208 protein-coding genes, 6 tRNA genes, 1 other RNA gene and 1 pseudogene (2 of these 216 cut by a window edge) are annotated in these 226326 nt (G+C 65.1%); 119 read left to right on the top strand and 97 right to left on the bottom strand.

From position 1 onward, the window contains the following. Window positions 1–1632: the 3' portion of a TonB-dependent receptor gene (locus A6F68_RS13380; RefSeq protein WP_084001836.1), read on the top strand. It extends 771 nt beyond the left edge of the window; only the last 1632 of its 2403 coding nucleotides appear in the window; the start codon falls outside the window, past its left edge; it ends in the stop codon at window positions 1630–1632. Window positions 1633–1684: 52 nt separating this feature from the next. Then, on the top strand, window positions 1685–2716 hold the full coding sequence (locus tag A6F68_RS13375; RefSeq protein WP_232308153.1) for an alpha/beta hydrolase: 1032 nt from the start codon (window positions 1685–1687) through the stop codon (window positions 2714–2716). Between the two features lie 515 nt (window positions 2717–3231). On the opposite strand, the gene A6F68_RS13370 is transcribed toward A6F68_RS13375, so the two are convergent. The 10 genes and pseudogenes from A6F68_RS13370 to A6F68_RS13325 form a co-directional block, all read right to left on the bottom strand. Continuing rightward, on the bottom strand, window positions 3232–4068 hold the full coding sequence (locus A6F68_RS13370; RefSeq protein ID WP_067681138.1) for a hypothetical protein: 837 nt from the start codon (window positions 4066–4068) through the stop codon (window positions 3232–3234). Between the two features lie 122 nt (window positions 4069–4190). Next, the gene (locus A6F68_RS14790; RefSeq protein ID WP_418368984.1) at window positions 4191–4757 is read right to left on the bottom strand and encodes a S8 family serine peptidase; all 567 of its coding nucleotides are present in this window, start codon (window positions 4755–4757) and stop codon (window positions 4191–4193) included. Between the two features lie 112 nt (window positions 4758–4869). Beyond that, a pseudogene (locus tag A6F68_RS15100) lies at window positions 4870–5226 on the bottom strand (ATP-binding cassette domain-containing protein); the annotation flags it as partial. Between the two features lie 104 nt (window positions 5227–5330). Then, window positions 5331–6686, bottom strand: a complete 1356-nt coding sequence (locus A6F68_RS13355) for an HlyD family type I secretion periplasmic adaptor subunit (protein WP_067681130.1) — start codon at window positions 6684–6686, stop codon at window positions 5331–5333. Further along, the gene (locus A6F68_RS13350; RefSeq protein WP_067681127.1) at window positions 6683–8410 is read right to left on the bottom strand and encodes a type I secretion system permease/ATPase; all 1728 of its coding nucleotides are present in this window, start codon (window positions 8408–8410) and stop codon (window positions 6683–6685) included. Before A6F68_RS13350 ends, A6F68_RS13355 begins: the two co-directional genes overlap by 4 nt. Before the next feature lie 166 nt (window positions 8411–8576). Next, a complete protein-coding gene (locus A6F68_RS13345; protein WP_067681124.1) occupies window positions 8577–10025 on the bottom strand; it encodes a M10 family metallopeptidase in 1449 nt (482 codons plus the stop codon). Between the two features lie 490 nt (window positions 10026–10515). Further along, window positions 10516–10592, bottom strand: a tRNA-Pro gene (locus A6F68_RS13340). Between the two features lie 20 nt (window positions 10593–10612). Then, window positions 10613–10689, bottom strand: a tRNA-Ile gene (locus A6F68_RS13335). 53 nt (window positions 10690–10742) lie between these two features. Next, window positions 10743–11741 (bottom strand): polysaccharide deacetylase family protein, encoded by a 999-nt coding sequence (locus A6F68_RS13330; RefSeq protein ID WP_067681121.1) that lies wholly within the window; start codon window positions 11739–11741, stop codon window positions 10743–10745. 67 nt (window positions 11742–11808) lie between these two features. Beyond that, entirely contained in the window at window positions 11809–13521 is a 1713-nt protein-coding gene (locus tag A6F68_RS13325) for a histidine kinase dimerization/phospho-acceptor domain-containing protein (protein WP_067681118.1), read from the bottom strand. 215 nt (window positions 13522–13736) lie between these two features. Here A6F68_RS13325 and A6F68_RS13320 point away from each other — a divergent pair, with 215 nt between their 5' ends. Continuing rightward, a complete protein-coding gene (locus A6F68_RS13320) occupies window positions 13737–14204 on the top strand; it encodes an Lrp/AsnC family transcriptional regulator (protein WP_067681115.1) in 468 nt (155 codons plus the stop codon). A 3-nt stretch (window positions 14205–14207) separates the two neighbouring features. Here the strand turns inward: A6F68_RS13320 and A6F68_RS13315 are convergent, their stop codons facing one another. The 8 genes from A6F68_RS13315 to A6F68_RS13280 all read right to left on the bottom strand — a co-directional run bounded on the left by A6F68_RS13315 (window position 14208) and on the right by A6F68_RS13280 (window position 19595). Then, the gene (locus A6F68_RS13315) at window positions 14208–14462 is read right to left on the bottom strand and encodes a hypothetical protein (protein WP_067681111.1); all 255 of its coding nucleotides are present in this window, start codon (window positions 14460–14462) and stop codon (window positions 14208–14210) included. Between the two features lie 77 nt (window positions 14463–14539). Then, a complete protein-coding gene (locus A6F68_RS13310) occupies window positions 14540–14752 on the bottom strand; it encodes a cold-shock protein (protein ID WP_067682690.1) in 213 nt (70 codons plus the stop codon). A gap of 224 nt (window positions 14753–14976) precedes the next feature. Continuing rightward, window positions 14977–16365 (bottom strand): arginine deiminase family protein, encoded by a 1389-nt coding sequence (locus A6F68_RS13305; protein ID WP_067681108.1) that lies wholly within the window; start codon window positions 16363–16365, stop codon window positions 14977–14979. Window positions 16366–16426: 61 nt separating this feature from the next. Then, window positions 16427–17773: an acetyl-CoA carboxylase biotin carboxylase subunit gene (gene accC / locus A6F68_RS13300; RefSeq protein WP_067681106.1), complete on the bottom strand. Its 1347-nt coding sequence runs from the start codon at window positions 17771–17773 to the stop codon at window positions 16427–16429. Between the two features lie 7 nt (window positions 17774–17780). Further along, window positions 17781–18269, bottom strand: coding sequence for an acetyl-CoA carboxylase biotin carboxyl carrier protein (accB, locus tag A6F68_RS13295; RefSeq protein WP_067681103.1), 489 nt, complete (start codon window positions 18267–18269; stop codon window positions 17781–17783). A 69-nt stretch (window positions 18270–18338) separates the two neighbouring features. Continuing rightward, on the bottom strand, window positions 18339–18776 hold the full coding sequence (locus A6F68_RS13290) for a type II 3-dehydroquinate dehydratase (RefSeq protein ID WP_067681101.1): 438 nt from the start codon (window positions 18774–18776) through the stop codon (window positions 18339–18341). A gap of 38 nt (window positions 18777–18814) precedes the next feature. Beyond that, entirely contained in the window at window positions 18815–19120 is a 306-nt protein-coding gene (locus A6F68_RS13285) for a hypothetical protein (protein WP_067681098.1), read from the bottom strand. A 61-nt stretch (window positions 19121–19181) separates the two neighbouring features. After that, entirely contained in the window at window positions 19182–19595 is a 414-nt protein-coding gene (locus A6F68_RS13280; protein WP_067681095.1) for a holin family protein, read from the bottom strand. Between the two features lie 136 nt (window positions 19596–19731). Between A6F68_RS13280 and A6F68_RS13275 the strand changes: the two genes are divergently transcribed. Then, window positions 19732–21486, top strand: coding sequence for a DUF885 domain-containing protein (locus tag A6F68_RS13275; RefSeq protein WP_067681092.1), 1755 nt, complete (start codon window positions 19732–19734; stop codon window positions 21484–21486). Window positions 21487–21513: 27 nt separating this feature from the next. Continuing rightward, on the top strand, window positions 21514–22512 hold the full coding sequence (locus tag A6F68_RS13270) for a LacI family DNA-binding transcriptional regulator (protein ID WP_232308152.1): 999 nt from the start codon (window positions 21514–21516) through the stop codon (window positions 22510–22512). On the opposite strand, the gene A6F68_RS13265 is transcribed toward A6F68_RS13270, so the two are convergent. Beyond that, window positions 22513–22977 (bottom strand): Lrp/AsnC family transcriptional regulator, encoded by a 465-nt coding sequence (locus tag A6F68_RS13265; protein ID WP_067681089.1) that lies wholly within the window; start codon window positions 22975–22977, stop codon window positions 22513–22515. Window positions 22978–23092: 115 nt separating this feature from the next. Between A6F68_RS13265 and A6F68_RS13260 the strand changes: the two genes are divergently transcribed. After that, window positions 23093–23335 carry a DUF6356 family protein gene (locus A6F68_RS13260; protein WP_067681086.1) on the top strand — a complete coding sequence of 81 codons (243 nt, stop codon included), beginning with the start codon at window positions 23093–23095 and terminating at the stop codon, window positions 23333–23335. A gap of 56 nt (window positions 23336–23391) precedes the next feature. Here A6F68_RS13260 and A6F68_RS13255 read toward each other — a convergent pair whose 3' ends face one another. Both A6F68_RS13255 and A6F68_RS13250 read right to left on the bottom strand, forming a co-directional pair. After that, a complete protein-coding gene (locus A6F68_RS13255) occupies window positions 23392–23706 on the bottom strand; it encodes a hypothetical protein (protein WP_067681083.1) in 315 nt (104 codons plus the stop codon). A gap of 139 nt (window positions 23707–23845) precedes the next feature. Further along, window positions 23846–23922: transfer RNA gene (locus tag A6F68_RS13250), tRNA-Pro, on the bottom strand. Between the two features lie 211 nt (window positions 23923–24133). On the opposite strand from A6F68_RS13250, the gene yajC reads away from it, so the two are divergent. The 3 genes from yajC to secF are packed head-to-tail and all read left to right on the top strand — an operon-like array spanning window position 24134 to window position 27071. After that, window positions 24134–24457, top strand: a complete 324-nt coding sequence (gene yajC / locus A6F68_RS13245) for a preprotein translocase subunit YajC (RefSeq protein ID WP_067682683.1) — start codon at window positions 24134–24136, stop codon at window positions 24455–24457. 19 nt (window positions 24458–24476) lie between these two features. Continuing rightward, window positions 24477–26075 carry a protein translocase subunit SecD gene (secD, locus tag A6F68_RS13240; protein ID WP_067681080.1) on the top strand — a complete coding sequence of 533 codons (1599 nt, stop codon included), beginning with the start codon at window positions 24477–24479 and terminating at the stop codon, window positions 26073–26075. Between the two features lie 15 nt (window positions 26076–26090). Then, window positions 26091–27071, top strand: coding sequence for a protein translocase subunit SecF (secF, locus tag A6F68_RS13235; RefSeq protein WP_067681077.1), 981 nt, complete (start codon window positions 26091–26093; stop codon window positions 27069–27071). Here the strand turns inward: secF and A6F68_RS13230 are convergent. Both A6F68_RS13230 and A6F68_RS13225 read right to left on the bottom strand, forming a co-directional pair. Next, window positions 27068–28249, bottom strand: coding sequence for a glycosyltransferase (locus A6F68_RS13230; protein ID WP_067681074.1), 1182 nt, complete (start codon window positions 28247–28249; stop codon window positions 27068–27070). The two genes, secF and A6F68_RS13230, sit on opposite strands and share 4 nt — an antisense overlap. A gap of 5 nt (window positions 28250–28254) precedes the next feature. Beyond that, window positions 28255–28827 carry a helix-turn-helix domain-containing protein gene (locus tag A6F68_RS13225; protein ID WP_067681072.1) on the bottom strand — a complete coding sequence of 191 codons (573 nt, stop codon included), beginning with the start codon at window positions 28825–28827 and terminating at the stop codon, window positions 28255–28257. Window positions 28828–28911: 84 nt separating this feature from the next. Here A6F68_RS13225 and A6F68_RS13220 point away from each other — a divergent pair, with 84 nt between their 5' ends. Further along, on the top strand, window positions 28912–29382 hold the full coding sequence (locus A6F68_RS13220; RefSeq protein ID WP_067681069.1) for a DUF6456 domain-containing protein: 471 nt from the start codon (window positions 28912–28914) through the stop codon (window positions 29380–29382). A gap of 4 nt (window positions 29383–29386) precedes the next feature. On the opposite strand, the gene A6F68_RS13215 is transcribed toward A6F68_RS13220, so the two are convergent. Continuing rightward, window positions 29387–30061: a CDP-alcohol phosphatidyltransferase family protein gene (locus A6F68_RS13215; RefSeq protein ID WP_067681066.1), complete on the bottom strand. Its 675-nt coding sequence runs from the start codon at window positions 30059–30061 to the stop codon at window positions 29387–29389. Window positions 30062–30157: 96 nt separating this feature from the next. Here A6F68_RS13215 and A6F68_RS13210 point away from each other — a divergent pair, with 96 nt between their 5' ends. After that, the gene (locus A6F68_RS13210; protein ID WP_198152612.1) at window positions 30158–30688 is read left to right on the top strand and encodes a GNAT family N-acetyltransferase; all 531 of its coding nucleotides are present in this window, start codon (window positions 30158–30160) and stop codon (window positions 30686–30688) included. Between the two features lie 9 nt (window positions 30689–30697). On the opposite strand, the gene A6F68_RS13205 is transcribed toward A6F68_RS13210, so the two are convergent. Then, the gene (locus A6F68_RS13205; RefSeq protein WP_067681060.1) at window positions 30698–32491 is read right to left on the bottom strand and encodes an ABC-F family ATP-binding cassette domain-containing protein; all 1794 of its coding nucleotides are present in this window, start codon (window positions 32489–32491) and stop codon (window positions 30698–30700) included. Between the two features lie 100 nt (window positions 32492–32591). On the opposite strand from A6F68_RS13205, the gene A6F68_RS13200 reads away from it, so the two are divergent. The 4 genes from A6F68_RS13200 to A6F68_RS13185 all read left to right on the top strand — a co-directional run bounded on the left by A6F68_RS13200 (window position 32592) and on the right by A6F68_RS13185 (window position 35857). Beyond that, window positions 32592–33302 carry an SIMPL domain-containing protein gene (locus tag A6F68_RS13200; RefSeq protein WP_067681057.1) on the top strand — a complete coding sequence of 237 codons (711 nt, stop codon included), beginning with the start codon at window positions 32592–32594 and terminating at the stop codon, window positions 33300–33302. A gap of 69 nt (window positions 33303–33371) precedes the next feature. Next, window positions 33372–33668: a PepSY domain-containing protein gene (locus tag A6F68_RS13195; protein WP_067681054.1), complete on the top strand. Its 297-nt coding sequence runs from the start codon at window positions 33372–33374 to the stop codon at window positions 33666–33668. A gap of 97 nt (window positions 33669–33765) precedes the next feature. Beyond that, window positions 33766–34446, top strand: coding sequence for a response regulator transcription factor (locus A6F68_RS13190; RefSeq protein ID WP_067681051.1), 681 nt, complete (start codon window positions 33766–33768; stop codon window positions 34444–34446). A gap of 97 nt (window positions 34447–34543) precedes the next feature. Beyond that, window positions 34544–35857 (top strand): sensor histidine kinase, encoded by a 1314-nt coding sequence (locus tag A6F68_RS13185; protein ID WP_084001928.1) that lies wholly within the window; start codon window positions 34544–34546, stop codon window positions 35855–35857. Here A6F68_RS13185 and A6F68_RS13180 read toward each other — a convergent pair. Then, complete coding sequence (locus A6F68_RS13180) at window positions 35854–36144, bottom strand: chorismate mutase (protein WP_067681045.1); 291 nt, start codon at window positions 36142–36144, stop codon at window positions 35854–35856. The genes A6F68_RS13185 and A6F68_RS13180 overlap by 4 nt on opposite strands. Before the next feature lie 65 nt (window positions 36145–36209). Here A6F68_RS13180 and A6F68_RS13175 point away from each other — a divergent pair, with 65 nt between their 5' ends. The 9 genes from A6F68_RS13175 to A6F68_RS13135 all read left to right on the top strand — a co-directional run bounded on the left by A6F68_RS13175 (window position 36210) and on the right by A6F68_RS13135 (window position 45938). Next, window positions 36210–37226, top strand: coding sequence for a polyprenyl synthetase family protein (locus tag A6F68_RS13175; protein WP_067681042.1), 1017 nt, complete (start codon window positions 36210–36212; stop codon window positions 37224–37226). Window positions 37227–37433: 207 nt separating this feature from the next. Further along, window positions 37434–39857 carry an ATP-dependent helicase HrpB gene (gene hrpB / locus A6F68_RS13170; RefSeq protein WP_067681039.1) on the top strand — a complete coding sequence of 808 codons (2424 nt, stop codon included), beginning with the start codon at window positions 37434–37436 and terminating at the stop codon, window positions 39855–39857. 14 nt (window positions 39858–39871) lie between these two features. After that, window positions 39872–40150, top strand: a complete 279-nt coding sequence (locus tag A6F68_RS13165; protein WP_067681037.1) for an ETC complex I subunit — start codon at window positions 39872–39874, stop codon at window positions 40148–40150. Window positions 40151–40185: 35 nt separating this feature from the next. Further along, an RNA gene (gene ffs / locus A6F68_RS13160) (signal recognition particle sRNA small type) lies at window positions 40186–40280 on the top strand. Window positions 40281–40330: 50 nt separating this feature from the next. After that, window positions 40331–42106, top strand: a complete 1776-nt coding sequence (locus A6F68_RS13155) for a DNA polymerase III subunit gamma/tau (protein ID WP_067681034.1) — start codon at window positions 40331–40333, stop codon at window positions 42104–42106. After that, a complete protein-coding gene (locus A6F68_RS13150) occupies window positions 42103–42444 on the top strand; it encodes a YbaB/EbfC family nucleoid-associated protein (RefSeq protein WP_067682681.1) in 342 nt (113 codons plus the stop codon). Before A6F68_RS13155 ends, A6F68_RS13150 begins: the two co-directional genes overlap by 4 nt. Before the next feature lie 78 nt (window positions 42445–42522). Further along, a complete protein-coding gene (locus tag A6F68_RS13145; RefSeq protein WP_067681031.1) occupies window positions 42523–42993 on the top strand; it encodes a Csu type fimbrial protein in 471 nt (156 codons plus the stop codon). An 86-nt stretch (window positions 42994–43079) separates the two neighbouring features. Further along, window positions 43080–45470, top strand: coding sequence for an endopeptidase La (gene lon, locus A6F68_RS13140; protein WP_067681028.1), 2391 nt, complete (start codon window positions 43080–43082; stop codon window positions 45468–45470). A gap of 60 nt (window positions 45471–45530) precedes the next feature. Then, the gene (locus A6F68_RS13135; RefSeq protein ID WP_257784449.1) at window positions 45531–45938 is read left to right on the top strand and encodes an HU family DNA-binding protein; all 408 of its coding nucleotides are present in this window, start codon (window positions 45531–45533) and stop codon (window positions 45936–45938) included. 36 nt (window positions 45939–45974) lie between these two features. On the opposite strand, the gene A6F68_RS13130 is transcribed toward A6F68_RS13135, so the two are convergent. Continuing rightward, complete coding sequence (locus A6F68_RS13130; protein WP_067681022.1) at window positions 45975–46832, bottom strand: hypothetical protein; 858 nt, start codon at window positions 46830–46832, stop codon at window positions 45975–45977. A 22-nt stretch (window positions 46833–46854) separates the two neighbouring features. After that, window positions 46855–47646, bottom strand: a complete 792-nt coding sequence (gene rlmB / locus A6F68_RS13125) for a 23S rRNA (guanosine(2251)-2'-O)-methyltransferase RlmB (RefSeq protein WP_067681019.1) — start codon at window positions 47644–47646, stop codon at window positions 46855–46857. Between the two features lie 119 nt (window positions 47647–47765). Here rlmB and A6F68_RS13120 point away from each other — a divergent pair. Both A6F68_RS13120 and A6F68_RS14780 read left to right on the top strand, forming a co-directional pair. Beyond that, window positions 47766–47851 (top strand) — tRNA-Tyr (locus tag A6F68_RS13120). 80 nt (window positions 47852–47931) lie between these two features. Then, on the top strand, window positions 47932–49524 hold the full coding sequence (locus tag A6F68_RS14780) for a site-specific integrase (RefSeq protein WP_074428323.1): 1593 nt from the start codon (window positions 47932–47934) through the stop codon (window positions 49522–49524). On the opposite strand, the gene A6F68_RS13115 is transcribed toward A6F68_RS14780, so the two are convergent. The 5 genes from A6F68_RS13115 to A6F68_RS15090 form a co-directional block, all read right to left on the bottom strand. Continuing rightward, window positions 49521–50099 (bottom strand): hypothetical protein, encoded by a 579-nt coding sequence (locus A6F68_RS13115; RefSeq protein ID WP_067681016.1) that lies wholly within the window; start codon window positions 50097–50099, stop codon window positions 49521–49523. The two genes, A6F68_RS14780 and A6F68_RS13115, sit on opposite strands and share 4 nt — an antisense overlap. A gap of 308 nt (window positions 50100–50407) precedes the next feature. Beyond that, on the bottom strand, window positions 50408–50518 hold the full coding sequence (locus tag A6F68_RS15095) for a hypothetical protein (RefSeq protein WP_157096747.1): 111 nt from the start codon (window positions 50516–50518) through the stop codon (window positions 50408–50410). Between the two features lie 132 nt (window positions 50519–50650). Beyond that, window positions 50651–51067, bottom strand: coding sequence for a hypothetical protein (locus tag A6F68_RS13110; protein ID WP_067681013.1), 417 nt, complete (start codon window positions 51065–51067; stop codon window positions 50651–50653). A 488-nt stretch (window positions 51068–51555) separates the two neighbouring features. After that, window positions 51556–51882 carry a hypothetical protein gene (locus tag A6F68_RS13105; RefSeq protein WP_067681010.1) on the bottom strand — a complete coding sequence of 109 codons (327 nt, stop codon included), beginning with the start codon at window positions 51880–51882 and terminating at the stop codon, window positions 51556–51558. Window positions 51883–52009: 127 nt separating this feature from the next. Further along, entirely contained in the window at window positions 52010–52159 is a 150-nt protein-coding gene (locus tag A6F68_RS15090; protein WP_157096746.1) for a hypothetical protein, read from the bottom strand. 75 nt (window positions 52160–52234) lie between these two features. Here A6F68_RS15090 and A6F68_RS15085 point away from each other — a divergent pair, with 75 nt between their 5' ends. Continuing rightward, window positions 52235–53008: a BrxR family transcriptional regulator gene (locus tag A6F68_RS15085; RefSeq protein ID WP_067681008.1), complete on the top strand. Its 774-nt coding sequence runs from the start codon at window positions 52235–52237 to the stop codon at window positions 53006–53008. 46 nt (window positions 53009–53054) lie between these two features. Beyond that, on the top strand, window positions 53055–54521 hold the full coding sequence (locus tag A6F68_RS13095) for a DUF6035 family protein (RefSeq protein ID WP_067681004.1): 1467 nt from the start codon (window positions 53055–53057) through the stop codon (window positions 54519–54521). A 150-nt stretch (window positions 54522–54671) separates the two neighbouring features. On the opposite strand, the gene A6F68_RS13090 is transcribed toward A6F68_RS13095, so the two are convergent. Continuing rightward, window positions 54672–55235 carry a S24 family peptidase gene (locus tag A6F68_RS13090; RefSeq protein ID WP_232308151.1) on the bottom strand — a complete coding sequence of 188 codons (564 nt, stop codon included), beginning with the start codon at window positions 55233–55235 and terminating at the stop codon, window positions 54672–54674. 85 nt (window positions 55236–55320) lie between these two features. Then, window positions 55321–56208 (bottom strand): tryptophan 2,3-dioxygenase, encoded by an 888-nt coding sequence (locus A6F68_RS13085; protein ID WP_067681001.1) that lies wholly within the window; start codon window positions 56206–56208, stop codon window positions 55321–55323. Window positions 56209–56653: 445 nt separating this feature from the next. Here A6F68_RS13085 and A6F68_RS13080 point away from each other — a divergent pair, with 445 nt between their 5' ends. The 4 genes from A6F68_RS13080 (at window position 56654) to A6F68_RS13065 (ending at window position 64590) form a co-directional block, all read left to right on the top strand. Beyond that, entirely contained in the window at window positions 56654–57328 is a 675-nt protein-coding gene (locus tag A6F68_RS13080; protein ID WP_067680994.1) for a response regulator transcription factor, read from the top strand. Beyond that, window positions 57328–58749 (top strand): sensor histidine kinase, encoded by a 1422-nt coding sequence (locus A6F68_RS13075; protein WP_067680992.1) that lies wholly within the window; start codon window positions 57328–57330, stop codon window positions 58747–58749. Before A6F68_RS13080 ends, A6F68_RS13075 begins: the two co-directional genes overlap by 1 nt. Before the next feature lie 113 nt (window positions 58750–58862). Continuing rightward, window positions 58863–61697, top strand: coding sequence for a TonB-dependent receptor domain-containing protein (locus tag A6F68_RS13070; RefSeq protein ID WP_067680990.1), 2835 nt, complete (start codon window positions 58863–58865; stop codon window positions 61695–61697). Between the two features lie 133 nt (window positions 61698–61830). Next, on the top strand, window positions 61831–64590 hold the full coding sequence (locus A6F68_RS13065) for a M16 family metallopeptidase (RefSeq protein WP_084001831.1): 2760 nt from the start codon (window positions 61831–61833) through the stop codon (window positions 64588–64590). Window positions 64591–65705: 1115 nt separating this feature from the next. Here the strand turns inward: A6F68_RS13065 and A6F68_RS13060 are convergent. Further along, window positions 65706–66161 carry a hypothetical protein gene (locus tag A6F68_RS13060; RefSeq protein ID WP_067680986.1) on the bottom strand — a complete coding sequence of 152 codons (456 nt, stop codon included), beginning with the start codon at window positions 66159–66161 and terminating at the stop codon, window positions 65706–65708. Window positions 66162–66268: 107 nt separating this feature from the next. Continuing rightward, entirely contained in the window at window positions 66269–66700 is a 432-nt protein-coding gene (locus tag A6F68_RS15080; RefSeq protein WP_157096744.1) for a hypothetical protein, read from the bottom strand. Between the two features lie 487 nt (window positions 66701–67187). On the opposite strand from A6F68_RS15080, the gene A6F68_RS14770 reads away from it, so the two are divergent. The 5 genes from A6F68_RS14770 to A6F68_RS13040 all read left to right on the top strand — a co-directional run bounded on the left by A6F68_RS14770 (window position 67188) and on the right by A6F68_RS13040 (window position 72572). After that, on the top strand, window positions 67188–67394 hold the full coding sequence (locus tag A6F68_RS14770; protein ID WP_074428321.1) for a helix-turn-helix transcriptional regulator: 207 nt from the start codon (window positions 67188–67190) through the stop codon (window positions 67392–67394). Further along, a complete protein-coding gene (locus tag A6F68_RS13055) occupies window positions 67391–67585 on the top strand; it encodes a helix-turn-helix domain-containing protein (RefSeq protein ID WP_067680983.1) in 195 nt (64 codons plus the stop codon). The genes A6F68_RS14770 and A6F68_RS13055 overlap by 4 nt, the downstream gene beginning before the upstream one ends. Window positions 67586–68074: 489 nt before the next feature. Then, window positions 68075–70486, top strand: a complete 2412-nt coding sequence (locus A6F68_RS13050; protein WP_084001830.1) for a TonB-dependent receptor — start codon at window positions 68075–68077, stop codon at window positions 70484–70486. Further along, window positions 70486–71811, top strand: a complete 1326-nt coding sequence (locus A6F68_RS13045) for an alpha/beta hydrolase family protein (RefSeq protein ID WP_067680978.1) — start codon at window positions 70486–70488, stop codon at window positions 71809–71811. Before A6F68_RS13050 ends, A6F68_RS13045 begins: the two co-directional genes overlap by 1 nt. After that, entirely contained in the window at window positions 71808–72572 is a 765-nt protein-coding gene (locus A6F68_RS13040; protein ID WP_067680976.1) for an SDR family NAD(P)-dependent oxidoreductase, read from the top strand. The genes A6F68_RS13045 and A6F68_RS13040 overlap by 4 nt, the downstream gene beginning before the upstream one ends. A 3-nt stretch (window positions 72573–72575) precedes the next feature. On the opposite strand, the gene A6F68_RS13035 is transcribed toward A6F68_RS13040, so the two are convergent. Genes A6F68_RS13035 through A6F68_RS13025 form a run of 3 tightly spaced genes read right to left on the bottom strand, consistent with a single transcriptional unit; the run spans window position 72576 to window position 76215 of the window. After that, window positions 72576–73229: a TetR/AcrR family transcriptional regulator gene (locus A6F68_RS13035; RefSeq protein WP_067680973.1), complete on the bottom strand. Its 654-nt coding sequence runs from the start codon at window positions 73227–73229 to the stop codon at window positions 72576–72578. Window positions 73230–73276: 47 nt separating this feature from the next. Next, window positions 73277–74359 carry a VOC family protein gene (locus tag A6F68_RS13030; protein ID WP_067680970.1) on the bottom strand — a complete coding sequence of 361 codons (1083 nt, stop codon included), beginning with the start codon at window positions 74357–74359 and terminating at the stop codon, window positions 73277–73279. Further along, on the bottom strand, window positions 74359–76215 hold the full coding sequence (locus A6F68_RS13025) for an outer membrane protein assembly factor BamB family protein (protein ID WP_067680967.1): 1857 nt from the start codon (window positions 76213–76215) through the stop codon (window positions 74359–74361). The genes A6F68_RS13030 and A6F68_RS13025 overlap by 1 nt, the downstream gene beginning before the upstream one ends. A gap of 46 nt (window positions 76216–76261) precedes the next feature. Here A6F68_RS13025 and A6F68_RS13020 point away from each other — a divergent pair, with 46 nt between their 5' ends. Further along, window positions 76262–77272, top strand: coding sequence for an alpha/beta fold hydrolase (locus tag A6F68_RS13020; RefSeq protein WP_198152611.1), 1011 nt, complete (start codon window positions 76262–76264; stop codon window positions 77270–77272). 12 nt (window positions 77273–77284) lie between these two features. Here the strand turns inward: A6F68_RS13020 and A6F68_RS13015 are convergent, their stop codons facing one another. The 3 genes from A6F68_RS13015 to A6F68_RS13005 are packed head-to-tail and all read right to left on the bottom strand — an operon-like array spanning window position 77285 to window position 78959. Next, window positions 77285–77899 (bottom strand): chromophore lyase CpcT/CpeT, encoded by a 615-nt coding sequence (locus tag A6F68_RS13015; protein ID WP_198152610.1) that lies wholly within the window; start codon window positions 77897–77899, stop codon window positions 77285–77287. Between the two features lie 11 nt (window positions 77900–77910). Further along, window positions 77911–78204: a DUF1330 domain-containing protein gene (locus A6F68_RS13010; protein WP_067680961.1), complete on the bottom strand. Its 294-nt coding sequence runs from the start codon at window positions 78202–78204 to the stop codon at window positions 77911–77913. Continuing rightward, on the bottom strand, window positions 78201–78959 hold the full coding sequence (locus A6F68_RS13005; protein WP_157096743.1) for a hypothetical protein: 759 nt from the start codon (window positions 78957–78959) through the stop codon (window positions 78201–78203). The genes A6F68_RS13010 and A6F68_RS13005 overlap by 4 nt, the downstream gene beginning before the upstream one ends. A gap of 76 nt (window positions 78960–79035) precedes the next feature. Here A6F68_RS13005 and A6F68_RS13000 point away from each other — a divergent pair, with 76 nt between their 5' ends. From A6F68_RS13000 to A6F68_RS12985, 4 genes are all read left to right on the top strand, one after another. Continuing rightward, complete coding sequence (locus tag A6F68_RS13000) at window positions 79036–79674, top strand: hypothetical protein (RefSeq protein WP_067680957.1); 639 nt, start codon at window positions 79036–79038, stop codon at window positions 79672–79674. Window positions 79675–79776: 102 nt separating this feature from the next. After that, on the top strand, window positions 79777–80991 hold the full coding sequence (locus A6F68_RS12995) for a class I SAM-dependent methyltransferase (RefSeq protein WP_067680954.1): 1215 nt from the start codon (window positions 79777–79779) through the stop codon (window positions 80989–80991). Further along, window positions 80988–81359, top strand: coding sequence for a hypothetical protein (locus A6F68_RS12990; protein ID WP_067682676.1), 372 nt, complete (start codon window positions 80988–80990; stop codon window positions 81357–81359). Before A6F68_RS12995 ends, A6F68_RS12990 begins: the two co-directional genes overlap by 4 nt. A 21-nt stretch (window positions 81360–81380) precedes the next feature. After that, window positions 81381–82073, top strand: a complete 693-nt coding sequence (locus A6F68_RS12985; RefSeq protein WP_067680951.1) for a hypothetical protein — start codon at window positions 81381–81383, stop codon at window positions 82071–82073. 4 nt (window positions 82074–82077) lie between these two features. On the opposite strand, the gene A6F68_RS12980 is transcribed toward A6F68_RS12985, so the two are convergent. The 7 genes from A6F68_RS12980 to A6F68_RS12950 all read right to left on the bottom strand — a co-directional run bounded on the left by A6F68_RS12980 (window position 82078) and on the right by A6F68_RS12950 (window position 88767). Further along, window positions 82078–82659, bottom strand: coding sequence for a VOC family protein (locus A6F68_RS12980; RefSeq protein WP_084001828.1), 582 nt, complete (start codon window positions 82657–82659; stop codon window positions 82078–82080). Beyond that, window positions 82656–83840 (bottom strand): CaiB/BaiF CoA transferase family protein, encoded by a 1185-nt coding sequence (locus A6F68_RS12975; protein WP_067680945.1) that lies wholly within the window; start codon window positions 83838–83840, stop codon window positions 82656–82658. The genes A6F68_RS12980 and A6F68_RS12975 overlap by 4 nt, the downstream gene beginning before the upstream one ends. Then, a complete protein-coding gene (locus tag A6F68_RS12970; RefSeq protein ID WP_067680942.1) occupies window positions 83837–84754 on the bottom strand; it encodes a hydroxymethylglutaryl-CoA lyase in 918 nt (305 codons plus the stop codon). The genes A6F68_RS12975 and A6F68_RS12970 overlap by 4 nt, the downstream gene beginning before the upstream one ends. A gap of 181 nt (window positions 84755–84935) precedes the next feature. Continuing rightward, on the bottom strand, window positions 84936–85565 hold the full coding sequence (gene leuD, locus A6F68_RS12965) for a 3-isopropylmalate dehydratase small subunit (RefSeq protein WP_067680939.1): 630 nt from the start codon (window positions 85563–85565) through the stop codon (window positions 84936–84938). Continuing rightward, a complete protein-coding gene (locus A6F68_RS12960) occupies window positions 85562–86938 on the bottom strand; it encodes a 3-isopropylmalate dehydratase large subunit (protein ID WP_067680936.1) in 1377 nt (458 codons plus the stop codon). The genes leuD and A6F68_RS12960 overlap by 4 nt, the downstream gene beginning before the upstream one ends. Window positions 86939–86947: 9 nt before the next feature. Next, on the bottom strand, window positions 86948–87430 hold the full coding sequence (locus A6F68_RS12955; RefSeq protein ID WP_067680933.1) for a DUF3598 domain-containing protein: 483 nt from the start codon (window positions 87428–87430) through the stop codon (window positions 86948–86950). Beyond that, a complete protein-coding gene (locus tag A6F68_RS12950) occupies window positions 87427–88767 on the bottom strand; it encodes an alpha/beta hydrolase (RefSeq protein ID WP_067680930.1) in 1341 nt (446 codons plus the stop codon). Before A6F68_RS12950 ends, A6F68_RS12955 begins: the two co-directional genes overlap by 4 nt. A gap of 86 nt (window positions 88768–88853) precedes the next feature. Between A6F68_RS12950 and A6F68_RS12945 the strand changes: the two genes are divergently transcribed. Genes A6F68_RS12945 through A6F68_RS12915 form a run of 7 tightly spaced genes read left to right on the top strand, consistent with a single transcriptional unit; the run spans window position 88854 to window position 94672 of the window. After that, entirely contained in the window at window positions 88854–89534 is a 681-nt protein-coding gene (locus A6F68_RS12945; protein ID WP_067680927.1) for an isochorismatase family protein, read from the top strand. A 1-nt stretch (window position 89535) separates the two neighbouring features. Beyond that, the gene (locus tag A6F68_RS12940; RefSeq protein WP_067680924.1) at window positions 89536–90414 is read left to right on the top strand and encodes a polysaccharide deacetylase family protein; all 879 of its coding nucleotides are present in this window, start codon (window positions 89536–89538) and stop codon (window positions 90412–90414) included. Beyond that, window positions 90411–91319 carry a polysaccharide deacetylase family protein gene (locus tag A6F68_RS12935; protein WP_067682673.1) on the top strand — a complete coding sequence of 303 codons (909 nt, stop codon included), beginning with the start codon at window positions 90411–90413 and terminating at the stop codon, window positions 91317–91319. Before A6F68_RS12940 ends, A6F68_RS12935 begins: the two co-directional genes overlap by 4 nt. Continuing rightward, window positions 91316–92734: an aldehyde dehydrogenase family protein gene (locus A6F68_RS12930; protein ID WP_067680921.1), complete on the top strand. Its 1419-nt coding sequence runs from the start codon at window positions 91316–91318 to the stop codon at window positions 92732–92734. The genes A6F68_RS12935 and A6F68_RS12930 overlap by 4 nt, the downstream gene beginning before the upstream one ends. Next, window positions 92731–93186: a hypothetical protein gene (locus A6F68_RS12925; RefSeq protein ID WP_232308150.1), complete on the top strand. Its 456-nt coding sequence runs from the start codon at window positions 92731–92733 to the stop codon at window positions 93184–93186. Before A6F68_RS12930 ends, A6F68_RS12925 begins: the two co-directional genes overlap by 4 nt. Then, window positions 93183–93662, top strand: a complete 480-nt coding sequence (locus A6F68_RS12920) for a DUF1330 domain-containing protein (RefSeq protein ID WP_198152609.1) — start codon at window positions 93183–93185, stop codon at window positions 93660–93662. The genes A6F68_RS12925 and A6F68_RS12920 overlap by 4 nt, the downstream gene beginning before the upstream one ends. Further along, on the top strand, window positions 93662–94672 hold the full coding sequence (locus A6F68_RS12915; protein ID WP_067680917.1) for a zinc-dependent alcohol dehydrogenase family protein: 1011 nt from the start codon (window positions 93662–93664) through the stop codon (window positions 94670–94672). The genes A6F68_RS12920 and A6F68_RS12915 overlap by 1 nt, the downstream gene beginning before the upstream one ends. On the opposite strand, the gene A6F68_RS12910 is transcribed toward A6F68_RS12915, so the two are convergent. Genes A6F68_RS12910 through A6F68_RS12880 form a run of 7 tightly spaced genes read right to left on the bottom strand, consistent with a single transcriptional unit; the run spans window position 94669 to window position 103224 of the window. Further along, the gene (locus tag A6F68_RS12910; protein ID WP_067680915.1) at window positions 94669–95391 is read right to left on the bottom strand and encodes a DUF3108 domain-containing protein; all 723 of its coding nucleotides are present in this window, start codon (window positions 95389–95391) and stop codon (window positions 94669–94671) included. The genes A6F68_RS12915 and A6F68_RS12910 overlap by 4 nt on opposite strands. Then, on the bottom strand, window positions 95388–96449 hold the full coding sequence (locus A6F68_RS12905) for a nitrilase-related carbon-nitrogen hydrolase (protein WP_232308149.1): 1062 nt from the start codon (window positions 96447–96449) through the stop codon (window positions 95388–95390). Before A6F68_RS12905 ends, A6F68_RS12910 begins: the two co-directional genes overlap by 4 nt. Continuing rightward, the gene (locus A6F68_RS12900) at window positions 96446–97993 is read right to left on the bottom strand and encodes an FAD-binding oxidoreductase (protein ID WP_067680909.1); all 1548 of its coding nucleotides are present in this window, start codon (window positions 97991–97993) and stop codon (window positions 96446–96448) included. The genes A6F68_RS12905 and A6F68_RS12900 overlap by 4 nt, the downstream gene beginning before the upstream one ends. Beyond that, window positions 97990–99246 (bottom strand): MFS transporter, encoded by a 1257-nt coding sequence (locus tag A6F68_RS12895; RefSeq protein ID WP_157096742.1) that lies wholly within the window; start codon window positions 99244–99246, stop codon window positions 97990–97992. Before A6F68_RS12895 ends, A6F68_RS12900 begins: the two co-directional genes overlap by 4 nt. After that, on the bottom strand, window positions 99247–99951 hold the full coding sequence (locus A6F68_RS12890) for a hypothetical protein (RefSeq protein ID WP_157096741.1): 705 nt from the start codon (window positions 99949–99951) through the stop codon (window positions 99247–99249). After that, complete coding sequence (locus A6F68_RS12885) at window positions 99948–101003, bottom strand: VOC family protein (protein WP_067680903.1); 1056 nt, start codon at window positions 101001–101003, stop codon at window positions 99948–99950. The genes A6F68_RS12890 and A6F68_RS12885 overlap by 4 nt, the downstream gene beginning before the upstream one ends. A gap of 1 nt (window position 101004) precedes the next feature. Beyond that, window positions 101005–103224, bottom strand: coding sequence for a TonB-dependent receptor (locus A6F68_RS12880; protein ID WP_067682663.1), 2220 nt, complete (start codon window positions 103222–103224; stop codon window positions 101005–101007). A gap of 158 nt (window positions 103225–103382) precedes the next feature. Here A6F68_RS12880 and A6F68_RS12875 point away from each other — a divergent pair, with 158 nt between their 5' ends. Continuing rightward, the gene (locus A6F68_RS12875) at window positions 103383–104066 is read left to right on the top strand and encodes a hypothetical protein (RefSeq protein ID WP_067682660.1); all 684 of its coding nucleotides are present in this window, start codon (window positions 103383–103385) and stop codon (window positions 104064–104066) included. A gap of 93 nt (window positions 104067–104159) precedes the next feature. After that, window positions 104160–106754 carry a TonB-dependent receptor gene (locus A6F68_RS12870; protein ID WP_198152608.1) on the top strand — a complete coding sequence of 865 codons (2595 nt, stop codon included), beginning with the start codon at window positions 104160–104162 and terminating at the stop codon, window positions 106752–106754. A 70-nt stretch (window positions 106755–106824) separates the two neighbouring features. Here the strand turns inward: A6F68_RS12870 and A6F68_RS12865 are convergent, their stop codons facing one another. After that, window positions 106825–107730: a DUF1838 family protein gene (locus A6F68_RS12865; RefSeq protein WP_067680898.1), complete on the bottom strand. Its 906-nt coding sequence runs from the start codon at window positions 107728–107730 to the stop codon at window positions 106825–106827. A 121-nt stretch (window positions 107731–107851) separates the two neighbouring features. Between A6F68_RS12865 and A6F68_RS12860 the strand changes: the two genes are divergently transcribed. From A6F68_RS12860 to A6F68_RS12840, 5 genes are read left to right on the top strand one after another with little or no spacing between them, the layout of a single operon-like run. Next, complete coding sequence (locus tag A6F68_RS12860) at window positions 107852–108676, top strand: HpcH/HpaI aldolase/citrate lyase family protein (RefSeq protein ID WP_067680895.1); 825 nt, start codon at window positions 107852–107854, stop codon at window positions 108674–108676. After that, complete coding sequence (locus tag A6F68_RS12855) at window positions 108669–109178, top strand: MaoC family dehydratase (RefSeq protein WP_067680893.1); 510 nt, start codon at window positions 108669–108671, stop codon at window positions 109176–109178. The genes A6F68_RS12860 and A6F68_RS12855 overlap by 8 nt, the downstream gene beginning before the upstream one ends. A gap of 17 nt (window positions 109179–109195) precedes the next feature. Next, complete coding sequence (locus A6F68_RS12850; protein ID WP_198152607.1) at window positions 109196–110383, top strand: acyl-CoA dehydrogenase family protein; 1188 nt, start codon at window positions 109196–109198, stop codon at window positions 110381–110383. Next, the gene (locus A6F68_RS12845; RefSeq protein ID WP_067680890.1) at window positions 110380–111591 is read left to right on the top strand and encodes a CaiB/BaiF CoA transferase family protein; all 1212 of its coding nucleotides are present in this window, start codon (window positions 110380–110382) and stop codon (window positions 111589–111591) included. Before A6F68_RS12850 ends, A6F68_RS12845 begins: the two co-directional genes overlap by 4 nt. Before the next feature lie 4 nt (window positions 111592–111595). Then, the gene (locus A6F68_RS12840) at window positions 111596–112678 is read left to right on the top strand and encodes a CaiB/BaiF CoA transferase family protein (RefSeq protein ID WP_067680887.1); all 1083 of its coding nucleotides are present in this window, start codon (window positions 111596–111598) and stop codon (window positions 112676–112678) included. Between the two features lie 2 nt (window positions 112679–112680). Here A6F68_RS12840 and A6F68_RS12835 read toward each other — a convergent pair whose 3' ends face one another. Beyond that, a complete protein-coding gene (locus tag A6F68_RS12835) occupies window positions 112681–113436 on the bottom strand; it encodes a GntR family transcriptional regulator (protein ID WP_232308148.1) in 756 nt (251 codons plus the stop codon). A gap of 68 nt (window positions 113437–113504) precedes the next feature. Between A6F68_RS12835 and A6F68_RS12830 the strand changes: the two genes are divergently transcribed. The 8 genes from A6F68_RS12830 to A6F68_RS12795 are packed head-to-tail and all read left to right on the top strand — an operon-like array spanning window position 113505 to window position 120916. Next, the gene (locus A6F68_RS12830) at window positions 113505–114794 is read left to right on the top strand and encodes an MmgE/PrpD family protein (RefSeq protein ID WP_067680883.1); all 1290 of its coding nucleotides are present in this window, start codon (window positions 113505–113507) and stop codon (window positions 114792–114794) included. Next, window positions 114791–116146, top strand: coding sequence for a phenylacetate--CoA ligase family protein (locus tag A6F68_RS12825; protein ID WP_067680880.1), 1356 nt, complete (start codon window positions 114791–114793; stop codon window positions 116144–116146). The genes A6F68_RS12830 and A6F68_RS12825 overlap by 4 nt, the downstream gene beginning before the upstream one ends. Continuing rightward, entirely contained in the window at window positions 116143–117309 is a 1167-nt protein-coding gene (locus A6F68_RS12820; RefSeq protein WP_067680872.1) for an amidase, read from the top strand. Before A6F68_RS12825 ends, A6F68_RS12820 begins: the two co-directional genes overlap by 4 nt. Further along, window positions 117300–117605, top strand: coding sequence for an REDY-like protein HapK (locus A6F68_RS12815; protein ID WP_067680870.1), 306 nt, complete (start codon window positions 117300–117302; stop codon window positions 117603–117605). Before A6F68_RS12820 ends, A6F68_RS12815 begins: the two co-directional genes overlap by 10 nt. Before the next feature lie 2 nt (window positions 117606–117607). Next, window positions 117608–118402, top strand: coding sequence for an SDR family NAD(P)-dependent oxidoreductase (locus A6F68_RS12810; protein ID WP_067682651.1), 795 nt, complete (start codon window positions 117608–117610; stop codon window positions 118400–118402). Further along, complete coding sequence (locus tag A6F68_RS12805; protein ID WP_067680867.1) at window positions 118402–119271, top strand: polysaccharide deacetylase family protein; 870 nt, start codon at window positions 118402–118404, stop codon at window positions 119269–119271. The genes A6F68_RS12810 and A6F68_RS12805 overlap by 1 nt, the downstream gene beginning before the upstream one ends. Further along, the gene (locus A6F68_RS12800) at window positions 119268–120023 is read left to right on the top strand and encodes an enoyl-CoA hydratase/isomerase family protein (RefSeq protein WP_067680864.1); all 756 of its coding nucleotides are present in this window, start codon (window positions 119268–119270) and stop codon (window positions 120021–120023) included. Before A6F68_RS12805 ends, A6F68_RS12800 begins: the two co-directional genes overlap by 4 nt. After that, complete coding sequence (locus tag A6F68_RS12795; RefSeq protein ID WP_067680861.1) at window positions 120020–120916, top strand: VOC family protein; 897 nt, start codon at window positions 120020–120022, stop codon at window positions 120914–120916. The genes A6F68_RS12800 and A6F68_RS12795 overlap by 4 nt, the downstream gene beginning before the upstream one ends. On the opposite strand, the gene A6F68_RS12790 is transcribed toward A6F68_RS12795, so the two are convergent. The 7 genes from A6F68_RS12790 to A6F68_RS12760 form a co-directional block, all read right to left on the bottom strand. Beyond that, on the bottom strand, window positions 120913–121794 hold the full coding sequence (locus tag A6F68_RS12790) for an alpha/beta fold hydrolase (RefSeq protein WP_067680856.1): 882 nt from the start codon (window positions 121792–121794) through the stop codon (window positions 120913–120915). The genes A6F68_RS12795 and A6F68_RS12790 overlap by 4 nt on opposite strands. Beyond that, on the bottom strand, window positions 121791–122327 hold the full coding sequence (locus A6F68_RS12785) for a VOC family protein (protein ID WP_067680853.1): 537 nt from the start codon (window positions 122325–122327) through the stop codon (window positions 121791–121793). The genes A6F68_RS12790 and A6F68_RS12785 overlap by 4 nt, the downstream gene beginning before the upstream one ends. Continuing rightward, on the bottom strand, window positions 122324–123235 hold the full coding sequence (locus A6F68_RS12780; protein WP_067680850.1) for a DUF1838 family protein: 912 nt from the start codon (window positions 123233–123235) through the stop codon (window positions 122324–122326). The genes A6F68_RS12785 and A6F68_RS12780 overlap by 4 nt, the downstream gene beginning before the upstream one ends. After that, complete coding sequence (locus A6F68_RS12775) at window positions 123232–124122, bottom strand: DUF1838 family protein (protein ID WP_067680843.1); 891 nt, start codon at window positions 124120–124122, stop codon at window positions 123232–123234. The genes A6F68_RS12780 and A6F68_RS12775 overlap by 4 nt, the downstream gene beginning before the upstream one ends. Beyond that, on the bottom strand, window positions 124119–124703 hold the full coding sequence (locus A6F68_RS12770; protein ID WP_067680841.1) for a cytochrome b: 585 nt from the start codon (window positions 124701–124703) through the stop codon (window positions 124119–124121). The genes A6F68_RS12775 and A6F68_RS12770 overlap by 4 nt, the downstream gene beginning before the upstream one ends. A gap of 6 nt (window positions 124704–124709) precedes the next feature. Further along, a complete protein-coding gene (locus tag A6F68_RS12765; protein ID WP_067680840.1) occupies window positions 124710–127142 on the bottom strand; it encodes a TonB-dependent receptor in 2433 nt (810 codons plus the stop codon). A gap of 96 nt (window positions 127143–127238) precedes the next feature. Beyond that, window positions 127239–128150 (bottom strand): LysR family transcriptional regulator, encoded by a 912-nt coding sequence (locus tag A6F68_RS12760; RefSeq protein WP_198152606.1) that lies wholly within the window; start codon window positions 128148–128150, stop codon window positions 127239–127241. 92 nt (window positions 128151–128242) lie between these two features. Between A6F68_RS12760 and A6F68_RS12755 the strand changes: the two genes are divergently transcribed. Genes A6F68_RS12755 through A6F68_RS12745 form a run of 3 tightly spaced genes read left to right on the top strand, consistent with a single transcriptional unit; the run spans window position 128243 to window position 131059 of the window. After that, window positions 128243–129349: an NADP-dependent oxidoreductase gene (locus A6F68_RS12755; protein ID WP_335673617.1), complete on the top strand. Its 1107-nt coding sequence runs from the start codon at window positions 128243–128245 to the stop codon at window positions 129347–129349. Further along, entirely contained in the window at window positions 129346–129780 is a 435-nt protein-coding gene (locus A6F68_RS15245) for a VOC family protein (RefSeq protein ID WP_067680835.1), read from the top strand. The genes A6F68_RS12755 and A6F68_RS15245 overlap by 4 nt, the downstream gene beginning before the upstream one ends. After that, window positions 129773–131059: an MFS transporter gene (locus A6F68_RS12745; RefSeq protein WP_067680834.1), complete on the top strand. Its 1287-nt coding sequence runs from the start codon at window positions 129773–129775 to the stop codon at window positions 131057–131059. Before A6F68_RS15245 ends, A6F68_RS12745 begins: the two co-directional genes overlap by 8 nt. Here A6F68_RS12745 and A6F68_RS12740 read toward each other — a convergent pair. The 4 genes from A6F68_RS12740 to A6F68_RS12725 are packed head-to-tail and all read right to left on the bottom strand — an operon-like array spanning window position 131056 to window position 134889. Then, complete coding sequence (locus tag A6F68_RS12740; RefSeq protein ID WP_067680831.1) at window positions 131056–131601, bottom strand: VOC family protein; 546 nt, start codon at window positions 131599–131601, stop codon at window positions 131056–131058. The genes A6F68_RS12745 and A6F68_RS12740 overlap by 4 nt on opposite strands. Next, on the bottom strand, window positions 131598–133061 hold the full coding sequence (locus A6F68_RS12735) for an aldehyde dehydrogenase family protein (protein ID WP_067680829.1): 1464 nt from the start codon (window positions 133059–133061) through the stop codon (window positions 131598–131600). The genes A6F68_RS12740 and A6F68_RS12735 overlap by 4 nt, the downstream gene beginning before the upstream one ends. Further along, window positions 133058–133708 (bottom strand): maleate cis-trans isomerase family protein, encoded by a 651-nt coding sequence (locus A6F68_RS12730; RefSeq protein ID WP_157096737.1) that lies wholly within the window; start codon window positions 133706–133708, stop codon window positions 133058–133060. The genes A6F68_RS12735 and A6F68_RS12730 overlap by 4 nt, the downstream gene beginning before the upstream one ends. Then, complete coding sequence (locus A6F68_RS12725; RefSeq protein WP_067680816.1) at window positions 133705–134889, bottom strand: FAD-dependent oxidoreductase; 1185 nt, start codon at window positions 134887–134889, stop codon at window positions 133705–133707. Before A6F68_RS12725 ends, A6F68_RS12730 begins: the two co-directional genes overlap by 4 nt. A 350-nt stretch (window positions 134890–135239) precedes the next feature. On the opposite strand from A6F68_RS12725, the gene A6F68_RS12720 reads away from it, so the two are divergent. The 8 genes from A6F68_RS12720 to tsf all read left to right on the top strand — a co-directional run bounded on the left by A6F68_RS12720 (window position 135240) and on the right by tsf (window position 152021). Next, a complete protein-coding gene (locus A6F68_RS12720; protein ID WP_067680814.1) occupies window positions 135240–136997 on the top strand; it encodes a ShlB/FhaC/HecB family hemolysin secretion/activation protein in 1758 nt (585 codons plus the stop codon). After that, the gene (locus A6F68_RS12715; RefSeq protein ID WP_067680811.1) at window positions 136997–143788 is read left to right on the top strand and encodes a hypothetical protein; all 6792 of its coding nucleotides are present in this window, start codon (window positions 136997–136999) and stop codon (window positions 143786–143788) included. Before A6F68_RS12720 ends, A6F68_RS12715 begins: the two co-directional genes overlap by 1 nt. Then, window positions 143785–146826, top strand: coding sequence for a CHAT domain-containing tetratricopeptide repeat protein (locus A6F68_RS12710; protein ID WP_067680807.1), 3042 nt, complete (start codon window positions 143785–143787; stop codon window positions 146824–146826). The genes A6F68_RS12715 and A6F68_RS12710 overlap by 4 nt, the downstream gene beginning before the upstream one ends. Before the next feature lie 88 nt (window positions 146827–146914). After that, complete coding sequence (locus tag A6F68_RS12705; protein WP_067680804.1) at window positions 146915–148036, top strand: beta-ketoacyl-ACP synthase III; 1122 nt, start codon at window positions 146915–146917, stop codon at window positions 148034–148036. Window positions 148037–148083: 47 nt separating this feature from the next. Further along, the gene (locus A6F68_RS12700; RefSeq protein WP_067680801.1) at window positions 148084–148833 is read left to right on the top strand and encodes a phosphatidylserine decarboxylase; all 750 of its coding nucleotides are present in this window, start codon (window positions 148084–148086) and stop codon (window positions 148831–148833) included. Further along, window positions 148833–149684: a CDP-alcohol phosphatidyltransferase family protein gene (locus A6F68_RS12695; RefSeq protein ID WP_067680797.1), complete on the top strand. Its 852-nt coding sequence runs from the start codon at window positions 148833–148835 to the stop codon at window positions 149682–149684. Before A6F68_RS12700 ends, A6F68_RS12695 begins: the two co-directional genes overlap by 1 nt. A gap of 556 nt (window positions 149685–150240) precedes the next feature. Further along, window positions 150241–151011: a 30S ribosomal protein S2 gene (gene rpsB / locus A6F68_RS12685; protein WP_067680793.1), complete on the top strand. Its 771-nt coding sequence runs from the start codon at window positions 150241–150243 to the stop codon at window positions 151009–151011. Window positions 151012–151094: 83 nt separating this feature from the next. Continuing rightward, window positions 151095–152021 (top strand): translation elongation factor Ts, encoded by a 927-nt coding sequence (gene tsf, locus A6F68_RS12680; RefSeq protein ID WP_067680790.1) that lies wholly within the window; start codon window positions 151095–151097, stop codon window positions 152019–152021. 21 nt (window positions 152022–152042) lie between these two features. Here the strand turns inward: tsf and A6F68_RS12675 are convergent, their stop codons facing one another. Together A6F68_RS12675 and A6F68_RS12670 are read right to left on the bottom strand one after the other, a co-directional pair. Next, the gene (locus tag A6F68_RS12675; protein ID WP_232308146.1) at window positions 152043–152828 is read right to left on the bottom strand and encodes a metallophosphoesterase; all 786 of its coding nucleotides are present in this window, start codon (window positions 152826–152828) and stop codon (window positions 152043–152045) included. A 104-nt stretch (window positions 152829–152932) separates the two neighbouring features. Then, window positions 152933–153991: an MBL fold metallo-hydrolase gene (locus tag A6F68_RS12670; protein WP_067680784.1), complete on the bottom strand. Its 1059-nt coding sequence runs from the start codon at window positions 153989–153991 to the stop codon at window positions 152933–152935. A 94-nt stretch (window positions 153992–154085) separates the two neighbouring features. On the opposite strand from A6F68_RS12670, the gene pyrH reads away from it, so the two are divergent. The 10 genes from pyrH to rpmE all read left to right on the top strand — a co-directional run bounded on the left by pyrH (window position 154086) and on the right by rpmE (window position 163458). Next, on the top strand, window positions 154086–154805 hold the full coding sequence (pyrH, locus tag A6F68_RS12665; RefSeq protein WP_067680779.1) for a UMP kinase: 720 nt from the start codon (window positions 154086–154088) through the stop codon (window positions 154803–154805). Window positions 154806–154807: 2 nt separating this feature from the next. Beyond that, entirely contained in the window at window positions 154808–155365 is a 558-nt protein-coding gene (gene frr / locus A6F68_RS12660) for a ribosome recycling factor (RefSeq protein WP_067680777.1), read from the top strand. A gap of 40 nt (window positions 155366–155405) precedes the next feature. Next, window positions 155406–156089 carry a polyprenyl diphosphate synthase gene (gene uppS, locus A6F68_RS12655; RefSeq protein WP_067680772.1) on the top strand — a complete coding sequence of 228 codons (684 nt, stop codon included), beginning with the start codon at window positions 155406–155408 and terminating at the stop codon, window positions 156087–156089. Further along, on the top strand, window positions 156076–156792 hold the full coding sequence (locus tag A6F68_RS12650; RefSeq protein WP_067680770.1) for a phosphatidate cytidylyltransferase: 717 nt from the start codon (window positions 156076–156078) through the stop codon (window positions 156790–156792). Before uppS ends, A6F68_RS12650 begins: the two co-directional genes overlap by 14 nt. After that, complete coding sequence (locus A6F68_RS12645) at window positions 156792–157943, top strand: 1-deoxy-D-xylulose-5-phosphate reductoisomerase (RefSeq protein ID WP_067680768.1); 1152 nt, start codon at window positions 156792–156794, stop codon at window positions 157941–157943. The genes A6F68_RS12650 and A6F68_RS12645 overlap by 1 nt, the downstream gene beginning before the upstream one ends. A gap of 1 nt (window position 157944) precedes the next feature. Then, window positions 157945–159078, top strand: a complete 1134-nt coding sequence (gene rseP, locus A6F68_RS12640; protein WP_074428319.1) for an RIP metalloprotease RseP — start codon at window positions 157945–157947, stop codon at window positions 159076–159078. A 181-nt stretch (window positions 159079–159259) separates the two neighbouring features. Beyond that, a complete protein-coding gene (bamA, locus tag A6F68_RS12635) occupies window positions 159260–161959 on the top strand; it encodes an outer membrane protein assembly factor BamA (protein WP_067680765.1) in 2700 nt (899 codons plus the stop codon). Beyond that, window positions 161959–162633, top strand: a complete 675-nt coding sequence (locus tag A6F68_RS12630; RefSeq protein ID WP_232308145.1) for an OmpH family outer membrane protein — start codon at window positions 161959–161961, stop codon at window positions 162631–162633. Before bamA ends, A6F68_RS12630 begins: the two co-directional genes overlap by 1 nt. A gap of 23 nt (window positions 162634–162656) precedes the next feature. Beyond that, window positions 162657–163136 carry a 3-hydroxyacyl-ACP dehydratase FabZ gene (gene fabZ / locus A6F68_RS12625; protein WP_067680759.1) on the top strand — a complete coding sequence of 160 codons (480 nt, stop codon included), beginning with the start codon at window positions 162657–162659 and terminating at the stop codon, window positions 163134–163136. A 97-nt stretch (window positions 163137–163233) separates the two neighbouring features. Then, complete coding sequence (gene rpmE / locus A6F68_RS12620) at window positions 163234–163458, top strand: 50S ribosomal protein L31 (protein WP_067680754.1); 225 nt, start codon at window positions 163234–163236, stop codon at window positions 163456–163458. Between the two features lie 57 nt (window positions 163459–163515). Here the strand turns inward: rpmE and A6F68_RS12615 are convergent, their stop codons facing one another. Beyond that, window positions 163516–164058, bottom strand: a complete 543-nt coding sequence (locus A6F68_RS12615) for an MOSC domain-containing protein (RefSeq protein ID WP_067680751.1) — start codon at window positions 164056–164058, stop codon at window positions 163516–163518. Further along, window positions 164055–164687, bottom strand: coding sequence for a prolyl hydroxylase family protein (locus A6F68_RS12610; protein WP_067680745.1), 633 nt, complete (start codon window positions 164685–164687; stop codon window positions 164055–164057). The genes A6F68_RS12615 and A6F68_RS12610 overlap by 4 nt, the downstream gene beginning before the upstream one ends. A 180-nt stretch (window positions 164688–164867) precedes the next feature. On the opposite strand from A6F68_RS12610, the gene A6F68_RS12605 reads away from it, so the two are divergent. The 11 genes from A6F68_RS12605 (at window position 164868) to A6F68_RS12560 (ending at window position 173132) form a co-directional block, all read left to right on the top strand. Continuing rightward, a tRNA-His gene (locus A6F68_RS12605) sits at window positions 164868–164944 on the top strand. A 46-nt stretch (window positions 164945–164990) separates the two neighbouring features. After that, complete coding sequence (locus tag A6F68_RS12600) at window positions 164991–166055, top strand: Glu/Leu/Phe/Val family dehydrogenase (RefSeq protein ID WP_074428318.1); 1065 nt, start codon at window positions 164991–164993, stop codon at window positions 166053–166055. A 64-nt stretch (window positions 166056–166119) separates the two neighbouring features. Continuing rightward, the gene (ccmC, locus tag A6F68_RS12595; protein WP_067680742.1) at window positions 166120–166842 is read left to right on the top strand and encodes a heme ABC transporter permease CcmC; all 723 of its coding nucleotides are present in this window, start codon (window positions 166120–166122) and stop codon (window positions 166840–166842) included. Continuing rightward, window positions 166842–166979: a hypothetical protein gene (locus A6F68_RS15240; RefSeq protein WP_198152605.1), complete on the top strand. Its 138-nt coding sequence runs from the start codon at window positions 166842–166844 to the stop codon at window positions 166977–166979. The genes ccmC and A6F68_RS15240 overlap by 1 nt, the downstream gene beginning before the upstream one ends. Next, window positions 166922–167434, top strand: coding sequence for a cytochrome c maturation protein CcmE (gene ccmE, locus A6F68_RS12590; protein WP_067680740.1), 513 nt, complete (start codon window positions 166922–166924; stop codon window positions 167432–167434). The genes A6F68_RS15240 and ccmE overlap by 58 nt, the downstream gene beginning before the upstream one ends. 13 nt (window positions 167435–167447) lie before the next feature. Continuing rightward, a complete protein-coding gene (locus A6F68_RS12585; RefSeq protein WP_067680737.1) occupies window positions 167448–169391 on the top strand; it encodes a heme lyase CcmF/NrfE family subunit in 1944 nt (647 codons plus the stop codon). After that, the gene (locus A6F68_RS12580) at window positions 169388–169918 is read left to right on the top strand and encodes a DsbE family thiol:disulfide interchange protein (RefSeq protein ID WP_067680735.1); all 531 of its coding nucleotides are present in this window, start codon (window positions 169388–169390) and stop codon (window positions 169916–169918) included. Before A6F68_RS12585 ends, A6F68_RS12580 begins: the two co-directional genes overlap by 4 nt. Then, on the top strand, window positions 169915–170319 hold the full coding sequence (locus tag A6F68_RS12575; RefSeq protein WP_067680732.1) for a cytochrome c-type biogenesis protein: 405 nt from the start codon (window positions 169915–169917) through the stop codon (window positions 170317–170319). The genes A6F68_RS12580 and A6F68_RS12575 overlap by 4 nt, the downstream gene beginning before the upstream one ends. Next, the gene (locus A6F68_RS12570) at window positions 170316–170945 is read left to right on the top strand and encodes a tetratricopeptide repeat protein (RefSeq protein ID WP_067682636.1); all 630 of its coding nucleotides are present in this window, start codon (window positions 170316–170318) and stop codon (window positions 170943–170945) included. Before A6F68_RS12575 ends, A6F68_RS12570 begins: the two co-directional genes overlap by 4 nt. A 69-nt stretch (window positions 170946–171014) precedes the next feature. Next, window positions 171015–172922, top strand: a complete 1908-nt coding sequence (locus A6F68_RS12565; protein ID WP_067682633.1) for a potassium transporter Kup — start codon at window positions 171015–171017, stop codon at window positions 172920–172922. Window positions 172923–172931: 9 nt separating this feature from the next. After that, window positions 172932–173132: a hypothetical protein gene (locus A6F68_RS12560; RefSeq protein WP_067680729.1), complete on the top strand. Its 201-nt coding sequence runs from the start codon at window positions 172932–172934 to the stop codon at window positions 173130–173132. Between the two features lie 48 nt (window positions 173133–173180). On the opposite strand, the gene A6F68_RS12555 is transcribed toward A6F68_RS12560, so the two are convergent. From A6F68_RS12555 to A6F68_RS12530, 6 genes are all read right to left on the bottom strand, one after another. After that, complete coding sequence (locus A6F68_RS12555) at window positions 173181–173756, bottom strand: urate hydroxylase PuuD (RefSeq protein WP_067680726.1); 576 nt, start codon at window positions 173754–173756, stop codon at window positions 173181–173183. Window positions 173757–173833: 77 nt separating this feature from the next. After that, window positions 173834–174472, bottom strand: coding sequence for an inner membrane-spanning protein YciB (locus tag A6F68_RS12550; RefSeq protein WP_067680723.1), 639 nt, complete (start codon window positions 174470–174472; stop codon window positions 173834–173836). Continuing rightward, a complete protein-coding gene (gene ftsY, locus A6F68_RS12545) occupies window positions 174472–175395 on the bottom strand; it encodes a signal recognition particle-docking protein FtsY (RefSeq protein ID WP_067680720.1) in 924 nt (307 codons plus the stop codon). The genes A6F68_RS12550 and ftsY overlap by 1 nt, the downstream gene beginning before the upstream one ends. Further along, window positions 175392–176564 (bottom strand): MiaB/RimO family radical SAM methylthiotransferase, encoded by a 1173-nt coding sequence (locus tag A6F68_RS12540; RefSeq protein ID WP_067680717.1) that lies wholly within the window; start codon window positions 176562–176564, stop codon window positions 175392–175394. The genes ftsY and A6F68_RS12540 overlap by 4 nt, the downstream gene beginning before the upstream one ends. Then, on the bottom strand, window positions 176561–177373 hold the full coding sequence (gene dapF / locus A6F68_RS12535) for a diaminopimelate epimerase (RefSeq protein WP_067680714.1): 813 nt from the start codon (window positions 177371–177373) through the stop codon (window positions 176561–176563). Before dapF ends, A6F68_RS12540 begins: the two co-directional genes overlap by 4 nt. A 51-nt stretch (window positions 177374–177424) precedes the next feature. Next, a complete protein-coding gene (locus A6F68_RS12530; protein WP_232308144.1) occupies window positions 177425–179092 on the bottom strand; it encodes a putative bifunctional diguanylate cyclase/phosphodiesterase in 1668 nt (555 codons plus the stop codon). 118 nt (window positions 179093–179210) lie between these two features. Here A6F68_RS12530 and A6F68_RS12525 point away from each other — a divergent pair, with 118 nt between their 5' ends. Further along, a complete protein-coding gene (locus A6F68_RS12525) occupies window positions 179211–179618 on the top strand; it encodes an EVE domain-containing protein (protein WP_067682624.1) in 408 nt (135 codons plus the stop codon). A 101-nt stretch (window positions 179619–179719) separates the two neighbouring features. Next, a complete protein-coding gene (locus A6F68_RS12520) occupies window positions 179720–179911 on the top strand; it encodes a hypothetical protein (RefSeq protein ID WP_067680711.1) in 192 nt (63 codons plus the stop codon). Here the strand turns inward: A6F68_RS12520 and A6F68_RS12515 are convergent. Beyond that, entirely contained in the window at window positions 179908–181218 is a 1311-nt protein-coding gene (locus tag A6F68_RS12515) for an MFS transporter (protein ID WP_067680708.1), read from the bottom strand. The genes A6F68_RS12520 and A6F68_RS12515 overlap by 4 nt on opposite strands. Before the next feature lie 107 nt (window positions 181219–181325). Between A6F68_RS12515 and pgsA the strand changes: the two genes are divergently transcribed. Further along, a complete protein-coding gene (pgsA, locus tag A6F68_RS12510) occupies window positions 181326–181931 on the top strand; it encodes a CDP-diacylglycerol--glycerol-3-phosphate 3-phosphatidyltransferase (RefSeq protein WP_067680705.1) in 606 nt (201 codons plus the stop codon). A 49-nt stretch (window positions 181932–181980) separates the two neighbouring features. Here the strand turns inward: pgsA and A6F68_RS12505 are convergent, their stop codons facing one another. After that, the gene (locus A6F68_RS12505) at window positions 181981–182235 is read right to left on the bottom strand and encodes a hypothetical protein (RefSeq protein WP_067682621.1); all 255 of its coding nucleotides are present in this window, start codon (window positions 182233–182235) and stop codon (window positions 181981–181983) included. Window positions 182236–182531: 296 nt separating this feature from the next. On the opposite strand from A6F68_RS12505, the gene A6F68_RS15075 reads away from it, so the two are divergent. Both A6F68_RS15075 and A6F68_RS15070 read left to right on the top strand, forming a co-directional pair. Further along, window positions 182532–182969, top strand: a complete 438-nt coding sequence (locus A6F68_RS15075) for a hypothetical protein (protein ID WP_157096735.1) — start codon at window positions 182532–182534, stop codon at window positions 182967–182969. Window positions 182970–183034: 65 nt separating this feature from the next. Continuing rightward, the gene (locus A6F68_RS15070) at window positions 183035–183202 is read left to right on the top strand and encodes a hypothetical protein (RefSeq protein ID WP_157096734.1); all 168 of its coding nucleotides are present in this window, start codon (window positions 183035–183037) and stop codon (window positions 183200–183202) included. Between the two features lie 56 nt (window positions 183203–183258). Here A6F68_RS15070 and A6F68_RS12500 read toward each other — a convergent pair whose 3' ends face one another. The 3 genes from A6F68_RS12500 to rnd all read right to left on the bottom strand — a co-directional run bounded on the left by A6F68_RS12500 (window position 183259) and on the right by rnd (window position 185878). Next, window positions 183259–184155 carry a hydrogen peroxide-inducible genes activator gene (locus A6F68_RS12500; protein WP_067680702.1) on the bottom strand — a complete coding sequence of 299 codons (897 nt, stop codon included), beginning with the start codon at window positions 184153–184155 and terminating at the stop codon, window positions 183259–183261. A gap of 13 nt (window positions 184156–184168) precedes the next feature. Further along, window positions 184169–184444, bottom strand: a complete 276-nt coding sequence (locus A6F68_RS12495; RefSeq protein WP_067680699.1) for a type II toxin-antitoxin system RelE/ParE family toxin — start codon at window positions 184442–184444, stop codon at window positions 184169–184171. A gap of 240 nt (window positions 184445–184684) precedes the next feature. Then, complete coding sequence (gene rnd, locus A6F68_RS12490) at window positions 184685–185878, bottom strand: ribonuclease D (RefSeq protein ID WP_067680696.1); 1194 nt, start codon at window positions 185876–185878, stop codon at window positions 184685–184687. A gap of 156 nt (window positions 185879–186034) precedes the next feature. Between rnd and aspS the strand changes: the two genes are divergently transcribed. Continuing rightward, window positions 186035–187897 carry an aspartate--tRNA ligase gene (aspS, locus tag A6F68_RS12485; protein ID WP_067680694.1) on the top strand — a complete coding sequence of 621 codons (1863 nt, stop codon included), beginning with the start codon at window positions 186035–186037 and terminating at the stop codon, window positions 187895–187897. Between the two features lie 10 nt (window positions 187898–187907). Here the strand turns inward: aspS and A6F68_RS12480 are convergent, their stop codons facing one another. Continuing rightward, window positions 187908–188645 carry a hypothetical protein gene (locus tag A6F68_RS12480; protein ID WP_157096733.1) on the bottom strand — a complete coding sequence of 246 codons (738 nt, stop codon included), beginning with the start codon at window positions 188643–188645 and terminating at the stop codon, window positions 187908–187910. A 227-nt stretch (window positions 188646–188872) separates the two neighbouring features. Then, the gene (locus tag A6F68_RS12475; RefSeq protein WP_067680688.1) at window positions 188873–189304 is read right to left on the bottom strand and encodes a ferritin-like domain-containing protein; all 432 of its coding nucleotides are present in this window, start codon (window positions 189302–189304) and stop codon (window positions 188873–188875) included. Between the two features lie 209 nt (window positions 189305–189513). Between A6F68_RS12475 and A6F68_RS12470 the strand changes: the two genes are divergently transcribed. The 3 genes from A6F68_RS12470 to mltG all read left to right on the top strand — a co-directional run bounded on the left by A6F68_RS12470 (window position 189514) and on the right by mltG (window position 192072). After that, the gene (locus A6F68_RS12470; protein WP_067680685.1) at window positions 189514–189750 is read left to right on the top strand and encodes an acyl carrier protein; all 237 of its coding nucleotides are present in this window, start codon (window positions 189514–189516) and stop codon (window positions 189748–189750) included. A gap of 98 nt (window positions 189751–189848) precedes the next feature. Next, window positions 189849–191108: a beta-ketoacyl-ACP synthase II gene (gene fabF, locus A6F68_RS12465; protein WP_067680682.1), complete on the top strand. Its 1260-nt coding sequence runs from the start codon at window positions 189849–189851 to the stop codon at window positions 191106–191108. A 1-nt stretch (window position 191109) separates the two neighbouring features. Then, window positions 191110–192072 (top strand): endolytic transglycosylase MltG, encoded by a 963-nt coding sequence (mltG, locus tag A6F68_RS12460; protein WP_067680679.1) that lies wholly within the window; start codon window positions 191110–191112, stop codon window positions 192070–192072. A gap of 9 nt (window positions 192073–192081) precedes the next feature. On the opposite strand, the gene A6F68_RS12455 is transcribed toward mltG, so the two are convergent. After that, on the bottom strand, window positions 192082–194025 hold the full coding sequence (locus A6F68_RS12455; protein WP_067680676.1) for an alkyl/aryl-sulfatase: 1944 nt from the start codon (window positions 194023–194025) through the stop codon (window positions 192082–192084). Between the two features lie 63 nt (window positions 194026–194088). Between A6F68_RS12455 and A6F68_RS12450 the strand changes: the two genes are divergently transcribed. From A6F68_RS12450 to A6F68_RS12430, 5 genes are all read left to right on the top strand, one after another. Further along, window positions 194089–194628 carry a 2'-5' RNA ligase family protein gene (locus A6F68_RS12450; RefSeq protein ID WP_067682618.1) on the top strand — a complete coding sequence of 180 codons (540 nt, stop codon included), beginning with the start codon at window positions 194089–194091 and terminating at the stop codon, window positions 194626–194628. Window positions 194629–194638: 10 nt separating this feature from the next. Continuing rightward, window positions 194639–195331, top strand: coding sequence for a Crp/Fnr family transcriptional regulator (locus A6F68_RS12445; RefSeq protein WP_067680665.1), 693 nt, complete (start codon window positions 194639–194641; stop codon window positions 195329–195331). Between the two features lie 67 nt (window positions 195332–195398). Then, a tRNA-Met gene (locus tag A6F68_RS12440) sits at window positions 195399–195475 on the top strand. A 67-nt stretch (window positions 195476–195542) separates the two neighbouring features. After that, window positions 195543–196667: a DUF3500 domain-containing protein gene (locus A6F68_RS12435; protein WP_067680662.1), complete on the top strand. Its 1125-nt coding sequence runs from the start codon at window positions 195543–195545 to the stop codon at window positions 196665–196667. 286 nt (window positions 196668–196953) lie between these two features. Continuing rightward, window positions 196954–198483: a sialate O-acetylesterase gene (locus A6F68_RS12430; RefSeq protein ID WP_067680659.1), complete on the top strand. Its 1530-nt coding sequence runs from the start codon at window positions 196954–196956 to the stop codon at window positions 198481–198483. 11 nt (window positions 198484–198494) lie between these two features. Here the strand turns inward: A6F68_RS12430 and purU are convergent, their stop codons facing one another. The 5 genes from purU to malQ form a co-directional block, all read right to left on the bottom strand. Then, a complete protein-coding gene (purU, locus tag A6F68_RS12425) occupies window positions 198495–199349 on the bottom strand; it encodes a formyltetrahydrofolate deformylase (protein WP_067680656.1) in 855 nt (284 codons plus the stop codon). After that, window positions 199342–200073: a 3'(2'),5'-bisphosphate nucleotidase CysQ gene (locus tag A6F68_RS12420; RefSeq protein ID WP_067680653.1), complete on the bottom strand. Its 732-nt coding sequence runs from the start codon at window positions 200071–200073 to the stop codon at window positions 199342–199344. The genes purU and A6F68_RS12420 overlap by 8 nt, the downstream gene beginning before the upstream one ends. A gap of 10 nt (window positions 200074–200083) precedes the next feature. Then, the gene (gene cysN / locus A6F68_RS12415; RefSeq protein WP_067680650.1) at window positions 200084–202003 is read right to left on the bottom strand and encodes a sulfate adenylyltransferase subunit CysN; all 1920 of its coding nucleotides are present in this window, start codon (window positions 202001–202003) and stop codon (window positions 200084–200086) included. Next, window positions 202003–202932 carry a sulfate adenylyltransferase subunit CysD gene (gene cysD / locus A6F68_RS12410; RefSeq protein ID WP_257784444.1) on the bottom strand — a complete coding sequence of 310 codons (930 nt, stop codon included), beginning with the start codon at window positions 202930–202932 and terminating at the stop codon, window positions 202003–202005. Before cysD ends, cysN begins: the two co-directional genes overlap by 1 nt. A gap of 88 nt (window positions 202933–203020) precedes the next feature. After that, complete coding sequence (malQ, locus tag A6F68_RS12405) at window positions 203021–204967, bottom strand: 4-alpha-glucanotransferase (RefSeq protein WP_232308143.1); 1947 nt, start codon at window positions 204965–204967, stop codon at window positions 203021–203023. A gap of 239 nt (window positions 204968–205206) precedes the next feature. On the opposite strand from malQ, the gene A6F68_RS12400 reads away from it, so the two are divergent. The 6 genes from A6F68_RS12400 to glgX are packed head-to-tail and all read left to right on the top strand — an operon-like array spanning window position 205207 to window position 215895. Beyond that, on the top strand, window positions 205207–207588 hold the full coding sequence (locus tag A6F68_RS12400; protein WP_067680644.1) for a glycogen/starch/alpha-glucan phosphorylase: 2382 nt from the start codon (window positions 205207–205209) through the stop codon (window positions 207586–207588). After that, on the top strand, window positions 207585–209750 hold the full coding sequence (gene glgB / locus A6F68_RS12395; protein WP_067680641.1) for a 1,4-alpha-glucan branching protein GlgB: 2166 nt from the start codon (window positions 207585–207587) through the stop codon (window positions 209748–209750). Before A6F68_RS12400 ends, glgB begins: the two co-directional genes overlap by 4 nt. 19 nt (window positions 209751–209769) lie before the next feature. Beyond that, window positions 209770–211032, top strand: coding sequence for a glucose-1-phosphate adenylyltransferase (gene glgC / locus A6F68_RS12390; protein ID WP_074428317.1), 1263 nt, complete (start codon window positions 209770–209772; stop codon window positions 211030–211032). Then, entirely contained in the window at window positions 211029–212486 is a 1458-nt protein-coding gene (gene glgA / locus A6F68_RS12385; protein WP_067680639.1) for a glycogen synthase GlgA, read from the top strand. Before glgC ends, glgA begins: the two co-directional genes overlap by 4 nt. Beyond that, the gene (locus A6F68_RS12380; RefSeq protein ID WP_067680625.1) at window positions 212483–214111 is read left to right on the top strand and encodes an alpha-D-glucose phosphate-specific phosphoglucomutase; all 1629 of its coding nucleotides are present in this window, start codon (window positions 212483–212485) and stop codon (window positions 214109–214111) included. Before glgA ends, A6F68_RS12380 begins: the two co-directional genes overlap by 4 nt. An 8-nt stretch (window positions 214112–214119) precedes the next feature. Beyond that, window positions 214120–215895 (top strand): glycogen debranching protein GlgX, encoded by a 1776-nt coding sequence (gene glgX, locus A6F68_RS12375; protein ID WP_067680622.1) that lies wholly within the window; start codon window positions 214120–214122, stop codon window positions 215893–215895. Here glgX and A6F68_RS12370 read toward each other — a convergent pair whose 3' ends face one another. Continuing rightward, window positions 215896–216906 (bottom strand): formylglycine-generating enzyme family protein, encoded by a 1011-nt coding sequence (locus A6F68_RS12370; protein ID WP_232308142.1) that lies wholly within the window; start codon window positions 216904–216906, stop codon window positions 215896–215898. A 163-nt stretch (window positions 216907–217069) separates the two neighbouring features. Between A6F68_RS12370 and A6F68_RS12365 the strand changes: the two genes are divergently transcribed. Genes A6F68_RS12365 through A6F68_RS12355 form a run of 3 tightly spaced genes read left to right on the top strand, consistent with a single transcriptional unit; the run spans window position 217070 to window position 220693 of the window. Continuing rightward, window positions 217070–218620 (top strand): acetolactate synthase large subunit, encoded by a 1551-nt coding sequence (locus A6F68_RS12365; RefSeq protein WP_067680614.1) that lies wholly within the window; start codon window positions 217070–217072, stop codon window positions 218618–218620. Beyond that, on the top strand, window positions 218620–219843 hold the full coding sequence (gene kynU / locus A6F68_RS12360; RefSeq protein WP_067680611.1) for a kynureninase: 1224 nt from the start codon (window positions 218620–218622) through the stop codon (window positions 219841–219843). Before A6F68_RS12365 ends, kynU begins: the two co-directional genes overlap by 1 nt. A 13-nt stretch (window positions 219844–219856) precedes the next feature. After that, a complete protein-coding gene (locus tag A6F68_RS12355) occupies window positions 219857–220693 on the top strand; it encodes an alpha/beta hydrolase (protein WP_067680608.1) in 837 nt (278 codons plus the stop codon). Here the strand turns inward: A6F68_RS12355 and acs are convergent. The 3 genes from acs to A6F68_RS12340 all read right to left on the bottom strand — a co-directional run. After that, window positions 220683–222638 (bottom strand): acetate--CoA ligase, encoded by a 1956-nt coding sequence (gene acs, locus A6F68_RS12350; protein WP_067680604.1) that lies wholly within the window; start codon window positions 222636–222638, stop codon window positions 220683–220685. The two genes, A6F68_RS12355 and acs, sit on opposite strands and share 11 nt — an antisense overlap. A gap of 32 nt (window positions 222639–222670) precedes the next feature. Beyond that, a complete protein-coding gene (locus tag A6F68_RS12345; protein WP_067680600.1) occupies window positions 222671–224197 on the bottom strand; it encodes a hypothetical protein in 1527 nt (508 codons plus the stop codon). A gap of 212 nt (window positions 224198–224409) precedes the next feature. Beyond that, window positions 224410–226326: the 3' portion of a 3-hydroxyacyl-CoA dehydrogenase NAD-binding domain-containing protein gene (locus A6F68_RS12340; protein ID WP_067680597.1), read on the bottom strand. 117 nt of this gene lie beyond the right edge of the window; the window shows 1917 of its 2034 coding nt (coding positions 118–2034); its start codon lies beyond the right edge, outside the window; it ends in the stop codon at window positions 224410–224412.

Below are 226326 nucleotides of genomic sequence, written 5' to 3'. Positions count from 1 at the left end.
GTCGGGCGGGCCGATTATGCGCAAATCACCGGCGACGGCCTGAACCCCAGCAATATCGATGTCGACGCATCGCCCCAGCCGCAGCTTGATACCTTTGTGAGCCGGATCGCCGCAGCCGGTGGCGCCCTGGCGTTGTCGGGCAATACATCGCACATCGTCAACCAGCGCATGGTCGACCCGCTTGTGCTCGACCGGCAGTATGGCCTGTCGAGCGATCTGTCCCTAGCGGCGGGGAACGGATTTGAGGTGCGTCTGCTGAATTCTTATCGCGATTGGAGCAATCGGCAGAACGACGGCGACAACGCCTTGACGACGCTCGACATCTTTTATCGCGGTGCCAGTTTCGAGAGCCGAACGCAGAACCATGAACTGCAGCTCATCTCGCCCAAGGACACCCTGGCCGGAGGCAAATTGAGTTTCGTCTCAGGCCTCTATTATGCGGTCGAGGATTACGCGACAACGAACACGATCAATCTTGGATCGAGATTCTGCGCGCTGGTCGTGGGCGCGGCCGGCAGGCCGGCATGCCTCGCCGGCCCTCAAGTTAACGCCGCAAATAACCAGTTCGATCAGCACGATAGGACGTATGCAGCTTATGCGCAGGCGGATTTTAAGATCTTCCCAAGCCTGACGGCCACGCTCGGCTCCCGGTATACCGCGGGTCGCAAGACCGGAAGCTTCGTCGGAGTTCGGTCTAACCCGGGCGCGGCCTCACTCGCATCGACCGAGCAAACCACACTCGAAACCAGTGCCAACCGGACGACTTGGCGCGCAAACCTGACGTGGCGTCCTATTGATGGAACACTCGTTTACGCCAGTTATGCCACGGGGTTCAAATCCGGTGGTTTCAATAACGCAAACTCTCCCGTGGCGCTGACGGCGACAACCCGCAACTTTGCGCCCGAAACATCGAAGAATTATGAAATAGGGGTCAAGGCCTCCCTGTTCGATCGTCTCATGCAGCTCAACGTCAACGCGTTTCTCATGGATATCGATGATTTTCAGCAGCGCTCGTACGATGGCACCATGTTCGTCATCCGGAATGCAGGTAACATCCGTTCGAAAGGGGTGGAATTTGAACTTGCTCTCCAGCCGAGTGAGCGCCTCTCGACCGGTATCTCAGGCGCATATCTGAATTCTCGCTATCTGTTCAACCCGACCGCGCCCGGTCTACCGGGATGCTCCGCCGCAGTCGTAAATTCCTGTGTCGGCTTCGAGAAGATCGTCAACGGCAATCCTACCATCCAGGATTTGACGGGCGCTCCAACCGGCATCGCTCCCGACTGGTCAGTGCATGCATTCCTCGAGGCAAACACGGGCGATTTTGGCCCCGGCTACAGGCTGACCCTGCGGGGGGACTATGCGTATCAGTCTGCGCTGCGTTTTTCGGTCAACGGTGCCGATGCCAAGAACATCGGCAACATCAGTCTGCGCCTGGATTTCCCCGATCGAGACCTGGCGATCACGGGCTATGTCCTCAACGTCACGGACGCGGATTATTTTACCTCGTCGTTCCCCCAACCGCTCGCGGGCGTTTTCGGAGGAAACAACACGACCACCGGGCAAACGATCATGCGCGGGTTCATTGGCGCACCGCGCGAGTTCGGCCTAAGGCTGGGAGCCACTTTCTAGCGCGATGCCGATCGCTCGGAGAGAGGTGCTCAAGGCCACTGCGATCGCCGCATTGGTCGAAGGCCTTCCAACGCTCGCAGCCGATCCAATCGAGGACATGGATGAGCTCATCCTGGCAGCCGTCGCCCCGGAACTCAGGGCGACGGCACGAGCGCTGTTGGCAGGGGGTCCACCGCCCATCTTGAACGCCGCGACGTTGCCGATCCTGCGCGACAAGAGCCGAGCAGCTATCCGGCCTTTCGAACCGGAGCCTCCCGTCCGGACATTGACCGTAGCCCCTCGCGGGGCGCTTGGACCGATCACCGTCTACCTGATCAACGCAGGAGAGGGGCGGTTGAAGCCCGCCATCCTCCATCTGCACGGCGGCGGTTTCGTGCTCAATTCGGCGCGGAGGGAGGTTCCGCGCCTGCAGAAGATCGCAGCCGAACTCGATTGCGTGATTGCCACGGTCGAATATGCGCTGGCTCCGGAAGCGCCCTGGGCCATCTCGCTCGAGCAGAACTATGCCTGTTTGCGGTGGTTATACGAGCAAGCACATTCTCTTGGGGTGGACAGGGCCCGGATTGTCCTGATGGGGGAAAGTGCGGGGGGCGGACACGCCGCACTCCTGGCGATCGCCGCGCGCGACCGGAACGCGATCCCGCTCGCTGGCCAGGTTCTCGTCTATCCGATGCTCGACGATCGCACCGTCTCGAACACCGGATTCCCACCGGCGGTGGGGCGATTGGTATGGACTGCGCAGGCCAACGCGTTTGGTTGGCGCTCGTTTTTGGGCAGCGAAGGCGAGCCCGACGGAAAGGCGATACATGCCGTTCCTGCACGACATGGAGACCTCTCCCGCCTCCCGGCGACCTTCATCGGCGTCGGAGGAATAGATTTGTTCGTTGCGGAAGACATCGATTACGCAGCCAGGCTGATCCGGTGCGGGGTCCCGACCGAGCTGCTCGTTGTTCCAGGAGCTTTCCACGGTTTCGACGCTCACGCCTCCTCGACTTCGCTCGCAAGCTGGTTCACTGGCGCGAAAATAAATGCGATTAGGAGGATGTTTGAATTTCCCAGTTTACGAGACGATTGGGAAGTATAGTGCATTTACCAATTTGTTCTCTGTACCATAAAGTCGCATGCAGTTGAGCCGCTCATTGTCTATAAATTGTATTTGCAGCTAGCAAACCTAGTTTCTCCAAATTCAAGGTAAAACACCGCGATTGAGTTCGATTGCGCGTCAATACGCGCGGCTCATCCGCACTTATCCGACCTTCGGTCACCCGCCAGTTGTTTGATCATCGACGTCAGCTGGCTGTGATTTCTACCGAATTCGCGAATGACCAAGATCAAGGCGCGTGACGGAGGGTCAAAAATTGGGCCGGAAGCAGACAGTCGCCTTATAGGGGTGGCAAGCTGCAAAGACGCCTTACGGCAAGTGGGGCAGCCTGCCGCTAGATGTAGAGGCACCGCTTAGGTCAAAAAGGCCGTTGCGACCTCGAAAACTAGCCTCATCTGTTCCTGTCTCGAATATCCGGCGGGCCGGACGTGAAAAGTCCGGGCCGATCCTTCAATCGACCCGGACTTCCCGGGAGGGACTCCGCCTTTACGGTAGGGTCAGTTGGCGGAGTCGGCGGTGGGCTGTTCTTCGGCCTGGCGACGCGCGGTCTTCTCGAGCTTGCCCTCGCTCATCGCGGACACGAGCAGCGAGCCCGAACCGGTGAAGTTGCCCGCTGGGATCGTTGCGGGACCGTCTTCGGTCATTACCACGAGCTGCTCCACGCGGCCGCGGCTGTCGGCGATGACCTGGCGGACCGAACCGATCTGGTCGCCGCTCTTGTCGAGCACCGCCATTCCGGGAGCGATGTCAAAGGTCCCTGCGGCCTGCCCTGCGGCACTACCCGCCAGCGCCAGCTGACCGGCTGCGCCCGAGAACATGCCGCTCGCAGTGCCCGTGGCCGCTCCGTTCGCGCTGCCGCCGATCGAACGGCTGCGTTCCACCGCGCCGCTGGCGGTGTCGCGCGCCATCATCGCCTGGCTGCGCGCGGTGGCCGCGGTGTTGCCGGCGAGGTTGCGAACCGCATCGGTTCCGACGAGCTGTGCGTCGCCGCTGGCTGCTCCGCTGCCTTGCGCGCTACCCGAGCCCGAGCCGGTCAGGCCTCCGAGCGGGCTTGTCACAGTCTGGTCAATCGAGCCCGAGCCCTGTGCGGACGCCTTGCGATTGGCCGAAACGCGTCCCGATCGGCGGTCGACCGACTGCGAACCCTCGGTCGAACTGCCGACCGAGCCGGCGCCGCGGGTCACGGTCTCGATGGAACGCGTAAGAATGTCGAGCGAGCCTGCACCGCCGAGAGTCCCGCCCAGGCTGCCGCCAAGGCCGCCGCCGAGAAGCTGGGCCTGTGCCGGCGCCGCGGCGAGAAGAAGGGCGGCGGATGTGAAGAAGATGGCCTTCATGGGTCTATGTCCTTTTTCCGTTTCGAACAAAATGGCGGCGTCGCCATCCGTCGAAAGGAAAACGGATCACCGTTCGCGATCCATCCGCAGGTCCAAGAAGAAAATCCGTAAGGTGCTCATATTCAACGGCAGTTTCCGCACAGAAGACCGCGACCATAGACCGGATCGGGCCCCTTTCTCCCAAGGTCGACGGCTTCCGCGTCGGCTTTTGCGCGCCAATCGCCTTCGATGACCGCGGCAATCCTGGCGGCGGCAAGCGGAGCGGCGAACGAGGTCCCCCGCAATTTGACGATCCGTCCCTTGGCATCGCTGCCGACGATATCTGCGCCGGGCGCTGCATAATCCAGTTTAAGCGCCCGCCCTGCCTCGATCAGCGCGCGGTTGCGCCCATCGACTCCGGTTACGGCGATCACACCGGGATAGCTCGCGGGAAATGCCGGCGGTGCCGCAGGCCCGTCATTGCCGACTGCCGCGACGATCACCACGCCTTTCGAACGCGCAGAGGCGATCGCGCGGGCAAGAAGCGGGTTGTCCGGGCCGACGATACTCATACTGACGACCTTGGCCCCGCCCGAAACGAGCCACCCGAGCCCGCGCGCGAGCGCGCTGGCGCTGCCACCAGCCGGATCCCTGCCGTACACGTCGGCGACGGCGACTGTGCGGACCCCTGCGCGATGTAGCAGCGACACGACCGCACTTCCGTGGTTGCTCGCGACCGGAGCCCCGGCAGCGAACCGCTTGCTGGCGGCAACCGGAATACCGGCGGCAGGCGCTCCGTCGATAACGCCCACGCGCGCCGTGATCGGCGTCGGGTTCGGCCATTTCCATGCCGATCGCGTTGAAGCGCTCGACCATGTCGGCGGTCGCGCGCGCGCCGTCCTTGACGTTCTCGAGCACCGTCTTGCTCTCGTCGAGCTCGGGCTCCTGTTCCAGATAGCCGACGGTGATGTTCTCGCCCGGCCAGGCCTCGCCGGTGAAGTCCTTGTCGATGCCCGCCATGATCTTGATGAGCGTCGACTTGCCCGCGCCGTTGGGGCCGACGATGCCGATCTTGGCGCCTTGGTAGAACTGCAGGTTGATGTTCGACAGCACCGGCTTCTGCGCGCCGGGGAAAGTCTTCGTCATGTCCTTCATGACGTATGCGTACTGGGCGGCCATCGGGCGTGTCCTTCGGGTGTTCGTAAGTGTCTGGAGTTGGCGGCCAGATAGGGGGTGAGCGGCGAGGGGGCAAGGCGCAAGGGCCCGTCGCGTTCCGGGCCTGCCTACTGCTCGCGGAACGATTTCCAGAACGATCCGGTCAGCGGCTCGAGGATGTACTGAAGGGCGGTGCGTTTACGCGTGGGAATGACGATTTCCACCGGAAGCCCGGACCGCAGTTCGCCCCTGCCGATCGACTGGCGGACCTGTTGCAACTCGGCCGGCGGAACCTCGACCTCGGTGCGGAAGAAGGGGCGGCCGGCACGCTCGTCGAAGAACGAATCTGCCGAAACCGTGACCAGCCTGCCTGTCAGGATCGGCAGTGTGCGATCGGGCACGCTGGGAAAGCGCACCTGCACCTTCTGCCCGCGATAAAGCTCGCTGGCGTCGTCTGGGGAGACCCGCGCCTCGATCACCAGCGCCTTGTTGTCGGGCACGATGTCCATCAGCGTCTGCCCCGGGGTAACGACCCCGCCGACAGTGAACACGGACAGGCCCACGACCTGACCGCTTGCCGGCGCGCGTACCGTTGCTCGCCGCAGCTGCTCGCGGATGGCGACGAGCTTGGGGAGGACCTCCTGCAGTTTGACCTCGGTGTCGCGCAGATCGGCGGCGACTTCCTCGCGCATCGACTGGCTCAGCGAGAGCGACTGCATCCGGCTTTCCCCCATTCCCTCCGCCGCGCGCGCCATTTCCGCGGCCATCGCGGCTTCCTGGCCCTTCAGGGCGGCTTGCGCACGTTCAAGCTCGCGCACCCGGTTCTTCGAAGCGAAGCCACGCTCGGCCAGTTCGCGCAGGCCCGCCAGTTCCTCAGCGATGATGCGCTGCTGCTCCACCAGCGCCGCGCGCTGCTCGGCATAACCGCCGCGCTGCTCGTCGAGCTGGCGGCTGCGCTGCCCGAGCACACCCTTCTGCGCGGCGAGCGAGCCAGCGCGCGCCTGGAACTGTGCGGTCTGCAGCCGCATCGCGCGTTCGGCGAGGGGCTGGTCCTCGGGCGACAGGTCGGCGAATTCCGGCGGCGCGGCAAAGCGTCCCGCGCCGCTGCTTTCGGCCATCAATCGTGAGCGTTGCGCCAGAAGTGTCAGGTAGTTGCCGCTCATCGCCCGTTCGGATGCGCGTAGGTCGGGAGCCGCCATTTCTACCAGCACCTGTCCCTTGCGCACTCGGTCGCCCTCGCGGACGTGGAGCGCGGTGACCACACCGCCTTCGCGGTGCTGCACGCTTTGCCGGTTGCCCGATACCGCGACGTTCCCGCTGCCATAGGCACCTGCATCGAGCGGCACGAATGCCGCTCCGCCCAACATCACGACGAAGAATGCGAATGCGACGATTGCGCCTGTGCGAATTTCACTCCGAGGATCATCGGCTTCAGGGTCGACGGGAAAGGTCGCGCGCGCACGACTCTCGACGATGGCGTTCATGACTCGTCTCCGGTGGGACGCGGCCCGGTCAACTTGGCCAGGACCTCGTCGCGCGGACCAGATACCTGCGTCCGGCCGAGCCCGAGCAGGACGAGACTGTCGACCGGCTGGAGTACGGCCTGCCGGTGTGCAATGACGATCACGCTGGCGCCCCGGTCGCGCGCCGCGATCATCGCCTCCACCACCGCGCGTTCTCCCTCGCTATCGAGAAAGGCGTTGGGCTCGTCGAGCACCAGCACTGACGGATCGCCGTAGAGAGCACGCGCGAAGGCAATCAGTTGCGCCTGACCGGCCGACAGCCCGCTTGCCATTCCGCCTATTCGCGTCTCGTAGCCCAATGGTAGGCGCATGATGAATTCGTGGATGCCCGCAGCCTGCGCTGCAGCGACGGTACGGGCGTCGATCTGCGCGGCATCGTCCCCGCGCCACTCGGCGAAGCGTGAAATGTTCTCTTTTACCGTGCCATCGAGCAGGCTCGGTTCCTGGGGCATAAATCCGATATGGGCTCCCAGTTCGTCCTGGTCCCAGGCATCATAGGGCGCTCCATCGATGCGTACGCTCCCGAGGTCGTGCTGCAAGGCGCCCGCGATTACGCGCGCCAGTGTCGTCTTGCCCGATCCGCTCGGTCCGATGATGCCGAGGATCTCTCCCGGGGCCGCGCGGAGGGTAGCTCCGGCCAGGATCGGCCGCGATCCGTCTGGTGCCCTGACGACGAGATTCTCCACCTCGATCAGTCCGGTCGGTGCGGGCAGACGGGTGCGCTCGAACGCATCGTCGGCAGGATCGCCCGGCAGGTGGCCGGCCAGGTTCCGCAGTGCGGTAAGCGCGCTGCTGAATCCGGTCCAGCCAGACACCAGCGCCTCGACCGGCTGCAGCGCGCGGCCAAGGAGTATCGAGGCGGCGACGATCGCCCCTGCGGAAATCTTCCCGTCGATCGCCAACAGGGCACCGATACCGAGGGCCGCCGACTGGGCGAAAAGCCGGAAGAACCGGATCGCTGCCGAGTATCGGCCGCCGATGAACTGTGCTCGCTGCAGCAGATCGAGCGACACCGCCCGATCGGCAAGCTGCCGCGTCACGAGCGGTTCGCGCATGCCCAGCGCACGCACGGTGCCTGCGCGCGCGGCCACGATCTGTTGGGATGCATATGATCGGCCCAATGCGCGGGAGGCCCCGTCCATCTGGGCCCGCGTTGCGTGCTCATTCCGCAGCGCCAGCGCAAGGAGCACCGCCGTGGCAGCCAACGCGAAAAGGCCCAGCCATGGGTGCAGAAGGAACGATACGACAATGAATACAGGGGTCCAAGGCGCATCGAGCATGGCGGCGGCAAGGGGCCCCCCGACCGTTTGGCGCACGGTGTCGAGATCGCGCACCGCCTCGGCACCGACCGCATCGTTTCCGCCCGACGCGATCTTGCGAAGCACGCGCGGCGCGAGTTCGCGGTTAAGGCGGGACCCGGCGCGGATGAGGATCCTGCCGCGAAGAGCATCGAGGAGGGCGAGGGTCGCCAACGCAAGCAACAGTGCGATGGTGATATAGAGGAGCGTCAGCTTGCCCCCCGTTGCGACCACCCGGTCGTACACCTGCAACATGTAGATGGCAGGTGCGAGGAAGAGAAGATTGAGAAGGAAGCTCGCGGCTGCAGCGGCCGCGAAATGCGTTCGGCACGCGCGAAACGCAGCGGCAATCGTCGGAGATTCGAAAGCCTCGTCTATCTTGATCATCTGCAGTCCAATAACGCGTATGATATACGCGTCCAATCGACGAGCTCCGGGACGTGCCAGCTTGTCGGGCTCGCTCCGCAACCACGGTAAAAACGCGAGGCGGCCAGTACCGGATGACCGGAACTGACCGCCCGTGACCCGCCTGAGCGGGAAATTGCAACCCGAATCAGCCGAACAGGATGTCCGACGTCTGGATCGCATCGCCCTGCGAGCGGATGATGAGATCGGCCACACCGTTGCCGTCGAGGTCGATCAGCAGATCGAGACCCACTGCCTGGACGTGCGAGGCATCGGTGCTCAGCGCGCTGAGATCGAGCTTGTCCTCGCCAGACTTGAAGTCGGTAATGGTGTCGAGGAACCCGGCTTCGCCGATTACGAAAGTGTCCGCCCCCGCGTTGCCGGTGTAGATATCGTTGCCCTTGCCGCCGTTGAGCACGTTTCCGACGGCGTTGCCGATCAATCGGTCGTTGCCGCTGCCGGTAATGCCGTCCTCGATCACCGTGCCGATGGCAATGCCGATGTTGTCCGACAGGAACCCGGGGTTGCTGGTGCGACCTTCGAACAGCGCGTCCCAGAAAGCCTGGGTAAGATTGAGGCCGTAGAGTGCGTTGAGCTCAGCGGCGTTGACGACCTGTCCGAAACCGCTGCTGAATTCCCCCTCGCGCAGATCGAGAACCGAATTGCGGGTCCAACCGCTAAGGTCCAGTGTGTCGTGCCCGCCCGCGTCATAGATCGTCAGGAACGGGTTGATGTTGGTCGAGAAGTCGAAGACGTCGCGATCCGCCGTCGAGTTGAACCCGTAAGTTGTGTCGCCCGTCCTGGTCGTCGTATCGGCGCCGTACATCGCCTGGACCGCCGCGATGTCGTGAAGCATGGGGGTTTGCGGCGTCTGGAAGAATCCCCCGGTCGCCCAATTGACATAGCCCTTCGAACCGGTGTTTCCGGCGTTAAAATAGGACATGATCGTGAACTGATACGAATCCTGGAAGTATTCGGCGTCCTTGGCGTAGGAAATGGGGAGTCCGCTGCCAAAATTGTAGTCGCCGGGATGCTCCAGACCGATGGCGTGACCCGTTTCGTGAACAAGTGTGGAAAACCCGTACCCGCTGTAATCGAGATCGAAGTTGTCCGGTTGATCGCTGTTAATATACGTGTCGCCCTGGATTTTGGCGAAGCGCCCATGGCCTCCCTGATAGAAGGGCGTGAATGCAGATGCCTGCGCCGGTCCGGTGGACGTGTTCATGTAGACGATGTCGGCGCCATACCCGTTCTTCTCGACGAACTTGACCGCGATCAGATCGTCCCACAACGCGATCGCCTCGCGGGTGGCGTCACGCTGCTCGGAAGTAAAGGGCACGAACCCTTCGATGTACGAGCCGAGTGCGTCGTAGAGCTTGGGATTGTTGTATTGCCCGCCGGGCGCATGCTCCGCGAAGGAATAAGTGATCGTGCCGTTCTTGACCGGCCAGATGGCGCCGTCGCGGTTGAGCTGCGCCGCGGCCTCTTCGGTCGAATAGACCGGTTTGCCGTTGAACGCGATGCCGTCGCCATCGGGGTCCGGATTGCGCAGTTCGGCGGGCCCACCGATGGAATCGATCGTGGTATTTTTCAGCAAAACATCCGCGCGTTGTCGTAAATAAGCCATTTCTGTCCAAAGCCTCCCGATGGTGCATGAAGGGCCCGTCCCCAGACCGGCCAGTGACCGGATTTCTTCCGGTCCGACGTTCAAGAGTCAATGCTTTTAAGGATAAATTTCCGAAGGTACCGGTAATCGACACCCGTTGTTGCAGAAGCGCAACCTCGATCTAACAATTGTTTGGCGTAGTTAAGAAACAAACCAGCATTTCGGATGGTTCTGAAACTTACAAAATGTCGCGCGCACTCCCCATGATGTTATTTGTTTGCTCGGTACGGCGTGCCCCTAGGCGATGATAGATCTATGGTCTCTCACTCCCAACCACCCTGCGGCCGCCCCTTCGCTTTCGCTCGGGAGTTTCGACGCAAGATCGTCCCCCGGACGATCTTGTCCAATCGAAACTGGTCGGGGAGACAGGATTGGCTGCGCCGATCATGTCTCTCTCACTCCCAACCGTCCTGCGGCCGGTTGGTCGGGGAGACAGGATTCGAACCTGCGACATCCTGCTCCCAAAGCAGGCGCGCTACCGGGCTGCGCTACTCCCCGACCTTTTCGGACCGGTCCGGTGGTGGGCCCGGCAGGACTCGAACCCGCGACCTAGCCGTTATGAGCGGCCAGCTCTAACCAACTGAGCTACAGGCCCTCCGGAATCCGGTGCCGCGCGCCTAGACGTGCACGAACGGGCTGGCAAGCGGATCAGCGTTCGACGTTGTCCATGATCTCGGCGACCGTGGTTGAAGCGACCGCGCGCAGATCGAGGTAATCGTACACCCGGCGGAGCCAGTCGTAGAGTCGGTCGAGATCGCGCGCGTCGCGCACGTAGTCGGTGTTGCCCGGCGCGAGCGAGGGACTGTGGAAGCTGAGCACCAGGATCGGCAGGCCATCGTCGAGCGCCATGTCGATGCCCTTGATCGCCTCGCTCGCGGTCACCCCTTCCGGGGTCAGCGCGATCCTCTCAACGAGGCCCAGCCGCGACAGGATGCCGGGGAGGTGGGGCATGTGCGCGGCGACGCGCTGGATCAGCCGGCCCTGGCGCCGCAGCAGCCCGAAATACACCGTCGTGAGGGGCAGTTCCAGCAGGGTGCGCGCGCTATCAACCCAGTACGGTTCGAGCGGGTGGTTCCGGTAGTCCGGCCCGCCTTGCGCGCTGTAGTCGTAGTTGGCGCGCACCGAAGTGTCGATCGCCACGCCCGCATCGCGCAGCAGCCCGGCGGTTTGCGGGCCCAGGCCGTACCGGCCCGCGCGATAGATCAGCGGCTGGACTTCGAACGCCTGCTCGATCCGGTCGCGCAGGGCCATGAATTTAGCTCGTTCGAGCTCGGGCGGCAGGTTGCCCGCAAAGCTGTTGCGGACCGAAATCTCCTCGTCGAAGGGTGGGTTGACCCAGGGGTGGAGCTGGATGCCGACTTCGGCCCGCCGCGCACGCACCGCATCCCCGATGATCTCGACGGCCAGCGCGTTGGTCGCGATCGGCCAATCGACGAGATAGACCGGGGATACCCCGAGCCCTTCGCAGAATTCCTGGAATCGCGCGATCGCGGGAACATGGGTCAGCCCGTGACGATCGCGGGTGAAAGGTCCCGACCAGTCGAATTCTTCCTCGGTGTCGACCGTCAGCAGGACTCGCTGCCCGAAACCGGTGCGAAAGCGCGCCGTGCGACCCGGCTCTGGCGGTTCGGTCAGTGGCCGGTCCATTTCGTTGCCCCCTGGTCGCATCGTGAATACCGCAGCGTGTAGTCCGCGGTGCGACCCGGCCGGACAGCTACCCGTGCGCTGCGTCGGCCGCGACCGGGCTAGTTTCGCGGCTCGCCGCGGTCAAGCGCGGCAGGACGAGGACGAGCGTGTCGCCTTCGCGCGTGAGGTCGCCCCCGATCGCACGGGCCTCGGCGCGGGCCAGCCGCAATGCAAAGCCGGCGCCGAACATCCCCGCGCTCACCGCCCCGCCGCCGGCGCGCCCGTCTGCCGCGAACACGTCGTCCGCGCCAGCTAGCGCACCGGGAAGGCGTACAGCGAGCCGGATGCCTGCCGGTGCCGGTTCCAGGGTCAGCGCGATGACCTCGTTCGCGCCCGCCGCTCCTGTCAGCGTGGCGAGCAGGCGCCAGCCGAGCGTCGCGGCTTCGTTCGCGTCGAGCGGAACGGGCATGCGACCCGGGGCTGCGGCCAGCTCGAAACGCGCGCCGCGGGGGCGCAGCACTTCGTCGAGCTGTCCGGCAAGGCCGCTCACGATCGCGGACCAGTCGGCATCTCCGGACTGCGGGACCAGCGCGCCTGTCTCGAGCTTCGCCAACCGGTCGAGTTCGTCGAACCCGGCGAGGATGCGCGCCGCGTCCCCCGCGATGGCGGCCGCGAGTGCCCGGTATTCGTGCGGTGCAGGGCCGAAAAGCTGCTGCTGGATGACTTCTGCGAAGCCCTGGATCGCGTTCACCGGCGTCTTCAGTTCATGCAGCAACTGGCGCATGCGGTCGGCCGCGGGATCGACCGGCGGCACGGCGAATTCTGGCGGGGCGGGGCGGCGAAAGCGACCCGCGTAGCCAAGGAAACGCCCGCCGGCCTCGCTGAAGCGCGGAGCGGCGTCGACCACCCAGTCTCCCGCTATGGCCGGGGCACCCGCGAGTTCGGTCGCTTGGGAGACTATCGGCTGGAGGCGTTGCGATCGGCCGGTTGCGGGAGCGAGCAGTGCGCCCACGACCATCGGTGCGACGCGTGGCTCGGCCCAGTCGATCCGGCCTTCGCCATCGGTGGTGAACGCGAAGCCGGTGACGGCAGAGGAGAGTGTCGTTTCGGCTCGTTCCCCGAGTGGGAGACGCGGGTCATCCTCTCCCGCCATGCGGGATGCGCGGGTCTTGCGATAGGCCTCGATGCGCTTGACCAGCGCGCCGATCTCGCTGTCGTCGGCCGCCACTGCGGGCGCAGGCGCCGTGGCTGGCGCATCGTCGGCCAGGTCGTTGGCGGGGATCGGCCGCAGCGAGAGCGGTATGGGGGTGGCCTCCACGGCGAGCTCGAGCGTTTCTTCCTCGCTGGCGAATTCGCTGTCCGGACGTGGCAGGCCCCGATCCCGGATGCCGAGGCGTTCGAGCAGGTCCTGTGTCGGCCGCGGCAAGTCGCGGCGCAGGCGCAGGAATCCGCGCGCGCGGATCGGAAGGCGGGGGATCAATGCGTCCCAGTCCTCGACCGTCAGCTGCGCGACGCCGAGAGCCGCGGCGGCGACTTCGGGCTCGTCCTCGGCAAGGTGGAGCGCCAGTTCGGGATTGCGGAATCGCAGCCCCGGCTCGCGGATCATCGCCGCGCGCTCGCCGGAAGGGAGCGCTTCGCCCAGCGCGGCGAGCCGCAGCCATGCCGCCGCCAGCAGGCTTTCGTCGCGCCCGTGCCGCCGGCTGCCGAGCAGGTCGAGCAACTGCCGAAACTGGGTACGCGCCGCGCGCTCGCCGGCAGCGCGGTGGCGCAGGACCGTGGCAAGGCGATCGTCGAAATGCATGGCGCTCCAGTTATGGCGATACGACCCTGAATGAAGGACGCAACGCCGACGTGGCCTGCTACCACGCGCGCGGGCGAGGCACACCGGCCAAGGGACGTGCGTTGCAAAGCGGGACAATTGCTGGCAGGAATAATAAAATTATCCGGCGGCGCGACTCAGCGTCGCCTTAATTGCCCGGAATCTACCCGGGTTCGGCGCAGTCCGGGGGCGCGGTTATGGCCAATCTCGACGGTATCGACAGGAAATTGCTGGCGGAATTGCAGGCCGAAGGGCGCGTGACCAACGTGGAACTCGCCAGCCGCGTCGGCTTGACCGCGCCGCCGTGCCTGCGCCGCGTTCGCGCGCTGGAGGAAGAAGGCGTCATCCGCGGCTATCATGCCGATCTGGACCCGTCGAAACTCGGCTTCGCCATCACCGTGTTCGCGATGGTCAGCCTCAAGAGCCAGGCCGAAAGCGCGCTGCGCGAATTCGAGGATCACATGAAGGCGCTGCCCGAAGTGCGCGAGTGCCACATGCTCAACGGCGAGATCGATTTCATCCTCAAGATCGTCAGCCAGGATCTGCAGAGCTTCCAGGAATTCCTGACCAGCAAGCTGACGCCGGCGCCCAACGTCGACAGCGTCAAAACCAGCCTGACGATCCGCACCGCCAAGCACGAGCCCGGCGTCCCGCTCGAGGATTAGCCGTCAGGCGGCTTCGTCGGCCGCGTCGATCACGTCCTGGATGTCGGCGGCATCGGCCGCCTCGACGGCGCGGCGTGCAGCCTTCTCGCGCTCGGTCTTGGCCCGGTCGAGCATCACCCGCTTCGCCTGGTTGGCCAGCGCCTGCCAGGTCTTCGCGGCGCGCAAGTTGCGGTCGCGCACGTTGTCGAGGGTCGCCTTGTCCGCTTCGGCTTCGGCTTCCCGCGCACGCGCGTCGTAGAATTCGAAAGTCTGGCTCATCTGGGTTTCCCTTTGGTGGTTGGACGAAAACTCCCCCCGCACGCGGGGCGCGGAGGGAGCATTTCGTGAAGCGACGATCAGTCCGCGGCGGACAGGTTGACCGCGCTGGCCTTGCCGTTGCGGCCCTGCTCGACTTCGAAGTTCAGGCGCTGGTCCTTGTTCAGCGACTGCATGCCGGCGGCCTGCACGGCGGTGATGTGGACGAAGCTGTCGTCCGAACCGTCGTCGGGCTGGATGAAGCCGTAGCCTTTGTCGAGGTTGAAGAACTTCACGGTTCCGGTCTTGCTCATGGTGTTTCCTTTCAAGAAACGCGTCAGTTGCCCTCCGGGCGACATGCCCGGCGGGTCGTGCGTCAAATCGTCAGTTGAAAGGAAGTCGTCGTCTGGTTTTCGCCGGGGCCCGGACCCTCTGGGTGGGGGCAAGCGGCGTCGTCAAATCTCGAAGTCCGTCGCAAATTTCGACGTCAGCGGCGCCCTTGTAGCACGGAAGTCTCGATACACCTAATCGCGCTGCGTCAGCTGCGCCGCAACGGCTGGGTCAGGCAGTGCGGTCCGCCATGCCAGGCCCACAGGTCGCGCCCCGGGAAGGTGTCGACCGCGAAGCCCTCCGCCTCGATCGCCGCCTTGGTCGCAGGGTTTCCGGCATAGGCGATGACCCGGCCGGGCGTGGCCTGCACGACGTTCGCGGCCTGTCGCCGCAGTTCAGGGTAGGCGACCGCCATGAAGTGCGCAAAGGCCTCCTGCCTGTCTGCAGGACGCGCGCCGCCAACCCAGGTCAGCTTCCACTTGAGGCGTCGCAGGTGGTCGACGAGCTTGCCTTCGACCTTTTCCTCGGCGCCGGTGCCGCGGCGGAACAGCTTCAATGACCCGAAGCCCTTGAGCATGTCGAGCCCGGCTTCCGCTTCGTCTGCCTCAAGCCGCGTATCGGCGCGCGCGCCCTTGATGAAACGCACCATCGGGCTGCTCTCGGCAAACTCGCTTTCCAGTAAATAGGGCACGGTCAAGCCGTGCCGCGGCGCCATCAGCGTGAAGAAGGTGTCGAGGTGGAGCAGCAGGATGCGCAGTTCGCGCGCCGGCATCGATCCGCCGGGCCACGACATCTGGAGAAATTCCTTCTCGACCGTCTGGACGGCCAGCACGTCCATGTCGAGCCGCTGCGCCAGCACCGGCGCGATGCGCGGGTCGGTGCGATTGCCGGTGCCGAGGAACAGGAGGTTCTTCTCCACCACCATGGCGTCGCCGCCCTCGATGATCATGCCCTCCTCGACCGCGTCCATCGCGATCGGCACGTCCTTCAGCATGGGCGAGTGCGCATAGACGAAGCGCAGCAGCATGTTCTCGCGCCGGCGCCGCTGCGAGGCGGAATTGCAGATAACGAGGCCCTTGGGCGTCATGAAAGCGGAATCGCGCGTCCAGATCGTCGACGAGGAATCGTTCTGCGCATGGCGATAGGCGCCGTCGGGCCCCAGGCGGAATCGCTGGTCGGGATCGCGGCCGAGCACTTGTTCGGCGGTGACTTCGCTCGCCCGCGCACCGAGGCGGGGGAATGCCTCGTCGACCCAGGCTGCGAGTACGCCCGACGACCGTGTGGCGTCCATCGCCGCAGCCAGCGCATCGCGCAGTTCGACCACCTCGGCGCCCGATGCGCGGAGCAGGTCGTTGAGCGCGGCATGCTGGCGCGCGACCGACCCGTAATCGGCTTCCGCGTCGGGCAGCAGGGCATCGCCGATGATGTCCACCGGGTGGTCGCCCTCGACGAAGCTGTGAACGAGGACGCGGGCGAGCCGGCCGATGTCGCTCGTGAGGGGAGGGGTGCCTCCCGCTTGCGCCTGCGCTCCTGATGGAATGAGGCCCGCCGCGAGTGCCGCCAATCCGCCTGCGCCGAATTCCCGCCTGTCGATCATTGCCCGCCCCCCTTGAAAAACGGAGGAAATCACGGACGACGGGAAAAAGCAAACAGGCGCGTCAGCCGCGCTCCTTCAGCCACTCCTCGAGCCACTTGATCGAATAGTCGCCGCTGAGCACGTCGGGCTGGCGTAGCAGCTCCTGGTGCAGCGGGATCGAGGTCTTGACCCCCTCGACGACCATTTCCTCCAGCGCGCGGCGCAGGCGCATGATGCAGCCTTCGCGGGTGCGGCCGTAGACGATCAGCTTGGCGATCATGCTGTCGTAGTAAGGGGGTATGCGATAGCCGGCGTAGAGCCCGCTATCGACCCGCACGTGCATGCCGCCCGCCGCGTGATAGGCCGAAACCAGCCCCGGCGAGGGCGCGAATGTCCACGGGTCTTCGGCATTGATGCGGCATTCGATCGCGTGACCGGTGAACCGGATGTCGTCCTGCGTGACCGACAGCGGCTTGCCGTCGGCAACGCGGATTTGCTCGCGGACGAGGTCGAGGCCGGTGATCGCCTCGGTCACCGGATGCTCCACCTGAAGGCGGGTGTTCATCTCGATGAAGTAGAACTCGCCGTTCTCCCACAGGAACTCGATGGTGCCCGCACCGCGATAGCCCATGTCGGCCATCGCCTTGGCGCAGATGTCGCCCATCCGCGTGCGCTCTTCGGGGGTGATGACGGGTGAAGGCGCTTCTTCGAGCACCTTCTGGTGGCGGCGCTGGAGCGAGCAGTCGCGCTCGCCCAGATGTACCGCGTTGCCGTTGCCGTCACCGAACACCTGGAATTCGATGTGGCGCGGGTTGCCGAGGTACTTCTCGATATAGACCGTGGCATCTCCGAACGCGGCCTTGGCCTCGCTGCCCGCCTGGCTCATCAGCGTCTCGAGCGTGTCCTCGCTCTCGCACACCTTCATGCCGCGCCCGCCGCCGCCGCTCGCGGCCTTGATGATGACCGGGTAGCCGATTTCGGCGGCGATCCTCTTGGCCTCGCCGACGTCGCTCACCGCGCCGTCGCTGCCGGGCACCAGTGGCAGGCCGAGCTTGCCGGCGGTGCGCTTGGCCTCGACCTTGTCGCCCATCGTCACGATGTGTTCGGGCTTGGGGCCGATCCAGGTGATGTCGTGCGCCTCGACGATCTCGGCGAACTTGGCGTTCTCCGACAGGAAACCATAGCCCGGGTGGATCGCGTCGGCCTGGGAAATTTCGGCAGCGGAGATGATCGCCGCGACGTTGAGGTAGCTGTCGCTCGCCGGCGGCGGCCCGATGCAGACCGCGTGATCGGCCAGGCGGACGTGCATCGCATCGGCATCGGCGGTCGAATGGACCGCGACCGTCTCGATCCCCATCTCGTGCGCAGCGCGGTGGATGCGCAGCGCGATCTCGCCCCGATTGGCGATCAGGATCCGTGAAATACCCATGCTATCGTCAGCCGATCACGACCAGCGGCTGGTCGAATTCGACCGGCTGGGCATTCTCGACGAGGATCGCCTTGATGGTGCCGGCCTTGTCCGCGGCGATCGGGTTCATGACCTTCATCGCCTCGATGATGACGAGGGTGTCGCCTTCCTTGACCGTGGAACCCACCGAAACGAACGGCGCCGCGCCCGGTTCGGCGGACAGATAGACGGTGCCGACCATCGGCGACTTGAGCGCGCCGGATACGTCCGGAGCTGCATCGGCAGCCGGCACTGGAGCGGCTGCGGCCGCAGGCGCGGCGGCCGGCGCGGGAGCGGCCATCGCCACCGGTGCAGCGACCGCCACACCGCCGCGGGCAACGCGGACCTTGCGGTCGCCATCCTCGACTTCGATTTCGGTAAGCCCGGTTTCTGCGAGCAGTTCTGCAAGCTCGCGTACGAGCCCGGTATCGACATTCATCCCCGAGCTTCGCCCGGCGGCGCCCTTGCTATCGGCCATTAGATGCCTCTTTGCGATTTGAAGCCACGGCCTATGCGCGGGGTTGGGCGCGGTGGCAAGAGCGGGACGCTAGAGCGCGGCCGCCTTTTCCAGCGCGACGATGTAGCTCTGCGGCCCGAGACCCTTGACCTCGTCCACGGCGCCCATGCCCACGTAGGACAGGTGACGGAACGGCTCGCGGGTGGAGGGATCCGACAGGTGGACCTCGATCACCGGAACCCCGATCGCCTTGATCGCATCGAGCAGCGCGATCGATGTGTGGGTATAGGCGCCCGCGTTGAGCAGCACGGCCTTCGCCCCCTCGGCGCGCGCTTCGTGCAGCCAGTCGACGAGGTGGCCTTCATGGTTCGACTGGCGCACGTCTACCTCCAGGCCGAGCTCGCGCGCCCTATCCTCGAGCATCCCGGCGATATCGTCGAGCGTGGCCGAGCCGTAGATTTCCGGCTCGCGCGTGCCGAGCAGGTTGAGGTTCGGTCCGTTAAGGACGTAGACGAGGTTGCTGGCCATCGGGCGGGATTAACGCGTCCGATGAACCGCGCAAGCCGTCAGAGCGACACGAGCACCTTGTCGTCCGAACGCTGGGTCGACGCAGCGGCCGGCGGCAGCGGTTCGAACGCGTATCCACACAGCGAGAGATCGGACAGGCCGCCGAGATGGAACATGCCCAGCGCGGCATCGTCGGTTTCGAGGCGGCTCTTCGCGGGATTGAATGCGCGCAGGTACACCGTCCCGTTGCGCTCGATGAGCTGGTGCGGGTGGCATTCGATGGGGATGGCGTTGTAGGTGGCCTTCAGCGCTGCCCGGCGATCGATGGCGAGCGAGCAGAGGGCGATCTTCTCGTCTTGTTGCATTGCAGCAAGCTATGCATTTCCCGCGCTTTCGCAAGTGCGAAATGATACCGGTTTCACCTGCTCAGGCCTCCACGCCCTTTATCTTTCCCCACTGCCGCGCCGCGGTGTAGCCGAGATAGCCGGTGCCGAAGAGCGCATAAAGTTCGTCGGGCAGACCGCGCAAGTAGGCGGTCATCGAACCCGCGATGCGGCCGGCGGCATCCGGGAGGAACAGCGACAGCAGGCCTACGGGGAGCGCGAAGAGCAGCATCGCGTACATCACGTAGAGGAAGCTCGGCCGTGCGCGGCTGGTCCAGGGGTCCGCGGACTGGGCTTCGGTCACGATGGCCGATAGCCGCGCCTCGATCTGCTTCAGTTCGTGTGTGCCTTCGAGTTCGAGCAAGGCGAGCTTGGCCTTGGCCCGCGCCTCCTTGTCCGGAATGATCTTGTCGATGATCGAAGCGATGGGGCCGACGAGCGTTTCGAGGACGGGCATGGGTGATCTCCTGCTATGCTCCACCGATAACCAGATAGGTTTGTGTAGGAAAACTATTTTTCCGTAATGGTGAACTTCGATAGCATTTGACTTGGGTCGCTCACGTTCTCAAGAAAGCCCCGCCAGGGGAGCCAACGTGAACAACCTCATCTTCGCAGTCGCCGCTGTTGCCGGATTGTTGGTCGCTTCTCCTGCTTGTGCGCAAGACACTGCGAGCGTTGCAGACCAACGCTTGAAGGCACTCTACGACGAGTACTGGGTGTGGCAGGTCGCCGACCGCGGTTCGATCGAAGGTGCTGATGGCGATCTGGAGCCGGGAGCGACGATCCCGTCTTCGACTGCGGCGGCGCACCGCGCGCGTGCCGCCAAGGCTGCCGAATTTCGTGACCGGCTGGACGCGATCGGCGTCGCGGGCCTTTCGCCGGACGAGAAGGTCAACGCCGCCGTCCTTCGCGCCGTCCTTACCGCAGCGATCGAGGATGCCCGCTTTTCCGAGTGGGAAATGCCATTCGACAGCGACAGCAACTTCTGGTCGTACTGGGACGCGCGCCGCGGCTACGAGACCGTCGAGGAGTACGAACGCTACATTGCCCGGATGCGCGCGCTGCCACGCTATTTCGACGAGCAGATCGCGAATGCCCGCGCCGGATTGAACCGCGGATTCAGCGTCCCGCGCGTCACGCTTGTCGGCCGTGAGACGAGCCTCGCACCATATGTCGATTTCGCCGACAACCCGTTCTGGAAGGCATTCGAGCAGATGCCTGCCCGGTTCGCCGATGCCGATCGCGAGCGTCTGCAGCTCGCCGGTCGCGCAGCGATCGCCGAAGCGGTCGTGCCGTCGTATCGCAAGCTGCGCGACTTCCTGACCGGCGAGTATTTTCCCACGGCGCGCAGCACACTCGCGGCCGAAGCCATGCCCGACGGAAAGGCGTATTATCGCCAGCAGATCCGGCAATATACCACGCTCGATCTCTCACCGGAGGAAATCCACCGCACCGGCCTGCAGGAAGTCGCACGGATCGAAAGCGAAATGCGCGCGATCATGGCCGAGGTCGGTTTCGACGGAACGATCGCGCAATTCACCGAGAAGCTCCGCACCGATCCGCGTTTCATCGCGACGTCGCCCGACGACCTGATGGGCGTTTCTTCCTATGTAGCCAAGCGGGTCGACGGACGGCTCACGGACTATTTCGGTTTCCTGCCGCGTCGCCGTTTCACCATCCGCCCGGTACCCGATGCGATCGCTCCGTTCTACACCGCCGGGCGCGGCGGGCTCGACGCGTGCCAGATGAACACGCACGACCTTCCCTCGCGGCCGCTCTACAACATTCCGGCGCTGACGTTGCACGAGTGCGCTCCGGGGCACAGCTTCCAGATGGCGTTCCAGCTCGAGCAGGGCGGCCAGCCGAAGTTTCGCCGCAACATCTACTTTTCCGGCATGGGCGAGGGGTGGGGCCTCTACACCGAGTTCCTCGGAGAGGAGATGGGCATCTACCGCACGCCCGAAGAGCGCTTCGGCCGACTTTCGTACGAGATGTGGCGCGCGGTGCGGCTGGTGGTCGATACCGGCATCCATCACTACGGCTGGGACCGCGACCGCGCGGTCGCCTATCTCGCCGACCGAACCGCTCTCTCGCGACACGAAGTCGGGACCGAGGTCGATCGGTACATCTCGTGGCCCGGCCAGGCCCTCGCCTACAAGCTCGGCGAAATGACGATTCGACGTCTGCGGTCGAAGGCGGAACAGGCGCTCGGCGAGCGCTTCGACATCCGCAAGTTCCACGATGTTGTCCTGGCGTTGGGCTCGGTGCCCTTGCCCGAACTCGAAGCGCGCATCGAAGCGTTCATTGCCGATGGCGGCCAGGGGCTCGCCGGGGTAACATACGACTGACGGGAGGGGCGGGTGCGAAGGACTCGGGTGACATCGTTCGACGTGGCCGAAGCGGCGGGCGTGAGCCAGTCGACGGTCAGCCGCGCGCTCGCCGGCTCGCCGTCGATCACCGAGGAGACCCGCGCCCGGGTGGAGGCAGCCGCGGCGACCCTAGGCTATCACGTCGATGCCCGCGCCGCGCGCCTGCGCAGCGGGCGTACGGGCACGCTTGCGGTGGTCGTCGTCGGCCGCGCCGGTTTCGATCCGACGCGGGTCAGCGGTTTCCATTACGCTCTGCTCGGCAGCACCTGCGCTGCCGCGGCGGAATGCGGCTACCAGTCGCTGGTCTCGTTCCAGTCCGAACAAGGCAGCTTCAGCTGGAACTACGTGGCGCAAGGTCAGGCCGACGGTCTCGTTGTGATGGGGACCAGCGTCAACCGCGCTGCCTGGAACGACCTGCTGGAAACCGCGCCCGAAGGTCCGGTCGCCGTCTGGGGCGCGCCGTTCGACGACGACCGGTGGGTTCGCGCGAGCAACTTCGAAGGCGCCGTCATGGCGGTCGAGCGGCTGGTTTCTGCGGGGTATCGCCGGATCGGCTTTCTCGGCACGGTCGACAGCGAGCATCCGCAGTTCGCCGAACGGTATGAAGGGTATCGGGATACGCTGGTGCGGCATGGCCTGCCCGTCTCCGACCCGCTGGAGGTGCTGGGCGACGATCGTGTCGCCGGAGGCCGCGACGCGATTGCCCGCCTGCTCGCCGCAAAGCAGCCGCCCGACGCGGTGTTCGCGGCCAACGATGCCATCGCGCTCGGCGCGCTCGAAGCGCTCGACCGCGAAGGGGTGCGCGTGCCGGAGGACTTCGGGGTGATCGGGTTCGACGGTCTCGCCGCCGGTGTGCATTCGCATCCGCCGCTGACCACGATAGAGCCGGATTTCGCCGAGGCCGGGCGCGCGCTGGTGTCGCGCATCTGCGACCCGGACGAGGAGCCCACCCGCCGGGTCCCCGTGCGGCTGATCGAGCGGGGCAGCGTCCGCGCGCCGCGCTGATCAGTCAGGGCGCGGCAGCGCCGTGGTCCGTTTCATCGCTTCCATCGAAAAGCTCGAACTCACGTCGTTGAGGCCCGGAACCTCGCCGATCAGGCGCTGGTAGATGCGGTCGTAATGCGCAATGTCGCGCACGCTCAGCTTGAGCAGGTAGTCGACCTCTCCCGCCATCCGGTGGCACTCGGTGACCTCGGGAATCGCGGCAATGCCTTCGGCGAAGGCGGCGAGCCACTCGGGATCATGCCGGTTGGTGCGGATAGCGACGAAAACGGTCGTCGGCAGGCCCACCTTGACGGGATCGAGCAACGCAACGCGGCGGGCGATGATGCCGGCATCCTCCAGCCGCTTGATCCGTCGCCAGCACGGGTTGGTCGAGAGGCCCACGCGCTCGCCGATCGCCTGGATCGGCAGCGACGCGTCCGATTGGAGGACGTCGAGAATCTTCCAATCGAGAGAATCTAGTTCCACAAAACCGCCAAATCATGGGATGCAATGCCAATCTCTATACCACAATCGAGGAACTTTGGGAACGATTTGGCCGGATGATGTGATAGAAGCCTCACGTCATTCAGAGGGGACTTCCATGCGGTTGGTCGAAATCTTCAACGAACATCCCGCCTCGGTCGGCGAGACCTATGGCGAGCATCTCGTCCATGCCAGCGGCTTCGGGTTTCGCATGGTCCTCGGCGGGCTCGCGTGCATCCTTCACGGCCTGCTGCCCTTCCTGTTCGTGAAGACCGGAAGCAGGCAGATCGCCACGCTGCACGACCGGATGGTCGTCAATCGCACCAAGCCGATGCCAGGGATCCTCGACTTCGTGATTTGATCTTCGCGAACCGGGGAGACGTGACGAGAGAGGACGCCTCCCCGGAGCCCGGCGCGCTAGGGCTTGCGCTGGAACCATTCGCTGGCGAGGATTTCGCCGCGATGATCGTGAATGAACCATGCCTGCTCGGCGGATTCGAATTCGCAGGTGAACGCCCGGGTCAGGAAGCTCGCCACGTCGCCGTTGCGGTGGAAGAAGGTGGGGAATCGATCGAGCAGCATTTCGCGATCTTCGGCGCTGAACTGCGCCACCGCCGCTTCGCAGGCGCCGCGGCTTGCGTATGGTGTGTCGAGGTTGAGGATATGGTTGGCGAGCGCAGGGGTTGCCAGCGCCGTGGCCGCGAGAGCGAAAGTGATTGTCGCAAGTCGCATCGGAATTCTCCTTGTTGCGCGGACCGCTATCTGGCGCCGCGGAATGCAGGAGAACCGCAGAACGGGCTCGAAGCCCATGATGGGGAGCCGATGAATCGCCGATGTTTCGGCGATGACGGCTGACGAAAGAGGAAACCACTGGTCGGGACGAGAGGATTCGAACCTCCGACCCCCACACCCCCAGTGTGATGCGCTACCAGGCTGCGCTACGTCCCGAGACCAGTGGAGCGCGCGCCTATAGGTCGCGTCATTTCGCATGGCAAGCGGCGAGGCGCAGGGTGTGTCCGCGGGGCAACGGTTGCGGTGCGATTGCCCTCTTTCGGGGATGCTGCTAGGCGCGCGCCCATTGCCGCCGGCGGGCCGTTTCCTATCTGGAACTGGCCATCTGACCGGCACCCTCCATTCGTTCGAACGGACCGAACTGACGATGCTCGATATACTCGCCGCCACGGCCGGCGCCGAAGCGCCCCCCGTATGGATCAGCTGGCTGCCGATCGTCGGCATGATCGCGATCTTCTGGTTCCTGCTCATCCGCCCGCAAATGCGCCAGCAGAAGGCGCACCGCGAAAAGGTCGCCGGGCTCAAGAAGGGCGACCAGGTGGTCACCGCCGGCGGTCTCGTGGGCAAGGTGCTCAAGGTCGACGAGCATTATGTCGATCTCGAACTTGGCCAGGGCGTCAAGGTCAAGGCAGTCAAGCATACCATCGGCGACGTGATCCCGCCGGGCGGCACCGCCGCCGCCAACGACTGATTAAAGGCGCTTCGCACCCATGCTCGATTTCCCGCGGTGGAAGAGGATCTGGCTCTGGAGCCTGCTTCTCCTCGTCTCGATCGCCTCCCTCCCATCTCTGGCCTCGCTTGGCGGCATCGCATGGCCCGAGGAATTGCCCGACCCGGCGATCAACCTCGGGCTGGACCTTGCGGGCGGCAGTCACATCCTGCTCGAAGCCGATACCTCGCAGATCGCCGCGCAGCGGCTCGAGACGATGGAGGAGTCGGTCCGCACGGCGATGCGCCAGGCCGAACCGTCGATCCGCATCGGCGACGTTTCGACCCGCGATGGCCGACTGACCTTCATGGTCGAGAGCGCGGCCGACGTGGACCGGGCGCGCGAGCTGATGCTGCCGCTCGTCAACGGCACCGGCCTAACGCGCGAATGGTCGCTGGCGGTGGTCGACGAGACCCGCTTCGTCCTGACACCGACACAGCAGGGCCTCGACGAGGCGCTCAATCAGGCGATGGACAGCGCCAAGGACGTTATCGACCGACGCATCAACGCGATCGGCACGCTTGAGCCGACGATTATCCGGCAAGGCGAAAATCGTATCGTCGTTCAGGCGCCCGGCCAGCAAGACCCCGAGGCACTCAAGGCGCTGATCGGTCAGACGGCGAAGCTCGAATTCAAACTCGTCGACCTCAACGCGCTGCCGAGCGACATCGCCGCGGGCAACGCTCCTCCGGGCAGCCAGATCTATCCTTACGCCGATGGTTCGCCCGGTGCCGGGACCTCGATCGCCGTGCGCCGGCTTGGCGGGATCAAGGGCGACAATCTCGTCGGAGCCCAGCAAGGGTTTGACTCTCGCGACAATACGCCGGTCGTCAACATCCAGTTCGACCAGCAGGGGGCGGCCAAGTTCGCACGCCTGACTACCCAGAACGTCAACAAGCCGTTCGCGATCATCCTCGACGACAAGGTGCTGAGCGCGCCGAACATCAACGAGCCGATCCGCGGCGGTACCGCGCAGATCAGCGGCGGGTTCACGGTGGAGAGCGCCAACCAGCTTGCGATCGCGCTGCGATCGGGCGCGCTTCCGGTCGATCTCAAGGTGATCGAAGAACGCACCGTCGGACCCGATCTCGGCGCCGACTCGATCCGCTCCGGCCTGATCGCGATGGGGATCGGCACCGGGCTCGTCCTGTTGCTGATGATCGTTACCTACGGGCGGTTCGGGATCTATGCCGACATCGCGCTGGTCCTCAACGTCCTGATGATCATGGGCGTGATGGCAGTCATGAACGCCACCCTCACGCTTCCGGGTATTGCCGGTTTCGTGCTGACGATCGGCGCTGCGGTCGACGCGAACGTACTGATCAACGAACGCATACGCGAGGAGCGACGGCGCGGCCGAAGCGTGGTGTCGGCGGTGGAGCACGGCTACAAGGAAGCGAGCCGGGCGATCTTCGACGCCAACATCACCAACGTGATCGCGGCCACCTTGCTGTTCCTGTTCGGTCAGGGGCCGGTGAAGGGATTCGCGGTCGTGCTCGTGATCGGAATCGTTACCTCGGTCTTCACCGCGGTGACCATCACCCGCATGTGGGTCGCCGGGTGGCTGCGCAGGGCGCGGCCGAGTGACATCAACATCTGATCCGGGGCGCCAGACATGAAACTCCTCAAGCTCGTTCCCGACGATACGAACATCAGCTTTCTCAGATGGCGGATGCCGTTCTTTATCGTATCCGGCCTGCTGATTCTGGCGAGCTGGGCGCTCGTGGCATTCCAGGGACTCAATCTCGGCGTCGATTTTGTTGGCGGCCAGATGATCCGCACCACCTTCGTCGGGCAGGCTGAGGCACCCGTTCCCCAGATGCGCGATACCATTGCGAAGCTCGGCTACGGCGATCCGATCATCCAGCGGTTCGGTGCCGACAACGAGGCGTCGATCCGAATGAAACTGCCGGAGGGCTCGGAGGCCCAGCCGGATCTTGCCAACACCATGGCCAACCGGATCACCGGTGCGCTCAAGGCCGAATTCCCGGACGTTCGCATCGACGGGGTCGATTCCGTATCCGGCAAGGTGTCTGAAGAGCTCTTCCGGACGGGACTTCTCTCGCTGCTGCTGTCGATGGTCGCGATCTCGATCTACATCTGGGTGCGGTTCGAATGGCAGTTCGGCGTCGGCGCGCTTCTGGCGCTGTTCCACGACGTTTCACTGACCTTGGGCTTCTTCGCCCTCACGCAGCTGGAATTCGATCTCAACATCGTCGCCGCGATCCTGACAATTATCGGTTACTCGCTCAACGACACCATCGTGGTGTACGATCGCATCCGCGAGAACCTCAAGAAGTTCCGCAAGATGCCGATCCCGGAGTTGCTCGACCTTTCGGTCAACGAAACGCTCTCACGGACGGTCATGACGAACCTGTCGCTGCTGATCGCGCTGATTCCGCTTCTAGCGTTCGGCCCCGCCAGCCTGTTCGGTATGACCGCGGCGATTACGCTCGGCATCTTCATCGGGACGTACAGCTCGATCTACATGGCTGCGCCGCTGCTCATCTGGATGGGCGTGAAGAGCGACAGTTTCGTTCCGCAGGCCGACGCGTCGGACAAGGCGGAACGGATCGCGCGGGGCGAGACGGCCTAACCTGCCAGCCGTTCGTAGTGCTCGGCCAGCGCGGCTGCGTTGGCCTGCCAGCTGAAACGATCCGCCATCGCCGCGACCGCGTCGCGCGACGGCGGATCGGCTAGCAGTTCGCGCACCCCTTCCGCGATCGCCCTCGCGTCGCGGGCCACTATCCGTCCTGCCTCGGGTGTTGTCACCACCTCGCGCGCTCCGCCCGCATCGGTGATGACGAGCGGAGTCCCGCAGGCCAGCGCCTCGACCCAGGCGTTGGCGAGGCCCTCGCTGGCGGACGGCAGGACCATCGCATCGGCCGCGGACAGCACCAGCGGAAGCAGGTCGTGATCGAGGCTGCCGAGGAAATGGACCCGGTCTCCGACACCGCGCTCGGCGGCGCGCCGTCGTAACGTAGCCTCGTCGTCGCCCCTTCCGACGAGCAGCAGGATGCAATCGCCCGGCAAGCCTGCAAGCGCGTCGATGACGAGGCTCTGGCCCTTTCGGGAAATCAGCGCTCCGACCGTCGCCAGTACCGGTGCGGCATCGGGAAGCGCGATCCCCAGTTCGCGGCCGAGCCGACGGCGAAGCTGCGGGTGCTGCAGCGGGCGGAAGCGGTCGCGGTCGAGGCCGGTGTAATGCACGGTGATCTTGTCTCGCTCGAGACCCAGCGCCGCCATGTCGTCCGCGAGCGCGCCGCACACGGCCAGCAGGACGCCCGCCCGCGCCCCAGCCTCGACGATCTGGCTTCGCGTGTCGGACCGCGCGCCCCAGTAATGGATGTCCGCGCCGCGCGCCTTGATCGACAATGGCAGATCGAGCTCGCGGGCCAGGCGCGCCGCGGCGGGGCCATCCGGATAGAAAAACTGCGCGTCGACTATGTCGAACGCGTTCTCGGCATGGAGGCGGCGGACAAGGGGCAGGATCTTGCGGGCGATGAGCGCCGGGTTGAAGCGAGCGCCGAGGCTGGGGATCGTCCGGAACACGGGGCGGTGCACTTCGACGCCCCGCTCCAACCCTCCAACGGCAGCGGTCGTCAGCGCGGCGTACCGGCCAAGCGCCACTGGGGCCAGGGCTATGGGATTGATCACCGTGACCTGCCAGTCCCCGCGTGCCGCCAGCGCCTCGAGACTGCGCGCGACGAAGGTACCGAAACGCGGGTTCACCGCGTTGGGATAGAGCGTCGCAAGGCTCAAGACACGGCGCATCGCCGTCAAAGCCGGCGCACCAGCATCTCGGCAACCGCGATCCAGGCCGGGTCTTCGATGACCTGCTGCTTCTGGCCCGGGCCCAATGGCAGGACTCCCACGCGCCCCGCCTGCCGGTCGATCAATCGGCCGAAGGCAAAGCGGCCGCCCTTCTTCGGGACAAGGACGTCGCGATTGATCGCCATGCCTGCGTCGTCCGACGCGATCTGCCGCAACCACAGCTGGTCGCCTGCGCGATACTCGCCCGCGCTTGCCTCGATCGCGAGGACTACGCGAATGTCGTCACCGGAAAGCTCGGTCGGGAGCAGGGCGTCGCGCTGTGCCGTCAGCGCTTCCGGCCCCGTCTCGCCGAGCAAGGCGACGACCTGCGCGCGGACGGTGCCTTCGGATCGCACGAGTGTTTCCGGGTCCACCCCAAGCGCACCAGCGATGCGGTCCATCCACTTGATCGACAGGTTGCGCATGCCTGTCTCGAGCCGGCCGATCGTCTGGGCGGTGGTCGGCGGATCGCACGCTTCGGCGAGCTCGGCCAAGGTCATGCCCTTCTCGTGACGGATGTCGCGAATGCGATTGATCACTGCGATCTCCTAACCAAATCGGTTTTCACTTTCCTACACGTCATCCGATTTGGCAAGCGGCGATTCGATCAGGAGGAGAACCGGATGCGCCGTCTCGTCGAACGCGAACTGACCAGTGAAGGCCCGCGCCGTGGCGCCGCTCCGACGAAGGGGAGGAGGTCTGTCACGGTCAACCTTGCCGAATCTCCGTTGTCGTGGCTCCACGCCCGTGGGCATCTCGACGACCGGTTGTTCGATGCCGGCGAGCGGTTGCGGGCGGACTACGAGCGCGCCCAGCTCGCGCCGAGTGTGACGATGCGCTGGGACCCGGTTCGGGTGAAGACGACGGGCGACGCGGGACTGACCCCCGGCGAAAAGCAGATCGCCGCGAAAGACCGCTTCGATCGTGCGCTGGCGGCCGCGGGCAAGGGCTTGGAGGACGTGCTCTGGCGCGTCGTCTGCGCGGGCGAAAGCCTCCCGGACGCCGAGCGCGCGCTGGAGTGGCCTGCGCGGAGCGGGAAGCTCGTGCTGCGGCTCGCGCTCGACCGGGTGGCGGATTTCTACCGGATAGGGTGAGCGGTCAGGGTTGCAGGCGGTCGGCTGCGGCGAGGCTTCTTCCCACGCGCAGGGTCTGGACGACGAATATGCCGATCAGCACCACCGCAAGCCCGCCGAACAGGATGTCAAAGGCGTTGAAGCCCGCGATCCGCCCGACGTCGGGTCCGAGCGCGCCCATCGTGATCGTCAGCGCGACGAGGATGATCCGAAGCTCGGTCGGCCCGGCGCCCATATGCGACAGGGGGAAATCTCCCGATACCTTTGCCAGCAGGAAAGTGTGCACCGCGAGCAGCAGGTAGGCGACGACCGCGAACATCGCGACGTCGACCCGCAGATAGGGGCTCGCGCCGATACCGCCGAGGATCAGCAAGGCGGCGAAACCATCGGCACTGTGATCGATGAAATAGCCGAAGCGCGGCCGTTCTATCCTGCGGAAGCGGGCGATCGTCCCGTCGAGCGAATCCCCGAACCAGTGCACGAAGTAACCCGCCACCGCGAGGACGAGCCAGGCGGGGTGGAGGTTGCTGAGCGCATACCCGAGCCCGATCGCGACGGCCGCGATCAGCGCCAGCGAGGTCAGCTTGTCCGGTGTCACCCAGGCGGGCAGCCGCGGGCATATCCAGGCAAGCAGACGCTTCTCGCTTTCGGCGAGCACGTTGCGCTGGATGCGGCGCGGGCTCTGTAACGGTTCCGTCATGTGCGGCGCATCGCGCCAAGGGCAGTGAACGGCAAGTGAATTCGCAATCGGGCAGCTCGCCCCGTCGGGGCCGATACTGTCCGAGCGGGGATGGCCATGAGCGCCCGCCTCGTCCAGAAACCCGGCGTGATCCATAATTCGACCCTCGAAACCGAACGATTGTCGATCCGGCCCTTCGAGCCCGCCGACGAGCCACTGCTGGTGGCGCTGTTCCAGGACCCCATGGTCGCGCGGTTCGTCGGCGATGGCAGCCCGCTCTCGCCCGAAGACGCCGCCCTGTGGGTGCGGCGTTCGAGAGAAAACCTGGCGACGTTCGGCTATGGCACCGGCGCAGTCGTGGAGCGCGCGAGCGGCGAACTCGTCGGCTGGGCCGGTTTCGCGCGGCCCGGCGACGGCAGCGAGGAGATCATCTACGGCCTCGCGGCCCGCCACTGGGGGAAGGGCTACGGAAGCGAGATCGTCGATGCGCTGGTGGCCTTTGCCGCGGCGCAGGGGGTCGCTCCGGTCCGCGCCACGGTCGACAGGGCCAACGCCGGGTCTATCGCGATACTGGAAAAGCGCGGTTTCCGGTTGGCCGCGACCGACTACGGCGGAGAGGACGGATGCTGTCTCTTCGTCCGCGATTGACCTGACGCATCAGCTTTCGACCAGCTCGGCCAGTTCCAGCCAGCGTTCCTCCGCAGCTTCCTTTTCCGCGCGGGCATTCGCCACGCCTTGCGAGATCGTGGCGAAGCGCTGCGGGTCGCGGGTGTAGAGGTCGGGATCGGAGAGGATGTCCTCACCCTTGGCGATCGCGCGCTCAAGCTCCTCGATTCTCGCGGGGAGCAGTTCGTAGTCGCGCTGGTCCTTGTAGGAGAGCTTGGCCGCGCGCGGCGGCGGGGGAGGGGGCGGGGGAGCCGCCGTTTCGGCTTTCGCTGCGGACTTCGCGGCGGGCGCCGCCGCTTCGCGCCGCCTCGCTGCCCAGTCCTCGTAGCCGCCGGCGACCACGTCGACCTTTCCGCTGCCGTCGAGGCCGAGCGTCATTGTGACCGTGCGGTCGAGGAAGTCGCGGTCGTGGCTGACGATCAGCACGGTGCCGTCGTAATCCGCGATCACTTCCTGCAGCAGGTCGAGCGTCTCCAGGTCGAGGTCGTTGGTCGGCTCGTCGAGAACCAGCAGGTTGGACTTGCGGGCGAACTCGCGCGCCAGCAGCAGGCGGCTGCGCTCGCCGCCGCTGAGCGTGCCGACCTTGGCATCGACAATCGATGGGTCGAACAGGAACTCCTTGAGGTAGCCCTGCACGTGCTTGCGCCCGTCGCCGACGTCGATCCAGTCGCCGCCCTCGGCAAGGACCTGGCGCACGGTCTTGTCGGGCGACATCAGGCTGCGCTGCTGGTCGATCATCACACCGGTCAGCGTCTTGGCGATGGTCACCGTACCGCTGTCTGGCGCCATGTCGCCGGTCAGCAGTTTGAGCAGCGTGGTCTTTCCGGTGCCGTTCGCGCCCACCACGCCGATCCGGTCGCCGCGCTGGATGCGCAGGTTGAGGTTGCGGATGATCCTGCGATCGCCGAACGATTTGGAGACGTCGTCGGCGACGATGACCGACTTCGACTTGAAGTCTTCCTCTACCGCCAGCTGCAGCTTCGCGGTGCCCTGCGGGCCGAGCATCGACGCCCGTTTCGCGCGCATCTGCCACAGCTTCTCGAGCCGCCCCTGGTTGCGCTTGCGGCGGGCGGTGACCCCGCGTTCGAGCCAGTGGGCCTCGATCTTGAGCTTGGCGTCGAGCCGCTCGGCGTTGCGCGCTTCCTCGGCATAGACCTGCTCTTCCCACGCTTCGTAGCCGCCGAAGCCGACCTCCTTGCGCCGCATCGACCCGCGGTCGAGCCAGAGGGTCGTGGTCGTCAGGCGCTTGAGGAACGTGCGGTCGTGGCTGATGACGACGAACGCGCCTTTGTAGCGGCTCAGCCAGTCTTCGAGCCAGTCGATCGCGGCCAGGTCGAGGTGGTTGGTCGGCTCGTCCATCAGCAGCAGGTCGGGATCCTGCGCCAGCGCGCGGGCGATCGCCGCGCGGCGCCGCTCACCCCCGCTCGCGCCTTGGGTGCCGCGGCTCATGTCGATGCCGAGCTGGCCGGCGATCGCCTCGACCTCATGGACCGCGGGCGGGTGCTCGCCGGCAAGCGCCCAGTCCATCAGCGTGGCGTGGCCCGACAGGTCGGGCTCCTGCTCCAGCAGGACGATGCGCGTGCCCGGCTTGACCTTGCGCAGGCCCTTGTCGGGTTCGATCCGGTCGTCGATCAGCTTGAACAGCGTGGTCTTGCCGGCGCCGTTCCGGCCGATCAGCGCGATCCGGTCGCGCGGACCGATGTGAATGTCGAGGTCCTGGAACAGCCAGCGGCCGCCCTGTTGCAGGCCGAGGCCTTCCCAGCTGAGGATCGGAGGCTGTGCCATGGGGCGCGGCACCTAGCGGCCCGCGTCGCCCGGAACAAGCCGGTTCACCGGTGCGTAATGGCTGCAGGTCCAGCCAGCACGGCAAAGGAGACTTCAGACCATGATCCGTACCACCATTCCGTTTGCCCTCGCCGCTATCGCCGTTCCCGCAGCGGCCGCCGACGTTCAGGTCGCCACGCAGGGCCCGGTGGTCGAACTTTCGGTGACCGAGACGGTCAAGGCCAAGCCCGACATCGCCGAGGTTGGCGCGGGCGTGACGACCGACGCGCCGACCGCGGTTGCCGCGATGGCCGCCAATGCAAAGGCGATGGATGCGGTGATCGCGCGCATCAAGTCGCTGGGCATCGCGGCGGACGACATCCAGACCACCGGGATCAACCTGGGCGCCCAGTACGATTACGATCAGGCGCGCCAGCGCCCGATCTTTCGCGGATACCAGGCGTCGAACCGTGTCAGCGTGACGCTGCGCGACGTGTCGCGCGCCGGTCCGGTGCTCGACGCGCTCGTTGCTGCGGGGGCGACCGACCTGTCGGGACCCAGCTTCTCGATGGACGACGACAGCGCCCCGCGTGCCCAGGCCCGCAAGGCGGCGTTCGACAAGGCGCGCGCGCAGGCGGCGGAGTACGCCCGCTGGGCGGGTTACACAGGCGTTCGGGTGGTCTCGATCAGCGAAGCGGTGAACCCCGGGCGCCCGATGCCGATGCTGGAACGCGAAGCGGTCCAATCGATGGACGCCAAGTCGACCCCGGTCGAGCCGGGACTCGTCGGAACCTCGGTCACCGTCAGTGTCACCTTCGAGATGACCCGCTGATCCCTGAACGCCGCTGCGCAGCCGCATTCACGGGTTGTTCAATGCCCCGGGGATAGGCATCAGGTCGTCATGAAGAAGCTTGCCGCCTCGCTTGCCGTTCTGGCGCTGGTCCTGCCGGCGGCGCCTGCGCTTGCCCAGCAGCGCAGCGACCAGGGCGAGGCGCGCAAGGAAATGCGCGCCGGCAACGTGCTGTCGCTGCGGCAGATCGAAAGCCGCGTCCTCCCGAATATGCGCGGCAGCGAGTACCTTGGCCCGGCCTACGATTCGACCGCGATGGCCTATCGCCTGAAGTTCATCCGCGACGGCCGGGTGACTTATGTCGATGTTGATGCGCGTACCGGACGAGTGCTGGGTGTATCGCGCTGACAGTCCTTTCCGCCGTGGCGGAAACCGCGGCGTCGGTTGACGCGTTCATCTTCAGCGCCCACATCGCGGCGCAGAAGATAACAGGGACAATCCGCCCATGCGCATCCTGATCGTCGAGGACGAACCGACACTCGGCAAGCAGCTCAAGAGCACGCTCGAGCAGAACGGCTACGCCATCGACCTGTCGACCGACGGCGAAGACGGCCACTTCCTTGGAAGCACCGAGGAGTACGACGCCGTGATCCTCGACCTCGGCCTGCCCGAGATCGATGGCCTCACCGTGCTCGGCATGTGGCGCAAGGAAGGGCGCAAGTTCCCCGTCCTCGTGCTTACCGCGCGCGATTCGTGGTCCGACAAGGTCGCCGGGCTCGATGCGGGCGCCGACGACTACCTTGCCAAGCCGTTCCAGACCGAGGAGCTGATCGCCCGCCTGCGCGCGCTGATCCGCCGCGCTTCGGGCAACACCTCGAGCGAGCTGACCGCCGGGCCGGTGCGGCTCGATACCCGCTCGGGTAGGGTCACCCTTGCCGGCGAGCCGGTCAAGCTGACCGCGCAGGAATACAAGCTGCTCAGCTACCTGATGCACCACAAGGGCAAGGTGGTCAGTCGGACGGAGCTGATCGAGCACATCTACGACCAGGATTTCGACCGCGATTCGAACACGATCGAGGTCTTCGTAACGCGCATCCGCAAGAAGCTGGGTGCAGACGTGATCACCACCATCCGTGGCCTCGGTTACAGCCTCGACGACCCCGACGAGCAGCCCCGCGCGAACTGAGCCGGGCGCCCCGGGCGCAGCGCCTGTCGCTGCATCCGATGGCCCGGTGACCGTCGCGACGGCCGCTCCGGTACACACCGGCAGCCTGTCGCGGCGGATGATGCTGATCGCGTTCGGCTGGATCGCCGTGCTGCTGCTCGCGGGCGGCTTCGCGCTCGACCGGACGATGACCAACCTCGTCGAAAAGAACTTCGACGAGCAGCTGGGCTACATGCTGACCGCCATGGTAGCTTCGGCGGAGATCGCATCCGACGGGGAAGTGTATTTCATCCGCCCTCTCGGCGACCAGCGGTTCCTCGAACCCAACAGCGGACTCTACTGGCAGATCAGCGGCGACGGGCACGACGACTATCCCAGCCGCAGCCTGTGGGACCGCACCTTGCAAGTCCGCGGCGACCATGCCGATTCCCAGATACACATCTACGATTCCAACCAGTTTCCCGGCGAGCCGCTGCGGATCGCGGAACGGTCGATTACCCTGCCGGGCAGCGACGTGCGCTGGTGGTTCACCGTGGCGGCGAGCCGGGGTGAGCTCGATTCGCAGCTCAGCCGCATCCGCTCGATCCTGTACTGGAGTTTCGCGGTGCTGGGCTTGGGGCTCTTCGGCATGGCGATGCTGCAGACCTGGTATGGCCTCGGCCCCTTGCGCGGGGTGCGGCGCGCGATCCAGACGATGCGCGCGAGCGGCCGCAACCGGGTGAGCGACCCGTTGCCGCTCGAGGTGCAGCCGCTGGTCGAAGAGCTGAACTCGCTTCTCGCGCACTCGGAAAAGCAGGCCGAGGAAGCACGCACCCATGCGGGCAACCTGGCCCACGCGCTCAAGACGCCGCTCACCGTGCTCACCAACGCCGCGACCGCGCACGACCCTCAGCTATCCGACCTCGTGTGCCGCGAGACGAAGACCATGCAGCGCCATGTCGAGCATCACCTCGCCCGGGCGCGTGCTGTCGGCCGCCGGGCGACCGGGCATTCGCGTGCCGAAGTCTGGCCCAGCGTCGAGGCGGTGCTGCGCGCGGTGACCCGTATTTACGAAGACACGCGGTTCGATCTCGACGGCAACGCCGATGCCGTCGTCTCGATCGAGCGGCAGGACCTCGACGAAATCCTCGGCAACCTGATCGAGAACGCCGCGAAGTACGGCGGCGGCAGCGTGTTCGTGACCGTCGATGCCGAACCCGACGCGGAAGCCTGCACCATCTGGGTCGAGGACGATGGCATGGGCATCCCGCAGGCCGAACGCATCCGCATCTTCGACCGCGGTGCGCGGCTCGACACCGGCAAGCCCGGGACCGGCCTCGGCCTCGCGATCGTGCGCGACGTCGCGGAAATCTACGGCGGCGAAGTCTCGCTTGGTGAAAGCGAGGACCTTGGCGGCCTGCTGGTGCGGCTGACCTTGCCGCGGGCGGGCTAGGCCCCGCGTGCCTTCTCGTGGTGCCGGATGACCTCGTCGATCACGAAGCGGATGAACTTCTCGCTGAATTCGGGGTCGAGATGAGCATCCTCGGCCAGCGCGCGCAGGCGGGCGATCTGCGCAGCCTCGCGGGCAGGGTCGGCGGGGGGAAGGGCGGCCCTGGCCTTGTATTCGCCCACCGCCTGGGTGATCCGGAACCGCTCCGCGAGCATGTGGATCAGCGCCGCGTCGATGTTGTCGATGCTCTTGCGGAAGCCCGCGAGGGTGGGATCGGGTGTCTCGGCCATCGCGGCGGCACGATAGCGACGATTCCGTGCTTGCCAAGCAACCCGCGCTTTCGCATGGCCAAGGCATGACTGCGGACGTCGTCCCCCTCAAGCGGCCCGAAGGCCAGCCATCGCTCGATCCGATGCTCGGGCTGACCGCGCCCGGCATGAACGCGGTCAACGCGGTGATCCTCGACCGGATGCAGTCGAAGATTCCCCTCATTCCCGCTCTCGCCGGGCACCTGATCTCGGGCGGAGGCAAGCGACTGCGGCCGATGCTCACGCTCGCGGGCGCCGAGGTCGTCGGCTATAACGGCACGCGGCATCACAAGCTCGCCGCGGCGGTCGAATTCATTCACACCGCCACGCTCCTCCACGACGACGTCGTCGACGGCAGCGACCTGCGGCGCGGCAAGGCGGCGGCGAACATCGTCTTCGGCAACCCCGCGACCGTGCTGGTCGGCGATTTCCTGTTCTCCCGCGCGTTCGAGCTGATGGTCGAGGACGGCAGCCTCAAGGTGCTCAAGATCCTCTCGAACGCCAGCGCGGTGATCGCCGAGGGCGAGGTCGACCAGCTTACCGCCCAGCGCCAGATCGAGACGAGCGAGGAGCGCTACCTTTCGATCATCGGCGCCAAGACGGCCGCGCTGTTCGCCGCCGCCAGCCGGATCGCTGCGGTCGTTGCCGAATGCGACGAACGGCGCGAGCAGGCGCTCGACGACTATGGCCGCAATCTCGGCATCGCGTTCCAGCTCGTCGACGACGCGATCGACTACGATTCGGATGCCAGCACGATGGGCAAGGCGCGCGGCGACGACTTCCGCGAAGGCAAGATGACCCTGCCGGTGATTCTCGCCTATGCCCGCGGCAGTGAAGACGAGCGCAAGTTCTGGCAGGCGGCGATCGCGGGCCATCGCACCGACGATGCCGCGCTCGAGGAAGCCACGCACCTCATCGCCCGGCACGACGCGCTGCTCGCCACCCGCGAACGCGCGCGGCACTTCGCGTCCCGCGCCATCGACGCGCTGTCGATCTTCCCCGACAGCGCGGCGCGGCGCGCCATGGCCGAAGCCGCCGAGTTCGCGGTCGCGCGCGGGTACTGAGCACGCTTTCCTACACGGCGCCCGATGTGGCAGTCCGCTGCCGATGGACCGGCTCGCTTTCCTTCGCATCCTCCAGGCGGCCCCGCATCGTGCTCGCTCGGCACCGGACTCGCAAGGTCACGGCTCCAACAGCCGAATGGCCTCTTTTACGGATGAGCGAGGGCCTGCCGGAGTTTCTCAAAACAGGCGGTTCGGTGTGACTTCGCCATGAGCGACCTGCCGATCCACAGCGTCCTCCCCGACCTGCTCGCCGCCCTGCGCAAAGCAACCGGTGCGGTGCTGATCGCGCCGCCGGGCGCGGGCAAGACCACCGCGGTTGCGCCCGCGCTCATCACCGAGCCGTGGTGCACGGGCCAGGTCATCGTCACCTCACCCCGCCGCGTGGCGGCGCGTGCGGCGGCGGAGCGAATGGCCGAGCTGCTGGGCGAGAAGGCCGGGGAGACGATCGGCTACGCGACCCGCATGGACAGCCGCCAGTCGGCGAAGACCCGCGTGCTCGTGATGACCGAGGCGATCCTCGTGAATCGGCTGCTCGACGACCCCGAAATGGCGAGCGTTTCGGCCATCCTGTTCGACGAAGCGCACGAGCGGCACCTCGACGGCGATCTCGGCCTCGCCCTTGCGCTCGAGAGCCGCGCGGTGCTGCGCGAGGACCTGCGGGTGCTCGTCATGTCTGCCACCATCGATGGCTCTCGCTTCGCGCGGCTGCTCGGCCTCGACACGCCGGTGATCGAAAGCGCGGGCAAGGCATATCCGCTCGAAATCAGGTGGTTGGGCTCGTCTCCGCAGAAACGGCTCGAAGATGCGATGGCCGATGCCACCGCCACCGCATGGCGCGAAGGGCAGGGTGACGTGCTCGCTTTCCTGCCCGGCGTGGGCGAGATCGAGCGGGTGCGCGAGCGACTGGCCGAGCGGCTGCGTGATGCTGCGATCCTGCCGCTGCACGGGCAGGTCGAGCCGGCTGGCCAGCGTGCCGCAATCCGCCGCGATCCCGAAGGGCGCCGTAGGATCGTGCTCGCCACGAGCATCGCCGAAACTTCGCTCACGCTCGACGGCGTATCGGTGGTGGTGGACAGCGGGCTTTCCCGCCGCGCCGAGTTCGACAAGGCCGCGGGCACCACCCACCTCGTCACCGGCCGCGCGAGCCAGGCCGCCGCGGCGCAGCGTGCAGGCCGCGCCGCTCGGCAGGGCCCCGGTGTGGCCTATCGCCTCTGGGAAGAGGCTGCGCACCCGGGCCGGCCGCCCTTCGATCCGCCCGAAATGGTCACCGCCGACCTCGCACCGCTGGTGCTTTCGCTCGCGCGCTGGGGGGCGGGCGATCCGGCAGCGCTGGCGTGGCTCGATCCGCCGCCCCCTGCGAGCCTGTCGGCGGCGCGCGGACGCCTGCAGGCGCTCGGTGCCCTCGACGCCGATGGGCGGATTACCGAACGCGGAAAGATGCTCGCCGCGCTGCCGCTCGATCCCGCACACGCCGCGATGGTATTGGCCGGGGCAGAGCACGGCGCGGCAGAGGCGGCGGCGCGCATCGCGTTGCTGCTGCAGGAACGCGGGCTGGGAGGGCGGGGCGAAGACCTTTCCGCGCGCCTCCAGCGCTGGAACGGGGACCGCTCTCCGCGTGCGGAGGCTAGCCGCAAGCTGGCAGCAGGCTGGGCGCGCAAGGCCGAAGCACAGGTGGAACGCTCGCGCCGTGACGATGCGCCGCTCGCGATCCATCTGCTCGCGGGACTGCCCGACAATCTTGCGCGACGCCGCGATCCCTCGGGCGAGCACTGGCTATCGGCGGGGGGACGCGGCTTCCTGCTCGATCCGGCCAGTCCCCTCGCGCGCTCGGAGTGGCTCGCGATCGGCGATGCGCAGGGCCAGGCCAAGGGTGCGCGCATCACCGCGGCGCTGCCACTGGAAACCGCGGACGTGGAACGGTGGATTGCCGACCGGATCGAAAAGCGCTCCGCGCTGGCGTGGTCGGGCGAGCGGGTCGAAGCGCGGCTCGAGCGGCGCATCGGGGCCATCACGCTTGCCAGCGGTCCCGATCCCGCGCCCGATACCGATGCGGTTGTGGACATGCTTGTGGGCAAGGCACTGGAAAACCTGTCGACGATCGTTCCGCGTGGCCTCGCCGCCCGGGCGGGATACGCAAGAATCGAAGCTCTGTCGGACGCCGTCCTCAGGGAAAATGTCGATATCTGGCTGCGTCCGCTTCTCGCCGGACGCCGCGACCTCGCGTTGCCGCCGGGCAAGGTAGTCGACGCTTTGTTGGGACTGCTCGACTGGGACGCGCGGCAACGGCTCGAGCGGCTCGCGCCGCGCGAATTCGTCTCGCCCGCGGGTTCGTCGCATCCGGTCGATTATGCGGGCGACGATGCCCCGAGCGTCGAAGTGCGCGTGCAGGCGCTGTTCGGTCTCGATAGCCATCCTATGGTCGGGGAGACGCCCTTGCTGCTCAAGCTCACGAGCCCCGCCGGGCGGCCGATCCAGTCGACGCGCGATCTGCCCGGCTTCTGGCGCGGAAGCTGGCGCGACGTGGTCAGGGACATGAAGGGCCGCTATCCCAAGCACCGCTGGCCCGACGAACCATGGACCGAAAAGCCGAGCCTCAAGACGAAGAACGCCTTCCAACGGTCGGAAAGCTGAATTAAGAGCCCGCCATGCCCGCACGCATCTACCAACGCCCGAAGAACGCCATGCAGTCTGGCAAGGCGCTTACCGACCAGTGGATCCTCGAATTCGAGCAGTCCGAGGCGCGCAAGCCCGATCCGCTCATGGGCTGGACCGGCAGCGGCGACACGCAGGCGCAGGTCGTGCTGAAGTTCGCCACGTGCGAGGAGGCCCAGGCCTACGCGGCGAAGTACGGGATTCCTGCGCGGGTCCACGCGACGCCGTCCAGAACGCTCAAGCTGCAGGCCTACGCCGATAATTTTCGGTGAGTTGATTTATCCAGCATCCCCCGCCATATGCGCCGCCGGGAGTCGGTCGGACGCTTGCGTCCGCCAACCTGGTCAGGTCCGGAAGGAAGCAGCCACAACGGGTTGCGGCGGGTCGGCCGGCTCCTCTTTTCTTCCCATCATCCACATGACTTTCGGCGCGCCAGCCCCTAGCTTCGGCGCATGACCGATTCCGGGGACATGTACGGCGACACGCCCGCTGAAGGCACGCAGGATTCGCCTCCCAGCGCCGCCGATCTCGAGGCTGCGGGCCAGAGCGCGATGTTCGGCGATCCGGCGCCGGCCGCGCCGCCACCGCCGTCCGCGAAGCCCGTCGATTCGGCGGCGCAGCCCTATCGCGTGCTGGCCCGCAAGTACCGGCCGCAGACCTTCAGCGAGCTGATCGGGCAGGAACCGATGGTGCGCACGCTCGCCAATGCGATCAAGCGCGACCGGCTGGCGCATGCGTTCCTGATGACCGGCGTGCGCGGAGTCGGCAAGACCTCGACCGCGCGGCTGATCGCCAAGGCGCTCAACTGCATCGGTCCAGATGGGCAGGGCGGTCCGACGATCGATCCGTGCGGGCAGTGCGAGCCTTGCACGGCGATCGCAGAGGGCCGTCACATCGACGTGATCGAGATGGACGCCGCGTCCAACACCGGCGTCGATGACGTGCGCGAGATCATCGAGGCGGTGCGCTACGCAGCGGTCTCGGCGCGCTACAAGATCTATATCATCGACGAAGTCCACATGCTGTCCCGCAACGCTTTCAATGCTTTGCTGAAGACACTTGAGGAACCTCCTAGTCATGTGAAGTTCCTCTTCGCGACCACCGAGGTCGAGAAGCTGCCGGTCACCGTGCTAAGCCGCACCCAGCGTTTCGACTTGCGGCGCATTCCGGCGGAACTGCTCGAACAGCACTTCGCCAGCATCTGCCGGCAGGAGAGCGTCGAAGCGGAGCCCGAGGCACTGCACCTGATCGCCGCTGCAGCGGAAGGCTCGGTGCGCGACGGGCTGTCGATCCTCGACCAGGCGATCGCCCATGCCGACCTCGATACCGAGGGCAAGGTGACGGCTGGCCGCGTGCGCGACATGCTGGGCCTGGCCGATCGCGGGGCGCAGCGACGGCTCTTCGCCTGTCTGCTGGAAGGCGACCCGCAGGGCCTGCTCGCGGCGCTCGCGGACCAGTATGCGCTGGGGGTCGAACCGCTTGCCCTGATGCGCGCGCTGATGGACCTCACCAACAAGATAACCGTGACGCAGGTCGGCGGCAGCGGCGCGGATGCGCCGACCGCCGAGGAGCGCGCGGTGATCGAGGACTGGGCGGCGCGGCTCTCGCCGGGCCAACTCCACCGCCTCTGGCAGCTTCTGCTGCGCGGCTACGACGAGGTGAAAGGTGCGCCCGACCCGTTGGTCGCGGCGCAGATGGCGCTCTTGCGGACGCTTCATGCCTCCGACATGCCCGACCCGGGTACGCTGGCGAAGAAGCTGGAGGAAGTCGCTGCTCGGGCCGCATCGGCGGCACCGGCCGCTTCGTCCTCGGACGGTTCCTCGGCGCCGGTGGCCACCGCACCGAAGGTCGACTGGGCGGAGCTCGTGAGCCGCATCGAGCGGGAGGGCGGATCGCTCCACCTCGCTTCGCGTTTGCGCATGCAGGTGCGCCCGGTCGAGATCGGCACGGACCGGCTGGTCTTTGCGCAGGCGCCGGGCTTTTCCGAAGATCTCGGACCCGAGCTGCGCCAGGCGCTGCTCGAATTGACCGGGAACCGCTGGCAAGTCGAGCAGGTGGCCGAAGGCGGTGAGCCGACGCTGGTCGAGCGCGATCAGGCCGAAAGGGCGGACGCGGACGCGAAAATGCGCGCGCACCCTCTGGTAGAGGCGACTTTTAACGCCTTTCCCGACGCAGAATTCATCGCTGACGATGATGTGAACAGCCCCCCGTGGAGACACCGCGCATGAAATCGATGGAAGAGATGCTGGCCGCCGCGCAGAAGGCCGCCGAAACGATCCAGCAGCAGATGGGCGACGCCCAGGCCAAGCTCGACAGCCTAGAGGTCGAGGGTGTCGCGGGCGGCGGCCTAGTCAGGATTCGCGCGACGGCCAAGGGCCGCATTCTTTCGGTCTCGATCGACGACAGCCTGATCGTGCCCGACGACAAGCAGATGCTCGAAGACCTCGTCACGGCCGCGTTCAACGACGCGCGGGGCAAGGCCGATCGGGTCGCGGGTGAGGAGATGGCCAAGATCCAGTCGGGCATGGGTCTGCCGCCCGGCCTCGACATCCCGGGCTTCAGCTGACCGGTTAATTCGGCCCTCATCGGGACATGCGTGGTTAACCGCATTTAACCTGCTCCCAGGATCGGGCATCGTCGCGCGATGACTGCCCGGCCCATGGCAATCGCGACCCTTGCGGCAACCCTTGCGCTGGCAGCGCCGGTGTGCGCCGAAGAGCGGTCCGCGACGATGCGGGTCTCGCTCGTCATTCGGCCGAGCTGCTCGGTCAGTGCAAGCCCGATGACATTCGATGCAAGCGAGGGGTCCGGCGCGGACGCCGAATCGCGCATCGCGGTCGCCTGCAATGGCGAGGTGCCTTTCGCCGTCGCGCTCGACGGCGGGCATAACGAGGCGGGTTCGCAGCGGCGGCTGGCAGGGGTGAGCGGATTCGTGCCCTACACGATCTTCATGGACCCTGCCCGACAGCGGCCATGGGATCGGGAGACGGCCGTGCCGGCGGTGACCTCGAACGGGTTGCATCACCTGACGGCATATGGCCGGGTCGATGGCGAGGCGACGGTTGGGGCGGGGGGATCCTACACCGACACGGTGACCGTTACCGTCGCGTTCTGAGGCGCGCCCGTCCACAGCCGCGATTACCGCGGGATTGCACCCCCGACAGGGCGACCCCATATCCCGCATCCAGGACGGATTTACCCATGAACCAGCTTTTTCCCTTGCTTCCCCTTCGCGACATCGTGGTCTTCCCCGGCCAGGTCGTCTCCCTGTTCGTCGGTCGCACCAAGTCGGTCGCCGCGCTCGAGGCGGCGATGGAAGGCGACAAGGACATTTTCCTCCTCGCCCAGCTCGATCCGGCGACCGACGATCCCACCGACGACGAACTCTACGATGTCGGCGTCGTCGCGCAGGTGCTCCAGCTGCTCAAGATGCCCGACGGCACCGTTCGCGTGCTCGTCGAGGGCGGATCGCGTGCCCAGCTCGTCGCCATGCGGCCGGAGAACGGGTTCGTCGTCGCCGAAGTCGAGGTGAAGCAGGCCGAGACGGCATCGGGCAGCGAAGTCGTGGCGACGATGCGCCAGGTGGTCGAACAGTTCGGCGAATATGCCAAGCTCAACAAGAAGCTCGGTGAGAATGCCGGTCAGGATCTCTCGGAGATCGACGACGCAGGCGACCTGGCCGACGTGATTGCCGCAGCGCTCCAGGGGAAGGTCAGCGACAAGCAGGCCTTGCTGACCGAACCCAGCCCGCTGAAGCGGCTCGAGATGGTCATGGCGATCATGGAGGGCGAGCTTTCGGTCCTGCAGGTCGAGCGAAAGATCCGCGGCCGCGTGAAACGGCAGATGGAGAAGACGCAGCGCGAATATTACCTCAACGAGCAGTTGAAGGCGATCCAGAGCGAACTGGGTGGCGGCGACGGTGAGGACGGCGACGAGATCGCCGAACTCACCGAGAAGATTGCCAAGCTGAAGCTCAGCAAGGAAGCGCGCGCCAAGGCCGAGAGCGAGCTCAAGAAGCTCAAGACCATGCAGCCGATGAGCGCCGAGGCGACCGTCATCCGCAATTACCTCGACGTGCTTCTCGGGCTGCCGTGGGGCAAGAAGTCGAAGCTGAAGCGCGACATCGCCAAGGCGCAGGCGATCCTCGACGAGGATCACTACGCGCTGGAGAAGGTCAAGGACCGGATCGTCGAATACCTCGCGGTCCAGGCGCGCACCAACAAGCTCAAGGGGCCGATCCTGTGCCTCGTCGGACCTCCGGGCGTGGGCAAGACGAGCCTGGGCAAGTCGATCGCCAAGGCGACGGGGCGCGAATTCGTGCGCCAGTCGCTGGGCGGCGTGCGCGACGAGGCCGAAATTCGCGGCCACCGCCGCACCTACATCGGCAGCCTTCCCGGCAAGATCGTCTCAAACCTCAAGAAGGCCGGCACCAGCAACCCGCTGTTCCTGCTCGACGAGATCGACAAGCTCGGTCAGGATTTCCGCGGCGACCCCGCCTCGGCACTGCTCGAGGTGCTCGACCCCGAGCAGAACAACAAGTTCCAGGATCACTACCTCGAACTCGACCTCGATCTCAGCGACATCATGTTCGTGACCACCGCGAACAGCCTCAACCTGCCGCAGCCCCTGCTCGACCGGATGGAGATCATCCGCCTCGAGGGATACACCGAGGACGAGAAGGTCGAGATCGCCGAGCGCCACCTGATCCCCAAGCAGATCGAGGCGCATGGCCTGAAGTCCGGTGAATTCACCCTCACCACCGAGGGCCTGCGCGACCTGATCCGCTACTACACGCGCGAAGCAGGCGTGCGCACGCTCGAGCGCGAGATTGCGCGCCTGGCACGCAAGAGCTTGCGCAAGATCCTGGAGAAGCAGGCGACCGAGGTCGTCGTAACGCCCGAAAACCTTGGCGACTTCGCCGGCGTGCGCAAATTCAAGCACGGCATGTCGGAGGAAGAAGCGCAGGTCGGCGCGGTCACGGGCCTGGCCTGGACGGAGGTCGGCGGCGAGCTGCTCACGATCGAGAGCGTCACCACGCCCGGCAAGGGCGAGATCAAGACCACCGGCAAGCTCGGCGAAGTCATGACCGAAAGCGTCGCCGCCGCCTTCAGCTTCGTAAAGGCGCGCGCGCCGGCCTACGGCATCCGCCCGAGCCTGTTCCAGCGCAAGAACATCCACATCCACCTGCCCGAAGGCGCCGTGCCCAAGGACGGGCCGAGCGCGGGCGTGGGTATGGTCACCTCGATCGTGTCGACCTTGTCGGGTGTGCCGGTGCGCCCCGACGTGGCGATGACCGGCGAGGTCACGTTGCGTGGCCGTGTACTGGCGATCGGCGGTTTGAAGGAGAAACTTCTCGCGGCGCTGCGCGGCGGCATCAAGACCGTCCTCATCCCCGAAGAGAACGTCAAGGACCTCGCCGAGATTCCGCAGAACATCAAGGACGGGCTCGAGATCGTGCCGGTCGCGCATGTCGACCAAGTCCTCGAACGCGCGCTGACGGCACCCCTAGAATCGATCGATTGGAGCGACGCCGACGACCTGGCCAGCCAGCCCGGACCGGCTACCCCTGGCGAGGGCGCAACGGCGCACTGACCCCCGGATTCCGTTGCGGAATCCGCGGTCAGGCCGATCCGTGTCCCCGAAAGGGACGGGGTGGGGCGGATTGCATCCGCCATCGCCCGATTAATCTTTGACTCGGGCGGCAAAAGTCATTCAAGTCCGCGCTTTCATCATCATGGCGATTCTGCGGAGTCGCGTGCGGTCGCTCGCAGTTGCAAGGGGGAAGGAATGAACAAGAACGATCTCATCGGGTCGGTCGCGGAGACCGCGGGGCTCTCGAAGAGCGACGCGGCAAGCGCGGTCGAAGGCGTTTTCGATGCGATCACCGCCGCCCTCAAGAAGGGCGACGAAGTTCGCCTGGTCGGCTTCGGTACGTTCACGGTCGCCCGCCGCAAGGCTTCCACCGGGCGTAACCCGCGCACCGGCGAGCCGATGAAGATCAAGGCGTCCAACCAGCCCAAGTTCAAGGCCGGCAAGGTCCTCAAGGATTCCGTGAACTGAATCCGGCGCCGGACCGGTCCGGCTCCACCCCGGTTTCTATTCCAACCTGATCAGCGCTGTCGGGGCCGCCTTGGTGCGGGCGTTGATGGTCCAATCGAGCTTCCGACCTCCGGCGACGATTTCAGGGCCGGTGTCGGTATTGTTGGCGAGAATTTCGCCATCGGTCACGATGGTCAGCTTGCCGTCGATCTTCGGCAATGTCGGTCCCTTCGTATCGCCTTCCGTGCTGCCGAGCGGCATCCCGCCCATTCCGGCCAGCATTCCCTGAAACGGGTTGCCGCTTGCTTGCGGCGCGAAACCCGGGGCTTCGATCCGCACCGTGCCGTCTGCGCGCCGTGTCAGTGCGACGAAGTGGTTGACCATCGGAAACCCCTCCATGGTCGGGAACTGGAAGTCGTGTTCGATCCGTCCGCTAAGCGCGAAGCTGACGTCGAACAGCCCGTCGCCCTTGTGCTCCACGCGCTTCCAGCCGCGCTGGCGGCGCAGCTTTGCCGCGAGTTCTTCGGCCGCGGCGGGATCGGAAGGATCGATCCCGCCCAGCATCGCGCGGGCTGCTTCTTCCTCCTGCCGCTTGTTTTCTGCGCGCTCGGCCGCCGATTGTTCCCAGACCTTGCGCTGCTCGGCGAGTTCAGCGGGGGTGCACTCGCGCGGCACGAGCTCGTCGTCGTAGCATTCGTCCGCGACGAATTCGTCGGATGCCGATTTGTCCCCCATTCGCGTGAGCTTGCTCAGCGCCATCAGGTGGATCTCGCCGTCGTAGCTGAAGGTGAAGGCCCCGTCCTTGCGCAAATCGAGTGTCGAGGTGAACCTGCCCGGCCACAACAGGCAGCCGGTGAGCAAAACGGCAAGACCAATGACCGTGATGGCGCGCGCGGTCGACCTGACATGGAACATCGATACGACTCTCCCCGGCTTGTTACCTCTTGCGCGTGGCTATCGCATAGAGCGCGACTGCCGCCGCATTCGATACGTTCAGGCTTTCCATGGAATCCGATATCGGCAGCCGGGCCAGTGCATCGCAGTGCCCGGCGATGTTGTGGCGCATGCCTTCGCCCTCGGCCCCGAGTACGAGCGCAATCGGCCCGGTCGGCAAGGCCTCTGCCAGGGTCGTCTCCGCTTCCCCAGCAAGCCCGATCCGCCAGTATCCGGCTTCCGCCAGTTCATCGAGCGCGCGGGCCAGATTGACCACGCGGACCCATGGCACCGTCTCCAGCGCCCCGCTCGCCGATTTGGCGACGACGCCCGATTCGGGCGGAGCGTGGCGATCCTGGGTGACGATCGCTGCAGCGCCGAATGCCGCCGCCGAGCGCAATATCGCTCCGACGTTGTGCGGATCGGTGACCTGGTCGAGCACGAGGACGGGCGCGTCGCTATCCCCGACGACATCTTCCAGGAAGACGTCGTCGAGCGGGGCGCATTCCAGCACCAGACCCTGGTGGGGGGCATCGCGCGCGACGAGCCGGGCGAGATCGGCCCCATCGGCCCACTCGACCGGGAAGTCGCTCGGCAGTTCACCGTCGAGCGATGCCACGCCTTCACGGGTGGCCCAGAGCTTGCGGTGGCTGCGCTCGGGGTTCTTGAGCGCGGCCTCGACCGCATGCCTGCCCCAGAGCCGCACCTGGCCCGTGCTCGCGCGGCCCGAGCCGCGTCCGCCCTGCATCCGTCCCGCCCGTCCGCGCATCGCGCGTTTGCGTTCGCCTTTCGCCATGATCCGCCCCCTGCCAGCAGGGCCATTGACAGGCAAGCGTCCCTTCGCCATTGCGCGCCTTCCTCGGCCGGCCGGCCCCTCATCGGGGTCATTCTCAACCGGAACGGCAGGCCCTGTGTGGACAGGTGGCCGAGTGGTTAAAGGCAGCAGACTGTAAATCTGCCCGCGCAAGCGTACGCTGGTTCGAATCCAGCCCTGTCCACCACAGCCTTCCAAGATATTGGAATGGCTGAAAAACAGCAGAAAAGCAGTGGCTTGGCGACGACTGGGTGCTACAATCGTAGTATGAAGGACGAGCCGTTGTACCTCCAAAAAAACCCCCACGGCGTGTACGATTACCGCCGCCCCATCGTCGCCGAGGACCAGACCTTTTGGCGGGGGCCGAATGGCGCTCCTAAGAAAGAATGGAGCCGCTCGCTCCGAACCAAGGACCGGCGCGAGGCCATTTCCCGCCTTGCCGATGCAGCGGACCTGTTCGACGCGGAACGTGATGCTCAGCTTGCGCGGCACAGAGCCGAAGCAGCCCCAGAGAGGGCCATGGAAAGCGACAGGGAGCGCGAGGAGCGGGAAGCGGCCAAGGCAGCTCTAGCCGCCCAACAGGCGCGACGCGACGCTCGCCGAGAGCTGCGGATTGAGAAGCGCCGGCGCGCTCGAATGAGCACGGCCGAACTATCGCCGGAGGAGGCCGCTTGGCATGATCTCTTGCAGGAGCGAGAGGCGGAGCTGGCGGAGCTTCGGCAGGCCATTGATGGGCAGCGCGGGGCTAATGCGGCGCTCGGAGGGCGCAATGTGCCACCGCACGCGGCTGGTAGCTTCGAAGGAACTGTCAGCGACCTCATCGCCGCGTACGAGGCGGACAAGGCCCCCAGTTGGAGCGGCTCAAGCAAAAAGGCGGTCCAGCCGGTGTTTCGCGTTCTGCGCGATGAACTGGGAAACCGTGCGGTGGACGGCGTCAACCGGCAAGACGCGCGGGACCTAGTGAAGCTGGTGGAGCTGCTTCCCACACAAATCGGGAAGCGGCGCGAACTAGCTGGCCTTCCAATACGCGAGGCGGTTACGAAGGGCGGGAAGCTGGGGCTGCCGACCATCAAGCCCAAAACGGTCAACGATGTGTACCTCATACATATCGCGGCTATGTTCAACTGGGCGGTCAAGGAGCAGTGGATCGCCTCCAGCCCGTTTGTCGGCTTGCAGGTCCATGACCCTGTTGACGACGCCGACAGGCGAGACGCCTTCACCGCGGAGCAGCTCAAGACGCTGTTCTCCAGCGGGCCTTGGGGCGAGCCTTGGACGCCCAACGCTGGCCGTGTGGGCGATTATTGGGTCCCCTTGCTTTGCCTGTTTCACGGCTTTCGGAACGGCGAAGCGGCTGGCGTGCGGGTAGAGGACGTTGGCGAGGAGGGCGGTGTACCGGTGGTTCGCATAACGGAGTACGACGGGCGCACCATCAAAACGACCGGCTCTCGCGGTACGTTGCCGGTACACCCCGAACTGCTGCGTATGGGATTTCTGGATTACGCCGCAGCGCGCAGGGCTGCAAAGGAAACGCTGTTGTTCCCTGAAGGTGTCACGAACTCGCGTGGCCAGACGGGTGCCAAGCTGGCCGAGAGGTTCAGCAAGCACGTGAAGCGACTGGGCTTCACTGGGCGCAAGCTGGGGATGCACTCGTTTCGGCACAACTTTGAGGATCGGCTGCGCGCGGCGGAGCTGCCCGATAGGACGGCCCTTGCATTGGCGCGAAGGGCAGAGGCCGGGTCGAGCCGCATCTACGGCGACGGCTTGTCGGCTCGCCAGAAGGCGGTGGCGCTGTCCAAGGTGGAATACCGCGGACTGTCGCTGTCGCACCTCTACAAGACCGACGGACCCCGCCTTATTTAAGTCAATGCCGCGGCTTCCTCTACCATGCTTTCCGCGTGATGCAGCGCAAGTGCGGCGATTTCCTTGGCCGTGCTCCCTTTGATCGGTTGGCCCGCGTGTTCTTTGGGGAGATAGTAAGTCACGCCACGATCAACCACCGCGTTGAGCAATACCTCGTTCTCATGGATTGTTACGTCCTTCATCCCGGAACTTTCTGGAACGGGTTTACCTTGTGCGTCGAATTTGAAACCCATGAACGCGGGTATCCCGGCGTCGCTAACTTTGCCGGAGATTGCCCAGGTAGCTTGTGACGCGGCCTTTTGAATCGTGTGCTCGCCAACGTTACGAGCATGATGAAGGTATTTCAGCAAATCATCTGACTTTCGCTCCGCTCGCTTGGTCTGAAACCAGTCCTTCGATTCAGGAGCAGACTTCGCCGCCTGCTCCAGTTTCGAATAGATGGTGCCGTGGAATTGCAGAAAATCGAGCCAAGCGGACACCCGATCCTTCGTTGGCGCAGATGACGCGATAACAGCCGCCGCGGCCTGCAAACGCGCAAGGCGCTCCTTCACTTGCTCAAGTCCAGATTGATCCATCGTACGACCCCACCTAGCGAGAAGATTATCGCGGTTTGCGGCTCTCGCGGTTCGGTCATTTAAGAGAAGTTTTGAAAGCGGAAAGGGGCAGCCAATTTTTTAGCCGCCTTTCCCTCTTTCTTACTCCTCCTCCCCTAGCTCAACTAACGCCGCTATGAACGCCTGAAGATACGGCAGGTTGCTATTAGGCAGTGACCGAAAAACCTTGTCCGATCGTTTTGGCCAAGCCGCGGAACTGGTCGATTGACTGCCCCGCTCCGCGCGTCCACGCAATTAGTTGGTCGCTCTGCCTATCACGGGCACGTTAGCTAAAGTCCGGCAGAGGGCATCAGGGACGCGACTGTTACGTTTAGTGCCCTTGCAACTCGCGCAACGTTCAGCACGCTCACATTGCGCTCCTCGCGTTCGATCTTCCCCATGTGGCTTCGGTCGATTCCAGCGGCGTCTGCAGGTCGCACCGTCTGCCAAGTCGTCCAGGCTGAACTCGTGGACCTTCTGATCGGTGTTGGTCCAGTTCGTGTGGACGCGAAACCGGTCCATGTCCGACACGATCAAGAGCGGGGGGTTCTCCAGCGCGATAGCTCCGGTTGCCGTTCGATCAGATATGCGAGGACATTGCCGGGGACGGCGCGGAAACCTGCGATGGTGTGCTGCGAGGGAGTAGTGCCGTTCGTGCGGTGGTCCCACTTGGGCGCGGTCCAAGTCACCATGTAGGTGTTCTGGAGGACGCTGTTAAAATGCTGGGGCGAACGTGTCTCGATGCGAATGTCGGAGATGCCTGCGAAACGCGCCTCAAGAGCGGCGGCTTGGGCCTCGGCCTCTGCTCGGTCGCTTTCCGCGCGCGCAGCCTCGTACTCGGCAGTGAGCTGCTCAATGCGCTTGTCGGCAGTCTTGAGGCGCTGGGCCAAGGCTAGGTCTTTCTGGGCCGCCTCAAGATCGGCGAGGACGGCGGAGGGGGTACGGGTCAATTCGTGTTCCTTGTGTGTGTGTGTGTGCGGGCGCAAATCGGCTCGCGGCGGGGGTTCATTTTCAGGTCGGGTAGTGCAGCAGTCACGCGATGCGGATGCCGGGGGTGCGGAAGGATGATCCCATGCTTCTAGCTTGGCGGCGGCCAGTATCCACGGGACCAAGGGGCGCGGCCTTTGGCTTCGTTGGACAACACACCTCGCAGCAGCAAACGTCAGCGATGCGGGTGCCAGCGAGAGACGCGTGGAATCACACGTGAGGCAGCGGATCGTGCCTGCTGGAAATCGCGGCGGCGCGGAGGATGAGCGCAGGGCGAAACCGTTGCACATGGTTGTCCAACTGTACCGGACGGGACGGTCGCAGAGTCGGCGCCTTTGGTTTCCTCGTGACCGCTTTCCGGGTTCGCTTGGGGGCGCGAGCCTTCCGTTCCATATCGGCGAGCTTCGCGGCCGTTTCAGGTGCAAGAGACTTGGCGTAACCCGGGGTTGGGTCAGCCGACACGGGAGCGGTTCTCGTTCCGGGAGGCGTGGTAGGCTTCACGGTCATGGGTCATGAAGTCCCGGTTTTCGACTACCGAGGCAAGGCAATCCTTGGCCCAGAGCGGAATGCGTTGGTGGGTCGCCCTTAGAATACCGCGGAACACTTCGCGCCGCTGGTGGCGGCTCACGATGTAGTAGCGGGCGTGGTCGCCTACGGAACCCGGCAGGGCCAAGGCGGGTGCCGATATGATGTAATATCGCCAAGCGGTCGGGATCGCCCCGAGATAGGCGGCGAGGTTTGCCCCGCCGATGTCTGGCGTGGAGGGGAGGTAGTTCATGGATGTCCTTGTCAGATAATGGCGAGTGGGCCGCTGCCGTCCGTGGCCGGAGCCGGGTCGAGTGGTCGTCGAGTTAGTGCGTTGATGCGAGCAGAGAGGCCAAGCTGCGCGGCCGGGGCCAGTTCTCTTAGGAGACTTTCGCGCGGTTCGTTCGCTTGGGGCCATGATCATCGATGGTCGACAGAATTTGAACGAGGACGTGGTCGTGGTCTTCCTCCAGGGTCAGACCATGGAATTGGCGCCCCAGATGCCAGTCGCTCGTGTGCAGGATGCGCATTAATCAATCCTCGAATCTTAATATGTATAAAATTTATATAGACAGTAAAGAGGGAGTCAAGTAGCGTCCAGCCCGATGAATGGTTCCAAGCTCAAACCGGCGATGTTCGCCCGACTGGTCTATCTCGATCAATGCCTGTCGTGGCGTGGGCAGGTGAACCGTAGGGACCTGATTGAGCGGTTCGGCATTTCCTCCCCTCAAGCCGCGATCGATTTCAGGGAATATCTGGAGCGGGTAGCAGACCCGAAGCCGACCTATGACACGGTCCGTAAATGCTATGTGGCCGATCGAAGGCATGCAGGGCTGCCGTTCCCGCACGATATAGGCTCGCCCGATCAACTTATTACAGGCACCGTTCCGGGCAACTACTCCCGCCTGCCGTCACCCGTTCGGCAATGTCCGCCTTTCATTATGCGCCAGCTTTATCAAGCAATCGAACAGAAGTTGAAGATTGAAATCGACTATGTCTCGATGTCGAGCGGGCTGCGCCTGAACCAATGGATCGCGCCGGCTCATTTTGCATCGGACGGTGAGCGACTGCATGTCCGGGCATGGAGTCTCCACCATCGGGAATGGCGTGACTACCTTCCCGTACGCGTACTGCCTGAAAGCAGCTTTTCAGCCGCGCCGATTGGCGAGAAGCTTCCACGAGATGTTGATTGGGAAGAATTGGTTGAGATACGCCTCAGGCCATTGAGCAGTCTGTCGGATGCGCAGAAGGCGGCTGTACGACTGGAATACGGTTTCACTGAGGATGTCCTGAGCTTTCAGGTTCGAAGGTCGCTGGAGTTCTACATCGAGAGGCGTTGGGGGCTCAATCGATCGGGAGCGCGATTGGAACGGTGCTAGGTTCTGGCGGGCGTGAAATTTGCCTGCCATCAGTTTAGAGGTGACCATGGCAGGAAACACAACCATTGCTCCGCGCGCATGGGCCGAAGCAGTCGCAAAACCCGAAATCGACGAGGTGCGAAGCCTGAGATCGGGGTTCGTGCTCGATGTCCGGCGCCTGATCCGTGCATTCCGGTACGAGCGTGCAATCCTGCTGCGTCAGGGGCTCAAATCACTGGTAAAAAGAGGCGAAGCACGCTTGGTTTGCGCGACTTGCGGTGTTCCGGTCTATCTCGCATGCAGCACGAGCAAACGCTTCTTCTTCCGGCATCGCCATGAAAATGGCTCCTGCCCGGCAGTCACCCGCACAAGCCTGACCGAAGCCGAAATCAGGGCCATGAAATATCGGGGAACGCAGGAAAGCGATGCGCACAAGCGGATTAAGGCGCTTGTCCTGAGAAGTCTCTCTGCCGATCATCGGTTTACGGACCTGCTCGGCGAACAAACATGGCGATCGAGCGAAGGCCTGGCAGGCTTGCGTCGCCCTGACGTATCTGCCCGGCGTGAAGACTTGCGTCTCGCCTTTGAAGTTCAGCTGAGTACCACCTTCCTCGATGTCGTGCTATGCCGGAGAGAATTCTATCGCACGGAACGCGCGGCGCTTGTCTGGGTCCTGCCGAACTTTCACCCCAACTATCGCCGCATGACAGATGATGACATTCTGTTCGCGAACAACTCCAACATTTTTGTGGTCGATGAAAGCACTGCGGAGGCATCAGAGGCAACCGGCTCATTCATGATGAAGTGCTGGCACCGCAAGCCGGGCATCGATGGTGACAGCATTGTCGACGAGTGGGTACAACGCTTGGTCAGCTGGGACGAGATCGAGGTCGATGTCGATCTGCAGACTGTCCAGGCATTCGATTATTCGCTCGAGGCTGCCAATCTAGCCGAGGAGATCAAGGCGGCAAAGCTTGCCCGAATCGCCACCGAACGAGCCACTGTCGAACAGGCCAGAATCGCGTTTGAAGATGATCTGCGGCAGCAGGTGTTGAGTCTGGTTCTCGATGACTGCGCCGATAACGACTTTATGAATCGCCACGACCGATGGCTCGACCTGAACGATCGCCTTCTGGCGTTAAATTATGGCCTCGAGGGAAAATATCCGGACCTCATGAAGGTCAGCCGGATCGTCCATCTGATTGAAACCGCGAGGGCGGGAAAGCCGGTTGGTTTCAATTACAAAAATCTTGCCGAGATCGGTCATCACATTTTCCATCAGCACCCCGACCTGTTTCTGGCCTACGGCTTCTTGCTGCGCGCATTTGGAACGAAGGATATTTTCGACCGCGATGACCGGACCGGGAGGCTAGCAGCGAAAATCCGGGATGAGCGGAACAATTTCCGAAGCGACCCCAAATATGCGATGGGTGAAGATGAGGAACGCCTTTGTGCATTTTTGTCGCGAGGTGCATCGCGGTCATCCTACATGGCTAATGACAACCTCAACTCAAATGGCAAGGAAGCAGCTTAACACCGCGAGCACTTGTTTCGCGGTGCACCCAAGCTACCGCAAACATCGACTTTCTGGTCTTGCGTTCTCGGTCGTTGCCTGATCGAAGGTCCGCTTCTCATGCCAAGATGCCGGAAAGCAGCCATTCCGCTCTCGGCCCAAGTCCTGCCGCTACAAGGCTCGGCCAAACCAGATAACCCGGCCCACCACGTGAACCTCCGACCGATCCATGTCGTGCCAGGTAGGGTAAGCCGGATTGTCGCTGGCAATGGTGATCTGGCGACCACCTGGTTTGATAGCGATACGCTTCACGACGAGGGTATCATCAGAGCGAAGGACGTAGATCCCGTCTCGCAGCCGCGAGCCGTGATCTGAAGCATCGACCAGGACCTCGTCGCCATCGCTGAGAGTGGGCTCCATCGAGTCACCCTTTACGCCAACGATCGACAGGCTAGCGCTCTTGGCCGACGTCAGGTGCCGCAGCCACCGCTCGTCGAACCCGAACATGGTGTGTGCAGTCTCACTGGCAGCTACCGCGCCGAACCCGGCAGATGCTTCCACATCGAGAACGGGGATCTCGACCATACCATCATTGACCGGATTGGCGGGACCGCCGAGCACTTGCTCATCGACGCCGAAGAAGCAGGCGAGTGTCTTTCGGTCTTCGTCATCGAGCTTTCGCGGTGAACCGCGCTTGATGAATTGCTGCACATAGGCGGGGTTGCGGCCGAGCAACTCAAACGCTGAGACTCACCCGGCCACAGCGGGGTACGCGGGCCAAGCCGCTGCGAGATGTCCCAGATGCGGCGGCCATCCATCGCTATTTGCCCTCGATCGCGCCGGGGCGCATTTTCGTGCGCATGGTCCAGAGTTCGGGGAAGAAGCGCAGGTCGAGCGCCTTGGCGAGATAGCCGACACCCGCAGAGCCGCCAGTCCCGGCGCGCTCGCCGATAACCCGCGCGACGGTCTTCATGTGTTTGAACCGCCATTCCTGGAAGTAGTATTCCAGCGCCACGACCTTTTCCGCGAGGCTGTAGAGCGGCCAATGCTTCTCCACATCGGTATAGATGGCGAGCCATGCATCTTCGACCTCGGCAATTGGCTCGTAAGGTTTGGACCAGTCGCGCTCGAGGTGGTCGGCAGGAATGTCGAAGCCTTGGCGCGCCAGCAGCGCGAGCAATTCGTCATAGAGCGAAGGTTCGTCGAGCGCAGCTTCGAGCCGCATCCGCGCCTCGTCGCCATCGTTGTGGATCATCACGAAGTCAGGTCGCTTGGCGCCCATGCGAAATTCCAGTTCGCGATATTGCTGCGACTGGAAGCCCGATGCCTTGCCGAGGTATCCGCGAAAGGTAAGGAACTCATGCGGGCTGAGCGTCGCCAGAACCTCCCACGAATTGACCATATGCTGCAGCACCGTCGCGATCCGGTCGAGCGTACGTTCGGCCTGCGGCAGGCGATCGGCGCGGATGTGCCCGGTCACTTCTTCCAATTCGTGCAGGACCAGCTTGATCCACAGCTCCATCGTCTGGTGCATGATGATGAAGAGCATTTCGTCGGGCTTGTCAGACGCCGGGGCCTGGCTCGCCAGAAGCTGGTCGGTGCGCAGATGGCGGGCGTACGTCAGGCGGCGATCCCACTGGACTGTCTCGCCATGGATTTCCGCTTCGAAGGTTTCCACTCCGTCTTCGAAAGTGGTCTTGATGGTCATTCCCGTTCCCCTGTACTCCAGACATGGATCAATGGGAGAATAAGGCGACTTAACATCGAGGAAGGTTTCGAAGAAAAATCGTCTGGAATCCCACAATGTTGAGTACTAGCTTCGTCACTTCGCAATTCGAAATCTCAAATCGTAATTCAGTTCGATCAGGCAAAACCATCCAATATTCATAGGCTCCAGTTTCGATTTGCCGGATTACCTCCCGGGCAACCTTTGGGGACCACATCTCCCCTGGATTGCATAGATGCGTGATATCCCCTGCCGCGTTTTTGCCAACACGTGTCGCGTACCGTTTAATCATGTTTCACCCTGTCGATTCTTAGGGTGGTTGACTGATTAAACTTACAAGGGCCTTGCAGTGCGATGTTCGGCCTGAATCGGGCTGCATTCACCGCATTGCAAGCTTGGCGCAAGCTAGCTGTCGAATAGGTCCTTAATGAAAATACTTTTGGTTGAAGATGAGCCCGGAATAGCAGCGGCAATGGCGCGCATTCTCGAGCGCGAGGGATATGTCGTTGACATAGCAGAAGATCTTGTGACGGCAGAAGAAGCGATCCTGTCAACTTTTTATGACATTGTATTGCTTGATCGCTGCCTGCCAGACGGGCACGGGGATGATCTCGTCGCCTTCGCGCGCTGTCGCGGTCTGAACCTGCGCTTCCTGATGGTTACAGCGCTCGCTGATCTAGACGACCGCGTTGAAGGCCTCGACAGCGGGGCTGACGATTACATTGTCAAACCGTTCGAACCTCAGGAACTGCTTGCCCGGATGCGCGCTGCCTTGCGTCGACCATTGCCGGAGAAACTGCGCCTCGTGCGTATCGGCAATCTGGAATTCGACCATAACATTCGCAGTGTCGAGGTCGCCGGCAAGCCGCTCATTCTTTCGAAGAAAGAACTCGGGATACTCGAAGCCTTGATGCGCTCGCCCGATCGGGTGGTGGAACGTCAACAGTTGCTGGACTCTCTTTATGGCTACGATGACTACGTTCAGGATACGGTAGTCGAGTCGCACCTTTCGCGCTTGCGAGCAAAACTGAAGCATGGGGGCGCCGAAGTGAATATTCATGCAGTGCGCGGGGTAGGTTACTTCATAAGGAAAAGCGACTGATGCGGATGTTCGCCGCAATTCGAAATTCCTTGATCGCACAGCTCTCAATCTTGTTCGCGTTCGCGCTCGGGCTGTTCCTGTTCACCGTCTTTGCAATCCCCGCAATATCTCTACTGGATCGCACCGGCCAAGAAGCGCCAGCCACCATGACCCGCGTGAGATTCGCGGTTATGGACGGGCTGGAGAATAATCGCACGCGTGACGAGATCTTGGCGAACAACCTGGTGGCTGAAGTGGTGGAGTTAAATCCGCAAATCAATATCTACGGGCGTGTGGCTGAAAGGGAATTTCTGATCGGGGTCAGGCCGAAGGAATTTGCGGTTCCCAACCCTCAAGGATTCTCCATTATTCGTTCGACCACAGACGAAGTGTGCGATACGAGCTCTGCAGTCTACCTCTACGGTCGCAAGGATGATGGATTGTCGCTGGCTTCGGCAACAGCATGCACTCCGAAAGGCGAATTTTTCCAGATATCCGGATTGAAGGTTCCGCTCGAGACCGAAAGTCACTTGCTGTCGGCCTATTGGCAAATGTTCAAGCTCAACCTGATCGAGCGGTTGGGGCTCAGCCTGCTTTTGTTCGTCGTCGCCGCATTTGTGATCGGTCGGTCGATAAATGCGCTGCGGAAGGTGGTCGAACTGGCAGCGCATCAGTTTATTGAAAGCCGGGATGGCGAATTACCCGAACAAGGGATCCCGATCGAAGTGCGCCCGATGGTCCGCAAGCTGAATGAGCTGTTTGCGCGTGTTCGTGGCGAGGCGGAAAGGCAGCGGTTTTTTCTGGCGGCTTCGGCCCACGAATTGCGCACACCGCTCACCATCCTGCGCACGCGCATGGCCGAATTGCCGGAAAACGATACCCGTTCGGCCATGGAGGGCGACGTTCGCCGCATGGCGCGCCTGCTCGAGCAACTTCTGAAACTGACGAAGTTGGCCAATCAGGTTGAATTAGCCAAGGAGCGGATCGACCTGAACAGCATTGGCCGCAAGGCTTGCGCCCACCGCGCAGTTTTCGCGCATGAGAATGGAGTGGAACTTGAGTTTGTTGCCTGCCCAGGGCCATGCCAAATTCACGGCAATGCCGCTATGGTTGATAGCGCGGTCACCAATGTCATCGATAACGCCATCTCTGTCACGCCCAAGGGCGGCAAGGTAGTCGTGACTGTTTCGGCGAATCGTGAAGTGGTTGTTGAAGATGAAGGGCCAGGCCTTTCCCCGCAGATCGCCGAAAAGCTGTTCGAGCCATTCAGCAAATTTCCGCCCAATCGGCGAGGAAGCGGGCTCGGTCTGGCGATAGTAGATGCCGTCATGCGGCTGCATGACGGTGAAGCTCGCATCGTCCCATCGACGCGCGGGACCAAATTGGTGCTGCATTTCTCGCCACGTAACGATCGCACTCATATCGATGCTTCAGGGGCTTAGAATTTCTGGAGCAGCGCGCCTCCTCGCAAGTTTATTGCAAGCTAGCACCCTATAACCTTCCGGATGCATGGGTGGAATTGTGTTCCATTCGCAAAGGCTCACGGGGGGGACCTATGAAAATTCGCCGCATCGCCACTTCGACACTGGCTCCGATCATTGCAGTAGCCATCGCCGCCTCGGGCAGCACGGCAGCTGTTGCGCAAAGCGACGCGGGTGACGAAGGCCCGCCGCCGTTCGATCCGATGACGGGAGACCCCATCGTGGTTGTAGGGAGCCGCATGGAAGCAGGCGATGAAACGGCGAACACGCAGGTCATCACCTCGCGCGAGATTGAAGCTCGCGGCCTGACTAGCGCGGAAGACATCATTCGCTCGATCCCGCAGAACTACGCGACAGTGAACAGCGCCACCAACCTCGACAACGACCCGCGCGACGTGCTGCTGGGCAACTTCGGCCTCGGCGTGGTTTCCGCCAATCTGCGCGGGCTTGGTACCGGCAATACGCTTGTCCTCGTCAATGGCAGGCGCATTGCCGGCGCCGCCGGCCAACCAGAGTTTTTTGCCAATCTGAGGGACATTCCTGCTGCCTCGATAGAGCGCGTGGAAATCAATCTCGATGGGGGTTCGGCTGTGTATGGCTCGGATGCCGTCGCCGGCACGATCAACATCGTGCTTAAGAAGGGTTATAAAGGCGGACGTCTTACAGGGCTCTATGAATACAGCAACACGGGGGCCGACCGGCGGCGATTGAGCGCGAACTACGGTGTAAGCTGGACGAGCGGTAGCGTTTCGATCTCCGGCTCCTACACCGAAACCGACCCGGTCTTGAACGCCAAGGCCGGCTACACCTCGCTTGATTTCCGCGAGCAAACGGGTGACCCGGACGCGAATTTCAATGCCTTTGATTACGGGTTCTTCCAGGGCTTCAGCGGTACCGGCGAGCGCAGCGCGATCATTTGCGATCCCAACCTGTCCTTCTTCGGATGTTCCGCATTCGGGCCCTACAACGCCATTCTGCAGCCCGGGTTAAACGGCACCAACTTCACCTATGACCAGCTGCAGCCTCTTTCGCTCGACGATTTCGAAGGTTTCATTACGCGTGAGGCGACAGCCGCATCGAGGGATTACTCGGTCACATTCAATGCCCAGCAGCAGCTGACGGATTTCCTGCAATTCAATTTCGATGCAATTTACAACAAGTCGAAATTGACGCGCCGGATCGACCAGATTCCTGGCGGCACCTTCCTGATCCCAGCCAGCAACGCCTTCAACAATACGGGCGAGGATGTAGCTGTCCGATACACGCCCATCCGTGAATCGGAGCAGGGCCTCATCGACCTGCCCCAGCAGCGGGCAGAGACGGAATTCTGGAGTGTTGCCGCAGGTGCAGAGGTGACCCTTAGCGACACTCTCGATTTTGTAGTCGAATATGCGCACTCTGAAAATGACGCGTACAATGAACAGTTCGCGTTCTCGGCAAATCCGGCACCGTTTTCATTCTTCTCGCCGGTCTCACCAGAAACGCAGGCACTCATCGACCGTCTCGCGGATGTTCTGGCGAACAGCGACCCGGCGACCGCGCCCAACTTCTTCGGGGACGGCTCGGTGCAAAATGCGAGCATCGCGGAATTTCTCATCCCGATCGCCAACCAGGGCGGAGGTAGCACGCTAGACAGCTTTACCGGATACTTCCGCGGTCAGCCATTTGAACTCGGCGGAGGCAGCGTCAATTTCATTCTCGGCGGCGAGTATCGCGCCGAGAGCTTCGCTCAGTCCCAGCTGTTCTTCGGGATCAATTCATCCTCGGAGAATACGTACGGAGTGGCTGCGCCCGAGCGTAAACTCTATTCCGCTTTTGGCGAAATCTCGCTGCCGCTGATTGGCGAGGCTAACAAGAGGCAAGGCATAAATCGCCTTACCGTCAACGCACAGCTGCGCTATGATGATTACAATCTGCGCGGTGCAGACGGACTCGATGATGATTTCGAGCCCAACATCATCGACGTCAAATATGACAGCCTCACCGCCAGCCTGGGCATGCTTTGGGAACCGGTTGACCATCTAGAGATCAGGGCCAAGTATTCCGAAGGTTTCCGCGCTCCCAACACCACCGATGTGCTCAGCGCTTTCGCGGACTCCTTTCCCTCCTTCGACGAGGATCCGCTTACCGGAGCGTTCGTTCCGGTCATCTATACTGACCTGAACAATGTTGACCTCAAACCGGAGCGCTCGAAGAACTATTCGTTGGGCGTCACCGCTTACCCGCTCGGCGATAGCCGATTGATGGTGCGCGTGAATTACTCGCATCTCGATTTCAAGGATCGCATTGCTCGAAATCTCGAGCTGCGCAATCTTCTGCCGACCGAAATATACGGCAATCTCGACGAGTTTTTCATTCGCGACCCCAACGGTGTGCTGATCGAAGTCGTAAACACAGCGATCAATATCAGCCGCCGCGTGAGCGACAATCTCGATTTCGAGATCAACGGGCTGATTGGGACCGATAGTGGCACTTTCCGACCCGGTCTGTATGTCAATTATGTCCTCCGGCAGTATGACGAGGCAGTTCCGGGGTCAGGAAAGGTCAGCCGCGTTGGCGATATTCGCGGCGTCGATCGTTACAATGTCATCGCCTCATTGAATTGGACCAAGGGGCCGTGGACTGCCGATTTCGTCGGCACTTACACCCCGGGCTACACCAACAGCAATTTTGACGATTTGCAGGGGCCGGTTTCGCTGATCACGGTGCCGGATGTGGATGACCGATTCGTCGTCGACCTTTCGGCGAGCCGCGAGTTTGGCAACGGGCTCACCTTGAGGGTCGGGGCCCGGAATCTGCTGAATGCCGATTTCCCCTTTGCCCTTAACGGTGCAGGCATTCCTTACGATGCCGCGCGGGTCGATCTGCGCGGACGCGTGCTGTTTGCGTCAGCAAGTTTCGATTTTTAATCAGTACTTTGAAATTTATGAGTATGGCCGGGGCACCCGTCAGGGCAGCTCCGGCCTCCTTTTTCAAATTGCCTGCAAGTATCCCGCAAGCAAGCCAGTCTAGCCCCCGTTTCTACGACCAACGGAGCCTCTTATGATCAACAAATCGTTCCGCACGCTGGCTCTTGCTCTGTGTGCTTCTTCGCTTGCAATGTCTCATGTTGCGCTTGCGGAAGATGCCCCTGGAATTGTGGTCGAAGCCGGCAAGGTCAGTATCGGCTATGAAGAATTTACCTTGCCCAATGGGCTGCGCACGATCGTCTATACCGATCGTAGCGCGCCCGAGGTTTTCGTTGGCGTGTGGTACGGTGTGGGTGCAGCAAACGAGCCGGTCGGCAAAACAGGCTTTGCGCATCTGTTCGAACATTTGATGTTCGAATCGACCGAACACCGCAAAGGCGATTACTACGAGCAGCTGAATGAGGTGGGGGCAAGCTGGACCAATGGCACCACCAATCAGGATCGCACCAATTACTTCCAGGCCGTGCCGACCGGCGCACTGGACCTAGCATTGTGGCTCGAAAGCGACCGGATGGGCTATCTACTGGGAGGGATCACGCAACAATCGCTCGATGAACAGCGCGGCGTGGTCCAGAATGAGAAGCGGCTGGGGATGGATCGGCCCTATTCGGCCGCATACTATCAATCACTTGAGGCAATTTATCCGGCAGGGCATCCTTATCGCCATCCCACCATCGGTTCGATGGACGATTTGAATGCTGCCAGTGTTGAGGATGTTAAGGAATGGTTCCAGACCTACTACGGCGCCAGCAATGCCGTGCTGGTCCTGGCAGGGGACATAGATCTGGCGACGGCGCGGCAAAAGGTTGCAGCCTATTTCGGCGATATGCCGGTCGGCAAGCCACTTCACACGCTGACCGAATGGGTCCCGGAGATCCCGGCTGGCCGCCGCGATGAATCATACGATTCGGTTGCGCAGACGCTGGTCAGCAGGACATGGACGATTCCATCGCTGAGCAATGGCGACACAACCCTGCTCAATGTCGCCGCCAAGGCGCTGGCGGGCAATCCGCATTCAATCCTGCATCGCAGGCTCGTCGACGAGCTTGACCTGGCTCTCTACGTGAACGCGTCAGTCAGCCGAGGGAGAGTGGCCAGCCAGTTCGACATCTCGGCGTACTTGAAGGAAGGGATTGATCCGGATGCGGTGTACAGGATCATCGATGATGAGATCACCAAATTCATTGCAAACGGCCCTGATGAAAGCTGGCTCGCCAACTACAAGCTCAAAAACCGCATGGAGCTTCTCAACAGGTTCGCAGATATGCCTGTTGTCGGGCTTGAGATGGGCGAAGCGGCAATCGCGACCGGCAATCCCACGGCGTTCCTCGATTTCTTCCACCTCGCGCAATCCTCTTCGGTTGCGGATATCAAGAACGCGGCGGGGAAATGGCTGACCCGTAACCCCTATGAAGCGATCGTGCGGCCTTTTCCCAGCCTTAGCCAAGCCGCGCCGCTTGTCGATCGCACGCAGCCTCCAAAGGCAGAAATAGCATTCAGCACCCCAATTTTCCCGGTCGTGAAACCCTACAAGCTCGCCAATGGAATCGAGGTCTATATCGCGCCGACGGATAAATCCGGCCTGGCGCAGGTCATGATCGACCTGGGTTACGGCTTCAAGTCGGAGCGCGAGGGCGAAAGATTGCTCTCAAATCTCGTTACCGCGACGATGACTTCGGGCACGAGCAGCAAATCGAAAACCCAGCTGCAGGATGCGATGGACGCAACGGCCATCGATCTCGAGGTCCGGATGATGGACTATTTTTCCGGCGCGACTTTCACTTCGCTCACCGATCAATTGCAGCCAGCTCTCAACTTGGCTGCAGAAGTGATATTCGAACCCAGTTTTCCAGCCGAAGAGCTCGAAAAGGTAAAAACGCAATATATCGAATCGGACAAGATGATCGATGCCGATCCATCTTATACCGTCAACACGCTGTTGCCTCGCGCGGTGTATGGCGATGCGACACCATTTGAGCGGCTCTATGTGGCCAAGGACATCGAAAGGTTCACGCGCGAAGATCTCGAACGGTTTCATAAGCGCGAAATCGACCCCAGCCGCATGCGTATCGTCATCACGGGCGACGTTAACGAGGCGGAAGTGCAGACCATGCTCTCGCGTCCCTTTGGTATGCGCACAGGAAGCGGCTTGGAGCCGCAGGCGATGCCAGCCCTCGCTGCGGTGCAAAAATCTCCGAAAATCTGGTTGATAGATAAGCCGGACGCGGAACAAAGCGCACTATACGCTGTCATTCCTGTCGGTAAGTTCGACCTCGCTACGGCACCGACTCTGGGAATAATGAACGAAGTGTTGGGGGGCGGAACCCTTGGGCGCTTAGGGGCCAATCTGCGCGAAGAGAAGGGGTGGTCTTACGGTTACGGCTCGCAGTTCCAGACACACCCAAGCGATGACCAGTACCTCACGATCGGAGGAAGCGTTCAAACCGACAAGACAGTACCGGCAATGAAGGAGGTACTGGCAGAACTGCGGAGCTTTGTTGGCGAGCGCCAAGTGACTGACGCGGAATTAGCCACTCGTATCACTCAGGCTAAATCCAGAGTTGCGTCTGTGACCGCATCGAAGAGTTCCGTGCAGTCTTCGATTTCGTACTCGCTACGCTTTGGATTGCCGTATGATAATCGCGCCGCTGATATCGTACGGTATGATGCGATAACGCTTGACCAAGTGCGCTCCGCCGCAGAAACGCATATCGATCCCGATGCGCTCACATGGCTGATCATCGGTGATCTGACAAAAATCGAACATGAGGTCAGAGCCTTAGGGTATGGCCCTGTAAGTGTTCTCGACAGCGACGGAAACGTCGTTCGATAGTCGGCAACTTGGAGATCAAGATTTTCTCGTCCGAGTAGATGAGCCGTCGGAACATGGAGTTGCAGGAAGTGCAGCGGGATACCGCGCCAGAGCTGATCAGCCATACGATCTCGACACGAAAACCAGCAGCTGAGTTGAACCGCTTGCGAACAGAAATCGGTATGCGTGCCCTTCGGAGCCTGAGGGATGTAACATATGAGCAATAGCCTTCTATTAATGACGGCCGCCATCCAGGTTCAATTGTCCAATGTCTCGAGAAGCAAGCGGTTGTCGTTGTGTCTGGTTTAAGACGACCATCCCAAAAGCTGACCGCCGGCTCCCGGTCCGGATTTTGGCGCTCGGCGCAAGGCAAATCATAATATGATCACGTTTTGGATCGCTCAATCGCACTATTGGAACTACTTGGCGCAAAATGCCCATTTAGGGGGTATTGGAGGCGGTAATTTCCGGTCTTTCGCTAAGGTTAGGTAGTAACAATAAGGGGTTAGGCACTTCTGCTTGGTCCCTCCTCCGCTACCAGGAAATGGCGTTCGCATAGGTTTGCTTGCTTCCGTATGCGTCCGGATTTTCAGACCAAATCCCTGATTTCGATAGCAGATGTTCTGCCACGCCAGTCCGCTTGGGGCCGTATGCGACTGCATGTGTTCGCTTGAAGCCGAGGCCCTTGTGGCGGTATTTTGGGTATTCTCGGGCAATGCAAAATCAGGCGATACCCCCAGCTACGATCTGCGGCTCACAGCCGGATTGTCACGCTGGTGCATCGGCTTGGTCCAGCCCATCCGCAACGGGATGCGTCGTAAAGGTCCCGATTTTTAGCGTGAGTTCGAGTCCCGCCTGGAGACCCAAATCCAATCAAACGCGCTCAAGCATAGGGCAGGCAAGTCTCGCTCGAAATGCCTGCCCTATGCTTTCATGGGTCCCCGACCTGAGACAGTCCTCGTGGGCCGTAGACAATTCGGCAGGAACATCCGCTTTCCACGAACTACGTGACCATGTCCCAGCCGATTGATTGTGTTGAAAACGATGTGCCTGCTTTACCACTCGGCCGGCAAAAAGCTGACAGTCGGCAACCGGCCCAGTTGCTGTCGATTTCAGGGCCGCTAACCGGTCCGCAGTTAGAGCAGTTCGCAAGTGACCTCAGTGCTTAGACGCGACAGCGTGGCAACGGCAGCCAGCACAGTGTGGCCTTCGACCCACACGGCAAACTGGTCGAGTTCAGAAAGGTCTGGACACCAGCGGCTGTCCTTTCCCAACGCCGTCAATCTCTCATCAGCGGCGTAGTAGCAGTTAAGGTGAAACTGACTGAAGACATCGTCATCATCATCCCGCTCCTGTTCAATGAACTGCCGGTTCAAATCGAGTTCGAAGCATGGTCCCGATCCCCAGTCGTAAACTCCATACTGGAACAACAGCATGTCGCCTTTGGATTCCGCAAGGTCCGAAAACCGGGGATGGCGATAGAAGGACAGCACTGCCCGAAGACGCGTCAGGATCGTGTCCGAATCCTTGTTGGTCGGCGCAAGACAATATTGCTCGAACACGAACACGTAATCTTCGGGGGACATCGCCATGCCTGAGACATACCCCCTTTTCAAAAGGATCGCAGCACGGCGAATTCCTCCGCTTGCCGCAGAGGGGGCAATGGGATGTCGTAGCGACCGAGACGTAGAGAGGCGCGCTAGCCTCCAAACATCGACAATATCGCTGCCGCCGCAGCCGGATAATCGCCTTGAGGAGCGCTGACCGCCAAATCAGTCAATGGCTCAAAGCCCCTGTTGCTGCCTAGATTGCGCTGCGGCGTTAGCTCCAACCTGTCACCTGCAACACGAATTTCCACGCGAATGGCGTCCTTCATGAACGCCCTGCTGCTCCTGACCCCAACCGCATCCAGAAATGGCTTGAAAAGCCCTTTCCATTCATCCTGGCTTGGGTGTGGAACCGTACGCCCTGAACGGGAAATCGCAGATGACAAGGCTGCCGCAATGATACTCGGTTCATGCGGCTCAACAACGATTGGCTCGACTTCCAGACCAAGTCCCGCCGTAGTCTGAATGATCGGCGCGACTACCAATGTGCTATTGGCCAGATATGCTACTGCTGCCTGTTGCATGATTACAGATTAGCCAGTCCTTCCGGATCCGCAATCGGGCGCAAGCTGAATGGCCGTTTTGCTTCGCCAGCCACCTAGAAGCAGACAGTCAGCAACCGGCCCAGTTTCAGTCATTGCGGGCGGCCAGGTTCGACAGCAGAAAATTCTTTCGCCCATGCAAATTGGGAAATCAGCAAGGATCGGGCTAGCGGCACTTACTCTACCGGATTCGCGCAAAATCGAGCAACGTTGGCGCGGAAATCCGTCGTCGCCGTCGCAAATCAGCGCATGCCTGTCGCAAAATCGGGTGGAGCGAAAACATCTTCCGAGCCGAGGGCATCGGGCCGGTTTGTCCGCAAAAGTCCCAAATCGTCCATAGACGGTTCAAATCGTGCAAATCGTTGAAGAATTCCCCGAGTTTCAACTGAACCCGAACCTTGCACCTTTCAAAAAAAGGTTCTCATTATGTTCCATAGAGGGGCTGCCAATGTCAAAGTGAGAACGCCCAATGTCCAATACAGAACGCATCATCCGACTAAAGACCGTGCTCGACCGCACAGGTCTCTCTCGCTCCACCATCTATCGTAAGATCGCCGAGGGCACTTTCCCGTCACAGGTGAAGCTCAGCGTGCACGGCGCGGGTTGGCATGAATCAGCTATCAATCGCTGGATTGCCGATCCTGCTCACTATCGTGAAGAGGAACCCGCAGAATGAGCAGACAGCAAACTGTCGAGCCGATCTGCGTCAGGGTCAATGACGCTGCGCGCATGATCGGCGTCGGGCGCACAAAGCTCTACGAGCTGATTTCCAGTGGCGAACTTGAGACGGTCAAGCTCGGCAAGGCAACGCGGGTCACGACGGCCAGTCTTCATGAACTGGTGGAGCGGCATCGGGCATTGAACTGACCAGGCCGCGAACTCGCAAATGGACAGTGTCAGAACGCGCCTTTATTGCGATCAGGCGCTCTGCGGACCACCCATTTATTCAGCTTCTCGGCCAAAACGCTGAACCGAACCATCGTTAAATGAACGAAAATGTGGGGGAGAGTGTGGGGGTAGGTCTGCGTTTTCTCCAAGAACAAGATTATATCAAAGGGTTATTTTTCCGGTTCGATTCAAGCCCTGCCACCACCCACTTATCTCAACAGTCCGAACATCTCCGGGTGCAGGGACCCGGCCGACTCGTCGCGACCCCTCATCCCGCGGCGCGACCGACCAAAACCTTCCAAACGCAAGCGCGAAGACTCGCGGTCTGGGCAATCCACCATAACGACGACCTGTAGCATAAGGAAGGTCATATAGCCTTCTTTTGCCCCAAAATGGAGGCTGCACGAGCCCTCTATTGACGAAATATACAACAAGGGCTATCCTGCCTGCATTCTTGGGGAGGAACCGATGGCAAAAAGCCTTTCACGCTACGCATCCGTGTCGTTCACAGCTCTCGCCTGCGGTCTGGCGGCAACACCGGGTATGGCTCAGCAGGTGCCGGATGATGCGGCTGCTGAGGAGCCCGTCATCGTCGTGACCGCGCAGAAGCGAGAGCAATCGCTTCAGGATGTGCCAATCGCGGTCACTGCATTCTCGAGCGACACGCTCGACAACAAGACCATCGATGACGCTGTCGACCTCAGTTTCTCGGTCCCTAACCTGACAGTGACGGATGTGGGCGCATCACTCCGCGGAATTGGAAACCTGGCCATTTCCTCGACGTCCGAAAGCGGCCTCGGCTACCACGTGAACGGTGTGTATATCGGTGACCCTGCTCTGGGGCAGGAGTACTTCGATCTTGAGCGAATCGAGGTTCTGCGCGGTCCGCAAGGGACGCTATACGGCCGCAACACGACGGCGGGCGTACTCAATCTCATCACCAAGAAGCCCACGCGCGAATTCGAGGGCTATGTCACGGCGACTTACGGCAACTACGATTCGAAAAGAATCGAAGGCGCATTGAACGTGCCTCTCGGCGGAGCTTTGGCGGCACGCGTTGCGGGCTTCTTCCTCGACCGCGATGGTTACACAACGAACCTTTTCACAGGCAACGATGTGGACGATCGCCATATGTACGGCGTTCGTGGCACCCTGGGCCTAGACCTCGGCGCGACGCGCGCAAATCTCGTGGTCGGCTATTTCAAACAGGACGATGCGAGCAACTTCGGGACAAAGGGCGTCTGCAAGAAGGACGCAGCAATCGGTTGCTCGCCACTCGAACGCGGCTTCGAAACTCCGGATTCCCGTATCACGATCTTCGACCTTCTCGGACGGGTCACTGGCACACTGCCTTCCCCGTCGGTCGATTATTTCGCGGGCGCCGTGAACCCGACCGACCTTCGGACGATCAACCAGGACATCGATCCGGCTCGCGACATCGAGGAATGGAACGTCTCGTTTGAGGTAAGCCACGACTTCGGCAATATCACGCTGACCTCGCTGACTGGGTATCAGCGCAACAAGTACGACATCCGGAACGATTTCGACAGATTCGTGCCGACGGGGCAGCTGCTGCGTCCGATCACCTTCGAGCCGCTGGCCGACGGCGTGAAGGTTACGACTACCCAGATCATCTCGGGTCGCCGCGACTTCGGAGATTCCGAGCAATGGTCGCAGGAGCTACGCCTCGCATCCGATTTCGACGGACCGGTCAACTTTCTGATCGGAGGCAACTACTTCGATCTCGAGTCGAGCCGATTCGTCAACATCACGCATCCCACGCTCGCAGCACGGCAGCAGGCCGCCGGAATTCCGGTAGTGTTCGAGGCCTACCGCATCGATACGAACCCCGCGACCACCCGCAGCTTCGGCCTGTTCGGTGAAGTGTACTTCGACCTAACCGAGCGCACGCACCTGACCGGTGGCATTCGCTACAGCAATGACAAGAAGACCATCCTCACCCGCGAGCAGTTCCTCAATCCGGTCAACGGAGGCGAGCGGCCCTTCATCTCAGGCGAGTTCAAGAAGGGTGTGGTGACCGGTCGGATTGTCCTCGACCACGAATTCACCGACAACCTCAACGGTTACGTGTCGGTCGCCAGAGGGTACAAGGCGGGAGGCATCAATCCGGGCGGTGCCGTCGTGCCGACCTTCGCTCCCGAATTCCTCAACGCCGGAGAAGTCGGCCTCAAGTTTCAGGCCTTCGATGGGAGCTTCCTGCTGAACAGTTCGGCTTTCTACTACGACTACAAGGGTCTTCAAATCGGCCAGGTCGGAGTGACCAGCGCAAATACCGTCAACACCGATGCGAAGGTCTATGGTGCGGAATTCGAATGGGTCGCGCGGCCGAGCCGCCGCTTCCAGTTCGACGGATCCTTCTCGCTCCTCAAGACGCAGATCAAGGGCTTCCAGTCGGGCGATGAAGGTGATCCGAACGCGATCGCACCAGGCGCCGTCATTGTGCTCGGGCCGAATGGCCAGCCGCTCCGCAATGGAAGCGGGGTCATCATCAAGAATCTCGACGGCAACGACCTGCCGTTCTCGCCAGCATGGAAGATCTCGCTTGGAGTGCAATATGCGATGCCGCTCGGCGGCGACCTCGAGCTGGTCCCGCGGCTCGATCACTATCAGCAATCGCAATATTACGGGACGGCGTTCGCGAAGCCGATCGACCAGTTCAACGGCTACAGCCAGACTGACTTCAAGCTTCTCCTCGCTCCGGTCGACCGGCAATGGTCGCTGCGGGGTTATGCAAAGAACCTGTTCAATCGCGACGATGTGATCCGCATGAGCCAGGAAGGCCCACTCGTCGGGCGGTTCCGCTCGCTCCACATTCTCGAACCGCGCACCTACGGCATCGAAGGGACATTCCGCTTCTAATGTCGCAGCGACTGGCGAAGCTGCCGCTCGTCACGGCACTCGCGGCCGCCGCGCTGGGTCTCTCCCCCGGCGCGGCGGCATCTTTGTCCGCGCACGAGGCCGTCCCCGCGTGGGCGGCCGCCACCGAGGCACCCGACCTCGGCCGCAAGGGTGCATGGGATGTCGGAACCCGGGTGGAGTCGATAACTTTGCCGGCACGGCCAGGGCTACAGGGACCTGCCGAGGCGACGGTTCCGGTTCGGCTGTTCTATCCCGCATCCGATGCCAAAGGCGCGCGCGCTCGGTACACCCACGAACTCAAGCCTCCGCAATTGGCCGCAGTGTTAATCGAGGAAGACGGGCTGGCGATACCCTCCGCGCCTCCACCTGCGGGCGATGAATTCCCGCTGGTCGTCATGTCGCATGGCCTTGGCGGCTGGAGCACCCATTTTAGCAGGCTCGCCGAAGTCCTTGCCTCGCACGGATACGTCGTGGCTTCGATCGATCATGCCGATGCCCGGTACGAAGACGTTCCGGGCTTTCTTGCTGCATTCGGCGACGTACTGCTGCGGCGGTCGCATGACCAACGCGCAGTCATGGCCGCGCTGACAGCGGGCGATACGGCCAAGGGATTGCCGATTGACAGAACTGCGCCGGTGGGCCTGCTCGGTTATTCGATGGGCGGATATGGCGCGGTGGGCACGGCCGGGGGGCGGTATGCCGTAACCGTGCCGCCTTTCACCGGGCTGCCTGCCAACGCCCGCAACAAGCTTGCAGAAGACACTGCCGCCGCTGCGCCGCAGCTCGGCGCGGCAGTGTTTCTCGCGCCTTGGGGAGCTCAACCCGAAAGTCGGGCCTGGACCGCCGAAGATATTGCGAATGTGCGTGTGCCGTCACTCGTCATCGCCGGAAGCGACGACAAGGTCGTCAATTATGCCGAGGGCCTGTCATGGCTGTTCGAGCAGATGAAGGGCGCAGATCGGTACATGCTTACGCTTCGCGAAGCAGGGCATAACGTCGCCGGCAATGCGCAGCCGGTTCCGGTCGACGCGCCTGCATCTATCATCGACTGGTTCGGAGATCCGGTATGGCGCGGCGAGCGGTTGAACCAGGTCGTCACTCACTTCGTGGTCGCCTTCCTGGACAGCGAACTCAAAGGCAAGACCGATGCCGCGAAGTATCTCGCGGTGCCTTGTGCAAATTCGAATGACGGGCGCTGGCCGATGCCGTTCGGCGCTCTGTATGATGGCACCACCGCAGGGGATGCTCAGCCCGGCTATTGGCGCGGTTTCCACCGCGGCAGGGCGGCCGGGATGACGATGGAATACAGGAAAGCAGGGGAATGACGGGGCAATTCGATCTTACCGGCCATGTAAGTGTGGTCACCGGCGGCAATGCGGGCCTTGGACTGGGAATGGCGCGAGGCCTCGCCCGGGCCGGCGCCTCGATCGCCGTGTGGGGGCGCAACGAGGGGCGGAATGCGGCAGCGGTCGCGGAGATGCGCGAGCTGGGCGTCGAGGCAGAGGGCTTCGCGTGCGACGTGACGAACCCCGCTGCGGTCGATGCGGCGATGGAAGCCACGGTGGCGCGCTTCGGCAAGGTCGACAGCCTTTTCGCCAACGCCGGGGGATCGGGCGCCCGCAAGCCGTTCGTCGAGATGACCCCCGCCGACTGGGATGCCGTGCAGCGGCTCAATGTCGACAGCGTGGTATCGAGCTTTCGTGCCGCTGCGCGCCAATTCATGGCGCAAGGGTCCGGTGGCAAGCTCGTCGTCACCTCGTCGATCGCAGCGCTTCTCGGCTTGCCGGGCGGCCCCTATTCCACGAGCAAGGCTGCTGTCTCTGGCATGGTGCGCGCTCTAGCGGTCGAACTTGCTCCGGCAGGTATCCGCGTCAACGCGATACTCCCCGGGTTCATCGAGACCGAGATGAGCCTCAACACGCCCAAGGCCTTCCGCGATGCGTGCCTGCGGCGTACGCCTTCGGGTAAACTCGGCACGATCGACGACATGGGCGGCATCGCGGTCTTCCTGGCGAGCAGGGCGAGCGATCTCGTCACCGGCCAATCGATCGTGATCGACGGCGGCCAATCGATTTATCCGTTCTAGCCCTCAGTCGACCGGTCGGATGCGCGGTTCGGGCCGCAGGGGCTTGGTGCGCGCCATATAGTCGGTCTTCAGTGCGGTGACCGAGCCGATGATCATCGCCACCGTGAGGTCCTCGAGAACCGGTCGCGGCATTCCATGGCGATGCAGGTACGCGCCTGCCGAAGCTGGAAGGCCGAAACTGATGTCGGTCGCAGCCCGGGCAATGTCGCGCGGCAGTTCGAAATGGCGCATCACGAGCTCGGTCAGATAGTCGACCGCCGTTTCACGCCCGTATTCGGTGGGGTCGTGCACCGCACTGACGTGAGGTTCGGCCTGCAGCCGCTCGAGCAGGAGGCCGCGCTCGTCGATGTACTTGAGGTAGACGTGCGTGACCGCGCGGACGAGACCCTCGAACGTCTCCGCGCCCTCCGCCGCCTGGCCCTGCATCCGCCGGAGCCGGCGGAGTTCGCGCTCCAACAGCTCGCTCAGTAGCTCGTTGAGGTTGGGGAAGTAATTGTAGACGAGCGATTTCGACACCCCCGCCTCGCGTCCGATGCGCTCCATGGACAGGGCCGACACGCCTTCCTGTGCGATGACCTCGGCCGCGTGGTCGAGAATGAGGCGGCGGCGCTCCGCGGGATCGAGGCGTGTACGACGCTTGGGTTCGGCCCGGCTCATGCCGTCAGCGTAGCAAAGCGGAGTTGGGAATCCAGCGCAGAACGCGCTCATGTGCGCGGCGTCGATGGCACCCGACTGTTGAGTTCGACCATGCCGTCGATCGATCGCGACGGACCTGCCGTCAAGTTCTGCGTGAACCCGAGCACGTTGCCTTCCGGATCGCGCGCGTATCGGGTCCGCAATCCGCCCAGATCGAAGGCGGGGCCGACGAACACTACACCTTCCTTTTCGAGACGCGCGACGGTGCCGGCCAGGTCGGTCACCTCGAACACGACGCTGTTGTAGCCGATCGCATCGAACATCCGCTTGGTGAAGGCGAGCGGTGTCTTCGGCTTGTGATAGTGCCAGAACTCGAGCTCGTAATTGCCCGCATCAAACCAGCTCGCGGAAATCGCGATATCGTCGATATCGACGACCATGTCATAAGTCTTGCGCTTCGATTCAGGAAGTTCGCGTCGCGGGCCGTATCCCAGCACCTTGGTGTAGAATTCGACCATCTTCGCCTTGTCGCCGGGAACCTGGGCGATGTGCGTCGACCAGGCCGGGAACTGCGTCCGGCGGGCACCGCGTTCGCCGTCGGCGGCGATCACAGCTGGGGCCAGTTGTTCCATCTCGATCATGATGCCGTCGGGATCGAAACCGTACGCATAGGTGACCCCGTAGCCGCCGAGGTCGACAGGACCGGGACCGCGCGACAGCATGTCGAGCCCGATCGCCTTGAACACATCGTATTTCGGCGCGGTCGAGGGAGACTGGAAGCAGATGTGGGTATAGCCGGGGCCGGTTACCGCGCGGCGCTCGGGCGGGGCCTTGCTCGCCGGGTCGATGTCGATGAGCTGGAGAAACACCGTTGGGGTCCGGACCAACGCGATTTCCACTGCGCCGCTACGCTTGCCGAGAACACTGGCCGGCAATGATGATGCGGGTACCATGCGCCGCTCGACGACTTCGTAGGGCACTGCCTTCGAATAGAAGGCCACCGTGTCGTCGATGTCGGATACGGTTATGCCGACGTGATGGACGCCCTTGATGGCGTCGGGGGCAGCCAGGGCGACCTGCGAGCGCTCGGCCGGGACCGTCGCGCACCCGGCAACGAGGGCACCCAAAGCGAGCGCGGCGATAGTCTTCATCAGCTGTCTCCCTTGCGGCGATAGACCAGCAACACGTTGCCAGCGATCTCGCCGAACTTGTCGTAACCGGAATTCACGATGACCATCCCGCCCGCGACCACTGGGCCCTGCCCGTCGATCGTGCCGCCCTTGGCGGAAACGCCATTGACCGTGGCGAAGGACTTGTTGGTCTCGCTCGACCACAGCGGCCTTCCGTCGCTTGCCGAATAGGCGATGAGGCGGCCGTTGTGCGCTCCGGCGAAGATCACGCCCGGGATCGCCGTGAGTGGGGCGGACAGGCCCGGCGCACAGGCGAACTCGGGGCGACCGCAGGTCGGCTTCTCGATCCGCGACCATAGCGGCTTGCCCGTTGCCGCGTCGAAAGCATGGAGACCCGGCTGCGGCGGTCCCTCGGCATATTTGTTGCCCGGCGTATCGGCGATGCCGACCCACAGGCTTCGGCCGTCGCTTGCCATGCCCCAGTGGACCCCGCCATTGAACCCGCCCATGCCGGCGCGCTGCTGCCAGATGACCTTGCCTCCAGCTTCGGGATCGATTCCGTAGATCATTCCAGACTTCTGACCGGCGAGGATCATGTCCTTGCCCGAGGCGAGCTTCACGAGGATCGGCGGCGCACCGAAGTCGAAATCTGGCCCGTCTTCGGAAGGACAGTTGGCGCCCGGCTGGCGGCCGCATGCGGCGTTCCAGGCGTCGCCTGGGGTTACCTGGCGGACCCAATTCGGCTTGCCGCTCTTGAGATCGAGCGCCACGATCGCGTCGCTATTGCCATTGGCGGGCGAAGTGTAATTCTCACCCGTGCCGACGTAGAGCAATCCGCGCTTGGCATCGACCGTCGGCGTCGACCACACCGGTGCGCCGCTTGGGGCCATGATCGTCGCGCCGGCAGAATTCCTGCCGGCGGGCTTCGGCGGATCGGTCGCATACCAGCGCCACAGCTTGCGTCCGTCGCTGGCCGACAGCGCCGTGACTCCCCCGCGGAAAGTGCAGCAGGCATAGCTGTCGTCAAATGCACTGATGACTTCGGTCGAGGAGTTGGGGACGTAGAGAATCCCTGCGTGGAGGGCCAGGCTTCCAGTCGTCGTCGCATCCGGATGGTCCTTGACCGACTTGCGCCAGAGTTCCTTTCCCGTGGCGGCATCGAGGGCATAGACCGTCGCCGCGAAGTCCGCGAAGTAGAGCGTCCGGCTCTTGCCGCCGGAAGCGGCTCCGATCACCGGCGCATTGCGCACTTCGGCAGCGGCATCGAAGGTCCAGTGGACGCATCCGGTCGCGGTATCGAGCGCATAGACGCGGCCCGACTGGCTGCCTGTGAATATGGCCTCTCTCGTTACCGCGGGCTGCGACCGTGCCCGTTGCGCATCGGGAAAACCGAAGGCCCATGCGAGTTCGAGCTCCCCGATATTGCCTGCTTCGAGTCCAGCGGCAGCCGCAGGCTGGAAACGGGTGTTGGCAAGCCCGTTGCCCCAGCGGTTCCACAGCGGTGCCCCGGTCAGGCGAAGCGGCTTGTCGCACTTCGGCCCGGCGCTGGCCTGTGCAGGCCGGGCGTTGCGTCCAAGGTATTCGGCAAGGATCGCAGCCTCCGCCGGCTTCATCGCGGCGCCCTGCGCCTTCATCACCCCGGCGAAAAGCGCCTGTTTGATGAATGCGGGAGTGCGCGCCTCGAGCGCCGCGCGCTTGGGTGCGCCGCCGATGCCCTTGTCGTGGCAAGCGGCGCAATTTTCCTTGTAGAGGCGCTCGGCGAAGGCATCCTGTCCGCTCGGTGCGAGCGCTAGAGTAGTCTCATCGCCGGCAGGTGCTCGCGAACATGCGACGAGGGCGCACATCGCGATGATCGCGGTTATGATTTGCCTTGGCATCGCCCCTCCGACAGATTATTGACGGATTATATAATAAGGAGTGTTCGTGTCAATCCGCCATCTCGCCGCGACCCTGCTGCTCGCATCGTGCGCAACTCCGTCGCCGCCTGTGAAACCAGTCGATGGCGGGGTGGAACTGCTCAACGCCCGCGTCGGCAAGTCGCAGTTTCGCGAAGGTTGGTCCGGCGATGGCGAAGCGCGCATCCATTACGTTGAAGGCGGGAAGGGCCCCGTCGTCCTGTTCGTCCACGGCTTCCCGAGCACCTGGTATGTCTGGGCGGACCAATTGGCGGCTTTTGCGACGTGCCGGCGCGTGATCGCGATCGACGCGCCGGGGGCAAACCTGTCCGGACGGCCCGGGGAGGATGCGGCCTATCGCATCGGCCGGCTGGCCGCTCGGCTCGACGCGCTCGTCGACGAACTGGGCGGTGGTGGCAAGGTCACGCTCGTCGGCCACGATTGGGGCGGGGCGCTGGTCTGGTCCTATGCCGAATGGAAGCCGGACAAGGTCGAGCGCCTCGCCGTGTTCAGCGCACCCCCCTACGACCTCTTCCTCGAGATGGCGGCGGGCGATCCGGAGCAACGCGCGCGCTCAGGCTACATGAACACGTTCCGCTCGCTCGACCGCGAGACGATTAGCGCCCGCGGGATCGATGCAAGGATCTGGAAAACGGCCTACGGGCACATGGTCGATCGCGGCGTCCTCACCCCAGCCGAGGGCGAATTGTTCCGCAAGGCGCTGACCCCCGCGGCACTCGACGCGGGAATGGCGTGGTATCGCGCCAACATGCCCCCCTTCGATGCGATCGATCTCACGCGCGATTCCTGGCCTGCCGTGGGCGCTTCGACACCCGTGCCGACCTTGCTGGTCGAGGGAAGCGAGGATCGCACATTCGTAGACGACATGGCGCTGCGCGCTCGCGGGCACGCGGGCGATCTCACCGCCTTGAAAATCGACGGTGTTGCTCACTGGACTCCGTTCGAGAAGCCGGACGAGGCGAATGCCGCGCTCGGTCGGTTTCTCGGGTTGCCTGGGGGGGAATGCCCGAAGGATTAGCGTTTGTTGCGTCTAGCGCGCCGATCCTTCCGCGATCCGCTTGAAGACATAGCCGCCCGAAGCAGGACCCCACACGAGCCCACCGGCTGGATCGAAGCCCCGGTCCCAGTTGATATATGCGTCTACAGTGGTGATCGAGAGGCTCTGCATCCGCGCTGCGCCTTTGTAGCCGTTCTCGCAGCTTTCGGTGCGGCCGGTATAGGTACCGATCGCCACTTTCTCGAGCCGGTTGTGGCACGAAGGCGGAGCGAGGTCGGCTGGGCTCAGACCGGCTGCATCTGCTGCTTCTTCGATATTGAGCCATTTCGCCCCGTCGCGGACCCGGTAGTTGTCTCGCCGCAGGACACCCGGCTCGTTCGCGCGTACGCGGGCAACGAACTGGAAGTAGGGCCGCGCGCGCGCTTCGTCCGGCGTGCGCCCCTCCTGGTTGATGATCGCCTGCTGCTGGTAGAGCCAGACGCCATCGGTACGATCGGGCCATATGCGGACGACACGCGCCTCGGCCCAGTCGTAGCGCGGATCGGCGCGGTGCTGCTCTTCGCTGGAAAAGACCCCAACCGCCGCCTGGGCGTAGTCGAGAGCCGGGTCGGGAGTTGCCATCGCCGCGGCAAGAAGAAGGAGCGACACTGCGGGCCTCTCTAGTCGTCGGATACGAGGAGGACCGTCACATCGGCGATGCCCTCGCGCAGCCTGGCCACCTCGCGGTATTCGGGCGAGTCCCAGAACGCTTTCGCCGCGCCGCGATCGGGCCATTTCGAAACGACGACCGACGCGCCATCGACGCTGGCTCCTTCGAGTGTCTCGACCCCCCTCGCGCGGATTTCGTATTCTCCGCCAAACTGTGCGACCAGCTGCGCAGCGGCGGGCGCGTATCCGGCCATGAAGGTCGCCCGGTCGTGGACCTTGGCGGTGATGACGAGCCAGGCGGTCATGGGGAAACCCTTTCCTTGAAGCGGGACGGAACAGCAAAAGTCTCGGCGGGCAGGTCATCGTTGACTCGCGCGACCTTCCAGTGGACGGTGTTGGCGCGTACGCCGTTGTAGAACAGTGTGACCTCGCGGGCCTGAAGCCACCGCGGCTCCTTCAGCATGACGAAATCGTCGTACACGCGCTCATGCCAGCCGCGCGGCGTGGCAAAACCCATGTACCGGATGAATCGACTCTCGCGGTCGATCCCGAACAGCGTCGCCTGCCCGCCCGGATCGATCACCCGGATCATGTCGAGTGCGTGACCGTCGATCGTGCGGCCTGGTGCGCTCTCGAGCCTGAACCCGTCCTTCAGGGCCTGGCGGATCACGCCGAAGCCGAAGTTCGACGCCCAGTATGCGTCGGCCTCCGCCTTGGGGACCACGCCCTTGTCGTTCCACGTCGTTTCGCCGTCAAAACCGACTTCGAACATCGTGGTAGTGCCCTTGCGGGCTAGGATGCGGACCTTCCCGTCCGCTCCATGCGCGGACTTGCGGTCGGGATCCATCGCGCGCCACATGCGGTAATCGTCTGAGCGCGAGGCAACGCCCGGCTTGTCCGGCGCGTAGAAATCCGCGGTCCCTTCGAGCACCAGCGTTCGCGGGGCGAGCCAGATTTCGCCACCGGCGACCTCGATCGCTTTTTCCAGGATTTCGCGCGGACCGTCCTCGGCGTTGAGCGGCACCGATAGGAACAGGAACAAGGCGGCAAGCGGGCGCATCGTCATCTCCCCTCCGCACGTGCTAAAGTTGTCCGGACATATTTGCAATCGCCGGTATCTGCGTTACCAATCCGGAATGCGCATCCTGCCGATCGTTTCGCCTCTCCTGCTGTTGCTCTGCGGCGCGACTTCTCCGCCCGATGCGAGGCTACCGGACGGCTACTGGACGAACGAGGAGGATCGCTATTTCACTGCCGATAGCGGTGGCCCCTCGCTCGATTGGACAGGGATCGAAGTTTCCGGCGGGCAATGGCGGCGGGTCGACGCGTATCGCGCCCCCAAGGGCGAATGGGCGCCGCTGCCGGTGCCAAGGCTGACGCGAGATTCCGACGGACGCTGGATGATGCCCAGCGCCTCAGGCCCTGCGACCGAACTGCGGCGCGGCCAGGAATTCACATGCTGGATGGCGATCCCGAAGTTCGCCAAGAAGCCCGACGGCAGCGACGATCTCGTCTTCGCGAGCAAGATGTCGGTCCACGACCAGGGTGGCCGGGTAACCGCGGGAGGCGGCGACAGCGGGGCGCCCGAAGTAATCTTCCGCTTGCGCCAGGTCGTCTGGCCGGCGCCGTCGACCAACAAGCCATCGCTCGTCCTCTACGTGATCAAACCGGATGCGCCAGAGAAAGCCGTGTCCTATTCCTGGGCGGACCCGAGCGCGAAATTGATCGGCATCAACTTGCGCTGGGTACAGGGCAGTTGTTCGCGCGCCGACTGACGCTTGCCGCGCTGCCGCGACTGTCGCATCATCGCGTGACCGCTTGACAAGCACGTACCGAGCGGGAAAGTTGTCCGGACAAATTATGCGATCGGAATCACGATGACCGCCGCTCCTCCTCCGCCGTTCACCGCGCTCACGCGCCACCCCATGCTGCCGGACGTCTCGCACGACGAGGCGGCGCGGTTCAACTTCCTCGCCGGGCTCAACCAGTACCTGTCGGGAGCGATCGGCGCGGGCAACCGGCTTGCTTACGAGAAACGCGTGCTTCCGGCCTTTCGCGCCGAGCACGGCCGCGATCCCGAGCATCGCTACGAAGTCCGCGACGCGATGAACCGTGATCCGTGGCACCGGTTCTGGTCCGGCTTAAAGCGCAATTCGATGGAGATGCGCCAGCACAACGGGCGCCAGGTGGTGCTGCGCCAGCTCGACGCGCTCGATGCGATGGCGCGGCAGTTCAACGAGCACTCGGGACAGCTCGAACTCGATCCCAAGGTCGAACAGCCATTCTATCAGACCGCGGTCGACATCCACTGCCAGCCGGGCGGTTATCACTCGGAGGAGCGGCCCGGCGACGTGTCCGTCGGCGCGAACTACGACGTCGGGATCTTCGCGACCACTGGAGGTCAGCTCGGCGGGCTCAACGACGGCGGGGGTCAGGCAGTCGCCGCTTGGGCGCGCAGGGAGCGTCCTGATTGGCAACCGCTGCGGATCCTGGATGTTGGGGCGACGGTGGGCCACAACGCCATTCCCATCGCGCAGGCCTTTCCCGACGCAGAGGTAATCGCGATCGACACGGCTGCCGCCTCGCTGCGTTATGGCGCGGCACGGGCGGCTGGGCTCGGCGTGAAGAACATCCGCTTCGTGCAGGCGAGCGGCGAGGACCTGTCGCGCTGGCCGGATGGCTATTTCGACTGGGTGCAGACGACAATGTTCCTGCACGAACTGTCGTCGAAAGCGATGCCGCGGCTGCTCGCCGAATGTCACCGCGTCCTCGCGCCCGGCGGGCTGATCCTGCACGTCGAGCAACCGCAATACTCGGACGAGATGCCGCTGTTCGAGCAATTCATGCGCGACTGGGACGCGTTCAATAACAACGAGCCCTTCTGGTCGGCGATGCACGGACATGACCTGAAGCAGGTCATGGCCGATGCCGGCTTCCCGAAGGACAGCCAGTTTGTGATCGGGGTGCGCGCGGTTGTCGACCGGGACATCTTCCCCGACGCGCCGTCGGGCGAGGGCGAGGACTTCGGCCGCGCCGCGGTGTGGAACGCGTACGGTGCGTGGAAGCCCGCTGCACAGGCTGCCGCGGCGTGAGCGATCCCGCGGACGAACAGATCGACTGGATCTCCCGCTCGGGGAAGCGGGCAAAAGGCAAGCGGCCCGAGTACTTCGACGACCCCGCGACCGACCGCCTGCTGTCGATCGTGATGGCGCTCGTCGGCGAAGTTTCGGTGCTGCGCGAGCGGCTCGATACGGTCGAGCGACTCCTCGAGAAGAGCGGAACCATCCGGCGCGAGGATATCGAGACCTATGCGCCCGACCGCGCCGCGGGCGAGGAACGCGCGCTGGCCACGCGGGCCTACATCGCGCGGGTCATGCGCGCGCTGCAGCAGGAACTCGAAGCGATGGAGGCTGACGACCCGCCGATCATGGAATGGGTCGAGCGACTGGCGCGCGAATAGTGGGCCGAAGGGGAGGGGCAAATGGAATTCCTGACGACGAACGAGCTCAGCATCCTTCGCTGGCTGCACATCCTCGCGATGGTCTACTGGCTCGGCGGCGAGTGGGGGGTGTTCCAGACGAGCTACCACGTGACCAATCCGGCGCTCCCGTTGGAAGAGCGCCGCCGACACATGGAAACCGCCTACCGCATCGACATCCTGGCGCGGACCGGCATCGTGCTGCTGCTCCCACTGGGGCTCCACATGGGCAAGCTCTACGGCTTCGTGCCCTCGCTCGATGGCGGCGGCATCTGGCTGATGTGGCTGTTCTTCGCGGTCTGGCTGGCGATGACCTGGACCGCCTTCATCAAGCGCGAGACCGACATCGGGATCAAGGTGACCCGCACCGAGGAGCTGCTGCGCTATCCCCTGATCGCGGCAATCATCGTCGTGTCCGTCATGGCATATGGCGGCAGCGGGCCGGTGGAGGTTTCTGAAGGCAATTTCTGGTACCCGACCAAGATGCTGATGTACGCCTTCGCGCTCTGCATCGGGTTGTTCCTGCGGCTCGTCATGCGGCGCTGGACGGCGCGCTTCCGCATTCTCGCCGCGGGTCCCGATGCCGAGCAGGAAGCGGCACTGGCGCGCGAGATCGGCCAGGCGCGGATAGCGGCCTACATCTACTGGATCACCATCGCGACGGTATGCTTCCTGGGGGCGGTGAAGCCGTTCTGAGGCCTCACTTCAGCAGCTGGTTCATCTCGATCAGGATGCCGTCGGGGTCGAAGAAGTTGCAGCCCATCACGCGGATCGGCGGACCGCCGTTGCGGCCCTCGTATTCCTGGAGCCGCGGCTCCGCGGTGAAGGTCACGCCGGGTACCGACTTCGCGGCGGCGCAGCGCCCTTCGACGTCGTCGGTATTCATAACGATCACCACGCCGCCCGGCCCCATGCGCTTCGGATAGGGACCGGGATCGGCGAGCTTCGGGTCGAGCCACTCCATGAGGCCGATCCAGCCGATAAACGGGTCGTTCGCATTGAGCAGCACCAGCCGCGCTTTCGCGCCGGGAACACCCGCGGGCAGCGCGACGCCCGACATCTCGACCACGGTGTCGTAGTTGACCTTCATGCCAACGACGTCGCGGTAGAGCTTCAGGCTGTCTTCCATGTTGCGCACGATCAGCGTCGTACGGCGTACGTCGGTGGGGAGGCGATCCTTCGGCGCCTCCACCCCAGGTGACGATGTCGCGGCAAATTGCGGCGGCGGGGTCGCTGCACATCCAGCGAGAAGCAATCCCAGGGCTAGCGCAGCAATCCTCATCGCGTTTCCTCCACCGCGCCGCCGGACAGCAGCGCCTCTATTCGGTCTTCGTCATAGCCGAGCCCGGCGAGCACCATCCTCGCATCGGCGCCGGGGCGAGGCAGGGCGGTCGCGCCGCCGGGGCGCTTGCCGTCCATCTCGAGCGGAATGGTCGGAAGTCTCGTTTCGCGTCCGTCATCGAGCGTGACCGGTTCCAACCCATGCGCGGCAAGGTGGGGGTCGTCGAACAGATCCTCCGGTCGCCCGATCGGCGCGAATGGCATGCCGGTGCTGTCGAGTTTCTCGATCACCTCCGCGCGGGTCATGGTGCCGATGAGGTCGCGGATGCGGGGCATGATCCGGTCGCGAGCGAGCACGCGGCTGTTGTTGGCGCGCAAGCTCTCGTCGGCCCAGAGGTCGTCGAGCCCGAACAGGCCGCAGAATTTCTCCCACAGCGCGTCGGTCACGACGCCGATGAACACCGGCTCGTCCCGCGTCTCGAATACATCGTAGATCGCCCAGGCGCTGACCCGCGCGGGCATCGGCGCGGCGGGTTTCCCGGTCGCGGCGAACTGGGCCATGTGTTGGCCGACGAGATAGACGGTGGTCTCGAACAGCGATGCGACGACCTTCTGCCCGCGCCCGGTGCGGTGCCGCTCCTCGAGCGCGGCGAGCACGCCGATCACGCCGAACATGCCGCCGGTCACGTCGATCACGCTCGCCCCGGCGCGCAAGGGGCGTCCCGGCGGCCCGGTCATGTAGGCGAGCCCGCCCATCATCTGCGCAACTTCGTCCAGCGCGGTGCGCTGTTCGTACGGGCCGGGAAGGAAGCCCTTTTCAGAGCAATAGATCAGCCGCGGATTGGTTTCGGACAGCGTGTCGAAGTCTAGGCCCAGCCGGTCGAGCGCGCCGGGGCGGAAGTTCTCGACCAGCACGTCGGCGTTCGCGCACAGGTCGCGCGCGACCTCCAGCCCCGCGTCCGACTTGAGGTCGAGGCAGATCGACGCCTTGCCGCGGTTGTACATCGGGAAATACCCCGCGCCCGAACCGAGCAAGCGCCGTGTCTGATCGCCGCCGATCGGCTCGACGCGGACGACGTCTGCACCGAGCCCGGCGAGGATGTGCCCCACGGTGGGCCCCATCACCATGTGGGTGAATTCGACGACGCGGATGCCGGCGAGCGGAGCGGGGCCGTCGCTCATCCTGCGATCCTTTCGGCGTAGTCGAGCATCGGTCCGGCATCGGGCGTGAACCCGTAGAGCGGCTCGCCCGGCAGCGCCTCGGCGACGATCTTGCGCACTTCGAGCAGTTTCTCGAGGTCGATTCCCGTATCGAAACCCATGCTGTTGAGCATCAGCACAAGGTCTTCGGTGACGATATTGCCCGATGCTCCCGGGGCGAACGGGCAGCCGCCGAGCCCGCCGAGCGAGGCGTCGAGCGTGGTGATCCCGACCTCCAGCCCCGCCACCGCATTGGCGAGGCCGAGGCCGCGGGTGTTGTGGAGATGGAGCGTGGTCAGCCGGTCGCCGGCGACGCGCCGGACGGCCTGGACAAGCCGCCTGACCTGGGCCGGGTCGGCATAGCCGGTCGTGTCCGACAGCCCGACCTCGTCGGCGCCCGCCTCGAGCGCCTTCTCCGCCAAGCGTACAACGGTGTCCTGCGGCACCGCGCCTTCGATCGTGCACCCGAACGCGGTGGCGAGCCCGACCGCGAAGTGCTTGCCGCCGGCATGGGCGATGCGCGCGGCTTCCTCGATTTCCAGCAACATGGCCGGATGGTCCTTGCGGACGTTCTTGATCGAGTGCGTTTCGCTCATCGAGAACGGGATGCTCATCGCGTCGACCCCGGCCTCGACCGCGCGCGCCGCGCCCTTGGCGTTGGGCACCAGCGCGACGACGTTGAGGCCGGGAATGGTCTTGGCGAAAGCGACAAGTTCGGTGGTGTCGGCCATCTGCGGCAGGAGGCTGGGCGGAACGAAGCTGCCGACCTCGATCTCGCGCACGCCCGCGGCGGCCTCGGCGGCGATCCACGCCTTCTTGGCTTCGAGCGGCATGACCCGGTCGATCGACTGCAAGCCGTCGCGCGGGCCGACTTCGGAGACGAGGATACGGGTCATCGGACGGGACCTGTCACAGTGAAAGGGGGCTTTTTCTGCAAACGCGCCCTGGCGCCAAATGATTGGTCATGAAGGCAATTTCCGCAAAATCCGTGCTGGACATGTAACCTTTGCGAATCCAACAGGGTCCTCCCTTCCCAGACCGGGAATGTGCATGGATCCTGTGCGTGTAGGAAAGCGGTCATCGCTGCGCTCCGTCATCCGTCCGACGCGGCGAAAGATAGACCCATGGCCTCCTGGTCATGTCCACGCGCATCCAGCGGTCGAACGTGTCCTTGAGATGGTTCAGCGTAACGTCGATCGCATCGAGCCCGCCGAGCAGCATCTCCTTCGCCTCGGGATCGATTTCGAACGGCCAGCTCTCCTCGCCCGCGCTGACGGTCTGTGCCGCGAGGTCGATCCGCACCATCTCCCAGGCGAGCGAGCGAACGACCTCTTCGGGCAGTTCGATTGGCAAGAGGCCGTTGCGGATGCAGTTGGCCTTGAAGATCGGCGCGAAGCTGGGGGCGATGATCGCCTCGATGCCGAACTCGGCTAGCGCCCAGACCGCGTGCTCTCGGCTCGAACCGCAGCCGAAGTTTTTGCCCGCGAGGATGAGGCGGGTGCCGATCGCGTCGCGCTGGTTGAGCACGAACGAAGGATCGCGCGTGCGGCTCGCGGCATCGGTGTAGCGCCACGGCGCGAACAGCCCGTCGGCAAGGCCCGCGCGTCCCGTGCTCTTCATCTCACGGCTGGGGATGATCGTGTCGGTGTCGATGTTGTCGCGCAGCAGCGGCACGGCCGGGCTGGTGATGGTCGTCACGGGATTCATGCGGCGACCCTTGCGAGCAGCGGCCGCGGATCGGCGATGGCCCCCGCGAGCGCGCTTGCGGCGACCGTTTCCGGCGAGGCAATGTGCGTGCGGATGCCCGGGCCCTGGCGCCCTTCGAAATTGCGGTTGGTGCTGGAGATCACCCGGCTGCCCGGCGCGAAGCCTTCGCCGCCCGCATAGAAGCACAGCGAGCAGCCGCTCATCCGCCACTCGAACCCGGCCGCCTCGAACACCTTGTCGAGCCCTTCGGCTTCCGCCGCACGCTTCACCGCCATGCTGCCGGGCACAACGAGCGCCTTGCGGATCGATGGCGCGATCCGCTTGCCGCGCAGGAGCGCTGCGGCCTTGCGCAAGTCCGACAGCCGGCTGTTGGTGCAACTGCCGATGAAGGCGGCGTCGACCGGGGTCCCACCGATCGCGTGTCCGGCATCGAGGCCGATGTAGTCGTGCGCTCTCGCCGGCCCCTGGGGCACCGCTCCGTCCACCGGGATCGCCTGTTCGGGGCTGGTGCCCCAACTGACCATCGGCGCGATCGAGGAAGCGTCGATCGCAATCTCGCGGTCGAACGTCGCGGCGTCGTCGCTGCGGAGCGTCGCCCAGTGGGGATGGTCGAAGGCTGCGGGGGCGTAGCGGCGGCCAGCGAGCCAGGCAAAGGCCGCTTCGTCCGGCGCGACGATCCCGGTCATCGCCGCGAACTCGGTTGCCATGTTGCACAGCGTCATGCGCGCTTCCATGTCGAGCGCGCGCACCGCGCTTCCGGCGAACTCGACCGCGAAGCCCGCGCCGCCGCCTGCGCCGTGGCGTGCGATGAGCGCGAGTGCCATATCCTTGGCGGTGACCCCGGGGGAGAGTGCCCCGTCGAAGCTGACACGCATGGTCTGCGGACGCGGCAGGCGCAGGGTGCCGGTGACCATCGCGTGCTCGGCCTCGCTCGAACCGATGCCCCACGCGAGCGCGCCGAAGGCCCCCTGGGTGCACGTGTGGCTGTCGGGCGCGACGAGGGTGATGCCGGGCAGCACGATGCCGAGTTCGGGCGAGATCACGTGGACGATCCCCTGGTCGGGGCTGTCGACGTCGAACAGCGTGATGCCCGCCGCGCGGCAGGCCTCGCGCGTCTCGGAGATGAAGGCCTGCCCGCCGGGCATCAGCGTCGCGTCGGTTCGGCCGGGGCGGGTATCGACGATGTGATCGGTCACTGCGAACACCCGCGCCGGATCGTGCACGGAGCGGCCCATCTCGGCCATGCGCTTCAGGGCCGAAGCGCCGGTCCGCTCGTGCAGAAACACCCGGTCGATCGCGATCAGGTCCGCGCCGCCGGGGGTGGTTGCCACCCGGTGCGCGTCCCAGATCCTGTCGACCAGCGTCTGCGGCATGGATCCAGTCTACCCTTCCAGCGACCGCCAGTCGCGTGTGACGAGCGTCTCCTGAATGGCGGTTCGGGTCTCGAGCTGGCCATTGCGGATCCAGTGCCACGTGCGGCAGCGGCTCTGCCCGTCGTCGGCGAGCTGGATCATCTCGTAGAGATAGAGCGACGGATCGCCCTGCCGCTGCCAGTAGAGCATGACTGTGCGGTTGTACTCGTCGAGCGGGACTTCGGCCGCCCAGCCCTTGATGAGGTCGTTGTCCCACCAGACGCGCCCATCGCGGTACTCGGCGGGAAAATCGCGCACGTCGGTGCGGCCGTCGGCCCAGGTGTAATGGTTGGTCTGGTGATAGGCGTGCGGGCCGTCTTCGGGAAAGCGGCAGAACAGGCGGCTTGCATGCTCGTCAATCTTCTCGTTGGCGGCGTTGAAATAGGTGTAGGTCCCGTCCCACACGCCTTCGTGGCGGGCGAGTAGCGGCATCGCGGTACGTATGTCGGTCAAGCGGGGTCTCCGGTTCGGTCGATGAGAAGCTTGTGGAAGCGACGCGCCGCGCCGCCGGCGCGCAGGCGGGCACGGGCGCGGCGGGCGATGGCTTCAGGGTCGAGCGCGGCGGAATCGACCGGCAGCGCGTGATCCTTGTCGGCGGCGTACCAGGGGCGGAACAGCGCCTCGGCGCGGGCCGCGCTCCATGCGCGAAGCAGATGGCTGCCGTACCTGTCGGGGGCGAGGTCGGGGTAGAGCAGGTCGGGGTCGCCCTGCGGGACCTGCGGCCAGGCGATGTGCCGCGCGCCGAGTGCATCGCGTGCGGCCTCTATCGCGTCCTCCATGTCGGCGAAATCCGACGACAGCCCGTGTCCCGGCACGTCGATCGCGACTTCGTTCGGCCCCGGGTCGGTCAGTTCGTTTGCGGGAGCCTGGAGCACCATCCGCTCGGCATCGCGCTCTCCGCGCCAGTGGATCAGGCCCTCGCCGATAGTGAGCCAGCCTTCGTTCGCATCTTCCGCGATTAGCGCCGGTGCGTCGGTTGCATGGCGGCGAAGGAAGGCGAGGCTCTCCGCTTCGTGCTCGGCCGGCGTGGCGACTGCATGCGCGTGCCAATTCGGCGGCATGTCTCCGAGCCGCTCGATATGCGCACACAATGGATCGCCCTGGTACGCGGTGATCAGAACTGGAGCCGTTATGGATTCGGGTGCCGGAATGTCGCGGGGCGCGCGCAGGACCGCGCCGTATCCCGCGCGATAGGCGTCGCCCGCGTCGAGCATCTCCATCACCGCGGCGTTGACCCGGCCGACATCGGTGTGCGCGACCGACAGGCGCGCTTCGTCGCGAATATCGAACCACGGGAAGAACCAGCTCTGCTCGAGCATCCGGTTCCAAAGCCACGTGAGGTGCTCGCCGTATGAAGAAGGGCGGAACGGCGGCAGGTAGCTGTCGCCGAAAATGCGCATCTCTTCCTCGGTCCAGATCGCGTAACCGCCGATCGCGAGCCCAGAGAAACGCTCCGGGTGTCGCTTGAGCGCGGTGACGAGGATGATCCCGCCGGAGTGGAACCCATAGGCCGCGCAGGTTTCGACTCCGAGCGCCGCCAGGAATTCGTCGAGCGCGTCTGCGAAATCAGCGATCTCGGGTTCGCCGGGCAGCGGATCGGACTGGCCGAAGCCCGGTGTGTCGGGCGCCACGCAGGTGAAATGCGCGCTCCACTCGCGCATGAGCCGCTCGTACTCGGCGGAACTGCGCGGGCTCTGATGCACCATCAGAAGCAAGGGCCCGCTGCCGCACTTGCGGTAGTGGACACGGCGGCCGGAAGCCGGAATGGTGAGTACGTGGCGCGTTATCACTGCCGCAAAGTTGTCCGGACAAATTTCACTCGACAAGCCCCTACGCGGGATTATTGTCGGGGTCCAGTAGGAAGGCGAGGAGCACAATGGATTTGATCGGCACGCGAATGGTCAGCGACGGCAAGACCGCACGCCAGCTGTTCGAGGAAGTGATGGCGAACCCGGCGCGCAGGAAGTTCGGCTTCGGCGAAAAGCTCGCCATCGTGAACGTCGATTTCCAGCAGGCCTACACCCGGATCGACAGGTTCGCGACCGCCTACGAGACCGACCCGCGCCAGATAGACCATGCGAACACGATCAGCCGCCTAGCGCGGGAGCGGGGCATGCCGGTGGTGTGGACACGGGTCGCCTACAAGGACGACGCCGGCGACGCGGGGGTGTGGGGCACACGCACCGACACGCCCGACTCCTTGCAGAACATCAAGTACGAGTCCGAGCGGCACCAGTACGACGAACGCTGCGACATCCAGCCCGACGACCTCCAGTACACCAAGCGCATGCCGAGTGCGTTCTTTGAGACGCCGCTTGCGAGCTATCTCGTGTGGCACAAGGTCGATACCGTGGTGGTGACCGGCGGCTCGACCAGCGGCTGCGTGCGGGCGACGGCGGTGGATGCGCTGAGCCACGGCTACCGCACGATCGTCCCTATCGAGACCTGTGCCGACAAGCACGAAAGCTACCACTTCGCCAACCTCACCGACCTCCAGCTCAAGTACGCCGACGTCGAGCCGGTGCAGGCGGTGATCGACTGGCTGGAGGCGCGCTGACGTGCGCGAGGGATCCGGCGATCCGGAGCTGTACGATTACGCGCCCTATCGCGGGCGCAGGAAGATCGTCTGGCCGGGCGGCAAGACCTGCGCGGTGTGGGTGGCGCCGAACCTCGAATACTACGAAATCGATCCGCCCGCGCATCCCAAGCGCAAGGCCTGGGCGCGGCCGCATCCCGATGTCGTCGGATATTCGCACCGCGATCATTCGAACCGGGTCAGCCACTGGCGCATGGCCGAGGTCATGTCGAAACACGGATTTCCGGGATCGGTCAGCCTGTCGGTGGCGCTCTGCCAGCATCACCCCGAAGTGGTCGCGGACGGCGTCGCGCGCGGGTGGGAGTTCTTCAGCCACGGCATCTACAACACCCGCTACGCCTACGAGATGTCCGAGGACCAGGAGCGCGCGATTATCGCGGATTCGATCCGCACGGTGCGCGAGGCGACCGGGCAGACGATCCGCGGCTGGCTCGCCCCAGCACTGACCCACACCCCGCGCACGCTCGACCTGATCGCCGAGTACGGGCTGGACTATACCTGCGACCTCTATCACGACGACCAGGTGCAGGAGGTGAAGGTCGCCAAAGGCAGGCTCGCCTCGATCCCCTACAGCCTCGAGGTCAACGATCACTACGGCTTCTTCATCTACAACATGAGCCCGCGCGAATACGCCGATACGCTGATCCGGCAATACGAGCGGCTGGCCGCCGAGGGGGAGGCGTCGGGCACGGTCATGTGCATCCCCTTGCATGCCTACCTGATCGGCCAGCCGCACCGCATCGGTCCGTTCGAGGAGGCGCTGCGGCACATCGCTGCCGACGGCCGGGCGTGGATCGCGCGCGCTGGCGAGATCGTCGATGCGTGGAGGGCGCAGATATGACGCTCGATCCCGGCTATCTCGAATATCCCAACCGTTCCAACGGTTACGACCACGATCTTTACGCCTGGTCGAACCTGCATGAACGCCCGCCGGTGACCTGGCCGCAGGGCTCGGTGGCAGTGTGGGGCTGCGTCAGCCTCGAGTGGTTTCCCATAGTGCCCGGCGGGGCGTTCACGGCTCCGGGGCACATGCAGACCGCCTATCCGGACGTTCGCCACTACACTGCGCGCGATTACGGCAACCGGGTCGGCGCCTGGCGCTTCCTCGACGCGTTCGAGAAGGCAGGCGTAAGCGCTTCATTCGCAACGAATGCCGCGGTGGCCGAACGCTATCCCGAACTGCTCGCCGCGGTCGTAGAGGGCGGGCACGAAGTGATCGCGCACGCGACCGACATGAACGGCACAATCGATTCAACCTTGGCCGAAGCCGACGAGCGCGCCTTGATCGACGACTCGCTCGCACGGCTCGGGGCGTGCGGGGTTAAGCCCAGCGGCTGGCTGTCGATCGCGCGCTCGCAGTCTTGGCGCACGCTCGACCTGCTCAAGCGGGCAGGCCTCACCTATTGCTGCGACTGGGTGAACGACGAACTGCCCTATCGCTTCGCGAACGGCCTGATCGATCTGCCGCTCAATCACGAGCTGTCCGACCGCCAGATCGTCGCCGTGCAGCAGCAATCCGCCGACAGTTGGGCGCAAAGCATGGAAGACGCCTTCGACTGGCTCGCCGCAGAAGCAGCCCGCGAAGGGGGCGGACGAATGCTCCCGATCCACGTGACGCCGTATATCATGGGCCTGCCCTATCGCATCGAAGCGTTCGAGAGCCTGATAACGAAGCTCGCGGCGCGACCCGAAGCCTGGTTCGCGCGCGGCGATGCGATCGTCGACTGCTGGGCAGGGCAGCAATGAAGGCGATCAACCCGCGCACCGGCGAAGCGGACTACGCGTTCGACGAGGATTCGCCGGGCGCCGTCGCAGAGGCTGCGGCCCGACTGCGGTCGTTGCAGCCCGAGTGGGAGGCGCGCGGTCCGGAAGGGCGGGCGGCGATCCTTCAAGCTTTTGCCGACGCGTTGGAGCGCCACGCGGCCCCGATCGTCGCCGCGCTGGAAGTCGACACGGGGCGCACCGCCATCGCCCGGGTCGAACTCGAGAGTGTGGCGCGCCGCGCGCGCGGCTGGGCCATGCGCGGGCCGCAGGTGTTCGCGGGGCTGCCGCGCGACGCCACGCCGTCCGCAACGCCCGGCTTCACCATCGAACCGCGCTGGTCGGCCTATCCGCTGTTCGGCGCCATCGCTCCGTGGAACTTCCCGCTGCTGCTGTCGCACATCGATGCGCTGCCCGCGCTCGCCGCCGGGTGCGCCGCGCTCATCAAGCCGAGCGAAGTGACCCCGCGCTTCGTCGAGCCGCTGCGCGCGGCGCTGGCCGAAGTGCCCGAACTGCCGCTGGCCTACGTCATGGGCGGCGCGGAGACCGGTCAGGCTTTGATCGCCAGTGTCGACTACGTCTGCTTCACCGGGTCGACGGCGACCGGGCGCAAGGTCGCCGAGACGGCGGCCCGCGCGCTGATCCCGGCGAACCTCGAACTTGGCGGCAAGGACCCGATGATCGTTACCGCCTCGGCGGACCCGGTCCACGCGGCGCAGGTCGCGCTCCGCGCCTCGGTGGTGGCGACCGGGCAGGGATGCCAGTCGATCGAGCGGGTCTATGTCGCGCGCGCCATCTTCCAGCCGTTCCTCGCCGCGCTGGTCGAGGCGGCAGAAGCGGTGGAAACGACGGGCGCCGACCCGACGCGCGGCCATCTCGGCCCGTTCATCTTCCCCGCGCAGGCCGCCAAGGTCGCAGCGCAGATCGACGATGCACGGGCCAGGGGCGCGACCATCCACACCGGCGGCGAGATCGAGACGCAGGGCGGCGGACGATACATGCGCCCCACGGTGCTGACCGGCCTGACCGACGAAATGGCGCTCATGCGCGAGGAAACCTTCGGGCCGGTCATCCCGGTGATCCCGTTCGACACCGTCGAAGAGGCGATCGCGCTCGCCAACGCGGGGGATTACGGGCTGTCCGCCTCGGTCATCGCGGGTGATGCGGAGGAAGCCGCGGCGATCGGCGAGCGGATCGATGCCGGCGCGATCTCGCTGCAGGACGGTGCGCTGACGACCATGGTGGGCGACGCCACCAATCATTCGCGCAAAGGTTCGGGCCTCGGGCCCAGCCGGATGGGCGACGAGGGCATGCTCCGCTTCCTGCGGCGCCAGGCCCTGATCCGGCAGACGGGCACCCCCGCGACGATCGAGATGTTCCGCGAGGGGCCAGCCCAGTGAGCAACCGCGCCGCGCTCGCCGCCGTCATGCCCGCCATGCTGCTCCACGAAGGGCACTGGGACGGGTGGTACCGGCACTTCGACGGCGAAGGCGCGCTGCTCGACGCGCATCGGGTCAAGACCTGGTGCGAGTTTCCCGACGAGGGCGAGTGGCACTACGTCCAGCACAACGAACTGATCTGGCCCGACGGGCACACCGCGACCTATGAGTTCGGCGGCAAGCTCGTCGGCGACCGGCTGGTGTGGGAGACCGATCGTTTTTCCGGCTACGGCTGGCAGACGCACGAGGATGTGCTGATGCTGCGGCTGGAACGGCAGGACGTGCCGGGCGCCTATTACATCGAGATGATCGCCATCGCCGCCGACGGGCGCACCCGCTCGCGGACGTGGGAATGGTTCAGGGACGGCGTCCCGTGGAAATGGACGCTGTGCAACGAGGAGAAAGTCGGATGATGGGGTCGCTGATTCTCGCGCTCGCGGCGCAGGCGGGGGCGACGGCTCCGGCTCCGAAGGCGGAGATCTGCGACAAGCCCGTGCTGATGGTCGTTGCCGGACCGACGCACGACCGCGCGCGGATGCTCGCCTATGGCAAAGCGATCGCCGACAGCGGCCTCTACAAGCAGCTTGGCGGGTACTACGTGAACGTGCCGCAGGAACTCGCGCGGTTCGAGGGCGAGGCGCCTGCCGGCTACACCACGCTGATCGTTCGCTTTCCGTGCCTCGCCAACGCGCAGGCGTTCTGGAACAGCAGGGTGTATCAGGAAACGATCAAGCCGCTGCGGTTGAACCCGTCGGCGGGGGACTACGTGGTCTCGGTCTATCCCGAGGCGCCATTGCGGGGGGACATGCTCGGCAGCGTGGGCGACAACGCCTACCGGGCGCCGTTTGATGCCGCCGCGGTCGAACAAGTCGGCGCGGCGCATCCCTGATGCGCGCCTGGCAGATCGGCGGGCGGACGGGTATCGACGGGCTGCGGCGCGTCGAGCGGCCCGATCCGGTTCCGAGCCCCGGTGACGCGCTGGTCGCGGTGCGCGCCGCGGGTCTCAACTATCGCGACCTGATGGTGCTGGCCGGGCTTTACGGACGCGACTTGCCCGAAACGCGCGTGCCGCTCGGCGACGGGGTTGGCGTCGTGATCGCGGGTGACGCGGCCCTCGTCGGCAAGCGCGTGATCGCTCCCCATTTCACCGGCTGGATCGACGGGCCATACTCGCCCGCGGTGTTCGCCGCCGATCTCGGCGTGAGCCGCGATGGCTGGCTGGCGGACCGCATCGTCCTGCCCACCGATTCGCTGGTCGAGGTGCCGGACGGCGTGCGCGACGCCACGGCCGCGACGCTCGCCGCGGTGGGCGCGACCGTCTGGCACGCGCTCGTGACGTTCGGCGGTTTGCAGCCCGGCGAACTGGTGCTGACGCAGGGCACCGGTGGGGTCGCGCTGTTTACGCTCCAGCTTGCCAAGGCGCTGGGTGCTGACGTCGCGATCACGTCCTCGAGCGCGTACAAGCTCGACCGCTGCCGCGCGATGGGGGCCGATTTCGCGATCGACTACCGCGCGCGGCCCGACTGGGCGGCGGCGCTGCTGGAGGCGACCGGCGGGCGAGGCGCCGACCTCGTCGTCGACACGATCGGCTTCGGCGCGCTCGGGGAGACTATCGCTGCCTGCGCGACCAATGCGCGCATCGCGACCGTGGGCGCGCTTTCGGGCACGCCGCAGGCGCAGGCGGGGGCGAGCCAAGGCGCGATCATCGGCAAGAACCTGACGATCAAGGGCGTCGCCTCGGGCAGCCGCGCGATGCTGGCCGCGGCGCTCGACGTCGTCGCGCAGCATGGAATCGAGATGGTGGTCGACCGCAGCTTCGCGTTCGATGAAGCATCTGCGGCGCTGCGCCACCTCGAAAGCGGCGCGCACATGGGCAAGGTGCTGGTGGAGGTGGGCTAGCGCTCGAGCGAAACCAGCTCGTAGCGGTTCATCATGTACCCGTCGATCGAGCCGTAGACGAGCACCGAGTCCGCGTCGGCGGTCACCCACATGTCGAAATCGGGATGGCGCTCGCCGCCCATGCCGCCCTCGCTCTCGTCGACGTAGCGATAGCGGCGGCAGGCAAAGGTGCCCGCCTCGACCGTCTTCTCCTCCTCGCCGACGTATTCCATGACCATCTCCACCTCGGCGATCTGCGGGACGCTCGCGCCGCGGTGGTCGGGCGAGGGGAGGAAGAAGCGCAGCTTGCGTCGGTGCGGTCCTCGGCTCACGTCCATCAACCGCGTTGTAAAGCCGTCGCCGACCACCGGGTGCGTGCCGAACGCGTCGAACGCGCCCGCCGCGCGGCTTTCGGAATTGCGGCCGATGGCGGGGCCCTCGCTCTCGCAGGTGATCCGGTCCGTTTCGGAGTCGTAGGCCATCCAGCCCGAGCCGAGGTATTCGTCGCCGAGCGTCAGGTGGACGAGCAGGTTGCGCGGCGCGCGGTCGGGTCCGATGTGGCACACCACGTCGCGCAGCACGGTCGGGTCGGGCTCCTCGATCTCGCAGGTCGCGCGCATGATCGTGCTGCCGTCGGCGTGGTGGGTGAAGCGGAACCACTCGCGTCCGCGCTCGTGCCCTTCCTTGCCCGGCTTCATCGAGGTGTAGCGGATCTGTCCGGTGACGGTGCGGTGCTTCACGTGATCACTCCGGCTTTGACGAGTTTCTCGATCATCGCCGTCTGCATCCGCCGGAAATCGTCGCGCTCGGGGACGCGGGCGGTGCCGCCGTCGAGCATCGCATTCGCGTCCTGCCCCGGCGCGTCGGCATAGACCCCGGCGAACAGCGAGGGGCGCTGGCGCGCGAGGCTGTTGGTCATCGCAGGCGTGCGGCGAGCGGCGCGCAGCGCGGCGAGGTCGATCGTCGCGAAGGCGGTGTAGGTCTCGCCCGACAGCGACTGGGCGAGCACCTTTCCGTCGGGCCCGACGACCTGGCTGTTCCCGTCCGCGCTCGCGAGCGGCATCGCGGTGCCGGAAATGCCCGCGGTGTTGGCCGAGACGACATAGGCCATGCTCTCCCACGCCTGCGCCCGCTTGGCGACGTCCTTGGCGGTCGCGAGCGGCGATCCGATCTCGGACGAGGAATGGCACAGGACCTCGGCACCGCGAAACGCGAAGGCGCGCGCGATCTCTGGGTAGAGGATTTCCTCGCTGGCGATGCAGGCGAGGGTGCCGATCTCGGTTTGCGCGACGGGGAACACCCCGTCGATGCCGTAGCGATCGAGGTAGGCGTCCCAGACATCGTGCGGCGAAGGGGCGAACATCGACAGCAGGCGGCGGTACCGCAGCACGACATCGCCCGAGGGCGCGACGAGGAAACTCGTCTGGAAGTAGAACCCCGGGAAATGCGCATCGACCTCGTAGGCATTGCCCGCAAGGTGCAGCCCGAGCCGCTGCGCGACGGTGCCGAGCGCGGCGTATTCCGGGCCATCGGCGGCGAAGCCGACCCGCTCGGCGAACTCCGGGATGCCGATGCGGCCCGGGTAGCTGGTGAAGAGGTATTCCGGCAGCACTGCGAGCTTTACCGGGCGGCCCGCATATTGCTCGATGAAGATCGCGGCGGAACGGATCGCACCCTCGATCTCGCCGATGTGCGCCAGGATCTGCGCGCGCACAGCGGCGGTGTCGGCGCAGGCCTCGGTCGAGCGCGCGGTCAACTGCATGGCGACCGCGGCGTAAGGGGTAGGGGTCTCGCTCACAGGCCGAGGCTCCCGGGGTTCATCAGCCCGCGCGGATCGACTTGCTTCTTGAGCGCGACGAGCAGGTCCCATGCCGCCGGATCGTGGTTCTCGCGCAAGGGATAGGTGCGCGCGATCTGCAGGTGGTTGCCGCCGAGCGCCTGGAACGCGTCGATGACGCCCCGCCGCAGCTTTGCGACGAGCGCGGTCGCGTCGGGGTTCGCCGCGAAGCCTTTGAGCTTGGCGAGATGGTCCTTCTCGACCGCGTGGCGGTGGAGCGGGTTGAGCTCCTCGGGCCAGAAGAACACCGGCTCGATCAGGCAGGCCTGCGGGCTCAGCGCGGCGAGCATGGCGCCTGCCTCGACCCCGTATTCCGCCATTTCGGCAGCGTGCGCGGCGTAGAGCGCCTGAACCGCGTTCCACCCGTCTACCAGCTTCGAATGCGGCAGGAAGCCGTGCACCGGCACCCAGCGCTCGCCCGCGGGGCCGACCATCGAGTTGACCGGAGGAAAGGGATTTGCGCGCAGGATCTTGGGGATCGTGTTTTCGACCGCCCGGCCGCCGGCCTCGCGCACCAACCGCTCTATCTCGGCCATGTCGGTGTCGGCCTCTCCCTGCCGCCGTCGTTCGGCGATCGTGTGCAGGGAGAACGGCACGTCGTCGAGGAAGGAACGCCCCGCGAGCGCGACCTTGGCGCCTTCCTTCAATCCCTTCAGCAGCGACCCCTGCGCCTTCATCATCGTGACGAGGCTTTTCGCATCCGAAGCGAGGCTGTCGCGCTTCATCCGCTGCGACTGCAGGAAGGGGTCGAAGCCGAAGCTCTCGCTCGCGAGGCCCTCGCGTGCGATTGCACTCATCGCGGCGAAGATCGCGTCGGCCTCGTCGAACGCGAAGCTGCCGTAGGCCAGGCCCGCGACCTCCCGCACCAGCCGCAGCGTTGCGCGCGCTTTGATCCCGAATGCGCCGCAATCGGCGGCGAAAAGTCCGGTCACGTCGGGCCCGTAGGGGCGGAAGAATTCACTGCCGGTGGAGATTATCGTGCCATCGGCCAAGACAACGTCGAAGGACAATGCGCTGTCGACAACCGTGCCACCGCTCGCGCCCCAGAACACGCCGTTCTGGCTCATGCCGCCGCCGACGGTGGCGTTGATACCGGAGAGGGTGCCCCAGGCCTTCGCTCGCAAGCCCCGGGGCTGGAGCGCGCGGCGAAGCGCGTCCCAGGTGACCCCGCACTCGACGGTGACGGTCATGTCGGTTTCGTCGATGGCGATGATTGTGTCGATTTCAGCGGTGTCGACGAGGATGAAATTCGTCACTTCGGGAATGTAGCCGCCGGTATAGCTCATGCCCCCGCCACGGGGGACCACGGCGAGGCCCTGCGCGGTGGCGGCGGCAATGCCCTTGGACAGCGCCTCGACCGATGCTGGGCGAAAGACCGCGCGCGGTGTAGGCCCGCGCGACCAGACGTCGTGGCGGTGGAGTTCGATGGCCTCGGGCGTACTGTCCCAAGACCCCGGTGCCGCGGCTTCCAGCGCCGATAGCGGTTCGGCGAGTGCGGCGCTCATGCCGGAACCGCGCCGGGGGTCGGCTCCTGCTCCGCGCTGCGCCCGAAAGTGGGGTACCGGCCCAGCGTCAACAGCAGCAGTGCGCCGCCGACGAACAGGAACATCGCCGCCCATAGCATCCCGTCGTAGCTGCCGGTCACGTCACGCACGCGTCCGTACAGCACCGGCGAGATAGCCGATGCGATACCGAACGGCATGTAGAGCATTCCGTAGATCCGCCCGTAATTCGCCATCCCGAAGTAGCGGCTGGCGAGGTAGGCAATGAGGTCGCTCTCGGCCCCCGCGGCGAAGCCGAGCATGAATGCGCCGAGGTATATCGTGGTGGTGTCGCTCGAAGTGCCCATCAGCCACCAGCAGGCGATCGCAGGAATCGTGAGGATCGGCAGGCACACCGCCGGTGCCCAGAAGCGGTCGAGCAGGAAGCCGGTAATGATGCGCCCGGCGAGCAGCGCAACGCCAATCAGGCCCATGATCCCGGCCCCTTCGGCGGCGGTCATACCATGCTGCTTGATGATCTCGGGCATGTGGATGTGCGCCCCGCCGTAGGCGAGTGCGACGAGCGCGATGGACAGCCAGATCGTCCAGAAGCGCCGGTCGCGCAGCGCCTCGCCGAGCGACACGCCCACCAGCGTTCCGCCAGCGGTGATCTCGGCGGGCTGCTCATCAGGCCGCGGCTCGCGGAACCAGATGAACGCGATGGGCAGGGCTATCAGCAGCGGCAGCAGTGCGAGCGCGGGATACATGCCGCGCCAGCCATAGACATCGATGGCTATGACCGCGAGCCGCGGGACCGTCAGCGCGGCGATGCTGGTGCCGACAAGCAGCAGTCCGAGTGCGAGGCCGCGGTTCCTGAAGAACCACATGTTCACCGCGCGGCTCCACGTCACCGGGGTCGAACCGATGCCCACCAGTCCGACGAAGAACCACGTGGCGTAGAATGCCCCGAGCATGACCGGTGCGAAGCCCACGAGCGCGAAGGCGATCGCGAAGGCGAACGTCGACCACAGCGCTACCGGGCGTACCCCGTACTTGTCGGCCAGCCAGCCGAACACGGGCGCGAGCAGCGAAGCGACGATCCCGTAGACGGTGATCCCCAGACTGATTTCGGCAAAGCTCCACCCGGTCTCTTCGTGGATCGGGCCGATGGTGAAGCCGATGGTGTTGAAGGGCAGGGGAGAAGCCCCGCAGGCGACCCCCACGATCCCCGCCACCAGGGTCTTCCAACCGAGGCGGAATTCCGAGCGTGCAGCCATTCAGTCGAGCTCCTCGAGTTCGAAGACCGAGTCCATGTAGCCTTCGACCACGCCCCGGACATAGAGAAAGTCGCCGTCCGCGCCGATCCACAGCGTGTAGGGCGGATGATTGTTGGTCATGCCGATGAAGCCGAATCGGTGGCAATCGAACGTGCCGGCCGGCACCGCCACGCTCTCGATCCCGTCGTATCGCAGCCCGCTGGTAGACGTTTCGAACCGCGGCCCGGTCGCGCCGAAGTGATGCAGGCTGTGCAGCAGGTTGGTGCCGAAGAAGTGTTCGCTGCCCGGTCCCTTGTCGAAGGGGTAGGCCGCCGCCAGCCAGCCATCGCCAATGAGCGCGTGGATCCCGAAGCCGCGCATCGGGCGCTGGAGTGGCGCGGTGGCGGACCAGTCGCCGTCTTCCGCGTTCCAGCCGTGGCCACGTGCTTCGCTCTCACCGAAACGGAACCAGCCGGAACCGGTCCAGCGACCGTGGTTGAGGATGCGGACATAGGCGTCGAGCGGCTGGAACCCGGCGTCGACCGTCATGGTCGTCTCGCGCACCACATCGTCTTCGCCGAATGCCATCTCGCAATGCGCGACCAACGTACGGTTGCCCTCGCGGTCACGGGTAATGGAGAAATCCTCGGTTCCCCAAAGTCCGTGATCCCCGCGGCGGCGATAGGCGATACGGCCTGAGCGGCGGGGGAGAGGGAGGAAGCTCATTGAGCGCGGTCCTGCACGGAGTAGAATTCAGTGAGATTGCCGTCGGGGTCGCGCACCGCGACAAGATCGACCGTTCCGATCCCTGCCACGGGCACCCGATCCGTCTCGTAGGGGATGGGCGCGTTCTTCGCGAGCAGCCGCGATCGGTAGGCGGCAAGATCGCGCACTGGATAGCGCACCGACAGAACGCCGAGGTTGGGCGGGACGGCCTTCGCGGAATGGTCGCGGCCGGTGAAACCCTGGATCTGCATGACCTCGACGCGGCCGGTCTCGCCTGCGACCGGATAAAGTGCTGCAGCAGCGCGGGCGATTTGCGGGGTCAGGTTGTAAGGGATTCCGAAGTTCGAGAACGCTGGCTCTGGAGGCTCGCGATCGCTGTCGAACAGCACCCCGAATCCAAGCGCGTCGCGGTAGAAATCACGCGCCGCCGGGCGACTTTTCACCATGCGCATCGAATTGAAGCCCTGGCTGATCCGCCCGACCGGAAATGTGGCAAAGGCAGGCGACACCCGCTCATACACCGCAAGGTTGATCCCGTGCGGTCCCTGGAGGACCACGTTCTTGAGGTCCGACTGGCCGAAGCGGAAGGAGATGGGAGGACTTTCGGCCCACCATCCGATCGAGAGCGCATGCCGGTAGAGCGCTTCGACATCGTCGCTGCGGACCATGACCGAATAGATTCCGCCGGTGTCCCACGCCCGGGCCCCGGGGCGGATTGGCTCCTGCGCCAAGCCTGCGAACCGGACGAAGCGAATGCATCCGGTCTCTGCAAGCGGTGCGCACCACCGCTCGAAGCGCGCCGAGACTGCGGCTGGCAGCTTCCAGTAGTCGAGCTCCCGCCGCGCTATGTCGCCGGACAGGGTCAATCGCCAGCCTCCGGCTTCCCGAAATAGGCGTGTCGCGGGCTCGAACTCGGCGACCGAGACCACGGCTTCGGTCCAGGGCGCGACGCCGAACTCCTCCGCGGGGGTGCCCGCCGCTGCCTGAGCGGAGAAGAAGAGCCCGGCCGCCGCAAGCAGCGGCCGGGTCCATCCGGGGAGGATAGATCTCACGTCAGTTGAATTTGAACCCGACATCGACCCCGAAGGTGAGCGGAGGTGCGGGATAGACCTGGTTCACCGAAGTGGTCGCGCGGAAGTATTCGCGGTCGGTCAGGTTCTTGCCCCAGACCGTCACGCTCCAGCGGTCGTCCGCCGCCTTCCAGCCGGCCCGCGCATCGATCCGTACGCCCGGCTCGACGAGCGATCCCGGCGTGTTGGAGACCAGCGCGAAGCTGTCGGCCTCGTAAGCGGCATCGGCACCGAAGAAGATTTCTCCGCCGCCCATGTCGACGTTGTAGCTGAAGCCGACGAGCGCCTTCCATTCGGGCGCGTTCTTCAGGCTCAGACCCAGGGCGCAGTCGATGACCTGCTGCTGGTAGGTGGCGGAGCCCGGCGTGGCGTTGGTGCAGGTCGGGCCGCGGACGGTGTTGGTGCTTCCGGTCAGCAGGCCAGCCTGGTTGAAGTTGACGTCCTTGTACTTGCCGTCGAGCCAGCTCGCATTGCCGTAAAGGCTGAGGCCTGTGACGGGCGACACGCCGAACTCGATCTCCACGCCCTGGATCCGAGCCTTGCCCGCGTTGATGCGCGTGAAGGCGCCATTGGGCAGGGTCCCGCTGATCTGCAGGTCCTGGTAATCGTTGTAGAAATACGTCGCGTTGAAGGTGGCCGGGCCGAACTGGGCCCGCAGGCCGCCTTCGATGCTGTCGAGCTTTTCCTCGTTCACCGGCAGGAAGCAGCCGGCCGGGCTGAAGCAGTCGGCCGATCCGCCGGGCGACTTGGTGCCGGTCGCGTAGGAAGCATAGACCATGATGTCGTCGGTCAGGTCGTAGCTGGCCTTCGCGGTCCAAGTGACGTTATCGGTATCGAATTCACGGACGATGTTGGTACCGAAGCCGGCGAGCGGACCCCCGGCACTGCTGGTGATCGTGCGATCCTCGGTGGTCCAGCGCAGTCCTCCGGTCACCGTGACCGGGCCGAGCTCGGCGCTCGCTTGTCCGAATACCGCGAAGCTGTCGGTCTTGGTGCGGATGTCGAACGGGAAGATGAACGTGAACGCGAGATCGGCGTCCTCGTTGTAGTAGAACGCGCCGCCCGTGAGATCGATGTTGCCGAGATTGGTGTTCAGCAGCAATTCCTGGCTGAACTGGTTCTGGTCGGTCTTCTGGAAATACGGGAACGTGATGTGCGAGGCGAGATCGTCCTTGAGCGTCCGGTAGGCCGTGGTCGATGTCAGCGTCGCCCCGCCTAGATCGCCCTTCAGCTGGTAGGACACGCCGAACGCGTCGACTTCGCTGCGATAGCCGGTGAAACATCCGATCGAGGTCGTCGTCGCGGCGCAGGTCGCGCCGGGGGCGGGCTCGATGGTGAAGATATTCTGGTCGCGGTCGGTGACGACAGCCGCGTTGTCGCTTTCGGCGATGATCGAGCTGGGAACCGGCTGGCTCTTGTCCTTGGTATAATCGACGATCGCCAGGAAGCTCCAGTCGGGTGACAACTCGCCGTAGAAGCTGCCGCGCAGGGCATAGACCTTCTCGTCGCCAAGGCGCGTTCCGGCGAGGTTGGCGAGCGCCCCGTTCGGGTTGATCGTGAAATACCCGTCGCGCTCGCGATAAAGGCCGGAGATGCGGATTGCGCCGCTGTCCCACGCGGCGAGATTGACCGTCGCCTTGCCCTGGATGCGGTCGAAGTTGCCATAGCCCAGTTCGCCTGCGACCGAGGTTTCGCCGATCTGCGGACGAACCGAAGTGACCTTGATGGCGCCGCCGTTGGTGTTGCGGCCGTAGAGAGTGCCCTGCGGTCCGCGCAGTGCTTCGACCTGCTGGATGTCGACCAGGTCGACAAGCGAGCCGACCGTTCGGCCGAGATAGACGTCGTCGATATAAATGCCGACCGCAGGGTCGATCGCGCCGCGCGACTCGTCCTCGCCGATACCGCGGAAATAGATGCGCGCCGAATTCGAGGTACCGGTGCCGGTCGAGATGACGACGTTGGGGATGGTGTTCTGGAGGTCGTTGGTGTCGGCGATCTGGCGCTGCTCGAGCGCATCGCCGGTCAGCGCGGTGACCGCAGCCGGAACGTCCTGCAGGTTCTGCGCACGGCGCTGCGCGGTGACGATGATCTCGCCGACGCCGGTCACGTTTGCGTCGCCTGAAGCAGTGCCCGTTTCCTGGGCCCAAGCGGTGGCTGGCACGGCGGCAAGTGCGGCGCTCGCCAGGAGTGCGGCTCGAAGCATGCGATCTTCCTTCCTCATGTAACCGTCGACCGCGTGCGTCCACCGCACGCGCCCTTTTCCGACGACCCCTCCCATAAGGAAGATTTGTCCGGACATTTGGACTTTTGTCAACCGCGAAAATGTGATTTGTCCGGACAAATTATGCGGGAGTGCGATTCGTGACCCTGACCGACCTGGCCTACCCGACGCTCGTCTACGTACACTTGCTGCTTTTCGTGCTGTGGCTGGGGGCGGACGTGGGGGTGTTCCTGCTCGGCCAGCATTTCCGCAAGCGCGACCGCTACACGCTCGACCAGCGCATCGCGTTGCTCAAGCTGCTGGTGCTGGTCGACATGACTCCGCGCAGCGCCTGGGCGCTGATGGTGCCGCTGTCGCTCAGCGTTTCGGCCATGGGCGGTTGGTGGGAAGTGCCCGGCTGGCTGCTCTGGGCAGGCTGGATCGTCGGCGGCGTCTGGCTCTGGCTGGTGTGGGACGCGCACAATCACGACCAGACACCGCGCGCGGCGCGCAACCGGCGGATCGAGGGATGGATCCGCTATGCGCTCGCCGCCTTTTATCTCTGGCTCGGCGGACAATCGTTGCTGCTCGGCGATCCGATCGCGGCGCCGTGGCTTGCCTGGAAGGCACTGCTGTTCGGCCTGATCTTCGTGGCGGCCATCATGATCGACGTCTCGTTCAAACCGGTCGGGGCACAGCTCGCCGCTGTCCTCACCCAAGGCTCGAGCGACGAGACCGAGGTGCCATTGCGCCGGACGATGGACCGCACCCGGGTCTGGGTCTGGACGACTTATCTATTGTTGCTGGCCACTTCGTACTTGGGTTCGACCAAGGCGCTCATATGAAATTTGTCCGGACATATTGACATGGCGCACCGTGTCCGGACAAATTGGAATCAGAAGACCCGACCCCAGAGGTCCGGTCCAGGGAGGACATCGATGATGCGGACTTTTGTTCGGGCCACGCTGCTGTGCGCGACGGCGCTCGGTTCTCAGGCCGCCTATGCCCAAGCCGTTTCCAATACGACCCAGCCAGCGGACGACGATGGCGGCATCAAGGAAATCATCGTCACCGCGCGCAAGACCGAGGAAACGCTTTCGACCGCTCCGATCGCGGTATCGGCCGTGACGTCCGAAACCATCGCCGAACAGGGCCTCAATTCGATCGACGACTTCGCCCGGACCGCGACCGGCATCAGCTTCAGCCAGGCGTTCGGCCGGTCGTCCGACCGCCCGGTCATTCGCGGTCAGTCGAACGTGCTCGCCAACGTCCAGTTCGGGGTCGAAACGGGTGCAGCCTATTTCGTCGACGGCATCTATTACCAGGGCGACATCCAGGGGTTCGACCCTCTCTCGATCGAACGGGTGGAGATCATCAAGGGGCCGCAATCCGCGCTCTACGGACGCAATACCTATGCCGGCGCGATCAACTACATCACCAAGGCGGCAAGCGACACGTTCACGGCTTCAGGCCGGGCGACGGTGGCCGAACACAACGAATTCCAGCTCGCCGGCTCGGTTTCAGGGCCGCTGATCCCGGACCTGCTCGGCTTCCGCGTGGGCGGCCGCCACTACGAATACGGCGGGGAGTACACCAACCGCCTCACCGGCAAGAAGGTCGGACAGGAAAAGACCACGAGCGGCTACCTGACGCTCGACTGGGACAACGGCGGCGACGTCAAGGTGCGCCAGCGCCTGTCTTACCAGCGCGATCGGGACGGGCCGCTGGCGATCTTCCTGCAAGGCGCCGCATTCAACAACTGTCAGCCGGGTTTTCGCTCGCCGCGCTACCGCTCGCGATCGATCTTCCTCCCTTACGTGCCGGCGACACTCGGGACCTCGACCAACACCAACCAGTACTTCTGCGGCACAATCAAGCCGCAACCCGATAACGTTGCGCTCAACACCGATGAAACGACCGTGGTGTTCCCCGCAATCACGTCGTTCATCCCCGGAGTTCCCTCGTTTCCGGGCGCAACGATCACCCGGGATGGCACGGCCTTCGACGGGATCTACAACCGCCAGTGGTACGCATCGCAGGTTGCGGACTGGGACATCGGCGGTTCCGGCTTCGTGCTGAGCAGCCTGACCGGGTACCGCGACAACAAGAACCGCTTCGGCACCGATTCCGATCACTCGGATTCGTTCTTCTACTTCGGCGGACCGGTGGGCGAGCCTGCATTCGCCAACACGAATACGAAGGATTCGTGGGACTTCAGCCAGGAGGTGCGCCTCGCCACTCCGCAGGATCGGCCGATCCGTGGTCTCGTAGGCCTCTACTATTTCAAGCAGGTGCAGGAAGGCCGCGACCTTACGTTCGCCAACCCGCTGCAAGGCGATCCCTTCGGCACGCTCGGCTCGTCGTTCAACTGGCTCGAGGACAGGGCGATCTTCGCCTCGCTCACCGTCGAGCCGGTGGAGGGCCTGTCAATCACCGGTGAGGTTCGCCACCAGGTCGAACGCAAGCGCCAGCTCGATTATTCGAGTTCGGTCACGGCGCCGTTCTGCGCAGGCTATGCGGGGCTGGAGGGGTTCACCAATCTGACCGCCACGCTCTGCCAGCCCGCACTCAAGGAAACCGGGACCGATCCGCGCATCACGGTCGACTATCTCTTCCCGAGTGGTCTGCTGGTCTACGGCATTTACGCGCGCGGTCGGAAGCCAGGCGGCTTCAACGGCGGCGCTGGCGTGACCGCCACCGCGCAACTTGGCCAGCCGCTGGTCCAATACCTGCCGGAAAAGGTCGAGAGCTTCGAGATCGGCACCAAGTTCGATGCGCTCGATCGCCGGCTCCGGGTTGCCGCGTCGGCATTCCGCAATACGCTCTCGAGCATCCAGCTCACCAGCGCGATTCCCAATCCCAACGGCACCGGCGCGATCAACTCGGTCGTGACCAACCAGGGCGATGGGCGGGCGTCGGGCTTCGAACTTGAGCTGCAGATGGCGCCCACGCGCGATCTCAACGTCACCATGGGCATTTCGTACGTCGACGCGCACTTCACGTCGGGGTGCGATGCCGATCAGTTCATCCTCAATTCCGGTGGATTGCGGCCGAACTTCGACACCCGCAATCCGACCGCTGCCGGCCTCGCCCTGTGCGACATTTCGGGCAACCGGCTGCCGCTCGGCAGCCCGTGGATCGCTAACGGTTCTCTCGATTACGAGCTGCCGCTATCGGCCGCGGGATCGCTGTGGTTCAACACGAACTGGAGCCTCGAGGCATCGAAGTACGTGCAGGTCCACAATCTGGCAAAGACTGGCGACACCTTCCTGGTCAATGCGCGGCTGGGGTATCGCACGGACCGATTCACGATCTCGGTATTCGGTCGCAACCTGACTGACGAAGACACCATCCCGCTCGCAACCCGCTGGTTCGACTATCGCTATGGCGCGGGCACGACCGGGCTCCCGGCAGCCAACACCGTGACGTTCGATGGCCGCCCGGCAGTGATCGAAACCGGCGCCCCGCGCGCCTTCTTCGGCACGCTGCGCAAGGGCCGGACATTCGGTGCGGAGGCGACTTTCAACTTCTGACCTGTGCAGGGGGCAAAACAAAGGGGCGGGCGCCGCTGCGGCACCCGCCCCTTTTTCCTTGTTAGCCCGTTCAGTGGCCGCCCGAAGGCTTGGCAGCAGGCATCTTGTCGTCGACCCACTTCATGAAGACGGTCCAGGTCGTCTCATTGGGACGGGCGTCATCCACCGGCGGCGCTGTCGTATAGGCCGGGTAATTGAGCGCGATCTCATCCTTGAGGACAGCCGGCAGTTCGTCGTAGCCGGTCAGCTTGTTGCCCATGGCGTTGAAGACCATCTGACCCTGGCGCCCGCGCATCTTCATCCACGGCATCCAGTCCGAGATGCGCACCCAGCTGACGATCGGGTAGGCCGTCTTGTTCTTCGTATCGAGCATCTCGTCCGCGTCGAACGCGAAGTCGAAGATCTCCATCGCGTGGTACTTGCCGCCCGTCCAGTCCTGGTACTTGCCGCCGAGCGGGTTGGTATAGAACAGCGGCACTTCGAACGGCATGAAGAACCAGCGGCCTTCGCGCCGCAGCGAGGCGTTGGCGTAGGGCGTCCCGTCGGCATTGATGGGAAAGCTCGGACGCTGATTCACCGGGTCGTTGGCGATGTGCATCACATCCACCGTCTCGCCGGTCCACGGGTTGTCCCACTTGCGCAGGACCTCGCCGGTCTTGGGATCGAGGTAGAGCATGATCTCGCGGCTAACGAGGCGCCAGCCCTTGCCCCGCTTGGGATCCTCGACGGTCGTGCAGGTGCGGATGTTCATGCCTTCGCCCTTGAACAGCAACCGGTCCGGCTCGCCGGCGACACGCGAATAGACATTGCCCTGCCAGTGGTAGACCGCGGGCTTGCCGTCCGCCTCGCCGCATTGCACGCGCTTCGAAATCTCAAGCGCGTCGGCGGGGACCGATGGATCGAGTTGCCGCGCCAGCGCAGGCGTGGCCAGCGTCGCACCGAGCGCCACCGCAGCCAAGAATTTCGCTTTGCTCATGTCAGAATCTCCCAGAAATCCGCGCATCGCGCGCTTTCGGCTTGACTTTAGATTTGTCCGGACAAATTGTGAAGGGGCAAGTGCAACTCGGGTCGCACACAGGGGAACCAGGCACCGCCGAATGCTCGCCGCTACCAGCCTTTTGTTCGTGCCGGGATCGCGTCCCGACCGCTTTGCCAAGGCGCGCGCGGCGGGCGCGGGGGTGACCGTCATCGACCTCGAAGACGCGGTTGCGGATGGCGACAAGGAGTCCGCTCGCGAGGCGGCGGTCGAGGCTGTGGGCGAAGACGGCGATCACTTCGCGGTAAGGATCAACGCCGTCGCGACTGCGGCGGGAATCGCCGACCTGGGAATGCTCGTGGGTGCGGACCGGCTGCCCGGAATGCTCTTGATCCCGATGGCCGAGCATGCGCGCGACCTCGAGATCGTGGCTGGAGCGCTGGGCGAGCGATGCCCATTGCTCGTGCCCCTTATCGAGACGCCGCGCGGATTACGAAACGCCCTGGACATCGCCCGCGCGCCGAAAGTGGCGGCGGTGATGTTCGGCGGAGGCGACTTCGCGGCCGAGCTCGGCGTCAAGCTGGCCTGGGAGCCGCTGCTCGTGGCACGCCAGCAACTGTTGCTTGCCTGCGCCGAAGCCCTTGTTCCGGCGATCGACGTGCCGTTCGTCAGACTCGAGGACGAGGACGCGCTGGCCGAGGAATGCGCACGGTCAAAGGCGCTTGGTTTTGCGGCCAAGGCAGCGATCCATCCGGCGCAGGTCCCCGCGATCGACAAGGCCTTTGCGCCATCCGAAAAAGAGATCAACGAAGCCGCCGAAGCGCTGCGCGCCTACGATGAGGGCGGTCAGCAAGCCATTCGTCACAACGGGCGCATGCTCGAGGCGCCGCTGGTCAAGCATTACCGCGCGGTACTCGCGCGCAGCAAGGACATCGTGAATGCGTGAAGGGGTAAGGGAAGTCGCACCGGGACGCTTCCGTGAAGTGCAGGGCCGCTACTTCGAGGATTTCGAGGTGGGTCACGTGTACGAGCACCGTCCCGGGCGGACGATCACCGATGCCGACAACGTGTGGTTCACGCTGCTGACGATGAACACGCACCCGGCGCACTTCGACTACGAATTTGCCAAGAAGACCGAATTCGGCAAGCCGCTCGTCGTCAGCCCGCTGACGATCGCGTTGATGACCGGTATGAGCGTGTCCGACACCAGCGGCAAGGCAATCGCCAACCTTGGCTGGGACGAGGTGCGGATGACCCACCCGCTGTTCTGCGGCGACACGCTCTATTGCGAGAGCGAGGTGCTGGACAAGCGCGAGAGCAAGAGCCGCCCCGACCAGGGGATCGTCACCTTCAAGACCGTGGGCAAGAACCAGGACGGCACGGTCGTAAGCCATTACAAGCGCACCGTGCTGGTGTGGAAGCGGGGCTGCGGCCCCAACGACGACTGACAAGCAGGAGAACCGCCGTGGCCACCGCGCCCGTCCTGATGGCCGATCAAGGCCGCACCATCGACCCGCATGAAGAGGAAGCCTTCCTCGAAGCAATCGACCGCTGGCTCGAACGCTCGGTCATTCCGGTCGTCATGGAACACGACCATGCCGACAAGTGGCCCGCCAAACTGGTCGACGAGATGGTCGAGCTGGGCCTGTTCGGCGCGACCATCGGGCAGGAATACGGCGGCCTGGGGCTGCCCGCGACGACGTATGCCAAGATCGTCATGCGCATTTCCAGCTACTGGATGGCGATCACCGGCATCTTCAATTCGCACCTCATCATGGCGGCCGCAATCGAGCGGTTCGGAACGCCCGAGCAGAAGGCCAAGTGGTTGCCCAAGCTGGCCGCAGGCGAGATCCGCGGCGGGCTCGCGCTGACCGAGCCCAACGCCGGCACCGATCTGCAAGCGATCCGCTCGGTCGCCAGGAAAAATGGCGATCACTACGTCCTCAACGGCACCAAGACCTGGATTTCGAACGCGCTCAACGGCTCGGCGTTTGCGCTGCTCGCCAAGACCGACCCGGACGCCAACCCCCGGTACAAGGGCATGAGCCTGTTCATCGCCGACAAGCGCGACGGGTTCGCCACCGGCAAGAAGTTCGAGAAGCTGGGATACAAGTCGATCGACAGCGCCGAGCTGATCTTCGAGGACTACGTGCTGCCCGCCGACCAGCTCATCGGCGGTGTAGAGGGGCAGGGCTTCTTCCAGGCGACCGGCGGGCTCGAGCTCGGCCGGATCAACGTGGCGGCCCGCGGCGTGGGGCTGGCCGAAGGCAGCTTGCGCCTGGCCACCGAGTACGCCCAGCAGCGCGAGACGATGGGCAAGCCTATTTCGGAACACCAGGCGATCCAGCTCAAGATCGGCGAGATGGTCACCCGCGCGCGCGCCGCGCGGCTGCTCACGCTGGATGCGGCGGAAGCCTACGATCGCGGCGAGCGGTGCGACATGGAGGCCGGCATGGCCAAGTACTTCGCCTCCGAAGCGGCGGTGGCGAACAGCCAGGAAGCGATGCGGATCTACGGGGGCTACTCGTACTCGAAGGAGTACGACATCGAGCGCTTCTATCGCGACAGCATGCTGATGTGCATCGGTGAGGGGACCAACGAGATGCAGCGGATCATCATCAGCAAGCAGTGGGTCAAGCGGAATCCGGCGTGAGCGCGGACCGCCTGCCCCTGACCGGATTCCGGATCGTCAGCGCCGAACAGTACGGGGCGGGACCCTATGGTACGATGTTCCTCGCCCAACTTGGCGCCGAGGTCATCAAGATCGAGCCGCCGCGCAAGGACGGGAAAGGTGGCGGCGACACCGCGCGTTCGGTCGGTCCGCATTTCCTGCGCGAAGGCGAGAGCCTCTACTTCCAGGGCTTCAACCTCAACAAGAAATCGCTGACGCTCGATCTCAACGCGCCTGCGGGCCAGGAAGTGCTGCACCGTCTCGTCGCCACGGCGCACGGCATGGTCAACAACCTGCGCGGCGACCTGCCGGCCCGGCTCGGTCTGACGTACGGCGCGCTGTCCGAAGTGAACCCGGCGATCGTCTGCGCGCACCTTTCCGCCTACGGGCGGGACAACGATCGCGCGCGCTGGCCGGGATACGACTACCTGATGCAGGCCGAGGCCGGCTACATGGCGCTCACCGGCGATCCGGACGGCGAGCCCCAGCGGATGGGCCTGTCGATGGTCGACTTCATCTCCGGCACGATCATTGCGACGGGCTTCCTGGCAGCGCTTGTCGATGCCCAGCGCACCGGCAAGGGGCGCGACGTCGATACCGACTTGTTTGCCTCCGCCATCCACCAGACGAGCTACCCGGCACTGTGGTACATGAACCACGGCACGAAGACCGGCCGGACCCCGCGCTCGGCGCATCCCAACGCCACGCCGAGCCAGACGGTTCGCGCGCGCGACGGATGGTTGTTCGTCATGTGCCAGTTGCCCAAATTCTGGACGATCATGATCGACCGCGTGGGTCTGGACGCGCTGGCCGGCGACCCGCGCTTCGCAACCAATGCCGACCGGCTGGCCAATCGGGCCGAGCTGACCGAAATCCTCGACGCGCATTTCTCGGCCCAGCCGATGGCGCACTGGCAGCGCTTGCTCGAAGGACACGTCCCGGTCGCCCCGGTTTACGAGCTGGACCAGGCGCTCGACAATCCATGGCTCGACACGATCGGAATGCGGGACACCGTCCACCATCCCGACCGCGAGAGCGTGACCGTGCTTGCGAGCCCGCTGAAGATCGACGGCAAGCGGTTGCCCAACCGCGCTGCGCCATTGCTGGGCGCCGACAACGATGCGATTCTCGAGGAACTCGGCTACGACCCGGATGAAGTAGCGCAACTGCGCGCCGGAGGCGTCGTCTGAACCGATGGGAAAGCTGAGCGGGCTGACCGTTATCGACCTGACGCAGTTTCTTCCCGGGCCGATGCTCGGGGTGATGATGGCCGACCAGGGCGCGCGGGTGATCAAGATCGAGCCCGCGGCCGGCGATCCCACCCGCAGCCAGGCGCCGTTCGAGAACGGCCACTCGGTGTGGTACGCCAACCTCAACCGCGGCAAGGAAAGCCGCGTGCTCGACCTGAAGAGCGAGACGGGCAAGGCCGAACTCGCCGACCTGTGCCGCGAAGCCGACGTTTTCGTCGAGGGTTTCCGGCCCGGCGTGATGAAGCGTCTGGGGTTCGATTACGCCGCGGTCCGGGCGCTCAATCCCGCTATCGTCTATTGCTCGATCTCCGCCTTCGGGCAGGAGGGAGAATTGGCACATCACCCGGCGCACGACCTCGCGGTGCAGGCGCTCTCGGGATTTCTCAGCGTCAATGACGGGACCGACGGAACCCCGGTCGTGCCGGGCGTGCCGGGAGCGGACATGGCTGCGGGTCTGACTGCGCTGTCGGCAATCCTGATGGCCCTTATCGGGCGCGAGAAGACCGGTGAGGGCGATTATATCGACTGTGCGATGTTCGACAGCATGATGCTGTGGTGCGCGCATCACGCGGGCAGCGCGATCGCGGGCGGGGAGCCGCCGGTCTCGGCCCGCCAGCGCTCGCTCGGCGGCGCGGCGTTCTACCAGGTCTATCGCACCTCGGACGAGCGTCACGTGGTGCTGGGCGCGCGCGAGATGAAGTTCGTGACCAACCTGATGACCGCGCTGGATCGGCCGGATCTGATCCCCATCGCCGAGCGCGACGCGGGCGAGCAGGGCGAACTCATCGCTTTCCTGCGCGAAACCTTCGCCAGCCGCACGCGCGACGAGTGGGTCGAATGGTTCGCCGACAAGGATGTCGCCTTCTCGCCGGTTCTCGACTTTCGCGAGGCGTTCGACGCGCCGCATTTCGCCGAACGCGGGCTGCTCGTCGAGCACGAGGGCCGTCACCATCTCGCTCCGCCGATCCGCTTCGCGTCCGAACCGGATTGGGTGCCGGGCCACGTGCCCGACCTGGACGAACGCTGATGTCAGCCGTCCACGTCGATATGCATCGAGTAGGCGAACCGGTCGCCCGGGTGGTGGCTGACCGAAATCTCGAACAGCTTGCCCGCGGGGTCGTGGTAGCAGCGCAGGATGCGCAGCACCGGTGCGCGGCGGGCGATGCCGAGTGCCTCGGCGACATCGGACGGCGCGGCGACCGCCTGGATATCCTGCGTGACGGTGCCGACCGTGACCCCGGCGAATGCCTCGATCTGCGAGAACAAGGTGCCGGCGCCGAGGTCGAATTGAGCGACCGCATCATCCAGGCGCTGGTGGAAATAGGCGTCGATCACTGCGATCGGCAGCGCGTCGCCCTCGTGGCGGCGGGTGCCGCGAAAAACCGTCCAGTGGCCCGCGGTGTCGGCGGCGATCTGCTCGGCAACCTTGCGCGGGAGCGCGCCCTTGCCCTTCGGCTCGTAGGCGACCTGCGTGTCGCGCGCGTACTGGAGGATTTCTCCGACGTTCGACAGCGGTTGGTGCAGCGCCCCGCCGCGCGCCGCCGCTGGCTGGACGACCGTGCCCGAACCACGCTTGCGCGAAATGAGGCCTTCGTTCTGCAGCCGCCGCAGCGCTTCGCGCACGGTGAACCGGCTGACGCCGTACTGCTGGCAGAGTTCGCTTTCGGTGGGAAACGCATCGCGCGCGGCAAACTTGCCCGCCATGATCTGGCTGCGCAGTTCGCCCGCAAGCTGGAGGTAGCGCGGGGGTTCGCGACGTTCGGCAAGCGCGGCCGGCTGGGTCAATTTCGTCTCCCGGTTCGCCGCCTGTCCGCGGGGAACCCTTCGTCGCTTCGCTATGGCGAGGCCGGTCGATGAGCGCAACCTCCGACCTCGTCGCCTTTGCCGCCGCCCGCCACGCCTTGCCGGCCGAAGTGCGCGCTGCGACCGAGCGTTTCGTTGCAGATACGCTGGCCGTCGGAGCTGCCGGCTGGAGCGGACCGGGACTTGATGGCGTACTCGCCACCGCGAAAGGCTGGGGCGAGGGCGCGGCCTGCCGCCTGGTCGGCGATGCCCACGCGCGCTTGCCCGCAAACGGCGCCGCCTACGTCAACTGTTTTGCGATGCACTGCCTCGAATGGGACGCGGTCCACGAGGGCGCGGTGGTCCACGCGATGACCGCGGTGGTTCCGGCAGTGCTTGCCGCAATCGACCGGGCCGAAGCGCCGGTGCAACCGGACGATGCCATGGCGGCCATCGCGGTCGGCGTGGATATCGCAGCCGGGCTGGGCGTTGCGGCGAGCAGTCCGCTCCGCTTCTTCCGCCCCGCCATCACCGGCATCTACGGCGCCGCCGCTGCTGTCGCGCGGATAGAGGGTCTGGACGAGGCGCAGTTTGCCGACGTTTTGGGCCTCGCGCATGCGCATGCCGCGGGGACCATGCAGGCGCACACGGAGGGGTCGATCGCGCTGCCGCTCCAGTTCGCGAACGCCGCTCGCGGCGCGATCCATGCGGTCGATCTCGTCAAGAACGGTCTGACCGGCCCGCACGATCCGTTCGAGGGGCCATTCGGCCATTTCGCGCTGTTCGAGGACGGTAATCTCGAGGACTACACTCGCGATCTCGGTCGCTGGCGCATCGCCGAGATGTGCGTGAAGCCTTACCCCTCGGGCCGGGCGAGCCATGCCGTGCTGGGCGCGCTTGCGGACCTTGAGAACCGCGAGGTGGCGAAGGTCGTCGCCCATGTCCCCCCGTTGATCCGCCATCTGGTCGACCGGCCCCACAGGCCCGACATGACGCCTGCGTATGCGCGGCTGTGCCTGCCGTTCCTCTGCGCCCTGATGCTGACCGAGCGAGCGATCGACCCGCGGCGCTTTACGCCCGATGCGTTCGCCGACCCGGCACTCGCCGCACTCGCCACGCGGGTGGAAATCCGCGACGACGGCAACGACGACCCCAATGCGATGGCGCCGCAGCGCGTCGAGGTGGAATTCGCGGACGGCGAGCGAAGGGACATCGCCATTCCCGTCACTCTCGGCTCCCCGGAGCGCTTGCTCGATTCACGACAGTCGGCGGCGAAGTACGGCCTTTGCCGCGAACTCGCGTCGCGGACGTGCGACCCGCGCATTTTCGACGACCCGATCGGCTATCTGGTGAACGCATGAGCCATCCGACCTACCTCGAAACGCTCGACGTGCGGCGGCTGCTCGAAGATTATCCGATCGGCGACGCCTTCACCGCGCGATATGCGGGTATGAGCCGCGACGAGCTCTTCGCGCTGCAAGACGTGCGCTTCCGCACCCTGATGAAGCGGGGCTGGGAAATTCCCTTCTACCGCAGGCTCTGGGGCGCGCAGGGTATCGAACCGGGCGACATCGCGGGCCTGGCCGACATCGCCAGGCTGCCAACATACGACAAGTCGGACCTGATGGCCTCGATCGCCGAACACCCGCCGCTCGGCGATTTCCACGGACGCGGGGAATCGCCGGTGGTCATGCACACCACCAGCGGCACGACCGGGCGACCGCAGGTGCTGCTGTTCGGCCCAAAGGGACGCGAGGTCGGCAACCTGCTCGTCGCGCGCATGTATCGCTGGATCGGGATCGACCACACCGACGTCGTCCACTCGGTCTACGGCCACGGCATGATCAACGGTGGGCACTACATCCGCGAGGCGGTGACCCACTTCACCAACGCGTTGTTCCTGTCCGCGGGTACAGGCGTCGAGACGCGATCAGCGCAGCAGGTGCGCTTGATGGCCGACTTCGGCGCGACGGTGGCGGTGGGCTTCGTCGACTACATCCGCAAGCTGGCCGAGGTCGCCGAGGCGGAGGGCGTCAAAGACCAAATCCCCCTGCGGGTGATCATCGGCCACCTCGGCACCGAGGACCGCGCGGCGATCGAACGCGTCTGGCCGGGATCGAAGGCCTACGACTGGTACGGGGTCGGAGACACCGGATCGATCGCCGGCGAGGGCCCGGACCGTGACGGGCTCTACGTGTGGGAAGACGCGCACTACCTCGAACTGCTCGACGTCGACAGCGGCGCTCCGGTCGATACTGGCGGAACCGGGGACATGGTCGTCACCTGCCTCTACAAGGACGACGTGGCGCCCTGCATCCGCTTCAACACCCATGATGTGACCCACGAACTGGCGGGCCGCGGCGAGCTCGCGTTCAAGCGCATCGCGGGTTTCGAGGGGCGCAGCGACAACATGGTCAAGCTGCGCGGGATCAACGTGTTTCCGCACGCAGTCGCCGCACTGATAGAGGACCGTGCCGACCTCACCGGCGAATACGTCTGCCGCATCCGCCGCGATGCAGGCGGGCGCGACAGCATGGAAGTCGAGCTTGAAAGTCGCGGTGGCAGCGACGTGGGGCAGATCGCGGAACTGCTGCGACGCGGCCTCGGTGTGGAGGTTGAGGTGGTGCTTTGCGAGCCAGGTGGCACGGCAGCGGCAACGCAGGTCGACGTACGCCAGAAGCCCTTGCGCCTGATTGACGAGCGCGGTCTGTGAGCGATCGTTTTAATGCCTTCGTCGACACCGATCCGGACGCGGCACCCGGCAACGGCCCGCTGGCTGGCGTTCGTGTCGGCATCAAATCGAATATCGCGGTCGCGGGCCTGCCGTGGACCGCCGGGATGGGCCTGCGCCGTGGCATCATCGCAGAGCGCGATGCAGAGGTTGTCGCGCGCCTCCGCAGGGCGGGCGCGGCGATCCTCGGCACGCTCAACATGCACGAGGCCGCGCTCGGCTCGACCACCGACAACCCGTTCTACGGCCGCACTATCAACCCGCACCGCGAAGGCTTTACCCCGGGCGGTTCGTCGGGCGGCAGCGGCGCTGCGGTGACGGCGGGCCTGTGCGACCTTGCGCTCGGAACAGACACGCTGGGGTCGGTCCGCATCCCGGCGGCCTATTGTGGGGTCTACGGCCTCAAGCCGACCGCGGGCGCGGTGCCGCAGGACGGCCTGGTAGTGCTCGACGCCCGGCTCGATGCGATCGGCCCGCTGGCGCGCGACCTCGACACATTGGCGGCCGGCTGGCGGACGATCGCCGACCGGCCGGGCGAAGCGGTGCAGTTTCAGCGCGCCTTTACCCTCGCCGACCCTTCCGGCGTGGAGCTCGAGCCGCAGGTCCGCGACGCCTGGCGGAGGGCGCTCGCCGCGATTGACCTTCCGCGCGGGCAGGTCGAGCTACCTGCCTCGCTCGAATCGATCCGCCTTGCCGCCTTCGCCGGAATCGGCCGTGCGATCGCGGAAGACCTTGGCCCTGACATCGACGGCGACGGCATCTCGAAGGAGTTGCACTTCGTCATCAATGCGGCGCTGGGCATGCCCTTCGACGAGGAACTGCTCGCTCGCGCGAAATCGGCCATTGTCGAGGCGCTGGGCGAAGATGGAGTGCTGGTCCTCCCGACCGCGCCACAGGTTGCCTTCGCGCATACCCCGCGCCCGCCTGCGTCCCAGCCACTGTTCACAGGTCTCGCGAACGTTGCCGGACTGCCCGCGCTGGCCTGTCCCGCGGGCCGCGACGACAGCGGCCTTCCGCTTAGCGTTCAACTCATCGGCCCGGCGGGAAGCGAGCCCGGCCTGATCGATCTCGCTCGCCGCATCGAACCCGCGCTCGGAGGCTTCGTCGCCCCGCCTGCATTCCAAGGAGAACCGCAATGCGCATAGTCTGCCTGTTCAACCTCAAGGACGGCGCCAGCCGCGAGGACTACGAGGCCTGGGCGCGCGGGACCGACATTCCCGGCGTCAATGCGCTCGGCAGCGTGCGCGGGTTCACCGTCCACCGCTCGACCGGAGTATTCGGGTCGGATGCGAAGCCGCCCTACGACTACATCGAGGTGATCGATATCCACGGCATGGACGATTTCGTGGCGGACGTGTCCGATCCCGAGTTCCAGAAGGTCGCGGCGGCTTTCGGCGAGTTCGCCGACAACCCGGTCTTCATCCTGACCGAAGACCTGTGACCATGCGCTTCGCAGGCAAGACCGTGGTCGTCACCGGCTCGGGGCGCCACAAGGGGCTGGGGCAGGGCATCCTCCAGCGTTTCGCCGACGAGGGCGCGAACTGCGTCGTTTCCGACGTGAGGATCGGCGACGAGGCCGAGGAGGTTGCCCAAGAATTGCGAGGACGCGGAGCGCAGGCCATCGCGATCGCTTGCGATGTCTCCGACCCGGCGCAATGCGATGCGCTCGTGGTGGCAGCGGCGGCGGAGTTCGGCGCAGTCGACGTAATGGTCAACAACGCCGGCATCGGTTTCATGATGAAGCCGTTCCTCGATGTCGATCCGGCCGACTGGGCCAAGGTCATCGCGGTCAACCTGTCGGGCGCGTTCTACTGCACGAAGGCTGCGGCAAAGGACATGGTCCGGCGCGGCGAGGGAGGGCGCATCGTGAACATCGCCAGCCAGGCCGCCAAGACCGGGTTCCCGCATCTTCCCGCCTACGTCAGTTCTAAGCACGGCATGATCGGCCTGACGCGGGCCTCGGCGGTCGAACTCGGTGCGCACGGCATCACCGTCAACGCGGTGTGTCCCAACCACGTGACAACCGCGCTCGGGGCTGAGCAAAACGAGTATTTCTCCAAGCTCCTCGGCTTTCCGACCGTGGAGGCCTACCTCGCCAACATGGCGGCGAAAAACCCGATGGGCCGCCCCGGCCTGCCAAGCGATACCGCGAGCGCGGTGGCATGGCTCGCCAGCGACGAAGCGGTATACGTGACCGGCGAGGCGCTCAACGTCTCGGGCGGCGAGGAAATGCACTGATGCAAGAGGAGCGCATCGACTGGCCGAACGGCGCGAAGTTGGCGCTGTCGCTGGTCGTCAATGTCGAGGAAGGGTCCGAGCAATCGGTCGCGCGCGGCGACAAGGGGATGGAGCCCGTCGACGAACTGGGTGTGTTCGTGAAGGGCGCGATCCGCAACTACGCCAACGAATCGAACTACCTCTACGGCATCAAGGCCGGCGCGCCGCGGGTCGTGAGGCTGCTGAAGGACCGTGGCCTCGCGGCGAGCTGGACGGTTGCGGCGCAAAGTCTGGAAAACCACCCCGAGCTCGCCCGTGCGATAGTCGATCTGGGGCACGAGCCGGTCAGCCACGGCTACCGCTGGATCCACCAGTTCCGCATGGACGAGGAGGCCGAGCGCGCCTTCATCCGGCAGGCCGTGCAAAGCATCGAGAAAACCTGCGGCGTCCGGCCCTACGGCTGGCTCAGCCGCTATCTCCTCACCGACAACACCCGGCGTTTGCTGGTCGAGGAGGGCTTTTCGTATCACATGGATGATTTCAGCGGCGACGTGCCGTTCTGGGATCGGGACACGGTGCCGGGACGGCCGATCGCTATCGTGCCCTACCAGGTCGATACCAACGACATGAAGTTCTGGACCGACCCGGCCTATTCGCCGGACGACTGGCTGACGTATGCGAAGCGTAATTTCGACCAACTGATGAAGGAGGGCGAGGCAGGCAACCCGAAGATGATGAGCGTCGGTCTGCACCTGCGCATAATCGGGCGGCCAGGGCGCATCTGGGCGCTGGAGGCCTTCCTCGATTACGTCGCGCAGCATGGTGACAGCGTATGGGTCACCACCCGCAAGGCGATCGCCGACCACCTCGCCGCGGTCGATTTGGCATGAGTGTGCGGCTGGAGCGTCACGGGGAGGCGGCGCACCTCGTGATCGACCGTGCGGCGAAGCGCAATTCGATGACTCAGGACATGTGGTTGGCGATGCCCGGCCTCGTCGAGCAGGCGGTGGCCGACCGCTCGGTCAAGGTGCTGGTGGTGCGCGCCGCCGAGCCCGGGCCGTTCTGCGCCGGGGCCGACCTCGGCGAATTCATGGCGCATGCCGACGACGTGGACTGGCTTACCGAGAGCCAGCACGCCATCAATCGCACCCAGCGCGCGGTCGCTCGAGCGGCGCTGCCGACGGTCGCCTTCGTCGAGGGCGATTGCATCGGCGGCGGGTGCGGACTGGCGGTGGCGTGCGACTTGCGCGTTGCAACGCCCGCCGCGCGGTTCGCGGTAACCCCGGCGAAGCTCGGCCTCATCTACCCGCTCCACGACGTGAAATTGCTCGTCGACCTGATCGGGCCGGGGCAGGCCAAGCGGCTGATGTTTACGGGTGCGATCATCGGCGCCGCCGAAGCCCATCGCATTGGGCTGGTCGAAGCGATCGCGGACGGTCCGGGCGAGATGGTCGACGCGATCGCGGCCGTCTCGCCGTTCTCGGTGCGCGAAACCAAGGAGCTCGTCCGCCGCGTCGGCGACGGCCAGTCCGAGGACGACGACTATACATGGACCACCTTTGCCGGTGCGTTCCAGGGCAGCGACTTCCGCGAGGGCGTCGGTGCCTTTCTCGCCAAGCGCAAGGCCCGGTTCGAGCGATGAAGGCGGGCGCGATCGTCGGCGGGGTGGTGACGGTGCCCGATCTCGACGCGGCGCTCGCGGACTATCGCGACCTGCTCGGCTTGTCGCTCGTCGAAGAGAACACGGTCGGCGAGGCCCTGGCGGAAAGCTGGGGGTGTCAGGGCAATGCCGCGAGCCGCATGGCGACGCTGCGGCCGACGAGCGGATCGCACTGCTTTCTCCGGCTGGTGGAACAGCCGATGCCGCCCGGCTATCGTCCGACGACCACATATGGCTGGAACTCGTTCGAGATCACCGTTGAGGACGTGTTCGACTGGCCGGATAGGCTCGCGGGAAGCGGGTTCGAGGTGGTCGGCCCGCCGCGCGAGATACCCGGACTTCCCTACTTCGTCGCGATGCAGGTCGTGGGGACCGGCGGCGAAATGATCTACCTCAACGAGAGTCGCGCGGACACGCCGACCAACGACATGCCCAAGGCCAAGTCTCCGGTGGATCACCTTTTCATCGTGATCCTCGGCACGCCGGATCGGGCGGCGAGCGTCGCGTGGTACCGCGACCGGCTCGGCTTCGACGAGGGCGCGAGCTACGTGATCGAGTACACGATGATCAACCGCGCGTTCGGGCTGCCGGCGGGCACGACATCGGGACTGACGATGATCCAGAATGGCCGCATGCCCATCGTCGAGATCGACGATTACCCTCCGCAGGCATCGGTCCGACCACGTCGTGATGGAAAGTTGCCGCCCGGGAACGCGCTGGTCAGCCTGGCGGTTGCCGATCTCGACCGATGCGATTGCGCGTGGATCGTGCCGCCGCAGGTGCACGGCGCGCCGCTCTATCGCGGGCGGCGTAGCGCGACGACCGTGGGCGCGGCGGGCGAACTGGTCGAGCTGGTGGAGATCGCCGAAGCCTAGCGCCTGTCGAGGAAGGGGGTGACCAGGCCAGCGATTGCATCCGGCGCGGCGTCGAACAGGCCGTAACCGGCGTCCGGCAGGTCGGCAAAGTCACTCCCGGGCACCAGACGCGCGGCGTCTTTTGTCGCATCCTGCAAACCGTCGTGCGGCGCGACTGCAAGCGTGGGAACCCGGATCGCCGCGAGCATGGGCGCCAGGTCGCGCTCCATCGCGGAGAGCAGCGCCCATTCGCGATAAGGGCCGGGACGCAACTTCTCGGCGACGAGACGCGCCGCATCGTCCATCGACTGCGCCTTCGGGCGGACGGACATCGTGCCTTTCCACATCGGCAGCAGGTGCGAGCCGTCGTCGGAATAAGGTTCCTCGGGTGCTGCCAGTTGCGCAAGCAACGCCTCGCGGCGCTCGGTCCCGAAAAGCGGGAATGAGACCAACACCAGGCGCCGCACCGCGCTGGTGCGCGCAGAGAGGTCCGCCGCAATCACCGCTCCTGTGTGATAGCCGAGCATGTCGAACCGCTTGCCGAAGCGCGGGCGGAGAGCTGCGAGGATGGCATCGCCATAGCCCGCGAGCGATGGTCGCTCCTCTGGCCGGTCGCTCTCTCCGTAACCCGGCGTGTCGACCGCGACGACCAGACGGTCGAGCGCCAATGCGGGCATGATACGCTCGAACATCCGGCCCGAGAGGGGGGTCTGGTGGAGCAAGACGAGCGGAGGTGCCTTTTCGTGTTTGCCGGCGATGCGCACGTGCACTTGTCCGAAAGGACCGTCCAGATAGCTGCGGCGCACTTGTCCCGCAGGCTCGGGCAGGGCGAGTGCCGGTGCGGCAAGACCCGCCATCATGGCAAGGCCGCCGGTCAGGACGTCCCGGCGGCGGATCAATTGAGCCGCTCGGTCAGCTCGAGCATGTGGCCATCGGGGTCGATCGCGAACATGAACTTGGCATCCCATGCGCTGCCGACGCTCTCCACACGCGTCGTCTCGGGCGCCTTGTGGATCGCGAAGCCTTCTGCGGCAAGCGTTGCAGCCACCCGGTCCATGCCGGCGATCTCTATCATCAGCACTGGATCACCGACGCGCAGCGCGAACTTCGCCGGCTTCCGTTTGGGCCCGTACTGGAGCAGTCCGATCATCCCGAGATAGGGGTCCTTGCCCTTCATGATGATGAAACGGCTCGGGTCGCCGACCTTCACGCCCTTCACCGGCAAACCGCCTTCGCGCACTGTGCCGGGCTTTCCGACGTACCATTTCGCGAAGCCGAGGATTTCGTAGAAGCGGGCCGAACGGTCGATATCGTGCACCAGCAGCGTGGTACGGCGCATGACCGTACCGTCGCTCTTGCCGCCGGCCGGTGCCGCTTGCGCCAGCGCCGGGGCGGCGGCGAGCAGTACCAGCGCGGCGAGCAAGGCCCTCATTCGGCTTTGGGCTTGGCGGCTTCGGCTGCGCGCTTTTCGTCGATGTGCTTCTTGAACACCGTCCAGCTCGTCTCGTTGGGACGGGTGTCGTCGACCGGCGGCGGGGTGGTGTAGACCGGGAAGCGCGTTTCGACTTCCTTCTTCATCCAGTCCGGTAACTGGTCGTAGCTGTCGAGCCGCAGTCCGCCCATGTAGTGGACCAGCAGACCCTCGCGACCGCCCATCTTCATCCACGGCATCCAGCGGCTGATCCGGCCCCACGAGAACACGTTGTCGCGCACCCGGGTGGCCTTGGCGTCGAGGACGTCGGCCATCGGCATAACCGCCGTGAGGAATTCGGAAGCCTGGTACTTGTTGCCGACGAAGTCCTGATAGTCGCCCGCGAGAGGGTTGTCGTAGAACAGCAGAGCCGCGCCGCCGCCCGAATAGGCGTATCCGTCCATCACGAAGTCGTCGAACTCCGCACGGGGCGACCCATCGTCGTTGCGCGCATAGGAGGGCGCGCGGGCATTCACGGGGTCGTTGTGGACATGGACCACCTCGACCTCTTCGTTGGTGAAGGGGTTCTTCCAGGTGTCGAGCACCTTCTTGGTGCCAGGCTCCATGTAAAACACGATTTCCCGATTGACGCTGCGCGAGCCGGGGCCCTTGACCGGATCGGAGAACGGCTTGCACTGACGCATGCTCATCGCTGCGACGTCGAGCAGGTGGCGGTCCTTCTCCCCGCGTATGCGGCTGTAGACGGTGCCTTCCCAGTAATGGACCGCCCACTCGCCTTCCTTCAGCGAGCAGAACTGCTTGGTGTTCATGCGGAACGCGTCGTCAGGGTTCTTCGGATCGAGCTGCTGGGCCGCGGCGGGCATCGAGAGCGCGAGCGCGGCGACGAGGGGCAGGGCTGCGCGGATCATTTCGTCTCTCCCTTGGCACCCTTGCGTTTCTTGAAGACTTCCCAGCTCGTCTCGTTGGGGCGCGTGTCGTCAAGCGGCGGGGGAGCGAGGTATTGCGGGTACCGTTCCTTCAGGATCGTCCGCATCGGCTCGGGCAGCTTGTCGAGACTGTCGGTGCGCCCCCCGACGGTGGCCGTGTAGATTACCCCGTTGCGGTCTCCCATCTTCATCCACGGCAGCCAGCCCGACAGCCGGGTCCAGCTGAGCGAGTGGTGTTCCGGCATGCTCCGCGTGCTGTCGAACAAGTCGTCGGCATAGAAGAAGTCGGCACCCATTTCCTGCGCGTGATACTTGCCGCCGACCCACTCCTGGAATTCGCCGCCAAGAGGATTTTCGTAGAACAGCGGCGTGTTGCCCGTGCGGAACGCGCGCCCGCGCATTACCGTGAGGTCGGCGGTCATCGGGGTTCCGTCGGCGCGGTACGCAAACATCGGGTTCCGCATGTTCACGGGGTCGTTGGCGACATGGATCACTTCCAGGTCTTCGCCAGTCCACGGGTTCGTCCAGCGATCCATGATCTTGCCCGTCTCGGGATCGAGATGGAGCATGATCTCGCGGCTGACCGCGCGGAAGCCGGGCCCGCGCTTGGGATCCTTCAGGTTCTGGCACTGGCGGATGTTCATGCCTTGCAGGTCGAACAGCTTGCGATCCTTTTCGCCCTCTACCCGGCTGAACATCCCGCCCTTCCACCAGTGGATGACGGTTTCGCCTTCCTTGGTCGAGCAGATGGTCTTCTGCATGATGGCCAGCGCATCCTCGGCCTTCGCGGGATCGAGGCGGCGGGCATCGGCCGGCGCAGCCGTGATCGCTGCTGCGGCCAACAGGGGCATCAGGGTTCGGGCGATCATTGATTGTGTTCCTCGTTGCCGGAAGATCCGCCGGGCAGCATCGCGATGAGCGTGCGGTCCTTGCGGACGAAGTGATGATAGAGCGCGGCCCCGATGTGCCCCGCGACAAGGGTCAGCAGGGTCCAGGCCAGCACGAAGTGCGCCCAGTACCCCACCGCCACGCCGAACTTCCACTTGGGTAGCGGCGAGGGGATCTCGAACAGTCCCCAGAACTTGGTACCGCTGCCGAAGAAGCTCGACGCGAGGAAACCGGTCACCGGAACCGCGATCATCAGGACGTAGATCGCGATGTGGACGCGGTGGCTCCACAGCTTCTCGCGCACGGTCAGCGGCGCCGTCTGCGGCACAGGGTTGCGGCGCCGCCAGACGATGCGCAGCACGATCAGCACGAAGGCGATGATACCCAGCGCCTTGTGCCAGTGGATGTAGGTGATGAACACCATCGGGCTCGACTTGAACCACCAGGTCGAATCGTTGACGTGGAGGATGAAGATCGAGGTGAAGATGATCAGCGCCGCGATGACCCAGTGGAGCGTCTTGGCGACGCTCCCCCAGGCCTTATCGGTGTTGCCGGCGGGCATCGGCGCCTAGAACTTGTAGTTGGCGCTCACCCCGATCTGCCGCCGCCGCGGAGCCGAGACGAGGAAGTTGCGGTAGAAGCTCAAGAGCACCGGCTGGCCAAACGTGACGCGCAGAGGATCGGGCACCAACAAGGTCCGGCTGAACTCGAACAGTCTGGTGCCGACTACCGGCGAGCGATCGTCGGTCAGGTTGTTTACGAACAGCGTCAGCGTCAGCTTGTTGTCCAGCTCCACGCCGGTCCGCAGGTTCACATTCAGGCTGTCACCCGTGTGCGCCAGATTGTGGACCTGGACATAACGCTTCGTGTCGTAGGTGAAGTCCGAGCGAATGAAAAACGCGGCGGTGTTCGATACCGGAAACTTGACGTTGCCGTTGACCGCGAGCTGGTGGACCGGCGTCTGCGGGAGCCGGTTGCCCTTGACCTGTCCATCAGGCCCGTCGACGTCGGCCGGGTTGACCTGCGTCTGCTCGGGATCGAGGAAGCTCGGCCGACCGTCGGTATCGTAAATCTGTTCGGTGTTCTCGTCGTAGAAGTCGACGAATTTGGCGTCGTTGTAGGCATAGGCGACGCGGAAATCGAACCAGTCGCTCAGCGCCCCGAACAGCTCGACCTCAAAGCCGTTGACCCGCGACTGGCCGGCGTTGACGATGAACGGCGTGGTCCGGAAATCACCCTGCGTTCGCTGATAGGGATAGGACAGGGTCAACTGTTGCTGCGACCAATCGAGATGGTACGCCGCGACGTTGAAGTTGACCCCTCCGATACGACCCTTGGTGCCGAGCTCGTAGGACCAGACGCTTTCTTCGTCGAAGGCACCCAGATTGCGACTGTCGAAATCCGCGATCGAGGCCGCACGGGCGTCGGACGGGTAGTCATTGAACCCCCCCGGCTTGTTGCCCTTGGCGACCGAGCCGTAAAGGTTCCAGTTGGGCGCCAGCTCGTAACGCGCGGTGACGCGCGGCAGGAAGATCTTGTAGGTCTTCGAACGGATGTTGGTCGGCTGGCCATAGCCGAGCAGGACTTCATTCTCCTGGCTGCCGGTGATCCGGTCCACTTCGTAGCGGCCCTCGGCACTGAGCGTCAGGCGGTCGGTTACGTCGGCCTCGATCAAGCCGAACAGCGCGAGATTGCGCACCGCATCGTCCGAAAACGCGTTCGACCGCAGGCGATAATTGGCGCTCGTGGTAGTCGTGTTAACGGTATACTGCTCGTCGTCGTCAGCTTGGTAGTAGTAACCCCCGAACAGTCCGCGCACGCGCCAGCTCTGCGGGGTCTGGATGCGTGCTTCGAGGCTGTGATCGCGATTGCTGCGATAGCCGATCGACAGGCTCGGATTGGTCGACGGCAGGTACGTGTTATCGAACCCGTTCTGGTTCTCTTGCCAGTTGAAGGCGCCGACCGCGGTCAACGTCCAGTCGCTCTCGGTCGTGTACTCGATCGTCGCGTCGGCGCGCAGGTAGCTGCGTTCGAGAGGGTGGTAGCCCAGCGCCTCGATCTCGGCATTGTTGTAGGCAAAGGTATCGGGCGTCTTGATCTCGCCGCAGAAGTAACCGCGCGAACGAGTGGAACTGCGCGGGATCCCTGCGATCGTCCCGACGATATTTGGTAGAAAGCAATTAAGGGCCGTCGACGGCACGATGAACGAGGAATAGCCCTTGTCCCTGTCGTGCCCGACCGCGCCGCCGATCAGGACTTCGAGGTTGCTGGACGGCGTCCATCGTAGGCGTGCGCCGAAATTCTGGCTGTCCTGCGCGTTGATGTCGCGCTTGCCGTTGTCCTGGTTCACATAGTCGCCGCCGAAGTGATAGACGCGGCCGTTGAGTTCGATCGCCAGCCGATCCTCGACCAGCGGGACCTGGATATAGCCCGAGACCTCGCCATGCCCCCACTGGCCGGCGGTCGCGTTGATGGCACCGCGCAACTCGTTGCCAGGCTTGCGGGTCACGAAATTGATCGCACCAGAGAACGTCTGGCGGCCGAACAGGGCCGACTGCGGACCGCGAATGACTTCGACGCGTTCCAGGTTGTCGAGCTGATAGCTGGTGATGTTCTGCGAAACGAAGATGCCGTCCACGAAGAAACCGGCGTTTGGCGTGCCGAGAATGTTCGACATGCCGCGGATCGACGGGCGAACGCTTGCGCCGCCATCGCCCGAGCCTGTACGCCCAAAGCCCTGTTTGAAGCTGAAGCCCGGAACCTGCCGCGACAGGTCAGACACGTTCTCGATGCCCGAAGCCTGGATTTCGGCCTCTCCGATCGCGGTGATCGCGAGCGGCACGTCTATCAGCTGCTCTTCCTTCTTGCGCGCAGTGACGATGATCTCGCCCGAAGTGACCGAGCGGTCCGTCGCCTGCGGCGCGGTGTCCTGGGCCAATACTGCCGTCGGCAGTGCCCCCATCGACACCAGCGCGGTTCCCGCTAGCAGCCTTACCCTCATCGCGGCCTCCCTCAATGCACACGTCCCTTACGGTGCAAGTTAGGAAAGACGGCGTGCTGGTCTAGTTTATAATTTTTACCATTGGATATGTTTCGGTTATGTCGCTCCTGCAAACGCTGATAACAGGCGCGTTCGCAGTTGGCGTGCAGCGGCAGGAAGCGGCTTTCCCTGCCGCTCCACCAGGCTGAGCGGAAGCGACCAGTTGAACCTTTGCGGAGCGATTGGTGCGAGGACGCCCGCGTGTAATTGGCGCGCGATCATACTTTCGGGAAGGACCGTGACGAAGTGACCTTCGCCTAGCAACGTCTGCACGATCGCCAGATTGCGGACGTTGATCGCTGGCTGAGGCGGGTTCAGGCCTGCGTCGCGAAACATGGCGCTCCACGCGGGCAAGTTCTCCTCGAGGCTGCCGATCTCGATCCACGCCGCAGCAGCCAGATCCGAAAGGCCGACTCGCTTGCGGGTTACGAGAGGATGATCGGGCGATGCGACGAGCAACAGGCGCAGGAAGGCGAGCCGCGTGATCGCGAAGCGCGGGTCGATCAGGGCCGCGTCGGGGACTGTTCCCAAGTACATCGAGAACTCACCGTCGGCGAGGCGTTCCAGCGCCGGCGGGGCGACCCCAAGCGATATCGCTATGTCGAGGCCGGGAAAGTCCGCCGACATCGTCGCGAGCGCAGCGCCCACTTCTGGAGTGGCGGCGCTTGGCCCCATGCAGATTTCCAGCCGGCCCGCTGTCCCGGCCCCGAGGGCGCCCAGTTCCTCGCGCGCTTCGGAGAGATCACGCTCGACCCGCAATGCATAGCGGTAGAAAACGCGCCCCTCTTCGGTCAGGGACAGCGGGCTCGTTCCGCGATCGACCAGCGATGCGCCAAGCGCCTTTTCCAGCTGAGCGATCGCGATGCTGAGTGCGGGCTGGGTGATGTGCAAGGCTTCTGCCGCCTGGGTGAAGGACCCTCGCTCGACCAGTCTCAGAAAGTAGCTGACCTGCCGAAGACTGAATTCCATCACGGCCATATTCGTTGCCCGCTATTTGCACTTTTGCGTGCTTCATTAAAAACTATAAATTGGACACTGCAAAGGGGAAAATCCCATCTGATGTGGTGGGAGCGGGAAACGATCATGCATTGGCGCGCGAGCGCAAGAAGGCCGGGGTTGGCTTGCCGCGACCTCTTGTTCGCCGCCAGTGGGTGCTCGCCGCGGCGCCGCAAGGTGCGGTATCCTTGGACAATTTCCGCCTGATGGAGGCGCCGGTGCCCGAGGTCGCTCAAGGCGAATTTCTCGTCCGCACGCTCTTCCTCTCAGTCGCTCCCGTCATGCGGCAGTACATGATCGACGGCGCAGGCATCGAACTGCCGCTTCGTCCGGGAGACGTCATTCACGGCCGCGGGGTGGGGCAGATCATCGAATCGCGGAACAGCGATTTCCCGGTTGGAACGATCGTTCACGGAAAGTTGGGTTGGCAGGATCACGCCATCAGCGACGGGGCGGACGACAAGCTGATGTTTCCGGTCGGATCGCGCGATCTGCCGCATTCCACTGCACTCGGCGTACTGGGCATGACCGGATTTTCAGCCTTTGTCGGGCTATTCGACATCGGTCAGCCGGTTGAGGGAGAGACCGTGGTGGTGTCGGGCGCGGCCGGGGGAGTCGGGTCGATCGCAGGGCAGCTTGCCAAGATAGCCGGGTGCCGCGTGATCGGCATCGCGGGTACTCCCGAAAAGTGCGACATGCTCACGGAAGAACTCGGGTTCGACGAGGCCGTGAACTATCGATCCGGGAACTTCGCCCAACGCCTCGCCGACGCGACACCCGATGGCATCGACGTGATTTTCGACAATGTCGGAGGTTCGGTTCTCGACACCGCGCTCGCCCGGATCAACCGCTATGCGCGGGTGGTCAGCTGCGGGCGGATATCGCAGTACGTCGATGGGCCCAATCACGCCCTCGCGAACTGGTGGCGGATCGGGGAGAATTCAGCGCGCATGCAGGGCTTTTTCGTCTACGAGTATCGGCACCGCTTCGCCGAAGCGGAGGCAAAGATGGCGGACTGGATTCGCGAGGGGAGACTCAGGTGGCGCGAGGACGTGCTCGACGGCTTCGACCGGATGCCGGAAGCGCTCTGCCGCTTGTTCGAAGGCCGCAACCTCGGCAAGCAGGTCGTGCGCGTCGCCGATCCATTGTCGGATGCGGAGCTCGGCCTGTGACGGATCCGGTGCGGTTCAAGCGTGCGGCGCTCATCGTCGGCGACCTCGACCGCGCACTCGCGCTATACCGCGACGCGCTCGGGTTTCGTCTCCAGTCGATCAAGCAGTCCGCTTCCGACAGCTACAGCTATGAGATTTTCGGCATCGATCCCGGTGCGACGATGAGGATGGCCGCACTCGATGGACCGGATGGCCAGGAACGCACTCTTGCCCTGATCGAGGTAGTCCCGCCGCCGCCGAAGCTCAGCCGTCCTTCGGCGGCGACTGTCATCGAGGTCGCGGATATCGGCGCCGCACTTGATCGCATAGCGACCCTTGACGGCGTCACCGTGCTGCCCGAGCGCCAGTTGCACACGCACGACGGCAGGCTGGGGCGCGAAGTCGGTGTGATCGACGCCGATGGCCACGCGGCGGTGCTCTACCGTGTCTGACGGTCACACCTGGCCGCGCCCGCGCGCGGCCTGGGGCATGGTCGCGCTGCTGACGGTCGCGTACCTGGTCAGCTATGTCGACCGGGCGATCCTCGGCCTCCTGATCCAGCCGATCAAGGCCGACCTGTCGCTTTCCGATGAGCAGATCGGACTCGTACTCGGGCCCGCATTTGCGATCTTCTACGCGACGATCGGGGTCCCGCTCGGCTGGCTCGTCGACCGCCGCTCGCGTACCAAGCTGATTGCCGCTGGGATTGCGCTGTGGTCGGCGGCGACCGCGTTTTCGGGCCTCGTGCGCGGTTTCCCGCAGCTCTTCGCCGCGCGCATGACTGTCGGCGTTGGGGAAGCGGTACTCAGCCCAGCGGCGTTCTCGATGATCGGCGACAGTTTCCCGGAGGAAAAGCGCGCGCGCCCGATCGCAGTATATTCGATGGCGATCACGCTCGGCACGGGCCTCGCCTCGCTGATCGGTGCGGTTGTGCTGACCTGGGCCAAGCAATCTGGCGGAGTCGAAGTCCCGTTCCTTGGTGAACTCGCGCCCTGGCGGCTTACGTTCCTGGCAGTCGGCTTGCCGGGATTGCTCCTTGCGGCGGCATTCCTGGTCTTGCGCGATCCGCCGCGGCTGTCCCGCGCCGGTGTCGATGCGAACGGCTTCGGCGACGCCCTGCGCCATGTCGGATCACATGCGAAGGAATACGCGCTGATCGTCTCGATCGTGGCGGCCATGGTCATCGTTGCTTACAGCCAGGGCTTTCTCGCGGCCGCATTCGAACGCCGATGGGGCTGGCCGCCGGAGTATTACGCGCAGTGGAACGGGCTGAGCGCGCTCATCGTCGGTCCTGCAGTCTACCTATGGGCAGGCAGCTACTGCGACCGACTGGCGGCTGCGGGTGATCGCAATGCACCGCGGCGGATCATGGCGTGGGGCATTGCTCTACTCGTCCCGGCAAACGCGCTTGCCATGCTCATGCCGGGGCCGTGGATCGCGTTCGCGTTCCTCGTGATCGGCTCTGCGGCGATCAGCGCGATCTCCGCGGTTGGCGTCACCGCGCTGCTGGCAATCACGCCAGGGCAGATCCGCGGGCAAGTCGTGGCGATGTACTACATGGCGATCAGCCTCGCTGGGCTACTGCTGGGGCCCACCACGGTCGGCATGCTTTCAACCCGCGTGGTCGGTGAAGACAACCTGCACCTTGCGGTCGCGGCCGTTCCGTTGATCTATGCGACGATCCCGGCGATCCTTGCGCTGGTCTTCTTCGTTTGGCGGAAGCCCGCCTAGAGGCTCTCGCGCTGTTCGACCACGTGTATGCGCGTGCCGTCGGGGTCGCTGGTCACGATCTCGGTCTCGCTGCCGCCGTGGCCATGGACGGGCCCCGCGAGGATCGGCGCACCGCGTTCGCGCAGTCGCTCGATAACGGCGGCTATGTCGCTGGTCATGAGCGCCAGCATCGCCTGGCCATAGGCGAATTGATTGCCGCGCGGTTGCTTGAGACGGGGTTTGCGATCGTCCGGGAACGCGAGAAGGCCGATCCCTACTGTGCTGTGATCGCGGCCCGAGAACGTGCGCTCGCCATCCAGGATCACGAACCGCGCGTCTTCGCCCGGCCTCAGCGCAAGAAGCACGCGGTTTTCGGGCGTGGACCCGATCTTGCCGTCATACCTGACCGTGTAGCCGAAGACGTCGCGATAGAACGCGACCGAACGATCGATGTCGCGCACCACGAAAGTCGCGCGAACCATCGCGGTTGCCACTTGCCGGTCGTCGTCGGCAGCGAGCGGCGCGGCTGCGGCCAGCGCCGCGAATGCAAGGACGGCTCTCAAACGTCGACTCCCAGCCGCGCGATCGGGAAATTCGCCATCGGCATCGTGAGGACCTTTTCCTCGGTGAACAGCGCACGGCTCGAGTGGCCTCCGGTCCGTCCGACACCCGAGTTCTTGAAACCACCGAAAGGTGCCCGCAGGTCTCTGGCAACCGGGGTATTGACCCACAGCGTCCCGGCATCGAGCGTCGAGGCAGCCTTCATCACCGTCGGGAGGTCGTCGGACCAGAGATAGGCCACGAGGCCGAATTCGCTGTCATTGGCGATAGCGAGTGCCTCGTCGATGTCGCGGAAGGTCAGGAAGGTGGCGAAAGGCCCGAAGATTTCCTCACGGCAAAGGGGAATGGAATTGTCGCTGGCCCGAGCCACGGTCGGCGCGACATAGAAGCCCTTTGCGAAGCCGTCCGCGCGCGTGCCGCCGCAGATCACATCGGCGTCGGCGGCGAAGCGAAGCACCCGGTCATATTGCGCCCGGCTGATGACTGGGCCGATTTCCGTTGCGGGATCGGCGGGGTCTCCCACGCGCAACCGTTTCGTCCGCGCGACGAAGTCAGCGATGAACTGTTCCGCAACGCTTTCCTCGACCAGGACGCGCGAGCCTGCGAGGCATTGCTGACCGTTGTTGGAGAAAATGCCGACGAGCGCCGCGTCCAGCGCCCTCTCGAGGTCGCAGCGGGCGGTTATGATGTTGGCCGACTTGCCACCGAGTTCGGCAACGTACTTCTTGAGGTTGCCGCCCGCCGCGCGCGCGATGTGGCGCCCCGTTTCGGTCCCGCCGATGAATGCGATGACGTCTATCCCCGGATGGCCTACAAGTGCCTGCCCGGTCACCGGACCGCGACCGTTGACGAGGCCGACGACTCCGTCGGGCACGCCTGCATCGCGGCAGATTTCCATGATCGTCACGAATTCGAGCGGGGTCAGCTCGCTCGGCTTCAGGATGGCCGAGTTGCCGAACGCGATCGCGCCGGCGAGTTCCATCGTCGCCAGCGCCAGCGGCGCGTTCCACGGTGCGACGAGGGCGGCGACACCAACGGGCTCGCGTCGGACTACGGTCAGGAAGGGGGGCTCCTGCTCGTAACTCTCGTTGGCGACCTGACCGATGTAGTCGGCGAAGAATTCGAAGTTCATCGCCGCGCGCTTGACGTGGCGCTCGCGGATCTGCCGGATTGGAATGCCGGTGTTCGCGAGCTCGCGCTGGACGAGATCGCCTTCCCGCTCGCGGATGAGCGCGGCGATGCGGCGCAGCACCTTCTGCCGTTGTGCTACCGGGGCTCGGCGCCACGGGCCGTCGGCAAACGCCCTGCGCGCCGCGGCGACCGCGCGGTCGACTTCCGCGGCATCGGCTTCGGCGAGTTCGGCCACCACGCTCTCGTCGTGCGGATTGATGATCGGCAGGCGCTCCGCGCCCGCGCCGGCGGTGAACACTCCTCCGATGAAGCTCGATACGGTTTCGGTCATGAGCGATCTCCCACGGCGGCAACGAGAGCGTCCGCCAGGCACAGGTTGGAAGAAACCACGGGCGGGGTGCCGTCCGGGTCGAGAAGCGGTAGCGTCGGCATCCCGGTGCCTGAGAGCAGAATGGCGTCGGGCCGTGCGGCACGCGCGGATTCCAGCGCTTCATTCGCGGCATCGCTGCCCAGGGCATAGATCGCACGGGTATCTGCAGAGCCGATGTCCACGCGGGCGTCGAATACGATCTCCAGACCGCCTTTGCGCCAATAAGTGAGACCCGATGCGTGCAGTTCGGGCGGGTATGGGGAAACGACCGCGATCCGGCGCGCACCCAGCATGGCCAGCCGCCGCTCGATGGCATCGGTCGCCCAGATTACCGGTACGGAGATCGCTTCGTCCAATTCCGCCTGGCGCTCGCGCCCGACGAGGTAGCTCGACCCGGTGCAGGCAAATGCGACAGCCGAAAGTGCCAGGCTGTCGAACTGGCGCATCGCGCCCGCCATGCCTTCCGCATAGGCGACCAGGCGTTTCATGCTGTCGGGCTCGTCGCTTACCAGACGGCCGGTGACCCACGGCAGGGTCGGCGGCAACAACGCGCGAAATTCCGCTTCGACCGTGGGGTTCGCCATCGGTGTGAGTACGGCCGCGGTCACGAAATCGCCTCCGCCTGCCTCAGCCCCGCGATCATCGACGTCTTCAGGAGGTGCTCGCGGCAGCGTACCGGATCGTTCGCGATGCGCTGCAGCGCTTCGAGTTCTTCGCGGCGCTTGACCGGGTCGCGTTCCTGCATGCGCGTCCGGTTGCGGTGGGCCTGCGCCAGGATCGCGTCCTCGGCCACGGCCTTGCGGCGACGCGAATACCGTCCGAGCCGCGCAAGATCGCCGTCGGCGAAAACTTCGGCAAGAGTGTCGGCCAGTTCGTAAGCGTCATGGATGCCCCCGTTCATCCCCATGCCCCCCGACGGTGAATTGAGATGCGCGGCATCGCCCGCGAGCAAGACGCGTCCGTGATCGTAGCGTTCGACGATTCGCTGGTGGATGCGGTAGGCCCGGATTTCCTGGACGTCGTGCTGACTTGCGCCCGGTACGATGCGTTCAAGCTTTGCGGTGACAGACGCGGGCGTGGTGGCCTCTTCGATGCTTTCGCCGTCATCCGCGTAGAGCGAGCAGCGCCAGACCTTCGGCAATCGCAGCAGGCTGAACGTTCCTTCGGTCGCCCAACAGTAATTGACGTTGGACAACCCGTCGATGTGCTCGTGGAACGGGAAAGTCGTCGTCGCCAGAATCGTCGTCTCGGGATAGGTAAACCCCTCGAACCTGGCACCCACCGCTTCTCGCAGCGCGCTGCGCGCCCCGTCTGCCGCGATCGCAAAACGAGCGCGAACCGGTTCGCTCCCGGCAATCGAGAGCGTCACGCTTTCGCTGTCTTGCTGAACCGCGGTCACTCGCGCGCCCATGCGAACCTCGATCGCGGCTTCGTTGCGTGCTGTTTCGAGCGCGAGCGAAACGAGGGTCGATTGCTCGCACTGCAGGCGAAACGGGTAGGGTGTGTCTGAAGCGATGTGCGCTAAATCGAATTTCGCCCTCTCGCAGGTTTCGTGCATGCGAACCTGCCAATCGGGGGTCACGAGCCCTAGAGCAATAAGCGGTTCGGCGAGGCCAACTTTCGCCAGCATCTCGAGCGTCGGCGGATGAAATGTCGAAGCGCGAAGGTCAATTGCGGGCTCAGGCTCAGCTTCGAAGAGGACGCTCGGGATTCCACGACGCGCGAGAAAGTGCGCGGCGCATACACCGACTGGCCCAGCCCCGACTATGGCAACAGGGCTTTTGCCCATCGCTCCTCGCCTCGATGCAGTCGATCCCTACAGTCTGAGCGATACCCGAAGTTGTCCGGACAAACCAGCCTGTGCTGACTGTTTGTTTTGCGACAGCCGCGCTCCGCTGGTGCGCGGAAAGCAAGAAAGATTTGCGGTCCATCGGATCGCTCCGAACGGAACCGACTAGCCATTTATATGCGTTGTGACGGTGAGTCCGTCCTGTTACCCGCTGCCCCCTCGTCGCGATCGGGATCGTCGTGAATTGAAGGCCTTGTGTTCGGTTGACGGCTCGCCGTCAGGGAGTACAACCCGAAAGAAAAGCATATCGGGTCGTCCGCAGGTTCTGGGTTATATTGGGGGCTATTCGAATGGCGCACACGCGCGCACGCCGTGGTTTCTGGCTGGCTGCCACGGGTTTGACGATCGGAATGATCGCTGCACCCGCGCTGGCTCAGGTCACTCCTCCCCCGGTCAGCGGTCCGACACGAGACGAGCTCGAATCCATCAGCCGTCCCACCACGGCTCCGGCGCCGCAGCTTTCCATTTCGGGCGGAATTGAACGTTCACCATGCCCTCTGGCCGACCCGCAATACCAGGACATCCCGGTCACGATAAGCCAGGTCACCTTCAATAACCTGAAAGGCGTCAGCCCCGCCGAACTCGAGGCGGCCTGGAAGCCGCTCGCCGGCCAACCGCATTCGGTGGCTGTGATATGCGAAATCCGCGATGCTGCCGCAACGATCCTGCGCAACAAGGGCTACCTTGCCGCGGTCCAGGTCCCCACGCAGCGCATCGAGAACGGAGAGGTCCGGCTAGAGGTCCTCTACGCCCGCATCAGTGCGATCCGCGCGCGCGGTGAAACGCGCGGTGCCGAGAGCAAGCTCGAGGAGTATCTCGGCCGGCTGAGCGAAGACGAAGTGTTCAACCGCTACCGCGCCGAACGCTACCTGCTGCTTGCGCGCGATCTGCCCGGATACGACGTCCAGCTGACGCTCAAGCCTGCCGGAACCGCGCCGGGAGACCTCATCGGCGAAGTCACGGTGGTTCGCCGGCGTTATGCCGTGGACTTCACGGTGCAGAACCTCGCCGCCAGCGCGACCGGTCGCTGGGGCGGGCAGCTGCGCGCACAGGCTTTCGGCCTCACCGGCCTCGGCGATGTCACCTCGATCGGGTTCTACTCGACTGCCGATTTCGACGAGCAGCGGATTTTCCAGCTCGGCCATGAATTCCGTCCGGGCGGCGAAGGAATGGTCGTCGGCGGCCAGTTCACATACGCATGGACCAAGCCCGACCTCGGTGCGGCGGGTGCCAACGGGCCCGCGCTCACTGCGCGTACCCTCTTCGCACAAGTGCACAGCCGCTACCCGGTCAAACGCACGCAGGGCGAGAATCTCTGGCTCGGCGGCGGCTTCGATTTCGTCGACCAGGACGTCGACCTGATCGGCAAGCTGACGCGTGACAAACTGCGCGTTCTTTGGCTGCGCGCGGATTACGATGCGGTCGATCTGGCGAATGTGCGGCCCCAGTGGCGGGCCGGTGCATCGTTCGAGGTTCGCAAGGCGATCGACATCTTCGGCGCGTCGCCGGGCTGCGCCGCAAACGGGTGCCTTGCCGGGGGTACGCCGCCGAGCCGGGTCGATGGCGATCCGACGGCCACTCTCGTACGTTTCACCGGCGACTTCGAACACGCGCTTGGCCGCGACTTCGCCATCGCGGTCCAGCCCCGCGGGCAGTACGCTTTCGATCCGCTGCTGAGTTTCGAGGAATTCACCGGCGGCAATTACACCGTGGGCCGCGGATACGATCCGGGTGCGATCCTTGGCGACAGCGGTGCTGGTGCCAGCGTGGAATTGCGGGGCGGGCGGTACAAGCTGTCGGACAATTCCGAACTCAGGGTGCAGCCCTATGTCTTTGGCGACATCGCTTATGTCTGGAACAAGGGGCCGGGCGGAAGCGACAATCTCTCGTCGACCGGCGGCGGCTTGCGTGCCTACCTTGGCGACCGGTTGCGGCTTGACGCTGCCGTCGCCGTGCCGCTCGAGCGCGCCGGTATTCAGACCCAGCGCGGGAAGGCCCGCTTCCTGCTGACACTATCGACACGAATTCTTCCCTGGAGGACCAACTGATGCGTACGGATCGCAGCCGCATCGCTCTCGCCTTCTGTTCAACATTCGCGATCGCCGTCGGCCTTGTCGTCGGCGCGAGCGACGCCCGGGCGCAATCGTTTGAGGGAGCCGGAACCTTCGCGTCCGGCTCGGGATCGATCTCGGTTGGTTCGGGCACGACGACGATCGACATCACGTCGAGCGACGCCGTAATCAACTGGGCGGTCACGCCCGCGCTCGACACGACCAATCCGAATGTCCCGATCATCTTTCAGCCAGCGGGCACCACGGCGACGTTCCAGTCCACCGCCGATTTTTCGGTCCTGAACCGGATTCTCCCGACCGACCAGAGCCGGCCTATCCAGTTCAACGGCACGGTGATCTCGCAGCTCCAGCTTCAATCGAATGTGCCGGGCGGCACCGTGTATTTCTACACCCCGGGCGGGATCATCATCGGCTCGAGCGCGGTGTTCAACGTGGGCAACCTTGGGCTGACGAGCATCGATCCAGCCGTCGTCGGCGGCGTGTTCGAACAAGGTGCGCCGGGTGCGGAGTTCGTCCAGTTCAACGGCGCAGTGCGGCCGGGTTCGGCGGTCACAATCCAGCCGGGTGCACAGATTACGGGAAGCGATCCCGTCACCGGCAGCTACCTTGCGATCGTCGCGCCGGTGATCAATCAGGGCGGCAGCATCGACGGCAAGCGGGTTTCGGCACTCGTGAGTGCCGATGCGGCAACGATGACCTTCCGCACCGATGGCCTGTTCGACATCCAGGTGACATCCGGCACCAGCGGTACGGGAACGACGCTGACTAACACCGGCAGCATCACGGGGCCTGCGGGCGATCCGGGCAATGCGAGCCGCATCTACATGGTGGCCGTCCCGAAGAACGATGCGATCAGCATGGTTATCGCCAATGGCAGCACGCTTGGCTTCGACATCGCCGATGCTGCAGACGTCCAGGGCAACGCCATCATCCTCTCGGCGGGTCAGGACATCGGGTTCGGCAACGTGACCCAGGCACCTTCGAGCGGCGGAGGCACCGGACAGGCGGCCATCACGATCGCGGGGAATGTCGATATCACGTCAAGTTTGACGGCGAGCGCGACGGCGAACACCTTCGTCTTCGCCAATGCGGGCGAGACGATCAACTTCGCTTCCGACGTCGATATTTCGGGTACCCAGGCTTCCGCCGATCCGAACTTCAACGCGGTCCAGTTGCGCGCGACCGGCAACGGCGGACAGATCAACATCGCGGGCAATGTGAACGTCGTCGCCCTCGATCCCAAGAACCTGGCACCATCGAGCGGCTATACCGTTTCGAACTTTGCCGCGATCGATGCCGATAACGGCGGATCGATCACGATTGGCGGCAATGCCCTCGTCACCAACGATCAGAACTCCTCGCTCGACGGAGTGGCGGTCACTACCGGATCGGCAAGGATCGCGGCATCGACCGGCGGTTCGATCTCGATTGGCCAGAATGCGCTCATATCGGCGACCAGCTTCACGAGCGGTAACGGCCGCGCCACGGGCGGCAATGCGAGTGTCAGCGCGAACGGCGGATCGATCAGCGTCGGCGGCGTGACCCGTTCGCTCGCTTACGGCATCGCTGGCCTGGACAATGGTTCGAGCGGGGCCGGCGGGACCGGAACCGGCGGCTATACCGAGGTCTTTGTCGAAGCCGGCGGTACCTTCACAACCAACGAACTCAATGTCGCTGCCGACGGCGTCGGCGGGGCAGATTCAGAGACCGGATCCGGCGCGGGGGCGGCCTTCGGCGGCACCGCCGTGCTCAGGGCGAGCGGACCGGGATCGACCTTTACCGTCAATCTCGGCAACTCGACCGGCAATCAGAACACCGGGGATCTCGATTTTCTTTCGGCAGAAGCCTTCGGCGGCTGGACGTCCGGCGGCGGCAACGCGACGGGCGGTGCTGCCACCGGCGGCACCGCAAGAATCGACGTCCTGAACGGTGCGATTTTTAATGGTCCGTCGACGGGTGGCTCATTCGGCCTCATCCGGATCATCGCGCGTGCCTCCGGCGGCATGGTGAACGATGCCAACACGACCGGCGGCCAGGCGACTGGCGGCAGTATCTTCATCACGGTCGACAATGCCACGATGACCTCGGCCGACCTCTTGCCCAGTTCATTCGCGCAAGGGGGCGGCGTGCCCTTCGCCAGCGAGCCGCCGATCGGCGTGGTCAACGGCGGTAACGCGTTCGGCGGAGTGCGGAACATTACCGTTCGCAACGGCGGTACCCTGACGGCATCGGTACCGGGAGGGGGCCCGGGAGCGGTCGGTGGAACCGGCACCGATACTGGACGCGGTGGTGATGCGTCCGGCGGTTCGGCGAGCGTCATCGTCGACAACGCGACCTTCAACGTTACCGATCGACTTGCCATATTTTCCCAGAACCAGGGCGGTGACGGCGGGATTGGCGGTAACGCGATAAGCGGTAACGCCGTTCTGGCGATCGACAACGGCGGGACCGTCAATGTCAGCAGCCAGGGCGCGACTCAGGAAGTTCTGGTCGCGGCCAACGCGTTCGGCGGCGGCAGCGCGAACAATCCCGGCACGACCGGTGGCAACGCCACCGGCGGCACCGCACAGCTGTTCGTCAACAACAGCACACTGAACGCAGCGAACGTCAACGTCATCGCCCAAGGCCAAGGCGGCACGGGCTTCGTGACTCAAGGTGGCAACGGCACCGGCGGTACCGCGCGCCTGCAGCTGAGGGGCGGCGCAATCAACGGCGTCAGTCTTTCGGTGGATGCCAGCGGCTTCGGCGCGACGCCCGACATGACAATGAACGGCAATGGCGGAAACGGCTTGGGCGGCTTCGCCACGCTCGAAGCCACGAGCGGCACCACCACGCTCGACTTCACCGGGATCGAGGTTCGCGCAGATGGCATCGGCGGCGATGCCCTCGGCACCTCGGGCAACGCCGGGAACGGGCAGGGCGGCGCAGCGCAGATCTTCGCCACCAACGGCGCGACCCTGACGGCGACGGTATCCGAAGGCTTCATCGTCAACGTCGATTCGCTTGGCGGTTTCGCAGCGGTCACCGGCAACGGCGGCAACGCCATCGCGGGTTCGGCGCGGGTGATCGTCAACAACGGCACCATGACGCTCGACGGCGATCTCGAGATCGATGGCAACGCAAGCGGCGGTGACGGGGTCAACGGCGGCAGCGCGGTGGGCAATCCCATCAATCCCAATGCCCAGAATGCATTCATTTCGGTCAGCAACGGCTCGCTGACCGTGACCGGCTTCACCGCGCTCGACGGCGACATTTCGGGCGGAGACGGCCGTGATGGCGGCAACGGCGGCAACGCCGGCAGCGGCTTTGCCCAGATCTTCGCGAGTGACAACAACGGCACCGGGCTTCGCGGCAGCATCAGCCTGCAGGATGTTCTGATCGAATCGAGTTCCAACGGCGGCAGCGCATTCGGTACCGGAAACGGGGGAACTGCCGCGTCGGGCCGCGCCCATGTGTTCGTCAATGGCGGCGACATCGACATTGCGGGCGATATAGAGCTGGAAACCGTCGCCACCGGTGGTGACGGCTTGAATGGTGGCGATGCGATCAGCCTCCAGCCCTTCCGCCAGCCCCGCGGCTTGATCGGCTCCTTCAACGGAACGATCGACATCGCCGGGTCGACCCTTTTCTCCTCCGCGGCATTCGGCGGCAACGCGACCGCGATCGGTGGCGGGCGCGGCGGCACCGCGTTCGCCGGACAGGCGGGTATCGACGCCCAGAGCCAGAACGGACCGAGCGCCGTGACCGTGGGCAGCCTGCTCATCGACGTCGGCGCCAGCGGTGGCTTCGGCGGCGAAGGTGCCTCGGGCCAGGCCGGCGGAGCGGGCGGCGACGCATACGGCGGCTTCGCCTTTGCGCAGGGCAACGCGGGTCGCGGCGTACTGACGGTCAATGGCGACACTGTGCTGGACGCCAGTGCCTTTGGCGGATTCGGTGGACAGGGAGGAAGCGGCGGAACGACCGCGCCCGGCGGCAGAGGCGGGGACGGCGGTCGCGCAGTCGGCGGCGGAACCGGCCTCGGCACCGCAAGCGGGGTCGACACGGTCGAGAACACCGGTTCTGCGAGCTTTGGCCTAGTCAGTGCTTTGGTACAGGCCTTCGGCGGCGACGGCGGCGATGGCGGCCTCGGCACCATGCAAGGGAACGGCGGCAATGGCGGGATCGGCTACGGCGGCTTGGGCAGCATCCTCGTCCGCGGCTCGCCGGCGACGTTCGGCAATGCAACCTTCGACGCATCTGGATATGGCGGAGACGGCGGCGCAGGAACCGTGGCTGGCAACGGCGGTGACGGCTACGCGGGCGATCTCAGTGTAGCGGTCACGCAGCGGTTCGAGCGGACCGAGCGTGGTTCTCTCACTGCCAACAACCTGATCTTCGTTGCGGACGGCATCGGTGGCACCGGCGCCGTGGACGGACGATCGTTCTATTCCGCAGCCTTCGGTAGCGAGCGCGGGTTCTTTATCCGCCAGTCCGACGTGTCGCTGAACAGTCTTTCGATGACGACTGCTGGTGACCTGCCGCCCAACGTCGTCGCCACCGTATTGCAGGTGCAGGACACCACGACGGGCGTTCCGGTACCAACGCAGGTCACGGTCGCCCCCGAGCCGTTCGACATCAACGTGTCGCAATCGACCGTCAACATCGCCAGCGCGCTCAGCGTCAGCACCCCCGGACAGATGCTCGTCACGCTCGACACGTCGACCGTCAACGCGGGTTCGCTGTCTCTCAGTGCCGGCAATTTCGTACTGCCGGCGATGCGGCCCACCACGCTGGGTACGTTCAACCTCGGTGCAACGCCGGTCATCAACACCGGGCAGGACTTGCTGGCCTACGCGAACTTCGTTTTCCCGGGCGGGTGGGCGCTCAACATCAACGGTTCGCTTCTCACCGGTAACATCACATCCGGTGGCTTTCTGAACCTCGCGGCCAGCGGCACGATCTCCACCGGCGCCCTCGACGCCGTCAACGTGCTCTTGAATGCCGGCCAGGGCCTAACCACCTTGGCCATCGATTCGGACGACCGGATCACCATCGTTTCGGGCGGAGCGATATCGACCGGGAACCTGACCACCACGGGATCGGGGCCGGCCGCAGGCAAGGTGGCGATCGGTAGTTCGGTCGGCCCCGTCACGACCGGTGCGATCACGACACCGGGCGACTTGGGAATCCAGACGACCGGCGCGATCACGACCGGCAATCTTGCCGGACGTGACGTCCTTCTGCTGACCGGCGGCAACCTGACGACGGGCTCCATCGCAGCGCCGACGGGCGCGATCTACTTCGGCAACTCGTCGATGGTCACTTCGACGACTAACGTCTTCCAGGCGTTCCGTGGGCCTTCCGGGCCGCTGCCGATCTTCAAAACCCAGCCGACGGCGATCGGTGGGTCGGTGACCTTCGGCGGCGCGATTCAGACCGGCAGCATCTTCGGTGCCGCCACCGGTTCGCTTACCGGCCTGGCGATCACGGCATCCGACTCCATCGATTTCGATCTCGGCGGCGTGGCGACGGTCAACGGCGCGTGGCGCGCCCCCCGCAAGATCGATATCCTGTCTAACGACATCGTCATCGCCTCGACCGGTTCGCTGGATGCACTTTCAACGAACGGCGAAGTGCTGCTCGAATCGATCAACTCCGCGGGGGTTTTCGTCGGCGACGGGGCAAGTTCGTCCCAGACCGGATACGTCCTCGACAACGCGGAGTTCGGACGGATCCGCTCCGGCGAGATCGCGATCGTCGGTGTCGATACGGCACAGGCGACCGACATGACGGTCGGCAACCTGACGGTGACCGGCGACCAGCTGTACGGAGCCGACGGAACTTTGATCCTCGCTACCGGTGATACCGCGACTGAAGTACCTGCGGGCATCCTGAGGGTCTCCGGCGCGATCAGCGGGACCGGTTTCACGCCGACCACGTCGCTGGCACTGCTGTCCGGGACTGTCGAACTCGAAGCCGTACAAGGTTCGATCAAGCTTGCGGACAGTTCGGGCGGCCTCGGCGGTGTGGTCTACATCGAAGCCGACAACATTCATGTCGCCAGCGACGAAATCCTCACCAAACTGCGCGCCGATCCGCGGTACGTCGGCCATATCGCCGACATCAATACGCCCTTGACCGTCGCTCGACCCGAGGGCGTACTCAACGCATTCGGGCTGGAAATCTATCCTGGGAACACGTTCTACATCCAGAACACCGGCACCGTCCTGACCCCGGCCGGCTTCCTGACGACGTTCGACAACAGCGAAGTCATTGCTCCGGATAGCCCGCCGACGGGCGGCGTCGAGATCGTGATCAACGGTCAGTTCCGGACGAGCACGGGGACCGCAACCGGGGTGGGTGCGTTCGCGCTCGTCCAGGCCGATCCGACGCCCGACAGCGAACAGTTTGCCGGATTCAGCAGCACTAGCCAGCTCAACAGCTGCCTGTTCCTGGGCAGCGTTTGCGCGAACGGGGCGACGGATCCGGTCGCTTCGGTTTCGAGCGAGATCGCCCTGGCAATCACTTCGGTCCTTGCGGATGCCCCCAGCGCGCCCGAGGCGGCGAGCGCGGATGAAGGCGAGGACACGTCCGGCGAAAGCGAAAGCGCGGAGGAAGAGGGTGAGGGCGAAAGCGCCTCCTCGCCGATCGCTCCGCCCGCACCGCTGATCAACACGCGGCCGCTGAACCCGGATGCCAATGTGGTCGAGCCCGTTTCGGGCGCAGGCAACCCTGCCCTGCTGGGGTCGGCCGTCAACGAAGACGACGCAGGGGGAGAAAACCAATGATCGGCCGGATCCTCGCAGGTGTCGCACTCGGCACCGTTGCGGTGGCGCTTGCGACGCCGTCGCTCGCTCAGACCTCGACGCCGTTCTCGGTCCGCAATTCCTTCCGCGTGGGCACTTCGGGCGTAGCATGCACGGCGCAGAACGCCCCAAGCGATCCGCGCGTGAAGGGCATGTTCGACCGGGCATACCGCTTGAGCTGCCGCGATGCCGCGGGTGCGGTCGGCAACGTCATCGCGGTGCGGCGCTCGATCGCGCTCGTCGCGGAGCCGCGCGGACCCGGCGTGCCGGACCTGGCTTGCGGTGAAGTGGGCCGCACGGACCTTAGCGGCGTCGGCACTGTCGAGACGGTCACATGCCGCGACGGCAAGGCCAATGTCGACTACCGTCGTTACGTGGTGGAACGTGGCGGGACCTCGTATCTCGTCGAAGGGCTCGCCGGTTACGATCCGGCGCTCCGCCTTGCGCTGGCGTCGGTGGTCAACGACGCGCCGCAACCGGGCGAAATCCGCGTGGCCTCGACCGAAGTAAGCGATCCGGCGGCCTTCGCACGGGTCCAGGCAGGCCTGCTCGAAGCCGACGACGCCGTCGAGGAAGGGTACACCCGCAACAACGGGGGCCGGTTCGCCGAGTCGGCCGAATTCTTCGATGCCGCCGCCAACCGTAATCGCGACAATCCGGCCCGGCTGGCCGAGGCGCTTGCCAACCAGGGCTTGCAGCTTTCCAACCTCGGCAATTTCGACGGTGCCCGGAGGGTGTTCGAGGAGGCCACCGGGCAGGTCGCGCGCGGCGACGGCGTGACTCAACGCCTGTTGCGCAACTACCGCGCGATCGACCTTCTCAACCAGGGACGTTCGCGCGACGCGCTCGAGGTGCTTAATGAGCCGGTCGCCACGGTTCTCGAAACGCCTGAGGAAAGTTCACTGCGGCAGGGGCTGATCAGTTCTTCGCTGTCCGATCAGATCAACCGGGAAAACGTCGGCCTTCAGCGCCTCGGCGGGCTCGATCCCGGTTTGACCCCGGTGGAGAGGGCGGAAGTCCTCGATGGCCAATCGCTCATGCTCGCCGGCATCGCGCACCGCCAGGTGGGTGATCTCGCCGAAGCGACAGTGCTGCTGAACGACGCGGCGAAGAAGATCGACAGCGTACGCGACGGCCGCGTTGTCTCTACCGGCTTCCTCCGGTCCGAAATCCAGATGGAACTTGCCCTTATCGCCGAGGCGGAAGGGCGGCGCGACGAGGCCGTGGGTGCTTTCGACAGTGCGATTGCGGCCATCGGCGCATCCTATCCCAATTCCCCCGCACTACTTGCCGCCCGCGCGCGCAAGGCAGCGTTCCTGGGGCGGGGCGGCGATGTGGCCGGCGCCCGTTCCATATACGAGGACGTAGTAGAGGAAGCTCCCAGCATTCCCGACGTCGGCCCGACCCTGCGGTCGCTGCTCAGCCCCTATTTCTCGCTCCTCGCCAAAGCCGGCGACAGCGATGCGGCGGCTGCCATGTTCAGCGCATCGCAGGTCCTCGAGCGCCCGGGCGTGGCACAGACTCAGGCGATCCTCGCTCGCCAGTTGTCTGACGGTAACGACGAAGCCGCCTCGCTTTTCCGGCTTGCTATACGCAGGAGCCGCGAGATCGCCCGGCAGGAAGTCGAGATCGGCCGGATGCAGGGCATCGACGAGCCGACGCCGCAAGACATCGAGAACCTGCGCATTGCGGAATCCAGCCTTGCAACGATGAAGCAGGAGCAGGCGGCGCTGACCTCCCAGCTGTCGGCTTTCCCGCGGTACAAGGCCTTGGCGCCCGAAGCGCTCGAGATCGCCGACCTTCAGAAAGAACTCAGGGCAGGCGAGGGCTACTACAAGCTCATTGTCGTAGGTGACGACCTTTACGGGCTTTTCACAACGGCCAGCGGGGCCAGGGTAATCCCGGTGCCGGGCAAGGTGCGTGACCTCGAGAAGGAAGTGCAGGTCATCCGCGACAGCGTGGTGACCGTGCAAGGCGGGCAGACGATCAACTTCCCGTTCGACCTCGTCGCGGCACGCAAGCTCTATCTCAAGCTGTTCGAACCGATCGACAGTGAGATAAAGGGGCTCGATCACCTGATTTTCGAGCCGGACGGCCCGATGCTGCAGTTGCCGCCGTACATCCTCGTCACCGAGGACCGCGGGGTGACGGCTTACCAGGAGCGCATGAAGAAGCCCAAGGCCGACGAGTTCGACTTCACAGGGGTCGACTGGCTCGGACGTGGCCGCAAGGTTTCGATCGCGGTGAGTCCGCGGGGCTTCCTCGACATCCGTGCACTGCAGCCATCGAACGCACCACGCAATTACCTTGGTCTCGGCAACAATGCGCCCGTCCAGGCGAGGCCGATCGGCGCCGTGGCGACCGAATGCGATTGGCCGCTGGCGGTGTGGGATCGTCCGATCGCTCCCGACGAACTGTTCTTCGCGCAAAGCCGTCTGCAAGGCGGTGCGAGCGAAGTCCGGGTCGGTGAGCAATTCACCGACAGCGCGTTGCTGTCCGATCAGACGCTCGACCAGTACAAGATCGTGCACTTCGCGACCCACGGACTCGTTTCGGCACCGCGGCGCGGCTGCCCGGCACGACCGGCGCTCGTCACCTCATTCGGCGACAGCGGCTCGGACGGCCTCCTCAGCTTCCGCGAGATCTTCGACCTGAAGCTCGACGCGGACCTCGTGATCCTGTCGGCCTGCGATACGGCCGGTATGGCGACCGTCAGCGCCTCGCGCGATGCGGGCGTGACGACCGGCGGCAACTACGCGCTCGACGGTCTCGTCCGTGCCTTCGTCGGCGCGGGTGCCCGCACGGTGCTTGCGAGCCACTGGCCGGTGCCCGACGATTTCGATGCGACCAAGCGGCTCGTCAGCGGACTGCTCGATGCCGGTAGCGAGGTGCCGCTCGCCAAGGCTCTGGCGACGGCGCAAGAAAGCCTCATGGACGACGTGGATACATCCCACCCGTTCTACTGGGCGGCCTTCGTGATCGTGGGCGATGGGGCGAAGCCGATCGTGACGGGCAAGTAGGCCGAAAGGCCTTCGACCGTCGAAGCGTCCGGAAAGAGGATTTCCGGCGTCTCTTGCCGAGGTTGCTGCGCGGGCGTAATCCGCCGCGATGCATCACCCCGTCATCTCGGCCACCGGCCTCTTCACGCCCGCGGACAGCATCACGAACGCCGAGCTGGTCGCGAGTTTCAACGCATTCGTCGAGCGCCACAATGCGGCGAACGCGGCTGCCATAGAAGCGGGCGAGATGGCCGCGCTTGAGCCGAGTTCAGTCGAGTTCATCGAAAAGGCGAGCGGAATCCAGGCCCGCCACGTGGTCGACAAGGCGAGCGTGCTCGATCCGGACACGATGTGCCCACGACTGCCCGAACGCGGGAACGACGAGCTGTCGATCATGGCCGAGATCGGGGTGGCTGCAGCGCGCCAGGCGCTCGAGCGTGCCGGGCGTGACCCGGCCGACGTCGATGCGGTGCTGTGTGCCGCATCGAACATGCAGCGCGCCTATCCGGCGATGGCGATCGAAATCCAGCACGAGCTTGGCATCGAAGGCTTCGGGTTCGACATGAATGTCGCGTGCTCCTCGGCGACCTTCGGGATCCAGACCGCGGCCGACTACATTCGCGCGGGCAATGCGAAGAGCGTGCTCGTCGTCAGCCCCGAGATCACAAGCGGCCACCTCAACTGGCGCGATCGCGACAGTCACTTCATCTTCGGAGACGTTGCGACCGCTGTCTTGGTCGAGGATGTCGAACTCGCGCCGGCAGAGCACTGGGACATCCTGGGGACCAAGCTCAAGACCGTCTTCTCGAACAACATCCGCAACAACTTCGGCTTCCTCAACCGGACCGCGCCCGAAACGCGCGACACAGCGGACAAGCTGTTCGTCCAGGAAGGACGCAAGGTTTTCAAGGAAGTCGTCCCGATGGTCGCCACGATGATTTGCGAAGAGGCGGACCGTCTTGGCATCGATCCAGCCTCGCTGCGCCGATTGTGGCTCCACCAGGCGAACGCCGGCATGAATCGCCTGATTGCCCAGCGCGTGCTGGGACACGAAGCAAGCGCGGACGAAAGCCCCACCGTGCTCGACACCTATGCGAACACCTCAAGCGCCGGATCGATCATCGCATTCCACAAGCATTCGGACGATCTCGAGAGCGGCGATGTCGGGCTCATCTGCTCGTTCGGGGCAGGCTATTCGGCCGGAACGGTTTTCGTGCGCAAGGCGGCGTAGGGCGGTTTCGCTTGTGACGAGCGGATACAGGACCTAAGTCGCGGGACATGGCCGGAGAAATTCTCGATAACAGAGGCCGGGGGGACGCGCATTGGCACTGGCCGGCGGTCCATCCCGAAGGGCGCAAGTTCGCTCTCATCACCGCCGCGGCAAGTTTCGTCACCGCACTGCTCGCATGGGAAACGCTGGCTTGGCCGCTCGCATTCCTCACGCTGGGTGTTCTCGCCTTTTTCCGCGATCCCGAACGCGTTGTGCCGCAGGGTGACAACCTGATCGTTTCGCCCGCGGACGGGCTCGTGTCGCTGATCGCGCAGGTCGAACCGCCGAAGGAACTGATCGTCGACGACGGCAGCGGAAGTGCGGGCCTCACTGCGGGACCGGTGACGCGGATTTCGATCTTCATGTCGGTGTTCGACGTGCACATCAACCGTGCGCCCATCGGCGGCACGGTTCGGCGCGTGGTCTACATTCCCGGCAAGTTCATGAATGCCGATCTCGACAAGGCGAGTGACGAGAACGAAAGACAGCATGTGCTGGTCGAGCGTCCCGACGGGCTCATGGTCGGATTTACCCAGATTGCCGGCCTGATCGCGCGGCGGATCGTGCCCTTCGTCAAGCCGGGCGACCTCGTCGCCGGCGGACAGCGGGTCGGCCTGATCCGCTTCGGCAGCCGGGTCGATGTATACCTGCCGGCAGGAACCGACGCCAAGGTCGTGCTCGGACAGACGGTCGTTGCCGGAGAGACCGTGCTGGCGGAAACCGGAACCCAGAAACTGATCGAGGGCGTCAGCCAGTAATGACCGAGCAGCCGCGTATCGGCCCCAGAGCGGCCGAGGACGAAATTCCCCTTCGCCCGCGCGGTGGAGCGCGGGGACTGGCGATGCGCGCGGTGGTGCCGAATGCGATCACCGCAGCGGCAATGTGTTCGGGCCTGACGGGTATCCGTTTCGCAATGTCGGATCGCTGGGCCGAGGCGGTCATCGCGGTCATCCTCGCGGGAGTGCTCGACGGGATCGACGGACGCATGGCGCGGCTGCTCAAGGCGCAGTCGCGGTTCGGCGCGGAGCTCGACAGCCTCGCGGATTCGCTGAGCTTCGGGACGGCACCCGCACTCATCCTGTTCCTGTGGTCGCTGAACGACCTGTCGCGGTTCGGCTGGTTCGCCGCGCTCGCCTTCGCCATTTCCGGAGCTCTTCGGCTTGCGCGATTCAACGCCCAGATCGATGTGAGCGAACAGCCTCACAAGTCCGCGGGCTTCCTGACGGGCGTTCCGGCACCGGTCGGGGCCGGGCTGGCTTTCCTCCCGCTCTACCTGTGGATGGCGACCGGCAACGAGGTGTTCCGCGATCCCTTGCTTGTCGCGCCTTGGACCGGGCTCGTCGCGTTCCTGATGATTTCGAACCTGGCCACACTGAGCTGGGGCCGGATGCGGCCGCGACGGGACATCCGGCTGCCTGTCATTGCTGTCGTGGGAATGGTCTTCGCAGCGCTGTTGCTGGAGCCTTGGTGGACGCTTGTTGCAGTCTGTGCGGTCTACCTGGCGACGATGCCGTGGTCGATTATGCGGTACGCCCGAATTAGGCGGCAGCGCGCAACGGCTGCGGTCCAGTCGGCACCGGTCGACGCGGCGCCGAACGAACTGCCTTAGGCGAAGCGCAGTTGGCGCCACGCAGCGCGGACATCCGCGGTTCGACGGAAGTACACACGAAAGCGACACCATCGCGCCGCGTGTTCGCGGCCCGCCCCACGTCGCCGCGCAGCTGCTGGAGCGCGCTCCGCCCGCGCAGGAATGCGTCGGCGAGGGTGAGCGCGCTGGCGACAGCGACGATGGCGAAAAGGGCGACGAGCAGGAAAGCGGTCATCGAACGGTACCTTCATGGCGGCACAGGTATGTTGACACCCTGTGGACGACTGGTGGAAAACACCTAGACGCGAGACGTTCCCGCGACTCGGGCAATGTTCTCTTTTTGTTCCGCTCTGTCAAGCCAATTCGCGGCAGGACTCGCTTTTCCAGCGACGAAATGAGGCTGGATTTTACCGCCGCGTCCCGCTAAGGGCCGCGCCGTTCGCCTTCGAATCCCGCCGGCTAGGCAAGGGTTCGGATGCGCGCAAATCCACATGGAGAGCGCCACATACCGGTGCCTGCCGCGGGATCTCCGCGACGGTTCCAGCTCTCCAGAGGCTCAACCGGAAAGGAATTACCTATGGCGGCCCCGACCGTCACCATGCAGCAATTGATCGAGGCCGGCGCGCACTTCGGCCACCAGACCCACCGCTGGAACCCGCGGATGAAGCCGTACATCTTCGGCGCCCGCAACGGTGTGCACATCATCGACCTGTCGCAGACCGTGCCGCTGTTCGCGCGTGCGCTCGACTTCATCCAGGACACCGTCCGCTCGGGCGGCAAGGTCCTGTTCGTCGGCACCAAGCGCCAGGCGCAGGAGCCGATCGCGCAGGCCGCGCGCGCTTCGGGTCAGCACTTCGTCAACCACCGCTGGCTTGGCGGCATGCTGACCAACTGGAAGACGATCTCGGGGTCGATCAAGCGCCTCAAGAGCCTTGAGGAACAGCTTTCGGGCGACACTTCGGGCCTCACCAAGAAGGAAGTCCTCCAGCTCACCCGCGAGAAGGACAAGCTCGAGCTTTCGCTCGGCGGCATCCGCGACATGGGCGGCATCCCCGACGTGATGTTCGTGATCGACGCGAACAAGGAAGACCTCGCGATCAAGGAAGCCGGCGTGCTCGGCATTCCAGTCGTCGCGGTGCTCGATTCGAACGTCGACCCGACCGGCATCGCGTTCCCGATCCCGGGTAACGACGACGCCGCGCGCGCAGTGCGTCTCTATTGCGATGCGGTTGCTGAAGCGGCCTCGACCGGCAAGGGCCGGGCGGTTGTCGATTCGGGCGCGGATATCGGTGAAATGGCCGAGCCGCCCGCCGAGGCCGCTGCCGCCGAAGCCGCTACCGAAGCGTAACCACCGCTTCGCATTTCCCGAATACCGGCGCCGGGACGAACACGATCCCGGCGCCGCACCGATTTTGAAGAAGGATTGATACCATGGCTGCATTCACCGCTGCCGACGTGAAGGCCCTGCGCGAGAAGACCGGCGCGGGCATGATGGACGCGAAGAAGGCGCTCGAAGCCTCCAACGGCGACATCGAGGCCGCGGTCGACGCGCTGCGCGCCAAGGGCCTCGCCACGGCCGCCAAGAAGTCGAGCCGCACCGCGGCCGAGGGTCTCGTCGGCGTTGCCGTCGCGGGCACCAAGGGCGTGGCGGTCGAGGTCAACTCGGAAACCGACTTCGTCGCCAAGAACGACAAGTTCCAGGACTTCGTCCGCAAGGTCACCGAAGTCGCGCTGTCCGAAGGTTCGGCCGACGTCGAGGCGCTCAAGGCTGCGGGCTATCCCGACGGCGGCACCGTCGCCGAAAAGCTGACCGACAACGTCGCGACGATCGGCGAGAACCAGCAGGTTCGTCGTCTCAAGCACGTTTCGGTCTCGGACGGCGTCGTCGTGCCTTACATGCACAACGCGCAGGCGACCAACCTCGGCAAGATCGGCGTGCTCGTCGCGCTGGAATCGACCGCCGACAAGGGTGTGCTCGAGGCGCTCGGCAAGCAGCTCGCGATGCACATCGCCGCTGCGTTCCCGCAGGCGCTCAACGCCGACGGCCTCGACGCCGAAGTGATCGAGCGCGAGCGCAAGATCGCCGCGGAAAAGGCCGCCGAGTCGGGCAAGCCCGCCGAAGTCCAGGCCAAGATGGTCGACGGCGCGATCAGCAAGTTCGCCAAGGAGAACGCGCTGCTCAGCCAGGTCTTCGTGATGGACAACAAGACGCCCATCTCGGAAGTCGTGGCGAAGGCGGCCAAGGACGCCGGCGCGCCGATCGAGCTCAAGGACTACGTCCGCTTCCAGCTCGGCGAAGGCATCGAGAAGGAAGAGACCGACTTCGCGGCCGAAGTAGCTGCCGCCGTCGCCGGGTAATCCTCGACGCTAGCAAACCGATTACGGCCGCCGGAGCGATCCGGCGGCCGTTTTCGTTGGCGCGGGCCGCACTTCGATCAGCCAGATCTCGGGCTGAGTGAACAGGCGGAAGGGTAGCACGCTGGTGCCGAGGCCCGCGCTGGTCACGAGCGTGTTCCCGTTCTCTCGCACGGCGCCGCAGGCATAGCGCTGGCCATACTCGGACATCGGCGCGGGCGACCCGCCCCAAGGCCACCCGATCTGCCCACAGTGGGTATGACCGGCGAGCATGAGACCGGTTGACCCGGGAAGACGGGGAAATGTGTCGGGGCTATGGCTCAGTACGAGCCCGCCGCGCCCCATGGCCGTGAACTTGCGTGTGACCTTTCTCACGTCGGCTTGGCCGGTGTAATCGTCGTCGAGCCCCGCGACGAGCAGCCCGCCGACGTTGACCACATCGTTCCGGAGCACGCCGATGCTCACCCGCGCCAGTTCGCGCTCCAGTTCCTCGACATCGCGCCAGTGGTCGTGGTTGCCGGGCACCGCGAGCTTGATCGCCTGCCGGTCGAGATACGCCAGTGGGGCCACCGTCTGGCGGGTCGAATAGTGGCGCGTCGCCGTGCGCTTGTCGCTCACGAAATCGCCGGCAAGGACCACCAGGTCCGGTTTCAGCGCATTCACCTGTCGCACGATCCGCGCGAGCCGCGCAGGCGGCATGTCGGGCCCTGCGACGTGGATGTCGGTCAACAGGACGATCCGGCCGGGCGTTCGCGGGCCTTCCACCATCGGCAGCGTGACCGTCAGCCGTTTCACGACAGGATCGCGCATCGTGTCGTGCCAGGCCTTTGCCGCGAAGGCGGAAGCAACGATTACAAGCAGGATTGCGGCGCGCTTGAACCAGGCGCGCCTACGAGGGGCCGAGGGCATTTCCGCTAGCGCACCGTTACTTCGCTGCTGCCGGCGGGGAGCATGAAAACCACCCCGTCGTCGCCTACCGTGATCGGACCGTCGAACCGGCCCTCTGCATCGCGGAGGAACGCGGGGTAGAAAAGACGGCTGGGAAGAGGCGGCACGATGTGGGTCAGCACGAGGTGCCGGACGCCTGCGCGCTGCGCGCTCTCGGCCGCCTGCTCGGGCGTCGCGTGGTAATCGAGGATGTCGCGGGTGATCTGCGCCGTGTTCTTGCGGCCCACCTTGTCGAGAGCACGGGTCAGCGACGACACCATCACCGGCTGCAGCGCCTCGTGGACGAGCAGGTCTGCGCCCCTGGCGGCGCGTTCGAGCGAGACCGACTGCGCGGTATCGCCGCTGATCACGACCGACCGCCCCTTGTAGTCGAAGCGATAGCCGACAGCGGGCGTGACGGGTCGGTGGTCGACCGGAAACGCTGTCACGGTCAGTCCGTCCTTCCGGAAAACGACCGTCGGTCCGGCAGGCATCTCGAACGGCACGGCCCTGAAAGTGCCGCCAGCGGGCGGTGCGATCGCCTCGCCATGATGGGCCACGCGGTAGCCATGGTCATGGGTGTAGGCGAGGTTGAAGCCCTCCGCCACGCGCTCCACGCCGGGAGGCCCATGGAGCGCAAGCGGCTCCCGGTCCGCGACGCCTGTCCAGTGGAGCAGGTTGAGCGGTCCGAGGCCATCGATGTGGTCGGAATGGAAATGGGTCAGGAGCACGGCATCGATGCGCCCGGGATCGATGCCCATGCGGGTCAGGTTGGCGGCACCGCCTTCGCCCATATCGACGACAATGGCTTGCGAGCCGGCGAGGACCACGGTGCACGCTCCGGCGCGGTTGGACCCCGGCATGGGAGAACCCGTTCCGCACAGGCCGACCGCAAGCCCCGATGCGCTTTCGAGCGGTGGTGCCGCGATCCGGGATCCCACCGCGCGGTCGTAGATCCACCCGCCGATTTGCGCCTGAAAGGCAAAGGCCACCACCAGGCCCAGAAGAACGACGACCGCTGCTGCAAGCGATACCTTGCGTTTCATGACAGGCCGCCTTCCCGGCTTTCCCTTTGCGCCCCTGACGGTTGCTCGCTAAGGGAGCCCCCACCTCCGTGAACAATAGGGATTTCGCCAGCCCGTGGCTACGCCGAGATACAAGCGCGTTCTTTTGAAGCTGTCGGGCGAAGTGCTCATGGGCGGCCAGCAGTTCGGCATCGATCCCTCCTTCGTCGCCGAGCTCGCCAAGGAAGTGAAGGCGGCCAAGGACACCGGCCTCGAGGTCTGCCTGGTCATCGGCGGGGGGAACATCTTCCGCGGCATGGCCGGGGCAGCCCAGGGCATGGACCGCGCGCAGGCCGATTACATGGGCATGCTCGCCACCGTCATGAACGCACTGGCGATGCAGAGCGCGCTGGAGCAGCTGGGCGTCCAGACCCGCGTCCAGTCGGCGATCGAGATGGACCAGGTGTGCGAGCCGGTGATCCGTCGCCGCGCCGAACGGCATCTCGAGAAAGGCCGCGTGGTGATCTTCGCCGCTGGCGTCGGCGCGCCCTATTTCACGACCGACAGCGGAGCGGCGCTGCGGGCCGCGGAAATGAAGTGCGACGCGCTCTTCAAGGGCACCAGCGTGGACGGGGTCTACGACAGCGATCCCAAGAAGAACCCGGATGCAAAGCGTTTCGATACCGTCACTTACGACAAGGTATTGGCAGACAATCTCAAGGTGATGGATGCCTCGGCCGTCGCGCTGTGCCGCGACAACGGGATCCCTATCGTGGTCTTCTCGATCCGCGAACAGGGCAATCTCGCCAAAGTCCTCAAGGGCGAGGGCGTCCAGACGATAGTGCAGGGAAGCTGATCATGGCGAAGTACGACAAGGCCGACATCGAGCGGCGGATGAAGGGCGCGGTGGAGAGCCTCAAGGGCGACCTCTCGGGCCTGCGGACCGGGCGCGCGAACACCAGCTTGCTCGATCCGGTGGTGGTCGAGGTCTACGGCGCGATGATGCCGCTCAATCAGGTGGCGACCGTCTCGGCGCCCGAACCGCGCATGCTGAGCGTGCAGGTGTGGGACAAGTCGAACCTCACCGCGGTCGAGAAAGGCATCGCCAAGGCGAATCTCGGCCTCAATCCGATGATCGACGGCCAGACCCTGCGTCTGCCGCTGCCGGACTTGACGCAGGAACGCCGCAAGGAGCTCGCCAAGCTCGCCGGCGAATACGGCGAGAAGGCCAAGATCGCGATCCGCAACGTCCGCCGCGACGGCATGGAAGCGCTGAAGGACGACGAGAAGAAGAAGGACATCTCCGAGGACGACCGCAAGCGGTCGGAGGACGACGTTCAGAAACTCACCGACACCCATGTCGCCGAAACCGACACCGTGGTCGCGGCGAAGGTGAAGGAAATCCTCTCGCAGTGAGGTTTTTCCGTCCTTCCAGGCAGGGCGCCGGAGCGGAGTGATGACGGACGGAGACGGAGTCGCACGTCACGTCGCGATCATCATGGACGGCAACGGACGCTGGGCGAAGGCCCGGCACATGCCGCGCGCGCTCGGGCACCAGCGCGGTGTCGAGGCGGTGCGCAACCTGGTCCGCTCGCTCAAGGACACCCCGATCGAGTGCCTGACGCTCTACGCATTCAGCACCGAGAACTGGCGCCGTCCGGAGGACGAGGTCGGTGACCTGATGAACCTGATGCGGAAATTCATCAGGTCCGACCTTGACGAATTCGTCGCCAACGACGTCAGACTCCACATCCTCGGCGACTGGCGCGGGCTCGCGCCCGACATCGTGACGATGCTCGAAGACGCGTTGGACAAGACATCCGGCGGATCGCGGACGCTGGCCGTGGCGCTGAACTACGGATCGCAGCAGGAGATCGCCCGCGCGGCCGGGAAGGCCGCGGCGGAAGGTGCGATCACGGCCGAGGCGATCGAACGGCATCTCGATAGTGCATCGCTGCCGCCACTGGACCTGCTGATCCGCACCAGCGGAGAAGTGCGGCTGTCGAACTTCCTGCTGTGGCAGTGCGCCTATGCCGAAATGATGTTCGTCGATACGCTCTGGCCAGATTTCACGCCTGCACACCTTCAGCAGGCGCTTGCGGACTTCGCGCAACGGGAGAGACGCTATGGCGGACGCTGAGGCCGCGCCGCAACGCAAGAACAGCGACCTGCCGGTGCGGCTGGCATCGGCAGTGGTCATGCTCGCCCTTGCGATCGGCACGCTCGTTATAGGCGGTGCGGTGTTCGATGCTTTCGTGGCGATCGTCGCCTTCGTCGCGTTCGTCGAGTTCGTCCTTCTCGTCGTCGGAGCGACCCCGTTTATCGGCTACCGGCTCGCGGCAATCATTGCGGGCGCGATATATTTCCTGCTGGCCGGCGGTGTCCTGGTCGGCGCGGGCGACTTCCTCATCGTGCTCATCGTCGGGGTGACCGTGTTCACCGATACGTTCGCCTATTTCGCCGGGCGGGCGATCGGCGGACCCAAGATCGCGCCTTCGATCAGTCCTTCGAAGACCTGGGCCGGCCTCGTGGGCGGGATGGCCGGGGCTGCACTGTGGGTGGTCCTGTGGGTCGTCTCAATCGACGGCGGGATCGTCGGGCCGCGCTTCGATCTGGGCCTTGCGCTGTCGGCCGAGAACCTCGGCGGCGCGGCGCTGACGGGAGCCGGGCTCGCCGTCCTCGCGCAGATGGGCGACTTCTTCGAATCGTGGCTGAAGCGCCGCGCCGGCGTTAAGGATTCGTCGAAGCTCATCCCCGGTCACGGCGGGGTATTCGACCGGATCGACGGGATGCTGCCGGTCGCGATCGCGGTCGGTGCGCTCGCCTCGGCAGCGGCCAACTGATGCGCTCGATCTCCATCCTCGGAGCGACCGGCTCGGTGGGGGCATCCACGCTCGACCTGGTTCGTCGCAACCGCGATCGATGGAAAGTCGTGGCGCTCACGGCCAACTGCAACGTGGATGAACTCGCCGCGCTGGCGCGGGAGTTCGACGTCGACCTTGCCGTGGTTGCCGACGAAAGCTGCCTCCCGGCGCTGCGCGCTTCGTTGTCGGGCACCGGGATCGAGACCGCCGGCGGCGCTGGTGCACTCGTCGAAGCCGCCGCGCGCGGGGCTGATCTGACCGTCGCGGCGATCGTCGGCTGCGCGGGCCTTGCCCCGGTCATGGCGGCGATCGAGCAGGGCGGCACCATCGCGCTCGCCAACAAGGAAGCACTGGTTTCCGCCGGCGAGGTCATGACCGCCGCGGTCGCCCGCACGGGCGCAACGCTCCTGCCGGTCGACAGCGAGCACAACGCCATCTTCCAGTGCCTCCAGGGCGGCCGGATCGAGGACGTCCGCAAGATCACCTTGACCGCCAGCGGAGGGCCCTTCCGTACCTGGACGCACGCGCAGCTCGCGGCGGCGACCCCCGCGCAAGCGGTCGCGCACCCCAACTGGGACATGGGCGCCAAGATCAGCGTCGATTCGGCGACCATGATGAACAAGGGGCTGGAGTTCATCGAGGCCCATCACCTGTTCCCGGTCGGCCTCGAGAAGATCGGCATCGTCGTCCACCCGCAAAGCGTGATCCACTCGATGGTCGAGTACCGCGACGGTTCGACGCTGGCGCAGCTCGGGCCCAGCGACATGCGGGTTCCCATCGCGTCTTGCCTTGCCTGGCCGCGCAGGATGGACACGCCGATGCCGCCGCTCGATCTCGTGCAGATCGCTTCGCTGACGTTTGAAGCACCCGACGAGGCCCGCTTTCCCGCCACGCGCCTCGCGCGCGAGGCGGCACAGGCGGGCGGGGCCGCGCCCGCCGTGCTCAACGCGGCCAACGAATCGGCGGTCGCGGCATTTCTTTCCGGCAAGATCGCGTTCACACGAATTGCGCTAACGGTGGAACGCACGCTCGCGCGCGGACTACCGCCGGCCCCCGCTTCGCTCGACGAAGTGCTGGCAGTGGACAGCGAGGCGAGGGCACGCGCAACCGAGATGATGGAGCTCGCCTGAATTGATCGAATCGCCGCCTTTCTGGTTCTACCTCGTCGGATTCGTCCTGCTGCTCGGCCCGCTCGTGACCGTGCACGAATTCGGCCACTACATTATGGGGCGCCTGTTCGGCGTGGGGGTCGAGGCGTTTTCGGTCGGCTTCGGCAAGGAGCTGGTCGGATATACCGACAAGCGTGGGACACGCTGGAAGCTCTCGGCGTTGCCGCTGGGGGGCTATTGCCAGTTCAAGGGGGACATGAACCCCGCGAGCATCCCCGATGCCGATGTGATCGCGGCCATGACGCCCGCCGAGCGCGACGGCAGCTTCCACCATGCGCCGTTGTGGCAGCGCGCGCTGATCGTGCTCGCCGGACCGCTGACGAACCTGATCGTGGCGGTGGCGATATTCGCCGCGTTCTTCATGATGATCGGCAAGCCGGTGCAGGTCGATCCGGGCGAAACCAACGTGGTGCAGCGGTTCGCCGCAGGCTCGGTTGCGGAGGCGGCGGGGGTTCGCGTGGGCGACCGGATCGTCGCTATCGACGGGCGCGAAGTCAGCGAATTCCGCGACATTACCGAGCAGGTCCTGATGCACCCCGGCAAGGCGATCGTGCTCGGCGTCGAGCGTCAGGGCGAACGTCTGCGCATTCCGCTGACGATCGGCAGCACGGTCGAAACGGACAGATTCGGCAACGCCTCGCGCGTCGGTCGTCTCGGGGTATGGTCCAGCCCTATCCGCTACGAGCCGGTCGGACCGGTCGAGGCGACGCGCCTCGGGTTCACGGAATGCGTCAACCTCGTCCGCATGATGCTGACCGGGATCGGGCAGATCCTGACCGGGGAACGCTCGGTTGACGAGCTCGGCGGGCCGATCAAGATCGCCAAGTTCTCGGGCGAACAGCTCAGCCTGGGCCCTGTCGCCTTCGTCGGCTTCGCCGCGCTGATCTCGCTTAACTTGGCGTTCATCAACCTCTTGCCAATCCCTGCCCTCGACGGCGGGCACCTGGCTTTCTACGCGGCAGAGGCTGTCCGCCGGAAGCCGGTGGGTCCGCGCGGTCAGGAGATGGCGTTCCGTGCCGGCGTGGCGGTAATCCTCGCGCTGATGCTGTTCGTCACGGTCAACGACCTGCTCTCGCTGCCAATTTTCGGGCGGTAGCAGGCCAGCCGAGGGATCGAACGCGTTCAGCTACCGCATGGGGCATGAAAGCCCTTCCACCGCTTGATTGGGGACCGGGTATGGGGCAAGGGCGGCGCACTCGCCGTCCGGCTCAATCCGGACAGGCGCATGGAGCATACCTGAGCGCATGTATTGGTTTATGGACGGGAGTCCCACGTCAATGAAGGCAAGCGAAATCGCCGGCACCACCAACCGGCCGGGTCTGGCACGTCTGGGCCTGTCGCTGCTCTGCGGAACGATGCTCGCCGGCATGCCGGTGGCTGTTGCCGCACAGGAAGCCCCTGCCGAGACGCCTGCGGAAGCCGCGCCCCAGCCCGACGTGATCCGCACGGTTGCGGTCAGCGGGGCCCAGCGCCTCGAGCCGACGACGATCGTCTCGTACATCCGGCTGCGTCCGGGCCAGACCTATACCCAGGCGGCGGCCGACCAGGCGCTGAAGGACCTCTACGCGACCGAGCTGTTCGCCAGCGCCAGTGTGGTCAACAACGGTGGCGACGTGGTCATCACCGTGGTCGAGAACCCGGTCATCAACCGCATCGTGCTCGAGGGCAACAAGCGCCTGAAGGAGGACAAGATCCTCCCCGAGATCAAGCTTGCTCCGCGCCAGATCTTCACCCGCTCGAAGGTCCGCGCCGACGTCGCGCGCATCGTCGAGCTCTACAAGCGCCAAGGCCGCTTTGCCGCCACGGTCGAACCGAAGATGGTCGAGCTCAGCCAGAACCGCGTCGACGTCGTGTTCGAGATCAACGAGGGACCCAAATCCAAGGTCCGCCAGATCAACATCATCGGCAACGAGGCGTTCTCCGACGGCGAGTTGCGCAGCGAGATGCTGACCAAGCAGGCGCGCGCCACGCGCTTCTTCTCGTCCCGCACGAGCTATGACCCCGATCGCCTTGCATTCGACCAGCAGAAGCTGCGCCAGTTCTATCTGACCGAAGGCTATGCCGATTTCCGCGTCGTGTCGGCCGTCGCCGAGCTGACCCCGGACAAGCGCGACTTCATCATCACCTACGTCGTCGAGGAAGGCGAACGCTACAAGTTCGGCGACGTCGCGGTGACGAGCGAACTGCGCGACTTCTCGAGCGATGCGCTGACCAGCAACCTGCCGATGAAGACCGGCGAATGGTACGACGCGAAGCTGGTCGAAGATACCTCGGAGCAGTTCAAGGAACTGGCCGGGACGTTCGGCTACGCGTTCGCGGAGGTCGAACCGCAGTTCCGCCGGAACAAGGAAGACCTGACGATGTCGGTCACCTTCGTCATGCGCGAGGCGCCCCGCGTCTATGTCGAGCGAATCGACGTCAACGGCAACACGCTGACCCAGGACAAGGTGATCCGGCGCGAATTCCGCCTCGTCGAAGGCGACGCGTTCAACTCGTTGCAGGTCAAGCGTTCCGAGAACCGGATCAAGTCGCTGGGATTCTTCCAGGAGAACTTCGAGGTTTCGCAGAAGGAAGGCACGACGCCCGACCGGATCGCGCTCGAGGCGAACGTGGAGGAGCAGGCGACCGGCCAGCTCCAGCTGTCGGCCGGCTTCTCGTCGATCGAGAGCTTCATTCTTGCCGCCTCTATCCAGCAGCGCAACTTCCGCGGCCGCGGCCAGACGGTCGGCGCGGGCGTCAACTACTCGCGCTACTCGAAGAGCGCGAACCTGAGCTTCTCGGAGCCCTATGTCTTCGACCGCAATATCTCGGCCGGTGTCGACATCTATCGCCGCGATCTGAACAGCTTCAACTACCTCAACAACGATCGCAACACGACCTTCCAGCAGACGACGACCGGTGCCCAGCTGCGGCTCGGCGTGCCGCTGTCCGAGTACACCTCGCTCATCGGCAGCTACACGCTCAACTTCGACGACGTGTCGCTCGACGAGAACCAATTCTTCTCGGACCGGCTCAGCCCGCCGAACCTGACGTGCGACCCGCTTCTTGCCGGGCGGTACCTGTGCGAGGCGGTCGGCAGCCGCACCAGTTCGATCCTCGGGCTGACGTTCGCCTACGATACGCTCGACAGCCGCCTGCGCCCGACGCGCGGCCGGTCTTTCTCCCTCACCGGCGAGTTCGCCGGCCTCGGCGGATCGGTCAAGTATGGTCGCTTGCGCGCCCGCGCTGCGCAATACTGGCCGCTCGGCAGCGGCTTCATCTTCTCGGTCCAGGGCGAGGGCGGCGCTATCAAGGCGCTGAGCGGTGGACGGGTCCAGCTGACCGACCGCTTCTTCCTCGGCGAACCGCAGATCCGCGGTTTCGACATTCGCGGCGTTGGCCCGCGCGTGCTGCGCCAGCCGATCATCGCCGATCCCGACAGTCCGGACGTCAACAACCCCAACCCGCTGGTCATCACCGATCGGGAGCGGGTGTCCGACGACGCGCTTGGCGGCAACTTCTACTACCTGGGCCGGGCCGAGATCGAGATTCCGCTCGGCAGCGGGGTCAAGGAATTGGGCCTGCGCCCATCCGTATTCGTCGATGTGGGCGCCCTGTGGGGCAGCAATTTCCGCGATCCGCAAGATCTGGTGCGCGACTGTACCTTCCCGACCGGATGCAATTTCCCGCAGCGCGACGTGAACGGCAACCCGCTCTTCTCCCAGACGGTCACGAACGCGGACGGCACGACCACGACGACCATCGTCACGAGCCCGACCGCACCGGGCGGCACGGCGAACACGCCTTTGCTCAACAACGTGCCTCCCTTCACCGAGGTTTTCCTGGGCGACTCCCCGAAGCCGCGCGTGTCCGTCGGCATCGGCGTCAACTGGAACTCGCCATTCGGTCCGTTCAGGATCGATTTTGCTCAAGTGCTCTTGAAGCAGCCGGGTGACGACACCAAGCGCTTCACCTTCAACGTAGGAACACAATTCTGATGACTATCATTCGCAAGAGCCTGCTCGCAGCGGGCATCGCGTTCGCCGCGCTTTCGCCGATCGCCGCCGCCCCCGCCGCCGCGCAGGTGGTCAAGGGTATCGGCGTCGTAAGCCTGCCGGCCGTCGTCGCGAACTCGAACGCCTACAAGGTCGCCGAACAGCAGCGCCCGGTCACCTACAAGCCGCAGCTCGACCAGGCCGAGGCCCGCCGCGCCGCGATCGCCGCGCAGCTCCAGCCGCTGGTGACCAAGTTCAACACCGATCGCCAGGCGAACCCGAACAACCCCGCGCTGCAGCAGCAGGCCGCGGCGATTCAGCAGATCCAGCAGTCGGGTCAGCAGGAGCTTCAGCAGCTCGTCCAGCCGATCGCGCTGAGCCAGGCTTATGTCACCGAGCAGATCGAGGACAAGCTCGACACCGCTGTCCAGAATGCAGCGAAGAAGAAGAACGTGCAGTTGATCCTCGACCCCACGCAGGGTGCGGTGCTCTATGCCGACGCGGCCTACAACATGACGCAGGACGTGCTGAACGAGCTCAACGTGCTTCTCCCGAGCGCGCAGCTCGTCCCGCCGCAGGGCTGGGTTCCGCGCCAGGTTCGTGCGCAGCAGGAAGCCGCAGCGGCCGCCAACGGCCAGGCTGCGCCGACCACTCCGCCGGCCGCCAGCAGCCGCTGACACCTGAAACGGGGGCAGGGCCGATGAGCGAGGAATCCGCAGCCACTCCGGAAACGGGGGCGTACGATATCCTCAAGGTGCTCAAGGCCCTGCCGCACCGTTATCCGCTGCTCCTCGTCGATCGCGTCAGATCGATCGAACTCGGGACACGGATTCACGCGGTGAAGGCTGTCTCGATGAACGAGCAGTTCTTCCAGGGGCACTTCCCGGGCCGGCCGATCATGCCCGGCGTGCTCCAGATCGAGGCGCTGGCGCAGGCCGCGGGCGTGCTCGGCATCGAAACCTTCGAACTCGCCGGCACCGGCAAGCTCGTCATCTTCATGGCGATCGAGAACGCCAAGTTCCGCGCGCCCGTGGAGCCCGGCTGCCTGCTCGACCTCGAGGTGGAATTCACCCGCAAGTCGAGCCGCGTCTGCAAGTTCAAGGGCCGCGCGAGCGTGGACGGCAACACGACCTGCGAAGTTGAGTTCACCGCGATGATTGCCGATCCGCCGAAGGATTGAGCGAATCCTTGCATTTCGGGCGAGGCGCCGCTAACGGCCCCGCTTTCCCACCACAGCTGGACCGGTCGGAACCGTTCCGAGGCTACGGAGACACGCGATGAAGACCGAAGGTCACCCCGACTACCACATGATCACCGTCAAGATGACCGACGGTACCGAGTTCCAGACCCGCTCGACCTGGGGCGCCGAGGGCGACACGCTCGCGCTCGACATCGACCCGACGAGCCACCCGGCCTGGACCGGCGGCAAGCAGCAGCTTCAGGAAGGCGGCCGCGTGGCCAAGTTCAACCAGCGCTTCGGCGGGCTCACGCTCAAGAAGTAAGCCGGCTGCATCTTCGCATCCAAGAGGGCGGTCCCGCGGGGCCGCCCTTTTCGTTTGTCAGACCGGCTCGAGCGGGCGTCGCACTCCTTCGGGCAACTCGACCCCGATCAGATCCCCGACACGGAGTGCGCCTTCAACTTCCACTATTCCCATGATCCCGCAGCGGCGCTCCAGCGACCCGTCGCTGCGCTTGCGGACCATGTGCGAGAGAAGACCCGGCCTGAAGGCCTCGATCTGGGCGCACGGATTGCGCAGACCCGTCACCCGGATCACCGCGCTGCCAATGTGGAGCAGCGTTCCGGTCGGCAAATCAAGCAGGTTCAAGCCACGCGTCAGCACGTTCTCGCCGAGATCGCCGCAAGACAGCGCGAACCCCGTTTCCGCCAGCTCATCGAACAGTTCGGCGTGGATCAGGTGCACTTGGCGCAGGTTGGGCTGGTTGGGGTCCTTGCGCACCCGTGAAAGATGCTGGACCGTCGATCCCGCATGGGCATCGCCCGCGACGCCAAGCCCGGCGACAAGTTCGAGCGCTTCGCAGGGCTGCTTGGAAAAGCGGTGCCCGTCGCTTCGTGCCAGCCCCACGACCCGCCCCGTGCTCATCCCCACGGCTTCTCGCGATACCACTTCGTGATTACGTACTTCACGCCCTTCCTCACCTTCATCCCGTGATGGAGCGTGCTGGGGTTGGGGCTGCCGTCGGGACGTCGGTTGTTCCAGGCGAGCAGCTTGCCGATCTCGGGCTGGATGATCTTCTTCGGCACGCCGAACCGGGTTCCGCCGCCTGCCTCGACATCGTTGAGGTAGATCATGAACGTCCACGTGCGTTGTCCCGCGACCGAGCAATATCTTTCGAAGTCCGCGCCCCCCGGTTCGAAGTAATCGGTATGGGCCTTGAACTCTTGGCCGATGGCATAGCGCTGGCCCTGAACCGGCTCTCCATAGGCCGGGTCGATCCGGTTGAGGTCGAACAGCAGGGTTTCAAGCTCCATCACGGCCGGTTCCGCGGCGTCGAGGTCGCACGTTTCGCTGGTCCGGAAATACACGTCGCCGTTGGGATCGGCGATCGTGGATGGCCTGCGCCCCGCATCGATCAGCTCGATCAGGCGTGTAGACAGGCCTGGCGACAGGAAACCGCGTAGCTGGAACAGTTCGAGCTTTGGGAACGGGGCGCGCTGCATCCCGCTCCGCTCGAGGAGGATTTCGCGTGAGGATTCGCCGGGGGCGACCATGGTTCGTGGATAGGCGAACCGAGCCCGCGAAACAATATTACGCCGTCAAGAGCCTCGCGCAGTTTTCGCTTCCAAATCCGCAGGCCTTGTGCAACAGGCGCTCGCCCGTGCGGGAACCGCCTTGACGGCGGCCCGAGCGGCTCTCATGGCCCCCGCTTCACGGCATGCCGGGGGCATGTGGCGATCGTAGCTCAGTTGGTTAGAGCGCCGGTTTGTGGTACCGGAGGTCGCGGGTTCGGATCCCGTCGATCGCCCCATTTTCCCCCTGACATTGCCGAGCGATTCCAGCGGACTGCGGGGCGAATGATGACGGCTTTCTGGACCCATGCCGATTTTGACGACCACGAGCTCGTGCAGTTCGTGCGCGACCGCAAGTCGGGCCTGACCGCGATCATCGCGCTGCATTCGACGCACCTCGGCCCCGGCGCCGGCGGCACCCGCTTCTGGCATTATGCGGACCCGGCAGACGGCCTGCGCGACGCACTGCGCCTGTCGCGCGGCATGAGCTACAAGAACGCCATGGCCGGCCTGCCGATGGGCGGCGGCAAGGCCGTGATCCTGGCCGACAAGGCGCGCACCAAGACTCCGGAGTTGCTCGCCGCGTTTGCGGATGCGGTCGATGCGCTCGGTGGACGCTACGTCACCGCCGAGGACGTCGGCATCAGCGAGGCCGACATGGTCGCCGTGTCGAAGCGGACCCAATTCGTGTCGGGCCTGCCGGTGGGCGAAGGACAGGCTGGCGGCGATCCCGGTCCCTTCACGGCCATGGGGATCTACCACGGCATCAAGGCCGCGGTCGCGTACAAGCTCGGCAAGGACAGCCTCAAGGGCGTTCGGGTCGCGGTGCAGGGCACCGGAAGCGTCGGCGGCGGCGTCGCCCGCTTGCTCCACAAGGACGGTGCCCGGCTCGTAGTCGCCGACGTCGACGAATCGCGCGCCGCGGCGCTCGCCCGCGAAGTCGACGGGGAAGCGGTGAGCCCCGAACAGATCATGTCGGTTTCGTGCGACGTGTTCAGCCCGAACGCGCTCGGTGCGATCCTGGACGAGGCAGGCATCGCGGCGCTCGATTGCCCGATCGTCGCCGGGGGTGCGAACAACCAGCTCGCCCGGGCCGAACATGGCAAGCTGCTGGCCGAGCGCGGCATCCTCTATGCTCCCGATTACGTGATCAACGCGGGCGGCATCATCTCCGTGACGCTCGAGTATCTGTGCCGGACCAAGGGCGAACCTTGCGACATCAACGAGGTCCGCAAGCGGCTCGCGCAGATCCCTGACCGGCTGCGGACGATCTGGGAAGAGAGCGATCGCACGGGCGTGTCTGCCGACCAGGTTGCCGACCGCATGGCGCAAAAGCTGATCGGCCGGTAAATCCGTCCTGCGGACCCTTGCCGCGCGCGGCAGGGACTGCCAAAGCGATGCCGACGGTTATCCGATGCACGGTTTCGCCAATCCCACGCGCTTTCTCCGCATCGCTCGCCCGCTGACCCCCTGGCTTCTCGCTCTGGGATTGGCGCTCGCGGGAGGCGCGCTGGCGTGGGGCCTGTTGTTTGCCCCCGCCGAGCGGCTGCAGGGCGAAACGGTCCGCATACTCTTCATCCACGTACCTTCGGCCTGGCTGGGCATGGCCGGCTGGACCGCGATCGCCGGCGCAAGCCTGGCGGAGATCGTCTGGCGTCACCCGCTGGCCGCCATTGCCGGGCGCGCCGCGGCCCTGCCGGGGGCGGTATTCACCGCGCTGTGCCTCGCTACCGGATCGCTTTGGGGGCGGCCCGCGTGGGGCACGTGGTGGGAATGGGACGGCCGCCTGACCAGCATGCTCGTCCTCCTGTTCCTCTATTTCGGCTACATGGCGCTCGCCGGTGCGACCGCACGCGAGGGTGGATCGTCGCGTATCCCGGCGATCTTCGGCCTCGTCGGGGTGATCAACGTGCCGATCATCCATTACTCCGTGCTGTGGTGGTCCTCGATCCACCAGCCGCCGAGCATCACGACCGGCGGATCGGCCATGGCACCGGCGTTCCTCTGGCCCTTGCTGATCGCAACGCTCGGCTTTTCACTGATCTTCGGTGCGGTGGTCCTGATGCGGATGCGCGCACTGCTTGCGGAAGCGCAGGCGGAAGCCCGTATGCGGCGCCGCGCGCGCGAGGCCGCCTGATGCGCGAGGCGCTGGACCCCTGGCCATTCGTGATCGCGGCCTATGCGCTCGGCATCGGCGCGACGCTCGTGCTGGTCGGATGGAGCTGGCTTGCGATGCGCAAGTCCGAACGCAATCGGGAAAAGGGACGGCAGTGAGCGCAGTCAAGGCGAAGCACCAGCGGCTCGTACTCGTGATCATCGCGCTCGTCGCGTTGGTCGCGGCGGGAGTGATCGCTGCCTGGGCGCTGCGCAACCAGGCGAGCTATTTCTACGTTCCCAGCCAGATCGCGAGCGATCCGCCCGCGCCGGGGCAGGCCGTGCGGCTGGGGGGAATGGTCCAGGCGAATTCGATCAGGACGAGGGAAGACGGGGTAACGATCGACTTCGTCGTCGGGGACGGCAAGGCTCTCGTGCCGGTGCGTTATTCGGGAATCGTGCCCGACCTTTTCGTGGAGGAGTCCGGCGTCGTCGCGGAAGGGCGCTTGCAGGCGGACGGGACCTTCGTGGCCGATACCCTCCTCGCCAAGCATGACGAAAACTACGTGCCGCGCGAGCTCCAGGAAATGAACGACGCGCACAAGAAGGCCGTGGTGGCCGAAACCACCCAATGATCGCTATCGGACAATGATCGCCGAACTCGGTCTGGCGGCCCTCTGGTTGGCCGCGGCGCTCGCCGCATTGCAGCTCGTCGCCGGATTCCTCGCGGTCCGGCAAGGTGAAGGCGACCTCGCCGCTTTGGTGCGACCGGCGGCCGTAGTGCAGGGCATCCTGTGCGTATTCTCGTTCCTGATGCTGGTCTGGCTCTTCGTGCGCACCGACCTGTCGGTGAAGCTCGTTGCGATGAACTCGCACTCGGACAAGCCGCTCATCTTCAAGCTGGCCGGGTCGTGGGGCAATCACGAAGGGTCGATGCTGCTCTGGGTGACGGTGATGAGCGCCGCGGGTGCCCTGATCGCCTTCGTGGAGCGCCGCTTGCCCGAACGCACCATGCAGGCGACGCTGGCCGCGCAGGGCTTCGTCGCGCTCGGGTTCTACGCCTTCCTTCTGTTCAGCTCCAATCCGTTCGAGCGGCTCCCGGTACCGGCGGTAGAGGGGAACGGCCTCAACCCGCTGCTGCAGGACATCGGCCTCGCCTTCCATCCGCCCACGCTCTACCTCGGCTATGTCGGGCTGTCGGTGGCTTTCAGCTTCGCGGTCGGGGCACTGCTCACGCGCCAGGTCACCCCGGAATTCGCCCGTGCGATGCGCCCCTGGGTGCTGGGAGCGTGGATATTCCTCACCGTCGGAATCACCGCCGGCAGCTACTGGGCCTATTACGAACTGGGCTGGGGCGGCTGGTGGTTCTGGGACCCGGTCGAGAACGCCTCGCTGATGCCGTGGCTCGCGGCGACCGCGCTGCTCCACTCCGCGTCGGTCCTCGCTGCACGCGACGCGCTGAGAGCGTGGACGATCATGCTGGGCGTGGTTGCCTTCTCGATGAGCATGATCGGCACGTTCCTCGTACGCTCGGGCATCCTCACGAGCGTGCACGCATTCGCGGTGGACCCGGAACGGGGCAGTTTCATCCTGGCCCTGCTGGCAATCTACATCGGCGGTGCGCTGGCCGTCTTCGGCTTGCGCGCGGGCTCGGTGGCCGAAGGCGAGAAGTTCTCGGCCGTCAGCCGCGAAGGCGCCCTGGTGGTCAACAATGTGCTGCTTTCGGCGATCCTCGGCGTCGTCCTGCTCGGCACCCTCTACCCGCTCCTCACCGAAGCCATGGGCGTGCGGGTTTCGGTCGGTCCGCCGTATTTCGACCCGGTGGGCGCGGTGTTCGTGGTTCCCATGCTCCTCGTCATGATGGTCGGACCGCTGCTGCGCTGGCGCGGCGATCGGCTGGCTCGGATCAACAAGCTGGCGGCGGTGGGCTTCGTCGGCGTCCTTGCCGGGCTGCTGTTGGCGATCCTCCTTGGTGCGGGCGTCCTGCCGACGATCGGCCTGGCGCTCGGCATCGGTCTCGCCATCGCGAGCCTTTTGCCGCTGCGCGGCCGGAACGTCAGGCGTCTGCCTCTGGCAACATGGGGCATGGTGATCGCGCACCTCGGCGTGGCCGTCGCGCTTCTGGGCATGGCGAGCGAAAGCGCCTTTTCCGAAGAGAAGCTCGCCGCGGTCAAGGTGGGCGAAAGCGCCTCGGTCGGGCCGTGGCAGGTCACGCTGGCTGCGGTCGACCCGGTTGCGGGACCGAACTGGACCGCGCTCGAAGGCGTGATGCTGGCGAGCTACGGAGGCGGCTCCCTCACCGAATTGCACCCCCAGGCGCGCAGCTTCTGGTCGCCGCCGCAGGAAACCACCGAAAGCGCGCTGGTCACGCGCTGGAACGGCCAGCTCTATGCCGTGCTGGGCAAGGCGGCCGATGGCGAGCGCTGGCAGGTGCGGCTGTGGTGGAAGCCCTTCGTGACGCTGATCTGGTACGGCGGGCTCATGGTCGCGCTTGGCGGATTGCTGGCCCTCGTCGGGCGCGTGCGCGAGGACCTTCGGCGGCGCTACGTTCAGCGCAAGGCGGGCGAACGCCGCATGGATCTGGCGCAATGAAGGGCTGGCGCTTCTTCCTGCCGCTGGCGCTGTTCGCGGCGTTCGTCGGGGTCGCGGGCTACCAGCTGACACAGCCCAAGGCGGAGTTCGTGGAATCCGCGATGATCGGCAAGCCGATGCCGGCATTCGAGATGCGCGCTGCCAGTCCCGACCGTCCCGGACTCTCGCTCGCCGACCTCAAGGACGGTCGCCCCAAGCTGCTGAACGTCTGGGCGAGCTGGTGCGTACCTTGCGCGGCCGAGGCGCCGCAGCTGGCGACCCTGCAGGCCCAGGGCGCGCCTATCGTGGGCGTGGCGATCCGCGACCGGCCGGAGGACGTCGCGGCGTTCCTCGCCCGATACGGCAACCCGTTCGAACGCATCGGCGCCGACGATATGAGCGAGCTGCAGCTGTCGATCGGCAGTTCGGGCGTTCCCGAGACTTTCGTGGTCGATGGCCAGGGCGTGATCCGGTACCAGCACATCGGCGACATCCGTGCGGAACACGTACCGCTCCTGCTCGGCAAACTGCGCGAGGCGGGGGCGTGAAGGCTCTGATCGCCCTGCTGCTCGCGCTCCTCTCGCTGCCGCTCGCGGCGCAGGATTCGATGCCGCCCGCGCCCTATGCCTACAAGCAGCTCGAGGACCCGGGTCTCGAGGCGCGGGCGCGCGGCCTGATGGAAGAGCTGCGCTGCCTCAAGTGCCAGAGCCAGTCGATCGCCGACAGCGACGCGCCCATGGCGGGCGACATGCGCCACCAGGTCCGCATCCGTATCGCCGCGGGGGAGGACCCCGAAGCGATCCGCGAATGGATGATGGAACGCTACGGTGATTACGTCAGCTATGCGCCCGTTGTCAGCCGGTTGACGTGGCCGCTCTACGCCGGGCCGCTCGTTCTGCTGGTGATCGCCGGCCTGCTGCTATGGCGCCGGTTCCGGAGGAAGGCATGAACTTCATTCCCATCCTCCTGCTCGCCGTCGCGGCCTTCGGCCTTGCGGTCATCGTCTTGCGCCTGCCGCGGACCGGGTGGTCGCTGCTGGGTGCGGCGCTGATGTTCGGCCTGGCCGGCTATGCGCTCCAGGGCTCGCCGGGACAGTCCGGCGCGCCCAAGTCGTCGGCAGCCGGCGCGGCCAGGGAAGGGACGGAACTGGTGGAAGCGCGCCGGGCCATCTACGGGCCGGCGCCGCCGAGCAACTACGTCACAGTGGCCGATGGTTTCGCGCGGCGCGGCCAGTTTTCGGATGCGGCCGGCATCCTCCGAGCGTCGCTTGCCAAGTCCCCCGACGATCCCGAAGCGCGACTCGCCCTCGCGAATGCGCTGATGGAACATGCCGACGGGCAACTGACGCCGGCCGCGGTCTATGCGTACGAGACGGCTGAGCGGGCCGATCCGGGACAGCCGGGTCCCGGTTTTTTCCTGGGCGTGGCGCTCATTCGCAGCGGACGCCTGATGCAGGCCCGCCAGTTGTGGGCGGAGATGCTCGAGAAGGCGCCGGCGGATGCCGCCTGGCGCGAGGGCTTGCAGGAACGGCTCGAGCGGCTCGACGAGCTTATCGCCCAGACCGGCACCCCATGACGTCCGCGATTGCGGGGGCCTTTCGGCGGTGCTAAGCGCCGCCGCCTTCATGACATGGACCCAGCCTCGATGAGCCAGGCGGCACATGGTGCGGACGGTGACAAGACCGCCAGCGCCAAGATCAAACTCGCGGTGGGTGCGGTCGGCATCGTGTTCGGCGATATCGGTACGAGCCCGATCTATGCCTTTCGCGAAACCTTCGCGGGGCATCACCCGCTGGCGCTCGACACGCTCCATCTCATGGGGGTGGTCAGCCTGATCTTCTGGTCGATGACCATCATCGTCTCGCTGCAGTACGTGACGATCCTGATGAATGCGGACAACCGGGGGCAGGGGGGCACGCTCGCCCTCGTGGCCCTGATCTCGCAGAAGATCGGCGGTACGAACCGCGGCTGGATCGCCGTCATGCTGGGCGTGTTCGCGACTGCGCTCTTCTACGGCGACAGCATGATCACGCCCGCAGTCTCGGTGCTGTCCGCGGTCGAGGGGCTGACGACTGTGGAGGCGAGCCTCGCTCCCTTCGTCATTCCCATCGCGCTCACGCTACTGATTGCGCTGTTCCTGCTGCAGAAACGCGGCACCGGAACGATTGGCAAGCTCTTCGCGCCGATCATGCTGACCTATTTCACGACGCTTGCTGCGCTGGGGCTGATGCACATCGTCGAGAACCCCGGGGTGCTGGCGGCGCTCAACCCCTGGTACGCGATCCAGTTCTTCATCACCGACAGGTGGCTGGCATTCCTTGCGCTGGGCTCGGTCGTGCTGGCGGTCACCGGGGCGGAAGCGCTCTATTCGGACATGGGACATTTCGGCCGTGGGCCGCTGCGCATCGGCTGGTTCGGTTTCGTCATGCCATGCCTGCTGCTCAACTATTTCGGCCAAGCGGCGATGATCATGAACCTTGAGGCTGCGGCCGCCGCCGAGGCGATCAAGAACCCGTTCTTCGTGATGGCGAGCGAGAGCTTCCGCCTGCCGCTCGTGCTGCTGGCGACGTGCGCGACCTTCATCGCCAGCCAGGCGGTGATCACCGGGGCGTTCTCGGTGACCCAGCAGGCCATCCAGCTGGGCTTCGTACCGCGCCTCTCGATCCTTCACACCAGCGAGACCCAGCACGGCCAGATCTACATCCCGTTCGTGAACTGGGTGCTGATGATCGCCGTCGTCCTGCTGGTGCTGACGTTCCGCAATTCGTCGAACCTCGCCAGCGCCTACGGCATCGCCGTGACCGGGGCGATGTTCATCGACACCTGTCTCATGGCGGTCCTGTTCCTCGCGGTGTGGCGCTGGAAGCTGTGGATGGCGCTGCCGCTTGTCGGCCTGTTCTTCCTCGTCGACGGCTCCTTCTTCGCGGCCAACCTGCCCAAGGTGCCGAGCGGTGGCTGGTTCCCGCTGCTCGTCGGCGCGATCGCCTTCACGCTGCTGACCACCTGGGCTCGGGGCCGCAAGCTCATGCGCGACCGGATGAGCGAAGTCGCCCTGCCGATCGCGATCTTCGCCAAGAGCGCCCGCAATTCCGCGACCCGGGTGCCGGGCACCGCGATCTTCATGGCCTCTGCCACCGGCGGAGTCCCGAGCGCGCTGCTCCACAACATCAAGCACAACAAGGTGCTGCACGAGCGGGTGGTGATCCTGACGGTGCAGATCGCCGGGGTGCCCTATGTCGATGCGGCGGAGCGGTTCGAGATCCACTCGGTGGGCGACGGGATCTTCCGCGTCATCCTGCACTATGGCTTCATGCAGGAAACCGACGTGCCGGCTGCGCTTGCGGAAACCGGCGAATGCGGCGGGATGTTCGATATGATGCAGACGAGCTTCTTCCTGAGCCGCCAGACGCTCATTGCCAGCAAGAAGCCCGGAATGGCGCTATGGCGCGAAAAGCTGTTTGCCTGGATGCTGCGCAACTCGGCGACGGCGATGGAGTTTTTCCGGCTGCCGACCAACCGTGTGGTAGAGCTGGGCAGCCAAGTCGAAATCTGAGGAGTTTACGTGTCCGAGACGATCAAGCTTTCACTGACCACGGATGAGATCGAGATGCTGGTCGATGCGCTCGAAGCCGACCAGGAAGGGTATATCGAGGCTGCCAAGGAAGCGCGCGGCAACAACCGCCGCGACGACGTGCAGACCTTTACCGAAGCCGCCGAGCGGATCGGCGCGCTGATGGGCAAGCTCAACCAGTACGTGGAATAGGACACGGCGCTCCCCGGGGAGCGCCGCGCCTGTCGCACCACGAACGCGTCAGCCCAGGTTGGCGCTGACCATCGCCCACATCATCGGCAGCGAGAGCAGTACGTTCGTCCGGCTCGCTATCAGCGCGCGGGGCGCGGCGGCAGCCTTCTGCTCGTCGGTCGCGCTGACGATGCCGAGCACCCGCTTCTGGGCCGGCCAGATGATGAACCATACGTTGAACGCCATGATCAGCGCCAGCCACATGCCGACTCCGATCAGGTCGACATTGCCTTCGCCTGCGAAGGTGAGCGCTTCGACCAGATAGCCGCTGGCATGGGCGATGATGAGCCCGGTCAATACGGTCAGCGCCGCCGCCCAGCGGAAGAAGAACAGCACCTTGGGTGCGATATGTCCGGTGATGGCGCCCTTCTGCTCTGCCGGAATGGCCGGCATCGTCGGTACCTGGACGAAATTCAGATAATAGAGCAGGCCGATCCACAGCACCCCGAAGAACAGGTGCAGCCAGCGCGAGATCGAGTTGAGATCGATCGGCGCACCGCCCGGTGCAAACGCGATCATGACGACGATTGCCAGCGCGAGGCCGATCCCCAGCACCAGATGCAGATTCCCGAAGAGCTTGGCCATTGACGTTCCCCCCAGACGTTGCGCGACCACAACAAAGGTTAAGTCCTAAGCGGGCGCCTTGGCAATATCCGGGCGTTTCACGGCGGTGGAGGAGTGGTCTCTTCTTCCTTCAGTCCCTCCGCCGCGAGGCCGTGCCGCAGCAGCATGGGAATCTGGGTGAAGGTGAACAGGAAGCTGAGGGGCATGAACACCCACAGCTTGGCCCACAGCCAGTCGCCGAAGCTGAGCTGTTGCCGGAGCACTTCGTTGAGCGCGGCGAGGAAAAGGAAGAACAGGCCCCAGTTGCGGCTCAGCTTGAGCCATCCCTCGCGGTCCAGCCCTTCGAATGCCGCCTCGAGCAGGATCTGGAGTAGTGCCTTGCCGCGCAGCCAGCCGCCGATCAGCAGCACCGCGAACATCACGTAGATGATCGTGGGCTTCAGTTGGATGAAGCGTTCGTCCCGCAGCCAGATCGTCAGCGCGCCAAACCCCACGACGAGCGCGGTGGACAGCATGAGCATCGGCGAAACCTTGCCGAGTTTCCACTTCGAGAACGCGAGCGCAATGATCGACGCGACGATGAAGGCGCCCGTACTCTGGACCACCGCGAAGATCTCGCTCGACGGGGTGGCGTCTTCCGGCTTCGACCAGCGATAGACGAGGAAGAAGACGAGGATCGGCCCGTAGTCGATCGCGACGTTGAGCCAGCCGGACGAGCGCTTCTTGGCTTCGCTCATCACGCCACTCCCGCGATCACGCGCGCGACGAGGTCCGGATCGAACGGACGCAGGTCGTCGATCTTCTCGCCGACGCCGATCGCGTGGATCGGCAGGCCGAACTGCTCGGCCGCGGCGACCAGGACGCCGCCGCGCGCCGTGCCGTCGAGCTTGGTCATCACGAGACCGGTCACTCCGGCAACCTCCTTGAAGATTTCGATCTGGGAAAGCGCGTTCTGGCCGTTGGTGGCGTCGAGCACGAGGATCACGTCGTGCGGCGCTTCGGGGTTGAGGCGGCCGAGCACGCGGCGGATCTTGGCCAGTTCCTCCATCAATTCGCGCTTGTTCTGGAGGCGACCGGCGGTGTCGACGATCAGCGCGTCGATCCCGGCGGCGGTCGCTTCCTTGACCGCGTCGAACACGATCGAGGCCGGGTCGCCGCCCTCGGGGCCCTTGACGATAGGCACGCCGACCCGTCCGGCCCATGTGGCCAGCTGGCCGATCGCAGCTGCGCGAAAGGTGTCGCCGGCGGCGAGCATCACGCCGTAGTCGTCTTCCTGCAGCCAGTGCGCCAGCTTGGCGATCGTCGTGGTCTTGCCGCTGCCGTTGACGCCGATGACGAGGATGACCTGCGGGCGCGGGAATGCCGTGATCTCGAGCGGCCTGGCGACGGGACGCAGGATCGCCGCGATCTCTTCGGCCACGGCCTCCTTGAGCTCGCGCTCGGTGACGCCGAGCCCGAAGCGCTTTTCAGCGAGCTTGTCGCGGATGCGGCGGGCGGCCGCGGGGCCGAGGTCAGATACGATCAGCGCATCCTCGACATCGTCGAGCGTGGCATCGTCGAGCTTCGCCGTCCCGACGACGCCGGTAAGGTTCTCGCTGAGCTTTTCGGACGTCTTGCGGAATCCGCCGAACAGGCGCTCCGCCCAGGTCAGTTCGCTCATACGAGCAGGCCTTCCTCGATACGGGTGGGAATAATGGTGAGGACGGTGCCCGCGGGAGTTGCTGCGGGCAGACGGACGCGGGCGAAGTTCGGGGCGTGGCCGGTGCCGTCGCGTTCGGCGAGCACCTCGAGGGGGCGGCCGAGCTGGGCTTCCAGCCATGCCGCGCGTTCGCTCGCGACAGCCGCCCGCAATTCGGCCGCGCGTTCCCGGATGATGGCCTTTGGCACCTGCGGCATGCGTGCTGCCGGAGTGCCGGGCCGGACCGAGTAGGGAAAGACGTGGCCGTGCACGATGCCGAGTTCGCGAACGATCGACAGGTTGGCCGCATGATGCTCGTCCGTCTCCGTGGGGAAACCGGCGATGAGGTCTGCGCCCACAGCGATGTCGGGGCGCCGGTCCCTGAGGCGGGTTGCCAGCGCGACGGCATCGGCGCGCGAATGGCGGCGCTTCATGCGTTTCAGGATCAGATCGTGGCCATGCTGGAGCGACAGATGCAGGTGCGGCATCAGGCGCGGCTCGCCAGCGATCAGGTCTTCGAGCAGCGGGTCGATCTCGATCCCGTCGACCGACGACAGTCGCAGGCGCGCAAGGCCCGGGAACGCGGAAAGGATCGCCTCCACCAACGACCCGAGGCGCGGCGTGCCGGGAAGGTCGGCGCCCCAGCTCGTCAGGTCGATGCCCGTCAACACGACTTCGCCTGCGCCGCGGGCAAGGTCCGTCTCGACCGCGCGCAGCACGGCGGCAACGGGAAGAGACCGGCTGGCGCCGCGGCCCTGCGGGATCACGCAGAAGGTGCAGGCGTGGTCGCAGCCGTTTTGGACCGCGACGAAGCCGCGCGAGTGGCGCGACATGACGCCTTGCCCGGGCGAAGGCACGTTCCAGGCGCGCGGATCGAGCTTCGCGGCGTTGGCGATGAGGCCATCGACCTCGGGCATGGCCGCAAGCGCATCGCGCTCGATCTCGGCCGCGCATCCGGTCACCAGCAGGCGCGCGTCCGGCCTCGCGCGGCGGGCGCGGCGGATGGCCTGCCGCGTCTGGCGCACCGCCTCCGCGGTGACCGCGCACGAGTTGACCACGACGGTGTCCGGCTCGCTCGAGAGCATGGTGCGAATGCGCTCGCTTTCGGCCAGGTTCATCCGGCATCCGAGCGATACCACTTCCGCGCTCACGCGAAGTCGCCCCAGTCGAAGGTGCCGCGAAAGGATTCGGCAGCGGGCCCGGTCATCAGCACGCGATTGTCCGCGCTCCATTCGATTTCCAGCGGGCCGCCGGGAAGGTGCACCGTCGCCGCGCGGCCCTCGATAAGGCCGCGGCGGATCGCGGCCACGGTGGTTGCGCAGGCTCCGGTGCCACAAGCCCGCGTCAGGCCGGCACCGCGTTCCCACACCCTGAGATGGAGCGAGGCGGGGCCGGTCACTTGCGCCACGTTGACGTTGACCCGCTCCGGGAACAGCGGATCGCGCTCGATCTCGGGCCCCAGCCGATCGAGCGGTACCCCTTCCGCGTCGGGCACGAAGAAGACGACGTGGGGATTGCCGACATTGACGGCAGCGGGCGCCTCCAGCCCGTCCCATCCGACCGGCATCGACAGGGTGTCCATCGCGTAGGCCAGGGGCAATGCATCCCACTCGAAGCGCGGGACGCCCATGTCGATCCGCGCGCCGCACCCGGTCGGCTCGACGGCGATCAGTCCCCCGGCCGTTTCGACCTGCGCGGCTCTGCCATGCAGCAGAGCGACGGCGCGGCTGGCATTGCCGCAGGCTTCCACTTCGCTGCCGTCGGAATTGAAGATGCGCATGCGGAAATCCGCCGTGTCGGCGGGCTCGAGCAGGATGAGCTGGTCGCAGCCGATGCCCGTCCGCCGGTCGGCGAGCGCCGCAACCGTCGCCGGCCCGATCGGCGGCAAGGCCTCGCTGCGCGCATCCAGGACAACGAAGTCGTTGCCGAGGCCGTGCATCTTGATGAAGGGAACCCGCATCGCGGGCTGGGCTCTATGCGGGGGCGGGCCTTACGTCCAGTGGCCTGCGCCTCAGCCGGTCTTGCGTTGCTTGGCCCTGGACGGCGGATCGCTCTTGGTCGTGGCTTCGCGCTTTGCCAGCAGGCCCGCCGAATCGAGCCTCGACCGTACCGCGTCGATGGCTTCGGGCCGGCCGTAGTAATAGCCCTGGCCTTTCAGTTGACCCATCGTACGCAGCTTGCGCAGTATCTCGGTGTCCTCGATACCTTCGGCGGTGATCGGCAAGTCGAGACCGTCGCCCAGCGAAACGATCGCGCGAACGAGCTTGTCGCTTTCATCGGCGCTGCCGATCTCGGAAACGAAGCTGCGGTCGATCTTGAGGCGGTCGAACGGAAGCGTGCGCAGCTGCGAGAGGCTGGAAAAGCCGGTGCCGAAATCGTCGAGGCTGATCGTCACACCCTGGTTCTTGAGGCTGGTAATGATCGAGCGAACGACACCGATGTTCTCGTGCAGGCAGCTCTCGGTGATCTCGATGTCGAGCCGGTGCGGCGGGAAGTTGTGCTTGACCAGAAGCTTGAGGATTTTCTGCGCAAACCAGGGGTCGCGGAGCTGCACGGGGGAGATATTGACGGAGAGCGAGAGCCGGGGGTCCCATTCGCTGGCGTCGGCGAGCGCCCTGTCGATGAGCTGCTCGCTGAGTTCGGCGATCACGCCGATCTCCTCGGCGACAGGGATGAAGACTTCGGGACTGACGAGGCCGAGGGTCGGTGACTGCCAGCGCGCGAGCATTTCGAAGCCTGAAAGCGCACCGGTCTCGAGGTCGATCTGCTGTTCGTAGTAGGGTACGAATTCCCCGCGCGCGACGCCGCGACGAATTCCGGTTTCGAGTTCGCTGCGGAAACGCAGTTCGCTTTCCATCGGCTCTTCGAACCAGAAATAGCGGTTCTTGCCCTGCTTCTTGGCGTGGTACATCGCGATGTCGGCGCGGTGGATCAACGCCTGCGCGCTGCCCTCCTCGATCGCCTCCGCTCCTGTGTCCAGGTTGCTCGTGATGCCGACCGATACCGTGATCTCTAGGACCAACCCGTCGTAGTCGAAGGGCTCTCCGGCGCGCTCGATGAGCTGGCAGGCGAACTGGTCGATCCTGTCGGGGAAGCGCGGGTCGTAGGGAATTACGCAGGCGAACTCGTCGCCACCCAGTCGCGCAAGCAGCGAGTCGCGGGGAAGAAGCGCCCGGATGCGGTCTGCGGTCGTCGAGAGCAGCAGGTCGCCCGCCTGGTGACCGTTGAGATCGTTGATGGTCTTGAAGTTGTCGAGGTCGACCATGACGAAGGCGACCGCGCGGCCCTCGGCGTGCGCGACCGACAGCAGTTTCTCGGTGGCTGCTCCGATGCTGCGGCGGTTGAGGCTACCGGTCAGCGGATCGGTTTCGGCCAGTTGCCTGGCGAGCTCCTCTGCCTTGCGGCGTTCGGCGATTTCCTGGGTCAGTTCGGCGTACCGTCGCCAACCGAAGATCACGAGCGCGATGTTGAGCAGGAGCGCGTTGACGAGAATCGGGTCGGGCGCAGCGCCGACGCCCATCCACGAGCGTACGACTTGCGGCAACACCATGCCGCCCGTTCCCACGAACAGCAGGATCGCCGCAACCGCGATGCCGAGCGCGACGAGATCGCGTTCGGCGCGTTCCAGCGCCTTTTCCCCGCCTGCTTTCGAGTTGTCCTTGACGACGCCCTTCGGCAACCCCGCCCCCCGCTGTTGCGAACCGTCGCCTATCGCCTATGAGGCTGAAAATCGGGTTAAGATCGACTTGCGCCCGCCCCCATGACTACGAGGATCGACCGTGCCGCGCTTCTGGCTGATGAAATCCGAACCCGATGCCTACAGCTGGGACGACCTCGTCACCGAAGGCGAGGGCACCTGGGACGGGGTTCGCAACTATCGCGCGCGCAACAACCTTCAGGCGATGGAGGTGGGCGACCGGGCGTTCTTCTACCATTCGAACATCGGCAAGGAGATCGTCGGCGTGGTCGAGATCAGCGCGGCCGGTCTTCCCGACCCGACCGACGATACCGGCAAATGGGCGGCGGTGAAGGTCAGGCCGGTCGAAAAGCTCGCACGTCCCGTGACGCTGGCGGAGATCAAGGCCGACCCCGCGCTCGCGGACATCGAACTGCTGAAGCTGTCGCGGCTTTCGGTAGCCGAGGTGCGCCCGGAAGAGTGGGCGTACATCATGAAGCTTGCGAGCAGCCCGAAAGAGACCCGCTGACGGCTGAGCGCCGTCGTCAACGAACAGCCTTAATGTCCCACCGCGCGACAGGCCGGAAATGGCGGGAGCGCAATGGTTTACGCCCTGTTAAGCGCTTCACCATGCGACGCTCACTCGTACTCTCCGACGAACAGGCCCGGAACTCCTTCCGCGCTTCGCTTCCCCCCCACGTCTGTCGCGGCGTAAGGATCGTCCTCGGGCGATCTTCGTGGGCGATCAGCCGCGACGATGTCTTCGGATTCGCGGGCGCCTACTTTGCCTGCCTCGCCGCAGTCGCGATCTTCATCGTCTAGCCCGCCAGCGCGGCCCTTTCGGCGCGCAGCAGCAAGAGCCCCAGCCAGGCCGAGAAAAGGCACATCGCCGCGGTCAGCAGCAAGTGGTGGACCAGGTCGAGGCCGAACGCGCTGAGCCCGGTCGCGATCAGCGATCCGATCACCATCGCCCCCGAGTTGACGATGTTGTTGGCAGCGATCGTCCGGGCCGTTTGCGTCTTGGGCACGAACGTCGTCAGGAAGGCGTAGAGCGGCACCACGAACATGCCGCCGGCGACCGCGATCCCGAGGAGACTCAGCAGGAGCGGGATGGCCATCGCGTGCGAGACGAATTCGCTGACGTTCAGCAGCGTTCCGTCGGTTTCCGGCACCCAGGTCCGGCATACGAGGTAGAACGCCAGCACGAACAGGCCCATGCAGATCACCGAAACCGGTGAATACCGTGCCGAGACCGTGCCCTTGAGCAGGGCGTTGACCGAAACCGAGCCGATCGCGACCCCGATCGAGAAGATCACGAGGAACAGGCTGGCGACTTCCCGGCTTGCGGTCAGCACGTGCTTGGCGAGCGGCGGGAACTGAATGAACAGCACCGCCCCGATAGTCCAGAAGAAGCTGATGGCCATGATCGCGAGGAAGACGCGGCGGTCGTGGCTGGTGTTGCGGACCAGTGCGATCGAACTGCGCAGCATGTGAAAGTCGAGCGGCTCGACCTCGCCCTGCGCAGGGGCGGGCGGCACCTGCCGACCCGCAAGGTAGCCGACCACTGCGGTCAGGACCACGCCGACGGCAGCGAACTCGACCGGTATCCAGCCGGCAAGGATCGTGCCGCCCAGGATCGCGATGTATGTTCCGGCCTCGACCAGTCCGGTGCCCGCGAGCACTTCGTTTTCGCGCAGGTGCTGGGGCAGGATCGCGTACTTGATCGGGCCGAAGAAGGTGGAATGCACGCCCATCGCGAACAGCGCGAGCATGAGCAGCGGCACGGCGACCAGATCGACCGCGATGCCCCGCCACGCGAGCACGAGTCCGGTCGCGCCGACGATCATGATCGCGATCTCCGCGGCCTTGACGATGCGGATGATCCTGGCCTTGTCGCGCATGTCGGCGAGTTGCCCGGCGAGCGCCGACAGGATGAAGAACGGTAGGATGAAGACCAGGCTGGCCACCGCGCTGAAAACGCCGCCCGCTTCCTCCGACCGGTACACCTCGTACACGACGAAGAGCACCATCGCGGTCTTGTAGAGATTGTCGTTGAAGGCCCCGAGCAACTGGGTGACGAACAGCGGCAGGAAGCGTCGGCGGCGCAGCATGTGCGTTGAAACGGTCATGCAGGTCCTGTCGCCAGCCTCTCCAGTCCCGCGTCTAGCGGCTTGCGCGAGAGCGGCAAGGACAAAGGGCGCTTTTGCACCGGCGAATGCTGGGCTAGAGGCACGCGATGCTGACGTTGCCCAATCTGCTGACGCTCAGCCGCATCTTCGCGGTTCCGCTGCTGGCGTTCCTCCTGTGGTGGCCTGATTGGCGCTTCGGGTACGGGCTCGGCTTCGTCCTCTACTGCGTGATCGGCTTTACCGATTACCTCGACGGCTATCTTGCCCGCGCTCAGGGGACGGTCAGCAAGCTCGGCCAGTTTCTCGACCCGATCGCCGACAAGATCATGGTCGCCGCGGTCATCCTCGTCCTCGCGGCGCAAGGATACATGCGCGGTCCCTATGTGGGCGACCTGCACGTGATCGCCGGCCTCATCATCCTCATGCGCGAGATCGCGGTGAGCGGCCTGCGCGAATTCCTCGGGCCGCTGCAGGTCTCGGTGCCGGTATCGAAACTCGCGAAGTGGAAGACGACATTCCAACTCGTGAGCCTGGGCGCGCTGATCCTCGGCGGAGCGGTGCACGGCGCGCCTTGCGTGGTCAGGTACGACTGCGGGCCGCTGGCCGATCAGTGGATCCACCTCGTCGGTCTCGGCAGCCTGTGGGCCGCGGCAGCGCTGACGCTGGTGACCGGCTGGGACTACCTGCGGGTCGGCCTCAAGCACATGGACTGAGGAGCGGTTACCCGAACGTGCATTTGCGCACGTCCGGGCAGCCGGTGGATCAGCCCTGCTGGTTGCTGGCCTGATCCCGTTGGAAATTATCGCCCTGCTCCTGCTGACGCAGGTTCGTGGCGCACATGTCGCCGCCGCTGGCCTGGTTCGTCTCGTAGCCGAAACGCTGACCCTGCTTCGGTTCGGCGGCTTCTTGCTGAAGGTCAGACTTCTGGAACGTGAGCGCGTCTCCGCCCTTTTCGGGTGCGATCGTGCCGCTGCCCTTACCGGCGTCGTAGCTCTTGATCTTGCCAAAATGGGTCATGAAAAACTCCTTCAGTCTCGCGCAGACGATCAATAGCGACCGCTTGTGCGCGGGCTAAGAGGCGAAAAAGAAAGAAGGGAGAGGAAAAATACTCTCGGGACCGTCGATCGCGACTGGTAGCTGACTTTTAGATGGTAGGAGAAGACATAATAAACAAGGCAGCTACTGAATTTATTATAATATTGATTGCATTTGCGCATTGCGCTCCCATCTAGAATTCATCGGCATGGCAACGTTTTCGTAAGCGCCGCCGACCGAGAGACAGCCGGGCTCCCGCTTACCAAGGGAGCTGCATCATGTTTCAAGCCTCGATCAATAACATCATCCCCTCAGCCGAGCGAAAGCCGGTTGCATGGAAGATCGCCTGCATGGCGATCGGCCTCTCACTGTCCTTGACTGCTTGCGCCACGGACAACCCGTCGAGGAATACAGGCGAGCGACTTTCCGACCGAGGTGCCAAGATCGGCGCCTACGGGACCGCCTGGACCGAAGGACAGAGCACCGTCCAAGATGCCAGGAAAGCTATCGAAAAAAGCGATCGTAACCGAGCCGAGGCCGAGCGAGACCTGGATCGGGCTCGCGAGCAGCTTGCCGAAGCAGAGCAGAAGATCAGTGACGCCTCTGCAACAAGATCAGCCGCTTTGAGGCGTATCGAAGACGGCAGGGCGCAAATGACGCGGGCTGAGGCGGACTACGCGACAACAAAAGCCGGACCATCGGTCGTGCGTCCATAGTATCGAACGATCCCGCCGAGGAGCCCGGTCATAAAAACCGTTCTGGCTCAAGCCAAAGGAATGCCATGACAATCGAATCAGAGGTCGACGGCCCCGCCGACGATATAGAGTTGGCAGCCGAGCGCCATTGGCTCAACGGCATGGAGATTGTTGCGGCCAAGCGACTAGCGCTCGCCGACCATTTCCGCACCGCACATGCGTCAAACTCTGCACCCGAGGCGCGCAATCCGTAAAAATCGGGTCGAATCTCGCTATGTGAACGCTGAGGGGTCGCAACCAATCACCCCTGCTATCCCGCCCGCAGCTCTTCCGCCAACAGCCTGAACTCGTCCGCTCGCGGCGAATTCTTGCGCCAGATCAGCGCGATCTCGCGGGTGGGTGCCTTGCCCTTCAGAGGGCGTGCGACGACCTCGGTTTCGTGGAGGATGCCCGCGTCGATCGCCATTTCGGGCAGCATCGTCAGGCCGAGGCCGTTGTCGACCATCTGCACCAGCGTGTGGAGCGACGTGCCGATCATCGTTGCGCTGGCGCGCAGCTCGGGGCGGTTGCAGGCGGCCAGCGCGTGGTCGCGCAGGCAGTGGCCGTCTTCGAGCAGCAGCAGGCGGCCCTCGTCGATCATCGACGGCGGAATCTCCGCCGGGGGATCGCGCGGGTCGTTCTTGGGAAAGGCGACGAACAGCCGGTCGTCCGCGATGTGTGCGCTTTCGACCTCGCCGGTCGCGAAGGGCAGGGCGAGCAGCACGCAATCGGCGCGGCCGTGGTGCAGGCTTTCGACCGCGTGGTCGCTCGTTTCTTCGCGCAGAAACAGCTTGAGGGAAGGGCGCTCGCGGCGCAGGCGCGGGAGGATGCGCGGCAGCAGGAACGGAGCGATCGTGGGGATCACGCTCATGCGCAGTTCGCCCGCCAGCGGCTTGCCGCTCGCCTGGACGAGCTCGCTGATCTCCTCCGCTTCGCGCAGCAGCCGGTGCGCCTTGGCGACGACCTGCTCACCCAGCGGCGTGAAGCGCACAACCCGGCGGCTGCGCTCGACCAGCGTCACCCCGAGCAGCGATTCGAGCTCGCGCAGGCCCGCGGAAAGGGTGGACTGCGATACGAAACTGGCATCGGCCGCGCGGCCGAAGTGGCCATGCTCGTGCAGCGCGACGAGGTACTGGAGCTGCTTGATCGTGGGGAGGTAGGTGGTCATAAACCGTGCGCTCTCAGTCGTCGCCGCTTTGGCGCCCGTGACGGATGCTGAGGATGGTCGCAATGCCGCCGTCGCTTTCGTACCGGATGACATAGGGCGGCACGATCGGCAACTCGCGTGTGCCGTTGCCCGACGGCCTGCCGCGGTCGGGAAACTCCCCAAGGCTGGCCGCGGAATCGGTCAACGCCCGCGCGAAGCGTTGGGCGGCTTCAGGATCGAACTGGTGGATGTACGAAACGATGAGGTCGAGATTGGAGAGCGCTTCGCGCGTCCAGACTACTTCAGCCATCTACGCGGCATTGGCCCTTCTTCGGGCGTCCCGACTTTTTCAAGCCACGCGGCCACCTCCGCGTTCGGAACCGTCCGACCGGTGGCGGCGTCGGCACGCGCCCGCGCGTCGGAATGCAGGACGGCGTCCTCGCTCGGTTTCCCGAAAATGTTGCGCGGCGCGTTCATCTCTGTGCTTTTAACACCAGATGGGGGAAAAGCGAGAACGGATGGCGATACCGATCCTTCCGCACAATGCAGGTCACTCGGCCGCGATGGCCTCCTCCGCCGGAACCTCGATCCGCGTCATCTTGAGCCGGCCCTTCTCGACCCCGAAGCCGAGCTTGCCCTCGACGAGTTCGAGCGCGTCCTTGCCGAACACTTCGTAGCGCCAGCCCTGCAGCACCGGCAGGTCGCGCACTCCGGCGGCGAGCGCCTCCATCTCGTCGCTGCGGGTGAGAAGGCGCGCGGCGACGTCGATCTCGCGGCTGCGGATCTTGAGCAGGAGCTTGAGCAGGTCGGCGACGAGCACGCCTTCCTTGCCCAGCGGCGCGCCGCGTTTGGGCTTGTCGGGCATCTCGTCGGCGGAAAGCGGCTCGGCCTTTTCGAGGCACTTCATCAGGCGCTTGCCGATGTCGTTGTCCCGCCAGGCCGCGGAGAGCCCGCGAACCTTGACGAGATCGGCCTGCGCCTTGGGCGGATGGCTGGCGATGTCGGCGAGCGTCTCGTCGCGCATGATCCGGCCGCGCGGGATGTTCTTGTGCTGCGCTTCCTGCTCGCGCCATGCGGCGAGCGCCTTGAGCCGGCCGAGCACGGTCGCATTGCGGCTGGGCGCGCGGATGCGCTGCCATGCCTCGCCCGCGTCGTTGGCGTAATTCGCCGGATCGGCAAGCCGGTCCATCTCGGCATCGAGCCAGACGCCGCGACCGGTCTTGAACAGCTTCTTGAGGATGCGCGGGAAGATCACCGACAGGTGGGTGACGTCGCCGATCGCGTATTCGATCTGGCGGTCGGTCAGCGGCCGGCGACTCCAGTCGGTGAACCGCGCGCCCTTGTCGACGGTGAAGCCCAGCCAGCTTTCGACGAGGTTGGCGTAGCCGATCTGCTCGGACTGGCTGATCGCCATCATCGCGATCTGGGTGTCGAAGATGGGGTGCGGGGTCTTGCCGGTCAGGTTGTAGACGATCTCCACGTCCTGCCCGCCTGCATGGAAGACCTTCAGCACGTCCTCGTTCTCGCACAGCAGGTCGAGCAGGGGAGCAAGGTCGATCCCGTCGGCCAGCGGGTCGATCGCCGCAGCCTCCTCGGTATTGGCGATCTGCACCAGGCACAGTTCGGGCCAGTAGGTGTTCTCGCGCATGAATTCGGTGTCGACCGTGACGAAATCGGATTTCGCAAGGCGCTCGCACAATTCGGAGAGCGCGGCGGTCGTGGTAATCAGGTCGTGTATCTTCATCGTTCTTTTCGTTTCTGGGGCGGAGTGCCGCCCACGGGAACGCCGGATGCCTTGACAAAGCACCGTGGTTCCCCTGTTAGCGCGCGTCGTTTCCGCCTAGGGAAGCGCGCGCGCCGCGCCCCTAGCGCCATACAGCCGAAAATGGAAAGAATTTAGATGCACGCCTATCGTACCCACAGTTGCGGTGCCCTGACCAAGGGCGACGTCGGTGAGACCGTCCGCCTGTCGGGCTGGGTGCACAACAAGCGCGACCACGGCGGAGTGCTGTTCGTCGACCTGCGCGACCACTACGGCATTACCCAGGTGGTGGCGGACAGCGACAGCCCGGCGTTGCCGGTACTGGAAAAGCTGCGGCTGGAATCGGTCGTCACGATCGACGGCACGGTGAAGGCGCGCGCCGACGCGGCGGTCAACCCGAACCTGCCGACCGGCGAGATCGAGGTCTTCGCGCAGCGTGTGACCGTGCAATCGACCGCCAGCGACCTGCCGCTGATCGTCAATTCGGCGGAAGATTACCCCGAGGAAACGCGCCTCAAGTACCGCTTCGTCGACCTGCGGCGCGAGCGCGTGCACGCCAACATCGTGCTGCGCTCCAACGTTATCGCTTCGCTGCGGCGGCGGATGATCGACCAGGGCTTCACCGAGTTCCAGACCCCGATCCTCGGTGCGTCGTCGCCGGAGGGCGCGCGCGACTACCTCGTGCCCAGCCGCCTGCACCCGGGCCGGTTCTACGCGCTCCCGCAGGCGCCGCAGATGTTCAAGCAGCTGCTGATGGTCGCGGGTTTCGACCGCTATTTCCAGATCGCCCCGTGCTTCCGCGACGAGGACCTGCGCGCTGACCGCAGCCCCGAATTCTACCAGCTCGACTTCGAGATGAGCTTCGTGACGCAGGAAGACGTATTCAACGCCATCGAGCCGGTGCTCGCGGGCGTGTTCGAGGAGTTCTCGGGCGGCAAGAGCGTGACCCCGGCGGGCAGCTTCCCGCGCATCCCCTATCGCGAGGCGATGCTCAAGTACGGCAGCGACAAGCCGGACCTGCGCAATCCCCTGATCATCGCGGACGTCTCGAGCCATTTCACGCAGAGCGGCTTCGGGCTGTTCGAGAAGATCGTCGGCACCGGCGGCGTGGTCCGCGCGATTCCTGCGCCCGCCACCGCGGACAAGAGCCGCAAGTTCTTCGACGACATGAACGACTGGGCGCGCCGCGAAGGCTTCGCGGGTCTCGGCTACGTCACCCGCAAGCAGGGCGAGTTCGGCGGCCCGATCGCCAAGAACCACGGCACCGAGGGCATGGAAGCGCTCTATGCCGAACTGGGCCTGGGCGAAAACGACGGCCTGTTCTTCGCCGCGGGCAAGGAAAAGGATGCGGTCAAGCTCGCCGGTGCCGCGCGCACCCGCGTGGGCGAGGAACTGGGCCTCATTCCCGACGACCGCTTCGACTTCTGCTGGATCGTCGACTTCCCGATGTTCGAGTACGACGAGGACGCGAAGAAGGTCGATTTCAGCCACAATCCCTTCTCGATGCCGCAGGGCGAGATGGAGGCGCTTGAGACCAAGGATCCGCTCGACGTCCTCGCCTGGCAGTACGACATCGTCTGCAACGGCTACGAGCTGTCGTCGGGTGCAATCCGGAACCACAAGCCTGAGATCATGTACAAGGCGTTCGAGATCGCCGGTTACACGAAGGCCGACGTGGACGCGAACTTCAGCGGCATGATCGAGGCGTTCAAGCTCGGTGCGCCGCCGCACGGCGGCTCGGCCCCCGGCATCGACCGCATCGTCATGCTGCTCGCCGACGAGCCCAACATCCGCGAGGTCATCGCCTTCCCGTTGAACCAGCGCGCGCAGGACCTGATGATGGGCGCGCCGAGCGTGGTGTCAAACCGTCAGCTGCGCGACGTGAGCATTCAACTCGATGCCAAGGCGCGCGAAGCGGTCTCGAAAGCACCCGCGGGAGAATCGACCGACATGAATGGCACCGCCACCGACCGGGACGAGGATCCGGGCGAAAACCAGTAGCGGGGCAATTTCAATAGGGCGATGGTTCACCTGGTTCGATCGTCCGGTATGCGGCGCCCTGGGCCCAGATTTCATCGCAATTGCGCACGGGCATGAGGCCCACCTGGCGATCGAAAGGTATATTAGGGCGCACGTCCGTCAGGCGCGCCTGATCCTCGATCGCGTCCAGCACGACTTCAATCGTGCGCAGAGAGTTAAGAATTGCCGCGCCGGAGGCACGCACTGCAGCGCGGTCGGCGGAGCCTGTCTGACCGAAATCGGGATCGAGCAGACGGAACATTTCCCACTCGACGCGAATCTCGTCCGCGGCCAATTTGACCGTGTCGAAACGGGCTTGGGTGGCGAGAAGAATACCGGTCTGCTGCGGACCGATCCTCTGTTCGATCAGGCGGCTGGTTTCGGGGGAGACGCCGGGGTACGTGCTCTGCACCAATTTTGGCCGGCGGCTTTGCGCATTGTCCAGCAAGGCGCCGGAGCCGGCGATACGCATCACTTCGCGTACTCGATCGCGTAAACAGGGCAGCGCCGCACGCCAGACCTGTGCGGATTGTCGGCTTTGTATGAAGCCCTGTTCGAGCCGCGCCTGCTCCGCTTCGGCATGCAGACGCTGCTCGCGGTCCTGAACCCAGCTTTGCACCGCTTGCGCGGCCAGCACCCCCAGCACAACTACAAAGAATTCGAACGCAAACAGACTGAGCGTGCCGCGCGCGCGCAGGCCGGTATGCCATCCTACCACGCGATCGCGCACTGTCCGGAACATCTGCCCCCCGTCGGCATCGATAGGTGCGCCCCACCTGCACATCAAGCGGATTTGCCTGTCTTGCCCGAGGACCTGCGCTACATTCACGGCCTTCGGGCACCGCTATGCGGGCTGGCTGTCATCGAGCACTGGCGCGGTCATCCCCTTGCGCTTGTCAAACAACAAAAAAGGGCGCGGATCGCTCCGCGCCCTTCCGTCGTGTCAGGTTCGACCGATCAGTCGTACTGCTTCTCGATCATGTCGCCGAAGCGTTCGCCTTCGCAGATCTCGGCGTAGCACTGTTGCACCACGGCGCGCTCCTGCTCGTGCAGGTCGGCGTGCTCGAGCGCTTCCTCGAACTTGTTCTTGAGGTAGTCTTCGCCTTCCTCGACGCGCTCGGCCGCAGCCTCGTCGCCCTTCTCGAAGACGTCGGTGATGTCGGCCCACAGGCGGTGCGCCGCGCCGGTCATCGTGCCCTTGGTAACGAGTTCGTCGCCCTGGCGCTGCAGCTCGGCGTTAAGGGCCTCGAGCGTCTGCTGGCGCGCTTCGAGACGGCCCGCGAGTGCGCTCTTGAGCTGGGCGCTGTCGGCTTTCTCGGCTGCCTTGCGGTAGCCGTCGACCGAATCGAAGGTGGTGTCGACGAGCGATTTGAAGATGGTGGTGGCCATTGGTAAACTCCTGAAACTGTTGGTTGCAGGATAAACGCGCGCTGGAGTCGCTTCGTTCCGCCAATGACAGGATCGGCGCGAAAGAATGCTGTTGGCCCAGGCTGGCGGTACCCTCCGGCGGGGAGTGCGCCGCGCGGCACTTGCGCACCCGCGCGCCGTTCATTAGGGCGACAGGCAACTTCCATCCCCCAATTCAAGAGGGCACCCACATGAGCGATACCGCCGACCGCGTGCAGAAGATCGTAGTCGAACACCTCGGCGTCGAGGCCGACAAGGTCACCCAGGACGCGAGCTTCATCGACGATCTCGGTGCGGACAGCCTCGACATCGTCGAGCTGGTCATGGCGTTCGAAGAGGAATTCGGCGTCGAAATCCCCGACGATGCGGCCGAGAAGATCGCCACCGTCGGCGACGCGACCAAGTACATCGAAGAGCACAAGGGCTGATCGCCCATCCCGCCGCGCTCGCCTGACGGCAAGTCGGCGGGGCATAGACAGGCTCGACCCTTCGCGGGGCCGGGCCTGTTGCGTTTACGGAGAGTCATATGCGCCGAGTGGTCGTAACCGGATTGGGCCTCGTCACCCCGCTGGGGGCGGACGTCGAGACGACATGGTCCAACCTCATCGCGGGCAAGAGCGGGATCGGCCCGATCACCCGCTTCGACGTGAGCGACCAGAAGGCCAAGATCGCCGGCGAGGTGAAGCCGGCCGACCACCCCTGGGGCTTCGATCCCAACAAGCGCGTCGACTTCAAGGTCCAGCGCCAGGTCGATCCGTTCATCGTCTACGCCATCGACGCTGCCGGGCAGGCGATCGAGGACGCTGGCCTCGAGAACATGACCGACGAGGATAAGGAGCGCGCGGGCGTTTCGATCGGGTCGGGCATCGGCGGCCTGCCGGGAATCGAGAGCGAATCGCTCGTGCTGGCCGAAAAGGGCCCGGGCCGCGTGTCCCCGCATTTTGTCCACGGGCGGCTGATCAACCTCACCAGCGGGCAGGTCTCGATCAAGTACGGCCTGATGGGGCCGAACCACTCGGTCGTGACCGCGTGCAGCACCGGCGCGCACTCGATCGGCGACGCGGCGCGTATGATCAAGGACGGCGACGCCGACATCATGGTCGCGGGCGGCGCGGAGAGCACGATCAACCCCATCGGCATCGCCGGCTTCGCGCAGGCCAAGGCGCTCAACATGAGCATGAATGACGATCCGACCCGCGCCAGCCGCCCCTATGACAAGGGCCGCGACGGATTCGTCATGGGCGAGGGCGCGGGCGTCATGGTGCTCGAGGAATATGAGCACGCCAAGGCGCGCGGCGCGAAGATCTATGCCGAGGTCGTCGGCTACGGCCTGTCGGGCGACGCCTACCACGTCACCGCGCCGCATCCCGAGGGCAAGGGCGCCGAACTCGCCATGCGCATGGCGTTGCGCAAGGCAGAGATGGGGCCGGGCGACATCGACTACGTCAACGCGCACGGCACCAGCACGATGGCCGACACGATCGAACTCGCCGCGGTGAAGCGCGTGCTGGGCGACGACTTGTCGGGCGCGTCGATGTCCTCGACCAAGAGCGCCATCGGCCACCTGCTCGGCGGCGCCGGTGCGGTCGAGGCGATTTTCTGCGTGCTGGCGATCCGCGACCAGGTCGTGCCGCCGACGCTCAACCTCGACGATCCCGACGAAGGCACCGAGGGGGTTGACCTCGTTCCGCACCATGCGCGCAAGCGCGAGGTCGAGGCGGCGCTCAGCAACAGCTTCGGCTTCGGCGGCACCAACGCGAGCGTGATCTTCAAGAAAGTCGACTGACGTGAAACGCATCGTCATCCTCGCCGCGCTCGTCGCAGCGCTGGCGTTCGGGTGGTTTGCCCTTGGCTGGTACGGTTCGGCAAACGTCGAAAAGGAAACCGCGTTCACCGTGCCAGACGGCGCGACGCTGACGAGCGTGGCGCGTAAGCTCGAGGAAGAAAGGCTGATCGCGTCGGCCGACGCGTTTCTCCTCCGTGCGAAGATCCTCGGCAGCGGGGACCCGGTGCAGCGCGGCGAATTCGCGTTGCCGGCGGGCGCGAGCCCGGCATCCATCCTCGACACGCTCCAGCACGGCCAGGTGATCCGCCGCTTCGTGACCATTCCCGAAGGCCTGCCCTCGATCATGGTCCACGAGCGCCTCATGGCCGAACCGCTCCTCACCGGGCCCATCCCGGTGCCGGAAGAGGGCTCCGTCCTGCCGGACACCTACGATTTCGAACGCGGCGAGGCGCGCACCGCGGTTCTCGCGCGGATGCAGGCGGCGATGACCAACTATCTTGCCGAAGCGTGGTCGAAGCGCTCGCCGGGCATTGCCGTTTCCAGCCCCGAGGAGACCATCACGCTCGCCTCGATCGTCGAGAAGGAGACGGGCGTTGCCAGCGAGCGCCGGATGGTCGCCGGGCTCTATTCGAACCGGGTGAAGACAGGCATGCCGCTGCAGGCCGACCCGACGATCATCTACCCCATCACCAAGGGCAAGCCTTTGGGGCGCCGCATTCGCCAAAGCGAGATCGCCGCGGTCAACGGCTACAATACCTATACCATGAGCGGGCTGCCCAACGGGCCGATCACCAATCCGGGGCGCGAAAGCATCGCCGCGGTCCTGAACCCGGCCAAGACGGAAGCGCTGTTCATGGTCGCCAACGGCAAGGGCGGGCATGTCTTCGCCGCGACGCTTGCCGAGCACAACGCCAACGTGAAGCGCTGGTTCGAGATTCGCCGCGCGCGCGGGGAACTCGACTGATCCCGGGGTCTAGGGCTCGGCGATCGGGAAGGGTCCGGGGATCGCGTCCAGCGCGCCCGCGATAGCCTCGACCGCAGCGCGATCCCCCGTCACCTTGAGCCCGGCGGCTTCGAGCTGGGCCAGCGGCACCTTCAGGAACAGCAGTCCGAGTACCAGCCTCCGAGGCCCGGTGACAGTCGCTTCGCTTTCACCGGCGGCGCCTTCACGGGCGAACAGGGTGGTTGCGTTGGCGTCGAGGCTCGCACTTTCGCTGCGTTCGGGGAACACGAACGTCACCGCGGCGCGCGGCCGGCCGAGCTTGCTGGGATCATAGCGGCTGGCCGCCGAATCGAACAACAGGCGTGTGGGGACGGCGGCGATCAGGTCGGCGCTCTGGCTGGCGCGGGAGACGGTCGGGACACCCATGCGCAGCTCCTGCGCGGCGCTCAGGAACTGGTTCCGCCAGATCGCGCTTTCCGCCTGGTATCCCTGCTGCTCGTAGCTGTCGGCGAGCAGCTCGCGCGCCGCCTTGTTGGCCGGATCGGCGAAGACGAGCTTGTCGCCGAGGTCGCTCGACCAGCGATAGTCGCCGGCGGCGAAGGCCTTGCGGGCGAGGGCCAGCACCTTCTTCGCGCCGCCCATCGCCGCGACATACCGCTGGGCCCGCGTCACCGGGGGCAGTTCGTCGAGCCGCGCCGGCACGCCGTCGTACCAGCCGAGGTAATGCTGGTAGATCGCCTTGGCGTTGTGGCGGTAGGTTCCGTAGTAGCCGCGGTTGGCCCAGGTTTGCGCCAGGGCGGGCGGCTGCACGACGTCCTCGGCGATTTCCGCCATCGTCGCGCCCTTGTTCATGCGCCGGACCGTCTGGTCGTGCAGGTACCGGTAATTGTCGCGGTGGGCGGCAAGAAACGCGGTCAGATCGCCCTGTCCGAAGCGGGGCCAGCAGTGGCTGGCGATCAGCGTGTCGCTCTTGGGCGCGTAGCGTTGGAGCGCTTCGTCGAGGAAGCCGGCCCAGGCGTGGGCATCGCGCACCTTCGCACCGCGCGGGGTGAGGATGTTGTGAAACGTGCAGGTCGCGATCTCGGCGGCGAGGAACGTGCGCGCCGGCGCGATCCACACGTTCATCTCGGATGGCGCCTCTGACCCCGAGGCCATCTGGAATTCGAGTGGCACGCCGTCGACGACGCGGGTCTCGCCCGTCCGCCTGATCGTGTCGGTCGGGGCGATCAGCGTGATTTCGCCGGCAGACAGCGCGGGGCCGATCCCGCTGGTCATCTGGCCTTCGACGCCCGGTGCCAGCGCAGTGGCGAACTGGAACGTGGCGCGCCGTCCCATCGCCGCGCCGGCCATGATGTTCTCAGACGCCGCCTCCTGCGTGAAGTGTTCGGGCGCGAGGATGGCGACCTTGCCGGCGGTAACGTCCTTCTCGTCGACGACGCCGCGAACCCCGCCGTAGTGATCGCCGTGACTGTGGCTGTAGATGACCGCGCTGACGGGCCGCGGGCCCAGGTGCTCGTTGACCAGCGCGAGGGCGGCGGCGGCAGCTTCGCGCGTGGTCAGCGGGTCGACCAGAATCCAGCCGGTCTTGGCCGCGATCACGGTCATGTTCGACAGGTCGAAGCCGCGCACCTGCCAGACGCCGTCGGTGACCTGGAACAGGCCGTGCCGCGCGAGAAGCGATGCGTGCCGCCACAGGCTGGGGTGGACGCTGGCGGGCGCCGGGCCCTTCACGAAGCCGTACGCGTCGAGGTTCAGGATCGGCCGGCCGTCGGCGGCGCGGATGATCGGATCGGCACGCGTCGCGATGAACCCGCGCTCCGCGAAGGCCGCGTCGGTGCCATCGTCGGCGGGAAGCGCGGCTGCGGCGTCACGCTGGGCCGCCAAAGTCGCCTCGCTGGCGGGCTTGCCCTCGGCGCTGCCCGCGAGCCCCGCCGCGACGAGCCCGAGCCCGAGTGCGGCAATCGTGATCCTCATCTGCCCCTCCCGCTGATTGCGGCTGGAAAGGTGCGCCTCACCGCGCGTAAGGGCAAGCGTCCGATGTCCGACCTCCGCTCCAGCGCCCCCCTGATCGTCACAGCCGAATTGCCGGAGGCGCTGCAATCGCGCGCCGACCAGCTGCGCAAGGCGCATTTCCCGCCCGAGCGCAATTTCCTGAAGGCGCATGTCACGCTGTTCCACGCGCTGCCGCCGATGATCGAGGACGAGGTGCGCGAGGCGCTCGCAGCCGAGGCACGGTCTGCACCCGTGGAGGCTAGGCTGGAGGGCGTGATGAGCCTGGGGCGGGGCACCGCGCTGCGGATCGCCAGTCCTGCCATGCTGGCCTTGCGCGAACGGCTCGCCGAACGGTTCCACGGCATGCTCACTCCGCAGGATTCGCATGCGCCGCGGCTTCACGTCACCATCCAGAACAAGGTTTCGCCGGACGAGGCCAAGGCGCTCCAGGCAGCGCTGGCGGACCGGATCGAACCCCGCGCGTTCGCCTTCCGCGGGCTGGCGCTCCACCGATATCTGGGTGGACCGTGGGAAACGGTGCAATTCTGGGCATTTCGCGGTAATGCGACCTCCCGGGGACGATAGGAAACCGCGCATGCAACCGACCGAACTGCTGCTTCATCTGGCCGGTGCGCTGCTCGTCGCAGCGATGGTGATGAAATCGCCGCGAACCGTTCGCGGGCTCGCGTTCGGCGCGGGCATGGCAGCGGTGGCATACTGCATCCTCTCGGGTGTCGGCGGGGCAGCGCTGCTCTGGTCCGCTCTGTTCACGGTTGCGGCCGGCGTGCAGTTCGTGCTGCTCGTCCAGCGCTCCCGGTTCGGAGCGATGCGGGCGGAGGAGCGCGCTCTGCTCGAGGACATCCTGCGGGTCGACGATCCCGCCAAGCAGAAGCGGCTGGTCGGCCTGCTCGAATGGCGCGACGTCGAACCCGGCGAGGTCCTGATCCGCCAGGGGCAGCCGCAGCCCCCGCTGATCTACGTCGCGTCGGGCGCGGCCGGGATCGAGCTCGACGGGCGGCTGGTCGGGGTGTGCGGCGAGGGCGACTTCCTCGGCGACATGAGCATCGCCACGGGCCAGCCCGCGAGTACCGCGGTCACGGTGACCAATTCCATGCGGCTCGCGGTCGTCGATCGCGCTGCGCTTGCCCAGATGGCGGAAGCCGCGCCCGAGATCGGCGCCGCCTTCGACCGGGCGATCAACCGCGCGCTCGCCACCAAGATCGCGCGCATGAACGAGGCCGCGGCGGGATCGCAGGCCTTCGCTTGCGGGTGCGATTTGACCGGTTGACCCGGCCCGGACCCGGCCCTAAATGCGCCGCCTGCCCCGCGCCCCGACGCGCCGGGCCAGCCCTTGGGGCGGAGTAGCTCAGCCGGTTAGAGCAGCGGAATCATAATCCGCGTGTCGGGGGTTCGAGTCCCTCCTCCGCTACCATCGCGTTTCCTCATTTGTCAGCCGCGGCCAGTTGTCCTAGGCTCTTCACGGGTCCGAGGGGTCAGTGATGAAAGCCTTGACGATACCCATCGCCGTTGCCGCTCTTCTGGCAGTGGCTTCCACCACTCCCGTTTCCGGCCATGTCTCGCCCGGAGCTTCGCTCGAAGACGCGCGGGTTCGTGCGATGCGAGATGCGACGACGGTATTCATCGCGAGCCTCGACGAGGCGCAGCGAGCGAGCGTCCTGGGCGACCTCGACGATACCCGTTCCCGCACCAGTTGGTCGAACCTGCCGGTAAGCATGGCTCCGCGCTCGGGCTTGTCGGTGGCCGACATGACAAGCGCGCAGCGAGTGGCCTTTCATGCGATGATGGCGGCGGCTCTTTCGAGCCAAGGCTATCTGAAAACTGCCACCATCATGTGGCACGAGGATGTGCTTCGGGGAATCGTCGAAGGGACGCTTGCAGCAATGCCGGACGGCGACCCGCCCAAGGCGCAAGGACTCGCCTTCGCCGAAAATTATGACACGGAGAAATTCTTCGTCAAAATCTTCGGCAATCCGGGCGACAGTGACTGGGGCTGGCTTGTGACCGGGCACCATTTCGCTGCCACCTTCACCGTGTCTGGCGGCAAGATCGCTTTCACGCCGATGTTTCTCGGTGCCAATCCCCAAGTGGTGCCGCAAGGGCGCTACGCCGGTTGGCGGCTATTACAGCACGAAGCGGATCGGGCGCTCGCTCTGCTGGGATCGCTTGATGCCGAGCAGTTGAAGAGGGCAGTTGTTTCCGGCGAAGTCGATGCCGAACTCTTCGCAGGGCCAGGCAATCAGGACAGCCACAAGGTGCAGTTCGGTATCAAGGCTTCCGAACTCGATCCCCTCCAGCGAAATATGTTGCAGGGGCTGCTCAACGAATATCTCGGTGATGCGTCGGACGAAGCGGCGGCACGCCAGCGTGACACAATCGAAGCCGATGGCCTTGAAACTTTGCGTTTTGCTTGGTGGGGACCGACCGATGCGCCGAGTGGACGGTACATGTTTCGCGTGCAGGGTCCGTCGGTGGTGATCGACTACATCCGGGAGAGTTCGGGTGACGGTCAGTTCAATCACGTTCACTCGATCCTGCGCGACCCGTCGAATGATTACGGGGCAGACTGGCTAAAGCGCCACTACGATGAGGCGCATGGCCGGTAGGCAGTTGGGCCGCGTGTCGGGAGTTTAAGCCCCTCTTCCGCTTCCACTTCAACCACCTTTGTTGGGGGGCGGTCAGAGCCTTTGGAGACCGATCGCCTCCGGCTAACCTCCAATCGCGCGGGCCTCATCGGTGTATCCGGGCGCGGGCGGCATGGTGCGCGGCCCATGCAAGCGGATGGAATCTTGAGTGGACCATCCCGTGCGGAGGTGCATAACGCGTGACGGATAGCCACCGTCCGGGAAGCACAACTGTTTCCCAGGATCGCGTCGAAACGAGGGGTTGCCCATGGTCCGAATCCTGTCGGCGCTGCTCGCACTCGGCGCGAGTGCTCTGCTGGCAGTCCCGGCGTCGGCGCAGGACGGGAGTTTCTCCATCGGCGCGCCGTTTTCGGACGGCATGGTCCTTCAGCGAGGACAGGCGATACCGGTCTGGGGCACGGGCCGGCCCGGAACCGAGGTCACGGCCAGGCTGGGCGACGACACGGGCACGGCCACGGTCCGCCCGGACGGTACCTGGCGACTGGAGCTTCCTTCCCGCGAGGCAGCGGACGGCCTGACGCTCTCGGTGTCGAAAGCGGGCGGCCAATTCGAGGTTGCCGATATCGCGATCGGCGAGGTCCTGCTGTGTTCGGGCCAGTCGAACATGGCATGGAAGATGTCAGCCTCGGCGCTGCGTCCGGAAGATCGCCGGATGCCAGTCGACCAGCGGATCCGCTTGCTCACCGTGCCCGAGGCCAGTGCGCAGGTCGAACGAGCCCGCTTCGGCAAGGACGCGAAGTGGAAGAAGGCTTCGGACGGCTGGGCCGACTTTTCGGCCGTCTGCCTGTTTACGGGACGTGAGATCGCCAGGAGCGAGCGGGTTCCGGTGGGCCTGATCGCTTCGGCGTGGGGCGGCACGCCGATCAGGGCGTGGCTGCCCTATGAAGGGATCGCGAGGGCCGGCGGGATGGACGAGCAGCTTGCCGTGCTCGATGCATTTCGCCGCGATCCGGAAGCGGCGCAGGCCAGGTATGGCGCGACCCTGAACGACCTGTGGGAATCGCGCCCCAACCCGGCCCGGACCCGCAAGGGGAAGGAGGGGTATGCCAACCTCTTCAACGGCATGATCGCCCCGCTCGGCCCGACACGGGTGGCGGGCGTGATCTGGTACCAGGGCGAAAACGAAGCGAACAACGCCGAAACCACCGTGAGTTATCGCGGCCTGCTCGAAGCCCTGATCGCCGGCTGGCGTGGCCGGCTGGGGGCGAAGGTCCCGTTCGTGGTCGTTCAGCTTGCGGGCTTCGGCAAGCTTGCCGGTAAAGCCGACAACGACGACTGGGCCGCTGTCAGGGAAGCCCAGAGGCAGGTCGCGCGCGACGATCCGGCCACCGAGCTGGTCGTGACCACCGACGTAAGCGAACGGCTCGACATCCATCCGACGATGAAAAGGCCCGTGGGACAGCGCGCTGGCGCAGCATTGCTCAAGCTGGCCTATGGCAAGCCGGAGGCATATCGACCTCCCGAGGCCGTGTCCGCGCTCCGCGTCGGCGACGGGGTCGAGATTTCCATATCTTCGGCGAAGGGGCCTCTCCTTGCAGCCTCATGGGGACGTCCGGGGCCGTTCATGCTGTGCGAGGATGCCGCGGGCACCAGTTGCAGCTTCGCCGATGCACGTTTCTCGTCGGAGGGCATCGTGGTTGCGGTCCCCGACGGATCGCGCCCCGTGCTCGTGCGCTATTGCTGGGACGCGGCACCGATCTGCAACGTGTTCGACCAGGCCGAAATGCCGCTCGGGCCGTTCGAACTGACGATCGACGCCCCGCGCCAGACGAACTGAGCGGGCGAAGATCAGCTCGCGAAAACGACCGTGCGGCTGCCGTTGAGGAACACGCGGCCTTCGAGGTGCATCCTGACCGCCCGGGCGAGGACGCGCCGTTCGACGTCGCGACCCTTGGCCACGAGGTCTTCGGGAGTGTCGCGGTGGCTGATCGCCTCGACGTCCTGCGCGATGATGGGGCCTTCATCGAGGTCGGCGGTGACATAGTGGCTCGTCGCGCCGATCATCTTCACGCCCCGCTCGTAGGCCTGGTGATAGGGCTTGGCGCCCTTGAACCCGGGCAGGAAGCTGTGGTGGATGTTGATGCACCGGCCCGACAGGAACCGTGCCATGTCGTCCGACAGGATCTGCATGTAGCGGGCGAGGACCACGAGGTCGGCCCCGGTCTCCTCGATGATCGCGCGGACCTGCGCTTCCTGCTCCGGCTTGGTGCCCGGCGTGACCGGCAAGTGATGGAACGGGATGCCGGGGGTGATCAGCGGATGGTCGGGATCGGCAGGATGGTTCGAGATCACGGCGACGATGTCCATGTCGATCTCGCCGATGCGCTTGCGGTAGAGCAGGTCGACCAGGCAGTGATCGAACTTCGAAACGAGGATGATGACCTTGGGCGGCGCGGACCGGTCGCGCAGGTCCCAGTCCATGCCGTATTCCGCCGCGATCGGGGCGAATCCTTCGCGCAACTCGCTCGCAGAGCCATCGGCAGGATCGAACACGACGCGCATGAAGAAGCGGTTGCCGAGCCGATCCTCGAACTGCTGGGCGTCGAGGATGTTGCAGCCCGCGGCCGCGAGGTAGCTCGACACGCGCGCGACGATGCCGGAGCGATCCGGGCACGACAGGCGCAGGACCAGTTCGTCAGGCAAGTCGGGCGACCTCGGCCAGCACGCGCTCGGCCCATTCGGGGCGGCAGATCAGCAGGTCGGGCATGTAGGTGTCGGCCCGGTTGTAGATCAGCGGAGAACCGTCGACGCGCGAACAATGCAGGCCGTGGGCCCGCGCCACGGCGACAGGGGCGCAGCTGTCCCATTCGTACTGGCCGCCGGTGTGAAGGTAGATTTCAGCCTCGCCGCGGACGATCGCCATCGCCTTGGCCCCGGCGCTCCCCATCGGGAGCAGTTCGCCGCCAAGCGCCTCGCACACCGCCACGGCTTCCTTCGCCGGCCGGGTCCGGCTGACGACCATGCGTGGGCGAGGGTCGGCGGGCGGCAGTTCGCCCGGCTCGTCGCTGCGGAGCACGAGGCCGAGACCGGGCAGGGCGACCGCGCCGATTTCGGCCCGGCCATCGATCGCCAGCGCGACGTGCACGGCCCAGTCCGTACGGCCTTCGCCGTATTCACGGGTGCCGTCGACCGGGTCGACGATCCACACGCGCTTCCTGGAAAGCCGCGCCGGGTTGTCCTTTTCCTCTTCGGACAGCAGCCCGTCATCCGGGCGGAGGTCGCGCAGGGCAGCTACGAGCACCGCGTTCGCCTCGGCATCGCCTGCGCGGCCCAGGTCCTTGCCGTGATGTTTCCCGCTGTCGCGCACTTCGAGCAGGATGCGTCCGGCGTCGGCGGCGAGGTGTGCGGCGAGCTGGGCATCGTTCATCGCGGCGGCCTCATCGCAGCGGAAGCAGCTTGCGGATGATCGCTTCGGCCGCTTCGTCCGGGCTGGTCTCGACCGTGTTCACCACGATGTCGGGGTTCTCGGGCGGCTCGTAGGGGCTGTCGATGCCGGTAAAGTTCTTGAGCTTGCCTTCGCGCGCCTTCCTGTAGAGCCCCTTGACGTCGCGCGCTTCGGCGACTTCGAGCGGGGTGTCGACGAAGATCTCGACGAACTCGCCCTCGGGCAGCATGTCGCGGACCATCTGGCGCTCCGCGCGGAACGGGCTGATGAAGGCGGTGAGCACGATGAGGCCGGCGTCGGCCATCAGTTTCGCCACCTCGCCGATCCGACGGATGTTCTCGATCCGGTCGGCCTCGGTGAAGCCCAGGTCCTTGTTGAGCCCGTGGCGCACGTTGTCCCCGTCGAGCAGGAAGGTGTGGCGGTTCATGAGGTTGAGCCGCTTCTCGACCGCGTCGGCGATGGTCGACTTGCCCGAACCCGAAAGCCCGGTGAACCACAGCACCAGCGGTTTCTGGTTTTTGAGCGCGGCGTGGTCCTCGCGGCCGACGCTCGTCGCCTGCCAGTGCACGTTCTGCGCGCGGCGCAGGCTGAAATGGAGCATGCCCGCGCCGACCGTGCGGTTGCTGACCTTGTCGATCAGGATAAACCCGCCGAGCGCGCGATTCTGCTCGTAGGGCTCGAACACGATGGGCCGGTCGGTGGTCACCTCGGCGACGCCGATCGCGTTCAAATCGAGCGTACTGGCGGCGAGATGGGCCCCCGCGCCGGACGGGTCGTTGACGTTGATCTCGTATTTCGGCTCGGCGATGGTGGCGGTGACCGTCTGGGTCGCCAGTTTCAGCCAGTAACCGCGCCCGGGAAGCAGTGCTTCGTCGTCGAGCCAGACGATGGTGGCTTCGAACTGGTCGGATACCTCGGGCGGCGCATCGGCTGCTGCGATCACGCTGCCGCGCGAACAGTCGACCTCGTCCTCGAGCGTCAGCGTGACCGATTGCCCCGCCTGCGCGCTTTCGAGGTCCCCGCCGAATGCGACGATCGACTTGACCGTGCTGGTCTTGCCCGAAGGCAGCACGCGGATCGCGTCGCCCGGCTTGACCGAGCCGCTCGCGATCAGACCGGCAAATCCGCGAAAGTCGAGGTTGGGGCGGTTGACCCACTGCACGGGCATGCGCAGCGGACTCTCCGCATGGCGCGCACTGTCGACCTCGACGGTTTCAAGGTGCTCGACCAGCGTCGGACCGGTGTACCAGGGTGTGTTCGTCGATAGCGCGGTGATATTGTCGCCTTTGAAGCCGGAGATCGGCATCGCGGTGAAGCTCTCGATACCGATGCTCTTGGCGAAATGGCTATATTCGGTGACGATCCTGTCGAATTCATCACGCGAATAGGCGACGAGATCCATCTTGTTGACGGCCAGGACGATGTTCCGGATGCCCAGCAGGTGACACAGGTAGCTGTGCCGCCGGGTCTGGACGAGCACGCCCTTGCGCGCGTCGATCAGGATCAACGCGAGGTCGGCGGTGGAGGCTCCGGTGACCATGTTGCGCGTGTACTGCTCGTGTCCCGGGCAATCGGCGACGATGAACTTGCGTTTTTCGGTGGCGAAGAACCGATATGCGACATCGATGGTGATGCCCTGCTCGCGCTCTGCCGCCAGGCCGTCGACAAGCAGAGCGAAATCAATGTCTTGTCCCTGCGTGCCGACCCGCTTGCTGTCGTTTTCCAGTGCGGCGAGCTGGTCCTCGAAGATCATCTTGCTGTCGTAGAGCAGGCGCCCGATCAGCGTGGACTTGCCGTCGTCGACGCTGCCGCACGTGATAAACCGCAGCATCGTCTTGTGCTGGTGGGCGTCGAGATAGGCGTCGATGTCCTCCGCGACGATCGCTTCGGTCCGGTAGGCGGGGCCGCTCATCAGAAGTAGCCCTCCTGCTTCTTCTTCTCCATCGACGCGTCACCGCCATCCTTGTCGATGACCCGGCCCTGCCGCTCGCTGGTGGTGGTGAGCAACATCTCCTGCACGACTTCGGACAGGGTCCTGGCCTCGCTTTCGACCGCTCCGGTCAGCGGGAAGCACCCGAGCGTGCGGAAGCGGATTGACCGTTCGGTGATTTCCGGGCGGCGGCCGAGAACGCGTTCGAGCCGTTCGATGTCGTCGGCCATGAACAGCCCGCCTTCGTGTTCGTAGGTCGGTCGGCGGGCGGAGAAATAGAGCGGTACGATCTCGATGCCCTCGGCCATGATGTACTGCCAGATGTCGAGCTCGGTCCAGTTCGACAGCGGGAAGACGCGGATGCTCTCACCCTTCCGCTTCTTCGCGTTGTAGAGGTTCCACAGTTCGGGGCGCTGGTTCTTCGGGTCCCATGCGTGGCTGGCGGTACGGAAGCTGAAGATGCGCTCCTTCGCGCGGCTCTTTTCCTCGTCGCGCCGGGCGCCGCCGAAAGCCGCATCGAAGCCATGGTGGTCGAGCGCCTGCTTGAGGCCTTGCGTCTTCCACATGTCGGTATGGAGCGGGCCGTGATCGAAGGGATTGATCCCCTGCGCCTCGGCCTCGGGATTGCGATGGACCAGCAGCTCCATGCCCGCCTCACGCGCGGCCTTTTCGCGCAGGGCGTACATGTCCTTGAACTTCCAGGTCGTGTCGACGTGAAGCAGGGGAAAGGGCGGCGGCGCGGGGAAAAACGCTTTTCTAGCAAGGTGCAGCATGACGGCGCTGTCCTTGCCGATCGAGTAGAGCATGACCGGGCGCTCCGCCTCGGCCACCACCTCGCGCATGATGTGGATGCTCTCGGCCTCGAGGCGCTGGAGGTGGGTAAGCGGGGACGACATGGAGAAAGCGGTCACTCGTAAAGCGGTTGCCGGCCCGATGGCATAGCCCGTCCGAGGTTTCGATGGCAAAAGGCCTTTGCGACCCTAAAGTTTGCCGCCGGGGTCAGGTCTCAGGCGCTGGAGACCGGGCCGAAAGGGTCGCGGCTCGCGCGGCAACAGTCGGTTCTTGAAGCACTGCGCCGATCGGTTCGTGTAGCCGCCGCCGCCAGTTGGGATGCTCGGTGACCGTGCCTGGAAGATTGGGCTGTTCCTCGTCACCGATCAGATCTTCGAGCGGCACGATCGCCAGCGGAGAGGGCGATGATGCTATGTGCGCGATCACGGCATCGACCGCGTCCGACGGTTGCTCGGGTGCCGGTCTGGCGCCTGTGCGGCCGACGGTCGACCACAGGAGCCCCCTGTCCCAGTCGCGGATCGCGTTCGCCTGGTCGTTGTCGATCCCCGGTGGCAGGCGACCGCAGCGCTCGGCCCAGTCAAGGTCGCGCCCGCTCCACCAGCCTGCGACGGTGGGCGTATCGTGCGTACCGCTCATCGCGACGCTGTCGGGGGAATAGTCGTGCGCGCCGATGAATCCATGGTCTGCGGCACGCTGGAACCACAGCACGTCCATGCCCATCAGGCCGCGGTCGGCGATGTACTCGGCAAATCCGAAGGGCGCGGTGCCGAGGTTCTCCGCGATGACCACCGACTGCGCCCGGTAGGCTTCGAGCGTCAGCAACCTGACGAGATCGTGCCGCGGATAGGACAGGTACGCTCCATCGGTCGCGCCCCCACCGGACGGGATGACCCACAACCGCTCGAGGCCGAACGCATGGTCGACGCGGAGCCCGCCGCCCGCCGCAAAGCCGGCGCGGAGCATGGAGATGAACGGCGCATACCCGGTGCGCTTCAAGCCTTGGGGAGAGAACTGGCTGAGGTGCCAGTTCTGACCTTGCGGTCCGAGCGGGTCGGGCGGCGCACCGACACTGAGCCCCGCCAACATCGCCGGTCCGAGGCTCCAGCAATCGCTACCCCCGGGGTGCACACCGACCGCAAGGTCCGCGATGAGCCCGACGGCCATGCCGTTTTCGACCGTGGCGGCTTGGCAGGCCGCTAGTCCTGCGCGCGCAAGCCACTGGACGAACAGGTGAAAGTCCAGCTCTCGAGCATGAGCTGCGGCAAATGCGGCAACCTGCGGCGATCCCGGATCGCGATAAGCGACGGGCCAGTCGTGGAAGCCGCCGGTCCCGTCACTATCGAAATGGCAATAGAGCGCGTCGAACAGCGCATGGCGCCGCAGGGTCGCGTCTTGGGAACCAGGGTCTGACAAAACGCGCGTGACGGCTTCGGGTTCGAGCGTGTCGAACACGTCCCGAAGGTGCCGGAGCCGCTGCGGCAGGGCCGCTTGCCAGTCGATCAGCTGCTCGCCGCGAGCTTGCGGGAAGGGCGGCAGGCCCGCGAGAGACGGGTTCGCCATCGCGCCGTTGAGAAACAGCCGGCTCGACGGCGAATAGGGGCTGAAATTGCGCCCCTCTCCCGGAAAGAGCGCATGGACCGGATTGATCGCCAATGCCGCAGCGCCTTGGGCAGAAAAGTGCGGAACCGCCGCCGCGAGGTCGGCGAAGTCGCCGAAGGGCCCATCGGCCGGTGTCCGCAGGGCGGGGATCTGTACGGCGGCACCCCACATGCCGCGGGACCGGAAACCGGGAGCGCGATGCGGTGCGACGGCCAGACGACACCGCTCGCTGCCGAAGTCGAGGTCGTAGTAACCCGGCTCCCCGGGAGCGACGAGCGATGCGCCCTCCGTCCTGAGTTCGACGATCCGGCCGTCCTCGGCGGTCGCTGCGACGCCTTCCGGCAAGAAAGGCAGTGCCAGGCTCTCCCCGATATCGGCGACGAGCATCGGGGCGAGCCTGTCCGTTTCCCGATTCCGGCTACGCGGATCCTCAAGCGGATCGTGCCCCAAGGCTTCGACGATCGCTTCCAGCGTGGAATCCGGCACAACGTGCGAACGACCGTCGACGTCACGCCACTCGCGGGCGATGCCGCAGTCTGCGGCAAGTTGATGCAACGGCTCGATTGTTTCCTCGTCTCGGCAAGGGATTGGAAAATGGCGATGCTTCTGCATCGACCGGGAAAGCAACGCTGGCAACTGTTTTTGATGCAGTGCAGCATAGCGCAATCGTATGCGAGTCGACATTCGGTCCACACTCGGCCAACCCGGATGAGCCGAATGGTCCATGGGGCGTACGCAAAGGCAACGACTGGCCGCTTCGCGCGGCCTGCAACAACAGGGGCGGCCAACTAGACATGGAACAGCGGATAGTCAGGGTACTGCGGCATCGGGTGGGCAAGAACGAGCGCGCGGCCAAGCCGTACGACTGGTACAACGCCGCGGTCTATGCCCTGCGCGACGATGTCATCGACGCCTGGATCGCCTCGACCACGCGCACGCACGAGGCGAAGGAGAAGCGGGTCTATTACCTCAGCCTCGAGTTTCTCATCGGCCGGCTGCTGCGGGATGCGATGTCGAACCTCGGCATAACCGGCGAGATGGCCGAGGCGCTCGAGAAGCACGGTCTCGACCTTGCGGCGATCGAGGAACTGGAGCCTGACGCCGCTCTCGGCAACGGTGGGCTCGGTCGCCTCGCGGCCTGCTTCATGGAGAGCCTCGCGAGCCTCGACATCCCCGCATACGGCTATGGCATTCGCTACGTGAACGGGATGTTCCGCCAGCGGATCGACGAGGGTTGGCAGGTCGAGCTTCCCGAGACGTGGCTGGCGCACGGCAACCCGTGGGAGTTCGAACGGCCGGAGAGCGCCTATCCGATCGGTTTCGGGGGCGAAGTGGTCACGGAGGGCGAAACCTCCACCTGGCTGCCGAACGAGGTGATCGAGGCCACCGCGGTCGACACTCCGGTGGTCGGCTGGCGCGGCAAGCGCGTTAATACCCTGAGGCTGTGGACCGCCAACGCGCTCGATCCGATCCGGCTCGATGCGTTCAACGCGGGCGACTACTTCGGCGCGATGGAGAACCAACTGCGCGCCGATACCCTGGTGCGCGTACTGTATCCCGCGGACAGCTCGCCCGCCGGGCAGGAGCTTCGTCTGCGGCAGGAGTTCTTTTTCTCCTCGGCCTCGATCCAGGACATCGTGCGCCGCCACGCGCAGTATCATGGCGACGTGCGCACGCTTCCCGACAGGGCGGCGATCCAGCTCAACGACACGCACCCGTCCGTTGCGGTCGCGGAACTCATGCGGCTGCTGATCGACGTCCACGGGCTGACGTTCGCTGAAGCCTGGGACGTAACGAAGCGCACCGTCAGTTACACCAATCACACCCTGCTGCCCGAAGCGCTGGAAAGCTGGCCGCAACCGCTGTTCGAACGGATGCTGCCGCGCCACATGCAGCTGATCTATGCGATCAATGCGGTGGTGCTGAAGGAAGCGCGTGCTGCCGGTCTGTCGCCCGAAGCCATCGCCTCCATTTCGCTGATCGACGAACACGGCGAGCGGCGCGTGCGGATGGCGAACCTCGCCTTTGCCGGTTCGCACAGCGTCAACGGCGTGGCCGCTCTCCACACGGAACTCATGAAGGAGACGGTCTTTTCCGACCTTCATGCGCTGTATCCGGAACGCATCAACAACAAGACCAACGGCGTCACTCCGCGGCGCTGGCTGCAGCAGTGCAATCCGCGGCTGACCGGGCTGATCCGGGAGGCGATTGGCGACGATTTCCTCGACGATGCCGAGAAGCTGGAGGCACTCAATTCACACGCCGACGATGCCGCATTCGGCGAGCGGATCGACGCGGTAAAGCGCGAAAACAAGGTCGACCTTGCGGCGCATATCGACGAACTCATGGGCATCCGTCTCGACCCGGACGCGCTGTTCGACGTGCAGGTCAAGCGCATCCACGAATACAAGCGTCAGCTCCTGAACCTGATCGAGACGGTAGCCCTCTACGATCAGATCCGCAGCCATCCTGAGCGAGACTGGGTGCCGCGGGTCAAGATATTCGGCGGCAAGGCGGCGTCGAGCTACCACAACGCCAAGCTGATCATCAAACTGGCCAACGATATCGCACGGCGCGTCAACACCGATCCGGCGGTGGGCGACCTGCTGAAGGTCGTGTTCGTGCCCAACTACAACGTCAGCCTGGCAGAGCGCATCATCCCGGCAGCCGACCTCAGCGAACAGATCAGCACCGCGGGGATGGAAGCTTCGGGCACCGGCAACATGAAGTTCGCCCTCAACGGGGCGCTGACCATCGGCACGCTCGATGGGGCGAACATCGAAATCCTCGAGCGGGTCGGCGCGGACAATATGTTCATCTTCGGCCTGACGGCCGAGGAAGTCGCGGCCAAGCGCGCCGACGGTTACGATCCGCGCAGCGTTATCGAGGGATCGCGCGAGCTCGCGCAGGCGGTCCATTCGATCGCCAGCGGCGTGTTCAGCCCGGACGACCCGGCGCGATTTGCCGGCCTTATGGATGGGCTGATGACCAGCGACTGGTTCATGCTCGCCGCCGACTTCGATGCCTATGCCGCAGCCCAGCGCGCGGTCGACCGCCGCTGGAGCGATCGCGCAGCATGGCGATCAAGCGCGATCCGGAACATCGCCAACGTCGGCTGGTTCTCTTCGGACCGCACCATCGCCGAATACGCGCGCGACATCTGGAAGGTCATGTGAAGCCGTCGCCCGCCACTCTCGAAGCACTGCTGGCGGGTACCCATTCCGATCCCTTCTCCGTGCTCGGCCCGCACGAAGGTCCCGCCGGCACGTTCGCCCGCGCGATCTTGCCCGGAGCTGAGGAAGCAGAAGCGTTTTCGCTGAAAGGCGGACGGCTCGGCAAGATGACGCGCGTCGACGATCGCGGTCTGTTCGAGGGCAAGCTGCGCGGCAAGCCCAAGCCGGTGAAGTACCGCTGCCGGTCTTCCGGTAGCGAATGGTGGGTGACCGATCCCTACAGCTTCGGGCCGGTGCTGGGCCCGCTCGACGACCTGCTCGTTGCCGAGGGAACCCATTTCCGGCTGTTCGACAAGTTGGGTGCCCACGTCATCGAGCATGAGGGCTGCCGCGGCGTGCATTTCGCGGTCTGGGCACCCAATGCGCGGCTTGTCAGCCTGGTCGGCGACTTCAATGACTGGGACCCTGCGCGCCACCCGATGCGGGCACGGCACAGCGTCGGCATCTGGGAGATTTTCATCCCCGACGTCGGCGAAGGGCAGGCGTATAAGTACCGGATCGTCGGTCCCGATGGCACCGTTCAGCCCCTCAAGGCGGACCCATATGCCTTCGCTTCCGAGCTGCGGCCCAAGACTGCCTCGATTGTCGCGCATTCCGGCAAGGCGGAGTGGGGCGACGCAGACCACCGGGCACACTGGTCGTCCGTCGATCCGCGGCGAGAAGCGATCTCGATCTACGAGGTCCATCCGGGGTCGTGGCAGCGCAACGATCACGGCTGGTTCCTGACCTGGGATGAAATGGCGGATCGGCTGATCCCCTATGTCGTCGAGCTGGGCTTCACCCATATCGAGTTCCTGCCGGTCAGCGAGCACCCGTACGACCCGAGCTGGGGCTACCAGACGACCGGGTTGTACGCCCCGTCCGCGCGGTTCGGTGACGTCGAGGGTTTTGCGCGCTTTGTCGATGGTGCTCACCAGGCGGGAGTGGGCGTGCTGGTCGACTGGGTACCGGCGCATTTTCCGGTGGACGATCACGGTCTTGCCCGGTTCGACGGGACCGCGCTCTACGAGCACGAGGACCCCAAGCTCGGCTTTCACCCCGACTGGAACACTGCGATCTACAACTTCGGGCGGCGCGAAGTGCAGAGTTTCCTCGTCAACAACGCGCTGTTTTGGGCCGAGAAATATCACGTCGACGGCTTGCGGGTCGATGCGGTCGCCTCGATGCTGTACCGCGATTACAGCCGCAAAGACGGCGAATGGATCCCGAACGAGCACGGCGGCCGCGAGAACTGGGAGGCGGTCGATTTCCTTCGCGCGACCAACCGCGCTCTCTACGGCACGCATTCTGGCGTGATGACCATCGCCGAAGAGTCCACCGCCTGGCCCGGCGTCTCCCAGCCTGCGTTCGACGAAGGCCCGCGCACCGCGCTCGGGTTCGGGTTCAAGTGGAACATGGGCTTCATGCACGACACGCTCGAGTACATGAGCCGCGACCCGGTCCACCGGAAGTTCCATCACCGCGAGATCACCTTCGGCCTGCACTATGCCTTCAGCGAAAACTTCGTCCTGCCGCTGAGCCACGACGAGGTCGTCCACGGCAAGGGTAGCCTGCTCACCAAGATGAGCGGGGACGACTGGCAGAAGTTCGCCAACCTGCGCGCCTATTACGCCATGATGTGGGGCCATCCCGGCAAGAAGCTCCTGTTCATGGGGCAGGAGTTCGCCCAGCGCCGGGAATGGAGCGAGGAGCGCGCGCTCGACTGGGATCTCAATGGCACGCCGTCGCACAGCGGGGTCCGCACATTGGTCGGCGATCTCAACCGCCTCTATCGTGCCGAACCCGCCCTCCATGCGCGCGACTGCGAGGCCGAGGGCTTCGAATGGCTGATCGGCGACGACGAGACGAACTCGGTGTTCGCGTGGCTCCGCAAGGCGCCGGGCGCGGCGCCGGTCGCGGTGATCTCGAACATGACGCCCACGATGCATGACCACTACCGCGTGCCGTTGCCGCACGACGGCCGCTGGAGCGAAGTGCTCAACAGCGACGCCGAAAGCTACGGCGGCAACGGCAAGGGCAACATGGGCGGTGTGACCGCAAGCGGAGGCGGGGCACACCTCGTTCTGCCGCCGCTCGCAACGATAATGCTGAGATACGACGGATAAGAATAACGGGAGATCAAGGATGCGAGAGGTAAGGAGCAACCGGCCGCTGGCGCGCGATGCGATGGCCTACGTCCTGGCCGGCGGGCGCGGAAGCCGCCTGATGGAACTGACCGACCGGCGCGCGAAGCCCGCGGTCTATTTTGGCGGCAAAAGCCGGATCATCGATTTTGCGCTTTCGAACGCGATCAACTCAGGCATCCGCCGCATCGGCGTTGCGACACAGTACAAGGCGCACTCCCTGATCCGCCACATGCAGCGCGCGTGGAATTTCATGCGCCCCGAGCGCAACGAGAGCTTCGATATCCTGCCGGCGAGCCAGCGCGTCTCGGAAAGCCAGTGGTACGAAGGTACGGCCGACGCGGTTTACCAGAACATCGACATCATCGAGGCCCATGCGCCCAGGTACATGGTCATTCTGGCGGGCGACCACATCTACAAGATGGACTACGAGCTGATGCTGCAGCAGCACGTCAACTCGGGCGCAGATGTGACCGTCGGTTGTCTTGTTGTCCCGCGCGAAGAAGCGTCCGGGTTCGGTGTGATGCATGTCGACGACAAGGACACCATCACCGCCTTCGTGGAAAAGCCCAAGGACCCCCCGGGCATCCCCGGCAACGAGTCCATGGCGCTGGCCAGCATGGGTATCTACGTCTTCGAGACCAAGTTCCTCTTCGAGCAGCTCCGTCGCGACGCGGAGGATCCCAGTTCGAAGCGGGACTTCGGTGGGGACATCATCCCCTACATCGTCAAGCACGGGAAGGCGGTCGCGCACCGCTTCACCGACAGCTGCATCAGGGCCGCCGAGGAAATCGAGGAGTACTGGCGCGATGTCGGCACGCTCGATGCCTATTTCGACGCGAATCTCGACCTCACCGACACGGTGCCCAAGCTGAACCTGTACGACCGCGAATGGCCCATCTGGACCGATGCTGTCGTCGCGGCGCCTGCCAAGTTCGTTCACGACGAGGAGGGGCGCAGGGGTCATGCCATCGCATCGCTGGTGTCGGGCGATTGCATTGTTTCCGGTGCTGACGTCCGTCGGAGCCTGCTGTTCACGGGCGTCAAGATGGGCAGCTTTTCCAGCGCGAACGAAGCCGTCATCCTGCCCTATTGCAACGTCGGGCGCGGGGCGCGCCTCAATCGCGTCATCGTGGATTCCGGCGTCCGCATTCCAGAGGGCATGGTGATCGGCGAAGACCCCGAACTCGATGCACGCCGGTTCCGGATTACCGAGCGCGGAATCATCCTTGTCACCCGCGACATGATGGCCAAGCTGGTTTGACGCTGAAGGTCCTCTCGGTTGCCTCCGAGGCGGTTCCGCTGGTCAAGACCGGCGGGCTTGCCGATGTCGCGGGCGCTCTTCCCACGGCGCTGGCGGAGCATGGGGTGGAGATGACGACCCTCGTCCCGGGCTATCCGTCCGTAATTGCGCGGCTCGGCAAGGCAAAGGCGGTCCACAAGTGGGCCTCCCTGCTCGGAGAGCCCGCACGGCTGCTCTCGGGCAGGGTCGGCGGCCAGCCTCTGCTCGTGCTGGATGCGCCCGCCTATTTCGACCGGCCCGGTGGCCCCTATGGCGATGCGAAGGGGCAGGATTGGGACGATAACTGGCGCCGCTTTGGCGCCTTCGCACGTGCTGCGGCCGATATCGCTGGCGGCGCGGTGAAGGGCTGTTCGTTCGATCTCGTCCATGCCCATGACTGGCAGGCCGCGATGACGCCTGCCTATCTTCACTTCGCTCCGGCAAAGGGCGGACGGCGCATGCCCAGCGTCATTACGATCCACAACATGGCATTCCAGGGATTTGCCGACGCTGCAATTTTCCCGCGATTGGGCCTGCCGCAAGCGGCCTGGTCGGTCGATGGGGTCGAAAGCTACGGCGGAGTCGGCTTCCTCAAGGCCGGCATGCACCTTGCCGACGCCATCACCACCGTCAGCCCGACGTACGCACAGGAGATCCGCTCCCCGGCTTTCGGGATGGGGCTCGAAGGAATCGTGCTCGCCCGGTCCGACCGGGTTCATGGTATCCTAAACGGGATCGATCCGGCCGAATGGTCGCCGATGACCGATCCGCATCTCGCGGCCACATATGGCCCGGGCCAGCTGGCCCGCCGCAAGGCGAACAAGCGCGCGCTCGAGAAGGAATTCGGTCTCGCCAAGGGCGAGGGCCCGCTATTCATCGTCGTCAGCCGCCTGACCTGGCAAAAGGGCATGGATGTCCTGCTCGATGTATTGCCGCACCTCGTAGGGATCGGCGGGAGACTGGCCTTGCTCGGCTCGGGCGATGCCGAGCTGGAGCGGGGTTTCCGCGCGGCCGCAGCGCTTTATCCGGGCCGTGTCGGGGTACGCATCGGCTATGACGAGGCCCTGTCGCACCGGCTCCAGGGCGGCGGCGACGCCATCCTTGTCCCGAGCCGCTTCGAGCCGTGCGGCCTGACCCAGCTTTATGGCCTCGCCTACGGATGCGTACCGGTCGTCTCGCGGACCGGCGGTCTTGCCGACACGGTGATCGACGCCAACCCGGCCGCGCTCGCAGCTGGCGTTGCCACCGGCATCCAGATGAACGCGGTCGATCAGCCCGCGCTCGCGGCGGCGGTCAGCCGAGCGGTCGATCTTTACGCCCGGCCCGGCGAATGGCGCCGCCTGCAGAAGAACGGGATGAAGGCCGATTTCTCCTGGCGCGCCAGCGGCGCCGCCTATGCCGCCCTCTATCGCAAGTTGACCGGAGACGTCCGATGATCGTCACGCACTCGACCACGCCGTTCGAGGGTCAGAAACCCGGAACTTCGGGTCTGCGCAAGAAAGTGCGTGTCTTCGCGCAGCCGAATTATGCCGAGAACTTCGTGCAAGCGGTGTTCGACGTGGCGGAACGGCCAGACGGCAGCACCCTCGTGATCGGCGGCGACGGGCGGTATCACAACCGCACCGTGATCCAGCAAGCGATCCGCATCGCCGCCGCCAACGGATACGCCCGCGTCCTGGTAGGCAAGGGTGGTATCCTCTCGACCCCGGCGGCGAGCCACGTGATCCGCAAGTACGGCGCGAGCGGCGGGCTCATCCTGTCGGCGAGCCACAACCCCGGCGGTCCGGATGAGGACTTCGGGATCAAGTATAACATCGCCAATGGTGGTCCGGCTCCCGAGGCGGTTACCGAGGCGATCTATGCGCGGACGCAGACGATCGATCGGTGGCTGTCGATCGAAGCACCCGACATCGATCTCGACTCCCTCGGCGAGAGTCGCGTGGGTGAGCTGACCGTCGAGGTGATCGATCCGGTGGCGGACTACGCCGACCTGATGGGCATCCTGTTCGATTTCGACCTGATCCGCGAGAAAGTGGCGGGTGGGCTGACAATGGCATTCGACGCAATGCACGCAGTCACGGGGCCCTATGCGCGCGAGATACTCGAAGGCCGATTGGGTTTCCCCGCCGGCACGGTCCGCAACGGCGAGCCGCTGGAGGATTTCGGCGGGTATCACCCCGATCCCAACCTCGTCCACGCCAAGGCGCTCTACGATACGATGATGGGCGAAGGGGCGCCCGATCTCGGCGCGGCGAGCGACGGGGATGGCGACCGGAACCTCATCATCGGACGCGGGATCTTCGTGACGCCTTCGGATTCCTTGGCGATGCTGGCGGCGAACGCGCACCTCGCCCCGGGATATGCCGGCGGTCTCAAGGGTATAGCCCGCTCGATGCCGACGAGCGCCGCGGCTGACCGGGTAGCCGAAGCGCTCGGCATCCCGGCGTGGGAGACGCCCACCGGATGGAAATTCTTCGGCACCCTGCTCGATGCGGGCAAGGCGACGATTTGCGGCGAGGAAAGCGCCGGCACCGGCAGCGACCACGTGCGCGAGAAGGACGGCCTCTGGGCGGTGCTGCTGTGGCTCAACATCCTTGCCGCGACCGGCAAGAGCGTGCGCCAGATCGCGCAGGAGCACTGGTCGCGGTTCGGCCGCAATTACTATGCGCGCCATGACTACGAGGGGATCGAAACTGCTCCTGCCAAGGCGGTGATGGACCGCGTTGAAGGCAAGCTCGACAATCTTCCGGGAACGGCGATCGGCGACCTCGTCGTCTCCAACGCCGACAGCTTCGGCTACACCGACCCGGTCGATGGATCGGTCAGCCGGAACCAGGGGCTGCGTGTGGTGTTCGAAGGTGGATCGCGTCTCGTGCTGCGCCTTTCAGGCACCGGCACGGAAGGCGCGACGATCCGCCTCTACATCGAACGTTACGAGCCTGCCGACGGGCGGCTCGATGGAGATACCACTGCCATGCTTGCCGACCTGGTTTCCGCGGCCGACGACATTGCGGGGATTGCCGCGATCACCGGCCGCACCGCACCGGACGTCATCACTTGAGCGCAGACATGGGCGCCGTCGTCTACGACGGCAAAACGCGATTCAAGGTCCGCTCCCCCCGTGCCGACGCATTGTTCCTGTGCCTGTTCCAGGGGAACGGCGAGGAGCAGCGCGTCCCGATGGAGCGGGATCCGGACGGTGTGCATTGGGTCGTCGAGATGGCGGAAGACCTCGCCGGCAGGCCGTATGGCTATCGCGCCCGCGGCGAGTGGAACCCGGACGAGGCGCTGTGGTTCGACGAAGCAAAGCTCCTCGTCGACCCGCACGCGACCCAGCTCGACCGGCGCTTTACTGCCGACAAGGCGCTCACCGAACTTGGCGCGGAGACCGCCCACCTCGTGCCGCGCGCGATCGTCATGCGCGAGTACGAGGCGTTCCCGAAGAAAGCGCCACAGTTTTTCCGCGGCGGACTGGTCTACGAGCTCAACGTCCGCGCATTCACCATGCGCCATCCCGACGTCCCCGACGACGTGCGTGGCACGGTGGCGGCACTAGGACATCCGGCGGTTGTTGCGCACCTCAAGAAAATCGGCGTCACCGCGGTCGAATTGATGCCGATCGTCGCGTGGATGAACGAGCCGCACCTGGGTCCGCTCGGGCTCGTCAACGCATGGGGCTACAATCCGATCGCGATGATGGCGCTCGATCCCGGCGTCTGTCCCGGAGGAGTGCGCGAACTGGCGCGCACGGTGGAGACCTTGCACGGCGCGGGCATCGGCGTGTTCCTCGACCTCGTGCTCAACCACACCGGCGAGGGAGATGCGGGCGGCAATATCGTGTCGCTGCGCGGCCTCGACGACAGCGCCTATGCCCGAACCGAAGACGGGGCGCTGCTCAACGACAGCGGCTGCGGCAACACGGTCGATTTCGGGCAGGACTGGATCCGCGAACTTGCGCTCGACACCATGCGCCACTTCGTCGCGCGGTGCGGAATCGATGGGTTCCGCTTCGATCTGGCGCCCATCATGGCCCGATCGCCGGGATTCGATCCGAATGCGCCGATCTTTGCCGCGATCGCCGAGGACGAGTGGTTGCAGGACCGGATCATGATCGCCGAGCCGTGGGACATCGGGCCGGGCGGCTACCAGGTCGGCCAGTTTCCTTCGAACTGGATCGAATGGAACGACCGCTTCCGCGACGACGTGCGCGAATACTGGAACCACGGCGGCGGCCACGGCGCGATGGCCCACCGCATGGCCGGTTCGGAGGACCTGTTCGGCAAGGACTGCCGCAGCGTGAACTTCGTCGCCGCGCACGACGGCTTCACGCTAGCCGACAGCGTCATGTACAACGATCGCCACAACGAGGCGAACGGCGAAGACAACCGCGACGGCCATTCGGCCAATTACAGCAACAACCATGGCGCCGAGGGCCCGACCGACGATCCCGCCATCATCGAGGCGCGCGGCGCGACGATGCGGGCGATGCTGGGGAGCCTGTTCGCCTCTGCCGGCACGATCATGCTCACCGCCGGCGACGAGTTCGGGCGAACGCAGCAGGGCAACAACAACGCCTATTGCCAGGACAACGAAATAGGCTGGATCGACTGGGCGAACCGCGACATCGATCTCGAGAATTACGTGGCGGCGCTGTCGCGCAGGCGCGGCGACCGGTTCGCGCGCTTCCCGAACGGCGGCCAATGGCTGCGGCTCGATGGGGAACCCATGGACGAAGGCGCGTGGGATTTCCCCGGGACGCCGGGATTTGCCTATCGCCCGCCCGACGGCGCGATGCACCCCGGCTTCGTCATCGACCGCCACCAGCGCAGAGTGACGATCGGCTGATCAGCCCGCCGGCTTCGGCTCCCGGTCGTAGACCAGCCTGAATCCCACGTTGCTGGTCCCAAGGCCCGTATCCCGTCCCTGGCGCGAGGCCGGGCGGTACCGCTGGCAGTAATTCGGCGCGCAGAGGTAGCTTCCGCCTTTGACCGTCCGCGACGGGAAACCGGGGTTCATCGGGTCATAGGCGTCGGCTTCGCTCGGGCCTCTCGGGTTGTCGGTTGCGCTCGGGTCATGGCCGGGGCGAAAGAAGTCCGAGGTCATTTCCCAGACGTTGCCGACCATATCATAGAGGCCGTTCGCGTTCGGCTTGTAACAGCCGACCGGTGAGACCCCCTTGAAGCCGTCGGTCTCCTCGTTCTGGACCGGAAACACGCCTTGCCAGCTGTTGGCTTCGACCGGCTGGATGTTCTTCGAAGCCTTGCCGGCGGATGCCGCAAATTCCCACTCGGCCTCTGTCGGCAAGCGCCCGCCGCGCCATTCGGCGTAGGCGACCATGTCGTCCCAGGCGAGATGGACGACCGGCTGGTTGGGCACGGCGTCCGCACCATCGGGACCGTAGGGTTTCTTCCAGTTCGCCCCGGGCACATACTTCCACCAGTCGGTGTAGCGGCGGCTGGGGGTGTCGGGAGCAGTGAATACCGCCGAGCCGGGCTGCAGCATCTCGGGCGGAATCTGGTCGACCGGCACCGCGAACAGCGACGGGTCGACCGGCTTTTCGGCCACCGTGAGATACCCTGTCGCTTCGACGAATTCGGCGAACTGGCGATTGGTCACTTCGTGCGGGTCGATCCAGAAGCCGGCGACCGTGGTTTGCCGCACCGGGCCTTCCTCGGCGTAGACGTCTTCCTCGCCCATCGCGAACGTTCCGCCCTCGAGCCGGACGGGCGTGTCGGCAATCGCAGCGCAGGTCCGCGCGACGACGGCGGTTTTGCCTCCACCGTCCGCGTTCGAGCAAGCGGCCAGCATGGCGATTGCGGCGATGCCGGCAAAACCCGTCAGGTACTTGGCAGTCACGTACTTCCTCTCCCGTCTCGAGGCGGTTTGCGCCATGGTTCGGTGGGCGGCAAGGGTTGCACTGCGGTAATAGTTCTTTGTGCGCGAATACCCTTCGCATAGGTGCGGGGGAAAGCTACCGGTCGGCCCGCAACCGCCCGCACGAGAGGACCACGGAAACATCATGAACGGCGCGCAGAGCCTCGTATCCACGCTTGTCGGCCACGGGGTCGACGTATGCTTCGCCAATCCAGGAACCTCGGAAATGCACTTTCTCGCCGCGCTCGGCGACCCGCGCATGCGCGGGGTGCTGTGCCTGTTCGAGGGCGTGTGCACGGGGGCCGCGGACGGGTATTACCGCATGGCGGACAAACCCGCCGCGACGCTGCTGCATCTCGGGCCCGGCCTCGCCAATGGCCTCGCCAACATCCACAATGCCCGCCGCGCCTCGTCGGGCATGGTCAACGTCGTCGGGGAACACGCGACCAAGCATCTCAAGTACGATGCGCCGCTCACGAGCGACATAGAGGGCCTTGCAAGGCCGCTGTCGCACTGGGTGCGGCGCGGCGGGAGCGCGGAGACGATCGCGTGGGACACCGCGGCGGCGGTCGCCAAGGCAAGCGAGCATCCCGGCCAGATCGCCACGCTGATCCTTCCGGGCGATACCGCATGGCAGGATGCGGGAGCCGCAGTCGCGCCTCCCCCGGCGCCACGCACGCGCAAGGCACCTGACCCGGAAAGGATCGCCCAGGTCGCGAAGGTCCTCCGCTCGGGTGAGCCGACGATGCTCATCCTCGCTAACAAGGCGTGCCGGGTGGAACCGCTCGAACTCGCCGGGAAGGTCTCGGCGGGAACCGGTTGCCGGCTCGCGAGCCAGTTCTTCACCAATCGCATCGAGCGCGGGGCAGGGCGCGTGCCGCTTGAGCGCATCCCGTATTCGGTCGCCCCCGCGCTCAAGTTCCTTCAGGGCACGCGGCATATCGTGACCCTGGAAACGAAGGAGCCTGTGGCGTTCTTCAGCTATCCGGGCCTGCCGAGCCTGCTCAAGGAGCCGGGCACGCAGGTCCATGCGTTGAGCGAACCGGACGAGGACAGCACGCTGGCGCTGCAGATGCTGATCGACGAGCTCGGGCTCGGCAACGCACAGGCCGCCTATCAGCCACCCGCGGAAGCCGTCATGCCGTCCGGCAAGCTGGACCCGATCAGCATCGCCCATGCGCTCTGCGCGGGCATTCCCGAAAACGGCATCGTGATCGACGAAAGCCTTACGAGCGGTCGCGAATCGATGAGCTACACGCTCGGCGCGCGGCCGCACGACATGATCAACAACCTCGGGGGCTCGATCGGATACTCGCCGCCGGTGGCGACCGGAGCGGCGCTCGCCTGCCCGGATCGGCGGACCATCTGTCTCGTCGGCGATGGCAGCGCCATGTACACGATCCAGGCGCTGTGGACGCAGGCACGCGAGCAGCTCCCGGTGACGACGGTCGTGTTCGCCAACAACACCTACAACATCCTCAAGGCCGAGTATTCGAACATGGGCGCGGGCGATGCGCCGAGCGAAGCGGCGCTGACCATGATCGATATCGACCGGCCGACGATCGACTGGCTGTCGATGGGCAAGGCGATGGGCGTTCCCGGCGTGCAGGTCGACACGGCGGAGGGGCTCGCGAAGGCGCTGCTCGACGCGAACGGCGAGGCGGGGCCGCGACTGATCGAGGTAAAGCTCTACTGATGGACCCCGCAGCGCTCGATGCCGCCGACCCTTTGCGGTGCTTCCGCGAGCGGTTTGCGCTCCCTGAGGGGAAGATGTATCTCGACGGCAATTCGCTCGGTTGCCTGCCACGGGAGACCCCCCAGAAGCTCGCCAATTTGGTTGATCGGGAGTGGGGCGAGAACCTTATCGGTTCGTGGAACGATGCGGGGTGGGTTAGCGCTCCCGAGCGCGTAGGGGCGAAAATCGCGCGTTTGGTCGGTGCGGCAGATGGTGAGGTGGTCGCTTGCGATTCCACCTCGGTCAACGTGTTCAAGGCGCTTTGCGCCGCATTGTCCGTCAATCAAGGCCGCTCGACTATACTATCCGAGCGCGGCAATTTCCCGACCGACGTCTACATGATGCAGGGCCTCGAAACGCTGACGGGCGGGCGTGTGAGGTCGAGACTTGTCGATCCCGAGGAAGTGATCGGGGCGATCGACGAGGATACCGCGGCCATCCTGCTGACGCAGGTGCATTATCGTACGGGCCGTATCCGCGACATGGCGACGACGACAGCGGCTGCGCACGCGAAAGGCGCACTGGCGATTTGGGACCTCAGCCACAGCGCAGGCGCGATCCCGGTGGACCTCAATGCCGCGCGCGCCGACTTCGCGGTCGGCTGCGGTTACAAGTTCCTCAACGGCGGACCGGGCGCGCCCGGATACATCTTCGTGGCCGAGCGTCACCAGGCCGATGCCATCCCTGCGCTCTCGGGCTGGTTCGGGCACGCCCGACCGTTCGATTTCGAGGATCGATACGAGCCGGCCCCGGGCATCACGCGCTTTCTCGCCGGTACTCCCCCAATCCTGGGTCTCGCCGCGCTCGAAGTCGGCGTCGACTTGATGCTCGAGGCCGACATGGCCGAAGTCCGGGCGAAGTCCATTGCGATGGGATCGCTCTTTACCGCGTTGATGGAGCCCCTGTGCGCGGCCCACGGCTTTGCCTTGGCAAGCCCCTCCGACCCGAATCAGCGGGGAAGCCAGGTCTCCTACAGCCATCCGAATGCCTACCCGATAGTCCAGGCGCTGATCGCGCGCGGAGTCGTCGGCGACTTTCGCGCACCTGACGTACTGCGCTTCGGACTGACCCCCCTCTACACCTCGTTCGCCGAGATTGCTTCGGCAGTGGACATCCTGCGCGCGGTGATGGACGAAGGCGCGTGGGACCGATCCGAATTCCACGAACGGTCGGCAGTGACCTGAGGGAGTGCCCCGGATGCAGCATATCGAATGGAGCGTGACCGGGCATGGCGGACTGTCGCTCCACGCCCAAGGCTGGCTGCCCGAGCAAAGCCCCCGCGATGTGATCGTGATCTCGCACGGCTATGCCGAGCACGGCGGGCGCTACGGCAACCTCGTTGAGCGGCTCGTGCCGCAGGGCTACGCGCTCTACGCGATCGATCATCGCGGGCACGGCAGGTCGCAAGGGACGCGGGCACTGGTCGACCGGATGGCGTGGGTGATCGAGGACTTGCACCGGTTCGTCGGCGAGGTGCGCGCAAGACATGACGGGCAACGGGTCAAGCTGCTGGGGCATTCGATGGGTGGCAACGTCGCCTTCGGCTACGCGCTGCGCTGGCCCGAGGACCTGTCGGGCCTCGTGCTGTCGGGTCCGCTGATCGGCGGGAGCGTGCCCGCCGTCCAGCGCTGGGTGCTGTCGCTCCTTTCGGCGGTTGCGCCGAACACCGGCATGATCGCCCTGCCGCCCGAGGCCGTGAGCCGCGACCCGGCGGTGGTACGGGCTTACATCGACGATCCGCTGGTCACGACCGGCAAGGTCGCCGCGCGCACCGCGCACGAGATGTTCACCTCGGTCGCCGGGTACCGCGAGCGCGCGCCCGCAATGAAGGTGCCGGTCCTCGTCCAGCACGGCGAGGCCGATGCGCTTGTCCCGTTGAAGGGCGTCCGGCCCGTCGTCGACACCATCGGTGCCGCCGACAAGACCGTGATCACTTATCCCGGGCTGTACCACGAGATCTACAACGAGCCCGAGAAGGATGCCGTGATCGCGGTTCTTTCCCGCTGGCTCGAGGCGCACCCCGCTAGCGGTTGAGCCGTCCTTCGATCAGCGTGTCGACCACCGAAGGGTCGGCCAGCGTCGAGGTGTCTCCCATCGATCCCAGCTCGTTCTCGGCGATCTTGCGCAGGATCCGGCGCATGATCTTCCCCGAGCGGGTCTTGGGCAGCGACGCAGTGAAGTGCAGGTGATCCGGTGAGGCGATCGGCCCGATCTCCGTGCGAACCTGCTGGCGCAGCTCTGCGGTGAGCGCGTCCGACGGCTCCTCCCCTTCCATCAGCGTCACATAGCAATAGATGCCCTGACCCTTGATATCGTGCGGAAACCCGACGACCGCGGCTTCGGCGACCTTGTCGTGCAGCACCAGCGCGCTTTCGACTTCGGCGGTCCCCATGCGGTGGCCGCTCACGTTGATCACGTCGTCGACCCTGCCGGTGATCCAGTAGTACCCGTCCGCATCGCGGCGGCAGCCGTCGCCGGTGAAGTACTTGCCTGTGTAGGTGCTGAAATAGGTCTGCACGAACCGGTCGTGGTCGCCATAGACGGTGCGTGCCTGCCCGGGCCACGAACGCACGATGCATAGGTTGCCGCTTGCAGCGCCTTCGAGCACCGCGCCGTCGCTTTCGACGAGCTGCGGGACGACGCCGAAGAACGGCTTGCCCGCGCTGCCCGGCTTCATGTCGTGCGCGCCGGGGAGCGTGGTGATCATCACCCCGCCGGTTTCCGTCTGCCACCAGGTATCGACGATCGGGAGGTGGCCCTTGCCGACGGTTGTCTCGTACCAGCGCCACGCCTCTGGGTTGATTGGCTCGCCCACGGTGCCGAGCAGCCGAAGGGAGGACAGGTCGTGCTTTTCGACCGGTTCGGCCCCTTCGCGCATCAGTGCGCGAATGGCCGTCGGCGCGGTGTAGAAGATGTTGACCTTGTGCTTGGCGACGGTTGCCCAGAAGCGGTCGTGGCCGGGCCAGTTGGGTACGCCTTCGAACATGAGCGCGGTCGCGCCGTTCTGAAGCGGCCCGTAGACGACATAACTGTGCCCCGTGACCCAGCCGATATCGGCGGTGCACCAGAACACTTCGCCCGGACGGTAATCGAACACGTAACGGAACGTCGTCTCGGTCCACACGGCATAGCCGCCGGTGGTGTGGAGCACGCCCTTGGGCTTTCCGGTCGATCCGCTGGTGTAGAGGATGAACAGCGGGTCCTCTGCGGCCATCGGCTCACACGGGCACTCAGACGGCACGCCTTGCGAAACTTCATCGTACCAGTGATCGCGGCCCTCGGTCATCGCGACCGCGCCGCCGGTATGGCGGACGACGAGCACTGCCTTGACCGGAACCTTGGCCAGCGCCGCATCGACATTGGCCTTGAGCGGGATCGTCTTGCCGCCGCGCCAGCCCTCGTCCGCGCAGATCACCCAGTCGCTGGCGCAGTCCTCGATCCGTCCGGCGATCGCCTCGGGGCTGAAGCCGCCGAAGATGACCGAGTGCACCGCGCCGATGCGCGCGCAGGCGAGCATCGCGAATGCGCCTTCGGGCACCATCGGCATGTAGATCGTCACGCGGTCACCCCTGGCGACACCCATTTTCTTGAGCGTGCCCGCCATGCGGATGACCTCGGCCTGGAGTTCGGCGTAGGTGATCCGACGCACGGCCCCGGCGGGATCGTCGGGTTCGAAGATCAGCGCGACGCGATTCCCATGGCCGGCGGCGACATGACGGTCGACCGCGTTGTGGCAGATGTTGAGCTTGCCGTCGGCGAACCATTCGATCGCGACCGGGTCGAAGCTCCAGTCACCGGCCCGGGTCGGCTTCTCGATCCAGTCGAGCCGCTCCGCCTGCTCGAGCCAGAAGCCGTCGCTGTCTTCCAAGCTGCGGGCATACATGGCCTCGTACTGCTCGGCGGTGCAGTTTGTGCCTTGTGCGGCAGCGGCGGGACGACGCACCCATTCGTGATCGTGGTGCGCGGCTTCTTCGGTCATGCGTGTCTCCTCAACCCGCAGAGTCTAGCGCCTCATTCGGTCAAGGTGAACGCGTTGCGTTCTCCATCGTTCGATAGCGCGACTTGCGCGCCCAGCGGATCGCGTTCGACCATCGTCGCAAGGGTGGCCGGGTCGTCGCTGCGGCCGATGAACCGGCGGCCATCCGGCAGCCTGCCGATGGCAACGGCGTAGTCCGGAGCGTCGCGGGTGTGCTGGATCGTGTACGTTTCGATCGTGCCCACACCCGCCGCAAGCTCGGCCAGCGGCGGCGGGGAGGGCGGTGCGTAGTCGAGCGCGGCCCACAGCCTCTCGCGGGGCGGAGCCGGGTCCGTCGAGAGCACCAGCGCGGCATACTTGGACTGGAATCCGCCCAGCGCGCCGAGGAGCCCGTACGCGCCGGGCGCGGCGCGCAACCGCTCGACCATCGTCGCGATGGCATAGCCGGAGTAGCCGTTGCCCGGGCCTCCGAAGAACGGGAGCCCACCCGTCACCGTCAGGCCGCGAGGATCGGTGGCCGACAGCCCGAGGTGGTCGATCGCGGTGGCGAACACGGCGGCCGGAAAGCAGCTGTAGAAATCGAGGTGCTCGATCTCGGCGAGCGACTTGCCAGATGCCGCCAGCGCCGCGTCGAGCACGGCTTCGGCCCCAGGAAAACGCGAGAGGTCGGCGCGCTCGAGCGGCTCCGGGTCGACCACTTTTGCCGCGCCATGGATATGAATCCAGCGGCTTTCGTCGATACCCGCTTCGCGCGCTGCCTTGACCGACATGACCAGGGTGGCCGCACCCAGGTTGACCTGGTCGCGCGAGATGACTTTCCGGGGATAGGGATCGGCGATCAGGCGGTTCGATGCGGTGATCTCGGCCAACTCAGCGGCGCTCGCTGCAGACCCGAACGTGCTGGCGAAGGGGTTCGTCGCGGCGACCTGGCTGAAAGGGGCGAACAGTTCACCCATTTCGAGCCGGTAGGCGTCGCGGGATAGCCCGATGCGGGCCCGGCGGGCGTTCTCTATCAGGCCATAGGCGAGCGCAGGCGAGTGGATGCCGTGCGCGATCGAGCGACGCGAGAGGAGCGGGCCGTCTTCCGAGCCTTTCCACTCGACCTCGCGCTCATCGTGCTCGGCCCAGTCGCGTAGCTCGCCGCGGGCGAGGATGGCGCGGATCGTCGAGGTCGCCTCCGCGCCGACCACCACGCCAGCGGAGACCTCGCCACGCTGGATTTGCTCGGCCAGATCGACAACCGCAGTCGCCGGAGATTGCCCGCCGATCGGCTCCAGTGTCGCGTGGCCAGGGGCTACGCCGAGCCGGCGGGCGACGGCGAGGGGGAACTTGTCGGGCTTGCCGAACGGGGCGGGGGCGCCGCGCGAATCCTCGAACGTGCGGACCGCGCAGACCGCATCGATCATTGGCTTGAGGTCGACCGCCGCCCCGGCGTCGGCGAAAGCGAGCTCGGCCGCCCAGGCGGCGAGGTCGGCGGGGCTGCGCTCGGCATATCCAGGCTCGCCGATCCGCTCGACGACCTGGCCCACGCCGACGATCACGGGTGCGAAATCGTCGTTCATGCCGCCTTGGCCTGCCGCGAAAGGCGACACGAAGTATACACCAAAACGGGGGGCCGACCGGCGACGCGTTCGGCGCGCGATTTCCATGTCGCCGGTGCCTGGTCGAGCGAACGCTTCATGCCGATCGAAATGGCATATCCCGGGCCTTGTAGGAAAGCGATACCGTTACCCCGCGTTCGAGGCGATGGCGGGCAGATCGAGATATCGGCCGATCAGCCGAACCCGCCCGCCTTGGCCCTTTCGCGAAGGTAGTCGCTCACGGGCAGGCCGTGCTTTTCCAGCCCGGAGACCACAGTGTCGAGCCCGATCGTCTGGGCCCAGAACATCGGCCCGCCGGTATAGAGCGGCCAGCCGTAGCCGTTGATCCAGACGACATCGATGTCGCTTGCGCGCTGGGCCATCTTCTCGTCGAGGATCTTCGCGCCCTCGTTGACCATCGGGTAGAGCAGGCGCTCGCGGATCTCGTCCTTGCCGATCTCGCGCTGGGGCTTGCCTTCCTTCGCGGCGAATTCCGCGATGATCGCCTTGGTCTCTTCGGACGGGGTGCGGTTGCGCGCCTCGTCGTAGTCGTAATAGCCCTTGCCCGCCTTCTGCCCGAAACGGCCCTTGGCGCAAAGCGCGTCGCGGATCGTCTCGATCTTCGTCGGGTCGCGGTGCCAACCGATGTCCGTACCGGCCAGGTCGCCCATCTGGAACGGGCCCATCGGGAAGCCGAATTCAAGCAGGACGTCGTCGATGTCCCAGTAGTTCGCGCCTTCCATGATCAGCGCCTGCGCCTGCTGCTGGCGCGGGCTGAGCATGCGGTTGCCGATGAAGCCGGGGCACACGCCCGAGACCGCGGCGACCTTGCCGATCTTCTTGGCCAGCGCCATCGAGGTGGCGAGCACGTCGTCGCGGGTCTTTTCGCCCCGGACGATCTCGAGCAGCTTCATGACGTTGGCGGGCGAGAAGAAGTGCAGGCCGAGCACGTAACCGGGCCGCTTGGTCGCGGTCGCGATCTCGTCGACGTTGAGGTAGCTGGTGTTCGAGGCGAGGATCGCGCCCTGCTTTACCACTTCGTCGAGCTTGGCGAAGACCTGCTTCTTGACGTCCATGTTCTCGTAGACCGCCTCGATCACGAGGTCGCAGTCGGCGAGATCCTCGTAGGCGAGCGTGCCTGTCAGCAGCCCCATCGCGCCTTCGACCTGTTCGGCGGTCATGCGCCCGCGCTTGGCGGTGTTCTCGTAGTTCTTGCGGATCGTGCCGGTGCCCCGGTCGAGCGCGTCCTGCTGCATTTCGAGGATCGTCACCGGGATGCCGGCGGACAGGAAATTCATCGAGATGCCGCCGCCCATGGTGCCCGCGCCGATGACGCCGACCTTCTTGATCGGGATCAGCGGGGTATCGGCGGGCACGTCGTCGATCTTATTCGCGGCGCGCTCGGCGAAGAAGTAGTGGCGCATGGCGGCGCTCTGGGTGCCGGTCATGAGCTTCATGAAAAGCTCGCGTTCCTTCTTCACGCCCTCGGCAAAGGGCAGCTCGCCCGCCGCCTTGACGGCCTCGATCCCGGCGTTGGGTGCGTCGAATCCGCGGATCTTGCGCGCCTGCTTGTGGCGGAACTCGTCGAAGATGGCAGGATTCTTGACCCCGTCCTGGTTCGCGGTGCCTTCGCTGGCGCGGGGGACCGGCTGGCCGATCTTGCTGCGCGCGAAAGCGACCGCGTCCGCCTCGAGACTGTCTTCGCCGATCAATGCATCGACCAGGCCGATCGCCTGTGCCTTCTTCGCCGAAATTGGATCGCCCCCGACGACGATCGGCAGCGCGGCTTCGGCCCCGACCAGGCGAGGCAGGCGCTGGGTGCCCGCGGCTCCCGGGATCAGGCCGAGCTTGACTTCGGGCAGACCCAGCTTCGCGCTGGGTACGGCGACGCGGTAGTGGCACGCGAGCGCGACTTCGCACCCGCCGCCGAGCGCGGTGCCGTGGATCGCCGCGACCACCGGCTTGTCGCTTGCCTCCATCGCGTCGAGGACTTCGCCCAGGCCCGGGCCTTGCGGCGGCTTGCCGAATTCGGTGATGTCCGCCCCGGCGAAGAAGGTGCGCCCGTCGCAGCGGATGACCATCGCCTTGACTGCGTCGTCGGCGAGACCTGC

Origin of the sequence: Tsuneonella dongtanensis (genome assembly GCF_001698205.1) — a bacterium.
GTDB classification, from domain to species: Bacteria; Pseudomonadota; Alphaproteobacteria; order Sphingomonadales; family Sphingomonadaceae; genus Tsuneonella; species Tsuneonella dongtanensis.
The sequence above is the reverse complement of the archived record's forward strand: the minus strand, read 5'-3'. Positions and strand labels throughout refer to the sequence as shown.

What these genes read in the sequence shown, in the direction of transcription:
- A6F68_RS13085 (WP_067681001.1), bottom strand. Translation starts at nt 56,208, where the DNA reads ATGACCATCAAGACCACTTTCGAAGACGGAGTGGAAACCTTCGAAGCG.
- A6F68_RS13000 (WP_067680957.1), top strand. Translation starts at nt 79,036, where the DNA reads ATGCGCATCCTGCCGATCGTTTCGCCTCTCCTGCTGTTGCTCTGCGGC.
- A6F68_RS12775 (WP_067680843.1), bottom strand. Translation starts at nt 124,122, where the DNA reads ATGATCGCCCGAACCCTGATGCCCCTGTTGGCCGCAGCAGCGATCACG.
- pgsA (WP_067680705.1), top strand. Translation starts at nt 181,326, where the DNA reads ATGCTGACGTTGCCCAATCTGCTGACGCTCAGCCGCATCTTCGCGGTT.
- glgC (WP_074428317.1), top strand. Translation starts at nt 209,770, where the DNA reads ATGCGAGAGGTAAGGAGCAACCGGCCGCTGGCGCGCGATGCGATGGCC.
- A6F68_RS12880 (WP_067682663.1), bottom strand. Translation starts at nt 103,224, where the DNA reads ATGCTTCGAGCCGCACTCCTGGCGAGCGCCGCACTTGCCGCCGTGCCA.
- A6F68_RS12900 (WP_067680909.1), bottom strand. Translation starts at nt 97,993, where the DNA reads ATGAGCGCCGCACTCGCCGAACCGCTATCGGCGCTGGAAGCCGCGGCA.
- A6F68_RS13305 (WP_067681108.1), bottom strand. Translation starts at nt 16,365, where the DNA reads ATGATCGACAGGCGGGAATTCGGCGCAGGCGGATTGGCGGCACTCGCG.
- glgX (WP_067680622.1), top strand. Translation starts at nt 214,120, where the DNA reads ATGGGCGCCGTCGTCTACGACGGCAAAACGCGATTCAAGGTCCGCTCC.
- ccmE (WP_067680740.1), top strand. Translation starts at nt 166,922, where the DNA reads ATGGAGCTGGCTTGCGATGCGCAAGTCCGAACGCAATCGGGAAAAGGG.
- A6F68_RS15095 (WP_157096747.1), bottom strand. Translation starts at nt 50,518, where the DNA reads ATGGGGAAGATCGAACGCGAGGAGCGCAATGTGAGCGTGCTGAACGTT.
- A6F68_RS13030 (WP_067680970.1), bottom strand. Translation starts at nt 74,359, where the DNA reads ATGAAGACTATCGCCGCGCTCGCTTTGGGTGCCCTCGTTGCCGGGTGC.
- aspS (WP_067680694.1), top strand. Translation starts at nt 186,035, where the DNA reads ATGCACGCCTATCGTACCCACAGTTGCGGTGCCCTGACCAAGGGCGAC.
- A6F68_RS12345 (WP_067680600.1), bottom strand. Translation starts at nt 224,197, where the DNA reads ATGAACGACGATTTCGCACCCGTGATCGTCGGCGTGGGCCAGGTCGTC.
- A6F68_RS13280 (WP_067681095.1), bottom strand. Translation starts at nt 19,595, where the DNA reads ATGCCCGTCCTCGAAACGCTCGTCGGCCCCATCGCTTCGATCATCGAC.
- A6F68_RS12795 (WP_067680861.1), top strand. Translation starts at nt 120,020, where the DNA reads ATGAAGGCGGGCGCGATCGTCGGCGGGGTGGTGACGGTGCCCGATCTC.
- A6F68_RS12420 (WP_067680653.1), bottom strand. Translation starts at nt 200,073, where the DNA reads ATGAACGATGCCCAGCTCGCCGCACACCTCGCCGCCGACGCCGGACGC.
- A6F68_RS13005 (WP_157096743.1), bottom strand. Translation starts at nt 78,959, where the DNA reads ATGCGCCCGCTTGCCGCCTTGTTCCTGTTCCTATCGGTGCCGCTCAAC.
- A6F68_RS12985 (WP_067680951.1), top strand. Translation starts at nt 81,381, where the DNA reads ATGGAATTCCTGACGACGAACGAGCTCAGCATCCTTCGCTGGCTGCAC.
- A6F68_RS12800 (WP_067680864.1), top strand. Translation starts at nt 119,268, where the DNA reads ATGAGTGTGCGGCTGGAGCGTCACGGGGAGGCGGCGCACCTCGTGATC.
- A6F68_RS12810 (WP_067682651.1), top strand. Translation starts at nt 117,608, where the DNA reads ATGCGCTTCGCAGGCAAGACCGTGGTCGTCACCGGCTCGGGGCGCCAC.
- A6F68_RS12920 (WP_198152609.1), top strand. Translation starts at nt 93,183, where the DNA reads ATGATGGGGTCGCTGATTCTCGCGCTCGCGGCGCAGGCGGGGGCGACG.
- A6F68_RS12700 (WP_067680801.1), top strand. Translation starts at nt 148,084, where the DNA reads ATGGCCGGAGAAATTCTCGATAACAGAGGCCGGGGGGACGCGCATTGG.
- A6F68_RS13105 (WP_067681010.1), bottom strand. Translation starts at nt 51,882, where the DNA reads ATGAACTACCTCCCCTCCACGCCAGACATCGGCGGGGCAAACCTCGCC.
- leuD (WP_067680939.1), bottom strand. Translation starts at nt 85,565, where the DNA reads ATGAATCCCGTGACGACCATCACCAGCCCGGCCGTGCCGCTGCTGCGC.
- A6F68_RS12760 (WP_198152606.1), bottom strand. Translation starts at nt 128,150, where the DNA reads ATGGAATTCAGTCTTCGGCAGGTCAGCTACTTTCTGAGACTGGTCGAG.
- A6F68_RS13045 (WP_067680978.1), top strand. Translation starts at nt 70,486, where the DNA reads ATGTCGCAGCGACTGGCGAAGCTGCCGCTCGTCACGGCACTCGCGGCC.
- A6F68_RS13115 (WP_067681016.1), bottom strand. Translation starts at nt 50,099, where the DNA reads ATGGATCAATCTGGACTTGAGCAAGTGAAGGAGCGCCTTGCGCGTTTG.
- A6F68_RS13320 (WP_067681115.1), top strand. Translation starts at nt 13,737, where the DNA reads ATGGCCAATCTCGACGGTATCGACAGGAAATTGCTGGCGGAATTGCAG.
- A6F68_RS12565 (WP_067682633.1), top strand. Translation starts at nt 171,015, where the DNA reads ATGAGCCAGGCGGCACATGGTGCGGACGGTGACAAGACCGCCAGCGCC.
- rlmB (WP_067681019.1), bottom strand. Translation starts at nt 47,646, where the DNA reads ATGGCGAAAGGCGAACGCAAACGCGCGATGCGCGGACGGGCGGGACGG.
- A6F68_RS13230 (WP_067681074.1), bottom strand. Translation starts at nt 28,249, where the DNA reads ATGCGCCGTGTCTTGAGCCTTGCGACGCTCTATCCCAACGCGGTGAAC.
- accC (WP_067681106.1), bottom strand. Translation starts at nt 17,773, where the DNA reads ATGGGTATTTCACGGATCCTGATCGCCAATCGGGGCGAGATCGCGCTG.
- A6F68_RS13220 (WP_067681069.1), top strand. Translation starts at nt 28,912, where the DNA reads ATGCGCCGTCTCGTCGAACGCGAACTGACCAGTGAAGGCCCGCGCCGT.
- A6F68_RS12515 (WP_067680708.1), bottom strand. Translation starts at nt 181,218, where the DNA reads ATGACCGTTTCAACGCACATGCTGCGCCGCCGACGCTTCCTGCCGCTG.
- A6F68_RS12645 (WP_067680768.1), top strand. Translation starts at nt 156,792, where the DNA reads ATGCGCTCGATCTCCATCCTCGGAGCGACCGGCTCGGTGGGGGCATCC.
- fabZ (WP_067680759.1), top strand. Translation starts at nt 162,657, where the DNA reads ATGAGCGAGGAATCCGCAGCCACTCCGGAAACGGGGGCGTACGATATC.
- A6F68_RS12630 (WP_232308145.1), top strand. Translation starts at nt 161,959, where the DNA reads ATGACTATCATTCGCAAGAGCCTGCTCGCAGCGGGCATCGCGTTCGCC.
- A6F68_RS12555 (WP_067680726.1), bottom strand. Translation starts at nt 173,756, where the DNA reads ATGGCCAAGCTCTTCGGGAATCTGCATCTGGTGCTGGGGATCGGCCTC.
- A6F68_RS12470 (WP_067680685.1), top strand. Translation starts at nt 189,514, where the DNA reads ATGAGCGATACCGCCGACCGCGTGCAGAAGATCGTAGTCGAACACCTC.
- bamA (WP_067680765.1), top strand. Translation starts at nt 159,260, where the DNA reads ATGAAGGCAAGCGAAATCGCCGGCACCACCAACCGGCCGGGTCTGGCA.
- A6F68_RS12580 (WP_067680735.1), top strand. Translation starts at nt 169,388, where the DNA reads ATGAAGGGCTGGCGCTTCTTCCTGCCGCTGGCGCTGTTCGCGGCGTTC.
- A6F68_RS12450 (WP_067682618.1), top strand. Translation starts at nt 194,089, where the DNA reads ATGTCCGACCTCCGCTCCAGCGCCCCCCTGATCGTCACAGCCGAATTG.
- A6F68_RS13200 (WP_067681057.1), top strand. Translation starts at nt 32,592, where the DNA reads ATGATCCGTACCACCATTCCGTTTGCCCTCGCCGCTATCGCCGTTCCC.
- A6F68_RS12840 (WP_067680887.1), top strand. Translation starts at nt 111,596, where the DNA reads ATGGGAAAGCTGAGCGGGCTGACCGTTATCGACCTGACGCAGTTTCTT.
- A6F68_RS13260 (WP_067681086.1), top strand. Translation starts at nt 23,093, where the DNA reads ATGCGGTTGGTCGAAATCTTCAACGAACATCCCGCCTCGGTCGGCGAG.
- A6F68_RS12455 (WP_067680676.1), bottom strand. Translation starts at nt 194,025, where the DNA reads ATGAGGATCACGATTGCCGCACTCGGGCTCGGGCTCGTCGCGGCGGGG.
- A6F68_RS13010 (WP_067680961.1), bottom strand. Translation starts at nt 78,204, where the DNA reads ATGACCGCCTGGCTCGTCATCACCGCCAAGGTCCACGACCGGGCGACC.
- A6F68_RS13350 (WP_067681127.1), bottom strand. Translation starts at nt 8,410, where the DNA reads ATGATCAAGATAGACGAGGCTTTCGAATCTCCGACGATTGCCGCTGCG.
- secF (WP_067681077.1), top strand. Translation starts at nt 26,091, where the DNA reads ATGAAACTCCTCAAGCTCGTTCCCGACGATACGAACATCAGCTTTCTC.
- A6F68_RS12525 (WP_067682624.1), top strand. Translation starts at nt 179,211, where the DNA reads ATGAAATCCGAACCCGATGCCTACAGCTGGGACGACCTCGTCACCGAA.
- A6F68_RS15080 (WP_157096744.1), bottom strand. Translation starts at nt 66,700, where the DNA reads ATGCAACAGGCAGCAGTAGCATATCTGGCCAATAGCACATTGGTAGTC.
- A6F68_RS12610 (WP_067680745.1), bottom strand. Translation starts at nt 164,687, where the DNA reads ATGGTCGCCCCCGGCGAATCCTCACGCGAAATCCTCCTCGAGCGGAGC.
- A6F68_RS13215 (WP_067681066.1), bottom strand. Translation starts at nt 30,061, where the DNA reads ATGACGGAACCGTTACAGAGCCCGCGCCGCATCCAGCGCAACGTGCTC.
- A6F68_RS12380 (WP_067680625.1), top strand. Translation starts at nt 212,483, where the DNA reads ATGATCGTCACGCACTCGACCACGCCGTTCGAGGGTCAGAAACCCGGA.
- A6F68_RS12995 (WP_067680954.1), top strand. Translation starts at nt 79,777, where the DNA reads ATGACCGCCGCTCCTCCTCCGCCGTTCACCGCGCTCACGCGCCACCCC.
- A6F68_RS13150 (WP_067682681.1), top strand. Translation starts at nt 42,103, where the DNA reads ATGAAATCGATGGAAGAGATGCTGGCCGCCGCGCAGAAGGCCGCCGAA.
- A6F68_RS12435 (WP_067680662.1), top strand. Translation starts at nt 195,543, where the DNA reads ATGAAAGCCTTGACGATACCCATCGCCGTTGCCGCTCTTCTGGCAGTG.
- cysN (WP_067680650.1), bottom strand. Translation starts at nt 202,003, where the DNA reads ATGAGCGGCCCCGCCTACCGGACCGAAGCGATCGTCGCGGAGGACATC.
- A6F68_RS15075 (WP_157096735.1), top strand. Translation starts at nt 182,532, where the DNA reads ATGTTTCAAGCCTCGATCAATAACATCATCCCCTCAGCCGAGCGAAAG.
- A6F68_RS12945 (WP_067680927.1), top strand. Translation starts at nt 88,854, where the DNA reads ATGGATTTGATCGGCACGCGAATGGTCAGCGACGGCAAGACCGCACGC.
- A6F68_RS12890 (WP_157096741.1), bottom strand. Translation starts at nt 99,951, where the DNA reads ATGAGCTTCCTCCCTCTCCCCCGCCGCTCAGGCCGTATCGCCTATCGC.
- accB (WP_067681103.1), bottom strand. Translation starts at nt 18,269, where the DNA reads ATGGCCGATAGCAAGGGCGCCGCCGGGCGAAGCTCGGGGATGAATGTC.
- A6F68_RS13325 (WP_067681118.1), bottom strand. Translation starts at nt 13,521, where the DNA reads ATGCATTTCGACGATCGCCTTGCCACGGTCCTGCGCCACCGCGCTGCC.
- A6F68_RS12600 (WP_074428318.1), top strand. Translation starts at nt 164,991, where the DNA reads ATGATGACGGCTTTCTGGACCCATGCCGATTTTGACGACCACGAGCTC.
- A6F68_RS12915 (WP_067680917.1), top strand. Translation starts at nt 93,662, where the DNA reads ATGCGCGCCTGGCAGATCGGCGGGCGGACGGGTATCGACGGGCTGCGG.
- A6F68_RS12975 (WP_067680945.1), bottom strand. Translation starts at nt 83,840, where the DNA reads ATGAGCGACGGCCCCGCTCCGCTCGCCGGCATCCGCGTCGTCGAATTC.
- tsf (WP_067680790.1), top strand. Translation starts at nt 151,095, where the DNA reads ATGGCTGCATTCACCGCTGCCGACGTGAAGGCCCTGCGCGAGAAGACC.
- A6F68_RS12650 (WP_067680770.1), top strand. Translation starts at nt 156,076, where the DNA reads ATGGCGGACGCTGAGGCCGCGCCGCAACGCAAGAACAGCGACCTGCCG.
- A6F68_RS14770 (WP_074428321.1), top strand. Translation starts at nt 67,188, where the DNA reads ATGTCCAATACAGAACGCATCATCCGACTAAAGACCGTGCTCGACCGC.
- A6F68_RS12705 (WP_067680804.1), top strand. Translation starts at nt 146,915, where the DNA reads ATGCATCACCCCGTCATCTCGGCCACCGGCCTCTTCACGCCCGCGGAC.
- A6F68_RS13155 (WP_067681034.1), top strand. Translation starts at nt 40,331, where the DNA reads ATGACCGATTCCGGGGACATGTACGGCGACACGCCCGCTGAAGGCACG.
- A6F68_RS13185 (WP_084001928.1), top strand. Translation starts at nt 34,544, where the DNA reads ATGATGCTGATCGCGTTCGGCTGGATCGCCGTGCTGCTGCTCGCGGGC.
- A6F68_RS13060 (WP_067680986.1), bottom strand. Translation starts at nt 66,161, where the DNA reads ATGGCGATGTCCCCCGAAGATTACGTGTTCGTGTTCGAGCAATATTGT.
- A6F68_RS13205 (WP_067681060.1), bottom strand. Translation starts at nt 32,491, where the DNA reads ATGGCACAGCCTCCGATCCTCAGCTGGGAAGGCCTCGGCCTGCAACAG.
- A6F68_RS13130 (WP_067681022.1), bottom strand. Translation starts at nt 46,832, where the DNA reads ATGTTCCATGTCAGGTCGACCGCGCGCGCCATCACGGTCATTGGTCTT.
- A6F68_RS14780 (WP_074428323.1), top strand. Translation starts at nt 47,932, where the DNA reads ATGAAGGACGAGCCGTTGTACCTCCAAAAAAACCCCCACGGCGTGTAC.
- A6F68_RS12520 (WP_067680711.1), top strand. Translation starts at nt 179,720, where the DNA reads ATGCGACGCTCACTCGTACTCTCCGACGAACAGGCCCGGAACTCCTTC.
- A6F68_RS12400 (WP_067680644.1), top strand. Translation starts at nt 205,207, where the DNA reads ATGGAACAGCGGATAGTCAGGGTACTGCGGCATCGGGTGGGCAAGAAC.
- A6F68_RS13255 (WP_067681083.1), bottom strand. Translation starts at nt 23,706, where the DNA reads ATGCGACTTGCGACAATCACTTTCGCTCTCGCGGCCACGGCGCTGGCA.
- A6F68_RS12670 (WP_067680784.1), bottom strand. Translation starts at nt 153,991, where the DNA reads ATGAAACGCAAGGTATCGCTTGCAGCAGCGGTCGTCGTTCTTCTGGGC.
- A6F68_RS13355 (WP_067681130.1), bottom strand. Translation starts at nt 6,686, where the DNA reads ATGAACGCCATCGTCGAGAGTCGTGCGCGCGCGACCTTTCCCGTCGAC.
- A6F68_RS12960 (WP_067680936.1), bottom strand. Translation starts at nt 86,938, where the DNA reads ATGCCGCAGACGCTGGTCGACAGGATCTGGGACGCGCACCGGGTGGCA.
- A6F68_RS12805 (WP_067680867.1), top strand. Translation starts at nt 118,402, where the DNA reads ATGCAAGAGGAGCGCATCGACTGGCCGAACGGCGCGAAGTTGGCGCTG.
- A6F68_RS13025 (WP_067680967.1), bottom strand. Translation starts at nt 76,215, where the DNA reads ATGCCAAGGCAAATCATAACCGCGATCATCGCGATGTGCGCCCTCGTC.
- A6F68_RS13285 (WP_067681098.1), bottom strand. Translation starts at nt 19,120, where the DNA reads ATGCAACAAGACGAGAAGATCGCCCTCTGCTCGCTCGCCATCGATCGC.
- rpmE (WP_067680754.1), top strand. Translation starts at nt 163,234, where the DNA reads ATGAAGACCGAAGGTCACCCCGACTACCACATGATCACCGTCAAGATG.
- lon (WP_067681028.1), top strand. Translation starts at nt 43,080, where the DNA reads ATGAACCAGCTTTTTCCCTTGCTTCCCCTTCGCGACATCGTGGTCTTC.
- A6F68_RS12365 (WP_067680614.1), top strand. Translation starts at nt 217,070, where the DNA reads ATGAACGGCGCGCAGAGCCTCGTATCCACGCTTGTCGGCCACGGGGTC.
- A6F68_RS15240 (WP_198152605.1), top strand. Translation starts at nt 166,842, where the DNA reads ATGCGCGAGGCGCTGGACCCCTGGCCATTCGTGATCGCGGCCTATGCG.
- A6F68_RS12765 (WP_067680840.1), bottom strand. Translation starts at nt 127,142, where the DNA reads ATGAGGGTAAGGCTGCTAGCGGGAACCGCGCTGGTGTCGATGGGGGCA.
- hrpB (WP_067681039.1), top strand. Translation starts at nt 37,434, where the DNA reads ATGAGCGACCTGCCGATCCACAGCGTCCTCCCCGACCTGCTCGCCGCC.
- A6F68_RS13165 (WP_067681037.1), top strand. Translation starts at nt 39,872, where the DNA reads ATGCCCGCACGCATCTACCAACGCCCGAAGAACGCCATGCAGTCTGGC.
- A6F68_RS13050 (WP_084001830.1), top strand. Translation starts at nt 68,075, where the DNA reads ATGGCAAAAAGCCTTTCACGCTACGCATCCGTGTCGTTCACAGCTCTC.
- A6F68_RS12495 (WP_067680699.1), bottom strand. Translation starts at nt 184,444, where the DNA reads ATGGCTGAAGTAGTCTGGACGCGCGAAGCGCTCTCCAATCTCGACCTC.
- A6F68_RS12615 (WP_067680751.1), bottom strand. Translation starts at nt 164,058, where the DNA reads ATGAGCACGGGGCGGGTCGTGGGGCTGGCACGAAGCGACGGGCACCGC.
- A6F68_RS12445 (WP_067680665.1), top strand. Translation starts at nt 194,639, where the DNA reads ATGCAACCGACCGAACTGCTGCTTCATCTGGCCGGTGCGCTGCTCGTC.
- A6F68_RS12475 (WP_067680688.1), bottom strand. Translation starts at nt 189,304, where the DNA reads ATGGCCACCACCATCTTCAAATCGCTCGTCGACACCACCTTCGATTCG.
- fabF (WP_067680682.1), top strand. Translation starts at nt 189,849, where the DNA reads ATGCGCCGAGTGGTCGTAACCGGATTGGGCCTCGTCACCCCGCTGGGG.
- A6F68_RS12710 (WP_067680807.1), top strand. Translation starts at nt 143,785, where the DNA reads ATGATCGGCCGGATCCTCGCAGGTGTCGCACTCGGCACCGTTGCGGTG.
- A6F68_RS13190 (WP_067681051.1), top strand. Translation starts at nt 33,766, where the DNA reads ATGCGCATCCTGATCGTCGAGGACGAACCGACACTCGGCAAGCAGCTC.
- A6F68_RS13315 (WP_067681111.1), bottom strand. Translation starts at nt 14,462, where the DNA reads ATGAGCCAGACTTTCGAATTCTACGACGCGCGTGCGCGGGAAGCCGAA.
- ftsY (WP_067680720.1), bottom strand. Translation starts at nt 175,395, where the DNA reads ATGAGCGAACTGACCTGGGCGGAGCGCCTGTTCGGCGGATTCCGCAAG.
- kynU (WP_067680611.1), top strand. Translation starts at nt 218,620, where the DNA reads ATGGACCCCGCAGCGCTCGATGCCGCCGACCCTTTGCGGTGCTTCCGC.
- dapF (WP_067680714.1), bottom strand. Translation starts at nt 177,373, where the DNA reads ATGCGGGTTCCCTTCATCAAGATGCACGGCCTCGGCAACGACTTCGTT.
- A6F68_RS12855 (WP_067680893.1), top strand. Translation starts at nt 108,669, where the DNA reads ATGCGTGAAGGGGTAAGGGAAGTCGCACCGGGACGCTTCCGTGAAGTG.
- secD (WP_067681080.1), top strand. Translation starts at nt 24,477, where the DNA reads ATGCTCGATTTCCCGCGGTGGAAGAGGATCTGGCTCTGGAGCCTGCTT.
- A6F68_RS13070 (WP_067680990.1), top strand. Translation starts at nt 58,863, where the DNA reads ATGAAAATTCGCCGCATCGCCACTTCGACACTGGCTCCGATCATTGCA.
- A6F68_RS13095 (WP_067681004.1), top strand. Translation starts at nt 53,055, where the DNA reads ATGGCAGGAAACACAACCATTGCTCCGCGCGCATGGGCCGAAGCAGTC.
- A6F68_RS12355 (WP_067680608.1), top strand. Translation starts at nt 219,857, where the DNA reads ATGCAGCATATCGAATGGAGCGTGACCGGGCATGGCGGACTGTCGCTC.
- A6F68_RS12725 (WP_067680816.1), bottom strand. Translation starts at nt 134,889, where the DNA reads ATGGGCAAAAGCCCTGTTGCCATAGTCGGGGCTGGGCCAGTCGGTGTA.
- A6F68_RS12770 (WP_067680841.1), bottom strand. Translation starts at nt 124,703, where the DNA reads ATGCCCGCCGGCAACACCGATAAGGCCTGGGGGAGCGTCGCCAAGACG.
- acs (WP_067680604.1), bottom strand. Translation starts at nt 222,638, where the DNA reads ATGACCGAAGAAGCCGCGCACCACGATCACGAATGGGTGCGTCGTCCC.
- A6F68_RS13180 (WP_067681045.1), bottom strand. Translation starts at nt 36,144, where the DNA reads ATGGCCGAGACACCCGATCCCACCCTCGCGGGCTTCCGCAAGAGCATC.
- A6F68_RS12865 (WP_067680898.1), bottom strand. Translation starts at nt 107,730, where the DNA reads ATGAGCAAAGCGAAATTCTTGGCTGCGGTGGCGCTCGGTGCGACGCTG.
- A6F68_RS12500 (WP_067680702.1), bottom strand. Translation starts at nt 184,155, where the DNA reads ATGACCACCTACCTCCCCACGATCAAGCAGCTCCAGTACCTCGTCGCG.
- A6F68_RS13195 (WP_067681054.1), top strand. Translation starts at nt 33,372, where the DNA reads ATGAAGAAGCTTGCCGCCTCGCTTGCCGTTCTGGCGCTGGTCCTGCCG.
- A6F68_RS12935 (WP_067682673.1), top strand. Translation starts at nt 90,411, where the DNA reads ATGACGCTCGATCCCGGCTATCTCGAATATCCCAACCGTTCCAACGGT.
- A6F68_RS13055 (WP_067680983.1), top strand. Translation starts at nt 67,391, where the DNA reads ATGAGCAGACAGCAAACTGTCGAGCCGATCTGCGTCAGGGTCAATGAC.
- A6F68_RS12860 (WP_067680895.1), top strand. Translation starts at nt 107,852, where the DNA reads ATGCTCGCCGCTACCAGCCTTTTGTTCGTGCCGGGATCGCGTCCCGAC.
- A6F68_RS12780 (WP_067680850.1), bottom strand. Translation starts at nt 123,235, where the DNA reads ATGATCCGCGCAGCCCTGCCCCTCGTCGCCGCGCTCGCGCTCTCGATG.
- A6F68_RS15070 (WP_157096734.1), top strand. Translation starts at nt 183,035, where the DNA reads ATGACAATCGAATCAGAGGTCGACGGCCCCGCCGACGATATAGAGTTG.
- rpsB (WP_067680793.1), top strand. Translation starts at nt 150,241, where the DNA reads ATGGCGGCCCCGACCGTCACCATGCAGCAATTGATCGAGGCCGGCGCG.
- A6F68_RS12970 (WP_067680942.1), bottom strand. Translation starts at nt 84,754, where the DNA reads ATGACCCGTATCCTCGTCTCCGAAGTCGGCCCGCGCGACGGCTTGCAG.
- yajC (WP_067682683.1), top strand. Translation starts at nt 24,134, where the DNA reads ATGCTCGATATACTCGCCGCCACGGCCGGCGCCGAAGCGCCCCCCGTA.
- A6F68_RS13175 (WP_067681042.1), top strand. Translation starts at nt 36,210, where the DNA reads ATGACTGCGGACGTCGTCCCCCTCAAGCGGCCCGAAGGCCAGCCATCG.
- A6F68_RS12870 (WP_198152608.1), top strand. Translation starts at nt 104,160, where the DNA reads ATGATGCGGACTTTTGTTCGGGCCACGCTGCTGTGCGCGACGGCGCTC.
- A6F68_RS12675 (WP_232308146.1), bottom strand. Translation starts at nt 152,828, where the DNA reads ATGCGCGATCCTGTCGTGAAACGGCTGACGGTCACGCTGCCGATGGTG.
- A6F68_RS13310 (WP_067682690.1), bottom strand. Translation starts at nt 14,752, where the DNA reads ATGAGCAAGACCGGAACCGTGAAGTTCTTCAACCTCGACAAAGGCTAC.
- A6F68_RS13330 (WP_067681121.1), bottom strand. Translation starts at nt 11,741, where the DNA reads ATGGACCGGCCACTGACCGAACCGCCAGAGCCGGGTCGCACGGCGCGC.
- A6F68_RS12930 (WP_067680921.1), top strand. Translation starts at nt 91,316, where the DNA reads ATGAAGGCGATCAACCCGCGCACCGGCGAAGCGGACTACGCGTTCGAC.
- A6F68_RS12980 (WP_084001828.1), bottom strand. Translation starts at nt 82,659, where the DNA reads ATGAGGATTGCTGCGCTAGCCCTGGGATTGCTTCTCGCTGGATGTGCA.
- A6F68_RS13035 (WP_067680973.1), bottom strand. Translation starts at nt 73,229, where the DNA reads ATGAGCCGGGCCGAACCCAAGCGTCGTACACGCCTCGATCCCGCGGAG.
- A6F68_RS15085 (WP_067681008.1), top strand. Translation starts at nt 52,235, where the DNA reads ATGAATGGTTCCAAGCTCAAACCGGCGATGTTCGCCCGACTGGTCTAT.
- A6F68_RS13290 (WP_067681101.1), bottom strand. Translation starts at nt 18,776, where the DNA reads ATGGCCAGCAACCTCGTCTACGTCCTTAACGGACCGAACCTCAACCTG.
- A6F68_RS12785 (WP_067680853.1), bottom strand. Translation starts at nt 122,327, where the DNA reads ATGAGGGCCTTGCTCGCCGCGCTGGTACTGCTCGCCGCCGCCCCGGCG.
- A6F68_RS12720 (WP_067680814.1), top strand. Translation starts at nt 135,240, where the DNA reads ATGGCGCACACGCGCGCACGCCGTGGTTTCTGGCTGGCTGCCACGGGT.
- A6F68_RS12550 (WP_067680723.1), bottom strand. Translation starts at nt 174,472, where the DNA reads ATGAGCGAAGCCAAGAAGCGCTCGTCCGGCTGGCTCAACGTCGCGATC.
- uppS (WP_067680772.1), top strand. Translation starts at nt 155,406, where the DNA reads ATGACGGACGGAGACGGAGTCGCACGTCACGTCGCGATCATCATGGAC.
- A6F68_RS12830 (WP_067680883.1), top strand. Translation starts at nt 113,505, where the DNA reads ATGAGCGCAACCTCCGACCTCGTCGCCTTTGCCGCCGCCCGCCACGCC.
- A6F68_RS12430 (WP_067680659.1), top strand. Translation starts at nt 196,954, where the DNA reads ATGGTCCGAATCCTGTCGGCGCTGCTCGCACTCGGCGCGAGTGCTCTG.
- A6F68_RS13145 (WP_067681031.1), top strand. Translation starts at nt 42,523, where the DNA reads ATGACTGCCCGGCCCATGGCAATCGCGACCCTTGCGGCAACCCTTGCG.
- A6F68_RS13080 (WP_067680994.1), top strand. Translation starts at nt 56,654, where the DNA reads ATGAAAATACTTTTGGTTGAAGATGAGCCCGGAATAGCAGCGGCAATG.
- frr (WP_067680777.1), top strand. Translation starts at nt 154,808, where the DNA reads ATGGCGAAGTACGACAAGGCCGACATCGAGCGGCGGATGAAGGGCGCG.
- A6F68_RS13040 (WP_067680976.1), top strand. Translation starts at nt 71,808, where the DNA reads ATGACGGGGCAATTCGATCTTACCGGCCATGTAAGTGTGGTCACCGGC.
- A6F68_RS12505 (WP_067682621.1), bottom strand. Translation starts at nt 182,235, where the DNA reads ATGACCCATTTTGGCAAGATCAAGAGCTACGACGCCGGTAAGGGCAGC.
- A6F68_RS12735 (WP_067680829.1), bottom strand. Translation starts at nt 133,061, where the DNA reads ATGACCGAAACCGTATCGAGCTTCATCGGAGGAGTGTTCACCGCCGGC.
- A6F68_RS15090 (WP_157096746.1), bottom strand. Translation starts at nt 52,159, where the DNA reads ATGCGCATCCTGCACACGAGCGACTGGCATCTGGGGCGCCAATTCCAT.
- A6F68_RS13210 (WP_198152612.1), top strand. Translation starts at nt 30,158, where the DNA reads ATGAGCGCCCGCCTCGTCCAGAAACCCGGCGTGATCCATAATTCGACC.
- A6F68_RS12895 (WP_157096742.1), bottom strand. Translation starts at nt 99,246, where the DNA reads ATGGCTGCACGCTCGGAATTCCGCCTCGGTTGGAAGACCCTGGTGGCG.
- A6F68_RS12825 (WP_067680880.1), top strand. Translation starts at nt 114,791, where the DNA reads ATGAGCCATCCGACCTACCTCGAAACGCTCGACGTGCGGCGGCTGCTC.
- A6F68_RS12695 (WP_067680797.1), top strand. Translation starts at nt 148,833, where the DNA reads ATGACCGAGCAGCCGCGTATCGGCCCCAGAGCGGCCGAGGACGAAATT.
- A6F68_RS13075 (WP_067680992.1), top strand. Translation starts at nt 57,328, where the DNA reads ATGCGGATGTTCGCCGCAATTCGAAATTCCTTGATCGCACAGCTCTCA.
- A6F68_RS12715 (WP_067680811.1), top strand. Translation starts at nt 136,997, where the DNA reads ATGCGTACGGATCGCAGCCGCATCGCTCTCGCCTTCTGTTCAACATTC.
- A6F68_RS12585 (WP_067680737.1), top strand. Translation starts at nt 167,448, where the DNA reads ATGATCGCCGAACTCGGTCTGGCGGCCCTCTGGTTGGCCGCGGCGCTC.
- A6F68_RS13370 (WP_067681138.1), bottom strand. Translation starts at nt 4,068, where the DNA reads ATGAAGGCCATCTTCTTCACATCCGCCGCCCTTCTTCTCGCCGCGGCG.
- ccmC (WP_067680742.1), top strand. Translation starts at nt 166,120, where the DNA reads ATGCACGGTTTCGCCAATCCCACGCGCTTTCTCCGCATCGCTCGCCCG.
- A6F68_RS13065 (WP_084001831.1), top strand. Translation starts at nt 61,831, where the DNA reads ATGATCAACAAATCGTTCCGCACGCTGGCTCTTGCTCTGTGTGCTTCT.
- A6F68_RS12570 (WP_067682636.1), top strand. Translation starts at nt 170,316, where the DNA reads ATGAACTTCATTCCCATCCTCCTGCTCGCCGTCGCGGCCTTCGGCCTT.
- rnd (WP_067680696.1), bottom strand. Translation starts at nt 185,878, where the DNA reads ATGAAGATACACGACCTGATTACCACGACCGCCGCGCTCTCCGAATTG.
- A6F68_RS12815 (WP_067680870.1), top strand. Translation starts at nt 117,300, where the DNA reads ATGCGCATAGTCTGCCTGTTCAACCTCAAGGACGGCGCCAGCCGCGAG.